This is a genomic window from Kitasatospora sp. NPDC051164, assembly GCF_044455625.1.
Taxonomy (GTDB): Bacteria; Actinomycetota; Actinomycetes; order Streptomycetales; family Streptomycetaceae; genus Kitasatospora.
Window position 1 is genome coordinate 1 of the sequence record NZ_JBITFB010000021.1, and the last position, 183,472, is coordinate 183,472.

The 183,472-nt window shown below is 74.0% G+C and carries 119 protein-coding genes, 3 pseudogenes and 1 riboswitch; of the genes and pseudogenes, 52 read left to right on the forward strand and 70 right to left on the reverse strand.

The genetic code is table 11. From position 1 onward, the window contains the following. The 6 genes from ACIBEC_RS28835 to sigK (ACIBEC_RS28860) all read right to left on the reverse strand — a co-directional run. Positions 1-6,719, reverse strand: a 6,719-nt coding sequence (locus ACIBEC_RS28835; protein ID WP_396289195.1) for a type I polyketide synthase, incomplete at its 3' end; no start/stop codon positions are given. Positions 6,720-7,070: 351 nt separating this feature from the next. After that, on the reverse strand, positions 7,071-8,189 hold the full coding sequence (locus ACIBEC_RS28840; protein ID WP_360499058.1) for an agmatinase family protein: 1,119 nt from the start codon (positions 8,187-8,189) through the stop codon (positions 7,071-7,073). Between the two features lie 259 nt (positions 8,190-8,448). Beyond that, complete coding sequence (locus ACIBEC_RS28845) at positions 8,449-24,159, reverse strand: type I polyketide synthase (RefSeq protein ID WP_396289197.1); 15,711 nt, start codon at positions 24,157-24,159, stop codon at positions 8,449-8,451. A 490-nt stretch (positions 24,160-24,649) separates the two neighbouring features. Continuing rightward, positions 24,650-25,711, reverse strand: a complete 1,062-nt coding sequence (locus ACIBEC_RS28850; RefSeq protein WP_360499056.1) for a MerR family transcriptional regulator — start codon at positions 25,709-25,711, stop codon at positions 24,650-24,652. Then, on the reverse strand, positions 25,705-25,845 hold the full coding sequence (locus ACIBEC_RS28855) for a hypothetical protein (protein ID WP_360499054.1): 141 nt from the start codon (positions 25,843-25,845) through the stop codon (positions 25,705-25,707). The genes ACIBEC_RS28850 and ACIBEC_RS28855 overlap by 7 nt, the downstream gene beginning before the upstream one ends. 282 nt (positions 25,846-26,127) lie before the next feature. Beyond that, on the reverse strand, positions 26,128-26,772 hold the full coding sequence (gene sigK / locus ACIBEC_RS28860) for an ECF RNA polymerase sigma factor SigK (protein ID WP_396289247.1): 645 nt from the start codon (positions 26,770-26,772) through the stop codon (positions 26,128-26,130). A 303-nt stretch (positions 26,773-27,075) separates the two neighbouring features. On the opposite strand from sigK (ACIBEC_RS28860), the gene ACIBEC_RS28865 reads away from it, so the two are divergent. Beyond that, complete coding sequence (locus ACIBEC_RS28865) at positions 27,076-27,360, forward strand: hypothetical protein (RefSeq protein WP_360499053.1); 285 nt, start codon at positions 27,076-27,078, stop codon at positions 27,358-27,360. Positions 27,361-27,589: 229 nt separating this feature from the next. Next, the gene (locus tag ACIBEC_RS28870; protein ID WP_360499049.1) at positions 27,590-28,021 is read left to right on the forward strand and encodes an SRPBCC family protein; all 432 of its coding nucleotides are present in this window, start codon (positions 27,590-27,592) and stop codon (positions 28,019-28,021) included. Between the two features lie 139 nt (positions 28,022-28,160). On the opposite strand, the gene ACIBEC_RS28875 is transcribed toward ACIBEC_RS28870, so the two are convergent. The 8 genes and pseudogenes from ACIBEC_RS28875 to ACIBEC_RS28910 form a co-directional block, all read right to left on the reverse strand. Next, entirely contained in the window at positions 28,161-28,406 is a 246-nt protein-coding gene (locus ACIBEC_RS28875; protein ID WP_360499047.1) for a hypothetical protein, read from the reverse strand. A 480-nt stretch (positions 28,407-28,886) separates the two neighbouring features. Further along, a complete protein-coding gene (locus ACIBEC_RS28880; RefSeq protein ID WP_360499045.1) occupies positions 28,887-29,681 on the reverse strand; it encodes a DUF1295 domain-containing protein in 795 nt (264 codons plus the stop codon). Further along, a pseudogene (locus ACIBEC_RS28885) lies at positions 29,678-30,058 on the reverse strand (class I SAM-dependent methyltransferase); the annotation flags it as partial. The gene ACIBEC_RS28880 and the pseudogene ACIBEC_RS28885, both read right to left, overlap by 4 nt. 80 nt (positions 30,059-30,138) lie before the next feature. Continuing rightward, positions 30,139-31,428 (reverse strand): cyclopropane-fatty-acyl-phospholipid synthase family protein, encoded by a 1,290-nt coding sequence (locus tag ACIBEC_RS28890; RefSeq protein WP_360499043.1) that lies wholly within the window; start codon positions 31,426-31,428, stop codon positions 30,139-30,141. Next, a complete protein-coding gene (locus ACIBEC_RS28895) occupies positions 31,425-32,204 on the reverse strand; it encodes a DUF1365 domain-containing protein (RefSeq protein ID WP_360499041.1) in 780 nt (259 codons plus the stop codon). Before ACIBEC_RS28895 ends, ACIBEC_RS28890 begins: the two co-directional genes overlap by 4 nt. Next, positions 32,201-33,463 carry an FAD-dependent oxidoreductase gene (locus ACIBEC_RS28900; protein ID WP_360499039.1) on the reverse strand — a complete coding sequence of 421 codons (1,263 nt, stop codon included), beginning with the start codon at positions 33,461-33,463 and terminating at the stop codon, positions 32,201-32,203. Before ACIBEC_RS28900 ends, ACIBEC_RS28895 begins: the two co-directional genes overlap by 4 nt. Before the next feature lie 259 nt (positions 33,464-33,722). Continuing rightward, the gene (locus ACIBEC_RS28905) at positions 33,723-34,376 is read right to left on the reverse strand and encodes a fasciclin domain-containing protein (protein ID WP_360499037.1); all 654 of its coding nucleotides are present in this window, start codon (positions 34,374-34,376) and stop codon (positions 33,723-33,725) included. A gap of 111 nt (positions 34,377-34,487) precedes the next feature. Next, a complete protein-coding gene (locus ACIBEC_RS28910) occupies positions 34,488-36,119 on the reverse strand; it encodes a molybdopterin-dependent oxidoreductase (RefSeq protein ID WP_360499035.1) in 1,632 nt (543 codons plus the stop codon). Between the two features lie 355 nt (positions 36,120-36,474). Between ACIBEC_RS28910 and sigK (ACIBEC_RS28915) the strand changes: the two genes are divergently transcribed. The 7 genes from sigK (ACIBEC_RS28915) (at position 36,475) to ACIBEC_RS28945 (ending at position 44,221) form a co-directional block, all read left to right on the forward strand. Next, a complete protein-coding gene (sigK, locus tag ACIBEC_RS28915; protein ID WP_360499033.1) occupies positions 36,475-37,059 on the forward strand; it encodes an ECF RNA polymerase sigma factor SigK in 585 nt (194 codons plus the stop codon). Then, positions 37,056-37,799, forward strand: a complete 744-nt coding sequence (locus ACIBEC_RS28920) for an anti-sigma factor (RefSeq protein ID WP_360499031.1) — start codon at positions 37,056-37,058, stop codon at positions 37,797-37,799. The genes sigK (ACIBEC_RS28915) and ACIBEC_RS28920 overlap by 4 nt, the downstream gene beginning before the upstream one ends. A gap of 386 nt (positions 37,800-38,185) precedes the next feature. After that, positions 38,186-38,587, forward strand: a complete 402-nt coding sequence (locus tag ACIBEC_RS28925; protein WP_360499029.1) for a type VII secretion target — start codon at positions 38,186-38,188, stop codon at positions 38,585-38,587. Positions 38,588-38,591: 4 nt separating this feature from the next. Then, entirely contained in the window at positions 38,592-40,343 is a 1,752-nt protein-coding gene (locus ACIBEC_RS28930) for an alpha/beta hydrolase (RefSeq protein WP_360499027.1), read from the forward strand. Positions 40,344-40,375: 32 nt separating this feature from the next. Beyond that, positions 40,376-40,903: a hypothetical protein gene (locus ACIBEC_RS28935; protein ID WP_360499025.1), complete on the forward strand. Its 528-nt coding sequence runs from the start codon at positions 40,376-40,378 to the stop codon at positions 40,901-40,903. Between the two features lie 241 nt (positions 40,904-41,144). After that, entirely contained in the window at positions 41,145-42,326 is a 1,182-nt protein-coding gene (locus tag ACIBEC_RS28940) for a cytochrome P450 (protein ID WP_360499073.1), read from the forward strand. Positions 42,327-42,640: 314 nt separating this feature from the next. Beyond that, entirely contained in the window at positions 42,641-44,221 is a 1,581-nt protein-coding gene (locus tag ACIBEC_RS28945; RefSeq protein ID WP_360499023.1) for an MFS transporter, read from the forward strand. Positions 44,222-44,236: 15 nt separating this feature from the next. Here ACIBEC_RS28945 and ACIBEC_RS28950 read toward each other — a convergent pair whose 3' ends face one another. From ACIBEC_RS28950 to ACIBEC_RS28960, 3 genes are all read right to left on the reverse strand, one after another. After that, positions 44,237-45,271 carry a chitinase gene (locus ACIBEC_RS28950; protein ID WP_360499021.1) on the reverse strand — a complete coding sequence of 345 codons (1,035 nt, stop codon included), beginning with the start codon at positions 45,269-45,271 and terminating at the stop codon, positions 44,237-44,239. Between the two features lie 211 nt (positions 45,272-45,482). Next, positions 45,483-46,010, reverse strand: a complete 528-nt coding sequence (locus ACIBEC_RS28955) for a hypothetical protein (RefSeq protein WP_360499019.1) — start codon at positions 46,008-46,010, stop codon at positions 45,483-45,485. A 179-nt stretch (positions 46,011-46,189) separates the two neighbouring features. Then, positions 46,190-47,269 (reverse strand): hypothetical protein, encoded by a 1,080-nt coding sequence (locus ACIBEC_RS28960; RefSeq protein ID WP_360499017.1) that lies wholly within the window; start codon positions 47,267-47,269, stop codon positions 46,190-46,192. Between the two features lie 261 nt (positions 47,270-47,530). Between ACIBEC_RS28960 and ACIBEC_RS28965 the strand changes: the two genes are divergently transcribed. After that, the gene (locus ACIBEC_RS28965; RefSeq protein WP_360499015.1) at positions 47,531-50,683 is read left to right on the forward strand and encodes a BTAD domain-containing putative transcriptional regulator; all 3,153 of its coding nucleotides are present in this window, start codon (positions 47,531-47,533) and stop codon (positions 50,681-50,683) included. A gap of 109 nt (positions 50,684-50,792) precedes the next feature. Here the strand turns inward: ACIBEC_RS28965 and ACIBEC_RS28970 are convergent, their stop codons facing one another. The 16 genes from ACIBEC_RS28970 to ACIBEC_RS29045 form a co-directional block, all read right to left on the reverse strand. After that, positions 50,793-51,032 carry a hypothetical protein gene (locus tag ACIBEC_RS28970; RefSeq protein ID WP_360499013.1) on the reverse strand — a complete coding sequence of 80 codons (240 nt, stop codon included), beginning with the start codon at positions 51,030-51,032 and terminating at the stop codon, positions 50,793-50,795. Between the two features lie 123 nt (positions 51,033-51,155). Further along, positions 51,156-51,968: a dimethylargininase gene (gene ddaH, locus ACIBEC_RS28975; RefSeq protein ID WP_360499011.1), complete on the reverse strand. Its 813-nt coding sequence runs from the start codon at positions 51,966-51,968 to the stop codon at positions 51,156-51,158. A 57-nt stretch (positions 51,969-52,025) separates the two neighbouring features. Further along, positions 52,026-53,321 carry an MFS transporter gene (locus tag ACIBEC_RS28980; protein WP_360499009.1) on the reverse strand — a complete coding sequence of 432 codons (1,296 nt, stop codon included), beginning with the start codon at positions 53,319-53,321 and terminating at the stop codon, positions 52,026-52,028. A 6-nt stretch (positions 53,322-53,327) separates the two neighbouring features. Next, positions 53,328-66,734, reverse strand: a complete 13,407-nt coding sequence (locus ACIBEC_RS28985) for an amino acid adenylation domain-containing protein (RefSeq protein ID WP_360499007.1) — start codon at positions 66,732-66,734, stop codon at positions 53,328-53,330. Positions 66,735-66,808: 74 nt separating this feature from the next. Further along, entirely contained in the window at positions 66,809-67,804 is a 996-nt protein-coding gene (locus ACIBEC_RS28990) for a TauD/TfdA family dioxygenase (protein WP_360499005.1), read from the reverse strand. 8 nt (positions 67,805-67,812) lie between these two features. Continuing rightward, positions 67,813-68,025, reverse strand: a complete 213-nt coding sequence (locus ACIBEC_RS28995; protein ID WP_360499003.1) for an MbtH family protein — start codon at positions 68,023-68,025, stop codon at positions 67,813-67,815. A 96-nt stretch (positions 68,026-68,121) separates the two neighbouring features. Next, positions 68,122-69,306 (reverse strand): cytochrome P450, encoded by a 1,185-nt coding sequence (locus ACIBEC_RS29000; RefSeq protein WP_360499001.1) that lies wholly within the window; start codon positions 69,304-69,306, stop codon positions 68,122-68,124. Next, positions 69,300-70,085, reverse strand: a complete 786-nt coding sequence (locus ACIBEC_RS29005; RefSeq protein WP_360499000.1) for a thioesterase domain-containing protein — start codon at positions 70,083-70,085, stop codon at positions 69,300-69,302. Before ACIBEC_RS29005 ends, ACIBEC_RS29000 begins: the two co-directional genes overlap by 7 nt. Beyond that, a complete protein-coding gene (locus tag ACIBEC_RS29010) occupies positions 70,082-71,917 on the reverse strand; it encodes a non-ribosomal peptide synthetase (protein ID WP_360498998.1) in 1,836 nt (611 codons plus the stop codon). The genes ACIBEC_RS29005 and ACIBEC_RS29010 overlap by 4 nt, the downstream gene beginning before the upstream one ends. 9 nt (positions 71,918-71,926) lie before the next feature. Continuing rightward, complete coding sequence (locus ACIBEC_RS29015; RefSeq protein ID WP_360498996.1) at positions 71,927-76,423, reverse strand: amino acid adenylation domain-containing protein; 4,497 nt, start codon at positions 76,421-76,423, stop codon at positions 71,927-71,929. Positions 76,424-76,455: 32 nt separating this feature from the next. After that, a complete protein-coding gene (locus ACIBEC_RS29020; protein WP_360498994.1) occupies positions 76,456-81,195 on the reverse strand; it encodes an amino acid adenylation domain-containing protein in 4,740 nt (1,579 codons plus the stop codon). Positions 81,196-81,357: 162 nt separating this feature from the next. After that, positions 81,358-82,629 (reverse strand): glutamate synthase-related protein, encoded by a 1,272-nt coding sequence (locus tag ACIBEC_RS29025; protein WP_360498992.1) that lies wholly within the window; start codon positions 82,627-82,629, stop codon positions 81,358-81,360. Beyond that, a complete protein-coding gene (locus ACIBEC_RS29030) occupies positions 82,626-83,636 on the reverse strand; it encodes an asparagine synthetase A (RefSeq protein ID WP_360498990.1) in 1,011 nt (336 codons plus the stop codon). The genes ACIBEC_RS29025 and ACIBEC_RS29030 overlap by 4 nt, the downstream gene beginning before the upstream one ends. 61 nt (positions 83,637-83,697) lie before the next feature. Then, positions 83,698-84,990: a methylaspartate mutase gene (locus ACIBEC_RS29035; protein ID WP_360498988.1), complete on the reverse strand. Its 1,293-nt coding sequence runs from the start codon at positions 84,988-84,990 to the stop codon at positions 83,698-83,700. After that, positions 84,987-85,379: a cobalamin B12-binding domain-containing protein gene (locus ACIBEC_RS29040; RefSeq protein WP_396289249.1), complete on the reverse strand. Its 393-nt coding sequence runs from the start codon at positions 85,377-85,379 to the stop codon at positions 84,987-84,989. Before ACIBEC_RS29040 ends, ACIBEC_RS29035 begins: the two co-directional genes overlap by 4 nt. Before the next feature lie 277 nt (positions 85,380-85,656). Further along, a complete protein-coding gene (locus ACIBEC_RS29045) occupies positions 85,657-86,922 on the reverse strand; it encodes a helix-turn-helix domain-containing protein (RefSeq protein WP_360498986.1) in 1,266 nt (421 codons plus the stop codon). 323 nt (positions 86,923-87,245) lie between these two features. Between ACIBEC_RS29045 and ACIBEC_RS29050 the strand changes: the two genes are divergently transcribed. Both ACIBEC_RS29050 and ACIBEC_RS29055 read left to right on the forward strand, forming a co-directional pair. Next, positions 87,246-88,229: a molybdopterin-dependent oxidoreductase gene (locus ACIBEC_RS29050; RefSeq protein ID WP_360498984.1), complete on the forward strand. Its 984-nt coding sequence runs from the start codon at positions 87,246-87,248 to the stop codon at positions 88,227-88,229. Positions 88,230-88,296: 67 nt separating this feature from the next. Further along, complete coding sequence (locus ACIBEC_RS29055; RefSeq protein ID WP_360498982.1) at positions 88,297-89,550, forward strand: threonine/serine exporter family protein; 1,254 nt, start codon at positions 88,297-88,299, stop codon at positions 89,548-89,550. Positions 89,551-89,609: 59 nt separating this feature from the next. Here the strand turns inward: ACIBEC_RS29055 and ACIBEC_RS29060 are convergent, their stop codons facing one another. Beyond that, complete coding sequence (locus tag ACIBEC_RS29060; RefSeq protein ID WP_360498981.1) at positions 89,610-90,323, reverse strand: IclR family transcriptional regulator; 714 nt, start codon at positions 90,321-90,323, stop codon at positions 89,610-89,612. Positions 90,324-90,523: 200 nt separating this feature from the next. Continuing rightward, positions 90,524-90,665, reverse strand: a riboswitch (SAM riboswitch). Between the two features lie 197 nt (positions 90,666-90,862). Between ACIBEC_RS29060 and ACIBEC_RS29065 the strand changes: the two genes are divergently transcribed. Genes ACIBEC_RS29065 through ACIBEC_RS29075 form a run of 3 tightly spaced genes read left to right on the forward strand, consistent with a single transcriptional unit; the run spans position 90,863 to position 96,434 of the window. Further along, positions 90,863-93,814 carry a hypothetical protein gene (locus ACIBEC_RS29065; protein ID WP_360498979.1) on the forward strand — a complete coding sequence of 984 codons (2,952 nt, stop codon included), beginning with the start codon at positions 90,863-90,865 and terminating at the stop codon, positions 93,812-93,814. After that, positions 93,811-94,938: an MBL fold metallo-hydrolase gene (locus tag ACIBEC_RS29070; protein WP_360498977.1), complete on the forward strand. Its 1,128-nt coding sequence runs from the start codon at positions 93,811-93,813 to the stop codon at positions 94,936-94,938. Before ACIBEC_RS29065 ends, ACIBEC_RS29070 begins: the two co-directional genes overlap by 4 nt. Before the next feature lie 2 nt (positions 94,939-94,940). Next, positions 94,941-96,434: a hypothetical protein gene (locus ACIBEC_RS29075; protein WP_360498975.1), complete on the forward strand. Its 1,494-nt coding sequence runs from the start codon at positions 94,941-94,943 to the stop codon at positions 96,432-96,434. A 74-nt stretch (positions 96,435-96,508) separates the two neighbouring features. Here the strand turns inward: ACIBEC_RS29075 and ACIBEC_RS29080 are convergent, their stop codons facing one another. Continuing rightward, complete coding sequence (locus tag ACIBEC_RS29080; protein WP_360498973.1) at positions 96,509-97,492, reverse strand: aldo/keto reductase; 984 nt, start codon at positions 97,490-97,492, stop codon at positions 96,509-96,511. Between the two features lie 132 nt (positions 97,493-97,624). Here ACIBEC_RS29080 and ACIBEC_RS29085 point away from each other — a divergent pair, with 132 nt between their 5' ends. Together ACIBEC_RS29085 and ACIBEC_RS29090 are read left to right on the forward strand one after the other, a co-directional pair. After that, positions 97,625-97,978, forward strand: a complete 354-nt coding sequence (locus ACIBEC_RS29085; RefSeq protein ID WP_360498971.1) for a metalloregulator ArsR/SmtB family transcription factor — start codon at positions 97,625-97,627, stop codon at positions 97,976-97,978. 133 nt (positions 97,979-98,111) lie between these two features. Continuing rightward, on the forward strand, positions 98,112-99,506 hold the full coding sequence (locus ACIBEC_RS29090) for an MFS transporter (protein ID WP_360498969.1): 1,395 nt from the start codon (positions 98,112-98,114) through the stop codon (positions 99,504-99,506). Positions 99,507-99,528: 22 nt separating this feature from the next. On the opposite strand, the gene ACIBEC_RS29095 is transcribed toward ACIBEC_RS29090, so the two are convergent. After that, positions 99,529-101,325 carry an acyl-CoA dehydrogenase gene (locus tag ACIBEC_RS29095; protein ID WP_360498967.1) on the reverse strand — a complete coding sequence of 599 codons (1,797 nt, stop codon included), beginning with the start codon at positions 101,323-101,325 and terminating at the stop codon, positions 99,529-99,531. A 195-nt stretch (positions 101,326-101,520) separates the two neighbouring features. On the opposite strand from ACIBEC_RS29095, the gene ACIBEC_RS29100 reads away from it, so the two are divergent. From ACIBEC_RS29100 to ACIBEC_RS29110, 3 genes are all read left to right on the forward strand, one after another. Then, positions 101,521-102,099: a TetR/AcrR family transcriptional regulator gene (locus tag ACIBEC_RS29100; RefSeq protein WP_360498965.1), complete on the forward strand. Its 579-nt coding sequence runs from the start codon at positions 101,521-101,523 to the stop codon at positions 102,097-102,099. 290 nt (positions 102,100-102,389) lie between these two features. Beyond that, the gene (locus ACIBEC_RS29105) at positions 102,390-103,424 is read left to right on the forward strand and encodes an agmatine deiminase family protein (protein WP_360498963.1); all 1,035 of its coding nucleotides are present in this window, start codon (positions 102,390-102,392) and stop codon (positions 103,422-103,424) included. A 77-nt stretch (positions 103,425-103,501) separates the two neighbouring features. After that, positions 103,502-104,677 carry an agmatine deiminase family protein gene (locus tag ACIBEC_RS29110; protein ID WP_360498962.1) on the forward strand — a complete coding sequence of 392 codons (1,176 nt, stop codon included), beginning with the start codon at positions 103,502-103,504 and terminating at the stop codon, positions 104,675-104,677. 116 nt (positions 104,678-104,793) lie between these two features. On the opposite strand, the gene ACIBEC_RS29115 is transcribed toward ACIBEC_RS29110, so the two are convergent. From ACIBEC_RS29115 to ACIBEC_RS29125, 3 genes and pseudogenes are all read right to left on the reverse strand, one after another. After that, positions 104,794-105,690 (reverse strand): DUF4436 family protein, encoded by an 897-nt coding sequence (locus ACIBEC_RS29115; RefSeq protein ID WP_360498960.1) that lies wholly within the window; start codon positions 105,688-105,690, stop codon positions 104,794-104,796. After that, on the reverse strand, positions 105,687-106,862 hold the full coding sequence (locus tag ACIBEC_RS29120; protein WP_360498958.1) for an agmatine deiminase family protein: 1,176 nt from the start codon (positions 106,860-106,862) through the stop codon (positions 105,687-105,689). The genes ACIBEC_RS29115 and ACIBEC_RS29120 overlap by 4 nt, the downstream gene beginning before the upstream one ends. 230 nt (positions 106,863-107,092) lie before the next feature. Beyond that, positions 107,093-107,563, reverse strand: a pseudogene (locus ACIBEC_RS29125) (ATP-binding cassette domain-containing protein); the annotation flags it as partial. Positions 107,564-107,620: 57 nt separating this feature from the next. On the opposite strand from ACIBEC_RS29125, the pseudogene ACIBEC_RS29130 reads away from it, so the two are divergent. The 6 genes and pseudogenes from ACIBEC_RS29130 to ACIBEC_RS29155 form a co-directional block, all read left to right on the forward strand. Beyond that, a pseudogene (locus tag ACIBEC_RS29130) lies at positions 107,621-107,911 on the forward strand (urease subunit alpha); the annotation flags it as partial. Between the two features lie 214 nt (positions 107,912-108,125). Beyond that, positions 108,126-108,518 carry a DUF302 domain-containing protein gene (locus ACIBEC_RS29135; protein ID WP_360498956.1) on the forward strand — a complete coding sequence of 131 codons (393 nt, stop codon included), beginning with the start codon at positions 108,126-108,128 and terminating at the stop codon, positions 108,516-108,518. 36 nt (positions 108,519-108,554) lie between these two features. Beyond that, positions 108,555-109,397, forward strand: a complete 843-nt coding sequence (locus tag ACIBEC_RS29140) for a universal stress protein (RefSeq protein WP_360498954.1) — start codon at positions 108,555-108,557, stop codon at positions 109,395-109,397. A 229-nt stretch (positions 109,398-109,626) separates the two neighbouring features. Then, positions 109,627-111,063, forward strand: a complete 1,437-nt coding sequence (locus ACIBEC_RS29145) for a diacylglycerol kinase family protein (RefSeq protein ID WP_360498952.1) — start codon at positions 109,627-109,629, stop codon at positions 111,061-111,063. Beyond that, complete coding sequence (locus ACIBEC_RS29150) at positions 111,056-111,634, forward strand: phosphatase PAP2 family protein (RefSeq protein ID WP_360498951.1); 579 nt, start codon at positions 111,056-111,058, stop codon at positions 111,632-111,634. The genes ACIBEC_RS29145 and ACIBEC_RS29150 overlap by 8 nt, the downstream gene beginning before the upstream one ends. Positions 111,635-111,705: 71 nt before the next feature. Then, positions 111,706-112,341, forward strand: coding sequence for a DUF1345 domain-containing protein (locus tag ACIBEC_RS29155; protein WP_360498950.1), 636 nt, complete (start codon positions 111,706-111,708; stop codon positions 112,339-112,341). Between the two features lie 90 nt (positions 112,342-112,431). On the opposite strand, the gene ACIBEC_RS29160 is transcribed toward ACIBEC_RS29155, so the two are convergent. Continuing rightward, a complete protein-coding gene (locus tag ACIBEC_RS29160; protein ID WP_360498949.1) occupies positions 112,432-114,624 on the reverse strand; it encodes an AAA family ATPase in 2,193 nt (730 codons plus the stop codon). A 135-nt stretch (positions 114,625-114,759) separates the two neighbouring features. Next, positions 114,760-116,382, reverse strand: coding sequence for an ADP-ribosyltransferase domain-containing protein (locus ACIBEC_RS29165; protein WP_360498947.1), 1,623 nt, complete (start codon positions 116,380-116,382; stop codon positions 114,760-114,762). A gap of 265 nt (positions 116,383-116,647) precedes the next feature. On the opposite strand from ACIBEC_RS29165, the gene ACIBEC_RS29170 reads away from it, so the two are divergent. From ACIBEC_RS29170 to ACIBEC_RS29180, 3 genes are all read left to right on the forward strand, one after another. Further along, on the forward strand, positions 116,648-117,334 hold the full coding sequence (locus ACIBEC_RS29170) for a macro domain-containing protein (protein WP_360498945.1): 687 nt from the start codon (positions 116,648-116,650) through the stop codon (positions 117,332-117,334). 223 nt (positions 117,335-117,557) lie between these two features. Continuing rightward, positions 117,558-118,154, forward strand: coding sequence for a DUF1349 domain-containing protein (locus ACIBEC_RS29175; RefSeq protein WP_360498944.1), 597 nt, complete (start codon positions 117,558-117,560; stop codon positions 118,152-118,154). A gap of 57 nt (positions 118,155-118,211) precedes the next feature. Then, positions 118,212-119,093 carry a BadF/BadG/BcrA/BcrD ATPase family protein gene (locus ACIBEC_RS29180; protein ID WP_360498942.1) on the forward strand — a complete coding sequence of 294 codons (882 nt, stop codon included), beginning with the start codon at positions 118,212-118,214 and terminating at the stop codon, positions 119,091-119,093. Positions 119,094-119,107: 14 nt separating this feature from the next. Here ACIBEC_RS29180 and ACIBEC_RS29185 read toward each other — a convergent pair whose 3' ends face one another. Further along, positions 119,108-120,349 (reverse strand): SUKH-4 family immunity protein, encoded by a 1,242-nt coding sequence (locus ACIBEC_RS29185; protein WP_360498940.1) that lies wholly within the window; start codon positions 120,347-120,349, stop codon positions 119,108-119,110. A gap of 352 nt (positions 120,350-120,701) precedes the next feature. Here ACIBEC_RS29185 and ACIBEC_RS29190 point away from each other — a divergent pair, with 352 nt between their 5' ends. After that, positions 120,702-123,512, forward strand: a complete 2,811-nt coding sequence (locus ACIBEC_RS29190; protein WP_396289226.1) for a penicillin acylase family protein — start codon at positions 120,702-120,704, stop codon at positions 123,510-123,512. A gap of 72 nt (positions 123,513-123,584) precedes the next feature. On the opposite strand, the gene ACIBEC_RS29195 is transcribed toward ACIBEC_RS29190, so the two are convergent. Further along, the gene (locus tag ACIBEC_RS29195) at positions 123,585-123,887 is read right to left on the reverse strand and encodes a hypothetical protein (protein WP_360498938.1); all 303 of its coding nucleotides are present in this window, start codon (positions 123,885-123,887) and stop codon (positions 123,585-123,587) included. 142 nt (positions 123,888-124,029) lie between these two features. On the opposite strand from ACIBEC_RS29195, the gene ACIBEC_RS29200 reads away from it, so the two are divergent. Next, positions 124,030-125,256 carry a pyridoxal-phosphate dependent enzyme gene (locus ACIBEC_RS29200; protein WP_360498936.1) on the forward strand — a complete coding sequence of 409 codons (1,227 nt, stop codon included), beginning with the start codon at positions 124,030-124,032 and terminating at the stop codon, positions 125,254-125,256. Here the strand turns inward: ACIBEC_RS29200 and ACIBEC_RS29205 are convergent. Further along, a complete protein-coding gene (locus ACIBEC_RS29205; RefSeq protein ID WP_360498934.1) occupies positions 125,253-126,011 on the reverse strand; it encodes a methyltransferase domain-containing protein in 759 nt (252 codons plus the stop codon). The genes ACIBEC_RS29200 and ACIBEC_RS29205 overlap by 4 nt on opposite strands. A gap of 97 nt (positions 126,012-126,108) precedes the next feature. Between ACIBEC_RS29205 and ACIBEC_RS29210 the strand changes: the two genes are divergently transcribed. Then, positions 126,109-126,615, forward strand: coding sequence for a helix-turn-helix domain-containing protein (locus tag ACIBEC_RS29210; protein WP_360498933.1), 507 nt, complete (start codon positions 126,109-126,111; stop codon positions 126,613-126,615). Positions 126,616-126,866: 251 nt separating this feature from the next. Further along, complete coding sequence (locus tag ACIBEC_RS29215) at positions 126,867-128,201, forward strand: hypothetical protein (RefSeq protein WP_396289251.1); 1,335 nt, start codon at positions 126,867-126,869, stop codon at positions 128,199-128,201. Between the two features lie 229 nt (positions 128,202-128,430). Here the strand turns inward: ACIBEC_RS29215 and ACIBEC_RS29220 are convergent, their stop codons facing one another. From ACIBEC_RS29220 to ACIBEC_RS29260, 9 genes are all read right to left on the reverse strand, one after another. Beyond that, the gene (locus ACIBEC_RS29220) at positions 128,431-129,498 is read right to left on the reverse strand and encodes a hypothetical protein (RefSeq protein WP_360498931.1); all 1,068 of its coding nucleotides are present in this window, start codon (positions 129,496-129,498) and stop codon (positions 128,431-128,433) included. Further along, positions 129,495-130,337: an ABC transporter ATP-binding protein gene (locus tag ACIBEC_RS29225; RefSeq protein WP_360498929.1), complete on the reverse strand. Its 843-nt coding sequence runs from the start codon at positions 130,335-130,337 to the stop codon at positions 129,495-129,497. The genes ACIBEC_RS29220 and ACIBEC_RS29225 overlap by 4 nt, the downstream gene beginning before the upstream one ends. Further along, a complete protein-coding gene (locus ACIBEC_RS29230; RefSeq protein WP_360498927.1) occupies positions 130,334-130,780 on the reverse strand; it encodes a GntR family transcriptional regulator in 447 nt (148 codons plus the stop codon). The genes ACIBEC_RS29225 and ACIBEC_RS29230 overlap by 4 nt, the downstream gene beginning before the upstream one ends. A gap of 135 nt (positions 130,781-130,915) precedes the next feature. After that, complete coding sequence (locus ACIBEC_RS29235; RefSeq protein WP_360498925.1) at positions 130,916-131,971, reverse strand: NADP-dependent oxidoreductase; 1,056 nt, start codon at positions 131,969-131,971, stop codon at positions 130,916-130,918. Further along, positions 131,968-133,632 carry an NAD(P)/FAD-dependent oxidoreductase gene (locus ACIBEC_RS29240; RefSeq protein WP_360499067.1) on the reverse strand — a complete coding sequence of 555 codons (1,665 nt, stop codon included), beginning with the start codon at positions 133,630-133,632 and terminating at the stop codon, positions 131,968-131,970. Before ACIBEC_RS29240 ends, ACIBEC_RS29235 begins: the two co-directional genes overlap by 4 nt. Positions 133,633-133,676: 44 nt before the next feature. Further along, the gene (locus ACIBEC_RS29245) at positions 133,677-135,407 is read right to left on the reverse strand and encodes an NAD(P)/FAD-dependent oxidoreductase (RefSeq protein ID WP_360498923.1); all 1,731 of its coding nucleotides are present in this window, start codon (positions 135,405-135,407) and stop codon (positions 133,677-133,679) included. Further along, positions 135,394-144,636: a non-ribosomal peptide synthetase/type I polyketide synthase gene (locus tag ACIBEC_RS29250; RefSeq protein WP_360498921.1), complete on the reverse strand. Its 9,243-nt coding sequence runs from the start codon at positions 144,634-144,636 to the stop codon at positions 135,394-135,396. The genes ACIBEC_RS29245 and ACIBEC_RS29250 overlap by 14 nt, the downstream gene beginning before the upstream one ends. Positions 144,637-144,703: 67 nt before the next feature. Further along, positions 144,704-145,561 (reverse strand): sterol desaturase family protein, encoded by an 858-nt coding sequence (locus ACIBEC_RS29255; protein ID WP_360498919.1) that lies wholly within the window; start codon positions 145,559-145,561, stop codon positions 144,704-144,706. Positions 145,562-145,842: 281 nt separating this feature from the next. Continuing rightward, positions 145,843-147,270, reverse strand: a complete 1,428-nt coding sequence (locus tag ACIBEC_RS29260) for a helix-turn-helix transcriptional regulator (protein WP_360498917.1) — start codon at positions 147,268-147,270, stop codon at positions 145,843-145,845. A 405-nt stretch (positions 147,271-147,675) separates the two neighbouring features. Between ACIBEC_RS29260 and ACIBEC_RS29265 the strand changes: the two genes are divergently transcribed. Beyond that, positions 147,676-150,885 (forward strand): M28 family peptidase, encoded by a 3,210-nt coding sequence (locus ACIBEC_RS29265; RefSeq protein WP_360498915.1) that lies wholly within the window; start codon positions 147,676-147,678, stop codon positions 150,883-150,885. Positions 150,886-150,999: 114 nt separating this feature from the next. On the opposite strand, the gene ACIBEC_RS29270 is transcribed toward ACIBEC_RS29265, so the two are convergent. Together ACIBEC_RS29270 and ACIBEC_RS29275 are read right to left on the reverse strand one after the other, a co-directional pair. Further along, complete coding sequence (locus ACIBEC_RS29270; RefSeq protein WP_360498913.1) at positions 151,000-151,656, reverse strand: hypothetical protein; 657 nt, start codon at positions 151,654-151,656, stop codon at positions 151,000-151,002. A 260-nt stretch (positions 151,657-151,916) separates the two neighbouring features. After that, positions 151,917-152,549, reverse strand: coding sequence for a hypothetical protein (locus ACIBEC_RS29275; protein WP_360498911.1), 633 nt, complete (start codon positions 152,547-152,549; stop codon positions 151,917-151,919). A 228-nt stretch (positions 152,550-152,777) separates the two neighbouring features. Between ACIBEC_RS29275 and ACIBEC_RS29280 the strand changes: the two genes are divergently transcribed. The 5 genes from ACIBEC_RS29280 (at position 152,778) to ACIBEC_RS29300 (ending at position 157,739) form a co-directional block, all read left to right on the forward strand. Next, positions 152,778-154,016, forward strand: a complete 1,239-nt coding sequence (locus ACIBEC_RS29280; RefSeq protein ID WP_360498909.1) for a cytochrome P450 — start codon at positions 152,778-152,780, stop codon at positions 154,014-154,016. 174 nt (positions 154,017-154,190) lie between these two features. Continuing rightward, positions 154,191-154,700: a carboxymuconolactone decarboxylase family protein gene (locus ACIBEC_RS29285; RefSeq protein WP_360498907.1), complete on the forward strand. Its 510-nt coding sequence runs from the start codon at positions 154,191-154,193 to the stop codon at positions 154,698-154,700. 212 nt (positions 154,701-154,912) lie between these two features. Continuing rightward, a complete protein-coding gene (locus tag ACIBEC_RS29290; RefSeq protein ID WP_360498905.1) occupies positions 154,913-156,769 on the forward strand; it encodes a penicillin-binding transpeptidase domain-containing protein in 1,857 nt (618 codons plus the stop codon). Positions 156,770-156,834: 65 nt separating this feature from the next. Continuing rightward, positions 156,835-157,191, forward strand: a complete 357-nt coding sequence (locus ACIBEC_RS29295; RefSeq protein ID WP_360498903.1) for a hypothetical protein — start codon at positions 156,835-156,837, stop codon at positions 157,189-157,191. After that, complete coding sequence (locus tag ACIBEC_RS29300; RefSeq protein WP_360498901.1) at positions 157,191-157,739, forward strand: GNAT family N-acetyltransferase; 549 nt, start codon at positions 157,191-157,193, stop codon at positions 157,737-157,739. The genes ACIBEC_RS29295 and ACIBEC_RS29300 overlap by 1 nt, the downstream gene beginning before the upstream one ends. Positions 157,740-157,805: 66 nt before the next feature. Here the strand turns inward: ACIBEC_RS29300 and ACIBEC_RS29305 are convergent, their stop codons facing one another. Continuing rightward, positions 157,806-158,075, reverse strand: a complete 270-nt coding sequence (locus ACIBEC_RS29305) for a hypothetical protein (protein WP_360498899.1) — start codon at positions 158,073-158,075, stop codon at positions 157,806-157,808. Between the two features lie 280 nt (positions 158,076-158,355). Between ACIBEC_RS29305 and ACIBEC_RS29310 the strand changes: the two genes are divergently transcribed. Then, on the forward strand, positions 158,356-159,951 hold the full coding sequence (locus tag ACIBEC_RS29310; protein ID WP_360498897.1) for a hypothetical protein: 1,596 nt from the start codon (positions 158,356-158,358) through the stop codon (positions 159,949-159,951). 11 nt (positions 159,952-159,962) lie between these two features. Further along, positions 159,963-160,370, forward strand: coding sequence for an Imm7 family immunity protein (locus tag ACIBEC_RS29315; protein WP_360498896.1), 408 nt, complete (start codon positions 159,963-159,965; stop codon positions 160,368-160,370). A gap of 130 nt (positions 160,371-160,500) precedes the next feature. Here the strand turns inward: ACIBEC_RS29315 and ACIBEC_RS29320 are convergent, their stop codons facing one another. Further along, on the reverse strand, positions 160,501-161,424 hold the full coding sequence (locus tag ACIBEC_RS29320) for an FAD-dependent monooxygenase (protein WP_360498894.1): 924 nt from the start codon (positions 161,422-161,424) through the stop codon (positions 160,501-160,503). Positions 161,425-161,635: 211 nt separating this feature from the next. Between ACIBEC_RS29320 and ACIBEC_RS29325 the strand changes: the two genes are divergently transcribed. The 3 genes from ACIBEC_RS29325 to ACIBEC_RS29335 all read left to right on the forward strand — a co-directional run bounded on the left by ACIBEC_RS29325 (position 161,636) and on the right by ACIBEC_RS29335 (position 163,416). Further along, positions 161,636-162,361 (forward strand): DUF2625 family protein, encoded by a 726-nt coding sequence (locus tag ACIBEC_RS29325; RefSeq protein ID WP_360498892.1) that lies wholly within the window; start codon positions 161,636-161,638, stop codon positions 162,359-162,361. Positions 162,362-162,429: 68 nt separating this feature from the next. Then, entirely contained in the window at positions 162,430-162,999 is a 570-nt protein-coding gene (locus ACIBEC_RS29330) for a hypothetical protein (RefSeq protein WP_360498890.1), read from the forward strand. Positions 163,000-163,062: 63 nt separating this feature from the next. Then, positions 163,063-163,416, forward strand: coding sequence for a hypothetical protein (locus ACIBEC_RS29335; RefSeq protein WP_360498888.1), 354 nt, complete (start codon positions 163,063-163,065; stop codon positions 163,414-163,416). A 154-nt stretch (positions 163,417-163,570) separates the two neighbouring features. Here the strand turns inward: ACIBEC_RS29335 and ACIBEC_RS29340 are convergent, their stop codons facing one another. The 3 genes from ACIBEC_RS29340 to ACIBEC_RS29350 all read right to left on the reverse strand — a co-directional run bounded on the left by ACIBEC_RS29340 (position 163,571) and on the right by ACIBEC_RS29350 (position 168,346). Continuing rightward, positions 163,571-164,710, reverse strand: coding sequence for a nucleotide disphospho-sugar-binding domain-containing protein (locus ACIBEC_RS29340; RefSeq protein WP_360498886.1), 1,140 nt, complete (start codon positions 164,708-164,710; stop codon positions 163,571-163,573). 29 nt (positions 164,711-164,739) lie between these two features. After that, the gene (locus ACIBEC_RS29345; protein WP_360498885.1) at positions 164,740-166,095 is read right to left on the reverse strand and encodes an ATP-grasp domain-containing protein; all 1,356 of its coding nucleotides are present in this window, start codon (positions 166,093-166,095) and stop codon (positions 164,740-164,742) included. Between the two features lie 193 nt (positions 166,096-166,288). Next, positions 166,289-168,346 carry a PEP/pyruvate-binding domain-containing protein gene (locus tag ACIBEC_RS29350; RefSeq protein ID WP_360498883.1) on the reverse strand — a complete coding sequence of 686 codons (2,058 nt, stop codon included), beginning with the start codon at positions 168,344-168,346 and terminating at the stop codon, positions 166,289-166,291. A gap of 504 nt (positions 168,347-168,850) precedes the next feature. Here ACIBEC_RS29350 and ACIBEC_RS29355 point away from each other — a divergent pair. Next, positions 168,851-169,654 (forward strand): glycerophosphodiester phosphodiesterase, encoded by an 804-nt coding sequence (locus tag ACIBEC_RS29355; RefSeq protein WP_360498881.1) that lies wholly within the window; start codon positions 168,851-168,853, stop codon positions 169,652-169,654. A gap of 164 nt (positions 169,655-169,818) precedes the next feature. Further along, a complete protein-coding gene (locus ACIBEC_RS29360) occupies positions 169,819-171,144 on the forward strand; it encodes an MFS transporter (RefSeq protein WP_360499065.1) in 1,326 nt (441 codons plus the stop codon). A 25-nt stretch (positions 171,145-171,169) separates the two neighbouring features. Here ACIBEC_RS29360 and ACIBEC_RS29365 read toward each other — a convergent pair whose 3' ends face one another. The 4 genes from ACIBEC_RS29365 to ACIBEC_RS29380 form a co-directional block, all read right to left on the reverse strand. After that, positions 171,170-172,477, reverse strand: a complete 1,308-nt coding sequence (locus ACIBEC_RS29365; RefSeq protein ID WP_360498879.1) for a lanthionine synthetase LanC family protein — start codon at positions 172,475-172,477, stop codon at positions 171,170-171,172. 164 nt (positions 172,478-172,641) lie between these two features. Continuing rightward, positions 172,642-172,773 carry a hypothetical protein gene (locus ACIBEC_RS29370; RefSeq protein ID WP_360498877.1) on the reverse strand — a complete coding sequence of 44 codons (132 nt, stop codon included), beginning with the start codon at positions 172,771-172,773 and terminating at the stop codon, positions 172,642-172,644. Positions 172,774-172,775: 2 nt separating this feature from the next. Further along, positions 172,776-173,930 (reverse strand): lanthionine synthetase LanC family protein, encoded by a 1,155-nt coding sequence (locus ACIBEC_RS29375; RefSeq protein WP_360498875.1) that lies wholly within the window; start codon positions 173,928-173,930, stop codon positions 172,776-172,778. A 32-nt stretch (positions 173,931-173,962) separates the two neighbouring features. Beyond that, entirely contained in the window at positions 173,963-175,600 is a 1,638-nt protein-coding gene (locus ACIBEC_RS29380; protein ID WP_360498873.1) for a hypothetical protein, read from the reverse strand. Between the two features lie 173 nt (positions 175,601-175,773). Here ACIBEC_RS29380 and ACIBEC_RS29385 point away from each other — a divergent pair, with 173 nt between their 5' ends. Together ACIBEC_RS29385 and ACIBEC_RS29390 are read left to right on the forward strand one after the other, a co-directional pair. After that, complete coding sequence (locus ACIBEC_RS29385; RefSeq protein WP_360498871.1) at positions 175,774-175,974, forward strand: hypothetical protein; 201 nt, start codon at positions 175,774-175,776, stop codon at positions 175,972-175,974. Continuing rightward, complete coding sequence (locus ACIBEC_RS29390) at positions 175,971-176,132, forward strand: DUF4253 domain-containing protein (RefSeq protein ID WP_360498869.1); 162 nt, start codon at positions 175,971-175,973, stop codon at positions 176,130-176,132. The genes ACIBEC_RS29385 and ACIBEC_RS29390 overlap by 4 nt, the downstream gene beginning before the upstream one ends. A 52-nt stretch (positions 176,133-176,184) precedes the next feature. Here the strand turns inward: ACIBEC_RS29390 and ACIBEC_RS29395 are convergent, their stop codons facing one another. The 3 genes from ACIBEC_RS29395 to ACIBEC_RS29405 form a co-directional block, all read right to left on the reverse strand. Further along, entirely contained in the window at positions 176,185-176,550 is a 366-nt protein-coding gene (locus ACIBEC_RS29395; RefSeq protein ID WP_360498867.1) for a hypothetical protein, read from the reverse strand. Positions 176,551-176,827: 277 nt separating this feature from the next. Further along, complete coding sequence (locus tag ACIBEC_RS29400) at positions 176,828-177,850, reverse strand: helix-turn-helix transcriptional regulator (protein ID WP_360498865.1); 1,023 nt, start codon at positions 177,848-177,850, stop codon at positions 176,828-176,830. Between the two features lie 179 nt (positions 177,851-178,029). After that, entirely contained in the window at positions 178,030-178,164 is a 135-nt protein-coding gene (locus ACIBEC_RS29405; protein WP_360498863.1) for a hypothetical protein, read from the reverse strand. Positions 178,165-178,227: 63 nt separating this feature from the next. Here ACIBEC_RS29405 and ACIBEC_RS29410 point away from each other — a divergent pair, with 63 nt between their 5' ends. Beyond that, on the forward strand, positions 178,228-179,001 hold the full coding sequence (locus ACIBEC_RS29410; RefSeq protein ID WP_360498861.1) for a hypothetical protein: 774 nt from the start codon (positions 178,228-178,230) through the stop codon (positions 178,999-179,001). A gap of 341 nt (positions 179,002-179,342) precedes the next feature. Here ACIBEC_RS29410 and ACIBEC_RS29415 read toward each other — a convergent pair whose 3' ends face one another. The 3 genes from ACIBEC_RS29415 to ACIBEC_RS29425 all read right to left on the reverse strand — a co-directional run bounded on the left by ACIBEC_RS29415 (position 179,343) and on the right by ACIBEC_RS29425 (position 180,893). Beyond that, positions 179,343-179,660: a hypothetical protein gene (locus tag ACIBEC_RS29415; RefSeq protein WP_360498859.1), complete on the reverse strand. Its 318-nt coding sequence runs from the start codon at positions 179,658-179,660 to the stop codon at positions 179,343-179,345. A gap of 122 nt (positions 179,661-179,782) precedes the next feature. Then, positions 179,783-180,385 (reverse strand): 3'-5' exonuclease, encoded by a 603-nt coding sequence (locus ACIBEC_RS29420; protein ID WP_360498857.1) that lies wholly within the window; start codon positions 180,383-180,385, stop codon positions 179,783-179,785. 112 nt (positions 180,386-180,497) lie between these two features. Next, a complete protein-coding gene (locus ACIBEC_RS29425) occupies positions 180,498-180,893 on the reverse strand; it encodes a hypothetical protein (protein ID WP_360498855.1) in 396 nt (131 codons plus the stop codon). A 96-nt stretch (positions 180,894-180,989) separates the two neighbouring features. Between ACIBEC_RS29425 and ACIBEC_RS29430 the strand changes: the two genes are divergently transcribed. The 3 genes from ACIBEC_RS29430 to ACIBEC_RS29440 all read left to right on the forward strand — a co-directional run bounded on the left by ACIBEC_RS29430 (position 180,990) and on the right by ACIBEC_RS29440 (position 183,354). Then, on the forward strand, positions 180,990-181,403 hold the full coding sequence (locus ACIBEC_RS29430) for a DUF6368 family protein (protein WP_360498853.1): 414 nt from the start codon (positions 180,990-180,992) through the stop codon (positions 181,401-181,403). A 137-nt stretch (positions 181,404-181,540) separates the two neighbouring features. Further along, positions 181,541-182,695 (forward strand): bifunctional glutamate N-acetyltransferase/amino-acid acetyltransferase ArgJ, encoded by a 1,155-nt coding sequence (gene argJ / locus ACIBEC_RS29435; RefSeq protein ID WP_360498851.1) that lies wholly within the window; start codon positions 181,541-181,543, stop codon positions 182,693-182,695. A gap of 50 nt (positions 182,696-182,745) precedes the next feature. Continuing rightward, entirely contained in the window at positions 182,746-183,354 is a 609-nt protein-coding gene (locus tag ACIBEC_RS29440; RefSeq protein ID WP_360498849.1) for an SMI1/KNR4 family protein, read from the forward strand. The last annotated feature ends 118 nt before the right edge of the window (positions 183,355-183,472 follow it).

The following is a 183,472-nucleotide window of genomic DNA, read 5'->3' on the forward strand; positions in this document are numbered from 1 at the left end:
ACGTCAGGACGCGCCGCCACGAACTCCCGCAGCCGAGCGGCCTGCCCGCGCAGCGCCTCCTCCGTCCTGCCCGAGATCACCAGCGGCAACGGCGCACCCGTGCTCGCAATGGCCGGAACCGGCTCCTCGGCGGGTGCCTGCTCGATGATCGTGTGGGCGTTGGTGCCGCTGATGCCGAAGGACGAGACCGCGGCCCGGCGCGGGCGTCCGTTCTCCGGCCAGGGACGGGCTTCGGCGAGCAGTTCGACGGCGCCGGCCGACCAGTCGACGTGCGAGGACGGCTCGCCGACGTGCAGGGTCTTCGGCAGCACTCCGTGCTGCATCGCCAACACCATCTTGATCACACCGGCCGCACCCGCCGCCGCCTGGGTGTGACCCAGGTTCGACTTCACCGAGCCCAGCCAGAGCGGCTCCTCCTCGCTGCGCCCCTGCCCATAGGTGGCGAGCAGGGCCTGCGCCTCGATCGGGTCGCCCAGACGCGTCCCGGTTCCGTGCGCCTCCACCGCGTCGACCTCGCCGGCCGTCAACCCGGCACTGGCCAGCGCCTGCTGGATCACCCGCTGCTGGGACGGCCCGTTCGGCGCCGTCAGGCCGTTGGACGCGCCGTCCTGGTTGACGGCACTGCCGCGGACGACCGCCAGGACCGGATGACCGTTCCGCCGGGCGTCCGACAGCCGCTCGACGAGCAGCATGCCGACGCCCTCGCCCCAGCCGGTCCCGTCCGCGTCATCAGAGAAGGCCTTGCAGCGGCCGTCGGCGGCCAGGCCGCGCTGGCGGCTGAAGTCGACGAAGGTCGCGGGTGTCGCCATGACGGTGACCCCGCCGGCCAAGGCGAGCGTGCACTCGCCGGTGCGCAGCGCCTGGATCGCCCAGTGCAGCGCCACCAGCGAGGACGAGCAGGCCGTGTCGACGGTGACGGCCGGCCCCTCCAGCCCGAAGGTGTAGGAGAGACGACCGGACGCGATGCTGCCCACGCCGCCACTGCCCATCGAGCCCTCGGCGCCGCTGGCCGCGGCCTGCTGCAGGCGGGTCGCGTAGTCGTGGTACATCACGCCGACGAAGACACCGGTCTGGCTGCCACGCAGGGCCGCGGGGTCGATGCCCGCCCGCTCGAACGCCTCCCAGGAGGTCTCCAGCAGCAGCCGCTGCTGCGGGTCGGTGGAGAGCGCCTCCCGCGGGCTGATGCCGAAGAAGGCGGGGTCGAACGCCGCCGCGTCGTGCAGGAACCCGCCCTCACGCGTGTACGAGGTGCCTTGGTGGTCCGGGTCCGGGTGGTACAGCTGTTCCAGGTCCCAGCCTCGGTCGGCGGGGAAGCCCGAAATCGCGTCACGGCCGTCCGCGACCAGGCGCCACAGGTCCTCGGGGGTCTCGACCCCGCCGGGGAAGCGGCAGCTCATCGCGACGATCGCGATCGGGTCATCCTCAGCGCCAGTGGCCACGGGGACGGGCGTCCCGGTGTCCGCCTCCGGCACGCCCAGGAGCTCGGTCCGGAGCTGCCGGGCCAGCACCGCAGGGCTCGGGTGGTCGAAGACGAGGGTCGCGGGCAGCCGCAGGCCCGTGACGGCGTTCAGGCGGTTACGGAGCTCCAGCGCGCTGAGCGAGTCGAACCCGAGTTCGCGAAAGGCCCGGGTCGGATCGACCGCCTCCGCTCCGCCGTACCCGAGCACGGCGGCGGCCTCGGACCTGACGGTGTGCAGGAGATCGCGGTCCTGGTCCGCCTCGGCCAGCCCTGCCAGCCGGGCTGCGAGCGCCGAGTCGCCGCCCGCAGCGGTGGCCGCAGAGGCCGACCTGCGGGCAGCCGGCCGTACCAGGCCCTGCAGCAGGGGCGGCACCGCAGCCGGATCCGCCGCACGGGCCCGCAGGCCCGCCAGGTCGAGGCGGATCGGCACCAGCGCCGCATCCTCGGCCCGCAGGGCGGCGTCGAACACGCCCAGGCCCTCGGCCGTGGACAGCGCCTGCACGCCGCCGCGGGCCATCCGCTGCACGTCCGCGTCGTCCAGCCCGGCCGCCATGCCTCCGCCGTCCTCCGCCCAGAGGCCCCAGGCGAGAGCGGTCGCCGGGAGCCCGGCAGCACGGCGGTGCTCGGCAAGGGCATCCAGGAAGGCGTTCGCGGCGGCGTAGTTCGCCTGCCCGGCCGCACCGAAGACACCAGCCGCGGAGGAGAACAGCACGAACGCGGCAAGCGGACGGTCCTTCGTCAGCTCGTGCAGGTTCCACGCCGCATCCACCTTCGGACGCAACACGGCATCCAACCGCTCAGGCGTCAGAGACGGCACGATCCCGTCATCCAACACACCCGCCGTGTGGACGACCGCAGTCAACTCCACACCCGCCAGCACCACGGCCAGCGCAGCACGATCCGCCACATCACACGCCGCGAACGACACCTCCGCACCCAGACCGGCCAGCTCCGCCGCCAACTCCACCGCACCCGGAGCCTCTTCGCCACGACGCGACACCAACAACAGACGACGAGCCCCGTACTCCGTCACCAGATGACGGCTGAACAACGCCCCCAAGGTCCCCGTCGCACCCGTCACCAACACCGTGCCCTCGGGATCCAACACCAGCCCCGAAGCACCACCCGCCACAGCACGCGCCAGACGCGGCACAAACGCCACCCCGCCACGCAACGCCACCTGCGGCTCACCGCACGCCAACACCCGCTGCAGCAGCCCCACTTCGGCATCGCCGTCCACGTCCACCAGAACGATCCGGCCCGGATTCTCCGACTGCGCCGAACGCAACAGACCCAGCACCGCGGCGGACGACAGGTCAGTGGCATCCGTTGCACCCCGCGTCACCACCACCAGACGCGAATCCGCGAACACATCCGCCGCCAACCACTCCTGCACCAACGCCAACACCTCCCGCAGCGCCGTGTGCGTGGCGGCGACCGGGTCGTCGCCACGGATGGCGCGAACGGGATACACCAGTGTGTCCGGGACCGCGCCGCTCCCGGCCACCGAGGCCAGGTCCGCGAAGAGCACCGCGCCCGGAAGGCCCAGGCCGTCGTCGCCGAGCACTCCGATCGCCCCCGCCTGAACGTCGGCCGGCAGCGCCGCCGGTACCCAGTCCCGGCGGAACAGCGACTCATGGCCGCCCGGGGCCGCGAGCTTCTCCGCGGCGAAGGGACGGAGGACCAGCGACTCGACCAGGGCGACCGGCCGGCCGGTGGCATCGGCGATCCTCAGCGACACCGCGTCGGGGCCGACCACGGCCACGCGAACGCGAAGCTCGGCCGCGCCGGACGCGTACAGCGACACGTCCGACCACGCGAACGGGAGACGGCCCTGTCCGGTGTCGGGCAGCAGTCCACCAAGTCCGATGGCATGCAGGGCGGCGTCCAGGAGAGCGGGGTGCACGCCGAAGGACCCGGCGTCCGCCTGCGCCTCCGCCGGCAGGGCGATCTCGGCAAAGACCTCGCCGTCCCGCCGCCAGGCCGACCGCAGGCCTTGGAACACCGGGCCGTACTCGAGACCGACGGCCGCCAGCCCCTCGTACAGGCCGTCGACCGGGACGTGCTCCGCGCCGGCCGGCGGCCACTGCGCGAGGTCGAAGGAGGCCGGGGGCGCAGCGGGCGCCAGGAGGCCGGTGGCGTGGCGGGTCCACGGCAGGTCGGGCCAGGTGTCGTCGACACCGTCGTCCTGCGGCCGCGCGTGCAGGCTCAGTGGCCTGCGGCCCTGCTCATCGGGGGCCCCCACCGTCAGACACAGCTGGACGGCACCTGTCACCGGGAGCACCAGGGGCGCTTCCGCGGTGAGCTCCTCCAGTCGGCTGCATACCACCTGGTCGCCGGCCGCGATGGCGAGGTCGACCAGAGCCGTGCCCGGGAGCACCACCCGGCCCGCGACGGCGTGGTCGGCGAGCCAGGGGTGCGTCCGTACGGACAGCCGGCCGATGAAGAGTCGCCCGTCCAGTTCGGGCACCGACACGGCCGCGCCGAACAACGGGTGTGCGACCGTACCGAGGCCGGCCGCGGTGACGTCCCCGGCGTGATCGGCTCCGCTGTCCAGCCAGTAGCGCTCACGCTGGAAGGCGTAGGTCGGCAGGTCGACCCGGCGGGCACCAGTGCCGGCGAAGACGGCCTGCCAGTCCAGCCTGACTCCGCACGTGTGCAGCTGGGCGACAGCGGTGGTGAAACTCTCCGGCTCGGGGCGGTCGCGGCGCAGGGTGGGGGTGAGGGCGGCGCCGCTCTCCTCGGCGAGGCAGTGCTGCGCCATGGCGCTGAGCGTGCCGTCCGGGCCCAGCTCCAGGAACGTCCGGACGCCTTCGCCCTCCAGCACGTGCACCGCGTCAGCGAAGCGGACGGCCTCGCGAACATGCCGCACCCAGTACTCGGGGTCGGTCAACTCGGCCGACACGAGCGAGCCGCTCAGCGTCGACACGATCGGAATCCGCGGCTCCGCAAACGCCAACTCAGCGGCCACGGCGCGGAACTCCGCCAGCATGCCGTCCATCAGCGGCGAATGGAACGCATGACTGACGGTGAGCCGCCTCGTCCGGCAGCCGTCGGCCGCCAGCTTCTCCGCGACGTCCAGAACGGCCTGTTCGGTGCCAGAGATCACCACGGACGCCGGCCCGTTGACGGCAGCGATGCCCACCTCGGCCGTCAGCAGCGGCAGCACGTCGGCCTCCGCCGCCTGGACGGCCACCATCGCGCCGCCGCGCGGCAACGCCTGCATCAGCCGACCGCGCGCCGCCACCAGCCGGCACGCGTCCGCCAGCGAGAACACACCCGCCACATGCGCCGCGGCCAACTCACCGATCGAGTGACCCGCCAGGAAGTCAGGCCGCACACCCCACGACTCCACCAGCCGGAACAGCGCCACCTCCAGCGCGAACAGCGCCGGCTGGGTGAACCCCGTCTCGTTGATCAGCTCCACATCCGCGACCGCCTCACGCAGCGGACGGTCCAACAGCGGATCCAACTCCGCGCACACCGCATCGAACGCCGCCGCGAACACCGGGTAGGAGGCATACAACTCGAAGCCCATCCCGACCCGCTGACTGCCCTGCCCCGCGAACAGGAACGCCGCACGACCACCCGTCCCCGCAACCCCACGAACCCCTGCCGAGCCGCCCGCGGCCAGCGCCTCCAGACCGGCCAGCAACTGCGCCCGGTCATCACCGACCAGCGCCGCCCGCTGCTTGAGCGCCGCGCGTCCGACGGCGAGGGAGAGGCCGACGTCGGCCAAATCGAGCGTCGGGTCGGCGGCCAGGTGGGCCCGCAGGCGCTCGGCCTGGGCGCGGAGGGCCGCGTCGTCGTGGCCGGAGAGCACGAGCGGCACCGGGCGGGGCCGGCCGTCCGGGCGCGCCGCCGCTGCGGTGGCAACGGGGGCCTGTTCGAGGATGGCGTGGGCGTTGGTGCCGCTGACGCCGAAGGACGAGACGGCGGCCCGCCGGGGTCGGCCGGTCTCCGGCCAGGGGCGCTCCTCGGTGAGGAGGCGGACCGTGCCGGCCGACCAGTCGACGTGCGGGGTGGGTTCGTCCACGTGCAGGGTGCGCGAGAGCACGCCGTGGCGCATCGCCATGACCATCTTGATGATGCCGCCGACGCCGGCCGCGGCCTGGGTGTGGCCGAGGTTGGACTTGAGCGAGCCCAGCCAGAGCGGGCGGTCCGCGGGCCGGTCCTGGCCGTAGGTGGCGATCAGGGCCTGCGCCTCGATGGGGTCGCCGAGGCGGGTGCCGGTGCCGTGCGCCTCCACGGCATCGATCTGATGGGCGGTCAGCCGGGCGGCGGAGAGGGCCTGCCGGATGACCCGCTGCTGAGCGGGACCGTTGGGGGCGGTGAGTCCGCTGCTGGCGCCGTCCTGGTTGACGGCGGTGCCGCGCACGACGGCCAGCACGGGGTGGCCGTTGGCGACGGCGTCCGAGAGCCGTTCGACGAGCAGCATGCCGACGCCCTCGCCCCAGCCGGTGCCGTCGGCGGCGGCCGCGAAGGACTTGCAGCGACCGTCGGCGGCCAGGCCCCGCTGGCGGCTGAAGTCGATGAAGGCGTTGGGGGTGGACATCACGGCGACGCCGCCGGCGAGCGCCAGCGAGCACTCCCCTGCGCGCAGCGCCTGCACCGCCCAGTGCAGGGCGACCAGCGAGGACGAGCACGCGGTGTCGACGGTGACCGCCGGGCCCTCCAGGCCGAGCACGTACGCGACGCGGCCGGAGGCGACGCTGCCGGAGTTCCCGTTGCCGAGGTAGCCGGCGACCTCCTCGGGCACGGTGACCAGGCGGGAGGCGTAGTCGTGGTACATCACGCCGGCGAAGACGCCGGTGGCGCTGCCGCGGACGGACTCCGGGTCGATGCCGGCCCGCTCGAACGCCTCCCAGGAGGTCTCGAGCAGCAGGCGCTGCTGCGGGTCCATGGCGAGCGCCTCGCGCGGCGAGATGCCGAAGAACGCCGGGTCGAAATCGGCGGCGTCATGCAGGAAGCCGCCCTCGCGGGTGTACGAGGTGCCGGGGCTGTCGGGGTCCTCGTCGTACAGGGCGGAGACGTCCCAGCCGCGGTCGTCGGGGAACTCCGAGACGCCGTCGGCGCCGTCGGAGACCAGCCGCCACAGCTCCTCGGGCGAGGTCACTCCGCCCGGGTAGCGGCAGGCCATGCCGACGATGGCGATCGGCTCCGGCTCCTGGTCCTCCAGCTCGCGGAGCCGCCGGCGCGTCTCGCGCAGGTCGGCGGTCGCCCGCTTGAGGTAGTCGAGGAGCTTCTCTTCGTTCTCCACGTGCTGTCACACCCTTGAACCCGGTCGTGGGGGCCGTGCCGGCCGCTTCCGGAACGTCCGAGCACGTCCGGAGGGCCCTGGGCACGGCCGCCGATGATTCGCGATGAAAACGTGCGCCCGAAACTCCGCACCGACCCGGGAGGGAATCTGCCCCGGCGTTTTCCGGTTCCGGTTTCCGCGCACCGGTCCGCCGGATTTCGAGTCGCCCGGCCGGTGGAATTCTCCGGCAGGGCCACGGTCATTTCCTGTTCGCCGCCACGCTAGCAGCGGCGTTCCGCAGGAGGCATCCCCTAACCTCCCCCTAGCCGGGCGCGGGGATATCCGCGGCAATTCCGCCGGACCGGCCGCGAATCAGCCCATCGGGAATTTCACCTGACCGGAGACGATCGGGTTGAGGTAGTTCGGTCCGGCGATCTTCAGGCGGTTCATGGCGAGGCCGGTGAGGCCCTCGAAGATGGCCCGGCGGGCGTTCATGGTGGTGGAGTAGCCGGGGTCCAGGTGCGGGGCGACCTCGACCACGTCCATGCCGATGACCTTGGTCTCGTGGCAGATCCGGCGGAAGGCCGGGAAGATCTCGCGGTTCGTCAGGCCGCCGGGCTCGGGGGTGCCGGTACCGGGCGCGTAGACGGGGTCGAGGACGTCGATGTCGAGGGAGAGGTAGACGAACTCCGCGTTCTCCTGGACCTCGGCGATGGCCTTGTCGAGCACGGCGTGGAAGCCGATCCGCTCGATCTCGGCCATGAAGTGGGTCTTCATGCCCTGCCGCCGCATCCAGTTGAAGAGCTGGTTGTCGGGGCCGGTGACGGTGCGCACGCCGACCTGGACGACGTTGCCGGCCGGCACCCCCTCGTCCTCGATGATGCGGCGGATCGGGGTGCTGTGGGTGGCGCGGTGGCCGAGCTGGCTGTCGTGGCAGTCCGGGTGGGCGTCGAAGTGGATGACGCCGATCTTCTCCGGGCCGTACACGTCCGCGAGGGCTCCGACGCTCGGCCAGAGCAGCGAGTGGTCGCCCCCCAGCAGGACCGGGACGGCGCCGACCTCGGCGATCTCGCGCACCAGGGAGCGGATCGGGCCGAGGGAGTTCGGGGTGCTGAACGCGTCCACGGCCGCGTCGCCGTAGTCCACGACCTTGAGCACGTCGAACGGGTTGATCCGGGTGCTCGCGTTGATCATCGCTTCGGGCGTGTTGAAGATGTAGCGCTCGTCGGCGCGGATCATGCGCGGCCCGTACGCGGCGCCGCGGTGGCCGACCGAGGAGTCCAGCGGAATGCCCAGCACGGCGACGTCGACGTTGCCGGCCCGCAGGTCCTCCTGGTTCAGGCAGTACGGGACGCCCATGAAGGTGGCGAGCCCCGAGTAGGCGGGGTGAGCGTAGTAACGGCGCAGGTCGATCGGCCCGGGCTCGCGGGCGGGAGCCGCGGACCGGTCGACCTCCAGGCGGAACTCCGGGATCTCGGACTTGTCGTTCACGCGTCTCCTCGATGGCATGGCAGGGCGGGCGTCGCGACGGTGCGGGGCGCGGAGTGTCGCGCCGCTCGACGGGGCGCAGGCCTGCACGCGGGTCGCTGCGGACCGAGCCTAGGTCGGCCGAAATTCCGTCAGTACCCGTGCGCGCCACTACCCGACCCCTAGGTCGCCGGGGCCGACCCCTACCTTCGGTGCGCCGGCCGGAGGTGGCGGCGGGGCGGTGTCCGCCGGGAGCCCGCGCGGGCTCCCGGCGGACACGGCGTCAGTTCAGGCCGAGCTCCTCGTCGAGCAGGCTGAACAGCTCGTCGGCGGTGGCCCCGTCGAGTGCGGTGTCCTCGGCGCGGGTCGGCTCACCGGTGGCCGCGGTCCGGGTCTCGGTCCACATCGCCAACAGGGTGCGCAGCCGGGTGGCAACGCTGCGGTGCTCCTCGTCGCCCGGGGTGAGCGCAGCGAGGATCGACTCCAGGCGGTCGAGTTCCGCACCGATCGGCAGCGCCGGGCCCACCGCGGCCTCCTGCTCGCGGGTCTCCTCGCGAAGGTAGGCGGCGAGGGCGGCCGGCGTGGGGTGATCGAAGATCAGCGTGACCGGCAGGCGCAGGCCCGCGGCCGCCCCGAGCCGGTTGCGCAGGTCCACGGCGGTCAGCGAGTCGAAGCCCAGCTCCACGAACCCGCGGGCCGGTTCGATGGCGCTCGCACTGCCGTAGCCGAGCACCCCGGCGACCTGGGCGCGTACCGCGTCCAGCAGGATGCGGTCGCGGTCGCCGTCCGGCAGTCCGCGGACCTGGTCGGCCAGGGTGCTGGGCACCGGCTGTCCGGCCCGGCCGTCGGCGGCCGTCCGTGGAGCGCCGGCCGGGCGGCGGGCCGGCGGTCGGACCAGGCCGCGCAGCAGGTGCGGCACCGCCCCGGGGTCGCCCTGGGCGCGGACGGCGGCGGGGTCGAACCGCATCGGGACGAGGTGGGCGTCCGGCAGCGCGAGCGCCCGGTCGAGCAGGTCCAGCGCCTCGGCTGTGGGCAGCGGGGCGAAGCCGGCCCGGGTCATCCGGGCCACGTCTGCCTCGTCCAGGCTGCCGGACATGCCGCCGGACGGGCCGGCGGAGTCCCCGTCCGGGGCCCACAGGCCCCAGGCGAGCGAGACGGCCGGCAGCCCCCGGTTCCTGCGGTGCCGGGCGAGGGCGTCCAGGAACGCATTTCCTGCGGCGTAGTTGGCCTGCCCGGGGCCGCCCAGCACACCGGCGGAGGAGGAGAAGAGGACGAAGGCCGCGAGATCGAGCCCGGCGGTCAGCTCGTGCAGGTGCCACGCCGCGTCGATCTTGGGGCGCAGCACCGACTCCAGCCGCTCCGGCGTCAGGGCGGTCACCACGCCGTCGTCCAGGACGCCGGCGGTGTGCACGACACCGGTCAGCGGGTGGGCGGCGGGGACTGCCGCGAGCAGGTCGGCGAGCGCCGCCCGGTCGCCGGTGTCGCAGGCCGTGACGGTCACCTCGGCACCGAGCGCGGCCAGGTCGGCGACCAGGTCCGCCGCCCCGGGGGCGTCGGCGCCGCGCCGGCTGGTGAGCAGCAGGTGCCTGACCCCGTGCCGGGTGACCAGGTGGCGGGCGACCAGCGCACCCAGCGCTCCCGTGCCACCGGTGACCAGAACGGTGCCGTCCGGGGCGAAGGCCGCTGTGCCGCGGTGGTCCTGTCCGTGGTCGGCCGCGACCGACTCCGTGGTGACCGGCTCCGTGGTGACCGGCTCAGCGCTGACCGGCTCGGCGGCGACGGGGACGCGGGCCAGTCGGGGCACCTGCACCATGCCGCGCCGGACGGCGAGCTGCGGCTCGCCGGAGGCCAGGGCGGCCGGGAGAGCGCGGACCGAGTCGGCGTCCTCGTCCAGGTCGACCAGGACGATCCGGCCGGGGTTCTCGCTCTGGGCGGAGCGCAGCAGTCCCCATGCCGGTGCGTGTGCCGGGTCGGCGAGGCCCTCCTCGTCGCCGACGGCGACCGCACCCCGGGTGAGGAGCACCAACCGCGCGTCGGCCGGGCCCTGGTCGGTCGCCCACTGCTGGGCGAGGCGGAGCGCGCGGAGGGCGGCCGCGCGGGCCGCCTCCGGGGTGTCGGAGGCGGGGGCGTCCGTGGCCTGCGTGTCAGTGGTCCGTGTGCCGTCGGGGCGGGCCGGGAAGGCGGGGACGAGCACGGTCGCCGGTGCGGGCGCTCCGGCGGCCACGGCCGCGGTCAGGACGGCGAGTCCGGGGTATCCGGGCAGGTCCTGCCCGTCCGGCCCGACCAGGCCGTCTGCGGTGCCGAGCACCGCCCACGGCTGCCCGTCCGGCGCCGTGTCGGCGACGGCTGCGGGTGCGCCGGGCAGCGCGGTCCACTCGATGCGGAAGAGCGAGTCGTGGAAGGCGTCCCGGGCGGCGTGCAGTTGCTCGGCGGAGGCCGCGCGCAGCACCAGGGTGTCGACGGTGGCGACCGGGTGGCCGTGCTCGTCGGCCAGGTCCAGGGCGACCGCGTCCTGGCCGGCCGGGGCGAGCCGCACCCGCAGCGCGGCCGCGCCCGGGGCGTGCAGCCGTACGCCCGTCCAGGAGAACGGCAGCCGGGGGCGGCTCGGGTCCAGGTCGGCGGCCGGCACCAGGCCGCCGAGGCCGATGCCGTGCAGGGCGGCGTCCATCAGCGCGGGGTGCAGCCCGAATGCGGCGGTCTCCAGTGCGCGGCCGGTCGGTTCGGGGGCGATCTCGGCGAAGAGTTCGCCGTCCAGCCGCCAGGCGCGGCGCAGGCCGCGGAAGGCCGGCCCGTAGTCCAGACCGGCCGCGGCGGTCGCCGCGTACAGGCCGTCGGTGTCGACCGGTTCGGCACCGGCCGGGGGCCAGGCGGTGAGGTCGAGGCCGTCGGCCGGGGCACCGTCGGCCAGCAGGCCGGTGGCGTGGCGGGTCCACGGCTCGTCGGCGGGGACGTCCTCCACCCGGGAGTACAGCGCCAGGGCGCGGCGGCCGTCCGGCTCGGCGGCGGCAACGGTCAGGCGCACCTGGACTCCGCCGCGTTCGGGGAGCACCAGCGGTGCGGCGAGGGTCAGTTCGTCGAGGAGCTCGCAGCCGACCTGGCGGCCGGCGCGGAGCGCGAGTTCGACGAGGGCGGTGCCGGGCAGCACGGTCGAGCCGTGCACGGTGTGGTCGGCCAGCCAGGGCTGGGTCGAGCGCGCGACCCGGCCGGTGAACACCAGCGCTCCGGTGTCGGGGAGTTCGACGGCCGCGCCGAGCAGCGGGTGACCAGCCAGGTCGAGTCCGGCGGAGGCCATGTCCCCGGCGGACAGGCCGGCGTCGAGCCAGTAGCGCTCCCGCTGGAAGGCGTAGGTGGGCAGGTCGATCCGGCGGGCACTCCCGGGGCCGGCGAGGAGCGCCGACCAGTCGACGTCGGCGCCCCGGACGTGGAGTCCGGCGAGGGCGGTGGCCAGGGCTCGGGGCTCGGGCCGGCCCCGGCGCAGGGCAGGCAGGAAGGCGGGGCCGGTGCCGGTGACGCAGTCCTGCCCGAGGGCGCTGAGGACGCCGTCGGGGCCGAGCTCCAGGTAGCGGGTGGCGCCTTCGGTCTCCAGGGCCCGGACGGCGTCGTGGAAGCGGACGGCCTCGCGGACGTGCCGCACCCAGTACTCGGGGTCGGTCAGCTCGGTCGAAACGAGCGAGCCGGTCAGGGTGGAGGCGATCGGGATCCGCGGCGCCTCGTACGCCACCTGCTCCGCAACGGCCCGGAAGTCGTCGAGCATGCCGTCCATCAGCGGAGAGTGGAAGGCGTGGCTGACGGTCAGTCGTTTGGTGCGGCGGCCGTCGGCGGCGAGCTTCTCGGCGATCTCGACCACAGCGGTCTCGGCACCCGAGATCACCACGGACGTCGGGCCGTTGACCGCGGCGATGCCGACACCATCGGTCAGCAGCGGCAGCACCTCGTCCTCCGCCGCTTCGACGGCGACCATCGCGCCCCCGGGCGGCAGCGCCTGCATCAAGCGGCCACGCGCCGCGATCAGCAGCGCCGCGTCGGGGAGCGAGAACACCCCGGCGACGTGTGCGGCGGCCAGCTCGCCGATCGAGTGACCGGCGAGCAGGTCGGGCCGGACGCCGAAGGCCTCCGCCAACCGGAAGAGCGCCACCTCCAAGGCGAACAGGGCGGGTTGGGTGTACGCCGTCTCGTCGATCAGCTCGGCGTCCGCGATCGCCTCGCGCAGCGGACGCTCCAGGTGGCGGTCCAGCTCCCTGCAGACGGCGTCGAAGGCCTCGGCGAACACCGGGAAGGCCGCGAACAGTTCCTCGCCCATGCCGGCCCGCTGGCTGCCCTGGCCGGTGAACAGGAAGGCGGTGCGGCCGGGCGCGGCCGCACCGCGGACCAGACCGGGTGCCTCGGCGCCCTCGGCCAGGGCGGCCAGGGCCGCCAGGAGTTCGTGCCCGGCGGCGACCAGGACGGCCCGCTGCTCCAGGGTGGCGCGGGTGGTCGCCAGTGCGTGGCCGACCTCCTCCGGGGACGGCTCGGGGTGGCCGGTCAGGTGCGCCAGCAGGCGGGCAGCCTGGCCACGCAGGGCGGTCTCCCCCTTGGCGGAGAGCGGCCAGGCGAGGACGGGTGGCTGCGCCGGGACGGGCGGCTGCCCGTCTGCGGCCGCGGCAGACGAGGTCTCCGGGGCCTGCTCCAGGACGGTGTGGGCGTTGGTGCCGCTGATGCCGAAGGAGGAGACGGCGGCGCGGCGCGGGCGGCCGGTCTCCGGCCACGGCACGGAGTCGGTGAGCAGCGCGACCGCGCCCGCCGCCCAGTCCACGTGCGGCGAGGGCGCGTCCACGTGCAGCGTCCGCGGCAGCACGCCGTGGCGCATCGCCATCACCATCTTGATCACACCGGCCACACCGGAGGCGGCCTGGGTGTGGCCGAGGTTGGACTTCACCGAGCCGAGCCACAGCGGCCGGTCGTCGGTGTGGTCCTGGCCGTAGGTGGCGAGCAGGGCCTGCGCCTCGATCGGATCGCCGAGGGTGGTGCCGGTGCCGTGCGCCTCCACCGCGTCCACCTCGTCGGGGGTGAGCCGGGCGTCGGCGAGGGCCTGCCGGATGACCCGCTGCTGGGAGGGGCCGTTGGGGGCGGTGAGGCCGTTCGAGGCGCCGTCCTGGTTGATCGCCGAGCCGCGGACGACCGCCAGCACCGGATGGCCGTTGCGGCGGGCGTCCGAGAGGCGCTCGACGAGCAGCATGCCCGCGCCCTCGCCCCAGCCGGTGCCGTCCGCCGCCGCGGCGAAGGACTTGCAGCGGCCGTCCTCGGCGAGGCCGCGCTGGCGGCTGAACTCCACGAATGTGCCGGGGGTGAACATCACCGTGACACCGCCGGCCAGCGCCATCGTGCACTCGCCGCTGCGCAGTGCCTGGACGGCCAGGTGCAGGGCGACCAGCGAGGAGGAGCACGCCGTGTCGACGGTGACCGCCGGGCCCTCCAGACCGAAGGTGTAGGCGACGCGGCCGGAGACGACGCTGCTGGAACTGCCGGTGCCGAGGTAGCCCTCGACCTCGTCGGGGGCGGCGCGCAGCCGGGTGCCGTAGTCGTGGTACATCACGCCGGCGAAGACGCCGGTACGGCTGCCGCGCACGGTGGCCGGGTCGATGCCGGCCCGCTCGAAGACCTCCCAGGCGGTCTCCAGCAGCAGCCGCTGCTGCGGGTCCATGGCGAGCGCCTCGCGCGGCGAGATGCCGAAGAACGCCGGGTCGAAGTCGGCGGCGTCGTGCAGGAAGCCGCCCTCGCGGGTGTACGAGGTACCGGGGTGGTCGGGGTCGGGGTGGTACAGCGCGTCGAGGTCCCAGCCGCGGTCGTCGGGGAAGCCGGAGATACCGTCCCGGCCGCCCGCGACGAGCTGCCAGAGCGCCTCGGGCGAGTCGATGTCGCCGGGGTAGCGGCAGGCCATCCCGACGATCACGATCGGGTCGTCGTCGAGCCCGGTGGCGGCCACGGCGGGTGCGTGGCCGGCCGGATCGGGGCGGTCGCCGAGGAGTTCGGCGCGCAGGTGGACGGCGAGCGCGGCGGGGCTGGGGTAGTCGAAGACGAGCGTGGCGGGGAGCCGCAGGCCGCTCGCCGCGCCGACCTGGTTGCGCAGTTCGACGGCGGTCAGCGAGTCGAAGCCGAGCTCCTTGAACGCCCGTTCGGCGTCGACGGCGGCGGCGTTCGGGTAGCCGAGGACGGCGGCGACCCGGCCGCGGACGAGGTCGAGCAGCTCGCGTTCCTGGTCGGCGGGGCTCAGTGCGGCGAGCCGGTCGGCGAGCTGCCCGGCGGCGCCGGCCGGGGCCGGCCCGTCGGCGGTGCGGACGGCTCGGCGCAGCGGGGCGCGGACCAGGCTGCGCAGCAGCGGCGGGACCTGCCCGTCGGCGGCCCTGCTCCGCAGGACGGCGGTGCTGATCCGCATCGGGACGAGGACGGCGCCGCCGTCCTGCGCCCGCTGGGCGGCGAGGGCCGCGTCGAACAGGGCCAGGCCCTCGTCGTCGGAGAGCGGACCGAGGCCGGAGCGTTCCATCCGGGCGAGGTCGTTCTCGGTGAGGTGGCCGCTGACGCCGCTGGCCTGCGCCCACAGGCCCCAGGCCAGCGAGGTGGCGGGCAGGCCGCGGGCGCGGCGGTGCTCGGCGAGGGCGTCCAGGGCGGCATTGGCGGCAGCGTAGTTGCCCTGGCCGGGGCCGCCGAAGAGGCCGGCTGCGGAGGAGAAGAGCACGAAGGCGGCGAGGTCGAGCCGGGCGGTCAACTCGTGCAGGTGCCGGGCGCCGTCGGCCTTCGGGCGCAGGACGGCGTCCAGCCGGTCGGGGGTGAGTGAGCTGATCACGCCGTCGTCGGTGACGCCGGCGGTGTGGATGACGGCGGTCAGCGGGTGGGCGGCGGGGACGGCGGTGAGCAGGTCGGCGAGCGCCGCCCGGTCACCGGTGTCGCAGGCAGCGACGGTCGCCTCGGCGCCGAGCGCGGCCAGGTCGGCGACCAGGTCCGCCGCCCCGGGGGCGTCGGCGCCGCGCCGGCTGGTGAGCAGCAGGTGCCTGACCCCGTGCCGGGTGACCAGGTGGCGGGCCACCAGTGCACCGAGCGCGCCGGTACCACCGGTGACCAGGACGGTGCCGTCGGGGTCGAGGGCGGGCGGCCCGGACTCGGCCGCGGGGACGGCGACCCGGGTCAGCCGCAGGGCGTGCGGGGTGCCGCTGCGCACGGCGAGCTGCGGTTCCCCGGCGTCGAGGGCGGCGGGGAGGACGCGGGCGGAGGCCGGGTCGCCGTCGAGGTCGACCAGGCTGATCCGTCCGGGGTTCTCGGTCTGCGCGGAGCGGACGAGTCCCCAGGCGGCGGCGTGCGCCGGGTCGAAGACGTCCGGGTCCTCGGCGGTGGCGACGGCGCCGCGGGTGAGCACCACCAGGTGGCCGTCGGCGGTCCGCTCGTCGGCGAGCCAGCCCTGGACGAGGGCGAGCACCCGGTGGAGCGCGCCGGCGGTCGCCGCCGGGGCCGGGTCGGCGGGCGGCAGGCAGGGGGCGAGCACCACGTCGGGGACAGGGCCCGCCGCGGCGAGCGCGGCCAGATCGGGGTGGTGCTCCACAGGGAGGCCGAGGCCGGCCGGGGCGTCGCCGCCGAGCACGGCCCAGCGCTCGCCCCCGGCGGCCGCAGGCTCGCCGAGGGGCAGCGCGACCCACTCCGGGCGGAACAGCGACTCGTGGTGGAGGGCCTGCGCGGCGTTCACCTGCTCGGCGGTCACCGGCCGCAGGACCAGCGCGTCGACCGTGGCGACGGGCCGGCCGTCCTCGTCGTCCAGGCGCAGGGTGACGCCGTCCGTGCCGTGCGGGGTGACCCGGGCGCGGAGGGCGGCTGCCCCGGCGGCGTGCAGCCGCACGCCCGTCCAGGAGAACGGCAGGCCGGCCTGCCAGTCGGCGCCGTCGGCGACGGTCAGGCCGAGGGTGTGCAGCGCGGAGTCCAGCAGCGCGGGGTGCAGCCCGAAGCGGGCGGCGTCGGCCTCGGCCTGCTGCGGCAGGCGCAGTTCGGCGTACACCTCGCCCTCGTGCCGCCAGGCGCGGTGCAGGCCCTGGAAGGCCGGGCCGTAGTCGAAGCCCACCGCGACCATGGCCTCGTAGCGGCCCGCCAGGTCGGCCGCGACGGCGCCCTCGGGCGGCCAGGGGCCGGGCGCGGGGGCGGGCGCGGGGGTGCCGGCCGTGGCGAGCACCCCGGTAGCGTGTCGGGTCCACGGCTCCTCGGCGGGGAGGTCCTCGCGGCGGGAGTGCAGGCTGAAATCGCGGCGGCCGTCGGGGGCGGGTGCGCCGAGGGTGAGCCGCAGCTGGACACCGCCCTGCGGGGGCAGCACCAGCGGTGCGGCGAGGGTGAGTTCCTCCAGCAGGTCGCAGCCGACCTGGTCGCCGGCCCGCAGGGCGAGTTCGACGAAGGCGGTCCCGGGCAGCAGCACCGAACCCATCACGGTGTGGTCGGCCAGCCAGGGGTGGGTGCTCAGGGCGAGCCGCCCGGTGAACACCAGCCCGCCGGAGTCCGGGAGTTCGGCGGCGGCGCCGAGGAGCGGATGGCCGGTGGCGCCGAGACCCGCCAGGGTGACGTCGCCCGCGTCCGCCGGCGGGACGTTCGGCCAGTAGCGCTCGCGCTGGAAGGCGTAGGTGGGCAGGTCGACCCGGCGGGCTCGCTGCCCGGCGAGGACCGCGGGCCAGTTCGGGTTCGCTCCGCGCACGTACGCCTCGGCGAGCGCGGCGGTGAGCGTCTGCTGTTCCGGTCGGCCGTGGCGCAGCGTGGGCAGGAAGGCGGCCGGTCCGGTGGCGCTCTCCTGCGCGAGGGCGCTGAGGACGGCATCGGGGCCGAGCTCCAGGTAGGTGCCGACGCCCTGGGTGTCGAGCGCCCGGACGGCGTCGGCGAAGCGGACGGCTTCCCGGACGTGGCGCACCCAGTACTCGGGGTCGGTGAGTTCGGCGGACGCGGGGGCTCCGGTGAGCGTGGAGACGATCGGGATGCGGGGCGTCCCGTACCGCAGCTGGGCGGCGACCGTGCGGAATTCCGTCAGCATGCCGTCCATCAGTGGCGAGTGGAAGGCGTGACTGACAGTCAGCCGCTTGGACTTGCGGTCCGTCAGCTGCTCCATGACGGCCCGGACGGCGTCCTCGGCGCCCGACAGCACCACGGACGCGGGCCCGTTGACCGCGGCGATGCCGACGCCCCCGGTCAGCAGCGGCAGCACCTCCGCCTCGGTCGCCTCGACGGCCACCATCGCGCCGCCGCGCGGCAGCGCCTGCATCAGCCGGCCACGGGCCGCCACCAGTTGCGCCGCGTCCGACAGCGAGAACACGCCGGCCACGTGTGCGGCGGCGATCTCGCCGACCGAGTGGCCGGCGAGCACGTCCGGGTGCAGTCCCCAGGCCTCCAGCAGGCGGAACAGGGCCACCTCGACGGCGAACAGCGCCGGCTGGGCGCACGCCGTCTCGTTGATCGACTCGGGGTCGGCGATCGCCTCGCGCAGCGGGCGGTCCAGCAGCGGATCGAGCTCCGCGCAGACCTCGTCGAAGGCGTGCGCGAACACCGGGTGGGACGCGTGGAGTTCCGCACCCATTCCGGCCCGCTGACTGCCCTGGCCGGTGAACAGGAAGGCGGTCCGGCCGAGCGCCGCGGTACCGCGGACCAGGCCGGGCGCCTCGGCGCCTTCGGCGAGGGCGGTGAGCGCGGCCTGCCGGGCGGACGGGTCCGCTCCGGTGATCAGGGCCCGGTGTTCGAAGGCGGCGCGGGTGGTGGCCAGGGAGTGGCCGAGGTCGGCCGGGTCCAGGGCGGGCCGCTCGGCGAGCAGCGCCGACAGCCGGGCCGCCTGGCCGCGCAGCGCCTCGGTGCTGCGGGCCGAGAGCGGCCAGAGCACGGCCGTCGGCGCAGCGTCCCCAGCCGCGGGTTCGGGCTTGGGCTCGGGTTCGGGCTCGGGCGCGGGTTCGGGCTCGGGGGCCGGGGCCTGTTCCAGGACGGTGTGCGCATTGGTGCCGCTGACGCCGAAGGAGGAGACGCCGGCCCGGCGGGGCCGTCCGCTCTCGGGCCAGGGACGGGCCTCGGTGAGCAGTTCGACGGCGCCGGACGCCCAGTCGACGTTCGGCGACGGCTCGTCCACGTGCAGGGTCCGCGGCAGGACGCCGTGGCGCATCGCCATGACCATCTTGATGATGCCGGCGACGCCGGCGGCGGCCTGGGTGTGGCCGAGGTTGGACTTCACCGAGCCGAGCCAGAGCGGCTGTTCGGCCGGCCGGTCCTGGCCGTACGTGGCGAGCAGTGCCTGGGCCTCGATCGGGTCGCCGAGCGCGGTGCCGGTGCCGTGCGCCTCGACCGCGTCGACCTCATGGCCCGACAGGCCCGCCGCGGCGAGTGCCTGGCGGATCACCCGCTGCTGGGAGGGCCCGTTCGGGGCGGTCAGACCGTTGGACGCGCCGTCCTGGTTGACGGCGGAGCCGCGGACCAGGGCCAGCACCTGGTGCCCGTTGCGCTGCGCGTCGGAGAGCCGCTCGACCAGCAGCAGGCCGACGCCCTCGCCCCAGCCGGTGCCGTCCGCGCCCGCGGCGAAGGCCTTGCAGCGCCCGTCCGCGGCCAGGCCGCGCTGGCGGCTGAAGTCGATGAAGTTGCCGGGCGTGGACATCACGGTGACGCCGCCGGCGAGCGCCAGTTCGCACTCACCCGAGCGCAGCGCCTGGACGGCCCAGTGCAGGGCGACCAGCGAGGAGGAGCAGGCGGTGTCGACGGTGACCGCCGGACCCTCCAGGCCGAGGGTGTACGCGATCCGGCCGGAGAGCACACTGGCCGCGTTGCCGGTGCCGAGGAATCCCTCGGAGCCGTCCGGGGCGCTGACCACGAGCGGCAGGTAGTCCTGGCCGTTGGTGCCCGCGAAGACTCCGGTGCGGCTGCCGCGCAGGGTGGTCGGGTCGATGCCGGCCCGTTCGATCGCCTCCCAGGCGGTCTCCAGCAGCAGCCGCTGCTGCGGGTCCATCGCCAGCGCTTCGCGCGGCGAGATGCCGAAGAAGCCGGGGTCGAACGCGCCGGCGTCGGCGAGGAAGCCGCCCTCGCGAACGTAGCTGGTGTCCGGGTGGTCCGGGTCGGGGTGATAGACGGCGTCGAGGTCCCAGCCGCGGTCGCCGGGGAAGGGCACCAGCGCGTCGGAGCCGTCGGCGAGCAGCCGCCACAGCGCCTCGGGCGAGTCCACGCCGCCGCCGAACCGGCAGCTCATGCCGACGATCGCGATCGGCTCGTCGTCCGCGGCGGCGCTCCCGGTGCGCTCGGGTTGCCCGGCCGCAGGGGCCGCAGCGCCGAGCAGTTCGGCACGGAGCAGGTCGGCGAGAGCCGTCGCATTGGGGTGGTCGAAGACGAGGGTGGCGGGCAGCCTCAGGCCCGTGAGCGCGACCAGCACGTTGCGCAGCTCGACGGCGGTCAGCGAGTCGAATCCCAACTCTCGGAAGGCCCTGGCGGGTTCGACGTCCTGCGGTCCGGCGTGGCCGAGCACGGCGGCGACCTGGGTGCGGACGAAGTCCAGCGCCATGCGCGGCCGTTCGCTCTCCGCTGCCGCGGCCAGCCGCTGCTGGAAGGTGGCGCCGCCGGACTGCTCGCCGTACTCGCTGTCGGCGGCGGCCATGGCCTGCAGCGCCTCGGGCAGCTCGTCGAAGAGCGTGCTGGCGCGGATGCCGGTGAACTGGGGTGCGAAGCGGTCCCAGAGCACGTCGACCACGAGGGAGAAGGTCTCGTCGAGGTCGAGGGCGTGCTGCATGGCGGCGATAGCGGTGGCCGGGTCGAGCGCCGGGACGCCGCCGCGGCGCAGCCGGTCCTTGACGGTGTCGTCGACCGCCATGCCGCCCTGCGCCCAGGCGCCCCAGGCCATCGCGGTGGCGGGCAGGCCGGCGGCGCGGCGCTGCTCGGCGAGGGCGTCCAGGAAGGCGTTGGCGGCCGCGTAGTTGCCCTGGCCGGGCCCACCGAAGGTGCCGGCGAAGGAGGAGAACATGACGAACGCCGAGAGGTCGAGCTCCCGGGTGAGTTCGTGCAGGTTGACGGCGGCGTCGACCTTGGGGCCGAGCACCCCGGCGAGTCGCTGCGGGGTGAGGGCGTCCAGCACGCCGTCGTCCAGCACGCCGGCCGCGTGGACGACGGTGGTCAGCGGGTACTGCTCGGGGATGTCGGCCAGCAGGCCGGCGAGCGCGGCGCGGTCGGTGACGTCGCAGGCGGCGACGGTCACCCGAGCGCCCAGGGCGGTGAGTTCGGCCTCCAGCTCGGTCACGCCGGCGGCGTCGCGGCCGCGGCGGCTCGTCAGCACCAGGTGCTCGGCGCCGCGGCCGGCCAGCCAGCGGGCGACGTGGGCGCCGAGCGCGCCGGTACCGCCGGTGACCAGGGCGGTTCCGCGCGGCGACCAGCCCTCGGCCGGGGCGTCGGTGCGCGGGGCGCGGACCAGGCGGCGGGCCAGGATCCCGGCGGGGCGGATCGCCAGGTGGTCCTCGGCGCCGAGGCCGGCGAGCACGGCGGCGAGCCGGTCCTGGGCCCGCTCGTCCGGGGTGGGCGGCAGGTCGATCAGGCCGCCCCAGCGGTCCGGGTACTCCTGGACGACGACCCGGCCGAGGCCCCAGACCTGGGCCTGGACGGCGTTCTCCAGCCGGTCCGCACCACCGGTGGTGACCGCGCCCCGGGTGGCGCACCAGAGCGGGGCCTCGATGCCGGCGTCGCCGAGCGCCTGGACCAGGGCGAGCGTCCCGGTCAGTGCGAGCGGCGCGGACGGGTGCTCCGGGTGCGTTCCGGCGGCCAGCGGGAGGAGCGAGAGCACGCCGGTGAACTCTTGCCCCTCAGAGGCGAGTTCGGCGCGCAGAAGATCGGCGAGGGCGGCCCGGTCGGTGGCCGCGGGGTCGACGGCGAGGTGCCGCACGCGCACGCCGCGCCGGGTGAGGGCCGCGGCGGCCGCGGAGCTCCACGCGTCGGTGTCCGCAGCAGCCCCGGCCGGGGTGACGAGCAGCCAGGTGCCGGTGAGCCGCCCGGTCGGCGTGTCCGGGACGGGCCGCCAGGCGATCCGGTAGCGCCAGTCGTCGACGGTCGAGCGCAGCCGGCTGCTGCGGCGCCAGGCGGTCAGTGCGGGCAGGACGGCATGGAGCGGCTGGTCCCCGGCGACGGCCAGGGTCGTGGTGAGCGCTTCCAGGTCGCCGCGCTCGACGGCCGCCCAGAACTGTTCGTCGGCCGGTGAGCCGGCCGTCGCCCCGGCGGCGGCGCCCTCGTCCCACGCCCCTGCGGTGGGCCAGAACCGGCGCTGCTGGAAGGCGTAGGTCGGCAGGTCGACCCGGCGTGCGCCAGTGTCGGCGAAGTACGCCTGCCAGTCGGGCCGGGCCCCGCGCACCTGGAGCCGGGCGAGCGCGGTGGTCAGTGCGCGTGCCTCGGGCCGGTCGGCGCGCAGAGCCGCGGCGAAGGCGGAGTCGCGGTGCCGGGCGTTCTCCTCGCCGAGGGCGGTCAGTGTGCCGCCGGGGCCGATCTCCAGGAACGTCCGGACGCCTTCGGCCTCCAGGGCGCTGACCGCGTCGGCGAAGCGGACGGCCTCCCGGACGTGGCGCACCCAGTACGCGGGGTCGGTCAACTCCTCGGCGGCGAGCGCCCCGGTGAGGGTGGAGACGAGCGGAATCCGCGGGGCCTCGTAGGCGACCTGGTCGGCGACCGTTCGGAAGTCCGCCAGCATGCCGTCCATCAGCGGCGAATGGAAGGCGTGACTGACCGTCAGGCGCGTGGACTTGCGACCCGTCAGCTGCTCCATGACGGCCCGGACGGCATCCTCGGCGCCCGACAGCACCACGGACGTGGGCCCGTTGACCGCGGCGAGGCCGACGCCGTCGGTGAGCAGCGGCAGCACCTCGGCCTCGGAGGCCCGCACCGCCACCATCGCGCCGCCGCGCGGCAGCGCCTGCATCAACCGGCCGCGGGCCGCCACCAGCCGGCACGCGTCCGCCAGCGAGAACACACCCGCCACATGCGCCGCGGCCAGCTCACCGATCGAGTGACCGGCAAGGAAGTCCGGCCGCACACCCCAGGATTCGACGAGACGGAACAGTGCCACCTCCAGCGCGAACAGCGCCGGCTGGGTGTACCCCGTCTCGTTGATCAGCTCCACATCCGCGACCGCCTCACGCAGCGGACGGTCCAACAGCGGGTCCAGTTCAGCGCACACCGCATCGAAGGCCGCCGCGAACACCGGGTAGGAGGCATACAGCTCCCCGCCCATCCCGACCCGCTGACTCCCCTGCCCCGCGAACAGGAACGCCGTCCGGCCCTCGACCGGCGAGCCGAACACCAGGTCGCCCGAACTCCCGTCCGCCGCAAGGACGTCCAGCGCGGCCAGGAGCTCCTCGCGGCCGTCCGCGACCAGCACCGCGCGCTGCTCCAGCGCGGCGCGGCCGGTCGCCAGGGTGTACGCCACGTCCAGCGGACGCAGGTCGGGCGCGGCCGTCAGCCGCTCCCTCAGCCGCGCGGCCTGGGCCTGCAGCGCCGCCTCACCCTTGCCGGAGAGCAGCCAGGGCAGCACGCCGGGCACCGTGTCGGGCCCGTCCGGCGCCTGCTCGGTCTCCGGCGGCGCCTGCTCGATGATGGTGTGGGCGTTGGTGCCGCTGAACCCGAACGAGGAGATGCCGACGCGGCGCGGCGCGCCGGTCTCCGGCCAGTCGCGGGCCTCGGTGAGCAGTTCCACCGTCCCGGCCGACCAGTCGACGTTGCCGGTCGGCCGGTCCACGTGCAGGGTCTGCGGCAGCAGCCCGTGCCGGATCGCCATGACCGACTTGATGACGCCGCCGATGCCGGCCGCGGCCTGGCTGTGACCGATGTTGGACTTCAGCGAGCCGAGGTAGAGCGGGCGGCCCTCGGGCCGGTCCCGGCCGTACGCGTCGATGATCGCCTGCGCCTCGATCGGGTCGCCGAGGGTCGTGCCGGTGCCGTGCGCCTCGACCGCGTCCACCTGGTCGGGCGTCAGCCGCGCGCTGGCCAGCGCCTGGAGGATGACGCGCTGCTGGGAGGGGCCGTTGGGTGCGGTGAGGCCGTTGGACGCGCCGTCCTGGTTGACGGCGGAGCCGCGGACGATCGCCAGCACCGGGTGGCCGTTGCGGCGGGCGTCCGACAGACGCTCCACCAGCACCATGCCGGCGCCCTCGGCCCAGCCGGTGCCGTCGGCCGCTTCCGCGAAGGACTTGCACCGGCCGTCGGTGGCCAGGCCCCGCTGGCGGCTGAAGTCCACGAAGGTGCCGGGGGAGTTCATCACGGTCACCCCGCCGGCCAGGGCGAGCCCGCACTCGCCGTTGCGCAGCGCCTGCACGGCCAGGTGCAGCGCGACCAGGGACGAGGAGCACGCGGTGTCGACGGTGACCGCCGGGCCCTCCAGGCCCAGGCTGTACGCGATCCGGCCGGAGACCACGGAGGCCGCGATCCCGGTGCCGAGGTAGCCCTCGACGTCGTCGGTGGAGCCGAGCAGGACGGTCAGGTAGTCCTGCCCGCTGGTCCCGGCGAAGACACCCGTCCGGGTGCCGTGCAGCGACAGCGGGTCGATGCCGGCCCGTTCGAAGGCCTCCCAGGAGGTCTCCAGCAGCAGCCGCTGCTGCGGGTCCATCGCCAGCGCTTCGCGCGGCGAGATGCCGAACACGGCGGGGTCGAACCGGGCGAGGTCGTGGATGAACCCGCCCTCGCGGGTGTAGCAGGTGCCCGGGTGGTCCGGGTCCGGGTGGTAGAGGTTCTCCAGGTCCCAGCCGCGGTCGGCCGGGAAGCCGGACATCGCGTCGCCGCCCGACGCCACCAGCTGCCACAGGTCCTCGGGCGAGCGGACGCCGCCGGGGTAGCGGCAGCTCATCCCGACGATGGCGATCGGTTCCTGGTCCCTGGCCTCGGCCTCCCGCAGGCGCAGCCGCGTCTGGGCCAGATCGGCCGTCACCCGCTTGAGGTAGCCGCGGAGTGTCTCTTCATTCGCCATCGTTACTGTGACCTCTTTACGGCCTTGCGGCTGCGAGCGGATGTTCACCCCGTGCAGGGCTGTTCCGACCGGGCGGCGGGACGTGGCGGGGTAGCGCCGCGGCGAAGGCGGTCCGGGCAGCCGGAAGGCCCCGGGTGGTCGCCGCTCCGCGCAGGAGCGGGCGCCCCGCCGGAGGCCTCACGGTGTCCGGAGCCCGCGTTCGCCGGCAGGCCCGATCCGCCTGCCGCCCGCGACGCTCCCCAGCTCATCGGAAACCATTTCCGGCGCCACGCTAGGAGTCGCCCCGGGGCCGAACAACCCCTACCACTCCCCTACGAACCGCGGCGCTGCGCCCCCGTTTCGGGAGGTGGGCGGGAGTTCGGCAGCACCGAGAGGGAGCCGGAGGCCCATGAGGCCGACCGCGCCAGGGCTCCCGCTCAGCTGCGAACGGACACGGCACCGACGTGGATCTCCATCGAACTTCCTCGCCGGGGTGCCAGAGCCCGCTGGAAGGGCGGAATCGACGTGAGAGCCGTCGACGGACGCGGGCGGCCGGACTTCAGTCCGTGACCGCCTGTTCGAGGAGGTCGACGGCGCCCGTGAGGGTGGAGGGACTCGCGGTGCCGACCAGAGGCTTGCTGCGGGCCCAGCCGGGGCCTGCGACGACGACCACCGTTCCGTTGCGGGAGCCGCGTGGTCCCCACTTGGTGGCGCCGATACGGCCCACCAGGTCGCGGTCCGCGCTGCGCTGGTCCTGGGACCAGATCATCACGGCCCCCGGGCCGAGCCGGTGGACGGCGTCGAGAAGAGCCCGAGGCGGTACGGCCGCGCCCAGCATGCGGAAGGGAAGAGCACGTTCGGTCAGCGCCGCGGCCGTGGCCTCGAGCGGAAGGGTGTGCAGTTCGGCGGGTGTGGCGGCCAGCAGGACGGGCGGCACGGGCCGGGTGGCGGCCGTTCCCACCGCCACGCCCCGCAGGACGCTGGAGACGTGCCAGGACAGCAGGTGCTCGACCTCGACGTACTGCTCGCCGTCCGCCGCCCACTTGCGGCCCGCGGCACGCAGCGCGGGCATCATGACCTCCGTCCAGGCGTCGATCACCCCGAGCTGCTCGACTGCTTCGCGCAGGATCCTGGCGACCTCCGGCGCATCGAGGCGCACCGCCGCCCGGGCCAGGCCGCGGCATTCGGGGCGTACCGTTCCGACCCGCAAGGCCCGGCTTCCGCCCGGGCCGGGCCCGGGCCGGTCGCCGTCGTGGGAGTGCGTTTCGAGCTGGTGGGCCGCGGGGCGAGGGGGGTCGGCGTGATCGGCGTCATCGGCGGCACCACGCTCGGCCAGGGCCGCGCGGGCGGCTTCGCCCGGTGGTACCCCGCGGGCGGTCAGGCGGCACATGGCCTCCAGGACGGCGATGTCCTGCGGGCTCCAGCGGCGATGGTGTCCGGCCTCTCGGTGAGCGGGGCCGATGCCGTAACGGCGTTCCCAGGAGCGGATCGTGGTCGGGGACACGCCGAGCCGCCGGGCCACGCCCCCGGTCGCCAGGCTCACCTCCTTCAGGGGGTCGGAGGCAGCGGACGGGCCGCTGGCCCGCGGTCCGGCATCGTGCCCGGCGGACGATGTCACCATCCGGCGATCCTCCCTACGGCGAACCCCACGCAGCACAGCACCATGACGGCGATCACCAGCAGGGGAACCCAGCCGGGCCAGGCTGTGCGCAGTTCGACCGACTCCGGATGCCCGAGCACGTCGACGCCTCGCATTCGGGCGTCTCGGTGGGAGGGCTCGCGGGTGCGGGGCGCCCGCCGGTGGGGGTCTGCTGGTCGACTGTCATGATGTCCTCCCGCAGCTGGGAAGTTCGAGGAATCGTAACGCGGTCGTGCTCCGAGCTTCGTTGCGCCAGGGGCCTGCGCACGCGCCGACGATCAGGACTCCGGTCCTTCCGGACCGACGCGCATGCCAGGCGCTCTACGAAACCAATGGTCGTCCTGTCGGCACCGTCGTCCCAATCGCAGCGTTTGCGCAGCGTCGAGGGGAGACCGCCGTCATCGCCACGCCCCTGCCACGCGGCCCGGTCCGGGGACCGAGCCGGACGGCTCCTCGCTCGGCCCGGGACGATCGCCATCGGGCGTGATCGCCGTCCGGAGCCGGATGAGGCCGTCGCGGATCCGGGTCTTGACGGTGCCCAGCGGCACGCCCACCCGGTGGGCGATCTCCCGCTGCGTGTAGCCGCCGTAGTAGGCCAGCACAACTGCCTCACGCTGGGCCGTGCTCAGGTGCGTGAGGGCGGAGCGGACCCGCTGCCGCTCGAGCGAGCGGACCGCCTGCTCGTCCGGCGGATCGTCCTGCGACGGCGCCCGGGAGCCGGCCCGGTGATCGCGCTCGGCGGACGCCTGCGCGGAGCGCACGCGGTCCACCGCCCGGTGGTGCGCGATGGTCAGCACCCACGTCATCACCGACCCGCGCTCGGGCCGGTAGGCGGCGGCGGTACGCCAGACTTCCAGGAGGACCTCCTGGGCGACCTCCTCGGCGTGGGCCGGGCTGCGCAGCGTCCGCTGCGCGACTCCGTACACCGGTCCGGCGACCGCGCGGTACAGCGCCTCGAACGCGGCCTCGTCACCGCGGGCCGCAAGGTTCAGGAGGCGACGCAGGTCCTCGGCCACCGGCACACGGGTGCCGGCCGAGCTCAGACCGTTGTCGGTCGTGGTTTGCGAAGTCACGCCTTCACGGTGCAGCGATGCACTCTCGGAGGCCCAGTCGAGCCGTTTGTGCAGCGTTTTTGCCTCTGGCCGCCGAACGGGCCCGCTTCCGGCGGCTCGCGACGCTCCGAACGACGTGAGGCGCGCCAAACGGAGCCGACCGGCATGCAGTCGCACCCGCCGAACCGCCGGCGACCAGCCGATGCACCAACGATGCGACTGCCGCGGTCCGGGCACCGCTCTCAGAGTGGTAGGGACAGGAACGACCTCACCACAGGCCCTTGGAGGGTAGTCATGCCCATCATCCGTCGGCTCCACGAAGCCGGAATCACCAGCGAACACGCCTACGCGGCGGCGTTCGGGTCCGTCGGCCTGTCCCTGCTGAGCTGGATCGCGTCGATGAAGGCCGAACGGGCCGGCGTCGAACGCGCCGACCGGTGGGGCATCTTCGTCGGCGAGTGGGCACCCACCTTCTTCGGGCTCGGGCTGGCACTCGCCGGCTACGAACGGCAGGCGCCGTCCTCCGCCGCGGGCTCGCGCAGCGCCTGGCTCGACCACCCGAGCGACCAGGCCGGGTAACCGGCCGACCAGCTCCGGCCGGCCCCGCAGGCGACCCCGCGGGGCCGGCCGTTCTCACCGTGCACGACCCGCTCCAACCACCACACCCCGCGGGATCCGTACCCGATGGCCGTCTGCCGTCGCACGTCCGAAGTGGGCGCTCCTCGCCTGCCATCCGAAGACGCGACCGCGACGAAGAAGGGTAGGACGGCCTGCACCGAGACAGGCCGCAACGAACCAGGAGAGCCCGATGATCAGCGTGGAACGCACCATGATCGTCGACCGCCCCGCCGCGGAGGTGTTCCGCTACCTGGCGGACTTCGGGAACACGACCGAGTGGGATCCTGGCACCGAGACCTGCACGCGTCTGGATCCGGGTCCTGTGGTGGAAGGCGCGCGCTGGCGCAACACCTCGTATTTCAGGGGCAGGCGCACCGAACTCGACTATCGCCTGGAACAGTACCGGCCCGACCGGCTGGTGTTCACCGGACACAACCACACCGTCACGGCCACGGACGAGATCACGGTCCGGGCGTCCGAGGGACGCACGCTGCTGGTCTACCGCGCGTCCCTGCGGTTCAACGGCCTCGCGCGTCTGGCCTCACCGTTCCTGCGCGCCGAGTTCGAGCGACTCGCGGACGCAGTGGAACGCCGACTGCCCGTGGTCCTGGCGAGACCGTGACCGACCCACGGAGCGGCGCTGGTTGGCTGCGGTGCTCGTCTCCTCCCACACAGCCGCGTTCGGCCGCGCCGGGGAGACTCCGCTCGCTGCGCGTCGTCGGGGCGGCTCACGGGCAGAACCGGTCCCTGGCGGCCCGCCGCTACGACCAGTGGTGTTCGGTGACTTCGCCGCCGCGGATGGTGCAGGTGGTGTCCGGGCTGTCGGGGGTGCGCCAGATCGTGTAGTCGCCTTCGGGGAGCGGGGAGATGACGGCGCAGTGGGTGGTGTGTCCGGTGAGGTGGCGGGGTCGGACGGCCGCGTGGGTGCGGGTGGTGTCGTCGTCGGTGAGGTCAAGGCGGCGCGCAACCGCACGCGACCGTTCTTCACCTGGCCGGACCAGCTGCACCGCAGCTCGGCACCCGGGCCCTCGCCCAGCCGGGTGAAATGGGAAGTTGATCCCTGCGGGGACCCATCTTCCGTCCGGCGGGGCACGAATGAGGTTGCGACAGGACGTTCCCGCCCCCACTCCCAGGACCCGGTGGGCATCGTCGACGCGGCCATCAGCCATGCACGGAAGATCCGAGGTGCTGGGGAATGTTCCAGACGCGCGGCCGCCGTGGACGGGTGACGGCGGGCCACTTCGTCTGCCCGAAGCCGGCGCCCGCTGCCGCCGGCCGGGTGCGGGACAGCTACCGGCCCCCGGTTGCCGCCCGGGGACCGCACGCGCAGGAGCACGTGGTGAGTCCTGCGGTGCGGCCGGGCCCCGGCCCGAGTACCAGGGCTCCGCCCGCGCGCCTGGCACCGGCCGGACCAGGGACCGGGCCGAGAGCGGATCGGCGCGGTGCCCGTTCCGCGGTCGGCTCACCGGGCGCTCGCCGCGACGGGTTCATCGGCGTGGCCTGCGCGGCAGGAAGCCGCTGGTCCGCGCGACGTAGGCGTCCCAGCCCGGCTTGCCGGCACCGAGCCGGCGTTCCAGCAGGGGCTTTCCGCTGCCGAACGCCAGCAGGTAGGTCATCAGGACCGGGCTGAGCACGAACGCCCAGCCGACCGGGTCGGCCGCCACGAGCAGGAACAGGGCCCACCAGACGCAGGCGTCGCCGAAGTAGTTGGGGTGGCGGGTGAGGGCCCACAGGCCGCGGTCCATGACCTTGCCGCGGTTCGCGGCATCGGCCTTGAAGCGGGCCAGCTGCCAGTCGCCCACGGCCTCGAAGAACATCCCCACCGCCCACAGGCCGAGCGCGGCCCAGACGAGCGGACCCAGCGGCGCGGTGAGGTACTGGGCGGCCTGCACCGGCAGGGACACGAACCAGACGATCACGGCTTGCAACAGGTAGACCACGCGCAGGGCGTAGGCGTCGCGGCGTCCGCCGGGGGCCTTGGCGAGCATCCGGTCGTAGCGCGGGTCCTCCCCGTGCCCGCGCGAACGCGACCGGATGTGCGCCGACAGCCGCAGCCCCCACACGGTGACCAGGGCGGTGGCCAGCAGGCGGCGTCCCGCGTCGCCGTGCCCGGCGGACAGCGCCCAGCCGGTCCAGGCGACGGCGGTGAAGGCCAGGCCCCAGGCGACGTCGACACCGCGGTGGCGGCCGGCACGCACCCCGATGACGAAGGCGGCCAGCAGGACGGCCAGGGCCACACCGGCCGTGGCGGCCAGGTTGACGGCGAAGGCGGTGCCGTTCACGGCTGCCCCCGGTACCACCGGGCCGCCGTCGCGGGGGCGCCGCTCGTGCCGTCCGCCGTGGGGCGGACGGCGAGGATCTGGTCCACGCCCATCCTGCGCTCGGCGAAGGCCAGTGAGCTGCCGGCCAGGTAGAGCTGCCACAGCCGTACCGTCGCCGCGCCCACCAGAGCGGTGGATTCGGCCCACCGTTCGCGCAGGTTGTCGTGCCAGGCATCGATGGTGCGGGCGTAGTGCTCGCGCAGCGCCTCGACGTTGCGCACCTCCCGATCCGAGCCCTCGAGCAGGGCGACGGTCTCGCCGACCGGTCGCATGTGCATGTCGGGGGCGATGTACGTCTCGATGAAGGCACCGCCTCCGGGGGCCACCGACGAGCGCGAGCCGTCCCAGGTCCTGATGCGCAGCGGGAGCGGTCGGCCGATCAGGTCGGTGAGCCGGTCGGTGACCAGCTGGGCGGGGGTCATCGGGTGGACTCCGGGCGGGTGAGGAGGATCTGCTGGACCTCGAGGTAGCCGGTGCGGAAGCCGGCCTCGGAGTAGGCCAGGTACAGCTCCCACATCCGCTGGAACACCTGGTCGAAGCCGAGGGCGTCGACCAGGTCGGCCCGTTCGGTGAAGCGTTGGCGCCACAGCCGCAGGGTTTGCGCGTAGTGCGGGCCGAAGGGGTCGCAGGCCTTCACGCGCAGGGTCGTGTGGCGGCTGGTGGCCTGGTGGATCGCATCGACGGAGGGGATCTGGCCGCCGGGGAAGATGTATTTGAGGATCCAGGTGTAGGTGCCGCTGCTGGCCAGCATCCGCTCGTGCGGCATGGTGATCGCCTGCACGGCCGCCCGTCCGCCCGGTGCCAGGACGCGGTCGATGGTGGCGAAGTAGACGGGCCAGAACGGCCGGCCGACCGCCTCGATCATCTCCACGCTCACCACCGCGTCGTACTCGCCCTCGGCCGCGCGGTAGTCGCACAGCCGTACCTCGACGCGCTCCGCGAGACCGGCATCGGCGATCCGGTGGCGCGCGAGTGCCCGCTGTTCTTCGGAGAGGGTGAGGCTGACCACCCGGGCGCCGCGGGTGGCGGCGCGGATCGCGAGTTCGCCCCAGCCGGTGCCGATCTCCAGCACCCGGCTGCCCGGCCCTACTTCGGCCAGGTCGAGGAGCCGGTCGATCTTGCGGTGCTGGGCTGCGGCCAACATGTCCCAGGAGGCGGCCGGCGCTCCGCCCGGTCCGGTCGGGAAGATCGCCGAGGAGTAGGACATGGTGGGGTCGAGGAAGAGCGCGAACAGGGCGTTGGAGAGGTCGTAGTGCCGGTGGACGTTCGTACGGGCGTTGCCGGGCGTGCTCAACTCGGCGGCGGGCGGCCGTTTGACGTACAGGCGGCGCAGCCACTGCGCGCCGGTGGGCACGAGCGTCTCGGGGGCGGTGGCCAGTTCGGTGAGCAGCGCAACCAGGTCGGGTGAGTCCCAGTCGCCGGCCTGGTAGGACTCGCCGAAGCCGATCAGCCCGTTCTCCCCGATCCGGTGGAAGAACGCGCCGGGCCGGTGCAGGCGCAGCACCGGGGCTTCGGCGGGAGCGGGGGCGAGCAGACGGCCGTACGGCAGCTCGACGCGCAGGCCGCGGCGGCGGGCGATGCGGCGCAGCAGCCGCTGGGCCACCGCTGCGCGGGCCGGGACGTGCGGGAGGCGGGCCACGTCGGGCCACTGCCGCGCATCGACCGCCGCAGGTGCCGACGGCGCGAGGAACTGGGCTGGCAGGGTCATGGGGCGGGAACCTTCTCATGAGGGGCGCGGGTTGGGCGGGGATGGACGGGCAGGCCGCGCAGCAGGAGCCGGATGCCCTGGAAGCGGATGTGGGCGCTGACCGCCATGGTCGACAAGGGGTGGCGGGCCGCGGCCCGTAGGAGCCGCGTGACACCGGCCGGGTGGCGGGTGCCGCGCACGGTGGCGGTGAAGGGGCGCGCGCCTTCGCGCTCCAGCCGGACGGACAGGGCGAGGCGCTCGCCCGGTTCCGGCAGCGTCATCCGGTACCGGCCGTCGACGGGGAAGAACGGCGAGACGTAGAACTCCTTCGCCACGTCGGCCCGGCCCCGCTCGTCGGGGCTCAGCAGGTAGCGGTGGCGTCCGCCGTAGGTGTTGTGGACCTCTGCCACCGTGCAGACCGGGCGGCCGGCGCTGTCCCGGCACCAGTAGAGGGTCAGCGGGTTGAAGACGTACCCCAGCGAGCGGGCGTGGGCCAGCATCCGCACCCGTCCGCCGGCCAGGTCGATGCCCTCGCCGCGCAGGTAGCGGTCGATGTCCTGGCGCAGCGACAGCCCCCGTTCCCGGGCGCGGAAGGAGGCCAGCCACCGCAGCGGCCAGGGGATGGCCGGCAGGCGGTCGAGGTCGACCAGCCACAGGTAGGTGCGGTGTGTGAAGGCGTTGCGCACCGGGCCGGTGCGCACGTGGGAGATCCGGCACTCGTACAGGGCCGCGCCCCACGGCCCCGGCAGGACGGACGGCGCCACCGCGTCGGCCGGGGCTGCCGGGTTCGCGGTCATGGTGTGCTCACCCCGAGCAGGGCGTGGGCGGCCGTGAGGCCCGAGCGGCAGCCGTCCTCGTGGAAGCCCCAGCCGTGGTACGCGCCGGCGAACGCGGTCCGCCCGGTGGTGAGTTCGGGCAGTCCGGCCTGGGCGGCGACGCTCTCACGGGTGTAGACCGGGTGCTCGTACACGGTGCGGGAGAGGACGTGCTCGGCCGGGACGGGGTGGTCCGGGTCCTCGTTGAGGGTCACCAGGTAGTCCTCGGCCGTGTCGAGTCCGAGCAGCCGGTTGAGGTGGTAACTGACCCGCACACCCGCGGCGCCGTCCGAGCAGCGCGCCATCCGGTAGTTCCACGAGGCCCGGGCCCGAGGGGCGCCGGGCAGGTGGGAGGCGTCGCCGTGCAGCACGGCGGGGTTGCGCGAGTAGCCGAACGCGCCGAGCACCTCCCGCTCGGCCCGGCTCGGGTCGGCCAGCAGGGCGAGCGCCTGGTCTGCGTGGGTGGCGATCACCACGGCGTCGACGTCGGCGGTACGGCCGTCCTTCGTGGTCACCGCCACGCCGTCGCTGTGTCGGCGCACCGCCCGCACCGGCGCCGCGCGGTGGACCACGGGCAACTGCCCGGCGATCCGGGCCACGTAGGCCTGCGAGCCACCCACCACGGTGCGCCAGCGCGGTGATCCGGTGACGGACAGCAGGCCGTGGTTGGCCAGGAACGTGAACAGGTACCGCGCGGGGTAGTCGCCGGCCGCATCCGGTGCGCAGGACCAGACGGCGGCGACCAGCGGGGTCATGAAGTGGCCCGTGAAGTAGCGGGAGAAGCCGCCGGCCGCCAGGAACTCGCGCAGCGTCGGCTCCCCCGCTCCCGGGTCGGCCAGCAGGGCGCGGGCCCGGCGGTGGAAGCGCGGCACCTCGCCCAGCATCCGCAGGTACCGCCCTCGCCGCAGCGTGCCCGGCCGCGCGATCAGCCCGCCGGGCCCGCGCGCCCCCGCGTACTCCAGCCCGCACCCGTCGCAGCACACCGACATGCTCATATCGCTCGCCCGGGTGGGAACGCCCAACTCCCGGAACATCGCCACCAGATGCGGGTAGGTCCGCTCGTTGTGCACCAGGAACCCGGTGTCCAGCGCCACCGGGCGGCCATCGGCGCTGACGGCCCTCTGGGTGTGGGCGTGCCCGCCGAGGCGCTCGTCGGCCTCGAACAGCTGCACCGCACGTCCCGCACGGTGCAGCCGGAAGGCAGCCGTCAGGCCCGCGACTCCGGCCCCGACCACGGCCACCGTGCCGCCTCCCGCGCCACCGGGGCGCCCCGCAGGCACGCCCGCCCGCCACGTATCCACTGCGAACACCACTTGCGCCCTCCGTCACGGGCGGCCCTCCTCATGGGCCGCCACCCTGTGCTCACTGTTTCTTCGGAGCACATCCGGGAGGGGATTGCTCCGAACGTGACAGCGACAGCGGCGGTGCCGGGCCCGGGCCGCGCCCGGCTGCAAGCACAGCGCCATGCAGCAGCGGACGCGGTCAGCGGGCTGATACCGGTCAGGAGGTGGGCATCAGGACGGTGTCGACGATGTAGACGGTGGCGTTGGCGGTCTGGACGTTGCCGCACAGCACCTTGGCGCTGTTGTCGACGGTGAAGTCGGGGGTGGTGCCGGTGACGGTGAGGTTGCTGGCCTCCAGGGTCTTGTGGGCGCCGGCGAGGGCGGCGGGGGCCAGGCGCTGGGGGACGACGTGGTAGGTGAGGATCTTGGTGAGCTTGTCCTTGTCGGCGAGGACAGCGTCGAGGGTGGCCTTGGGGATCTTGTTGAAGGCGTCGTTGGTGGGGGCGAAGACGGTGATGTTCTGCGCGGAGTTGAGCGTGTCGACGAGGCCGGCCTGCTTGACGGCAGTGACCAGGGTGGACAGCAGCGGGTTGTTGGAGGCGGCGGTGGCGACCGGGTCCTTGGCCATGCCCGCGAAGGACCCGGCGCCGTCCTTGGGCACGGCCGCACACGCGGTGCCGAGCGGCTGGTCGCTCATGGCCGCGCCGGCCGCCGTGGCGGGCGCGGCGGCCGAGGACGGCGCCGCGGCGGGGGCCTGGGTGGCGGCCGAGGACCCGGAGCCGCTGCTGCCGCAGGCTCCCAGGCTGAGGGCGAGCGCGGTGGCGGCCAGGAGGGCGGCGACGGAGTTGCGGCGGCGCGGGATAGCGGTCATGACGGTGATCTCCTTGTTGCGGTGGTGAATGTCCGGCCCGTCGGGCGGGCCGCACCGGGCGGCGCGGGTGCGCCGGCCGGTCGGGTGGTGGTTTCAGGTGGCCTGGGCGGCTCAGGTGACGGTGACGACGGTGCTGTGCCAGCCGGTGGCGCCGGCCGGGTAGGGGGCGGCGCGGTTTTCGGTCTGGACGGCGCCGGTGGCGTCGGTGGCCCGGACCTCGATCCGGTGGGTGCCGGGTGTGGCCCCGGTCCAGGTGTGGGTCCACTGCCGCCACAGATCGGGTCCGGCGTCGGCGGTGAGCCGGGATTCCTGCCAGGGGCCGCCGTCGATGCGGACCTCGACGGCGGCGAGGCCTCGGTGGGTCGCCCACGCGGTGCCGGCCACGGTGACGTCACCGGCGGGTACGCGGGCGAACGGGACCGGGACCTCGATGCGGGACGCGGTGCGGACGGTGCCGGTGCGGTCCCATCCGCGGCGTACCCAGTAGGGGTCGAAGGCGGCGAAGGTGGTGACGTCCAGGTCGACGAGCCATTTGGTGGCGGAGGTGTAGCCGTAGAAGCCGGGGATGACGCTGCGGCAGGGGAAGCCGTGGGCGACGGGCAGGGCCTCACCGTTCATCGCGACGGCCAGCAGCGCGCGGCGTCCGTCCAGCACCGACTCCAGCGGGGTGCCGATGGTCATGCCGTCCTGCGAGCGGCCCAGCAGCTGGTCCGCGCCGGGGCGCGCGCCCGCCCGTCGCAGCAGGGCCGGGAGGGAGGCGCCGAGCCAGCGGGTGGTGCCGACGTAGGAGCCGCCGACCTCGTTGGAGACACAGGACAGGGTGTGGTCCAGCTCCTCCAGAGGTTCGCGCAGCAGGTCGTCGAAGGTGATGAGAAGGGGGTGGTCGACCATGCCGCGGATGCGCAGGGTCCAGCGCCGTGGGTCGATGCGGGGCAGGGTGAGGGCAGTGTCCACGCGGTAGAAGTCGGGGTTGGGGGTGACGAACGGGGACAGGCCCGGGACGTTCGGGTGGAGCGTGGCGGCCGGCGGCGGCAGTGGTTCGGCGGCCGGGGGGATGCGGACGGCGTCGCGGGCGGCGCCGATGTCGTGGCGGCGGTCCGACAGGACACGGCCGCCGACACCGGCGAGTGCGCCGGCGGCGATCACCCCGCCGGTTGCGGAAAGCACCGCACGGCGGGAGGTAGCCGCAGGCTCGGCAGGCGGTTTCCCGCTCTCCGGGCGCATGGTCGGCGAGTCGCCGGATGCCGCCGTCGTTGTCGTGGAGGCACGGAGTACGAGCGCCAGGAAGAGGACGGTTGCCGCGCCGGTCAGGCCGGCGGCCAGGGCCGGCGATGCGTCCGCGGCACCGGCTTCGGGCCGGGAGAGGGCGGCCCAGGTTCCGAGCAGCCCGAAGGCCACGAAGACGCCCGCCCCGAGCGCGGGGCGGCGCGCGGCCAGCATCCCGGCGAGCGCGGCGAGCAGGGCCATCGTCAGGTGGATCCCGCCGAGCAGCACCGTCTTGTCGCGGGTGCCGAACGTGCGGATGGCGTACTCCTTGAGCGGAGTCGGCGTCAGGTCGATTGCCGAGGAGCCGACCGCGATGACCGGCGCGGTGTCAGGTCCGCTGAAGGCGGCTACCAGTTCGCCGGCGCCGAGCGCGGCCACCGCGGCGGCCCACCCGGTCGCAGCCGCCGCACCGGCGCGCAGAATCCGCCCCCGACGGGGCGCGGAACGCGGTGAGGGCTGGGTTGCGTCGTTGCTCACACCCCCCATTCGTCGCACCCGGCGGGCCGGATGGGTGCGTTCTCACCAGCGGACCGGGCAGGGGCGCGGGGCAGCGGCGAGGCCGCTTTGACCGTGCCGGCAGATCGCACAGCGGGGCAGGGCAGGCCGTCGGTGGTGCTGATGGCGCGGTGGCCGTTGTGGAGGGTGCCGGCGTCGGCGGCGGGGCAGACAGCCTGGGCCAATCCGACGGCCCGCCGGTCACGAAGACCAGATGCCAGCAGTTCTGTACACCTGGCCGGTGCTCCGCCCCCGGCCTTGTCGTGGGGAGGCTCATGATGCCCGCCGTCCGTCCGTGGGGATCGCCGCCCGCCCGTTGCCTCCGAGGAGCGGTCGGATGAGCGCCGTCGTCCACCTGTCGGGCTCGGGACGGCCGGGCCCGGACCTCAAAGAGCTCCTCACCAGAGTCGCCCGCGGCGACCAGGACGCCTTCTCCCGGCTGTACGACACGGTGGCCGCCCCGGTGCTGGGCCTGGTGCGACGGGTGCTGCGGGACCCTGCCCAGTCCGAGGAGGTCGCCCAGGAGGTGCTGCTGGAGGTCTGGCGCACAGCCGCCCGCTACCGGGCCGAGCGCGGCGAGGTGATGCCGTGGGTGCTGACGATCGCCCACCGGCGCGCGGTGGACCGGGTCCGCTCGGCGCAGGCCGCCGCCGACCGCGACCAGCGCGCGGCTGCCGCCTCCGGCACCGTCGAGTTCGACGAGGTCGCCGAACAGGTCGAGAGCAGACTGGAACGCGAACAGGTGCGGCGATGCATGAAGTCGCTCACCGAACTCCAACGCGAGGCGTTGACGCTGGCGTACTACCGCGGCTACACCTACCCCCAGGTCGCCGACGTCCTCGGTGCCCCGCTGGGCACCATCAAGACCCGCATGCGCGACGGACTGATCCGCCTGCGCGACTGCCTGGGGGTAGGAACATGAGCGCCGCCGACCTGCACACCCTCACCGGCGCCTACGCCGCCCACGCCCTCGACCCCGCCGAGAGCGCCGAGTTCGAACGCCACCTGGCCAACTGCGCGGCCTGCGCCCAGGAAGTCGCCGAGTTCGCCGCCACCCTCGCCCGGCTCGGCGCCGCCCAGGCCCTCCTCCCCCCACCGGCCCTGAAAGACCGGGTGATGGCCGCGCTGCCGACGCTGCGCCAGGAGGCCCCGCACGTCGCTCCCGCCCCGGGACGCCGGCGCGGCCGCCTCAGCAGGAGCTGGGCGAAGCTCGCTCTGGCGGCCTGTCTGGCGCTGGCCGTCGGCGCCGGCGCCGTGGCCGTGCAGCAGAACCAGCAGACCGAGCAGGCACGGGCCCGCGCCACCGCGCTCCAGCAGCAGCAGGACCGTTTCGCCGGCCTCCTCACCGCGCCCGACGCCCGCACCGCCACCGGTGCTGCCACCGGAGGCACCGGCGTGGGCACGGTGGTGTGGTCGAACAGCCGCGGCCAGGCCGGCTTCCTGGCCTCCGGTATGCCCGCCCCGGCCGAGGGCAGCACGTACGAGCTGTGGTTCGACGACGCGGGGACGATGCGCCCGGCCGGCCTGCTGCCCACCGGCAACGGCGTCCTCCTGCTGACCGGGCCACTGGACGGGGCACGCGGCATCGGCGTCACTGTCGAACCGGCGGGCGGCTCCGCGCACCCCACCACGCCGCCGGTCATGCTCCTGTCCTTCACCTGACCCGAGCCGGCCCGATCGGCCGCCTGCCGGCCGGTCACGCGGCCGGCAGCGGACGATCCGCCGGCTGCGTGGCGATGTGGTCGAATGAGCCGGTCTCGGCCTGGGTGACGATGTCGGCGAACTGTGCGGCGCTCAGCTGGATCTGCCGTCTTCGATATCGACGGCACCCTGGTCGACAGCAGCACCGTCACCACCGACGCCGTCCGCGGCGGCTTCGCCGACCCGAAGGCAGCGGCACCCTACTGTGGGCGCGGCGAGGCCGGCGGGATGCTCACTGCTCCCCCACCTCAGTCGATCTTCCTCGGTGTCGGATCCGTTAGCATGCGTCGTTGGTTTTCGAACACACGGGCTGGCCGGTCGTCGGTCCGCCCGCACGGGGGGCATGCATGGCAGACACTGACGCGGGCTTGCAATTCAAAGTCAATCCTGCCGAACTGGACGGCTGCGGACAGAGCGCGCAGCACATCGGGGGCCTGATACCGGGCGAGACGTCGAAGCTCGCGGAGCCGTGCAACCAGGCCGCCGGTGGTCTGAAGGGCTGGCAGACGGCCACCGCCATCCAGAACTGCGGGACGAACTGGAAGACGCTGCTGGACAAGCTCGCCGGTGACATGGGCGACGTCGGCACCAAGCTCGCCACCACGGCCACCTACTACCGTCAGGCCGAGCAGAACGCCCACAACAGCATGCGCAACCCGGCCGCCCCGGTCCCGGACGAGCCGGACCCGTTCGGCACGACGGTCGTCCCGGGCCCCGTGAAGCCCTCCAGTGCGAAGGCAGCCGAGTAGCCCGATGGACATCAAGACGCTGTACGACGCCGACATCATCAACATCACCATCGCGAAGAACGCCTTCGACACGCTCTACTCGGCGTTCGGCCGGCACATCGAGTCCTGGCAGCACGAGGTCGCCGACCGGCTCACCAACTCGCACTGGACCGGCACCGCGTCCGACCACGCCCAGGCCCGGATCCGCTTCCTGGGCACCGAACTCCAGTCCGCGCACAGTGAGCTGGATCTCGTCGGCAAGGCCCTCGCCACGGCGGCCGAGCAGTTCGCGCTGGCCCAGTCCCACCTGGTCTACGCCCTCGACGACGCCAAGGCCGCCAAGCTCAACGTCACTCCCGAGGGCACCATCACCTGGGACAAGGAGCCCACGTCCGCGAACTACGCGGGCGCCGGCGCCGAGACGACGGCCATCGCGATCAGCAACCGCATCACCGCCGCACTCAACGAGGCCGCCCACGCGGACCAGGAACTCAGCGCGCGGCTGAACCACTTCGCGACCAACGCCGGCAACGGCACCGGCCTGGACGCCGCCACCGTGGCCCAGGACCTGGCCGCCCAGACCGGGAGGGAGCAGATACCGCCCGCAGGCACCGAGCCGGCCGGCGTCAAGAAGTGGTGGGACGGCCTCACCGACACCGAGCAGCAGAAGTTCCTCCACGAGCACCCCGACCAGATCGGCAACCTCGACGGCGTCCCCGCGGCCGTCCGTGACCAGGCCAACCGGGTCAACCTGAGGAACCTGATCAAGGACCGCGAGACCCAACTCGCCAACCTCGGCCCCGAGCCGACGAGGTACCTGAGCGTCGCCGACATGAACGGCGCGCCGGTGGAGAACCCCGACTACACGGTGTGGAAGCGCAAGCACGACGCCCTGCAGGAGAAGCTCACCGGCTTCCAGTCCATTCAGAAGCGGCTCGACGGCAAGTTCGAAGGTGGTGGCGGGCCGGGCTCCGAGCCGCCACTGCTGCTGCTGGGGATCGGCGATCAGGGGCAGGGCCGCGCGATCCTGTCCTGGGGCGACCCGGACAAGGCCCGGAACGTCTCCTCGATGGTGCCCGGGCTGAACAGCAACCTGGCCGGCGCCGGAAACGGCGACGCCATGACGGCGAAGCGCATCTACGAGTCCGCGGAGAGCAGCGCGCGGGCCAACAGCGAGACGCCGAGCATCGCGTCCGTGTTCTGGCTGGGGTACGACGCGCCGCAGTTGGACGGCCCCTCGGTGCTCCTGCAGGACCGGGCGGAGGAGGGCGGGGCCGCGTACAACAAGTTCCTCACCGGACTCCGGGCCACCCACGAGGGCGCCCCGGCGCACATGACCGCGCAGGGGCACAGCTACGGCTCCCTGGTGGTCGGGAAAGCGACCCAGCACCCCGGCGGCCTGCCCGTCGACGACATCGTCCTGGTCGGCAGCCCGGGCGTCGGGGTGGACAAGGCAACGCAGCTCGGGATCGGTGCGGATCACGTGTACGTCGGCACCGCCAAGTACGACCCCGTCGCGGACGCGCCGTCCCCCGGGATGCTCATCCCCGGTTGGGCCGCGGTCGAGGCGTTCACGAATCCCGACGGATCGTGGCACGGCACGGACCCGGCCAGCGAGAGCTTCGGCGGGCAGCGCTTCTCGGTGGCGGACGGGACCGTGACCGACTCCCACGACAACTACTTCGGGAAGGACCACAAGGGCGGTGACTCGCTCCCCAACATCGGGAAGATCGTGAGCGGCCACGGGAACACGATCACCAGGGAGGACCCGAGGTGAAGGCCGCGGTACGACGCACGGCCGTGCCGGGGGTGCTGCTGGCGCTCCTGGTCGGCTGGTACGCCTGGCCTGAGCCGGAGAAACCCACCGTGCCGGTCGACCAGGCACAGCACCGGATCGAGGCCGAGCTCGCCGATATCGCCGGGGCCTTCCACCCGGGGCTCCAGTGGGCCACGCCGAAGTACAGCAGCGATCCCGAACTGACAGGACTCTGCGGGACGTCCGGGTGCAAGAGGACGGGGCGGGCGGAGATGTCCGCCCGCCAGGCGGCCCGAGTCCGGATCACCCCTACGCGGAATCAGGAGCCGCTCGACGTCGTCCAGGCGCTCTGGACCGGGAAGGGCTACTCGGTCGAGCGCAACAAGGGCTCAGTGGAGGTGAAGGGCTCAGGGTTCAGCCTCCGGTTCGTCGCGGGAGTGGAGGGCTGTGCCGAGGTGTGGGCTTCCGTGTTCGATGTCACCGACATCGGCGATCGCGAGTGGATCGACAGGTTCGGCCCGGGAGGGCAGGCCTACGCCGCCACCTGCGCGACGGTCGACGACCCCTACTGGTCGCACTGACGCCGCGAGCCCGCCCGGCCCGGCCTCCTCGGGCCGTGCGGGCTGAGGCGGTACGTGGTGCGCCCGTGCTGGGGCGGGACGATCCGCCCCCAGGTTGTCGGAGCCTCCGCGCGCGAGGGAGACCTGCGTGCCGGGGCACTCTGGCTACGCTTGGGTCTCCCAACCGTACGCGAGCAACGACTTCGTCCACCGCGCCTCCGAGACCCGGTTCCCGGCGCTCGAAGCGGCCCAGGAAGACAACATGGCCTCCCCCTTCTCCGACCCGACGTTCTACCGGGACCGCTACCCGACCTACGCCGCGCTGCGCGAGCGCTCCCCCGTCCTGCCCGTCCCCATGGACGGCAGTATGGGGACGGCGGTCGTCATCACCGGCTACGAACAGGCGCGAGAAGCCCTCACCGCGGGTCTGTCCAAGGACGCTTCGGCGTACTTCGCCGACCGCCCGTCCGGACGCTCGCTCCACCCCGCGGTCGCCCGCACGATGCTTCACACCGATCCGCCCGCACACTCCCGGCTGCGTCGTCTGGTCGTCCGGGCGTTCACGCCCGGGACCGTGGACGGCCTCCGGCCCTACATCCGAGCGCTCGCCGAGCAGTTGGTAGGACCGTGGGAGCCCGGCGCCGAGGTCGATCTGATCGCGGATCTCGCCGGCCCGCTCCCGGTCACCGTGATCTGCCAGCTCCTCGGGGTCCCGCCCGTCGATCGGGACCGGATCCGCAGCTGGTCCACCGACCTGTTCGCCACCGGTGACCACGCGAGGATCGACGAGGCCTCCCATGCCCTCGCCGACTACATGACCCGGCTGATCACCGCCAAGCGCGGCTCCCCGGACACCGCTCTCCTCTCCCAGCTGATCGCCGTCCGCGACGCCGACGGCGACCACCTCAGCGAGGAAGAGCTGGTCTCCCTGGGCCTCCTGCTCCTGGTCGCCGGCCACGAGACGACGACGGCTGCGATCGGCAACGCCGTCCTCGCTCTGCTCCGGCACCCGGACGACCTGGAACACCTCCGAGCCGGCCCGCACCGGATCCCCACCGCTGTGGACGAGTTGCTGCGCTACGACTCGCCCGTGAGCGTGGCCACGTGGCGCCACGCCCCCGAGGCGGTACGACTGGGCGACACCGAAGTGGCGGCCGGCACCCCCGTGTTCGTGTGCCCCGGCGCCGCCAACCGCGATCCCCGCAGGTTCACCGACCCGGACCGGCTCGTCCTCCAACGCCCCGACGCCGCCCAGCACCTCGCCTTCGGCCACGGCATCCACCGCTGCCTGGGCGCACCGCTCGCCCACGCCGAGGTCGAGACCACGCTGCGGGTCCTGCTGGAGCGCTTCCCTGGCATGCGGCTGGCCGTGCCCGCCGAGGAGCTGCAGTGGCGCCACTCCCGCCTCGTCCGAGGGCTCGCGTCACTTCCCGTCGTGCTGTAGGCACATCCGCGCGACTCTCGAAGGCTGACCGGTGGCGGCCGCATCCGCCCGTCCGGCAGGCCACCCTGGTCCGGGAACCCGACGTGAGCGGCCGTCGACGGGCGCCGCCCCTCGGTAGCGGCCGTCGCGGGGCGCGATCGGCTGCGAGCCGATCGTCTGATCGCCTCCGTCAGGTGGTCGGCGGGGTCTGGTCGGCGGGCTGGACCGGACGGGGGCTCCGTGGGTGGGTCCGGCCGTGTCGGCCCGGGTTGGGGTGAGGGGGTTACGTACGGTCGGCGGACCGTGCGCAGTTCCCCCGAAGGAGGCCGACAGCGGTGCAACGCAAGTGGTGGACGCTGATCGCGGTCACGGTCGCGACGTTCATGTTGTTGCTCGACATCACCGTGGTCAACGTCGCTCTGCCGTCCATCCGCAAGGACCTGGGCGCGAGCTTCACCGACTTGCAGTGGGTGTTCGACGCCTACGCGCTCTCGCTGGCCGCTCTGGTGCTGACGGCCGGTTCGCTGGCTGACCGGCTCGGGCGGCGTCGGGCTTTCGCGGCGGGGCTGGTGGTCTTCTCCGGGGCCTCGCTGCTGTGCGCGCTGGCGCCGAATCCGGTCTTCCTCAATGTCTCGCGTGCGGTGCAGGGCGTCGGCGGCGCGGTGATGTTCGCGGTGTCGCTGGCCCTGGTCGCGCAGGAGTTCCCGCCCGGGCGTGAGCGCGGCACGGCGATGGGCATCTACGGGGCCACCATCGGGATTGCCGTCGCGGTGGGGCCGCTGGTCGGCGGGGCGCTCACGGACTCGCTCGGCTGGGAGTCGATCTTCTACCTCAATGTGCCGATCGGGGCGGCCGCCCTGGTCGTCACCTACCTCAAGCTGGCCGAGAGCCGCGACCCGAACGCCACCCGGATCGACTGGCCCGGGGTCGCGGCGTTCAGCAGCGGGCTGTTCCTGCTCGTCCTGGCGCTGGTGCGGGGCAACGCCGAGGGGTGGGGCAGCGCGCTGATCGTGGCGCTGTTCGTCGGCGCGGCCGTCCTGCTCGCCGTCTTCGTGTGGATCGAACGCCGTGTGCCCGAGCCGATGCTGCCGCTCGGGCTGTTCCGTCGGCACGCTTTCACCGGTGTGCAGTTGGCCGCGTTCGCCGTCTCCAGCTCGCTGTTCGCGCTGTTCCTCTATCTGACGCTGTACCTGCAGGACTATCTCGGGCTTTCGCCGTTCGCGGCGGGGGTACGTTACCTGCCGATCACGGTGCTCAGTTTTCTCGTGGCACCGGTGGCCGGGGTCCTGCTCTCCCGGGTGCCGGCCCGGCTGATGCTCTGCGTCGGGCTCGTCGCGGTCGGTGCGGGCATGCTGCTGATGGGCGACATCCAGCCCGAAGACACCTGGACCGGGCTGCTGGCCGGCTTCCTGGTGGGCGGCGCGGGTGTCGGGCTGATCAACCCGGTGATCGCCGATGTCGCGGTGAGCGTGGTGCCCAAGGAGCGGAGCGGCATGGCAGCGGGCATCAACGACACCTTCCGGCAGGTCGGGATCGCGGTCGGCATCGCCGTCTGGGGGGCGATCTTCGTCGGCCGGGGCTCCCACAAGGTCCGCGAACTGGCGGCGGGCACGCCGATCGCGGAGGGGTCCCGTCCTCGCGAGCTGATCGAGGCCGCTTCTTCCGGCAGTCTGCCGCAGGTGCTCGCCGGGCTTCCCGAGCCGGCTCGGGCGGCCGCGTCGGCCGCCGCCCGGGCCGGTTTCCTGGACGGCCTGAACCTCGTGCTGCTGCTCGGCGGACTGGTCAGCCTGGCGGGCGCGGGCCTCGCGCTCTGGCTGGTCCGGGAGAGCGAGATCGACCGCCAGGAGACCGGTCTTCCGGAGACGGCCGACGGTCAGGGGACCAGCCCTCGGGGGACCGGCCGTCCGGAGGCGTAGGGCCGCCGGGGCGCCTCAGCCCTGGTACTGGACGACGATCTTGGTGAACTCGTACGGGGACTGGGTGATGCCGCTGCAGGCGTCGGCGTCCGTGCCGGAGCCGCAGGCCCGGTCCCGGTTGACGGCCCAGAAGGCGAAGCGGGCGAGGTGGTGCTGCTTCGCGTATCCGAGGATGGTGCGGAAGTCGCCGGTGGTGACGGTCTCCCCCGCTTCGTCGGTCCTGCCGTTCATCGAGGAGACGCCGATGTGCCGGTACGCGGCGTCGTCGCTGTAGCCGTACGCGCTCTTGACCGCAGCTTTCAGTCCGTCGAGCGCGCCGACCGTCGCCTGCCCCATGCTGCCGCTGTGGCCGCCGAAGTCGAAGGGCATCACCACCCAGCCGTCGTTCGCCAGGCCGGCGGCGGCGCCCCGCTTGATGAGGTCCTTGCCGTTGGCGTCCGGGCCGCTCGGCGTGGTGCCCATGGTGACGTAGGTGACGATGCCCGGGTTCTTGGTCTTGACGATCTTGAGCGCGTCGACCACGCGCTGACGGACCGTCGCGTTGCCGAACTCGGTGTTCTCGATGTCGATGTCGAGCGCCTTCAGCTGGTAGGCGTCGATCACCTTCTGGTAGGCACCGGCCAGCGCGCTCGCGCTGGTGCACTTCTCGCCGAGCTTGTTCCCGCTCCACCCGCCGACCGAGACCACGATGTCACCGCCGGCTGCCCGGATCGACTTGATGGCGGCCTCGTCGGAGCCCCCGGCGAGCGCCCGGCTGCCGTCCCACTTCGGGGTGCACCCGCCGTCGGAGAGGATGAACGCCAGGGTGAACCACTTGACCCCGGCCGCCTTCATCACGTCGACCGGCTTCTGCGGGTTGCCCCAGCCGAGGTACTCGTACGGTGCGGCGGCCATCCCGGGCACGGCCGTCGCGGCGGGGGCCGCCGCCGCAGGGAATGCCGACGTGGGGGCCGCCGCCGCGGAGGTCGCGGGGGCCAGCAGGAGCGCGGCCGGGGCGAGGGCGGTGGCGAGCAGCGGGGCGGTGAGACGGACTCCGATGGTCTTGCGCATGCCAACTCACTTTCGTCGAGCCAGGAATACGGTGACGGTGGGTCAGGGAGGCAGGAGCGGTCCACCCGTGCGGACGACGGCTGTCCGCCGACGGGTGTCTCACAGGATCGGGGCACGAGGCCCCGGGGTCAATGGCTTTCGTTAGGAAAGTTTCCCAACGATTGCCGCCCGGCCCACCGCGACCGATCCGGACCGCCGCGACCGACCCCGGTCAGCCGCTCCAGGAGGAGCCCGAGGTGGTCGTCCGTACGCCCGGGGCCGTGCTGCCGCCCGTGGTGCCGCTCGCCGGGCCGCTCGCCGGGCCGGCGGAGGTGCGCGGCGCGGCCGGGCCCGTGGAGGCCGCCGGGGCGTGGTGCGCGGTGGTGGTGCGGCGCGCGGCGGGGGCGGTCACGGCGGCGGGCTCGTCGCCGCGCGGCGTGACCCGCTCGATCCGCAGCACCAGGTTGCGGTCCTGCCGGTCGCCGGCTTCCTCGCGGTTGCGGCTGTGCACGACCTGCGTTTCCACGCCCCGAATCTCCTGCCAACGGCCCTGGACGGCACGGATGTTGGGGCACCACTCGCCCTGGTCGCGGTGCTCCAGGTCGAGCTGCCAGCTCTCCGCCTCGACGGTGTGGACGGCGCCGACCTCGCCGGGGATCTCCACCGGCGCGGCGCCCCGGACGGTCACCACCGCCCGCTGCGGATACCGTCCCTCCACCGCCGTCACCGTGATCCGGCTCGCGCCCTGGTACCTGGCCATCGCTGTTCTCCCGTGTCCGTCCTCGTGCCGGCTGCCGACCGGCCTCAGCCGGTACCACGGACGGCGCATCGTCCGGGGTTCGATCGGCTCGGATCCGGCCTGAACCGCGCGGCGCACGACATCCGTTCCACGGGGGCTCCCGACCTGCGCGGAGCGCCGCCACGCCCGCGGAGCGGAGCTCAGCGGTGGCGCGGCCGCGACAGGCCGCAGGGGGCCGTGCCGGGGGTGCCCGGGGTGCCGGGGGCCGTCGTGTCCCAGACGTGCAGGGCGGCGAGGGCGGCGGTGCGTTCGGGCACGGTGGGCCGGGTGCCCTCCGGGGTGAGCAGGTAGTCGGCGACCGGGGTGAGCAGCAGGGTGGCGGCGCCCGCCGGGAGGAGGACGGCCTCGTCCCACTGGTGCCGGGTGACGGTGCGGCGCAGCAGGGTGCCGTGGCGCGGTCGGAGCGGGCGGGTGGTGGTCCGGCGGCGCTGGAGTTCGGGGGCGACCTCGGCCTCCAGGACGGTGCGCACGCCCGCGAGGGAGCCCAGCGGCAGGTGTTCGGCGGCGAGGTCGAGCAGGGCGACGGTCTCCGGGGCGAGCCGGTAGGCGGCGACCACGGCGGCGGTCTCGACGGGTTCGAAGGGCTGCCCGGTCAGGTGTGCCACGTCGAGCACGTCGCCCGCGTGGAAGGTGCGGCCGAGGCCTTCCTCGGCAAGGGCGATCAGGCCCTCGACGTGGTCGTCGGCGGCCAGGTAGGGGCGGACCGGGACGGTCGCGAGGTCGCCGGCGAGGGCGGCGGTGGCGAGCCGTACCTGGTACCAGGGGTCGAGCAGCGGGTCCTCGGCCGGCCAGCGCACGGTGACGGCGGTGTGCCGGGGGCGCTCGCCGAGCAGGGTGACCTCCACGGACTCCACCGGGTGGTCGGTGACCAGCCGGTTGACGGCCTGCCAGAGGGCGGCCTCGGTGGGGCTGACGAGGGTGAGCTCGCCCAGCGGCCGGGGCAGGTCGGACGGGTAGTAGCCGGCCAGCGGGAGGTCCCGGATCGGGCGGACTCCGGTGGCGCCGGCGAGGTCGCGGGCGAGCCGGGCGTAGCAGTCGGAGCGGTCCCGGGCGCGCCGCAGTTCGGCCCGGGCGTGGTCGCCCATCCGGACGTCCTCCCGGGCGAGCGCGGCGAGCACCAGGTACGGAAGGCCGCGGACGGCGCGGGCGCGTTGGAGCAGTTCGACCGGTCCGACGTCCGGGTCGACGTCGAGCAGCCGGTAGAGCAGGTCGGTGTTCACGGGCGTCCGCCTCCGAGAGCTGGGGTGGTCGCCGGGCAGCGGTCCGGCGGCCGGGGGTGTGGCGGGCCCGGCGGGTCGTGCCGGGCCGACGGCAGGGGAGCCACACCACTGAGTGTGGTGACGGTCGATCAACACGGGATCACCACCGGGTCGACGATCTCTCGACAGCCCCCGGGGTGCCGTGGGTTGATAGGGGCTCATCAATCGGGGGGAAGCACGTGCGCGGGCGGGGGCGAGCACATGAGGCGGGCAGGTGCAGGAATGGGTGATTTCCGGTTCTCGGTGCTGGGACTGATGCGGGCCCAGCGTGGCACTACCGTACTGAAGGTCGGAAGTCCGCAGCAGCAGGCGATGTTGGCGGTGCTGCTGCTCCGGCCGGGACACGGCGCGAGTGCCACGGACCTGATCGACGCCCTGTGGGGTGAGGAGCCTCCGGGCACCGCGATGACGACGGTGCGGACGTACGCCTGGCGGTGGCGCAAGGTCCTCCACGGCGAGGAGTCGGACGCGCCGAACGTGCTGACCTCGTTCGGGGACGGCTACCGGCTGGTGCTGCCCAAGCACGCCGTGGACGCGGCGCAGGCCGAGGAGCTGGCGGCACAGGCCGAGCGCACGGCGGCCGCCGGACAGCCGCAGCAGGCGCGCGACCTGCTGAACCAGGCGCTGGACCTGTGGCAGGGCGAGCCGCTGGCCGGCATCCCCGGGCCGTTCGCGCAGCGCCAGCGCCAGCGGCTGGAGGAGCTGCAGCTGACCCTGCTGGAGGAGCGGATCGCGCTGGACCTGACGCTGGGCCGGTACTCCCGGTGCATTCCGGAGCTGACCTCGCTGACCACCGAACACCCGCTGCACGAGCGGGCGTACGGGCTGCTGATGCGCGCGCTGTACCAGGCCGGGCGGCAGGCGGACGCCCTGGCGGTCTACCGGAGTGTGCGTCAGTTGTTCCTGGCCGAACTGGGGGTGGAGCCCGGGGTCGAGCTGGACCTGCTGCACCGGCGGATCCTGGAGGGCGACCCGGCGCTCGCCGCCCCGAAGCCCGCCGCTCCGGCGCCCGCCGTGGCGCCCGCCGCGCCCCCGGCCGGCCCGGCGGAGCCGGCCGCTGCCGAGCCCGCCCCGCCGGAGCCGCCTGTCGATCCGGTGGCGGCACCGCCAAGACCGGCCCAACTGCCGCCCGATGCGGCAGACTTCACCGGCCGCACCGTCCTCGTCGAACGGCTGGGCGAGGCCCTCGGTACCCCGGGGCAGCAGGCGCTGGTGATCGCCACCGTGGTCGGCATGGGCGGAGTCGGCAAGACCGCGCTGGCCCTGCACGTCGCCCACCGCGTCCGCGAGACCTACCCCGACGGTCAGCTCTACGTCGACCTGCGGGGCGCCGACCCCACCCCGGCCGACCCGGAGGCGGTGCTCAGCGCCTTCCTGCTGGCCCTCGGAGTGTCGGCCGACGCGGTACCGGAAGGGCTGGACGCCCGCTCGGCGCTGTTCCGCTCCGCGGTGGACGGCCGACGGCTGCTGCTGGTGCTCGACAACGTCCACGACACCGCGCAGATCCGGCCCCTGCTGCCGGGCGCGGTCGGCTGCGCCGTACTCACCACCAGCCGCACCCGCCTCTCCGGCATACCCGCGACCGTCCAGACGGACCTCGACGTCTTCGAGCCCGAGGAGGCGCTCGAACTCCTGGGCCGCACCATCGGCGCCGAACGGCTGGCCGCCGAGCCGGAGGCCGCCCGGGACCTGCTGCACGTCTGCGGCCACCTGCCGCTCGCGGTGCGGATCGTGGCGGCCCGGCTGGCCGCCCGGCCGAGCTGGACGGTGCAGACGCTGGGCCGCCGGCTGGCGGTGGAACGGCGACGGATCGACGAGCTGCGCATCGGAGACCTGGCGGTGGAGGCCGCCTTCGAACTGAGCTACCGCCAGTTGACGCCCGCCCAGGCCCGCGCCTTCCGGCTGGTCGCCTCGGTGGACGGCCCGGACATCGGCCTGGCCGCCGCGGCCGCCCTGCTGGACCTCGACGAGTACGACGCCGAGGACCTGCTGGAGGCCCTGGTGGACGTGGCGATGATGGAGTCGCCCTTCCCCGGCCGCTACCGCTACCACGACCTGCTGCGCGCCTTCGCCCGGCGCCGGCCCGACGCCCCGGGCGCGGCCGTCGAGGCCCGCGACCGGCTGCTGGACCACCTGCTGGCCACCGCGTGCGCGGCCTTCCAGCACGCCGTCCCCGGGGATCCGGCGGCCGGTGCGCTCGGGCCCGCCCGCAGTGCCGGGGTGGAGCTGGGCGGCCCGGACGGTGCCCGGGCCTGGGCCGAGGCGGAGGGCTCCGGGGCGATCGCGCTGGCCGCCCAGGTGGCCGCCTGGACGGTGGCCGAGGCCCCCTCCCCCGGCCCCGTCCCCGCTACCGCCGACGCCGTCCCCTCCGACGCCGACTCCGGTCCCGGCGCCCGGGACGCCCTGCCGGACCCGCTGCGCGCCGCGATCGACCTGCTGATCGCGCTCACCCCCTTCGCCCTCGCCCCGCCCGGCCGCCAACTCGCCACCACCGCCGAGGCCCTCGCCGACGCCGCCACCCACCGCGCCGACCACCGGGCAGCCGGTCGCGCGCACTTCCTGCGCGGCAACGTCGCGCTGGCCGCCACCCGGCTGGAGGAGGCCGAAGCGGCCGCCCGCCTGGCCGTGGCCGCCTCCCGCTCGGCCGGCGACACGGTGATCCTGCGCCAGGCGCTGAACGACCTCGGCCTGGTCTGCCAGTTCCTCAGCCGCTACGACGAGGCCGTCGAGCACTACGACGAGGCCCTGCTGCTGGCCCGCGAACTCGGCCACCGCTCCGGGGAGCTGGTGACGACGGTCAACGCCGCGCTGGCCCGGGTGCGCAGCGGTCGGGCCGCCGAGGCGGTGGCGATCTGCCACGAGGCACTGGCCGAACTGCGCACCCGCAACGACGATCCCGGGCGGGCGTACACGCTGTACGTGCTGGGGCTGGCGCTGCACGGGCTGGAGCGGCACGAGGAGGCGGTCACCTGGTTCGGCGAGTGCCTGGCGGTGGCCTCGGCGGCCGGTCTGCAGGCCCGGGCCGCGCACGCCCGCTACCGGTTGGCGGACAGTCTGCGGTCGCTGGGCCGGACGGAGGAGGCACTGGAGCACGCCGGGCAGGCGCTGGCGCTGTGCGAGGAGCTGGGGGCCGAGAGGGACCACGCGCAGGCGCTGGTGGTGCTGGGCCGGACGCTGGCGGACCTGGGACGCGGGGCCGAGGCGCGGGGGCGGTGGCGGGAGGCGCACGCGATCTTCGTCCGCCTGGGGCTGCCGGACGCCCACGAGGTGGCGGGGCTGCTCGCTCCGGGCGGGGACGGCGTCCCGTCGGCTCGGGACGGGCGGCGGGAGGACGAGCGGGAGGCGGCGGCCGTGCCGCTGACCGGTCGCTGCTGAGTCAGTGCTGTTGCCCTGCCGATTCACGGCTGACCCAGGGCTGGCCCAGGGCTGATTCACGGCTGATTGGCTGCGAAGAATCGATCCTGCAATGGGACCGGCCGCTCGCTCAGGAGCCGGTGCTGTTCCAGTCGGGGGTGCTGCCGTGCCCGGTGGTGGCGGTCGGGCTGGGGGTGGCGGGGGTGGGCGTCGGCGTCGCGTCGCCGACCACCACCGTCGCCGTCCCGGTGCCGGCCGTCTCCGCCACCGCGGCCGTGCCGGCCAGGCCGGCCCCCAGGGCGACGACCACCCCGAGGCCGACGGTGAACAGCCGGAGGCGGGCGGGGGCGGTGGCCGGACGCTGCGTCATCTCTGGTGCTCCTTTGGTGTCTTCCCCGGTCGGGAAGGTCTCCGTCGTGGTGTGGCACCAGTCTTGCGAGGGCCGGTCAACGGTCGATCTACGGCGGAGCACCGTTGGTCACCGGGGCCCGGTTCAGGCCGCCTCGCGGATCTCCAGGGTGCAGCACTTCACGCTGCCCCCGCCCTTGAGCAGCTCGCTCAGGTCCATCCCGATCGGCCGGAACCCGCGCTCGCGCAGCCGCGCCGCCAGACCCACGGCCGCTTCGGGCAGCACCACGTGCAGGCCGTCGCTCACCGCGTTGAGCCCGAACACCTCGGCGTCCGTCTCGCTCACCAGCAGGGCGTCCGGGAAGAGCCGGCGCAGCACGGTCCGGCTGCCGGGCGAGAACGCCTCCGGGTAGTACATGATCTCGTCGCCGTCGAGCACCGAGAGCGCGGTGTCCAGGTGGTAGAAGCGCGGGTCGACCAGCTCCAGGCCGACCACCGGCCGGCCGAAGAACTCCTGCGCCTCCGCGTGCCCCTCGGCCACGCTGCGGAAGCCCCGCCCGGCCAGCACGAAGCTCGCGGTCAGCAGGAGGTCGCCCTCGCCTTCGTTGACGTGCTCCGGGTCGTGCGTCGCGAAGCCCCGGTCGCGGAACCACTCCAGGTAGGCGGGGCCCTCGGCGGCCCGCTCGGCGTTGCGGAAGCGCGCCCCGAGCACCCGGCCGTCCACCACGGTGGCGCCGTTGGCCGCGTAGACCATGTCGGGCAGGCCGGGCAGCGGGTCGATCAGGTCGACGTGGTGGCCGAGCTCGGCGTACAGGGCGTACAGCCGCTCCCACTGGGCGACGGCGAGGTCGGTGTCCACCGGCTTGGCCGGGTCCATCCAGGGGTTGATCGCATAGGTGACGTCGAAGTGCTCCGGACGGCACATCAGGTAACGGCGCGGACGGGCGGTGCGGGTCATCGGGTCCTCCGGTGTGAGGGTGCGGGACGGTAGGGGGAGACGGTCTGGCGGGGAAGGTCAGGCGGCGGGCTCCGCCGGCCGGGTCGGGAAGTCGCGCAGGCCTCGCAGCGGGCCGGCCAGCAGCACCAGCCCGGCGGAGAGCAGCACGCCCGCCATCAGCCAGATGGTGCTGCGGGCGCCGATCACCTCGCCGAGCCAGCCCCCGAGCAGGGCGCCGACCGGGATCGCGCTGTAGTTGACGGTCGCCGAGCTGGCCCGGATCCGCCCGATCAGCTCGGGCGGGCAGTAGGCCTGCGAGAAGCTGCCGGCCAGGACGTTGCCCGCCACCACGCCGCAGACCGCGACCGCCCAGGCGAGCGCGCTCACCACGAGCGGGAGCCGCTCGCCCGCCAACGGCAGCAGCAGGATGAAGGGCGCGACCACCAGCTCGCAGACCATCAGCCCGCGCGCGGTGCCGAGCCGGCGGGCGATCCGCCCGGCCAGCATCGCCCCGGCCAGCCCGCCGACGCTCACCAGCGCGAACACCGCGCCCACCGCGCCGGGTTCGATCCCCACGCTGCGCACCAGGAAGACCGTCTGCACCGCCTGGATGCCGTTCAGCCCGAGGTTGCCGACCGCGGCGAAGCAGGCCAGCGTGCGCAGGTACGGGTCGCGCAGCAGGAACCGGACGCCCTCGCCGATCTCCTGCGGCATGCCGCGCCGTTCGGACACCGGCGGGGGGTGCTCCTCGGTCCGGATCCGCCGCAGGCAGACCGCCGACACCAGGTAGGTGAGCGAGTCGGCGAGCATCCCGCTGGCGGCGCCGAAGGCCTGGGAGAGCAGACCGGCCACGCCCGGGCCGGCGATCTCCGCCGCCGAGGCGCCGGAGCGCAGCTTGACGTTGGCCTCCAGCAGGTCGGCCTTCGCCACCAGGGTGGGCAGCACCGCCCCGTACGCGGTGGAGAAGAACACCTTCACCGCCCCGGTCAGCAGGGCCACCACCGCCAGTTGGGCGAGGGAGAGCATCCCGAGCCAGCCGGCCACCGGGACGCTGCCGAACAGCGCGAGCAGCAGCAGGTCGCAGATCAGCATCACCCGCAGCCGGGGCCAGCGGTCCACCCAGGCGCCGGCCGGCAGTCCGAGGAACAGCCAGGGCAGCCAGGAGGCGGCGTTGATCACGCCCACCGCGAGCGGGCCGGCGTCCAGGGTGACCACGGCCACCAGGGACAGCGCCACGCTCCCGACAGCCGTGCCGAGGTTGCTGGTGGTCTCACCGATCCAGAGCCGGCGGAAGTCCCCCTGGGCCCACAGGCCCCACCGGCCGCGCGGCCGGTCCGGCCGCACCGGTGACTTGATCGGGACGGTGGTGGTCATCGCGGGTCACGCTCCAAGCTTCTCGGCCAGTACGGCGGCGATCCGTGCGAGGGGTTCCGGCTGGGTCAGCTCGCCGTGCGCGCAGGCGAGCCGGTGGGGCTCGATCCGGCCGTCCAGGTACGGCCGCCAGGTCTGCTCGTACGGCCAGTCCGCGGGCTTGCCGGTGGTCGCCCCGAAGAAGACGGCGTCCCCCCGGTAGCGGTCCGGCACGTGTTCGGCCATCAGCTTGCGGTGCCGGTCGAAGACCTCGGGCAGCACCGCGACGGCTTCGCCGAGCACGGCCTTCAGGCTCTCCAGGCCGCGGCCGTCCGCCGGGTCGTGGCCGAGCGAGCGCAGCAACTCGTCCAGGGTGTCCACGGGTTCGACGACCGGGGCGTCGGCGGTGCGCGCCGCCGGGGCGCCGTCCAGCAGGGCCAGCAGGCCGACCTCGGCGCCCTCGGCCTGCAGCCGCACCGCCATCTCCTGGGCGACCACGGCGCCGAAGGACCAGCCCAGCAGGTGGTACGGGCCGGCCGGCCGCACGGCGCGGATCTGCCGCACGTAGTCCTCGGCGATCTCGGCGACGCTCGCCGGCGCACCCCCGCGCAGGCCGCGGGCCTGGAGGCCGTACACCGGCTGCTCGGGGCCGAGGTGGCGCAGCAGGCCGGAGTAGACCCAGCTGATGCCGGCGGCCGGGTGGACGCAGAACAGCGGGGCCCGGTCGCCGCCGGTGCGCAGCGGCAGCAGGACGTCCAGGGCGTCGGCCGCCGGGCCGTCGTCGAGGCGGCGGGCGAGTCCGGCCACGGTGGGCGCCTCGAACAGCGCCCGCATGCCGGGGTCCACACCGAGGGCGGCGCGGACGCGGGCGAGCAGCTTCATGGCGAGCAGGGAGTGGCCGCCGAGGTCGAAGAAGTCGTCGTCGATGCCGACGCCCTCCAGGCCGAGGGTCTCGGCGAACAGCGCGCAGAGGAGTTCCTCCTGCGGGGTCCGGGCTGCGCGGCCGCCGGTGAGCAGCCCGAAGTCCGGTGCGGGCAGCGTCGTGCGGTCCAGCTTGCCGCTGGTGGTGAGCGGCAGGGCGGCCAGCGGGACGACGGCGGCGGGCAGCATGTAGCCGGGCAGGTGGTCGGCGGCGAAGGCGCGCAGGTCGGCCGGGTCCAGCCGGCCGTCGGGGTCCAGCGGGCCCGCGGAGTCCAGCGGGCCCGTGGAGTCCAGCGGGCCGGCGGGGACCACGTAGGCGACCAGGCGCAGCCCGTCCTCGTCGGGCAGGACGGCGGCGGCGCTCACCCCCGGGTGGAGCGTCAGCACGTGCTCGATCTCGCCGAGTTCGATGCGGAAACCGCGGATCTTCACCTGGTGGTCGGTGCGGCCCAGGTACTCCACGCCACCGTCGCGGGTGCGGCGGGCCAGGTCGCCGGTGCGGTACATCCGGGCGCCCGGCTCTCCGAACGGGTCGGCGACGAAGCGCTCGGACGTGAGGCCCGGCCGCGCCAGGTAGCCACGGGCCAGACCCGCACCGGCCAGGTACAACTCCCCCGGCACCCCGGCCGGGACGGGGTTGAGGTACTCGTCCAGGACGTAGCCTCGGGCGCCCGGGATCGGGCCGCCCAGGCCGGGCCGCTCCACGGCGTCGACGGGCTGCGCGAGGGCGAAGACGGTGGCCTCGGTCGGGCCGTAGAGGTTGTGGGCGGCGGTGTCCGGTGCCGCCCGCAGGGCGGTCCAGAGGTGCTGTCCGACGGCTTCACCGCCGAGCACCAGCACCGACGGCGCGGCCTCCTCCAACAGGCCCTCCGCCAGGAGTTGTTCGGCGTAGGAGGGGGTGAGGTCCAGTGCGCCGATGCCGGTGGCGCGGACGTGCCGGACCAGGGCCGCCGGGTCGCGGCGCAACTCGTCGTCGATCAGGTGCAGCTCGTGCCCGGCGAACAGCCAGAGCAGGGGCTCCAGTGATCCGTCGAAGGTGAGCGAGGCGGTGAGCGCGACGCGCTGCCGGGCGACGCCCGCCATCACGCCCGTACGGTGGGCGGCGAGCAGCGCGGCGATGCTGCCGTGCGGCACCACGACGCCCTTGGGGCGGCCGGTGGAGCCGGAGGTGTAGATCAGGTAGGCGGCGTGGCCGGCCTCGGCGCGCGGCGCCGGGTCGGCGGTGCGGTCCTCGGAGGGCTCGGCGACGTCCAGGGTGCGCAGTCCGGCCAGCGCCTCGGGCTTGGGCCACCGGCCGTCGGTGAGGACCAGGGCGGGGGCCGCGTCGGCGAGGGTGTCGGCGATGCGGTCGGCCGGGTGGTCGGCGTCCAGCGGCAGGTAGGCGCCGCCGGACTTGAGCACGGCCAGGATCGCCACCACGCTCTCCACCGACCTCGGCAGGGCCAGCGCGACGACGCGCTCCGGGCCGACACCCGCCCCGATCAGGCGGTGGGCGAGCCGGTTGGCCCGGGCGTTCAGCTCGGCGTAGGTCAGCGCGGTGTCGCCGCAGACCAGCGCCACGGCCTCCGGGGTCTCGGCCGCCTGGGCCGCGAAGGCGGCCGGCAGCAGCGGGACCTCGGCCGGCAGCGCGCCCCCGGCGGTCGGCAGCGCGGTGTGCTCCTCGGCCGAGAGCAACTCGACCCGTCCGACGGGCAGCTCGGGCCGGGCGGCCACCGCCGCCAGCAGCCGCCCGAACCGGACGGCGATCGCCTCGACCGTCTCCCGGTCGAACAGGTCGGTGGCGAAGTCGATCGCGCACTCCAGGCCGGCGGGGGCGCCGTCCACGTCGAAGGACTCCGCGAGGCCCACGCACAGGTCGAACTTGGCGACCGACCCGCCGGAGGACACCACGGAGGCGTCCAGCCCCGCCCCGGCGAGCGGCGCCGAGTCCCCGGCGCCCTCGAGCAGCAGGATCACCTGGAAGAGCGGGTGGCGGGCCAGCGACCGGGCCGGGTTCAGCTCCTCCACCAGCCGCTCGAAGGGCACGTCCTGGTGGGCGTGGGCGTCGAGTTGGGTCTCACGGACCCGGGCCAGCAGCTCGGTGAAGCTCGGGTTGCCGGACGTGTCGGTGCGCAGCACCAGGGTGTTGACGAAGAAGCCGACCAGCTCGTCCAGGGCCTCGTCGGAGCGCCCGGCCACCACGGAACCGATCGGGACGTCCGTGCCCGCACCGAGGCGGGTCAGCAGGGCGGCGAGCGCGGCCTGGGCGGTCATGAACATCGTCACTCGGTGCTCGCGCGCCAACTCACCGAGAGCGCGGTGGAGTTCGGCGCCGAAGGGCACGACGACGCGTTCGCCCCGGTGGCTCGCGGCCACCCGGCGCGGCCGGTCGACGGGCAGTGACAGCTCCTCGGGCAGGCCGGCCAGGGCCTCGCGCCAGTAGTCGAGTTGGCGGGCGAGCAGGCTCTCGGGGTCCGTCTCCTCGCCGAGCAGTTCGCGCTGCCAGAGCGCGTAGTCGGCGTACTGGACGGGCAGCGGCGACCATGTCGGCACCGCGCCCGCGGTGCGGGCCGCGTAGGCCGTGGCGAGGTCGCGCAGCAGCGGGCCCATCGACCAGCCGTCGCCCGCGATGTGGTGCAGGACGAGGACGAGCAGGTGCTCGCCGGCCGGGGCCGGGATGACGTGGGCGCGGACGGGGAGGTCGGCGGCCAGGTCGAAGGCGCGCGCCGTGCACAGCTCCGGCGGGGTGCCGGGCGGCAGCAGCTCGACCTCGACGCGGGCCTGCGCGGCGGGCACGATCCGCTGGTACGGGGTGCCGTCCTCCTCGGCGACCAGCGTGCGCAGGCTCTCGTGCCGGGCGACCACGTCGCCGAGGGCGAGTTCCAGCGCGGCGGTGTCCAACTCCCCTGCCACGCGCAGGACGAGGGGCAGGTTGTAGAGGGCACTGGGGCCCTCCATCCGGTCGATCAGCCAGAGCCGCTGCTGGGCGAAGGACAGCGGCACCCGCTCCGGCCGTTCGCGGCCCGGGCTCAGCGCCAGGCGCTCCGAACCGGTGCCCAGGCGGACGGCCAGCCCGGCCACGCTCGGCGCCTCGAAGACGTCCCGGATGCCCAACTCCGCCCCCAGCGCGGCGCGGACCCGGCTGAGCAGCTTGGTGGCCAGCAGCGAGTGGCCACCCAGGTCGAAGAAGTCGTCGTCGATGCCGACGCTCTCCAGGCCGAGCACCTCCGCGAACAGCCCGCACAGGATCTCCTCCTGCGGCGTGCGCGCCGCCCGGCCGGCCGACAGCGCACCGAAGTCCGGCGCCGGGAGGGCACGGTGGTCCACCTTGCCGCTGCCGGTCAGGGGCAGGGCGTCGAGCAGGACGACGGCGGCCGGCACCATGTAGCCGGGCAGCGACTCGGCGGCGAACCGCCGCAGCTCGACGGCCAGTTCGGCCGCATCCTGGCGCACCCGGTCCACCCGGTCCACCTGGTCCACCGTGCAGTAGCCGACCAGCCGGCGGTCACCGGTGTCGCTCTCCCGTACCGTGACCACGGTTTGGCGGACGGCGGGGTGGCGCGCCAACACCTGCTCGATCTCGCCGAGTTCGATGCGGAAGCCGCGGATCTTGACCTGGTGGTCGGTGCGGCCCAGGTACTCCACGCCACCGTCGCGGGTGCGGCGGGCCAGGTCGCCGGTGCGGTACATCCGGGCGCCCGGCTCTCCGAACGGGTCGGCGACGAAGCGCTCGGCCGTCAGGCCCGGCCGCGCCAGGTAGCCGCGGGCCAGACCCGCACCGGCCAGGTACAACTCCCCCGGCACCCCGGCCGGGACGGGGTTGAGGTACTCGTCCAGGACGTAGCCTCGGGCGCCCGGGATCGGGCCGCCCAGGCCGGGCCGCTCCACGGCGTCCAGCGGCTGGGTGAGCGCGTACACGGTGGCCTCGGTCGGGCCGTAGAAGTTGTGGCCCGCGGTGCCCGCGGCGTCCCGCAGCCGCTGCCAGAGCGCCTGGCCGATGGCCTCGCCGCCGAGCAGCAGGAGTCGCGGCGCGGGTGTGTCCAGCAGCCCCTCCTCGATCAGCTGCTCGGTGTAGGACGGGGTGATGTGCAGGGCGTCGATGCCCGCCGCGGCGGTGTGGCGGACGAGTGCGGCCGGGTCGCGGCGCAGTTCGTCGCCGATCAGGTGCAGCTCGTGTCCGGCGTACATCCAGAGCACGGGCTCCAGGGAGGCGTCGAAGCAGAGTGAGGCGGTGAGTGCGATCCGCTGCCGGCCGTGGGCCTGCTCGGTGCCCCGGATCAGCGCGGCCCGGTGGGCGGCGAGCAGGGCCGCGACGGCGCCGTGCGGCACGACGACGCCCTTGGGGCGCCCGGTGGAGCCGGAGGTGTAGATGACGTAGGCGGCGTCACCCGGGTCGATGCCGCACTCGGGGTCGGCGGCGCTCTCGTCGGACGGCGCGGCGGCGCGGTCGTCGGACGGGTCGGCGACGCTGCCCTCGGAGGACGCGGCGACGTCCAGGGTGCGCAGCCCGGCCAGGACCTCCGGCAGCGGCCAGCGGTGGTCGGTGAGGGCGAGGGCGGGGCGGGCGTCCGCGAGCATGTGGGCGGTGCGCTCGGCCGGGTACTCGGCGTCCAGCGGCAGGTAGGCGCCGCCGGCCTTGTGGACGGCCAGCATGGCGACCACCGTCTCCGCCGAGCGCGGCAGCGCGAGGGCGACCACCGACTCCCGGCCGGCGCCCGCGGCCAGCAGGCGGCGGGCGAGCCGGTTGGCCCGGGCGTTCAGCTCGGCGAAGGTCAGGGCGGTGTCGCCGCAGACCAGCGCCACGGCCTCCGGGGTGCGGGCGGCCTGGGCCGCGAAGGCGGCCGGCAGCAGCGGGACCTCGGCCGGCAGCGCGCCCCCGGCGGTCGGCAGCGCGGTGTGCTCCTCGGCCGAGAGCAACTCGACCCGTCCGACGGGCAGCTCGGGCCGGGCGGCCACCGCCGCCAGCAGCCGCCCGAACCGGACGGCGATCGCCTCGACCGTCTCCCGGTCGAACAGGTCGGTGGCGAAGTCGAGGGCGCAGTCGATTCCGGCGGGCTCGCCGTCGGGGCCGAAGGACTCCTCGGCGATCAGGCTGAGGTCGAACTTGGCGGAGCCGGTGGCGGCCGCGAGGGGTTCGACGTGCAGGCCCGCCGTGGCCGGTTCGGCCTGCTCGTTGCTCTGGAGCACCAGCATGATCTGGAACAGCGGGTGGCGGGCCAGCGAGCGGGTCGGCTTGAGTTCCTCGACGAGGCGCTCGAAGGGCATGTCCTGGTGGGCGTAGGCGCCGAGGGCGGTCTCCCGGGCCCGGCCGAGCAGTTCGGTGAAGCTCGGGTTGCCGGAGGTGTCGGTGCGCAGCACCAGGGTGTTGACGAAGAAGCCGACCAGCTCGTCCAGTGCCTCGTCGGAGCGCCCGGCGACCACCGAGCCGATCGGGACGTCGGTGCCCGCGCCGAGGCGGGTCAGCAGGGCGGCGAGCGCGGCCTGGACGGTCATGAACAGGGTGACCCGGTGCGCCCGGGACAGCGCGACCAGGTCGCGGTGGCAGTCCGCGCCGAGGGTGAGCGCGACCCGGTCGCCGCGGTGGGAGGCGACGGGCGGGCGGGGGCGGTCCAGCGGCAGCGTCGCCTCGTCCGGGAGGTCCGCCAGGGTCTCGCTCCAGTAGGCGAGTTGGCGGGCGGCCAGGCTGTCGGGGTCGGTCTCCTCGCCGAGCAGCTCGCGCTGCCAGAGCGCGTAGTCGGCGTACTGGACGGGCAGCGGCGCCCAGCCGGGGGCAGTGCCGCCGGCGCGGGCCGTGTACCCGGAGGTGAGGTCGCGGACCAGCGGGCCGAGGGACCAGCCGTCGCTGGCGATGTGGTGCAGTGCCAGGACCAGCACGTGTTCCTCGGCCGAGACGCGCAACAGGGCGGCTCGGACGGGGAGTTCGGTGCGGAGGTCGAAGGCGCGGCGGCACAGTGCGGCCACGGTGGCGGGCACCTCGGCGGCCGGGCAGTCCCGGGCTTCGAGCGGGACCTCAGCCTCTTCGGCCGGGAGGACCCGCTGGTACGGGGTGCCGTCGGATTCCGCGATCAGGGTGCGCAGGCTCTCGTGCCGGGCGACCAGGTCGCCGAGGGCGAGCCGCAGCGCGGCGGTGTCCAACTCCCCTGCCAGGCGCAGCGCCAGGGGCGCGTTGTAGAGGGCACTGGGGCCTTCCATCCGGTCGATCAGCCAGAGCCGCTGCTGGGCGAAGGACAGCGGCACCCGCTCCGGCCGTTCACGACCCGCGCTCAGCGCCAGGCGCTCCGAACCGGCGTCCAGGCGGACGGCCAGCCCGGCCACGCTCGGCGCCTCGAAGACGTCCCGGATGCCCAACTCCGCCCCCAGCGCCGCGCGGACCCGGCTGAGCAGCTTGGTGGCCAGCAGCGAGTGGCCACCCAGGTCGAAGAAGTCGTCGTCGATGCCGACGGCCTCCAGGCCGAGCACCTCCGCGAACACACCGCACAGGATCTCCTCCTGCGGCGTGCGCGCCGCCCGACCGGCCGACAGCGCACCGAAGTCCGGCGCCGGGAGGGCGCGGCGGTCGAGCTTGCCGTTGGCGTTCAGGGGCAGCGCGTCCAGCGGCACGATCGCGGCCGGCAGCATGTAGCCAGGCAGGGTCCGGGCGGCGGTGGTCCGCAGCTCGGCCGGGTCGAGCGGGCCGTCGGTGACCACGTAGGCGACCAGGCGCAACCCGTCCTCGTCGGGCAGGACGGCGGCCTGGAGCACCTGCGGGTGCGCGGTCAGGGCGCGTTCGATCTCGCCGAGTTCGATCCGGAAGCCGCGGATCTTCACCTGGTGGTCGGTGCGGCCCAGGTATTCGAGTTCTCCGTCGCGGGTGCGGCGGACCAGGTCCCCGGTGCGGTACATCCGGGCGCCGGGCTCGAAGGGGCAGGCGACGAAGCGCTCCGCCGTCAGGCCCGGCCGCGCCAGGTAGCCGCGGGCCAGACCCGCGCCGGCCAGGTACAGCTCTCCCGGCACCCCGGCCGGGACGGGGTTGAGGTACTCGTCCAGGACGTGGCCGCGGGTGCCCGCGACGGTGCGGCCGAGCACGGGCCGCTCGGTGGCGTCCAGCGGGTGGGTCAGGGCGTCGACCGTGCACTCCGTCGGGCCGTACAGGTTGTGCGCGGCGGTGTTCGGCGCCTCGCGCAGTCGCATCCAGAGCGCTTGGCCGACGGCCTCGCCGCCCAGCAGCACCAGGGCGGGCGCGGGCTCCGCCAGCAGCCCCTCCTCGATCAGCTGCTCGGCGTAGCTGGGCGTCACCTCCAGCACGCCGATCCCCTGCTCGCGCACGTGGCGGACCAGGGCCCGGGCGTCGCGGCGCACGTCGCCGCCGATCAGGTGCAGTTCATGGCCGGCGACCAGCCACAGCAGGCCGTCCCAGGAGGCGTCGAAGCAGAGCGAGGCGGTGAGCGCGACCCGCTGCCGGGCGACGCCCGCCATCACGCCCGTACGGTGGGCCGCGAGCAGGGCGGCGATGCTGCCGTGCGGCACCACGACGCCCTTGGGGCGGCCGGTGGAGCCGGAGGTGTGGATCACGTACGCGGCGTCGGCCGCCGAGGCCCGCGGGGCCGGGTTCTCCTCGGTGTCCGGCGCGTCTTCGGCCCCGGTCGTGGCCCCGGTCGTGGCCTCGGCGAGGTCGAGCAGCCGGTGCCCGTCGAGCACCTCGGGTAGCGGCCAGCGCTCGTCGGTCAGCACCAGCGCCGGGCGGGCGTCCGCCATCGTGTCGGCGGTGCGATCGGCCGGGTACTCGGGGTCCAGCGGCAGGTAGGCGCCGCCGGCCTTGAGGACGGCGAGGATGGCGACCACCGTCTCCGCCGAGCGCGGCAGCGCGAGGGCGACGACGCACTCGGGGCCGATGCCCGCCGCGATCAGCCGGTGTGCGAGGCCGTTCGCCCGGGCGTTCAACTGTGCGTAGGTCAGCGTGAGTTCACCGAAGACCAGGGCCACCGCCGCCGGGGTGTCCGCGGCCTGCGCCTCGAAGGCGGCCGGCACCAGGGGCACCCGCTCGGGCAGTGGCGGGTGGCCCGCCGCGGCATCGGCCTGCTCACCCTCCGGCAGGACGTCCAGCTCGGCGACCGACCGCGCCGGATCCGCCACGACCTGACGGAGAATCAACTTCAGTGCTGCTGCCATCTGTTCGGCGGTCTCGCGGTCGAAGAGCTCGGTGGCGTACTCCAGGACGCCGGCCAGCCCCGCGGCGGCGCCGTCGGCGCCCTGCCGCTCGACCAGCCGGAGGGTGAGGTCGAAGGTGGCGGTGCCGAAGTCGACCGGTTCCTCCGCCACCGTGACCCCGGGGAGGGCGGGCCCGTCCGCGGCGGCGCCCGCGAATGCGAGCATCACCTGGAAGAGCGGGTGGCAGGCGGTCGACCGGGTCGGGTTCAGCTCCTCCACCAGGCGCTCGAAGGGCACGTCCTGGTGGGCGTGGGCGGCCAGGTCGGTCGCCCGGACCCGGGCCAGCAGTTCGCCGAAGCTCGGGCGGCCGGACAGGTCGGTGCGCAGCACCAGGGTGTTGGCGAAGAACCCGACCAGCTCCTGCGTGGCCTCGTCGAGGCGGCCGGCCAGCGGGGTGCCGATGGTGAGGTCGGGGCCGGCGCCGAAGCGGTGCAGCAGGGTGGCGTACGCGGCCCGCAGGACCATGAAGAGGGTCACGCCGTGCTCGGCGGCGAGCGCGCTGAGCCGGGTGTGCAGGGCGGTGTCGAACTCCAGCGGGACGACCGCGCCGCGGTGGCTCGCGACGGGCGGGCGGGGGCGGTCCAGCGGCAGCGGCAGCTCCTCGGGCGCACCGGCCAGCGCCTCGCGCCAGTGGGCGAGTTGACGGGCGAGCAGGCTCTCGGGGTCGTCCTCCGCGCCGAGCAGCTCGTGCTGCCAGAGCGCGTAGTCGGCGTACTGGACGGGCAGCGGCTCCCACTGCGGGGCCGCGCCGCCGAGGCGGGCCGCGTAGGCGTCGGCGAGGTCGCGGTAGAGCGGGCCCAGCGAGGCACCGTCGCCGGCGATGTGGTGGACGACGAGGACCAGCACGTGCTCCTCGGCGCCGTCGGGCCGCAGGTAGGCGTGGATCGGGAGGTCCGCGGCGAGGTCGAAGGTGTGGCGGGCGAGTTCGTCCGTCGGGCGGTCGGTGACGGTGAGCAGGCCGCCGGTGGGGGCCTCGAGGACGCGCTGGTACGGGGTGCCGTCCTGCTCGCCGAAGACGGTGCGCAGCGCCTCGTGCCGGTGGACGACGTCGCCGAGGGCGGCTTCGAGGGCGGTGACCTCGAGCGGGCCGCGCAGGCGCAGGGCGAGGGTGACGTTGTAGGTGGCCGAGGGGCCCTCGGCCTGGGCGAGGAACCAGAGCCGGCGCTGGGCGAAGGAGAGCGGCACCCGGTCGGGCCGGGCGGCGGGCCGCAGGGCCGGGCGGGCCGGGGCGGGGGCCTCGGGGGTGCGGCCGGCGAGCCGCTCGACGAGCCCGGCGACGGTCGGGGCCTGGAAGAGGTCGCCGATGGAGAGTTCGATGCCGAGGTCGGTGCGGGCCCGCCCGGTGAGGCGGGTGGCGAGCAGGGAGTGGCCGCCGAGCGCGAAGAAGTCGTCGTCGATGGTGATGTCGTCGATGCCGAGCAGTTCGCCGAAGAGTTCGCACAGGGCCTGTTCGCGCTCGTCGCGGGGGGCTCGGCCGCTGCCGTCGGTGGCGAGGTCGGGGGCGGGCAGGGCCCGGCGGTCGACCTTGCCGTTGCTGTTGAGCGGCAGGGCGTCGAGGAGGACGACGGCGGCGGGGACCATGTAGCCGGGCAGCGTGGTGCCGGCGAAGGTGCGCAGCTCGTCGGGAGTGAGAGAGGGGTCGGCGGTGCAGTAGGCGACCAGCCGGAGGTCGCCGGGGCGGTCCTCGCGGGCGATCACGATGACCTGGCGGACGGCGGGGTGGCGGGAGAGCGCCGCCTCGATCTCGCCGAGTTCGATCCGGAAGCCGCGCAGCTTGATCTGGCCGTCGATCCGGCCGAGGAACTCCACGGCGCCGTCGGCGCGCAGCCGCACGAGGTCGCCGGTGCGGTACATCCGCTCGCCGTCCGCGTACGGGCAGGCGACGAAGCGTTCGGCGGTCAGGCCGGGCCGGTTGAGGTAGCCGCGGGCCAGGCCGGCGCCGGCGATGTACAGCTCGCCGGGCACGCCGGGCGGGACGGGGCGCAGCCGGTCGTCGAGGACGTAGCTGCGCATGTTGTCGAGCGGGCCGCCGATCGGCACCCGGGGGCCGTCGAGGTCGGCGGCGGTGAGCGGGTGGTGGGTGGCGAAGGTGGTGGTCTCGGTGGGGCCGTAGACGTGGGCGAGCAGCAGGTCGGGGCAGGCGTCCAGGACGCGCCGCAGCAGCACGCCGGAGGCGGCCTCGCCACCGGTGCAGACGACGCGCAGGGCGGCGAAGGTCTCCGGGGCCTGTTCGGCGACGAGGTCGAACAGGGCCTTGGTGAGGAAGACCGCGGTGACGTCGTGGCGGGTGGCGACGGCGTGCAGGGCGGCGGCGTCGAGGGCGCCGGGCGGGGCGACCACGACGGTGCCGCCGGCCAGCAGGGGAGTCCAGATCTCGTAGGTCGCGGCGTCGAAGGCGTGCGGGGAGTGCAGCAGGACCCGTTGGTGGCGGCCGTCCTGCCAGCGCCGGTCGGCGGCGAGGTCGAGGACGTCGCGGTGGCGTACGGCGACGCCCTTGGGGCGGCCGGTGGAGCCGGAGGTGTACATCGCGTAGGCGAGCTGGTCGGGGTGGACGGGCACGCCGGGGCGGTGGGCGGGGGCGTCGGCCTCGTCGCCGGGGCGGACGACCAGGGCCCGGTGCGGGAAGCCGGGGTCGGCGCGGTCGGTGAGCAGCACGGGGGCGCCGGTGTCGGCGAGTACGTCGGTCATCCGCTCGGGCGGCAGGCCGGGGTGCATGGGCACGTAGCAGCCGCCGGCCTTGAGGACCGCCAGGGTGGCGACGACGACGTCGACGGAGCGTTCCATCAGCATCGCGACGGGGGTCTCGGTGCCGACGCCGAGGGTGGTGAGGTGGTGGGCGAGCCGGTTGGCGCGGGCGTCGAGTTCGGCGTAGTCGAGGGTGCCGCCGTCGTGGGCGAGGGCGACGGCGTGCGGGGTGCGGTCGGCCTGGCGTTCGAAGGACTCGGCGAGGGTGCCGGTCCACCGGGGGGCCTCGGTGGCGTTCCAGTCGACGAGGAGGCGGGTCCGCTCGTCGGGGGCGAGGACGTCGAGGGTGGCGAGGGGGGCGTGCGGGTCGGCGGCGGCGCCGGCCAGGAGTCGGCCGAGCCGGTCGGCCAGGGCGGTGACGGTGCCGTGGTCGTAGAGGTCGGCGGCGTACTCGATCGAGCCGGTGAGCCCGGCGGGGGCGCCGTCGGGGCCGTGGTGTTCGGCGATGCCGATGTTGAGGTCGAACTTGGCGACCCGCAGGCCGATCGGCTCGGTGGCGGACTCCAGCCCGGGCAGGGCGAGTTCGGCGTCCTGCCCGTGGTTCTGCAGGACGAGCAGGGTCTGGAACAGCGGGTGGCGGCCGAGAGCGCGGGGCGGGTTGAGCTCCTCGACGAGGCGTTCGAAGGGGATGTCCTGGTGGGCGAAGGCGTCGAGCTGGGCCTCCCGGACGCGGCCGAGCAGTTCGGTGAAGCTCGGGTCGCCGGACGTGTCGGCGCGCAGCACGAGGGAGTTGACGAAGAAGCCGACCAGCTCGTCGAGGGCCTCGTCGGAGCGCCCGGCGAGGCCGGTGCCGAGCGGGATGTCGGTGCCGGCGCCGAGCCGGGTGAACAGGGCCGCCAGGCCGGCCTGCAGGACGGTGAACAGGGTGGTGCGGTGGGTGCGGGCGAGGTCGACCAGGGCGGTGTGCAGCTCGGCGCCCCAGGCGAGGTCCACGGAGTCGGCGGCGCCGGTGGGGGCGGGCGGGCGGGGTCGGTCGGTCGGCAGCTCCAGTTCCTCCGGCAGGCCGGCCAGGGCGGTGCGCCAGTGCGCGAGTTGACGGGCGAGCAGGCTCTCGGGGTCGGTCTCGTCGCCGAGCAGGTCGCGCTGCCAGAGCGCGTAGTCGGCGTACTGGATGGGCAGGGGCTCCCAGTCGGGGGCGTGGCCGGTGAGCCGGGCCCGGTAGGCGGTGGCGAGGTCGCGCAGCAGCGGGCCGAGGGACCAGCCGTCGCCGGCGATGTGGTGCAGGACCAGGAGCAGCACGTGCTCGGTCGGTGAGAGGGTGAACACCGTGGCCCGGATGGGCAGTTCGCGGCTCAGGTCGAAGGTTTCGGCGGCCGCCGCGTCCCGGTGGGCGGGGTAGTCGGCCGGTGCGCAGTCCACCACCAGGAAGCGCGGCTGCGCCTCCTCGACCGGCAGGATCCGCTGCACCGGGACTCCCCCGGCCACCGGGAACACCGTGCGCAGGGCCTCGTGCCGGGCGACCACGTCCGCCGTCGCGGCGTGCAGCGCGGCGGTGTCGAGCTCGCCGCGCAGGCGCAGGGCGAACGGCAGGTTGTACAGCGCGGTGGGCCCCTCGATCTGGTCGATCAGCCAGAGACGCTGTTGGGCGTACGAAACCGGGATCACGGTGCTTCCTCTACTCACGTCTCGGCACGGGGTGTTCGGGGCCCTGGGGGGACGGGCGGCCAGGAACGGGGCGGTCAGACGGCGGCCAGGGTCGGCCGGACGCTGGGCCGGCAGTCCAGGACGTCGACGGGCTGCCCCATCGCGACGGCGATCCTGCGGTCGCCGCGGTACGGGTCCCGGCCGTGCGCGCAGAGCACGTTGTCGACCAGCATCACGTCGCCGACCTGCCAGCGCTCGCGCACGGTCGCGGCGTGGTACGCCTCGTTGAGGGCGTCGACGTCGGCGCGCCCGAGCGGTTCGGCGTCGCCGAACCCGGTGTTGAACGGCAGGCCGTCCGCGCCGAACTCGTCGATCATGGCCTCGCGGATGTCCGGGTCGAGCGACCACTCGTTCCAGAACGCGAGGTGGTTGAACCAGACCTCTTCGCCGGTCGCCGGGTGGTGGATGGTGCCGGGGCGCAGCTGGCCGGTGCGCAGGTTGCCGTCGGGCCGCCACTCGCAGGTGATGCCGTTCTCCCGGCAGTAGGCCTCGACCTCGGCCCGGTCCTCGGTGGCGAAGGCGGTGCGCCAGCCGAGGGAGACGTAGTCCGAGTAGTTGCGGGTGAGCGTCCAGCCGGTGGTCCGCATCCGCTCGACCAGTCGGGCCGGCAGGTGGTCCAGCACCCGGCGGCAGTCGGCGGTCGGGGTGGCGCCGCCCTCCTCGGGGGCGATGAGGCAGGCGAAGAGCAGCCGGCCCGGGAAGGTGAGGGTGTAGCTGTTCTCGTTGTGCATCCGGATCGGCTGGGCCGGCGGGAGGTCGGTGGAGGAGAAGACGCCGTTGCCGTAGTCGCTGCGCGGGGTGGCCTTCTCGCGGTAGGGGGTGCGCTCGGGGATGAGGATGTCGCGCACGGCCGCGACGTCCTCGGTGCTCGCGACCGGCAGGCCGCGCAGGAAGATCGTGCCGTGGCGGTGCAGGGCGGCGGTGAGCTCGGTCTCGTTCTCGCGCAGCCACGCGCAGGCCTCGCCGAGGTCGGCGGTGCGCGGGGCGTGGGCGAGGGCCGGGCGGCCGGGGTTCAGTTCCCAGGTCGGCATGGTGGCGCTCACTGGCGGGCGAGGGAGGCGACCAGGCCGGCGGGCCTGATGTCGGTCCAGTTCGCCTCGATGTAGTCGAGGCAGCCCTGGCGGGTGTCCTCGCCGTGGACGGTGGTCCAGCCGCCGGGCACGTCGATCCAGACCGGCCACAGCGAGTGCTGGTTCTCGTCGTTGACCAGCACCAGGTAGCCGGCGTTGTCGTCCTCGAACGGGTTGCTCATGGTGTCCTCCTTGGGTTGATTCGAAGGTAGGGGCGGGCCGGGGGCGGGAAGGGCAGGAGTCCCGGCAGGAACGCGGCAGTTGGGCACCGCCGGTGGTCAGCGCGGGATGAGGCGGACCGGGAAGTGGTCCAGGCCGAAGTTGATGATCGAGCGGTTGTGGGTGACCGGGCCGGTCGGTTCGATCGCGGCGACGCGCTCCAGCATCGCCGTGAACAGGGCGCCGAGTTCGGCCTTGGCCAGCGGTGCGCCGATGCAGTAGTGGGCGCCGAGACCGAGGGCGAGGTGCTTGTTGGGGGCGCGGTCCAGCAGGATCTCCTCGGGCCGGTCGAAGGCCTCCGGGTCGCGGTTGGCGGACCACACCCAGACGGCGACCCGGTCGCCGCGCCGGATGGTGCGGCCGTCGAGTTCGGTGTCCCGGCTCGCGGTGCGCAGGGTGTGCAGCCCGACGGAGGTCCAGCGCAGGAGTTCGTCCAGCGCCAAGTCCATGCCGACCTCGCCCTGCTGCAACTTCCGCCACAGTTCGGGGTGTTGGACGAGCGTGTGGAGGCCCATGGCGGCGGTGTGGCGGACGGTCTGGACGCCGCCGACCACGATGTTGTCCAGGTTGAGGACGACGTCCTCGACCGGCAGCAGCTTGCCGCCGACCCGGTAGGTCGCCATCTTGCTGATCAGGTCGTCGCGCGGGTCGGTGCGGCGCAGCATCACCTGGTGCAGCAGGTACGGGATGAGCTGCTGGTGGCCGGCCCGGCGCTCCTCGGGGGTGTTGCCGAGGAAGGCGACGTCGCAGACCCGCTCGACCATCTCGCGGTCCTTCTCGGGGACGTCCAGGAGGTCGCACATGACGGACAGCGGGAGGGCGGAGACGGCGTCGACGAGGTCCACCTCGCCCCGTTCGACGGCCTGGTCGACGATCGAGGCGGCGAGTTCGCCGATGCCGCGGGCGGCGCCGCGCACCGGACCGGGGGCGAAGAACGGGTTGGCCGGGGCGCGGAGTTCGCGGTGCCGGGGCGGGTCGGTGAGGGCCATCATCCGGCCGGATCCGACCGGGACGTTGCCCTCGCCGGCGCCGAGCAGCGAGCCCTGCTCGGAGCTGTAGAGGGCGGCGTCGCGCAGCACCTCCGCGGAGTGGCGGTAGGAGAGCACCGACCAGACCGGCCCGTCGTCGACGGTGTCGGTGCGGTGGACGGCGGCCTCCCGGCGCAGCTCGGCGACCAGGCCGGGGGTGTCGGGGCGGGCCCACAGGTCCGGGTCGGTGAGGTCGACGGCGGTGGTGGTCAGCATGAGTACTCCGTCGTGGGCTGGGGGGCGGCGCCGGGCCGCGTGATGAGGGAGGTCAGCAGGTCGACCGGGCCGGGCCCGTCGACGGTGGCGAGCAGGTGGCCGCCGGGGACGACGTGGTGGCCGGATCGGCCGCGGGTGTGGGCGGCCCAGCCTTCGAGGCCGCCGGCGGCGAGGAGCGGGTCCTCGACGCCGACGACGGTGTGCAGGTCGGAGCCGATCGGCGGGTGCGGGCGGGGCCGGTAGGTGGCGACCACGGCCAGGTCGGTACGGATGCCGCGCAGCGCGTGTTCCTTCAGATCGGCTTCGCCCTCGACGAGTTCGCCCATGCCGGCGAGGCGGAGCAGGTCGTCGGCGTCGTACCGCGGGCGGTCCTGTCCGGACCAGGCGGCCGGCGGCGAGGCGGAGGCGGCGACGACCAGTTCGGGTCGCCGCTCGGCGGGCAGTGCCCGGGCGACCTCGTAGCCGAGCAGGGCGCCGAAGCTCTGCCCGTAGAAGCCGAACCGCCCGGTCAGGTGCGGGGTGAGGGCCTCCACGACGGCGTCGACCAGCAGGTCGAAGCTCGCGGGCATCGGGTGGCCGAGGCGGCCGCCGCGCGCGGGCGGGCGCAGGGCCCAGACCTCGACGTCCGGGGCGAGGGCGCGGGCCAGGGGGGTGTAGGCGGTGGCGTCGCCGCCGGCGTGCGGGAAGCAGAACAGCCGGAACGGGCGGTGCGGTCGGGGTACGGGGACCAGCAGCCAGTCCCCCTCGGCGCGGGGTCGCACCCGCGTGGCGGTGGTCATGCGCCGCTCACCCGGGCGCGGGCGGTCAGGGCGGGCCGGGGGGCGGCGGTGCCGGCCTCGACGGCCCGCTCGACGGTGGCGGTGAAGGCGGCCAGGTCGGCCGAGTCGAGCAGGTGGCGCAGCTGGAGCTCGATGCCGAGCCGGCGGCGCAGCAGGTGGACGACGCGCAGCGCGGCGAGCGAGTGGCCGCCGAGCGAGAAGAAGTCGTCGGTGGGCGCGAGGCCGGCCACGCCGAGCACGGTGCTCCAGACCTCGGCGACCTGCGCCGCCAGGCCGGTGGCTTCCTCCGGCGCAGCCTCCGCGACGGTGGTGGGGACGGGGACGGCGGCGGGGACGGGCAGCGCCGCCAGGTCGACCTTGCCGTTCGGGGTGAGCGGCATGGCGTCCAGCACGGTGATCACCGAGGGCACCAGGTGGGCGGGCAGGATGGCCCGCAGCCGCTCGGTCAGCTCGGCGGCGGTCGGCCCGGCGGTGGTCGACCCGGCGGCGGCCGGCCCGCCGGTGACGTAGCCGGCGAGCCGGCGGTCGCCGGGAGCGGGCTCGTACACGGTGACGGCGGCGGCCTGGACGCCGTCCAGCCGGGCCAGGGCGTGCTCGATCTCGCCGAGCTCGATCCGGTAGCCGCGCAGCTTGACCTGGCGGTCCACCCGGCCCACGTACTCCAGCCGGCCGCCCTCGCCGCGTCGGGCCTGGTCGCCCGTGCGGTACATCCGGGTGCCGGGCTCGCCGAAGGGGTCGGCGACGAAGCGCTCGGCGGTCAGGGCGGGCCGGCCGACGTAGCCGTGGGCGAGCCCGGGCCCGGCCACGTACAGCTCGCCGACGACGCCGGCGGCGACCGGGGAGAGCTTCTCGTCCAGCAGGTGGAGGCGCACGCCGGGCAGCGGCTCGCCCAGGTGCGGCCCGGGGCCGGTGATCGGCGCGGTGACGGCGTCGACGGTGCACTCGGTGGGCCCGTACATGTTGAGGGCGTCGATGCCGGTGTCGGCCAGTTCCCGCCAGGTGCGCTCGGGGACGGGCTCGCCGCCCATGAACAGCCGCGGTACCCGGGCGCCGGTGAGCGGCTCGCGCAGCAGCTCCCAGTGCGAGGGGGTCAGGTCGAGGTCGGTGACGGCGTGCTCGGCAAGCAGGCCGGCCAGCCGGGCCGGGTCGGCGCGGTGCTCGTCGCCGATGACCAGGACGGTGTCGCCGCGGCAGATCCGGGCCCACTGCTGGACGGAGGCGTCGAAGGAGACGCTGGCGTTCCAGCCGACCACCCCGGGCTCGGCGCGGTAGGCGCCGTCGGCCTCCAGGGCCGCCACCAGCGCGGCAACGGCGCCGCGCGGCACCTCGACGCCCTTGGGGCGGCCGGTGGAGCCGGAGGTGTAGATGACGTAGGCCGGGTCGAGCGGGTGGGCCTGCTCCGGCAGGTCGGGCAGCTCCGGCAGATCGGTCCCGTCGGCGGTGGCGTCCGGGCGCAGCACCGGCACGTCCTGGGCCGCCGGGAGGCCGTCGGCGCTGATCAGGGCCGCGAGCCCGGCGTCAAAGGCCATGAAGGCCAGCCGCTCGGCGGGGTAGGCCGGATCGAGCGGGACGTAGGCGGCGCCGGCCCGCCAGACGGCGAGCAGGGCGACCGGCAGGTCGGCGGTGCGGGCGAGGTGGACGCCGACCCGGTCGCCGCGGCCGACGCCGCGGGCGCGCAGGGCGCGGGCCAGGGCGGCGGTGCGGCGGTCGAGTTCGGCGTAGTCCAGGCGGGCCGTTCCGGTCTGCCCGGCGGAGGCGGCGGGGGCGAGGACGGCGGTGCGCTCGGGGTGGGCGGCGACGGTGGCGCGCAGGCGCTCCAGCAGGTCGGTCATGACGGCTCCTCAGGACTTTCGGACGGCGGTGGCCATGGCGTGCAGGGCGGCCGTGTAGGTGTCGATGAACTGCTCGGCGGTGCGGTCGGTGACCAGGGAGCGCTGATGGTCCACGGCGAGCAGCACCCGCTGCGTGACCGGGTCCTGGACCACCGAGGCACCGAAGGCGAAGCTGTTGGGTTCGTGGCGCAGGGTCGGCTCGGTGCCGATCCGGCCGTCCACGATGCGGGCCGAGCTGAGCCGGCCCAGGGCGTGGAAGCGCAGGTAGCCGAACTGGCTGTCCAGCGCGGTGTCGGTCATCAGCCGGGCGAGGCGGGCGAAGGGCACCCGGCGGTGCGGCATCATGTCGAGCTCCTCCCGATGGACCTCGCGGGCCAGGGCGAGCAGGTCGTCGGTGGGCTCGCAGCTCAGCGGGACGGTGTTGAGGAACAGCCCGTACACCTCGGTGCCGCCGAGCCGTTCCAGCCGGCCGTTGACGGCCAGGCCGGTGGTGACGCGCGGTCGCCCGGTGACGGCGGCGAGGGCGTGCAGGTGGGCGGCGAGCGCGACCGACTTGACGGGCACGGCCAGTGCGTCGGCGACCAGCCGCAGCTGTTCGGGCGCCTCGGGCAGCACCCGCTCGACGGTGCGCGGCGCCTCGTGCACGTCCTCGCTGCCGGGGAACAGCTGGCCGCTGGCGCCGGACAGCCGCTCGCGCCAGTAGGCGAGCGACCGCTCGTCCTGGGCGGCCTGCCGTTCGACGGCCACGAAGTCGCGGAAGGCGGTGCGCGGCGGCGGGGTGGGGGCGCCGAGCGGGTCGGCGGCGAGGGCGGTGTGGCGTTCCAGGATCTCGGTGAGCAAGGAGGTGAAGCTCCAGCCGTCGAGGATCGCGTGGTGTTCGGAGACGGTGAGCTGGAAGGCGTCCTCGGCGAGGCGCTGCACGGTGATCCGGAACAGCGGCGGCGCGGTGAGGTCGAAGGGCGTCCACCGGTGGGTGTCGAACACCGCGCGGATCGCGGTGTCCTGGTCCTGTTCCCCGCGCAGGTCGGCGAACTCGACGGGTGCGGGCAGCCGGCCGTGGACGAGCTGCAGCGGTTCGCCGTAGCCGGACAGGTCGAGGCCGGTGCGCAGCACGGCGTGGCGGTCCATCGCCTCGGCGACGGAGCGGCGGAAGGCCGGTTCGTCGAGGTCGCCGCAGATCCGGTAGGAGTTGACGTTGTGGTAGCTGTCGGTGCCGCCGGCGATCTCCATGTGGAAGACCATGGAGAGCTGCATGGACACCATCGGGTAGGCGTCGACGAGGCCGGGCGGCAGGTCGGCGCGGTCCTCCGGAGTGATCAGGGCGAAGGGCTCGTGGGCCGGCGGGCCCTCCGTGACGGGCTGCGCGAGCGGCAGCAGGGCGGCGACGGTGGGGGCGTTGAAGACGTCCCGCAGGCTCACGCCCCAGCCGCGCTCGTGCAGCGCGCCGGCGAGCTGGACGGCCCGGATGGAGTCGCCGCCGAGGTGGAAGAAGTCGTCGTGGACGCCGATGCCGTCCACCCCGAGGACCTCCGTCCAGACGGCGGCGAAGGCCTCCTCCTCCGGGCTGCGCGGCTCGACGTGGCGGCCGCCGGTGGCCGTGCTGCGCTGGCCGGGGGCGGGCAGCGCGGCGCGGTCCACCTTGCCGTTGACGGTGAGCGGCAGCGACTCCAGCACGGTGAAGCTCGCCGGGACCATGTACGGGGGCAGCGAGCGGCCGAGGAAGGCGCGGACGTCGGCGGGCTCGCGCCCGGTGACGTACGCGGCGAGGCGGTCCTGGTGCACGGTGACGACGCAGGCGTCGACGTCCGGGTGGGCGGCGAGCGCGTTCTCGATCTCGCCGAGTTCGATCCGGAAGCCGCGCAGTTTGACCTGGAGGTCGGCGCGTCCGATGTACTCGAGCCCGCCGCCGGGCAGTCGCCGGGCGACGTCGCCGGTGCGGTAGAGCCGGGCCCCGGGTGGGCCGTACGGGTCGGCGACGAAGCGGCCGGCGGTGAGGCCGGGGCGGCCCCAGTAGCCGTGGGCGAGGCTGCCGCCGCCGATGTACAGCTCGCCGGCCGCGCCGGGCGGGCAGGGTCGCAGCCAGTCGTCCAGGACCTGCACGCTCAGGTGCGGCATCGGCGCGCCGATCAGGCTGCGTTCGAATCCGGCGCTGTCGGCCAGGTCGTGGGTGGTGACGTGGACGGTCGTCTCGGTGATGCCGTACAGGTTGCAGAGGCGGGCCGGGGGCGGCGGCTCGAGTTCGAACCAGCGCTGGACGACGGCCGGGTCCAGCGCCTCCCCGCCCAGCATGATCCACTTCAGCGCGGGCAGGGCACGCGGGCGGCGGCGCAGCACGGGCTCCAGCTGGCGCAGCGCCGAGGGGGTGAGGCAGAGGAAGGAGACCCGCTCCTCCTCCAGCAGCTGGGCGAACTCCTCCGGCGAGCGGCTGGTCACGTACGGGACGACGACCAGGCGGGCGCCGTGCAGCAGGGCGCCCCACATCTCCCAGACCGTCCAGTCGAAGGCGTAGCTGTGGAAGAGCGTCCAGGTCTCCTCCGGGCCGAAGCCGAAGTGCTCCGCGCCGTCCGCCATCAGCCGGCTGACGTGCTCGTGGGCGACCGCGACGCCCTTGGGGCGGCCGGTGGAGCCGGAGGTGAAGATGATGTAGGCGACGTCGCCGGGGCGGCCGGCGGCCGGCGGGCGGGTGTCCGGCCGGGCGGCCAGGTCGGCGGAAGCGGTCAGGTCGTAGGCCTGCCAGGGGCCTTCGGGCACCCGGTCCGGGCGGTCGGTGACCACCAGGGTGACGTCGGTGTCGCCGAAGACGAGCGCGGCGCGGTCGGCGGGGGCGGCCAGGTCGACGGGCACGTACGCGGCGCCGGTCTTGAGCACGCCGAGGACGGTGACCAGGACGTCGGCCGTGCGCTCCAGCAGCAGGCCGATCCGGTCGCCGGGGCCGGCCCCGCGGGCGCGCAGGGCGTGCGCGAGGCGGTTGGCCCGGCGGTCGAGCTCGGCGTAGCTCAGGGTGCGGTCGGGGTCGCTGACGGCGGGCCGGTCGGGGTGGGCGTCGACGGCCCGCTCGAAAAGGTGGTGCAGGCAGTGGCCGGGGGTGTCGGTGGCCCGGACGGCCTCGGCGGTGCGGGTGGTCAGCCGCAGCACGGTGGCGTCGGGGTCGTCGAGGGCCGCGGTGAGCAGGGCGTCGAACTCGGCGGCCAGCCGGCGGACGGTCTCCGGGTCGAACAGCTCGCTGCGGTACTCGGCCTCGCCGCGCAGTTCGCCGCCGGTGCCGCCGCCGGTGCCGGTGCCGCTCTCGCCGCTGTCGAAGACGGACCAGGTGAGGTCGAACTTGCTGGTGCCGTTGGAGCGCACCCGGCTCTCGGCGGTGGCCGGGCCGAGCGCGAGCGGGGTGCGGTCCTCGGTGTGGGCGCCGAACACCACCTGGACCAGCGGCGGGTGCTGCGCGGTGCGGGCGGCGCCGAGGTGGTCGACCAGCTGGTCGAAGGGCACGTCGAGGTAGCCGTAGGCGTCGAAGGCGACGTCCTGGACGTGCTCCAGCAGGTCCCGGAAGCTCAGCGCGGGCGCGAGCCGCAGCCGCAGCGGCAGCAGGTTGACGAAGTAGCCGAGCAGGTGCTCCAGTTCGGGGCGGTCGCGGGTGGTGACCGGGGTGCCGATCACCAGGTCGTCGGCGCCGGTCCAGCGGTTCAGCAGTAGCGCGAAAGCGGCCAGTTGGACGGTGAACGGGGTGACGCCCTCGGTCTCGGCCAGGGCGCGGACCCGGGCCGCCGTCCCGGGCGCGAGGCCGAACTCCTCGGTCCGTCCGGCGGCACCGCGCTCGGCGGGCCGGGGCCGGTCGGTGGGCAGCTCCAGCAGGCCGGGCGCGCCGTTCAACTGCTCCTTCCAGTAGGTCAGGTGCTCCTCGTAGGAGGTGCCGAGCTCCTCCTGCGCGTAGTCGGCGTACTGCGCGGTCAGCTGCGGCAGGACGGCCTCGCGGCCCTCCACCGCCGCGCCGTACAGCTCGGCGAGCTCGCGACCGAAGACCTCGGCGGACCAGCCGTCCCAGACGATGTGGTGGACGGTGAACAGCACCGTGGTGCGCTCGTCCGCGAGCCGGAAGGCCTCGGCCCGCAGCAGCGGGCCCGCGGCCAGGTCGAAGGGCTCGGCGCAGCGGGCGGCGAGCAGTTCCTCGAGGCGCCCGGCCTGCCCGGGGCCGGCCTGCCCGGGACTCTCGGCCTGTCCGGGGCCGGCCGGCGGGCGCAGGTCGGTCACCGCGAGCGGCACCCGCAGGTCGTGGTGCACCTGCTGGCGGGGGCCGTCGGGGTGCAGCGCGAAGGTGGTGCGCAGCGTCTCGTGCCGGGCCACCACGGCGTCCAGCGCGCGCCGGAGCAGCGCGAGGTCGAGCGGGCCGGTGACGTCGACGGTCCAGGGGGTGCAGTAGGTGACGGCCTGCGGGTCGAGGCGGTCGAGGAACCAGAGGCCGCGCTGCAGCCCCGAGACAGGCGCGGTGCGCGCCGGGCGGTCGGACGGGCTCACGGCCTCGTTCCCTTCGTGTGCGGTACGGTCCGTCATCGGGCGGCCAGCCGTTCGGCGATGGCGCTCACGGTCCTGGCCCGGAAGACCAGTTGCGGGGGGACGCGGGTGCCGGTCTCCCGGGACAGCCGCATCGCGACCCGGACGGCGGCCAGCGAGTTGCCGCCGATCCGGAAGAAGTTGTCCTCGCGGCCGACCTCGGCGAGTTCGAGCACCTCGCGCATCGCCTCGGCGACCAGCCGTTCGGCCTCGGTCAGCGGGTCGGCGGCGGCGGCCCGGCGCCCGGCGGGGGCGGGCAGCGCCTTCCGGTCCGCCTTGCCGTTGTGGTTGAGCGGCAGGGCCTCCAGGACGTCGAGGGTGGCGGGCACCATGTGCTCGGGCAGCAGGGCGGCCAGGTGGTCGAGCAGGGCGTCCGGGGCGGGGGCGTCGGCGCCGACGGTGACGTAGGCGGCGAGCCGGCGGTCCCCCGGGGCGGGCTCGTGTACGGTGACGACGGCCTCCTGGACGGCCGGGTGGCGGGTGAGCGCGTCCTCGATCTCGCCGGGCTCGACCCGGAAGCCGCGGATCTTGATCTGGTCGTCGATCCGGCCGGTGACCTCCAGCAGGCCCTCGGCGTTGACGTAGCCGAGGTCGCCGGTGCGGTAGAGGCGATCGCCGGGGGCGCCGAACGGGGAGGCGACGAAGCGTTCGGCGGTCAGGCCGGGCCGGCCGAGGTAGCCGTGGGCGAGGCCGCCGCCGGAGGCGTACAGCTCCCCCGTGACGCCGGGCTCGACGGGGCGCAGCAGCTCGTCCAGGACGTGTATGCCCTTGCCGCGCAGCGCGACGCCGATCGGCACGGAGCCGCCGGTGACGTCGGCGGGGGTGACCTCGTGGCAGGTGGTCAGGCCGAGGCTCTCGACCGGGCCGTAGCCGTTGGCGACCACCAGGCCCGGGTGGTTCTCCAGGGCCTTGGCCACGTGGGTGACGGAGGCCCGCTCGCCGGCGGTGAAGGCGAGCCCCAGGCCGTCGTAGGTCTCCGGGAACTCCTCCAGCAGGAAGTTGAACAGGCTCGCGGAGAGCTGGAGGCGGGTGACGCCGTGGCGGCGGGTCAGCTCGGCGATGGTCTGTGGGTCCGGCCGCTGGCCGGGCTGCAGGACGCAGGCCGCGCCGAAGCACAGGGCGCCGTACAGTTCCAGCGCGAAGGCGTCCCAGGAGACCGGCGAGCACTGCAGCCAGACCTCCTCCGGGCCGAAGCGGGCGTAGTCCTGGCCGAGGTAGGTGGTGGTGAGCGCCCGGTGCGGGACGGCCACGCCCTTGGGGCGGCCGGTGGAGCCGGAGGTGAACATCACGCAGGCGAGGTCGGCGCCGTCGACCGGCAGGCCGAGGTCGTGCGCCGGGTGGCGGGCGAGTTCGGCGGCCGAGGCGTCCAGGTCCACCTGACTGCGGACGGCGAACGGCACGGTGGCGTGCCGGTGGGTGACCACCGTGGCGGCGCCGGTGTCGGCGACCGCGCCGGCCAGCCGCTCGGCCGGGAAGTCCGGGTCGAGCAGGGTGTAGGCGGCGCCGGTCTTGAGTGCCGCCAGCAGTGCGGTGACCAGGTCGGGCCCGCGGTCGGCCAGCACGGCGACGGTGTCGCCGCGGCCGATGCCCAGGCCCACCAGGTGGCGGGCGAGCCGGTTCGCGGCGGCGTTCAACTCGCCGTACCCGACGGTCCGTTCGCCGGAGATCAGGGCGGTGGCCCGCGGGGTGCGGGCGGCCTGTGCCTCGAACAGGGCGTGCACCGGCACCTCGACGGCGGCGGCCAGGGTGCCCAGCCACTCCTCGCACAGGCCGGCCATCGTGGCGGCGCCGAAGAGGTCGCTGTCGTACTCGAAGCGGCCGGTGAAGCCGGTGCCGCGGTCGTCCACCGAGACGGACAGGTCGAAGCGGGAGACCGGGTTGGAGTGCAGTGCGCGGGTGACCTCGTGGCCGCCGACCGTGAACGGCCGGCTGTCCAGCGGGTGCAGCTCCAGCAGGACCTGGCAGAGCGGGTTGCGGTCCTCGGGGCGTTCGTCGAGCACGGCGTTCGCGATGTCGTCGAAGGGCACCTCCTGGTGCCGGTAACCGCCGATCGACACCTCGCGCACGTGCCGGACCAGCTCGCGGAAGGACGCGCCCTCCTCCAGCTTCAGCCGCAGCGGCAGCAGGTTGACGAAGTAGCCGATCAGGCCGTCGAGTTCGGCCCGGCCGCGGACGTTCACCGGCGAGCCGAGGACCAGGTCACGCTGCCCGGAGCGGCGGTGCAGGGTGAGCGCCAGTCCGGCGAGCAGCACCATGAACGGGGTGGCGTCCTCGCTGCGGGCGAGCGCCCGGACGGCCTCGCCCACCGGGGCCGGCATCGCGAACCGGTGGAAGGCGCCGCGGAAGGCCTGCTCCTCGGGCCGGGGGTGCTCCGGCGCCAGCGCCGGGGCGGTCGGAGCGTCACGCAACTGATCGCGCCAGTAGTCGAGTTGGCGATCGGCGGTGTCGTCCTGGTACTGCCAGGCGGCGTAGTCGGCGTACTGGACGGCGAGTTCCGGCAGCTCGGCCGGGCGGCCCTCGGCCAACGCAGCGTACAGTTCCTGGAGTTCGGCCTCGAGCACGGCCAGCGAGCCCTCGTCCCAGACGATGTGGTGGAGGAGCAGCAGCAGGGTGGTCGCCCCGCCGGCCCGGAAGACCCGCGCCCGCACCAGGGGCCCGGCCGCCAGGTCGAAGGGCTCCAGCGCGGCCTCGGCGACCAGGTCGTCCACCCGGTCGGCGGTGGTCTCGGTGAGCGTGAACGGCAGCTCCACGGCCGGGTGGACGACCTGGCGCGGTCCGTCCTCGGCGAGCTCGAAGGTCGTCCGCAGGCTCTCGTGCCGCTCGACCACCCCCGCCAGTGCCCGCCGCAGCAGCTCGGGGTCGACCGGCCCGGTGAAGCGGAACACCCAGGGCACGACATAGGTCGGCGCGTCCGGGTTCCACTGGTCGAGGAACCAGAGGCCGCGCTGGAACTTGGACAGCGGGGCCTCGACGGCACCCGACCTCGTCAGCTCCGGACGCTCGCCGCGCGCCGAGGAGGTCACCGCAGCGGCGAACTCGGCCAGCGTCGGCGCGTCGAAGATGGTGTACGGCGAGATCATGCCGAAGACGTCGAAGACCCGGCCCACCACGCGTACGGCGGTCAGCGAATCGCCGCCCAGGTGGAAGAAGTTGTCGTCGGCCCCGACCTCCGGCACCCCGAGCACGTCCGCCCACACCGCCGCGATCAGCTGCTCGGCGGGGGTGCGCGGCGGGCGGCCGGCCGGCTTGCCCTCCGGCGCGGCCTGCGGCTCAGGCAGCGCCCCGCGGTCCACCTTGCCGCCGGCGGTCAGCGGGAACGCCTCGAGGGCGGTGAGCGTCGCCGGGACCATGTGCTCCGGCAGCCGCTCGGCCAGCCAGGCCCGGGCCTCGGCGTACCGCGGCGCGGCGCCGGTCACGTACCCGGCCAGCCGGCCCTCGTACGCCACCACGACGCAGCCGGTGACGCCGGGATACCCGGCCAGCACCTGCTCGATCTCGCCGGGCTCGACCCGGAAGCCGCGGATCTTCACCTGGTGGTCGCCGCGTCCGAGGAACTCCAGCGGTCCGTCCTCGGCCGTCCGGCGCACCACGTCGCCGGTGCGGTACATCCGTGCGCCCGGGGTTCCGTCCTGGTCCGCGGACCGGTCCGCGAACGGGTCCGCGACGAAGCGGTCCGCGGTGAGGCCGGGACGGCCCAGGTAGCCGGAGGCCAACAGCGGGCCGCCGACGTACAGTTCGCCCGACTCGCCGGGCGCCACCGGCCGCAGCCGCTCGTCCAGGACGTAGAGCCGCCGGGCGCCGAGCGCGGTGCCGATCGGCACCCGGGCCGCCGGCTGCTCCTGCTCGCCGGAGATCCGGTGGGTGGTGGCGGTGACGACGGTCTCGGTCGGCCCGTACGCGTTCAGCAGCGGCACCCCGGTCGCCGCCCACCAGACGGCGGCGGTGGCGGGCTCCAGCTTGTCGCTGCCCGAGATCATCAGCCGCAGGGTGCGCGGCACCCGGCCGCCCAGGGCCGCCACCACGTCCTGGAAGTAGCCGGCGGCCAGGTTGGCGACCGTGACGCCCTCGGCGTCCAGCAGGTCCAACAGCTCGGCCGGGGACAGCAGTTGCTGCTCGGGGAGGACCAGGCAAGCCCCGGCGGACAGAGCGCCGAGCACCTGCTCCACCGCCACGTCCACGGTCGGGCGGGCGAACTGCAGCACCACGTCCCGCTCGGTGAGGCCGAAGGCCTCCACCACGGCGTCCAGGTGGCCGGTGAGCGCGGTCGGCGGAACGTGCACGCCCTTGGGGCGGCCGGTGGTGCCGGAGGTGTAGATGACGTAGCCGGCGCCGGCGCCCGTCTCGCCGGTGAGCCCGGTCAGCTCCGTGAGTTCCTCGCCGGCGAGGGCGAGGGAGGCCCCGGCGTCCTCGGCGATCCAGCGGTTGCGCTCCTCGGGGGCGGTGCGGTCCAGCGGCAGGTAGGTGGCGCCGGCCCGCAGGACCGCCAGCAACGCGACCACGTGGTCCAGCCGGTCGCGGCCGGTGACGGCGACCGTCCGCCCGGGGGCGAGCCTGGCCGCGAGGGCGGCGGTCAGGCCGTCCAGCTCCCGGTAGCTGACGGTCCGGCCGCCGGTCCGGACGGCCGGCCGCTCCGGGAAGCGGTGGACGGCGGAGGCGAACGGCGCGAATGCGGACGCCGGGAATTCGGGCGTCGCGAATTCGGACGTCGCTAGTGCGGACGTCGTGGATTCGGGCATCGTGGATTCGATGGGGAAACCGCGCGAGGACATCATCCAACCCCAGATCGTGAGAGAAATCGGCGACGAGAGCGACGATAGGGGGAATGCGACGGCCCTATCGGCAGAATGAGAGGAAGGAAATCGGCAGTTTCATCATGCCGCTTTCCGAGCAGGCCAGAGCTACCGGCCGGGGGTGATTCCAAAGCCCTCCGGGGACCAGACGTCCTCCCGGTCGAGGGCGTCCGGAGCGTATTTTCCGAGCGCGCTGATCAGCAGCCGGAGTTCCAATGCCAGGCATTCCGTGAAACGTCGGAGCCCGGATTCCCGGTCCTCCGCGACGGCCAGCAGCGCCGCCCGTCCGAGGCCCACCGCCCGGGCGCCCAGCGCCAGGCTCTTGACCGCCCGGGCGCCTTCCCAGATCCGTCCGGAGACCAGCAGGGAGGGCGGCGGCTCGGCCGCCAGCCGGCGCAGGCACTCCGCGAGCGGCAGCCCGACGTGCGGCAGGAACACCCCGGGCGCCCAGCCGGTGCCGCCCTCCGCGCCGTCCACCACGACGGCGTGCGCGCCCGCCTCGTGCGCCACCCGGGCGGCCTCGGCCACGTCCCGGCCGGGGTAGAGCTTCACCCAGATCCGTACCCGCGGGTAGTTGTTGCGCATCAGCCGGATCTGCTGGCGCAGGATCTCCGCGGTGAAGGTGCCCGGGGTCGCGGCGCGCAGCACCCGCCCGTCGCCGAACAACGGGTCCAGCCCGAAGCGGTCACCGAGCGCGGCAGCGGCCTCGGCCTCCAGCACGGTCATCCCGCCCAGGCCCGGCTTGGCGCCCTGCCCGACCTTCAACTCGAAGGCCAGGCGCCCGGATTCGAGCAGTGGCAGGGCGGCCGGGTCGCTGTGGACGAGGTTCCACACCTCGGCGTCGGCGTCCTCGGTGCTCTGCTGGACGGCCACACCGCCGAGCCCGTCCGGGAGTTCCTCGGTGTAGGCGCGCAGCCGGCCGAGCAGCGTGCGGTCGGCCGCCTCGCCGAGCCGGCCGTAGCCGTTGACCGGCACCACGTTCTCGCCGATCACCATCGGGATCCCGAGTGCCCCGGCCTGCCGGCTGAGGGCCAGCCCCAGGTCGCCGCCGGCCGCCCGGGTGGACCCGGTCGCGGAGACGTACACCGGCAGTGCGGAGGCGAACCCCCCGATGGTGGTGGCGAGTTCGACGTCCCGGTAGTCGGGCTCGCGGCCCAGGTCGATCAGCTTGGCGAGCCGCTGCGGCAGGAACAGCGGTGGGACGATCCGCAGCTCGTCCAGGGCGTCCGGCCGGGGGGGCCGGCCCGTCGCGTCGGGTTGACCGGCGCCGAACAGCACGTGCCCGTACTCCTCGGCGGGCGGGAACGCCGCGGCCGCCCCGGCGCGGGCCCGGCGCCGGACCTCCTCCTCCGGGAAGCCGGGTGCACTCAGGTCGCTCACGGGGACACCACCCCGGCGAGCTTGGGGAACGCACTGGCCTGCCAGACGGCGTCCAGCCCGGCGACGTAGCGGGTGAGCCGCTCGACGCCGATGCCGAAGCCCGCACTGGCCGGCACGCCCTCGCGCACCAGGTCCAGGTACCAGCGGTACTTCTGCGGGTTCTCGCCGGTCTCCCGCATCCGGGTGACGATCTCGGCGTAGTCGTTGGTGCGCTGGCTGCCGCTGCACAGCTCGCCGTAGCCCTCGGGTGCGAGCAGGTCGAAGTTGCGCAGCAGGCCCGGGTCGTCCGGGTGCTCGCGGTCGTAGAAGCCCCGCGAGCCCTTCGGGTAGTCGGTGACGAAGAACGGGCGGTCGCGCCGGGCCGACAGCAACGCCTCACCCTCCCAGTCGAGTTCGGCCTCGGCGCTCTGCGGGTGTCCGATGCCCCGCAGTTCGGCGACCGCCTCCGCGTGCCGGATCCGCCCGAAGGAGCCCTTCAGGAGTTCGGCGAACGCCTGCGGATCCCGGCCGAGTTCGGCGAACTCCTTGGGCAGCTCGCGCACCGCGCTGTCGACCATGTGCACCACCAGGTCCTCGGCCAGCTGGACGACGTCGTCCCGGCTCGCGCCGGCGACCTCCACGTCCAACTGGTGGAACTCGGCCAGGTGCCGGCTCGTCCCGGCGGTCTCCAGCGGTTCCAGGCGGACGTTCGGGGCGATGCAGAAGATCTTGTCGAAGGCGAGCAGCGAGGCCTGCTTGTACAGGATCGCGCTGGTCATCAGCTTGTAGCGGTGACCGTAGAAGTCGATGTCCACCTGCTTGGAACCGCGCGCGCCGGGATCGGTCACCGGGCCGATGATCGGCGGCAGCAGCTCGACGAAGCCCCGACCGCGCAGGAACTCGCGGGCCGCGCTCAGCAGTTGCTGCTGGACGCGGAGCGCGCTGCGGGTGGCCGGCGCGGTCAGGTGGCGGCCCGGATCGGTCGGGGGCATGGGCGTGGAGTCGGGCAGAGGCGTGGAGTCGGGCATGGTCGGGGTCCTGTTCTCTCGGGGAGGGTCTGGTGTCGGGAAGCGTCGGTGCTCGGCCGGTTCAGCGCACGGCGGGAAGGCCCCGGGGTACGGGTGGCTCGGCCGCCCGCGGGTCCCGGCCGTCGTAGCGCCGCTGGACGTGGGAGAGGGCGGCCAGCAGCCCCGCCGAGCCGAGGATGGGCGGGCGGCCGCCCTCGACGAGCCCGGCGATCGGCATCGAGCCGACGGCGGACCACTGCAGCCGCCCGTCCGGGTCCAGCGAGCTGCGCGTCCGCCCGGCGTTGTCGGGGTGCAGGCAGTACGGCACGTCGAGGTAGCCGGCCGCGAACGCCCGCACCAGGGCCCGCCCGAGGTCGGCGTCCAGGTCGAGCACCGCGCCGATCAGCGCCCTGGCCTCGGCCTCGACCCCGGTGTCCGGCGGCTCGGTGGGCCGTGGGCGGGCGCGCTCCGCCGCGGCGGCCGCGGCGGCGGTCTCCAGCGCCCGGACGTTCTCGGCGACGGTCGGGATGCGGTGCGCCTCGGCGGAGGTCTTGACGATCAGCCGGGCGGCGCCGCCGCGCACGGCGAGCCGCGCGGCGTCCTCCAGCAGCAGCCGCGCGCCACCGGGCGAGCGCGGGTACACGCCCATGTACGCGTACACCACGAGGTGCCAGTCGACGTCCGCGAGCAGTTCGCCGGCGATCCGGCCGAGCGCGGCCAGCGCCTCCTCGTCCTGGCGCGCGTTGGTCTGCTGGGCGTAGCTGAGCGAGATGCTGCGCAGGCCGTGCTGGCGGAAGAACAGCGCCTCCAGCACGCTGATGGCGATCAGCAGCGAAGGCGGGCAGAGCTGGCCCATCATGCAGCCGCCGAAGGTCTCCAGGTGCGGTTCGGCGCCGAACTCCCGGGTGGCGGAGAGGAGTTCGCAGCTGCGCCGCCAGCAGGCCACCGCCTCGTGGAGCGGGGTGCGGCCGTACGGCAGGCAGTAGGAGACCGGTCCGCCCTCGGTGGCGTCCAGGCCGGCTGCCAGCAGTGCTTCGAAGATCCGTTCCGGCGAGGCCGAGCCGTGCCGGACCTGCACCGGGAAGCCCGCGTCCGCGACCCCGCGCAGGACCGCCCGGGTGACGTCGACCGGGTGGGTGGCGATCGGGTAGCCGTTGAGACCCGCCCCGACGGCCAGGGCGCGGCGCGCGGCGTCGAGGTCGCCGGTGCGGGTGTAACTGTCCAGGGTGATGGTGCCGACGGTGACGGCGGACGCCCCCCGGGTGGCGAGCAGGCCCGCCCGCATCGAGGCCGCCGCCGCCATGCCCATCCGGGGCTGGACCACCAGGGCGCCGGCCTCCGCGGCCTGGGCCACGAACGCGCCGAAGCTCGTCACAGCAGGACCCGGGAGTGCAGGCCGTCGACGAACTCACGGAACCCGGCCACCGAGGAGCCCTCCTCGAAGACGGCGTCGAAGCCGGCCGCGAGCAGCGTCCGCTCGCGGTCAGGGTCGTCGGCTCCGGCGATGCCGAGCTTGCCGCCGATGACGGTCGGTGTGCGCCGCAGGTCCGGGCAGGCGCGCAGGGCCGGGATGACCCGCAGACCCTCCTGGTGGCCGTGCCCGTTGACGCTGCTGATCACGATCAGGTCCGGCTCGATCCGGCGGCATTCGGAGAGCAGCAGCGCGTCCGGGACGCATGCGCCCAGATTCGTCACCCGGTGCCCCATTTCCTCCAGCAGGAACTGCAGGAACACCAGGTTCCAGGTGTGCGAATCCGAGGCCATCGTCGTCACGACGACGTCCAGTCCGCCCCGTTCGGCATTTCCGTGCACCACAACTCAGCCCTCATCGGTAGAGATCGTCGATGGAATTCCGCCGACGCCCCGGCCGGCGGCCCGGGAATTCCGGCGCGTCGTCGGCGACGGCCCAGCCCCACCAAGAACGTTAGGAACGACGGGGCCCGGCAAGCGGCAGCTCGTGCGGCAAAAAGCGGCAGAATCGACGCCGGCGGATGCCCGGCCGGGGAGTCACCGCATCGTCAGCCCGCCGGCTCACGGCGGTTCAGCCCGCGACGGCCAGCAGTGGGACGTCCCCGGCCGTCGGAAGCCGGAGTCCGGGCTCCTCCCGGACGAGGCGCCGGCACAGGTTCAGCACCGTGAAGCGCACGCCGTCACGGGCGGGCACACTGCGGATCAGCCCGCGGGACAGCAGTTCGTGCACCGTCGCCAGGCAGGTCTGCAGCGCCCAGCCGCTGCGCGCCGCCGCGTCCTCCCCCGACCAGTCCCCGGGCTCGTCCACGAGCACCGCCAGCAGGGCGCGCTGACGCTCCGACAGTGTCCGGATGGCCGGCTCCACCTCGTCCCGCACGTCACCGCGCGCGCCGAACACCAGCGGCGGCGCCGCGAGCGTGAACGGGACGGCCCCCAGCCGGGCCACCAGCTGGGCGGTGGACTGCACCAGCGCCCACCCCGCCGCGCGCTCCAACGCGCCCGGCAGGCCGTCCAGGTGGCGGCAGAGCTCGGCGACCGCGGGCGCCTCGGAGCGCTCCAGGGTGTAGCCGGGGCGCAGCCGGCACAGGTGCGAGAGCAGCAGCCGGACGGCGCCGACCTGCGCCAATGCCTCCGGATCGGTGTCGAGTTCGGGGGCCGGGACGGGCAGCGGCGCGAGCGGGATGACCTGGCCTCCGGGCAGCGGCCGGGCCTCCCGGGCGGTGATCAGCACCCGCAGCCCGGGGCAGTGGTGGAACAGCCCGTCCAACTGCCCGGCGTCCACCCCGCCGTCGGCGCCGTCCAGCACCAGCAGGGCGGGCCGGTCGCCGATGTGCCGGACGATGTCCTCCAGCAGGCCGCGCCAGGGCTGCGGGCCACCGCCGCAGTCCACCCACCGCACCGACCAGCGGGCGGACAGGTGCAGCCGGCGGGCCACCTCCAGCGCGAGCCGGGTCTTGCCCACCCCGCCGAGTCCCACCAGCGAGACCAGCCGGTCCCCGTGCACGGCGAAGGCGTCGGCCAGTACCTCGGTCTCCATCTCCCGGCCGACGATCGCCCCGCGCGGCACCGGCGGGGCGGCCGGCTCGGCCACCGACTCGGCGGCGAGCTGGTGCCGGCGGGCGGCCTCCTCGAAGTCCGTCCGGCTGCGGCCTTCCAGCCGCAGCGCGTCCGCCAGCAGCCGGACGGTCTCGTTGCGGGGCCGGCGCACCCGGCCGCTCTCCATGTCCCGGATCGCCCGCACACTGAGGGTCGCGTGGTCGGCCAGGCACTGCTGCGTCAGCCCGATCCGCTCGCGCCGTAGCCGCAGCAGCTCGCCGAAGCCCGCCGCCGTTCTCACCGCTTGCACCGATTGCCCGCCGTCCATGCCTCGTCTGCCCTTCGTGGTCCGGACTGCTCCTGAGGTCGGGCCGGCGGCGGCAGCAGCACTGGGCACCCGCGCGGCCCGTGGTTCGGCCGTACGAGCCCCGGTGGTCAGGCTGTGGCCTCCGAACCGGTTCCCTCCGGTTCCCGATGCTCCAGGCTCGCCGTCTACGCCCGATCAACGATCGATCACCGGCCCCACCCGCGACCTTCACCCCGGCCTCACATCCCGCCCGACTGTCAGTCCCTCCTTGTACGGTCGGTCCCGGTGACAACGCTGCCGATCCGAGAGTGTGACGCATGTTCAGGACAGACCCGGAGACGCCCGACCTCTTCATCACCCCGGTCGAGGACGTCTTCATCCGCAACCACCTCGGGCCGCACCCGCGGCTCGAGGCGGCGACCTTCTCGCTCACCGTCGAGGGCCTGGTCGAGCGGCCCCTGCGGCTCGACCTGCACGCGCTCCGGGGCCTGCCACAGACCCGCTTCACCGCCGTCCACGAGTGCTTCGGCAACCCGCTGCGCCCCCACGTGCCGACCCGCGCCGTCACCAACGTGGAGTGGGTCGGCGTCCCGCTCGCCGCCGTGCTGGACCTCGCCGGTCCGCGCCCGGAGGCCCGGCACGTCTGGCTGGAGGGCGCCGACCACGGCGCCTTCGCGGGCGAGAGCGGCGTGAACTACCTCAAGGACCTGCCCCTCGACCAGGCGGGCTCCGAGGTGTTCCTCGCGCACACCATGAACGGCGAGCCGCTGCCCCCCGACCACGGGTACCCGCTGCGGGCGGTGGCGCCGCGGATGTTCGGCACCAACTCGGTCAAGTGGCTGACCAGGATCGTGCTGGCCGCCGACCGCCCCGAGCACCTCTTCACCACCCGCCTGTACGTCCGCACGCTGCCCGGCGAGAGCGAGGCTCAGCCGGTCCGCGAGAAGGACGTCAGCAGCAAGCTGCTCACCCTGCGGGACGGGCAGTCCGTTCCGGCCGGGAGCTGTGAAGTGGCGGGCTACGCCTGGAGTTCCACCGAGGTGACGGCCGTCGAGGTCGCCGTGGACGACGCCGACTGGCAGCCCGCCGCCCTGGACGGGCGCGGCCCCGACCCCACCTGGCAGCGCTTCCGCCTGCGGTGCGACCTCGCCCCGGGCCCGCACCGCGTCCGCTGCCGGGCCACCGACTCCGCCGGGCGGGTCCAGCCGCTCACCGGGGACCGGAACGCCGTCCACGAGGTGCACGTGGTGGCCGAGGCGCGGGAGTCCGCCGGGGTCGGCGCGCGCCCGGCCGGGCGGTGATCGCTGGGGAAGCGCACAGACCGGGGCACAGGCGGACCGAACCGGGCGGGATGGGACGATACCTGCCATGTTTAGCAAGTCTCCATCGGTCCAGGGCGCCGGCGCCCCGCCCGACCCGCTCCTGCGGCTGCTGCTCGAACTGGGTGAGGCCCTGTTGGGCGGCGGTCTGCCCGTCCATGAGGTCGAGGAGGAGCTCCGCGGGCTGGGGCGGGCGCTGGGGGCTCCGCAGGCGCGGGTCGCGGCCCTGACCAACGGGCTGTTCGTCGCCCTGGGCGCGGACGAGGCCACCCGGTTCCAGCCGGTCGGCGCCGCGCTGCGGTTCGAGCAGACGGCCGCCGTCCTCCATCTGGTGCACCGGCTGCGCGCGGGTGAGCTCGACGGGCCCCGGGCGCTCGCCGAGCTGGACGGGATCCGGCGGGCGCCGGCCCGCTGGCCGGCGTGGGTGGCGGACCTCGGGGCGCTGCCGGTCGGGGTGGGGGTCTGCCTCTTCCTGCAGCCGGTCGCGGCGAACGTGCTGGCGGCCGGGCTCGGATCGTTGGTCGTGGCGGGGCTGACCGTGCTCGCACGGCGGTTGCCGTACCTGCGGCCGCTGCTGCCCGTCACAGCCGGGTTCCTGGTCGCACTGCTGGTCCTGTCGCTCGCGCGGGCCTCGCTGCTGGACGGCTCGTTGCGGACGATCGTGGCAACGCTGGCGATCCTGCTGCCGGGCGGGCTGCTGGTCACCGGGTTGTCGGAGATCGCCGCGGGTGCGGCCAGCGCGGGTACGGCCCGGCTGGTGTCCGGCGCGGTGCAGCTGGCGCTGTTCCTCGCCGGGGTGGCGGCGGCCGCGAGCGCGATCGGCATGCCGGCCACGGCGCTGGCCAATGTGCAGGTGGTCAAGCCGAGTTGGTGGGTGATCGGGCTGGGTCTGGCGATCGCCGTGGCCGGTGTGGTGGTCAACGTCAACACGCCGCCCTCGGCGATCCCGTGGATCGTCGCGGTGATCGCGGTCAGCGTCACCGTCCAGGTGGTGGTGGGATCGGTGCACGGCGCGGCGATCGGCGGCCTGGCCGGGGCGGTCTCCGCCGCGGTCGCGGCCACCCTGGTGCACTGGGTGCCGGGCGGTCCGCTCTGGCAGGTGCTCTACCTTCCGGCGTTCTGGATCGTGGTGCCGGGCTCCTTCGGCCTGTTGAACACCGCGCAGATCGAGGTCGGCAACGGCGCGCAGCCGGTGCTGGCGGCCGTGTCGGCGGTGTTCGGGGTGTCGATCGGCACCCTGATCGGCTCGGTGATCAGCCGGATCCCCCGCCCCTCCCTCCCCGTCCTGCAGCCTCGGGCGTGAGCCGGGCGGCGGGAGGGACGGGGAGGAGCGGGGCGAGGAGGAGCGGCCGACGAACCCGGTCAGGAGTGGCGTAGCGCTTCGGTGAGGCGGTGCGCCGCCTCGGTGACGGCCTGGGAGAGCTGGGCACCGGGGTGGCGGGTGAGCCGTTCGATCGGACCGGAGACCGAGACCGCGGCGACGACCCGGTTGGACGGGCCGCGGACGGGCGCGGACACGGAGGCGACCCCGAGTTCACGTTCGCCGATGGACTGGGCCCAGCCGCGGCGCCGTACGCCGCTGAGCGCGGTGGCGGTGAAGCGGGCGCCCTGCAGGCCGCGGTGGAGGCGTTCGGGTTCCTCCCAGGCGAGCAGGACCTGGGCGGCGGAGCCGACCTTCATGGGGAGGGTGATGCCCACCGGAACGGTGTCGCGCAGGCCGGAGAGCCGCTCGGCGGCGGCCACGCAGATCCGGACCTCGCCCTGTCTGCGGTAGAGCTGGGCGCTCTCGCCGGTGACGTCGCGCAGGTGGGTCAGGACCGAGCCGGCGGCGGCCAGCAGGCGGTCCTCGCCGGCGGCCGCCGACAGCTCGGAGACGCGCGGGCCGAGGATGAACCGGCCCTGCATGTCCCTGGTGACCAGGCGGTGGTGTTCGAGTGCCACGGCGATCCGGTGGGCGGTGGGCCGCGCCAGGCCGGTGGCGGCGACGAGTCCGGCCAGGGTGGCGGGACCGGCCTCCAGGGTGGCAAGGATCGAGGTGACCTTGTCGAGCACACCGACGCCGCTCGTGTTGTCCATGGAATGGATACTCCGTCTCAAATCCCGTGAGCGGCGGGTCGGCGCTGCTCACGGAGGCTCCGGGCGGGGAGCGGGGGTGGTCAGCGAGGACAGGCCGGAGAAGAAGTCGGCCGATTGCCTGCGCCGGGCACGAGACGGGTACGCGAAAGGGCCGGGGCGGGAAGCGCCCGGGCGAAGGACAGCACAGAGAGCACCGTGTCTCCTCATCTTTCCCGCGCCACAGTGGCGACAGGCCGGAGTTGGCACTGATCCCGGACGGCACGGCGCGTACTTCGGACGCCGGTCGACCGGGGAGTTGCCGGGGCTTCGTAGGGCCGGTCCCTCCACCCCTCTGGATGATTCGCGAGGAACCATACAAGACTCCCCGGGCAGCACGTCAAACCTCCACCCCTCACGCGCAGGCAGCGGCGGGCGGCCCGCCGACCGGGCCTTCCCCGGCGGGCCCTCCGGTGGGCCCGATTCGTGGGAGAGTGGAGGAGTCGGGAGTTCCGGCCTGAGCGGTGGCCGACCTCCCCCCGGAGACACTCCAGAGGTCTCCCATGACACAGCTGAACGAGATCCGCTCCATCGCCCCGGAGGCCCTCGCCGTCGCGGGCGTGCTGGACCCGCCGGTCGCGGCCGGGGCGGGATCGCGGGGCTACAACGACTTCGTCGACCCAGGCGACCTGCCGGACTCCGCGCAGCCGTGGCAGTGGCACTGGTCCCCCGACCTCCTGTCGCGGCTCGCGGAGGACAGCTGGCTGCAGGTGAAACTGGGCTACAGCTGGTTCGAGGCCGCGGGCAGCGCGGCCGGACCGGTGCGACTCACGCTGTACGGGGTGCCCCACCGGAGCCGGCACGCGCTGGCGACGCGCCTGGCCGAGGCCCGTCCCGCGGTCGGCGCGGTCTTCATCGCGGACGACACCCTGGAGCCGGAGCCCCGCTGGCAGTGGCCGCTGCGCCTCTGCGCCGTCACGACGGAGGCCGCCGAGGGCCTGTTCGCCGTGCTGGACCACGACGCGGAGGTAGCTCCGGTCATCGACGTGTACACCCTCGGCGAGCAGGACGGGGACTGCGACGTGCTGGCCGTCTCCGGCGCCGCCGAGTTCGACGCGCTGACGGTCGGCGGCGGCCTCAGCGCCGTCTGCCTGGCCTGGTGCGCCCCACAGCCGCCCGACCCGCACCAGCTGGCCCAACTCGACGCGGCCGCGCGTAGGCTCGACGCCTCCGGCTGGGTCGTCGCGGACCTCTCGGCGACCGGCGCGGTCGACTGGCTCGACCGGTTCGTCCGCCATCTCTCCGAGAACCTCGCCCTGGACGAAGCGGCCGGCCGCGCCGGCTCCTGGCTGACGGTGGCCCACCCCGGGCTCGCCGAGCACCACGCGGTGGCCGAGGGCCTGGCGGCCGCGGTCGAGCCACCCCCGGCCCCCGCGGTGCCGCCACCCCCGGTCGAGCCGGCCGAGCTGCCGGCCGGTGGCTCGGCCGAGCCGTACGCCGGTGGCCTCGGCGGGCAAGCGGCGGACGACCTCCGTCTCTCCGACCGGCGGCCGCCGCTCGCGGCCCTCACCGACCGGATCCGCCGCGCGGCCGCAGGCGTCCGGTTCAACGGGATACGACTCGGCGGGGTCGTGGCCGACGCCGTCCGGGAGGTCCGCCAGGCCGGAGCGGCGCCCGGCGTGACCAACGACCGCTACCTCCAGGCACTCGTCAGCGACCAGCAGACGGGCAACCGGCTCCTGCACGCCTTCCACGCCGGCGCGGTGAACGAGATCCACCTCCGGGTGGGTCCGCACAGCGCCGAGTGGCACCAGATGGCGTCCGCGTTCCCCGAGCAGGGCCTGGAGTTCCGGGGCGGGGCGGCGCGCCTCACGGTCACCTTCGACGAGGAGCGGGACCAGGCACTCCTCCACGAGCCCGTGGAGGTCTTCCTGCCCCGGCGGGGCGCCTCCAGCGAGGCCGTCTTCCCGGTGACGGTCGGCGCCCAGGAGCGGGAGATCCGGTGCACCGCGCGCGTCTACTACCGCAAGCGCCAGCTGCAGCGGCTGGTGATCAGCGGCCCGGTCGCGGCGTCCGACGACCCCGTGGACGGGCGGGAGATCGCGATCAACGGCGAAGCGTACGACTCGCTCGCCGAACCGCCGAGTCGGCACGACGACACCGACACCGACGCGAGCGCGGGCGCGGGCGCGGGCGACGCGGCCGACAGCGCGGCAACCGACGCCCGCTCGGCGACGATCCGGATCGTGAGCGACGAGGTCCTGGTGGTCGGCACCGGCGAGAACGGCCCGGTGCGGATCCCGGATCTCGACCGGTTCCGGGCCGGAATCCGGGGCCTGCTCAACCAGTCCGTGAACGAGGACGCCGCCGCCACCGGCCCCGCCACCGGCCCCGGCCCCGGCCCCGGCTCACCCACACCGGTCGCCCTGCTCCGCGGCCTCGCCCAGCAGGGCAGCTCCCTCTACCAGCAGTTGGAGCAGCAGGGGTGCAGCGGTTTGAAGGACGCCGCGTCGCTCCAGCTGGTGTCGGCCGAGACGGCCGAACTCTGGCCGCTGGAGTTCGTCTACGACTACGGGTATCCCGCCGACACCGCCAAGCTCTGCGACGGCTGGCAGCACGCCCTCGAAACCGGGACCTGCTCCTGCCGCCGCCCGGACCGCTCCGGCGTCCTCAGCCGCAGGACCATCTGCCCGCTCGGCTTCTGGGGCTTGCGCATGGTGATCGAGCGCCGGGTGGAGCGCGCCCAGCTCGACCGCAGCGTGGTCGAACAGGCCCCGCAGGGCACCCGCAGCACGCTGCGCCCGGTCGACGGCGCGCTCTTCGCGGCGAGCAGGATCGTCCGCAAGGCGGACCGGGACCACGCGGTCGGCACCCTGCTGGACTCATTCGGACCCGACGCCCTGCACACGGCCGACAGCTGGAAACGCTGGCGGCAGGTGGTCAAGACCGAAGGTCCCCCGCTGCTGCTGGCCGTTCCCCACCACGGACACGACCAGGGGGCGACCCCGGTCCTGGAGATCGGCCGGGCGAGCAAACTGCCGTCGCTCCTGATCGACCGCCGGGACATCGTCTCCGACCTGCACTCTCACGAGGTCGGCCCGGTCGTCATGCTGCTCGGCTGCAACACCGCCCAGGAGGACGTCAGTTGGCAGAACGTGGCAGCGAGGTTCCTGGAGAAGAGCGCCCCGGTCGTGGTGGGGACGCTGGTACCGACCCTCGGTCGCCAGGCGGCGGTGATGGCGGGCATCGCCGGCGTGATGCTCGCCGGGAACACCCGCGAGGACCTGACCATCGGCGAGTTGGTGCGCGACATCCGGCGGCAGCTGCTCCTCCGGGGTTGCACGCTGGCCATGGCAGTCGTGGCCTTCGGCGACGCCCGCTGGCTGGTCGGCAACCGACCGCCAGTGACCGACGACGGGCCGGCAGCGGTCGGCGGTGGGGGTGGTGGAGGTGGAGTTGGTGGTGGTGGCACACCGGAAGCCGCACCTCAAGGCGCACCGGGAGGCGGATCGTGATCACCATCGAGATGCTGCCCGCCGCACACGGCGACGCACTGTGGGTCGAATGGCCCGGCAGCGGAACGGCCGTCCACCGCATGCTGGTCGACGGCGGCCCGAGCCCCGTCTACCCGGCGGTCTTCGCCCGGGTGAAGGCACTGCCGGCCCGCAGCCGCCACCTGGACGTCCTGGTCGTGACCCATGTGGACGGCGACCACATCGAGGGCGTCGTCCGCCTCCTACAGGACCGCGCCGCGCTGAACCTCGCGATCGACGACGTCTGGTTCAACGGCTGGCCGCAGGTATCCGAACGGGCCGACCTGCTCGGCGCCGCCCAGGGCGAGATGGTCCAGGCACTGATCGACCGTCAGAAACTTTCCTGGAACGCCGCCTTCGGGCTTCCCCGCGCGGGGAAGGCACCGCCCGCCCTCTGCCTCGCCGACCGGGGAGCGCTGCCGACCGCCGAACTGCCCGGCGGCGCCCGGGCGACCCTGCTCTCCCCCGGCCGGCCCGAGCTGGACGCGCTGCTGCGGGAGTGGGGGCGGACGGTGAGGAGCCTCGGCATGACCCCCGGCGACCCCGACCAGGCCCTCGCCCTCCTGGCCCAGCGGAAGAACCTGCGCGGCCTCGCCACCGACCTCCTCGGCGGCGAACGGCTCGACACCTCCGTGCCGAACGGTTCGAGCATCGCCTTCCTGCTGGAGCACGACGGACACCGGCTGCTGCTCACCGGCGACAGCCACGGGGACGTCCTCGGGCGCGGTCTGGACCGGCTGCTGAAGCAACTCGGCGGGACCAGGCTCACGGTCGGCGCCCTCAAGGTCCCGCACCACGGCAGTGCGGCCAACACCACGGACGGCCTGCTGTCCCGGCTGGACACCCGCCGATTCCTCGTCTCGACCAACGGCGACAAGTTCCACCACCCCGACGCGGCCGCGATCGACCGCATGATCGCGGCGGTGGACCACCTCGACGCGGCGGACGGCAGCACGGAGGACGGCGGCGCCGCTCCGGCCGAACTCGTCTTCAACTACCGCAGCCGCACGACGGAACCGTGGGCCGACGCCGCGCAGCAGCGCGAGCGCCACTACACCGCCGTCTACCCGGCGGCGCCCGCGACCGGCACGACCGTGGAGGTCTGATCATGACCAGCATCGGTGTAGCCCTCTCCGGAGGCGGCTACCGCGCCACCATGTGGGGCATCGGCGCCCTGCTGTACCTCGCCGACAGCGGCCGACACCGGGACGTCGTGGCGATCTCCTCGGTGTCCGGCGGCTCGGTCGCCAACGGAGTGGTCGCCCACGAGACCGACTACCGGCAGGACCCGGGCGCGGACTTCGCCGAACGCGTCCGTCCGCTGATCCGCCACTGCGCCCGCGTCGGCCTGTTCTTCTGGGGGCCGTCCACCAACCGGTACGTGCGCTCGCTCTTCGCCCTCGCCGGCCTGGCCGTGCTGACCCTGCTCGCGGGGGTCGCCGCCACCGCCGTCGAGGGGCTGCGGCTGCTCTCCGGCGTGCTCCTGGGCGCGGGGCTGCTGCTCCTGGCCGGTGCGGTGGTGGTCTTCGAGCGGCGCAGCGCCGTCGTGGACCGGGCGCTGGCCCGCGAGTTCTTCCACGGCGACGGCGACGGCGCCGCGACGGACCTCTCCGCCGTGCGGCGCTCCGTCGACCACGTGTTCTGCACCACCGAGTTGCAGAGCGGCGACCACTTCTACTTCTCGCCCGCGTTCGTCTACGGGTTCCGCTTCGGCACCGGCGTTCCGGGCGGCCTCCCGCTCTCCACGGCCGTCCAGTCCTCGGCCTGTCTGCCGGGCGCGTTCGCCGTCCGGCGGCTCCCCACCGCCCGCCACCGCTTCCCGCCCCCGGCCGGTCCCACCGAGGCGGCGACCGACCTGGTGCTCACGGACGGCGGGGTGTACGACAACATGGCCGACGAGTGGCTGGTGGGGCTTCCCGAACGGGCGCGGCGCCCCGACCACCCGCCGGCCGCCTACGACGTCGACGAGATCGTCGTGGTCAACGCCTCGGCCGGGATGACCTGGCAGCCGTTCCGCGCGTCGCGGGTTCCCGCGATCGGCGAACTGCTCGCGCTGGCCCGCATCAAGAGCGTGATGTACGACGTCACCACCAGCCACCGGCGCAGCGAACTGGTCCAGTGGTCCGACCGGGCCGGACGGACCGGCGGCCCGCTCGGCGCGCTGGTTCACATCGCGCAGTCGCCGTACCGGGTGGCCGACGCCTACGCGGGCGCGGCCGACACGGGCGCCGGGAGCGCCGGGAGCGGATCGGGTTCCGGCAGCGGGACGGCCACCGGGAGCGGGACGGCCACCGGCGGCGCGGTCGGCACCGGGTACGGCCCGGACCTCGCCGCCCGGGCCGCCCGGGCCAAGGAGGTGCTCGACCTGCTCGGCCACGACCCGGGGCGGCGCGCCGTCTGGGAGGAGCGGACGACCAGGAGCCGCACCACCAGGACCGTGCTGCGCAAGCTCGGCGCCGACACCACCGCGGACCTGCTCCTGCACGCCTACACGCTCACCGCGTGCAACCTGCACGTCCTGCTCGACTACCCGCTGCCGGCGGCCCTTCCGGACCGCGGGTACTTCCTCGGCCTCACCACCGGCCCAGGTACGCGGAGTTGACACCGGGGCACGCCGAGGGCCACCGACGCCCGCCGAGGCCCGCCGCGGCCCGCGGCCCGGTCATGGCACCGCCGTCACCAGCGGTCGTGCACCTGCGGCCGGATCCGGCGGTCGTAGAGTTCCCGCACGGCGTCCAGGGTGGCCGTCGGCAGCGGCGCCGACCCGGCGGCGGCCGCGTTCGCCCGGGCCTGCGCCACGTTGCGGGCGCCGGGGATCACCGTGGTCACGCCCGGCTGCTGGACGATCCAGCGCAGCGCCGTCTGCGCCGCGGTGGCGCCCTCCGGGGCGAGCGCGGCGAACTCAGCCGCCGCCTCGACGCCGGTCGCGAAGTCCACGCCGGAGAAGGTCTCGCCCTGGTCGAAGGCCTCGCCGTGACGGTTGTAGGTGCGGTGGTCGTCCGGCGGGAAGACGGTGCGTTCGCTGTAGCGGCCCGAGAGCAGGCCGGAGGCCAGCGGCACCCTGGCCAGGATCCCCACCCCGGCGGCCTCGGCGGCGGGCAGCACCTGTTCCAACGGCTTGAGCCGGAACGCGTTGAGGATGATCTGCACGCTCGCGACGCCCGGGCGCGCGATCGCGGTCAGCGCCTCCGCGCAGGTCTCCACGCTCACCCCGTACGCGGCGATCCGCTCCTCCGCGACCAGGGTGTCCAGCGCGTCGAAGACCTCGTCCGAGGAGTAGACGGGCGTCGGCGGGCAGTGCAGCTGCACCAGGTCGAGTCGCTCCACCCCCAGGTTGGCCCGTGAACGGTCCGCCCAGGCACGGAAGTTGGCGAGCTGGTAATGCTCGGGGCGCTGCTCGACCCGGCGCCCGAACTTGGTGGCGACGAACACGTCCGCGTCCGGGCGGTCCTTCAGGAAGCGGCCGATCAGCCGCTCGCTGCGGCCGTCGCCGTAGACGTCGGCGGTGTCGAAGAGCGTGACGCCTGCTTCCACGGAGGCCTCCAGCACGGCGAGGGCGTCCTCCTCCCGGACGTCACCCCAGTCCGCGCCGAGCTGCCAGGTGCCGAGTCCGACGATCGAGACGGGCCGACCGGTGCGGCCGAGTACGCGATGTTCCATGGGGCGAGCCTCTCACGCCGCTCACGTCCGCCCCCGCAGCCGTCGATCCGCGCGTCCGGCTCGCGGCCTTCCGACGGCGACTCCGTAGGCGCATGTACGCACCTGCGCACGGAAACGCCCTACGATGGGCGAATGAGCACCGGCACCCATCTGGCAGATGCACACCGCTCGCAGCAGCGGGCCGAGCAGCGCCTGGACGTCGCCGCGTCCGTGCTGACGCTGTTGGCCGACCGGACCAGGCTCGCCCTGCTGGAGCGGCTCGGTCGGGGCGAGGCGGATGTCACCACGCTGACCGAGGCGACGGGCGCCGCCCGGCCGTCGGTCAGCCAGCACCTGGCCAAGCTCCGGCTCGCCGGTCTCGTCGCCACCCGCAAGGAGGGGCGGCGCGTCGTCTACTCGCTGCGCCACGGCCACCTGCGCCGGCTCGTCGACGAGGCGCTGAACGTCGCCGACCACCAGATCGGCCACCTGCCGCCCCACGACTGACCGCACGGGCGGGTCGGACAGCGGGCGCACCGGACAGCCGGGGCGGGTCGGCTTCTGACAAATAGGTGCACACGTACGCACCTGTTCCTATGATGGGTTGACCACCCCACTGCCGACCGGGACGGGGTAGCCCATGCTGTCCGTGCTGCGCAACCGCGCCTACCGCCACCTCTTCACCGCGCAGGCCGTGGCCCTGGTCGGCACCGGCCTGGCGACGGTGGCGCTCTCCCTGCTGGCGTACCGGATCGCCGGCAGCGACGCCTCGGCGGTCCTCGGTACCGCGCTGGCGATCAAGATGGTCGCCTACGTCGCCATCGCGCCGATCGCCGGCGCACTCGCCGGGCGGCTGCCCCGACGGACGCTGATGGTCGCGATGGACCTCACCCGGGCCTGCGTCGCGCTCGCCCTGCCGTTCGTCGACCAGGTCTGGCAGATCTACGTCCTGGTCTTCCTGCTCCAGGCCGCCTCGGCCGCCTTCACCCCGACGTTCCAGGCCACCATCCCGGATGTCCTGCCCGCCGAGCGCGACTACACCAACGCCCTGTCGATGTCCCGGCTCGCCTACGACCTGGAGTCGCTGTTCAGCCCCGCGCTCGCCGCGCTGCTGCTGTCGGCGGTGTCGTACGACTGGCTGTTCGCCGGGACGGCGGTCGGCTTCCTCGCCTCCGCCGCCCTGGTGGTCTCCGCCGTCCTGCCCAAGCCCGCCCCGGTCGAACGCGCGGGCAGCGGCCACGCCAAGGCCGCCTTCGGCACCCGGCTGTTCCGGGCCACCCCCCGGTTGCGTGCCCTGCTCGCCCTCGACCTCACGGTCGCCGCCGCCGGCGCGATCGTGTTCGTCGACACGGTCAACGTCGTCCGCGACCACTTCCACCGCCCGGCCGGGGCCGTCTCGGTCGCGCTCGGCGCCTACGGCGTCGGCTCGATGCTCACCGCGCTCCTCCTGCCCCGCCTCCTCGCCCGCACCGGCGACCGGGCGATCATGCTGCCCGCCGCCTTCTCCCTGCCGGCCGTCCTCGCCGCCGTCACCGCGATCTCCGCCGTCCGGGCCGGCACCGGATCGTGGGTGGCCCTGCTCGCCGCCTGGGCCCTCGTCGGCGCCGGCAGCTCCGCCGTGCTCACCCCCGGCGGACGCCTCATCCGCCGCTCGGCCGCCGACGCCGACCTGCCGGCCGCGTTCGCCGCCCAGTTCTCCCTCTCGCACGCCTGCTGGCTGCTCACCTATCCCCTCGCCGGCTGGCTCGCCGCCGGCGCCGGACTGCCCGTCACCGCCGCCGTCCTCGGCGTCGTCGCCCTGGCCGCCGCGACGGGAGCCGCCGCCCTGTGGCCGGCCCGCGACCCCGACGCGCTGGAGCACCTGCACACCGATCTGCCCACCGGCCACCCCCATCTCGCCGACGCGCACGCCACCGCCACCGGCGCCTGGCGGCACGGCCACCACTACGTCATCGACCGCCACCACCACGCCTGGCCCCACCCGACCGCCACCGGCACCCGCACCCACACCCGCACGCGGGCCACGACCGGCTGACCCCACCCGGGGAAGCGGATCGTCAGAACCACTCGGGGCGGCACTCCCCCGCCGTCCGGTCGAGGCTGTCGAGCAGGTCGAACTGCGGCCCGGTGCGCGGTAGTTCGACCCGGAAGAAGTACCGGGCCGCCTGCCTCTTGCCCTGGCGGAAGGCATCCGTGCCGGCGCCGAGCGCGAGGAACTGCTCCAGCCAGATCCAGGCCAGCACCACATGGCCGACGGCTTCCAGGTAGACGGTGGCGTTGGCCAGCGCGGCCGCCGGGTCCCCCGCGGCCCACAGCGTGGCGGTGGTCCGTCCGATCCGGGCCGCCGCGGCGTCCAGGCGGGCGGCGAGGTCGGCCGCCTCGCCGCCGGCCGCCGCGGCCCGCGCGGTGGTCGCCGCGAGGGTGTCGAGGAGCAGCCGCAGTCCCGCGCCGCCGTCCATCACGACCTTGCGGCCGAGCAGGTCCAGTCCGTGGATGCCGTGGGTGCCCTCGTGGATGGGGTTGAGCCGGTTGTCCCGGTAGAACTGCTCGACGTCGTACTCGCGGGTGTAGCCGTAGCCGCCGTGCACCTGGATGGCGAGGTCGTTGGCGGCCAGGCACCACTGCGACGGCCAGCTCTTGGCGATCGGCGTCAGGACGTCCAGCAGCAGGTGGGCGCGGGCCCGGTCGGCCTCCTGCTCGGCGGTGGCCTCCTCGTCGAGCAGCCGGCTGCAGTACAGGCCGAGGGCGAGCGCGCCCTCCACGTAGCTCTTCTGCGCCAGCAGCATCCGACGTACGTCCGCGTGCTCGATGATCGGCACCTGCGGGGCGTGCGGGTCCCTGCCCCCGAGCGGGCGGCCCTGCGGGCGGGTGCGGGCGTAGTCGAGGGCGTGCAGGTAGCCGGTGTAACCGAGCGCCGTGGCGCCCTGGCCGACGCCGATGCGTGCCTCGTTCATCATGTGGAACATGTACGCGAGCCCGTGGTGGGGCTCGCCGACCAGGTGGCCGACCGCGCCAGGGGCGCCGCCGGGGGTGTGTCGGCCCTCGCCGAAGTTGAGCAGGGCGTTGGTAGTGCCGCGGTAGCCCATCTTGTGGTTGAGGCCGGCGAGCACCACGTCGTTGCGCTCCCCGAGCGTGCCGTCCGGCCCGACCAGGTACTTGGGCACGATGAACAGCGAGATGCCCTTCACGCCCGCCGGACCGCCGGGGATCTTGGCCAGCACCAGGTGGACGATGTTCTCGCTGAGCTCGTGGTCGCCGCCGGAGATCCACATCTTGGTGCCGGTGATCCGGTACGTGCCGTCGGCGGCCGGCACCGCCCGGGTGGTGATGTCGGCCAGCGAGGACCCGGCCTGCGGCTCCGACAGGCACATGGTGCCGAAGAAGCGGCCGTCGACCATGGGCCGCACATAGGTGTCGATCTGCTCCCGGCTGCCGTGCGCCAGGAGGAGGTTGGCGTTGCCGACGGTGAGCAGCGGGTAGGAGGCGGTGGCGATGTTGGCGGCCTGGAACCAGGCCCGGCAGGCGTTGGCGACCACGACGGGCAGCTGCTGACCGCCGAGGTCGTAGTCCATGGAGGCGCCGACCAGGCCGGCCTCGGCGTAGACCCGCAGGGCCTGCCCGACCTCCGGGATGAGGTGCACCCGCTCGCCGTCGAAGCGGGGCTCCTCGGCGTCGTTCTTCTTGTTGTGCGGGGCGAAGTGCCTCGTCGCGATGGACTCGCTGAGCTCCAGCACCGCGTCGAAGGTGTCCCGGTCGTGGTCGGCGTAGCGGGGGCGGCGGGTCAGGGCGGTGACGTCCAGCCAGTCGTGCAGCAGGAAGTCGAGGTCGCGGCGGGAGAGCAGGAGGGAGTCCAAACCAGGCATCCGATCGACAGGGGGACGGCGGGGCAGGGAGACGGCGGGGCAAGGGGACGGCGGGACAGGGAGCCGACGTCCGGGGCACCTGGCATCTTCCCGCCTGCCGCACCACCGACACAACGGTCGGCGGCTGACCTGTTTCTCAGACGACAGGTCCGATCCTGTCGGTACGCACGGGTAAGGTGGTGGACCGTGGCCAGTCGTAAAACGTCGATCTTGGAAGCAGCTGCGCGGGTGATCGCCCGGCGCGGGGTGCGCGGGCTGCGGGTGGAGGAGCTCGCGGCGGAGGCCGGCGTGTCGACCGCGCTCATCTACTACCACTTCAAGGACCGTACGGGGATCCTCCGTCAGACCCTGGAGTTCATCAACGACCGGGCGGAGCGCTACACGACCGAGCGCGCCGCGGACGCACCGCCGCTGACGCCGCGCGAGGAGCTGGAGCAGACGCTGCTGCTGGAGCTCCAGGACACCGTCGAAGTGCGGGAGAACAGCACCGCCTGGGGTGAGCTGCGGGCGAGCGCGGTGTTCGACGACACGCTGCGCGACGACCTGGCGCGGGCGACCCGGATCTGGGTGCAGGAGATCGCCGAGCTGCTCGGCGTGGAGCGGCCGATGTCCTCTGCGGTCGCGCTGGCCGGAGCGGCGGAGCGGCTCACCGCACTGCTGGAGGGGCTGAGCACGCGCTGGCTCAGCGGCAGCCTGCCGCTGGCACACGCCCGGACGCTCATGGTCGACGCGATCGACGCCGAGGTGGCCCGGCTCGGCTCCTGAGCCGCCCGGATCCACACCGATCCGCCCGATCAGCCCCGATCCGCACCGGTCAGCACCCATCGGCACGGAGCGCCCCGGGCGCGTCACACTCCGCACGGCAGCCGTCAAGGATGCGTCAGGGCACGCCCACGCGTTTGACTGATTTTTCAGTCAGTGCGAGCCTGAAGCCGCAGGGCAGGGTGTCGGCCGTCGGCCCCGCTCCGTGGTGCGCCGGTGCGTCGCGGCGCGAAGAGTGGAGCCGGCGGCCCCGCGCACCCCTCCCGGCACCATCGCACGATCCGGAGACCCTCATGACCCACGACCGCGATGACCGTTCCACCGGGCCGTACTGGGTGCCGGCGGACGACGTCCCGCACGCGCGGACCTGGATGTCCTGGCCCGCCCGCCGGGGTGTGTGGGGACTGCGCCTGGGCGGCGTCCAGGAGGACATCGCCCTGATCGCCCGCACGATCGCCGAGTTCGAGCCGGTGGTCATGTGCGCCCCCGACGACTGGACCGCGGGCAAGGCCCGGTCCCGGTGCGGCTCCGCGGTGGAGGTGATCACCGCCATCCCGACCGACGACCTGTGGATGCGCGACATCGCGCCGGTCTTCCGCCGCGACGGGTACGGCGGTCTGGACGCCGTGATCCTCAACTTCAACGGCTGGGGCAACAAGCAGGTGCACCACGACGACGCCCAGGTCGCCGAACTCCTCGCCACCCGCCGGGGCCTGCGCCACTCCTACGCGGACTTCGTCGGCGAGGGCGGCGCGATCGAGACCGACGGCGACGGCACGGTGATGGCCACCGAGAGCAGCCTGGTCAACAAGAACCGCAACCGCGGCATGAGCCGGGACGAGGTCGAGGAGGCCGTCCTGGAGGCCTACGGCGCGGACACGATGATCTGGCTGCCCGGGATCAAGGGCCAGGACATCACCGACGACCACGTGGACGTCACCTCCCGGTTCATCCGGCCCGGCGTGGTGATGGTGCAGCTGCCGCCGGCGGACCGCAACGACGCCTGGGCGCGCGACGCCCGCGAGCAGTTCGCCATCCTGTCCGCCGCCACCGACGCCCGGGGGCGCCGTCTGCGGGTCCTCCCCGTGCACGGCCCGGACACCGTCCGCTCCCGCAGCTCCAAGTTCGTCGACTCCTACCTCAACTTCCACGTCGTCAACGGCGGCGTGATCACCGCCCAGTTCGGCGACGCGTCCAAGGACGCCGCCGCCAGGGAGGCGCTCGCCGCGGCCTTCCCCGGCCGCGAGGTGGTGCAGATCGACGTCGACCGCCTGATGGCCGGGGGCGGCGGCATCCACTGCTCGACCATGCACGAGCCGCTGCCGTAGCCGTCGCGGCAGCCACAGCCACAGCCACAGCCACCGAAGCCCCCTCCACCGCCCAGACCCTCAGCTGGAGTTCCCGTATGTCCAACGCCCTGTCCCGCCGCACCCTGATGCGCTCCCTCGCCGGTGTCGGTGTCGGCGTCGGTGCCCTCACCCTCGGCCTCACCGCCTGCGACCCCAACGGCGTCGAGGACGCCGACCCCACCGTGCCGCCCCAGCAGCCCGGCGGCGCCCCCGGCGGCACCCCCGGGGTGCGCCGCTTCGGCGCCGAGTGGGACAAGCACCTGCGCACGGTGATGTCCTGGCCGGCCTCCGAGAACGTCTGGGGCGACCAGCTCCCGGACGTCCGCCGGGACGTCGCCGGCCTGGCCCAGGCCATCGCCGCCCGTGAACCGGTCGTCCTGATGGCCCGGCCCGAGCAGAAGGACGCCGCGCAGAAGGCCTGCGGCTCGGCCGTCGAGGTGGTGCCGATCGCCGTCGACGACCTGTGGGCCCGGGACACCCTGCCGGTGTTCGTCGAGGAGGGCGGCAGGGCCAAGGGGGTCGACTTCAACTTCAACGGCTGGGGCGGCAAGCAGCAGCGCGGCAACGACTCCAAGGTCGCCCGGGCGGTGCTGGCCAAGTACGGCGTCGAGCGGATCGAGACCCGGCTGGTCGCCGAGGGCGGCTCCTTCGAGACCGACGGGCAGGGCACCCTGATGGTCACCGAGAGCTCCGTCGTCAACGACAACCGCAACCCGGGTATGAGCCGGGACCAGGTCGAGGCCGAGCTGAAGAGGCTCCTCGGCGTGACCAAGGTGATCTGGCTGGCGGGTGTCAAGGGTAAGGACATCACCGACGCCCACGTCGACTGTCTGACCCGCTTCGCCGCCCCCGGCGTGGTCCTGCTCGACCAGGCCTTCCCCGGCAGCCCGGCGGACGTCTGGTCCCGCTCGGCCGACCAGGCGCGCGCCGTCTTCCGGGACGCCACCGACGCGACCGGCAGGAAGCTGCAGGTGGTGGAGCTCCAGCAGCCCGACCCGGACCGGATCACCGGCCGCGGCGACGCCTTCGTCTCCTCGTACATGAACTTCTACATCGGCTCGAAGGGCGTCTACCTGCCGAAGTTCGGCGACGCCAGGGCCGACGAACGGGCGCAGCAGATCCTGAAGCAGTACTTCCCGAGCCGGGAGATCGTCCCGGTGAAGATCGACGCGATCGCGGCTGGCGGCGGCGGCATCCACTGCGCCACCCACGACATCCCCGCTCTCGGCTGACCGGACGGGCCGGCCCGGGGGCGTGCGGACGGGCTCCGGGACCGGCCACCGTTCGGGGCGGGGTCCGGTCGGCGGACCGGACCCTGCCCCGTCGAACCGGCCCGGAGCGTCCCCCGTCACGGGCCGGAACCGGCCGCGCCCGCCGCCTCGGCCTCGGCCTCTGCGCGCTTGCGGCGCTCGACGCGGGTGCAGGCCACGACGGTGAACGTCAGGCACGCCGCGATGATGCCCTCAGCCCAGAAGAAGGCCAGGTAGTCGATGAGCGAACCGATCGGGGGCGAGCCGGGCGCGGCGTTGCGCATGCCGATGAGCGCGAAGAGGGTCGCGGCCATCCACCCGAGCGAGGGCCACACCATCCCCTGCCGCCCCCGGTAGAGCACCTCGGCCCCGGCCATCACCGCCAAGGCGAGCGCCCACATGGCCGCGATCATGAACCAGGCCAGGATGAAGGTGCTGCGCGCCCTGGTGACCGTGCCCTCCAGGACGATCGCTCCGGACGGGTGCGGGGTGCTGGTCGGGTGGACGACGAAGAACGGGTCGGCGTCCACGAAGACCACGCCGACGGGGATGCCGCCGGTGGTGTCCGCGGCCGCGAACGACAGCGCGAAGTGGTGGCGGTCGAAGGGGTAGTCGGTCACGGTGCCGTCGTAGAAGTTGGCCGGCACGGGCTGGGGCGTCGCCGCCTCCCCCGGCGCCGCCCGCAGCTCGGTGCGGACCGCCGACTGGACGGTGATCACGACCTGCCGGCTGAAGGCGGAGGTGCCCGGCCCCGCCGCGAGGCCGCCGTGCGGGACGGGTACGACGAAGAGGGTGAGATCGCCCGTCCCGGGGTTGATGTCCTGGGAGGTGACGTCCAGTTCGATCCAGTCGCTGACGCCCGGGAGGGCCAGTTCATGGGCCTGCTGCCGGGTGTCGCGCTCGTTCAGGTACAGCGCGACGCCGGCCGAGCAGAGCACCGCCACGATCAGCAGGGCGAGGAGGAGGCGGTTGCCGCGCCGCCGCGACGCGCTCACGCGCCGGCGGCCGGCTGCTGCTGGGTGGCGCAGTGGATGCCCCCGCCGCCGCAGGCGATGTGGTTGATGCCGACCAGGGTGACCTTGCGGCCCGGGTGGAGGTCGCCGATGATGCCGGCCGCCTGGTCGTCGGCGGCCTGGTCGCCGAAGCGCGGCACGATGAGGCCGCCGTTGCTGCAGACGTAGTAGTCGATGTAGGTGGCGAGGAAGTTCTTGCCCGCGCCCTGGATCAGGTCGACGTCGGGCTCGGGGAGGTCGACGACCTTGAGCGTGCGGCCCTTGTCGTCGGTCGCGGACCGGAGCACCTGGAGCGCCTGCGCGGAGGCGGCGGTCCAGACGTCCGGCGGGGTGTCGGCGGCGGGGCGGTGCAGGACGACGGTGCCGGGCTCGGCGAAGCGGGCGAGGGCGTCGACGTGGCAGTCGGTGATGTCCTGCCCGGCGACGCCCTTGAACCAGATCACCTTCTCGACGCCGAGCAGGTCCTTGAAGCTCGCCTCGATCTGCTCGCGGGACTTGCCGGGGTTGCGGTTGTCGTTGACCCAGGCGCTCTCGGTGGCCATCAGGGTGCCCTCGCCGTCCACCTCGATGCCGCCGCCCTCGCCGGTGATCGGCGCCTGGAGGCGGGTGGTGCCGTAGTGGGCGAGGAGGTTGCGGGCGACCTGGCCGTCGTTGGCGTGGGTCTGCTTGTTCCCCCAGCCGTTGAAGTCGAAGTCCACCCCGGCGAGCCCCTGGGGGCCGGTGACGAAGGTCGGGCCGGTGTCCCGGGCCCACAGGTCGTCGACCGTCAACTCGAGTACCTCGACCGAGGATCCGCAGGCCTGCCGGGCCTGGTCGGCCTGGTCGGGGCGGGCCAGCAGGACGACCGGTTCGAAGCAGGCGACGGCCTGGGCCAGGCCCGCGATGTCCTGCCGGACGCCGGGCAGTTGGTCGCCCCACACCTCCTCCAGCGCGGGCCAGGCCATGAAGGTGCGGGTGTGCGGCTGCGACTCGGCCGGCATGGTCCGCCCGGCGGCGGCCGGGCTGCCCGCCGGGGCCGCGCCCGAGGCCGTGGCGCTCGGGCCGGGCTGCTCATCGCCGCCGCCGTCGGAGAAGCAGCCGCCGAGCAGGGCCAACGCGGCGAGCGCGGCCCCGGATTGCAGGAGCGAGCGGCGGGACGGCCGGGGGTGAGCCATGAGTCCTCGTTCCGTTGGGTGTCGGCTTCGGCTCCGCACGCTACTGACAGGAAGGTCAGGATCCGGCGCGGCACGCATCCGCCGTTCGGGGGAATCCGCTCCCGGGGTGAACCAGGCGAGGACGGAGGTGTTGCGGGACCGGGTGACCCCCGGTCCGGCAGGTCCCACCGCCTGCCGAACCGGGGCCGTCCTTCCGGGCCGTCCTTCCGGGGCCATCCTTCCGGAGCTGCCTATAGGGCGCGGCGCGCGGCGGCGATCCGGTCGGGATCCCAGCCGGGCCGGGGGACGGACTCCAGCAGCAGCCGGGTGTAGGCGTGTTGCGGGGAGTCGAGGACCTCGGCGGTGGGGCCGGATTCGACGATCGCTCCGTGGCGCATCACGACGACCTCGTCGGTGACGCAGCGCACGACGCCGAGGTCGTGGGTGATGAACAGGTAGCCGACGCCGGTCCGTTCGCGGATGTCCGCGAGCAGGTTCAGGACCTGTGCCTGCACGGACACGTCCAGTGCGGCGACCGCCTCGTCCAGCACCAGCACGGCCGGCTGGACGGCCAACGCCTCTGCGATGGCTACGCGTTGGCGCTGGCCGCCGGAGAGCTGCCGGGGCAGCGCGTCGGCCGCCCTGGCGCCGAGGCCGACCTGGTCGAGGAGTCCCCGGATCCGGGCCGCGTGGTCGGCGCCGGGGAAGTGCAGGCGCAGGACAGTGCCTGACGGACCATCAGGTCGCCGAGCGGGCCCTGCATGCTGACCCCTCGTCCTGGGCCCCTGTTCGGCGCCCACGGCGCCACCCCCGCCGACCTCTCGGTGGCCTTCACCAGCCGCGCCGCCGCCGAATCCGGCACCCACCACCGCCCCCACGACACCATGACCACCCGCCGCCGCGGCGCCGTCCGGGGAACCCGCGGCATCGGCCCTGCCGACATGGTCCGCAACACCCGCCTCGGCGAGGTCCTCGTCAACCCCCGCAACGGCCTGGTCACCCTCGACGGCACCCCGCTCCACTCCGGACCCGCCGACACCGTCCCGCTGAACCGCCTCTACTTCCTGTGAGGCGAACACCTCCCACCGGGATCGAGGAGCCGCTCGGCGGCACCCGGCCGGCCGACTCCTCGAGCGAGGACCATGCATCCTGTCCGCGCGGGCGGCCGGCCTACCCGGCCCCGCCGCGAACCCGGCCGGAGGAAGCGGCGGCGGCCGGGCCGAACCCGAGAGGCGGTGGGCCCGGCCGCCGCCGATACTGGGGCCGCGACCCCCGGGAGGAACCATGGACTACGGGATCGGAGTACGGCTCGACCGGCCGTACGCACAGACGGTCGAGGCGGTCACCGCCGCCCTCAAGGAGCAGGGCTTCGGCATCCTGACCACCATCGACGTCCGGGCGACCCTGCGCGAGAAGATCGGCGCCGAGATCGAGGACTACCTGATCCTCGGTGCCTGCAACCCCGCCCTCGCCCACCGGGCGCTCGAGGCCGACCGCCGCATCGGACTGCTGCTGCCCTGCAACGTGGTCGTCCGCGCGGACGGCGACGCCACCGTGGTGGAGGCCGTCGACCCGCAGACGCTGGTCACGCTGGCCGGCCCCGACGGCGGACTGGGCGAGGTCGCGGACGAGGCGGCCCGACGGCTGGGCGCCGCCCTCGACACCCTGCGCGGCTGAGGGAACACATCATGACGCCGATGTAGGGAGCAGACCATGACCGGACCCGTCGTCGTCGGTTTCGACGGCTCACCCGAGAGCCTCACCGCCACCGCCTGGGCCGCCCGCGAGGCGCAACGCCGCAACTGCCCCCTGCACCTCCTCCAGGCCTGGCCCTGGCCGCACCGGGACGTGGCCGACAGCGAGCGGACGCACCAGCGATCGGTGGAGCAACTCGCCGCCCGAGAATCCGAGTTGCGCGCCGCCGTCGAAGTCCCGGTCAGCTCCTCGCACGTCCCCGCCGCCCCGGCCGAGGCCCTGGAGGACGCCGCGCGCGACGCCGCCCTGCTCGTACTCGGCTCCCGCGGACTGGGCGCCGTCCGCGGTTTCCTGGTCGGCTCGGTGAGCCAGGAGGTGCTGCGCCGGGCCGCCTGCCCGGTGGTGCTCGTCCGGGCCGGCGAGGACGAGCCGGACGGCCCCGTGCTGGTGGGCCTCGACCTCGCCCATCCGGCGGACGACGTGCTCGCCTTCGCTTTCGACGCCGCCGCCCGACGCTCGGCACCGCTGCGCGTCGTGCACGTCTGGTCCCCGCCGGTCGGCACCGAGTACATGGCCTTCGACGCCATCGGCGGCCTCCAGGAGGAGCTCTCCTCCGCCGAACGGACCCGCTTCACCGAGCTGCTGGAGCCCTGGCGGGCCCGCCGCCCCGAGGTGGAGGTGACGACCGACCTGATCCGCGGCAGCGCCGGCGTCGCCCTCGTGGACGCCGCCGCCACCGCCCGTCTGCTCGTCGTCGGGCGGCGCGTCCGGCGCACCCTGCTCGGCAGCCACCTCGGCCCGGTCGCCCACGCGGCGATCCACCACGTGCACTGCCCGGTCGCTCTCGTCCCGCATGACTGACCCGACTGCGGGTAACCGGGCCGTGGGTCAACCGCACGGTGGGTCAACCGCGCGGTGGGTGAACCGAACCCTTGACCGGCCTGCCGACCGGCCCGCCCCGGGGCTCACCCGGACAGCCTGGCCGGGATGCCCGCCGTTACGGAAGTGCGCAGGCTGCTGACACGGACCGGGCTACGCGAAGAAGCCCGGGACACGGCTCAGGGAGGACGACATCGACGGGACACGGCAGGTGGGCTCCGACGGGGGCGGGACCGCGCGGGTGCTCGCTCGGTGCGCGCTGCTGGCCGCGGTCGGTGCCGTGGTCGTGCTGCTGCTCGCCCTGTGGGACGGCGGCCTGGAGGTGGTGGTGGCCAGGTTCGTGGAGCTGGTGGTCTGGGCGGCCGGCGTCTGGTGGTTCCTGGCGTACCGGGGCGCGGTGCGGGTGGTGGGCGCGCTGCTCGCGATCTCAGCGCCGATCGCTGTCGTGGTGCTGTTCGTCTACCACGACCTGTGGCCGACAGCGCTGCTGCTGATCTTCTGCTGGGGCACGGCGCTGGTCCTCGGCCGGGTGGCGCTGCGCCGCGCGCGCCCCACCGAGACGGCGCGGGCGGCCGCCGCGCCCCGGCCCCAGCGGCCGGTGCTCATCATGAACCCGAAGTCCGGGGGCGGGAAGGTCGGCCGTTTCGGGCTGGCCGAACGGGCGGAGCAACTGGGCGCCCGGGTGGTCCTGCTCGACCCCGACGCCCACGCCGACGTCGCCGCGCTCGCCCGCGAGGCGGTGACCGGCGGTGCCGACCTGCTCGGCGTCGCGGGCGGCGACGGCACCCAGGCCCTGGTCGCGGCGGTCGCCGCCGAGCACGGACTGCCGTTCCTGGTGATCTCCGCCGGCACCCGCAACCACTTCGCCATGGACCTCGGCCTCGACCGGTCCGACCCGGCGCGCTGCCTCGACGCGCTGACCGACGGCGAGGAGCTGCGGATCGACCTCGGCGAGGTCGCGGGCCGGCCCTTCGTCAACACCGTCTCCTTCGGGGTGTACGCGGACGTCGTGCAGCACCCCGAGTACCGCGACGCCAAGGCGGGCACGGCGCTGAACCTCCTGCCGGACCTGCTGGTCGGCGAGGGCGTGCGGCGGGTCGACGCCCGGGTGGACGGCCCGGCGGACGGCACCGCGCCCACGGCGCTCTCGGACCAGCAGGCGCTGCTGGTCAGCAACAACCCGTACGGCTCCCCCGACGACCTGGACAGCGGCGGCCGCCGGCCCCGCCTCGACACCGGCGAGCTGGGCGTGGTGGGCCTGCGGGTGGAGGGCGCGGCGCAGGCCGCCGACCTGGCCGTACGGGGCTCGCAGTCCACCGGCCTGACCGTGCTGACCGCGCGTCGGGTCGAGGTGACCTCCGACGAGGAGGAGATCCCGGTGGCCGTCGACGGTGAGGCGCTGCGGTTGCCCACGCCGGTGGTGTGCACGACGCGTCCCGGGGCGCTGCGGGTCCTGGTGCCGCGCAACCGCCCCGGCGTCGTACCCGTCACGCCTCGGGTGGACTGGCGGCAGCTGGCCACGCTCGCTTTCGGCCACGGCGAGCCGGACTCCGTGGGACGGGACGCCGAAGAACGGGACACGGCGGCACGGGACACGGTGGGACGGGGCGCCGAGGAGCGCGACGGCGAGGCGAGGTCCCGTGCCTGACCGGAACGCCTCTGCGGCGGGGGTGCTCACCGACCTCCGCGCGATCGACGGGGCCCTGTACGCGGCGGTGGCCGCCACCCCCACCCCGGCCCTGGACTCCGCGCTGCGGCGGCTGTCCCGCGCGGCCGACCACTCGAAGATCTCGCTGACCGTCGCCGCAGGCCTTGCCCTCCTGCCCGGCCGGCCCCGGCAGGCGGCCGTGGTCGGGGTCACCGCCGTCGCGCTGGCCTCGGTGGCGGCGAACCTGCTCGGCAAGCAGGTGGTCCACCGGCGCCGGCCCGACCGGGAGCGGGCCCAGGTGATCGTGGCACGGCAGGTGAGGATGCCGAAGTCGGCCTCCTTCCCGTCCGGGCACACGGCGTCGGCGACGGCCTTCGCCACCGCCGTCGGCGTGGTGCTGCCTCCGGCGGCGGTCCCGCTCGGGGCGCTGGCGGTCGCCGTCGGCTACTCCCGCGTGCACACGGGCGTGCACTACCCCGGCGATGTCGCGGCCGGCGCGGTCCTCGGCTTCGCGGCCGCGGCGGCGGCCCTGGCCGTCGTGCACGTGCCGCTGCGGCTCGCCGGCCGGTGAGCGACCCGCGCCCGGAGCCGTCCGACCGGGACGAACCGCCGTCCTGACTCTCCGAGCGCCGCAGGTCCTCGGTGAATGCGGCCGTCGCGGCGGGCGCGGCGGCGCTGCTCCTCGGCGTCGACAGCGGCTGGGACCTGCTGTCGGGAGCGGACACGGGCGTCCTGGTGCTGTTCGCCTACCTCCTGCCGTACCTCGTGCTCACGTCCACCGCCTTCTCGACCGCGTCGCCGGAGCGGGTGCGCGGCTGGGCCGGGGAGGAGCGGGGCACCGTACTGCAGCGCTACCTCCTGGGGACGGCGCCCGGGCCGGGCGTCTCGCTCTTCATCGCCACCGCCGCGCTGCTGGTCGCGGTGGCGTGGCTCCCCGGGCACCTCGGGTCCGGGCTCGGCCCGGTCCCCCGCGCCCTGGTGGCGCTCGCCCTGGTCGCCCTCGCCTGGGTCTGTGTGGCGGTGCCCTTCGCGGTCGCCTTCCAGGCCGACAACCTGGTGGAGGACGAGCGCGCCCTGGAGTTCCCGGACAGCCGGGAGGCCCAAGTCTGGAGCGACTACATCTACTTCGCGCTGGCGATCATGACGACCTTCGGCACGACCGATGTCACGGTGGCCTCCCGGGAGATGCGTCGCACCGTGGCCGCCAACTCGGTCATCGCCTTCGTCTTCAACACCGTCACGGTGGCCAGCCTGGTCTCCGCCCTGAACGGCCTCTGAGGCCGTCGCCCAGCGCCCCGTTCGCCCCATCGTCCTGTCGTCCTGTCGTCGTGTCGCCCCGACGCCGCAGCTGTCGGGCCGAAAGCCCGGTCACCCGCCCAGCGGCGCGGGCAGCGGCCGGGAGTGCAGGATGTCCAGCCGCGAGACCGCCCGGGTCACCACGACGTAGAGCCGGTGCAGGCCGCGCGGTTCGGCCTCGACGATCGCGGCCGGCTCCAGGACCACCACGTGGTCGTACTCGAGTCCCTTGACCAGCGAGGCGGGCAACACCGTCACCCGGGCGGTGGTGCCGACCTGCTCGGCCGAGGCCGTCGGGATCCCGGCCGCCCGGAGCGCCTCGGCGGCCTGCGCCACCGCAGCGTCCGCCGCGATCACCGCGATCGAGCCCTCGCGCTCCGACGCTGCCCGTACCGCCTCCACCACCGCGCCGCCCAAGTCGGCGGCACCCCGCGGGCCCGCCGCACCGCCCGAGCCGGCCTTGCCGTCCTGGCTCGCCCCGTCGACCCTGCGCACCGTCAACTCGCCGTCCCGCCGCAGCGAGACCGCCTGCGGCACGTCCACGTCCAGCGCGCCCAGCACCCGGTTGGCGAGCGCCATCACGGCGGCCGGCACCCGGAAGCCGGTGGTCAGCGCCACCACCGCGGCCTCCGGCTTGCCGAGGTGGGCGAGCTGCTCGGACCAGCTGCGCGCGGCCCAGGGAGCGGTCGCCTGGGCGAGGTCGCCGAGGACGGTGAGGGAGCCGAACACGCTGCGGCGGGCGATCGCCCGGCACTGCATCGGGGAGAGGTCCTGGGCCTCGTCCACGACGACGTGGCCGAAGCCGGCCGGGCGCTCGATCAGGCCGGCCACCTCGTCCAGGAGCATCAGGTCGTGCTCGGACCACTTCGCGCTCTTCTCCGAACGCGGCGGCCGGCGCCACAGGATCGCCGCCTGCTCCTCGGGGCTGAGCACCCCGTCGGCGGCCTCGGCCAACACGGCGGGGTCGCCGAGCAGCCCGGCGACCACGGCCTCCGGGCGGAGGTTGGGCCAGGCCGCCTCCACGAAGGCCGCGACCGGCCTGCAGCGGCCGACCTTCCGCTGCCACACGCCGGACATCACGCCGGCCCGCCGCTCCGCCTGGTCCTGCAGCATCGCCACCACGCGGGTGCGGACGTTCTCCCGGCCGATCGCGTACGGCGGCGCCTGCTCGCGCAGCTCGGCGACCATCCGGTCGAGCCGCTCCGGCGACACCCGCCACCGGTAGGAGCCGTCCGGGACGACGAGCGGCTGCGCGCCCACCGTCCGGATCCGCCCGTACAGCGCCCGGCGCAGCACCGTCGCCATCCGCGCGTCCTGCTTGACCGCAGCAGCCCGCTCGTCGTCCACGGCGGTGACCGGGCGGGTGGTGACCAGGTCCTCGACCGTGCACTGGCCGACGTCGATCTCGCCGAGCGCGGGCAGGACCTCGGCGATGTAGCGCAGGAAGGTCCGGTTGGGGCCGATCACCAGCAGGCCGCCGCGCCGGATCCGCTGCGGGAAGCTGTAGAGCAGGTACGCGGCGCGGTGCAGGCCGACGGCGGTCTTGCCGCTGCCGGGCGCGCCCTGCACGCAGACGGACTCGCTCAGCCCGCCCCGCACCAGCTCGTCCTGCTCGGGCTGGATGGTGGCGACGATGTCCCGCATCGGGCCGGTGCGGGGCCGCTCGATCTCGGCGGCGAGGATGCCCGCCGGACCGCCCCCGGCCGCGCTCGTACCGCTCTCCGCCGTGCCCGTACCGCCGCCCTCCCCGCTCGGCCCGGCCCCGTCGAGGGGTTCGTCCTCCAGCCCGGTGAGCTCCTCCGGCCGGCCGACGCTCCACGGCGCCCAGCCGAACCGGCGGCGCCGCGCGAGCCCGAGCGGATCGTGCATGCCGGCCTGGTAGAACGCCCGGGAGACCGGGGCCCGCCAGTCGACCACCAGGGGCGGCACCGTCGGGTCCTCGGAGATCCGCTGACGGCCCACGTAGTAGCGCTGCCGCCGGTGGTCCCCGGCCTCCGGGGTGTCGGCGAAGTCGAGGCGGCCGAAGAACGACGGGCTCTGCGGCAGCTCCTTCATCCGCTTGGCGCGCGTCCGCAGGTACCGGCCGAGCGCTTCCGCGCTGGCGCCGTCGCCGGAGACGTCCTCTCCGGCGACGACCTGGTGGCTCGCGTCCTCGACCTGCCGGGCCATCGCCGCCCGGCAGTCCTCGACGTAGGCCCTTTCCCGCCGCAGCTCGCCGTCGAGGCCCTGGGCTTCCGGCGCCGCCTGCTGGACTTCCGAGGTCATCGTTCGCGTCCCTTCCCTCGCCACGGGCGCACCCGCTCGTTCGAAATCCAGCATAACTGAACTCAGTAAAAATACTGACTCGGTTATGCATTCTGGCGGCGTCCGGATTCCGGGACGAGGGGCGGCGAGGCCGGTTCAGGACACCAGGGGCGCCTCCGCCAGCTCGGTCAGCGTCACGGTGCACAGGCCGCCGCGCTCGGCCCGGACGTCCGTGACCTCCAGCTGCGTGCCCGGCAGCAGAATGAACTCCTCCTCGCCGGTGAACGCCGAGAACCTCTGGATGCCCGCGGCCCGGGCAGGGCGCACCTCGAAGAGCGTCCGCTTGCCGCGGCTGCCGAGGAAGGCCTGCGCCACCCCGAGCTTGGACGTGCAGGAGGACACGCCCCACCACGTCACCGTCTTGCCGAGCGGGTACTGCCGGCGCAGGTCCAGCGAGACCCCGCGCCAGAGCGGCTCGGTGCGAACGGGCAGCCGCGACACCGCCGCGAACAGCAGCCGCAGGTACGGGAGGTAAGGCACCAGCCGGCCGCGGTCCGGCGAGCGCAGGACGGCGTTGATCTCCCGGTAGAACGCGGACTCGCAGGTGTACAGGTACAGCGCGGCGATCTCGTCGGCGGACAGGCCGGCGGCCGCCTCGTCCGCCCGCCGCTTGCCGAAGTCGTGCGACAGCGCCACGTGCCGGTCCAGGCCGCGCAGCACCTCGGCGACCGGGGCCGCCGCCTCCCGGAAGCCCATCAGCGGGGTGTCGAACACACCGGTGATGGCGGGCAGGACGAGGCCTTCGTCCTTCACGCTCGCGAGGCGGTCCAGGTAGAGCTGGTGCAGCTCCATGGTGGAGGCGATGAAGGCGCCCATCCGCTCGGCGACCGCGCCGTCCGCCCCGCCACCGCCGTCGGCCGACTGCGCGTTCCACCCGGTGCTGGGCAGCCAGTCCACCTCCTCGGCGCCGAGCGCGGCGAGGGCCGCGTTGACCGTCGCGAAGTGCTCGCCGTCGCAGAAGATGTCGCCCTGGGCGGCGGGGTTGGCGTGGTCGATGTGCCGGACCTCGACCTCGGGGTACTTCTTCTGCAGCCGCAGCACGACGTTCTTCAGGTTGCGCGCGTGGGCGCCCCACCACGCGAAGACCACGTAGCGGTCCTCCTCGGCGGCCTGCTGCTTGGCCCGGAGGATCTCCTCGACGATCCGCTCGGCGACCGGCCGCCAGAACGCGGTGTGCTGGTCCGGCCCCATCGCGCCGTCGCTGCTGGCGGTCAGCGCGGCATTCAGCAGCAGCACGCCCTGGGTGAGCATCGCCTGGAACCACTCCGGCGGCTGGACGGTCTCCTGCTCCTTCAGCAGCGCCCGTATGTCGGCGATCGGCGTCTTCTTCGGGATGCCGTACTTCCACATCGCCGCGGCCTTGATGATGCAGCGGATGCTGACCACCCGGCCGAACTTGCTGTCCTTCCAGTCATGGAAGGTGTTGTCGAACATCGCGATGCCGGTGGCGCTCTCCGGCCGCGGGTACGGGTTCTGACCGAAGACCACCACCTTCCACTTGTGGGGCGCGTGCGGCTTCAGCGCCTGGAAGGTCAGCTCGCGGACGGGGACGACGTCCGGACCGCGGCCCGGGCCGATGAACGAGGCCGCGCCGGACTGTGCCTCGATGACCGGCTTCAGCAACGGGAGCCACGGCTCGCCGCCGCCCGTGAACAGCTCCGCGAGGGCGAGCGGGTCGTTCGGGTCGGGCTGGGTGGCGGGGGTGTCGACAGCGCTCATGGTGGTGCCCTAAGGGTGTGAGGCGGCCCGGCTGGTCGGGGCCGTACGAATGACGGACGGGTGGCAGACGGGTGGCAGGCGAACGACAGATGACGATCCGTCAGGTCCCTGGCGGACACCACAGTCCTACCAGCCGGGAGTGACAATCCGGGCCGCCCGGGGCGGCGGCCGGGCGGGCACCGACGGACGCCGACGGATTGTCAGTGGCGCGCGCTAGCTTCGTCGATGTCAGCAGGAACCACACCCGAACGACAGGAGCTTCAGCATGACCACGGACCGTGCGCAGTCGCCGCTCAAGGTGGTGTTGACCGACCTCAACGCGACGGTGGTCGAGTCCTGGCGGGCGGCCTTCGCCGACACCCCCGGGATAGAGATCCGGAACGCCTCGATCCTCGCCACCAAGGCCGACGCCTGGGTCAGCCCCACCAACTCCCGCGGCCGGATGGACGGCGGGACGGACGCGGCGATCAAGCGCCACCTGGGCGCGGGCATCCAGCTGCGGGTGCAGAAGGCGATCCGCGACGGGCACGCCGGCTCGCTGCCGGTCGGCAGCGCGGTGTGCGTCCCGTCCGGAGCCGTCAACCCGCGGTTCCTGATCTCGGCCCCGACGATGCAGACCTCCTCGCAGAACGTGAGCGAGACCTTGAACGTGGCGCTGGCCTGCGCCGCCGCCTTCCAGGCGGTCCACCGGCAGAACCGGCTGGAGCCGGGCTCCATCCGGTCGGTCGCGCTGGTCGGCCTGGGCGCCCAGACCGGCCGGGTGCCGGCCCGGATCTGCGCCAACCTGATGTGGACGGGCTACACCCTCTTCAACGACCACCACTTCGAGGACGACGACGACCTGCGCGCCACCATCCTCGCCCAGCTGGACGACATCGAGCGGGCCCCCGCCACCGAGCGGGTCCGCATCGCCCCGCCCGCACGCCGGAGTGCCTCGACCCGGACCTCCTAGACTCCGGGTTCGTCGACCCCGAGTGCCTTGACTCCGGGTTCCTCGACTCCGAGTGCCTCGACCTGGGGGTGTGATGACCGGTCGGCCGGCGTCGATCCGGCGATTCCCGATCCGTCACGTGCCGAAGCCCAGACAAACCTCCCCAAGCCCACCCGGGCGGGTGTTGAATGGCCCTTTCTGAAAATTGCAGCCATCCGCTGGCAGACCGGAAGGAAGGCCTCCCATGCACCCGCCCCGCGACATCGCCTGGCACGAGGGCAGCTGGCTCAACCAGCCCGAGCAGGCGCGGACCGACGGGACCGACCTCCTGGTCACCGCCCGCGGCCGCAGCGACTTCTGGCGCACCACCAGCTACGGCTTCGTCCGCGACGACGGGCACGCGCTGCTCACCGGCTTCCCACCGGGCAGCGCGACCGAGGTCACCTTCGTCGCCGACTTCGGCGCCCTCTACGACCAGGCCGGCCTGCTGGTCCGGGTCGACCCGCAGACCTGGATCAAGGCCGGGGTCGAGATGAGCGACGGCCTCCCGCACCTGGGCGCGGTCGTCACCCGCGGCGTCTCCGACTGGTCGCTCGCCCCCGTACCCGAGTGGCACGGCAGACGGGTCACCGTCAGAGCCAGCCGCAGCGGGGACGCCGTGACGGTCCGCGCCCGCTGCGAAGACGGCCCCTGGCGCCTGGTCCGGCTGGCGCCGCTGCCCCCGGGAGCAGCGGCGGCGGCCGGACCGTTCTGCGCCTCACCCGAGCGGGACGGGCTGCAGGTCCGCTTCACCCGCTTCGCCCAGGGACCGGCGGACACGGCACTGCACCTGGCAGACTGACCGCCGATCAGCCAGCCCCAGCGCGGCCGGCCCCCTCCGCCAACCGGAGCCGCCCCCGTGACCACCCTCCAGCTCGGCGTCGACGCGGGCGGCAGCCGCACCCGCGCCGTCCTCCTCGACACCGTCGGCACACCGCTCGGCCGGGGCGAGAGCGGCGGCGCCAACCCCGCCGGGCAGGACCCGGCCCGCACCGTCGAACACCTGGCCGCCGCCGTGTCGGCCGCACTCGGGCGCCGCGATCCGGCCCGGGTTGCGGCCTGCCTGGTCGGCCTGGCCGGGTACGGGGCGCTGGCCGACCCGGACGGTTTCGCCCGGCGGACCCGCGCCGCCCTCGGCCTCCACTGCCCGGTCCGGCTCGTCCCGGACACCGTCCCCGCCCTGGCCTCCGGCGGCGTCACCGACGGCCGGGGCGCCGTGCTGATCGCCGGGACGGGCACGATCTGCGTCCGCTTGGACGGCACCCGCACGCTCGCCCGCCACGGCGGGCTCGGCTGGCTGCTCGGCGACGAAGGCGGCGGCTTCTGGCTCGGCCGGGAGGCCCTTCGGCACGCGCACGCCGACCCGGACGGCCCGCTCGGCACCGCCGTCCGCGCCCACTGCGCCGCCGACTCCCCCGACGGGCTGCTGCGGTGGGCCTACGACGGCCCGCCGCGCGGGCTCGCCGACCTCGCCCCGCTGGTCTCCCGGCTGGCCGCCACCGGCGACGCCACCGCCCTCGCGATCGCCCGCACCTGCGCCGGCCACCTGGCCACGCTGGTCCGCGCCACCGCCGTGCCCGCCGAACCGCTCGTCCTCACCGGCTCGGTGGCCACCTCACCCGGCCCGATCCGGCAGTACCTCCTCCACCACCTCGCCGACCTCACCCCGCGCCTGCCGAGCACCGACGCAGCCACCGCCGCCGCCCGCCTCGCCGGCCGCCTGGCCCGCCGAACCCCCTGATCGCCCTCCCCCCGCTACTCCAGCAGGCTCCCCATGTGGCCGTCGTCGATCCGGATCGGCCAGAAGTGCGTCTCGGACGCGAACGCCTCCGGGTCCAGCGCGCGCAGGGCTTCCTCGGCCGCACAGTCCAGCAGTTCCCGCGGGTGGAAGGCCTCCCAGGGCACCGGTGCGTGCCCGCCGTCCCAGTGGCGCCGGTCGGCGCGCAGGCGCTCGTACGTCCAGACCACGTAGAGCATGGCCGAGACGTCGCGGTGCAGGTACGCGGCGGGCTCGCCGTCGTCGAACCAGGCCGGGAGTTCGAGGAGGCCGGTGGCGCCGTCGAGCGCGATGGTGAAGTCGTACGGCCAGTCGCCGAAGGCCAGGAACTCGCCCTGGTAGTCGCGGCGGTACTCCTCGCCGTACTCGGGGTCATCGGGTTCGAAGGAGTCCGGGAAGGTCTCCGTCATCGTGAACAGCGGCCCCACCGGGTCGATCCGGAAGATCCCCCGGGTGGAGACCGGCAGGCCGAGCCCGGTGAGCAGCCGCCGGGTCGGGGCGTGGCTGAGCACCGCCGGCAGGTCGTCCTCGTGGAAGCGCCGGACGGTGCCGTCGGTGAGCACCGCGACGTCCTCGACCAGGGCCGCGTCGATGGCGTATCGCAGGCCGTCCGGCTCGCCCGGCAGCGCTCCCCAGGCGAGGGCCCGGACCCGCGTCGCCGTCTCCCAGTGCGCCGGCCGGTCGTCCGTCCGCCGGAACAGCGCCGGATCGGCCTGGCGCATCCGCTCCAGGGAGATCCGGACGGCCTCGGCGACCGTCTCCGGGCCGCGCGGCTCGAACTCCTCGCCGTCCTCGGGCTCGTACGGTTCGTCGGCGCCGGCCGTGACGGCCTCGACCTCGATCATCAGGGCGACCAGCGACTCCAGACCGCTGGCGAGCAGGTCTCGCCGCAGGGCACCGGAATGGTCCTGGCAGGCCAGGTACACCTCGCCGGTGGCCCCGTCGAGCAGCACATCCGCGAGGTTGCCCCCGTACCGGTCCTCGTACCGCGCCTCCCCCAGCACGATCAGGGTCTCGGCGCCTTCCTCCCGGAACTCGTCGTACCAAGTCGCGGCCGTCCGCAAGGGCTCGTACCAGGACGCCGCCAGGTCCAGGTACGCGAAGGAGCGGGGCAGGCCCCCGGCCGCCAGCCGCTCGCGGCTCGGCCCGTGGGTGAGCCCGGCGGGCAGCTCCCGAAGGCCCACCCCCTCCGTGCTCGCCGCCGCGTTTGTCTCCACCACGGCACACCCCCTCCTCCGCCGCTCCGACGGACGATCTTGCCTCCGACGCCCCGACCATAGCCGACAGCACCGACAACCGGCCCGGCCGTCCTCGCCGCCCCCACCTGTGGCCCTGCGCAGCGGACCTCGAGGCAACGGTGAAGGGCAGCCCCACCTGTACGCCGTCACCGCCGACCGGCACCTGCTGACCTTGAGCGGCGTCACCGCACTCGCGAGCGACGGTGCACCGCCACACCGCCCACGGCCCGTCAACTTCACGCTGCTCCAAAGGAAATGGCATGCACGCCACTAGCCAACCGGTCAGTAGCGCCCCTACCGTCGACTCCCCGTGGCTTCGACGGAGGAGTCCGCCTTGCGCCTACGCCCCCACCCCCTCCGATTCCCGGCCGCCGCCCTCGCGTCGGCCCTGCTCGTCACCGCCGCCCTGACCACCGCCCCCACCGCGGCGGCCGCCCCCACCACCCCCACGACAACGACCGCCGCCGCCGGCGACTACTGCGGCGGCCACTGCGCCGACATCCTGCCGCCCGGCGAGAACGGCAACGCCACCCTCGCCGACATCCTGCTCAACCGGATGTTCGGCACCCGCCCCGCCCACACCGACGACCAGCTCGGCCCGTACGCTTCGCTCGCCTCCGGCTACCCCGGCCTCACCGACGCCAAGTTGCGCGACTTCTTCAACGACGCCTCCTTCGGCGTCCCCGCCGACCAGGTCGCGAGCAGCACCAGCCCCCGGTCGGACGTCACGATCGTGCGCGACAAGGCCACCGGCGTCCCGCACATCACCGGCACCACCCGCTACGGCACCGAGTTCGGCGCGGGCTACGCCGCCGCCCAGGACCGGCTCTGGGTGATGGACCTCTTCCGGCACGTCGGGCGCGGCCAGCTGTCCGGCTTCGCGGGCGGGGCAGCCGCCAACCGCCAGCTGGAGCAGAGTTTCTGGCAGGCCGCGCCGTACACCGAGGCGGAGCTGCAGCAGCAGATCGACGCGATCGCCGCCCGCGGCGGCCGGGCCACCCAGGCCCTCACCGATGCCAACGCCTATCTCGACGGCATCAACCAGTACGCCAAGGAGTCCTACAACGCCCGGACCTTCCCCGGCGAGTACGACCTGACCGGGCACATCGACCCGATCACCAACGCCGGGTCGATCGAGCCCTTCAAGCTGACCGACCTGGTCGCCCTCGCCTCCGTGGTCGGCGCCCTGTTCGGCTCCGGAGGCGGCAACGAACTCGCCTCCGCCCAGGTCAAGTCGGCCGCCGAGGCCCGCTACGGCAAGGACGCCGGGGATGCGGTCTGGAAGTCGCTGCGCGAGGCCGACGACCCCGAGGCCGTCCAGACCCTGCACGACGGGCAGAGCTTCCCGTACGCGACCGTGCCCGACCGGCCGCAGGGCGAGGCTCTGCCCGACCCCGGCTCGGTGGTGCCCGAGCGGATGATCTACGACGCCGACGGCTCGGCGAACACCGCCGCGACGAAGGCGGACGGGGTGCTCCCCGGCAATCTGCTCACCGCCAAGCACGGCATGTCCAACGCCCTGCTGGTCTCCGGCGCGCACACCGACGACGGCCACCCGGTCGCCGTGTTCGGCCCGCAGACCGGCTACTTCGCCCCGCAGCTGCTGATGCTCGAGGAGATCCAGGGCCCCGGGATCAGCGCGCGCGGCGCCGCCTTCGCCGGTCTGAGCTTCTACGTGCAGCTCGGCCGCGGCCAGGACTACGCCTGGAGCGCCACCTCCGCCGGCCAGGACATCACCGACAGCTACGCCGTCCCGCTCTGCACCACGGACGGCTCGCCGGTCACCACGGCCGCCGGCTCCTACCTCTGGCACGGCCAGTGCCTGCCCTTCGACCGGCTGGAACGCAAGAACGCCTGGAGTCCGACCACCGCCGACTCCACCGCGGCCGGCTCCTACACCCTGGTGATGTACCGCTCGAAGTACGGCCTGGTCACGGCCCGCGGCACGGTCGGCGGCGCACCCGTCGCCTTCACCGCGCTGCGCTCCACCTACCGCCACGAGGCCGACTCCATCATCGGCTTCCAGGAGCTCAACGACCCCGGCGCGGTGCACGACGCGGCGAGCTTCCAGCAGGCCGCGCAGGACATCAACTACACCTTCAACTGGTTCTACGCCGACTCCCGCGACATCGCGTACTACAACTCCGGCAGCAATCCGGTGCGCGCCCCGGGGGTCGACGCCGGACTGCCGGTCCGCGCCGAACCCGGCTACGAGTGGGCGGACTTCGACCCCGCCACCAACACCGCCCGGTACACCCCGGCGGCCGAGCACCCGCAGTCCGTCGACCAGGACTACTACGTCTCCTGGAACAACAAGCAGGCGAACGGCTACACCTCGGCCGGTTTCGGCAACGGCTCGGTGCACCGCGGCAACCTGCTCGACGACCGGGTGAAAACACTGCTGCGGAGCGGCGGCAAGGTCAGCCGGGTCTCGCTCACCCAGGCCATGGAGGGCGCCGCGCTCGCCGACCTGCGGGCCGAGGACGTGCTGCCCGACCTGGTCCGGGTACTGCGCAGCGCGCCGGTCACCGACCCGGCCACCCTCACCGCCCTGCAGCAGCTGGAGGCCTGGCTCGCCGACGGCGCGCAGCGGAAGGAGACCTCACCCGGCAGCCACGCCTACGCGGACGCGGCCGCGATCCGGGTGCTGGACGCCTGGTGGCCGCTGGTGTCCGAAGGCGTCATGCGGCCCGGCCTCGGCGACCAGCTGTTCGCCGCGCTGACCGGCGCCCTGCAGATCAACGAGTCGCCCTCGGGCGGGCAGACCGGTCCCGGCGGCGGCCCGGTGAGCGCCAACGAGGGCATCCCCCACAAGGGTTCGTCCTTCCAGTACGGCTGGTGGAGCTACCTGGACAAGGACCTGCGCGCCGTCCTCGGCGACCAGGTGAAGGGCCCACTGGCCCGCCCCTTCTGCGGCGGGGGCGACCTGACCGCCTGCCGGGGCGTCCTGCTGGACACCCTCAAGCGCGCGGCCGCCCAGACCCCGGCCCAGGTCTACCCGGGGGACGCGGACTGCTCGGCCGGCGACCAGTGGTGCGCCGACACCATCATCCAGCGCCCGCTGGGCGGCGTGACGGACACCAAGACCACCTGGCAGAACCGCCCCACCTACCAGCAGGTGGTGCAGTTCCCCAGCCACCGCTGAGCCACTGCTGAACCTGAACCAGCCCCGCATCACCCGACGGCCGCCGGCACCCCCACGGGGAACCGGCGGCCGTCACTTCACCCGATCGGCGGCGACCCTCGCGTCGCCCCGCAGGTTGTTCGCCTCGTCGCGCAGCCGCCGGCCCGCGACCGCGTACGTCCGACGGGTGGCGTTGGTGGTCATCCGTTCGGCCATCGCACCGACCAACTCCCCGGCACTGTCCACCAGCTCGGCGAGCGCGCCCAGCAGTGCCGCCTCCTCCGGCCCCGGCACCTTGTCCCGTACGCTCTCGCGGGCCTTCGGCTGCGCGTTCTCCCGCAGCTGCCGCCGCGCCTCGCCGATCGCCTCCACCATCGCCCGTACGCCGCTGTCCATCGTTCCCCCGATTCCTGTCCGACCGGACTCTCGACCGGCTCTCGACCTCGACCGGCCCTCGACCGGCCCGGTGAGTGTGCCCGCGCGCACCGGAATCACAAACCCCACCCGGTAGCACCTGAAACACCATTAGGCTGCTTACATGGCAACAGCAGACTCTCTCGCAATCGGCCAGCGCTCCCTCGGCGACCCCGACCTCGACTACCCGCTCTGGCCCCCGCTCACCGCGGGCTGCCCGCGCACGAGCACCGAGGACGTCTCCTACCCCGCCGAGGTCGACTACGCCTACGACAAGGCCGACCCGGCGAGCCTCTTCGCCCCCGCCCCGACCCGCGGCGGCCTGGAGCGCTGGGCCCCGCTGCTGCCGCCGCTGCTCGCGCCGGGCCTGGGCGAGGGCGCCACGCCGCTGGTCGAGATCGAGCCCGGGGTGTACGTCAAGGACGAGTCGCGCAACCCGACCTGGAGCCACAAGGACCGGCTGAACCGCTGCACCGTCAGCGCCGCCGTGGGTGTCGGCGCGCCCGGCATCGCGGTCGCCTCCTCCGGCAACCACGGCGCCTCGGCCGCCGCCTACGCCGCCCGCGCCGGGCTGCGCTGCGTCGTGTTCACCGGCCCCGACCTCCCGCCGAACGTCGACGCCTTCCTCAACGCCTACGGCGCGGTGGTCCTCCCGGTGCCGTGGGAGGCGCGCTGGCCGCTGCTGCGCCAGGTCGTCGACCGGCTCGGCCTGCACCCGGTCAGCAACCTGACCACCACCCACACCGGGCACACGTACGGCCCCGAGGGCTACAAGACCATCGCGTACGAGATCTTCCAGGACGTCGGCGTGCCCAGCGCAGTGTTCGTCCCGACCGGGTACGGCGAGCTGCTCTTCGGCGTCTGGAAGGGCTTCGCCGAGCTGCGCCGCCTGGGCCTGACCGACCGGGTGCCGCGCATCCACTCCTGTGAGGCGGCGGCCTCCGGTCCGCTGGCCCGGGCCCTCGAGCAGGGTCTCCCGGCCGCCCGCGTGACGGTCGGTCCGAGCAACGCCTACTCGATCGCCTCCCCGGTGAGCGGCTACCGCGGGGTGGTCGCGGTCCGGGAGAGCGGTGGCCGGGCGCTGACGCTGGACGATCACAGCCTCGCCGACGCGCAGCGCGAGCTGGCCCGCGCCGGCCTGTGGACCGAGCTGTCCTCGGCGGCCGGCCTGGCCGGGCTGCGCAGCCTCGGTGAGCCGGATCTGTCGGACGGCCCGGTGGTGTGCGTGTCGACCTCCAGCGGCTTCAAGGACCGGGGCGTCGGCACCCGGCGGACCGAGCCGGTCGCCCCGGAGTGGGAGGCGGTCCTCCGGCGCCTGCGAGCCGCCGGGGTCACGAGCGAGAACACCTAGTCCTTCACCGCGCGCCCGAGGTAGGTGACCTGGGGCCGGGCGGCCGGGGAGAGCACGAAGTCGACCAGCGGCGGGATCTCCTCGTCGGTGATCCGGCCGCCGCGGCGGGCCAGGACCGCCCGGACCAGGTTGAGCGGGTTCCGCGGCTTGAACTCGCGGACGTCCTGGTTGCGCAGCCCGTGCCGGGCGAGCGCGGCGGCGACCTCGGCGGGGGTGCGTAACCGGTCGGCTCGGTAGCGGCCGGGCGGCATGATCCGGGTCATCGGGATGGCCTGGAAGGCGCCGAGGTAGACCAGCCGGGCGAGGGCGGTGCGGCTGACGGTGTCGTAGACCAGGGTGGCGCCGGGGGCGAGCACCCGGGCCGCCTCGCCGAGGACCCCGTCCAGGTCGCCGGTCACCTCGAGGGTGTCGGCGCAGTAGACCAGCTCGAACTCGCCGTCACCGAAGGGCAGTTCGTCGGGCTGTGCGACCAGGTCGGTGATCGTGAGGCCGTCCCGCCGGTGGGCGGCCCGGGCGTGTCCGGTGGCCACCGGGGACGGGTCGACGGCGGCCACCCGGAAGCCGAGCCGGGCCAGTCCGGCCGCCGGGAGTCCGCGCCCGCCGCCGATCACCAGGGCGGGGCGGCCTTCGCCGCGGGGGGCGACCTCGGCGAGGTACTCCATCCGGACGGCCTGGAAGGACAGGGCGCGGATGTGCCGGCCGTCGATCGCCTCCGGGGACGCCGCGTCGAGCTCGATGTGCGGGGTGGTGCCCATGGCTGAACTCCCTCGGGACGCTCACGAAACATTCAGGTTCCCTGAGGGAACTTATCAGCGATGGGTTTCCTCAGGGAACCCAACTACCCTGGTCGCCATGACCCGCACCTCGCTCGCCGACGTCGCCTGCTCCATCGCCCGCGCCACCGACCTGTTCGGCGACGCCTGGACGGCGCTGATCATGCGGGACGTCCTGACCGGCATCCACCGCTTCGACGACCTGGCCCACGACCTGGGCATCTCCCGCAAGGTCCTGGCCGCCCGGCTGGCCCGACTCGTCGAGGAGGGCGTACTGGTCCGCGAGCAGTACCAGGAGCACCCGCCGCGCGAGGAGTACCGGGCCACCGAGAAGGGCGCCGAGCTGCACTCCGTGCTGATGGCACTGATGGCCTGGGGCGACCGGTGGTACGCGGGCGAGGCCGGCCCGCCGGCCCGGATCCGCCACCTGGACTGCGGGCACGACACCACGCCCGTGACGGCCTGCGGCCACTGCGGCGGGCCGGTCACCGCCGCCAACACCACCGAACTGCCCGGCCCCGGCGGCCGGATCGGCCCCGGCACCCGGGTCCTCGGCCCGCTCCTCGTCGCCCGCGCCAGGCCGTAGGGCCGCCGCCGACGCCAGGCCGTAGGGCCGCCGCCCGCGCCAGGCCGCGACGAACGATGCGCACCGACCGGCGGCCGCCCGGGGCCTGCTGTTCGCCGGGCCGTCCGCCGACGTAGGGCCGACGTAGGGTCGGCGTTCGCCGAACGCCCGCAGGCTGGCAACCCTCCGCCAACTCCCCCACCCGTGGAAGGGTTGCCACCGTGTCGAGTTCCCCCCGCCGCCTGCTGCCGCTGGCCGTCGCCGTCGCGGCGGTGCCCGTGCTCGCCCTGCCCGCCGTCCCGGCCGCAGCGGTGACGTACGGCACCCCGACGATCACCTTCTCGGCCGGTTACCTCTCCGGCGCGGTCGGCGCCACCGGCGACCCGACCGTGACCGTGACGGTCGCGCAGAGCGGCGCCTCGGCCTCGGCGCTGGCCGTCGCCGCCTCGGCCACCACCCGCAGCACCGTGGCCCGCACCGGCGACGTCACGGTCACCGGCACCGGCGGCGCCCGCACCCTGGCGGTCGCCGCCCAGGGCGTCGGCTACACCGACCTGACCATCAGGGTCACCGGCCTGGGCGGCAAGAGCGCCACCCGCACCCTGCACTACGCGGCCTCCGCCGCCGTCCGGTACTCCGCCACCAGCCGCTACCTCACCGGCTCCAGCGACGCCTCGGCCGCCGTGGACGCGGGCGGCGGCTACATCGTGGTCGGCGACGACGAGTCCAACACCCTGCGCCTGTACGACCGCAACAACTCCGGTGCCCCGGTGCGCACCTGGGACTTCAGCACCGCCCTCGGCGTCTCCAAGGAGATCGACATCGAGGCCGCCACCCGGGTCGGCAACACCATCTACTGGACCGGCTCGCTCGGCAACAACAAGGACGGCGTGGTCAAGCCCGACCGGCAGACCGTGTTCGCCACCACGATCACCGGCTCCGGCGCCACCACCCAGCTCTCGCTGGCCGGCCAGTACCACGGCCTGCGCGACGACCTGATCGACTGGGACTCCGCCAACGGCGACCGCTACGGCTTCGCCGCCGGCGCCGCCGACGGCCAGGTGCCCAAGCAGATCGACGGGTTCAACGTCGAGGGCCTGGAGTTCGCCCCCGGCAGCACCAGCACCGCCTACGTCGGCTTCCGCGCGCCGCTCACCCCGGCGGTCACCGGCGGCCGGGCGCTGCTGGTACCGGTCACCAACTTCCCGTCCCTGCTGAACGGTTCCGCCGCGCACGCGACCTTCGGCGACCCGATCGAACTGGACCTCGGCGGGCTCTCGGTCCGCGACATCCGCCGCAACGACCTCGGCCAGTACCTGATCGTGGCCGGCTCCTGGGCCGCCGAGGACAACTCCGCCCCGTACGCGCTCTACCGCTGGGACGGCCGGGCCGGCTCCCAGCCGGTCAAGCTGATCGACCTGCCGACCGGCGACTACGGCGCCTGGGAGGCCGTCCCGGACGTCCCGAACCTGGACACCCCGGGCGCCGCCGCGCAGCTGATCACCGACGACGGCTCCGCCGACCTCTACCAGGACGGCACCAACGCCAAGGACCTCACCCACCCCGAGTGGAAGAAGTCCCGCAGCACCTGGTTCACGCTCAACTGACGCCGCCCCGGGCCCCTCGGCATCCACACCGAGGGGCCACGCCAAGTTCCTCACGCCGCGGGCCCCGCGCCGAGGGGCCCGCCCGCATCGGACCAGGCTCGGACCTTGTGCCAGGACGGCACCTGGGCCCTGTCCTCCACCGCGTAGGCACCGAACAGAGCGGGCGCCTCGGCCCGCATCGGCTCGCCGATCCGCCCGACTCCGCCCCCTCCCCGGCCCCCGGCCCCCGCTACACCGTGGTCCGGGCCCGGCGCACCAGCCACCAGGTCACCGCCAGGGCGACCACGAACAGCCCGAGGTTCAGCCCGTTCTCGATCAGGTGGAAGGTGCCCAGCCGGCTCGCCGGCTGCAGGCTCTGCTGGATGCCGGTCAGCCCGTGCTCCCGGAGGCAGGAGGTGAAGGCCGCGGCCCGCCCGTCGAGGATGTTGCCGCACCACTGCCCCATCACCTCGTTGTACGGGTGGAGGTGCCCGGCCGCGTCGACGAACGGCGGCTTGCCGCCGTCCAGCAGCAGTTCGTTGGCCACCGGCGTGAACGGGTCCATACCCTCGCCCCGCTCGGCCGCGAGCGAGATCGTCCGGGTCGCCGGGTCCATCAGGTGCGGCCGCAGCTGCTCCATCAGCATCGTGCGTGCGCCGAAGGCCCCGAGCACCACCACGAACGCGGGCAGCAGCCGGCGCAGCGCCGCCCCCACCGCCACCCCGACCATCCCCCAGGCGAGGGCGAGGGTGAGCGGCAGCCAGCCGCCGGCCTGGAACAGTGTCCCTTCGAACAGGCTGCGCCGGGCACCGAGGTGGACGAGGTTCGCCACGTGCAGGCACTCGGCGGCGAGCACGGCGGTCAGCACGCCGAGGACGGTGCCGAGCACGGCGAGCTTGCCGAACAGCCACCGCAGCGGGCTGATGTCCTGGGACCAGGCGAGCAGTACGGTGCGGTGCTCGTACTCCTTGGCCAGCAGCGGCACCCCGACGAACATGCCGAGCATCGCGGGCAGGAAGACGACCAGGTTGAGCTGGTAGCCGGCGATGTCGGCGCCGTGGTTGATCCTGGCGAGCCGGTCGTCGGCGACGGCCTTGGCGCAGTCCGGCCCGTGGCACAGGTCGAGCGCGTGCTGCAGGTCGGCGGCGTTGACGACCATCCAGGCGAGGACGGCGGCCGTGAGGAGGGCGGCGCCGATCAGCTGCCCGCGGTGCTGGCGCCAGGTGAGCCAGAGGATGCCGCGCCACAAGTTCCCCCGGGCGGCGGGCGCGGGCCGGGTGGCGGCGGCGGGCGGCGGGGTGGTGGCGGGGGCGCTCACCGTCCGGTCTCCCCGAGGGAGGTCTTGAGGTAGCCGAGCACGATGTCCTCCAGGGTGACGGGGTGGCCGGTCCAGCCGGGCGCGTCGAGCGGGGTCGCCGCGCCGAGCAGGGTGCGCACCACGAAGGTGGACTGCCGGGCGGTGTGGTTCTCGTGGACGGTCTCCCCCTCGACGGGCGGCCGTTCAGCCCGCGGGCCGCTCAGCCGGACGTGCTGGGCGAGGAGGTCCTCGACGTCGCCGTCCAGGATGTTCCGGCCGTGCGAGAGGAGCAGCAAGTGGTCTCCCACGCCGGCGAGTTCGGCGACGACGTGGGTGGACAGCAGCACCGTCATGCCGGTCTCGGCGACCTCGCCGAGCAGTTCGCCGGTGACGGCCTTGCGGGCGACCGGGTCGAGGTTGGCCAGCGGCTCGTCCAGCAGGAGCAGCGACGGGCAGGCGCCGAGCGCGACGGCCAGCGCGACCTGCGCCTGCTGGCCGCCGGAGAGCTTGTCGCAGCGCCGGTCCAGCGGGATGTCGAACCGCTCCAGCCAGCCCAGCGCCCGGGCCTGGTCCCAGACGTGGTTGGTGTGCCGGCCGAAGTTCAGCATGTCGGTGACCTTGAAGTCGCGGTAGAGCGGCTTGTCCTGCGAGAGCAGCACCACCCGGCCGTCCGTCCGGTACTCGCCCGCGGTGGGTTCGAGCATGCCGCTGACGATGCCCAGCAGGGTGGACTTGCCCGCGCCGTTGGCGCCGACCAGTGCGACCACCCCGCCGGCCGGGAGCGTGAAGCTGCAGTCGTCCAGGGCGGTCACGCCCCGGTACCGCTTGGTCAGCCCGCGTACCTCCAGGGCCGCGGTCACGCCTTCGCCCCCTGGCGCGCGGCCGCCTGGCGTGCGGCCCCCTGGTGCGCGTCGCGGTCGGCGGCGGCCGACTCCTCGGCGAGCACGGCGGTGACCAGGGCCTTGACGTCCTCGTCCTCCAGCCCGGCCGTGCGGGCCTCCGCGACCCAGCGGGCGAGCCCGGTGCGCAGCCGCGCCATGTCGTGGGGTTCGACGGCGCCGAGCGAGCCGGTGACGAAGGTGCCGGAGCCCTGCCGGGCCTCGACCAGGCCGCCGTGCTCCAGCTCGCGGTAGGCCTTGAGCACGGTGTTGGCGTTGACCGTGCACGAGACGACGACGTCGCGGACGGCCGGAAGGCGGTCACCGGGCTTGAGCAGTCCCAGCCTGAGCGCTTCCCGTACTTGCTTTACGAGTTGCGCATAGGCCGGGAGGCTGTCCGTCCGGTCCACATGGAATTCGATCACGGGGCGTCTCCTCGGTGGATGAGGTCCTGAGGCCTGCCCCTGAATTGTTATGGTCTAGTAGAACACCAGTCAACCACTACAGCGAAACACTTTCCGATCAGTGCCGAGCAGTGCCGTGCAGTCGGGCGCGGCCGCTCAGAGCTCGACCAGCACCTTCCCCCGGCTCACCGAGCGGTCCTGGTAGAGGCTGCGGTACGCGGCGGGGATACCGTCGAAGCCCCGGTGGACGGTCTGCTGGTACGTCAGGTCGCCGCTGCGGACCAGCGCGCCGATGTCCCGCCGCAGCGCCGCCCAGTTCTCCTCGGTGAACCACTCCAGCGAGAAGATGCCGCGGATCGTGGTGCGCGGGTACATGATCATCGGCAGCAGCCGGGGGCCCGCCCAGCCGCCGCCGACCTGGCTCCCCCACTGCCAGCAGACCGCGACACGGCTCTCCACCGCGAGCATGCCGAAGACCACGTCGGTCAGCACCCCGCCGAGGCTGTCGAAGTAGCGGTCGATGCCATCCGGGGCGAGCTCGGCGAGTTCCTTCTCCAGTCGCTCCGGAGCGTCGCCGTCGCGGTACAGCACCACCCCGTCGAAGCCCAGCTCCCACAGCCGTTCGGCCTTCTCCGGCGTCGCCGTGGTGCCGATCACCCGCGCACCCCGGTGCTTGGCCAACTGCCCGACCACCGAACCCACCGCCCCGGAGGCCCCGCTGACCAGCACGGTCGCACCGGCGCGGACATCGAGGAACTTCTCGACCGTGCCCCAGGCCGTCATCCCCGGCCCGCCCAGGACGCCGAGCGCGGTGGAGAGCGGCAGCGCCTCGTCGTAGTGGGCAGGGTCCAGCCGGCGGAAGGCCGGGAAGACCATCGGGAAGGTGCCGGTCTGCCACAGCCTGGGTGCGCCGTTGCTGATCAGGTGGCTGCGCCAGCCGCCGAAGCCCTGCACCAGGTCACCGGCCGCGAACCGCGCGGCCGGCCCGGCGTCCAGCACCTCCATGATCGAATCGGCGCCCATGTGGTCGCCGATCGGGGTGTCCAGCGCGATGCCCTGAAGGTACGGGTCGACCGAGACGTACCGGGTGCGCAGCAGCATCTCGTCGGCGGCGAGCCGGACGTCCAGCTCCTCCACGACCTTGCGGTACATCCGCTCGATGTCCGGCACACCGTCCACGTGCTCCCGGACGGTCCACTTCTCGATCCTCACGAGGTGACTCCAAACTGCCGGTCGACGGGTCCGACCGGTTCGATGAGCAGGGTGGGCGGCGGCGCGTGGTCGTCGATCTCCGCGGTGAACGGCTTGCGGTCGTCCCGGCAGATGAACTGGACGACGTGCCGGCCGGCCGCCGCCGCCCGGATCAGACCGCCGGTGGTCGCCCACACACCGGAGAGGTAGAAGTTCGCGAGGCCCGGCAGCCCGGGGCCGTTGCGCTTGATCTCCTCCTCCAGGGTCTCGCCGCTCTCCACGAAGGGCTGCCAACCCAGCACCGTGCCGTCGTAGTTGCCCGTGTAGCGGACCTGGGTGAGCGGGGTCGAGACGTCCTTGACCGCCACCGCGTCCTTCAGGCCCGGGTGGTGGCCGTCCAGGAACCCGATCACGGCGTCCCGCACCCGGCGCTTCTCGCGCTGGTACTCCCGGCCCCGGCCGACCGGCAGGGTGTGCAGCTCCTCGCCGCGCCGCAGCCGAGGCGACTGCTCGGGGCCGGTGCTCAGCTCCCGCCAGGGGGCGATGTCGCAGAAGTAGCTGGCGTACACCACGGTGGTCCCGGCCGGGGACAGCTCCGGGTAGTGCCGGCTGCGGAACTGGACGTTGATGCTGGGGTGCCGGATGCCGGTGAGCCGGGCGGCGAGCTCGTCCTCCAGCAGGTAGGTGGTGCACGGGTCGCCGGCGGGGAAGGGGCGGCGCAGGCCGAGGAAGACGGTGAGGTACCCGGGGAAGACCATGCCGGGCTCGGTGATGGTCCTGGTGTACAGCCGGCGGTAGGTGTCGTTCAGGTAGCGGCCCTTGAGCAGGTCCAGCATGGTCGTCCGGCCGTCGCAGGCGGCCACCACGATGTCCGCCCGCACCTCCCGGCCGTCGCTCAGCCGCACCCCGACCGCCCGGTCCCGCTCGACCAGGATCTCGGTCACCTTGGCGTTGTACGTGATCTCGCCGCCGAGCCGCCGGTAGCGCTCCTCGATCGAGTGCGCCAGGCCGAGCGAGCCGCCCTCCGGCACGCCGGCCGACTGCCCGGCGTGCGAGGCGAGTTGGAAGTAGGTCGGCAGCACCGGGAAGTTGGGGTGCTTCTCGTACAGGACGAAGTTGAACGCCTCTCGCAGCAGCGGGCTGCGGAACCGCGCCGCGTAGTCGCTCATCAGCACCGTGATCGAGCGGCGGATCACGTTGAAGTACGGCAGGAAGGAGGCGAGCATCCGCCACCGCTCCCGCCGGCCCATCAGCCCGACCGGCTTGAGGAAGGGGTAACGGGCCAGCGCCAGGCGGAACTTGCGCAGCCCGGCGCAGAACTGCCGGATCTGCCGGGCGTCCTCCGGGGCCAGCTCCAGCAGGTGGGCCTCCAGCCGGTCCGGGTCGGAGTAGAAGTAGACCGCCCGGCCGTCCCGGGTGCGCACCACGTTGAAGACGTCGAAGTTGCGCATCAGCTTGCCCTGCAGGGCGCCGAGCTCCAGCCAGATCCGGTGCATCTCGTTGCCCGGCCCGCTGCCCAGCAGCCAGCTGACGCAGCAGTCGAAGGTGAACTCGCCGCGGTCCCAGCCGGTGCAGCAGCCGCCGGGGATCTCGTGCATCTCCAGGATCCGGGTGCGGTAGCCGTTCATCTGCGCGTAGCAACCGGTGGACAGGCCGCCGAGGCCGCCGCCGATGATGACCATGGTCTGCCTGCTGCCGGTGGCCGTCCCGCCGGTGGTCGTCCCGCTCACTCCGCCACTCCCACTTCCACGTCCGCGACGCCCACGTCCGGCACTCCCACGGCCGGTACTCCCACGGTGGCCCGGTCGAGTTGCGGCAGGTGGCCCCACTTGCCCGCGTGCCAGGGTTCCCGGTTGTCGCTGGGCCAGGCCCGGAACGGCCGGCCGAGTTCCCGGCAGAGGTACTGCGCGGCGTACCGTCCGCTGGTGGCGGCCCGGATCAGCCCGCCCAGGGCGGTCCACTGCCCGGCCATGGAGAAGCCGCTGAGGCCGGGCAGCCGCATCCGGTCCCGGTTGACCAGCCGGTTGGCGACGTCCTCGGCCTCGGAGAAGGCCTGCCAGGCCAGGATGCTGCCGTAGGTGTTGCCGGTGAACCGTTCGGTGGTCACCGGCGAGGCCACGTCGACGAGTTCGATCCGCGGGCCGAGCCCGGGGTAGGTCCGGTCCAGGAAGCCGCGGACGAACGCGGCGACCTCCTGCTTGCGCGCCCGGTACGCCCGGCGGTCCCGGACCCGCAGGTCCTTCCAGGAGCGGTAGTCGCTGAAGTAGGTGCAGTGCAGCACCGACTTGCCGGGCGGCGCGAAGCCCTCCGCGTAGGCCGAGCGCAGTTGCACCACCAGGCTGTGCTGCAGCGAGCCGGGCAGCCGGGCGCTGTCCTCGGGCGTCAACAGGTAGGTGGTGCTGTGCGGTTCGCCCTCCGGCAGCGGGCCGTCGATGCCGACGAAGGCGGAGACCACGGCCGGGTACAGGTTGCCCGGCTTGTCGATCAGTTCGCCGTAGAGCCGGTCGGTGGCGGGGCTGGAGTAGCGGCCCTCCAGCAAGCGGTCGAGTACCGTCGGACCGTCGCAGGCGGCGACCACGTGGTCGGCGAAGTGCCGTGATCCGTCCCGGAGTTCGATGCCGATGGCGCGTCCGTCCTCGATCAGGATCCGCTCCACCCGGCAGCGGTAGCCGATCACCCCGCCGAGCGAGGTGTACCGCTCCTCCACCGAGCGGGCCAGCCCCAGCGAACCGCCCTGCGGGAAACCGGCGTTGCCGTTGTGCGCGGCGGCCAGTGTGTACAGGTACGGCAGCAGCGGGAAGCCCGCGGGCTCCTGGAGGAACATGGTGGGGAAGGCCCGGCGCAGTAGCGGGTCCTGGAAGCGCTCGGCGAAGCCGCTCATCGGGGTGGTCGCGGTGCGCCAGAACAGCCGGAAGGCGGGCAGGACGGCGCGCAGGGTGCGCAGCCGCTCCGCCGTGGTGCGCATCGGCGGCGGGGTGAGGTCCCAGGGCAGGTCGACGGCGACGAAGCGGCGCAGGTCCCGGCAGAAGGCCCGGATCGGCTTGGCGTCGTCGGGGGCGAGGGCGAGCAGGTGCTGTTCCAGCCGGTCCGGGTCGCCGTAGAAGGTGACGGCGCGGCCGTGTTCGTCGACGACCCGGTTGAAGATGTCGAAGCGGGTCACCGATTTGCCGTCCAGGGCGCCGAGTTCCTGCCAGACCTGGTGCGCTCCGGTGCCTTCGGCGGTGCCGATCAGCCAGTCGATGCAGTAGTCGAACAGGTAGCCGTGCCGGGACCAGGCGGTGCAGCAGCCGCCGGGCAGCACGTGTTTCTCGAAGATCCGGGTCTCCAGGCCGCTCATCTGCGCGTAGCAGCCGGTGGCGAGGCCGGCCAGGCCGGCCCCGATCACGATGACCCGGGGCGGGCCGCCGGGGGCCCGCTCCCTCGTGGACCAGTCCGGTCCGCGGTCAGCCGCGGCCATCGGCGGCGCCTCCGGCCAGGATGGCGCCCGCCAGTTCGGCGTTGCGGGCGGCGTACTCGCCGTCGAGCATCTCGGCGTGGCTGCCGTGGCCGGCGTACACGGCGGTGCCGGTGGTGGAGGCGCCATGCCAGGAGCCTTCCTCGCCGCCGACGTGCACGCTCAGCCGCTCGCGTTCGCAGACCACGTCGAGTTGGGCGCGTACGGTGCCCGTGTTGGGGGTGCGGCTGGAGAACTCCAGGTAGTCCCGGGCCTGTTCGAGGGTTTCCCGGGCGACGATCCGCGAGCCGGTGTGGCGGTGCAGGTGCTCGTGGAGTTCGCGCTCGAAGACGGCCACGTGTTCCGCGCCGAGGTCGAAGGCGTCCAGGACCCGGTAGGCGTCGACCAGCAGCACCGAACCCACCGTGCGGCCCCGGCGTTCCAGCTCTTTGGCGACCTCGAAGGCGAGGTTGCCGCCGAGGGAGTAGCCGAGCAGGACGTACGGTCCGGCCGGGTGCAGTTCCTCGACCAGGTCGGCGTACCGGGCGGTCTTGTCGTCGCCGGTCAGGTAGTTGAAGGCGGCGATCCGGTGCTCGGGCAGGTGCGCGGCGAGCTGCCGGTAGACCAGTCCGTGGCCGCCGGCCGGCGGGAGGCAGAAGACCGTACGGCCTTCGGTCGCCGTGGCGTTGAACCAGAGGTAGGGCTGGCCGCCGGACACCTCGCCGGTGATGATCTGCTCGACGGTGCGGGCCATGCCGTGCAGGGTGGTGACCTTGAACAGCAGGCCGACCGGGATGCCGATGTTGAACTCGGTCTGCAGGTGGTGGATCAGCTCGATGAGCCGGATCGAGCTGCCGCCGAGTTCGAAGAAGTCGTGCTGCAGGCCGACTTCGTCCAGGCCGAGCAGGTTGCGCCAGTGCTCGGCGACCCTGGTCTCGTAGAGGGTGACGGGGGGTTCGTGCTGGGCTCCGCCGGTGTCGGCCTTCGGCTCCGGGAGGGCGGCGAGGTCGACCTTGCCGTTCGGGGTGAGGGGCAGGGCGGGCAGTTCGGTGAGGTAGGAGGGGATCATCACGGTGGGCAGGTGCTCGGCCAGGTGGCGGCGCAGTTCACGGCGGTCCAGCACGGCGCCTTCGGCGGGGACCACGTAGGCGGCCAGGACGGCTTCACCCGAGGCGTCCTGGCGGACCGCGACGCAGGCCTGGGCGAGTTCGGGGAGGGCGGTGAGGTGGGCCTCGATCTCGCCCGGCTCGATCCGGTGGCCGCGGACCTTGACCTGGTTGTCGATCCGGCCGAGCAGGTGCGCGGTGCCGGTGGTGTCCCAGTGCCCGAGGTCGCCGGTGCGGTAGAGCCGTACGGGCGTGCCGTCGAGCTCCAAGGTGGCGAAACGGTGGGCGCTCTGCTCCGGATCGTTGGGGTAGCCGGCCGCGACGCCCGCGCCGCCGATCCACAGCTCGCCGGGCACGCCGGCCGGGACGGGCTCGCCGTACGGGTCGAGGATGTACAGCGCGCTGTTCGGAAAGGGCCGGCCGATCGGCACCATCCGGCCGGGTTCGAGTTCCTCGGCCGCGCCCTCGTAGTAGGTGCTGTCGACGGTGGCCTCGGTCAGGCCGTAGGAGTTGACCAGCCGGGTCCGTTCGCCGCACAGGGCGCGCAGCCGGCGGTGCTCGGCGGCCTTCCAGGAGTCGGAGCCGACGATGACCAGTTTGAGGAAGTCCAGCCGCAGGCCGTCGCGTTCGCAGTGGGTCAGCAGGGCGCGGGCCACGGCGGGCACGAACTCGCCGCAGTCCACGGCTTCCTCGCGCATCACCCGGTGCAGCCGGGCGGTGTCGAAGAGCAGCTCGCGGTCGACCAGGACGAGGGTGCCGCCGCTGCCGAGCGCTCGGGCGAGGTCGCCGGAGAAGACGTCGAAGGCTGTCCCGGCCATCTGCAGGTGGACCCGGGCCTCGGTGTCCAGCCGGTACTCCGCGCGCCAGCCGGCGGTGACGGCGGCCAGGCTGCGGTGGTCGACCCGGACCGCCTTCGGGCGGCCGGTGGAGCCCGAGGTGTGGATCACATAGGCGGCCCGGTCCGGGTCGGCGGCGGGCAGCGGCCCGGCGGCGTCGGCGGGCCGGTCCAGGTCCTCCAGGGTGACCGGCTCGGCGGGCAGGTCGGCGGCGGGCGGGCGCCGCTCGTCGACCACGACCAGGGCGGCCCCGGCGTCGGCCACCTGGAAAGCCAGCCGGTCCGCCGGGTGCCCGGGGTCGAGCGGGAGGTAGGCGGCGCCGGCCCGCCAGATGCCCAGCAGGGTGGTGATCAGCTCGGGTGACTTGTCCAGGCAGACGGCCACCACCGAGCCCTCCCCGACGCCCAGTTCGCGCAGCCGTACGGCCGTGCGCTGGGAGCGCCGGTCGAGCTCGCCGTAGGTGAGGCGCCGGACCCCGTCGCGGCCGGGCGCGACCACGGCGACGGCCTCCGGGTGCTCGGCGGCGGCCTTGGCGATCAGCTCCGGCACCGGGGCGTCGTGGTCGATCCGGCGTTCGGCGCCGCTGAACCCGGTGAGGATCTCCCGGCGTTCGGCCGCGTCCAGCATCCGCAGCCGGCCGACCGGCTCGCCGTCGGCGGCGCGGGTCATGGCGTCCAGCAGGTTGCGGTAGTGCGCGGCGAGCCGCCGGACGGTTGCGGGCTCGAAGAGGTCGGAGTTGTACTTGAAGACGCAGTGGAAGCAGCCGTCCGCGCGGTCCTCGTAGGCGGACAGTGTCAGGTCGAACTGTCCTTCTTCCTCCGGGAGTTCGATGTACTCCAGGCGGTAGCCGAAGCGTTCCACGGCGACCTTGTGGGTGAGCAGGATGAACATCGCCTGGAACACCGCGGAGCGGCTCGGGTCGTGCTGCAGCCCCAACTGCTCGACCAGCAGCGGGAAGGGGTACTCCTGGTTGTCCAGTCCGCCGAGCACGCTCTCCCGCACCCGGGCCAGCAGCTCGGCCACGGTCGGCTCCCCGGCCAGGCTCACGTGCAGCGGCAGCGGGTTGACGAAGTAGCCGTAGACGGAGGCGAACTCCTCCTGGGTGCGGCCGGTGACCGGGCTGCCGACCACGATGTCCGGCTGCCCGGACCAGCGGTGCAGCAGCAGGTAGTAGGCGCCGAGCAGCACCATGAACGGGGTGGCGTTGTGCGCACGGGCCAACTCATGGACCCGGTCGGTGAGTTCGGTGTCCAGCCGGAAGAACTCGGAGGCGCCGTTGTGGGTCTGCACGGCCGGCCGGGGCTTGTCGGTGGGCAGCGCCAGCACCGGCATCTCGGCGGGCAGGTGCCCGCGCCAGTAGTCGAGCATCCGCTGCGCCGCGGGCCCGGCCAGGAAGCGGTTCTGCTGGTTGAGGAAGTCCAGGTAGCGGGCGGCGACCGGGGGCAGTTCGGGGGTGCGCCCCTGGCGCAGCGCCTCGTAGACCTCGAACAGCTCCTCGATGAAGGTGAAGGTGGAGATCGCGTCCGAGACGATGTGGTGGACGGCCTTCATCAGCACCCAGCGGTCCGGCCCGCGCCGGAACAGCCGCAGCCGTACCAGCGGGTCCGCGTCGAGGTCGTACGGCCGCCGGTACTCGCGGACGATCAGCTCGTGGATCTCCTCCCACGGGCGGCCCTCGACGTCGAACAGCCCGGTGTCGGCCACGGCCTCCTCACGGATGCGCTGGAGGGGCCGGCCCTCCTCGGCCGTGACGTTGGCGCGCAGTGCGGGGTGGCGGGCGACCAGGTGGCGGAACGCGGCGAACACCAGCTCCGGGTCGAGCACCGCGCGCACCTCGACGGCACCGCCGATGTTGTACGCGAAGCCGTCCGGGTGCAGCTGGCGCAGGAACCAGAGCGCCTGCTGGTTGTGGGTGAGCGGGTAGCGGGACTCGTCGGTGTGGAGTTCGATCTCGGCCCGGTCCGGGCCGCCGTCGGTGGAGAGCCGCTCGGCCAGGCCCGTGGTGAGCAGGTCGACCAGGTCGCCGACGGAGCCGTTGCTGAGCAGGGCCACCACCGGCAGGGCGACGCCCAGTTCGCCGTGCACCCGGGCGCGCAGCTCCATCGCGAGCAGCGAGTCGAGGCCGTGCGCGCCGAGCCTGGTGTCGGTGCCGATCCGCTCGGAGCCGATCCGCAGCACGGCCGCGGCGGCGGCGGTGAGCCGTTCGGTGACCAGTTCGAGCCGGGTCTGCGGGTCGGCCGCCCGGTAGGCGTCCAGGAAGCCGCCGGTCTCGGCCGGGGCCTGCTCGGCGGCGCTTGCGGCCAGGTCGGCGACCAGCGGCGGCGGCGCGGGGTACCAGGCGAGGAAGGTCGGCCAGTCGACCACGGTGGCGACCAGCAGCTGGGCGCGGTCCTGGCCGAGGACGCGTTCCAGGACGGCCGTTCCGGCGTCCGGGGGCAGCGAGCTCATGCCGCGGGCGTCGCGGTAGTGGGCGACCAGGCCCAGTTCCTCGATCATGCCGGTGGCCCAGGGCCCCCAGTCCAGGCTGAGCGCGGGCAGGCCGTCGGCCCGGCGGTGGTGGGCGAGGGCGTCCAGGAAGGCGTTGCCGGCCGCGTAGTTGGTCTGGCCGGCGGTGGTGAGCAGCGAGGCGACGGAGGCGAACAGCACGAAGTGGTCGAGCGGTTCGTCGCGCAGCAGCCGGTGCAGCAGGTGGCCGCCGGCCACCTTGGGGGCGTATCCGGCGTCGAAGGCCGGGCGGTCCATCTGTGCCAGCAGGGTGTCCCTGACCTGGCCGGCGAGGTGGAACACGCCCCGGATCGGCGGGCGTTGGTGCTGCCGGTAGTCGGCGAGCCAGGCGGCGAGCGCGGTTTCGTCGGTGACGTCGACCGGGGCGAGCAGCGGTTCGGCGCCGAGCGCCTGGAGTTCGCGCAGGAAGGCGATCCGCTCCCCGGCGGGGGTGCCCGGGTCGGTGGAAGCCCACTGGGAGCGCTCGGGCAGGGCGGTGCGGCCGACCAGGATCAGCCGCCGGGCGCCGCGCTTGACCAGGGTGCGGCAGAGCAGTCGGCCGAGGGCACCGAAGGCGCCGGTGACGAGGTAGCTGCCGTCGGGACGCAGGACCGGCGGCAGCGGCCGGGTGAGGCCCTCGGCCTGCCGCAGTCGGCTGGTCAGGCGGCGGCCGGCCCGCAGCGCGATCTCCTGCTCGTCCCGGGCGGCGAGTTCGGCGAGCAGTGCCCCGGCCTGGTCGGTCGCGGTGACGGCCGGGTCGAGGTCGATCAGGCTGCCGCGCTGGGTGACGAGTTCCTGCTGCCACAGCACGCGTCCGATGCCCCAGGCGGGGGCGCCGAGCGGTTCGACCCGGTCGCCGGGGGCGGCGGGCTGGGTGCCCCGGGTGACGATGTGCAGCCGCCCGTCCGGGAGGGCGGCGGGCAGGGCCTGGGCGAGGGCGATCACGGAGTAGGCGCCGAGGGTGGCGAGCCCGTCGAGCCGGTCGGCCGTGGTGGCGTCGAGGGCGGGCAGGTCGAGGTTCCAGAGGTGGACGACGGTGTCGTAGCCGGGTTCCAGGGAGGCGAGCAGCCGCCGGACGTCCTCGGCGGAGTCGGGCCGGACGGTCGAGTGTCCGTCGCCGTGGTGGTACTGCTCGCCGGGCCGGACGAGGTGGCAGCGGGCGCCGCGCTCGGCGGCGAGCGCGGCCAGCCGCTCGGCGAGGCCGCCTTCGTCGGCGAAGAGCAGCAGGTCGCCGGGGGTCTCCTCGGCGGTCGGCGCGGGCGCCTCCACCCAGGCGACCTCGGTGAGCCAGCCGTCGATGGTGGCCAGGCCGACCGAGGCCGGGGCCTGGGCGACGTCGGCGACCCGGAACCCGGTGATCCGGCCGAGCGGGGTGCCGTCCTCGGCGTGCAGGGCGATGTCGCCGACGAGTTCCTCGCCGCTGTCCCGGGTGACGGTGGCGTGCGCCCAGAGCGGCCGGTCGCCGATCTCGTCGAGCCGGACCTCCTCGATGGCGACCGGCAGCCGGACGCTGCCGCCCTCGGGCGTGTGCAGCGTGGTGGTGAGCAGGGTCTGGAAGCAGGCGTCCAGCAGCACCGGGTGCAGGTGGTGGTCGGCCGCGCCGGGGCCGAGTCCGGCGGTCGGCCGGATCCGGGCCAGCGCCTCGCCGGGGCCCGCCCACACCTCCTCGATGGCGCGGAAGGCGGGCCCGTAGTCGTAGCCGCGCTCGGCCAGCAGCCGGTAGCAGTCCGGCCCGTCGAGGTGCTGCCCGTGGGCGTCCGGGGCCGAGACGTCCAGCGCGGGCCCGTACGAGCGCCGCTGGCCGGTGCGGACCCGGCCGCAGGCGTGCACGGTCGGCTCGCCGCCGGCCGGGGTGGCGGCGACGGTGAAGCGGGCGTCCTCGGGCGCGTAGCCGAGCTGGACGGGGACGGGTTCGGTCTCGGAGAGGAACAGCGCCCGGTTGAGCTCGACCTCGGCCAGCACCACCTCGGTGCGGCCGGTCAGGGCGCGGACGGCCTGCGCGGCCATCTCCAGGTACCCGGCGGCCGGGAACACCACCTGGCCCTCGATCCGGTGGTCGGTCAGGTACGGCAGCCGCTCGGGGTCGAGCGCGGTGGTCCAGCCGGGCTGGGCGCTCGCGGTGCGGCGGCCCAGGAGCGGGTGGTCGACCCGGCCGAGCCGGACCTGCTCGACCGGCTTGGGCTCGATCCAGTACCGGTCGCGCCGCCAGGGGTAGGCGGGCAGCGGCACCGGGCGGCCGGCCGGGTGCAGCGCGTCCCAGCTCAACTCGACGCCGAGGGTGTGCAGTTCGGCCAGGCTTCGGGCGAAGCGTTCGGGCTCGTCCTGGCGGCGGCGGATCGACGGCAGGGTGTGCGTCCGCTCGGCGCACTCGCGGATCGCGTGCCCGAGGACGGGGTGCGGGCCGAGTTCCAGGAACAGTCCGTGCCCGTCCTCGGCCATCCGCTCGACGGCGGCCCGGAACCGCACCGGGTTGCGGACGTTCTCCCACCAGTACCCGCCGTCCAGCTCCGGCCCCCGGGCGAGTCCTTCCCGCGCCGTCAGGTAGAGCGGCAGCCGCGCCTCCTGCGGCTTGATCGCGGCGAGCGCGGCGGTCAGCTCGTCCCGGATCGGGTCCATCCGCACGCTGTGGTAGGGGACTTCGACGTCCAGCAGGCGAGCGAAGACGCCCTGCAGCTTCAGTTCCTCGGCCAGCTCGCCGAGGGCTTCGGTGTCCCCGGCCAGGGTCACCGCGGACGGGCTGTTGACCGCCCCGAGCGAGATCCGGGTGCGGTACGGCCGGATCCGGCGCTCCGCCTCCGCCTCCGGCAGACCGACCGCGAGCATGCTGCCGGTGCCGGCCAGCCGCTGCTGGAGCCGGCTGCGGGCCAGCACCACCCGGACGGCGTCGGCGAGGTCGTACACCCCGGCCTCGTGGAACGCGGCGACCTCGCCGGTGCTGTGGCCCACCACCGCGTCGGGGCGCAGGCCGTGGCTCCGCCAGAGCGCCGAAAGTCCCACCTGGACGGCGAAGTTGGCGGGCTGGGCCAGCCAGGTCTCGGCCATCCGGGAGTCCGTCTCGTCCCGGTCCAGTTCCGTCAGCAGCGACCAGCCGGCCTGCTCGCGGATCTCCCGGTCGACGGCCCGCACGGCCTCCCGGTACACCGGCTCGCTCTCGTACAGGCCCCGGCCCATCCCCCACCACTGCGGGCCCATGCCGGTGAACACCCAGGCCAGACGGCGCTGTCTGCGTTCCCGGGCCCGGCCCTGGACCACCCGCGGGTGCTCCTCGCCGCGCTCGCAGGCGGCCAGCGCCTCGTCCAGGTCCTGCCGCGACGAGTACGTGACCGCGAGCCGCTCGGGCAGGTGCTGGCGGCGGTGCGCCAGGGTGTGGCCGAGGTCGGTGAGCGAGGCCCCGGTGGCGAGCTCCTGCCGTACGGCGGCGGCGAGTTCGGGCAGTCCGGCGGTGTCCTTGGTACTCAGCGGCAGGACCGTGAAGACGGGCTCCGCGACCGCCGCGGCGGGCCGGGGGCGGGGCGGCTCCTCCAGCAGGACGTGCGCGTTGGTGCCGCCGAAGCCGAAGGAGTTGACGCCCGCGCGGGCCGGGCCGCGGTGCTCGGGCCAGTCGACCGGCTCGGTCGGGATCTCGAAGGGCAGCGCGGCCAGGTCGATGCCGGGGTTGGGCCGCTCCAGGTTGAGGTGCGGCGGGATGCGGCGGTGCTTGAGGGCGAGGGCGGTCTTGATCAGCCCGGCGACGCCGGCGGCGGCCTCGGTGTGCCCGATGTTGGTCTTGACCGAGCCGACGTAGCAGTGGTCGCCGGAGCGGCGGCCGATGCCGAGCACCCGGCCGAGCGCGGCGGCTTCGATCGGGTCACCGACCGGGGTGGAGGTGCCGTGCGCCTCGACGTACTGCAGGCTGCCGGGCAGCACCCCGGCCTCGGCGCAGACCCGCTCGATCAGGGTGACCTGGGCGTCGGCGCTGGGGACGGTGATGCCGTTGGTGCGGCCGTCCTGGTTGACGCCGCTGCCGAGGATCACGGCGTGCACCGGGTCCCCGTCGCGCTGCGCGTCGGAGAGGCGCTTGAGCACGACCACGCCGACGCCCTCGGCCCGGACGTAGCCGTCGGCGGAGGCGTCGAAGGCGCGTGATCGGCCGTCCGCGGAGAGGAAGCCGCCCTTGGTCTCGGCGATCGTGTACTGCGGCGCAATGTGCAGCAACGCGCCGCCGGCCAGGGCGAGTTCGGTCTCGCCGCGGAGCAGGCTCTGGCAGGCCAGGTGGACCGCGACCAGCGAGGAGCTGCAGGCGGTGTCGATCGAGACGCTGGGGCCGCGGAAGTCGAAGCAGTGCGAGATCCGGTTGGAGACCATCGTCATCATGGTGCCGGTGGCGGTGTGCGCGGCGATGGTGGCGAAGTCGAGGTCGGCGAACTGCAGGATCTTCCAGTCGAGGGTGAAGGCGCCCATGTAGACGCCCACGTCCCGGCCGGCCAGCTCGCCGGGGCGCAGGCCGCCGTCCTCCAGGGCCTCCCAGCTGACCTCCAGGAGCTTGCGCTGCTGCGGGTCCATGTGCTCGGCCTCGCGCGGGCTGATCCCGAAGAAGTCCGGGTCGAAGGTGTCGAAGCCGTCGATGTAGCCGCCCCGGCCGCCGATCAGCCGCCCCGGCTTGGCCCGGTCCCGGCTGCCCAGGGTGCCGGTGTCGTACCGGTCGGCGGGCGTGTCGGTGAGACAGTCCCGACCCTCGATCAGGTTGCGCCAGTAGGTCCGGTGGTCGTTGGCGTGTCCCGGCAGGCGGCAGCCGATACCGGTGATCGCGATGGGCTCGCGGGGCACGGCGAAGGGCGAGGAAGTCATGATCCAATCCGAGGGTGATGGCGTGACGCCGGGGACACGGGCTAGGGGGCGGCTGCGCGGACCGGAGTCAGACGGACTGCTCGGTGGTCTTCGCCCGGCGCCAGGGGTGCAACAGGCTGGCGCCGAGCTCGCCGGTCGTGGGGAACGCGGTCGGGTCGGTGAGGCCGACGGCGGTGGGCACTCGGCCGGGCCGCCAGGTGAAGCTCCCGAACACGTGGTCCCACAGCGAGAGGTCGGAGGAGTAGTGGCCGGCTTCGGCGAGGTCGGTGCTGTGGTGCAGGCGGTGGAGTTCCGGGCCGGCCAGGACGTGGCCGAGCGGCCCGAGGTGGACGTCGATGTTCGCGTGGACGAAATACCCCTGAGCCAGAACGAATATTCCGACCACGAACACTGAATCCGCCGAGAATCCGATCAGCGCCAACGAAATCTGGACCACGGACTGTGCGAAGAAGACGTCCAGGAAATGATTCACGCCGTTGTTCGCGACGTTCACCTTCTCCGGGACGTGGTGCACGCCGTGCAGCCGCCAGAGCCACCGGTTGCGGTGGGACCAGCGGTGCACGAGGTAGTCGCCGAGCGAGCCGACCAGCAGCGCGAGTGGAATCTCCGCCGCGAAGGGCAGCGCCGGGTGCGCCGGACCGAGCAGTTCGACCAGCGCCGTCACGAACCCCTGGGCCAGTGCGCCGCCGATCATGCTCAGCACGAAATAGACGCTGTACCATCCGAGTTCACGCCGGTTCGGATGCCAGTCGGTCCGGTACGGGATCAGCCGCTCCAGCACCGCCAGGTATCCGATGACGGCCACCAGGACGAGCGGGGAGACCCGGTCGGGCGCCCAGTGGAAGTGCAGGGTCGCGACGGCGACGCACAGCACACCCAGGAGCAGGAGCGGATGGGCGAGCCGGCGGGCAATGGCGTGCAGCACGCGCCCCCCGTTCTTCGCGGACTAACGACTGGAAACGTCAGAGACTCTAGCGGGACCCGATGGCCGGGGCAGTCATTCGACGTGTTAACGCCATGAATGACCCGATCGGCGGACCATACGCGCACGAAGTTGACGCTCGGGCGGCGTGAAGGGGGCGCATTGTGCGGCAGAAACGGGAGTTGTCGGGGTGCGGCACGGTCACACCGCCGGGTGAGCGCCGTCGAGCGCCCTGCCCGTGACAGCAGCCGGTGACGCCCGCCCGCGACGGCCGACCGCCGCCCTCAGGCCCGTACCAGCTCCGCCAGCCGCCTGGCGGCGCGCGGTTCGTACGCCGCCAGGCGGTCGCGCAGGCCGCGCAACTCGTGCGCGACCAGGGCGGGGAGGGCGGCGGCCGCAGTGGCCTCCAGGGCGGGGCCGAGGAGTTCGACGGCCGCGCGCGGATCGTGCGCGCAGACCAGGCAGTCGGCCGCCCGGACGACGAACAGCAGGCGGCTGGACGGGAGTTGGGTCGGGCCGAGCAGGCCCAGCGCGGTCTCGGTGGCGCTCAGCGCCCGGCGGGCCAGTCGGGGGTCGTCCCCCGCCGCCGCGAGGTCGCGCAGCGCGGCGGCCGCGGCGGACTCGACCCGCATCCGCATCGAGGCGATGGAGAGCCAGGGCACGTCGACCTCGTCCTCGGCCCCGATGTGGTCCAGGTGTGCCCGGGACAGGCCGATCTGCCGTACGGTCGCCGGGACGTCGCCGGTCAGGGCGTGCGCGCGGGCCCGGCTGATCCGGCCCATCGCGCCGGCCCAGGGCCGGCCGGGGGCGACCCGGTCGATCTCGCGGGCGTAGCCGAGGGCGGCTTCCGGGTCGCCGTCCAGCCGGCCCAGGATGCTCAGGTCGCTGAGCGTGCCGACCTGGGTGGCCTGGTCCCCGGCGAGCCCGGCCCAGATGAGCGCGCGGTCGTAGCAGGCCATCGCGGTGGCGTTGCGGCCGTCCTGCATGCGCAGCGCGCCGGCCGCGTGGGCGTGCTCGGCGGCCAGTCTGGCGAGCGGACGGCGCTGCGCGGCGGGAGCGCCGGCGAGTCGGGCGAGCACGGCGTGCAGGGTGCGTTCGACGGCGCCGGCCAGGCCCGGCCGGTCACCGGTCTCGCCGGATCGCAGGTGGGCGGCGAGCAGTCCGGTCAGGGCGTGCGCGGTGGCCGCGTCCAGCGGCGGGGCGGCGGCCGGGTCGGCGAGCGCCGCGGGGGCACAGAACTCGGCGTGCAGTGCGGCCAGTTCGGCGGGCGCGGGGACGTCACAGCCCTCGGCGTCGTGCAGCGGGCAGAGCAGGCCGTAGTCGGGCAGCCGCGCCGGGGCGGGCGCGGCGGGGGCCGGGCCGACCGGGGCGACGCCGGGCAGCGGGGGCCGCAACAGGGCGGGCGAGAAGGAGTCGAGGGCGCAGAGCTCGGCGGTCTCGGCGCGCAGGCAGGCGGCGCTCACCTCACCGCCCGCGCCGAGGAGTTCGTCGATCCGGTCGGCGACCCTGGGGGTGACCCGGCGGGCCCCGTGCTCGATCTTGCTGACCGCGGTGTGGTCGTAGCCGATCCCGGCGCCGAGCTGCGCCTGGGTGAGGCCGGCCCGGCGCCGCCAGTGCCGCAGCCGGGCTCCGAACTCCCGCCAGGCGCCTCGGCCCTGGCCGGTCGGCGGTGCCGGAATCCCCGCCGAAGGGGCCACTCGGTTCCGCTCCACGGCTGCCTCCCCGGGGGCGTGGCGCCGTCCCCGGCCGATCGCGGGGCCCGCCGACGATTCCAGTGGTTCCGACAACTCCGCCGGCTCCGGCGGCTCGGATGACACCGGCGACTCCGGCGACTCCGATGACCAGGACGGTACTCGATGGCCACCCGCGCCGTACATGACGTGGTCTCAACCACTCGACGAAAACCGCAGCTTGACGCAAAGCCGAGCGGCGGGCTTGACGGAATTTGCCAACCCTATGCATCGCCCGCACCATCCATTGACCCGAGCATGACGCCATGTGAGGGTTCGGGCACCCGAGCGCGGACGGCCCGCACGGCCGTCCCCCGGACGCGGCCTGCGGTGCGCCACCTGCCCATGCCGTCCGCGGTCGAGGACCCCCACATGCGAGGAGCCTCGATGCAACGCAGAGTTTCCACCGGCCGGTTGCTCACCACGGCGACCGCCCTGACCGTACTGGCCGGCCTGATCGCCGCCACCGCGGGGCCGGCCACCGCCGCACCCAGCCCCTCCCCGGCACCGCCGCGCGCCCTGGCCGCCGCCGTCAACGCCGCCGACGCCGCTGCCGCGGCCGGCCTGGACGCCCTGGCCAAGGGCCCCGGCGAGACCTACGAACGCAAGGCCGTCACCCCCTGGGTCGGCGGCCTCTACTCCGTCGCGTACGAGCGCAGCTACCGCGGCCTGCCGGTGGTCGGCGGCGACGCGGTGGTGCTCGCCGACGGGCAGGGCAAGGTCCGCGGCCTGCAGTCCGCCGCCACCGGCCCGGTCGGCGGCTCCGTCACCCCGCGGATCGGCGCGGACCAGGCGGAGAGGACCGCCCGCACCCAGCTGCCCGCCGTGGACGCCATGGCGTCGAACCGGCTGGTCGTCCGGGTCAAGGACGGCAGCGGCGGCCGGCTCGCCTGGGAGACCGTGCTGAGCGGCCACCGGGGGAACGCCCCGAGCCGGCTGCACGTCTTCGTGGACGCCGCGACCGGCGAGGTCATCGACCACTACGACGAGGTCCACGCCGGCACCGTCACCAGCAAGTGGAACGGCCCGGCCCCGGTCACCATCAGCACCACCGGCTCGGGCGGCTCGTACTCGCTGCGCGACCCGAACCGGCCCGGCCTGACCTGCTCCGACTACAGCACCGGCCAGGTGTTCTCCAAGTCCAGCGACTCCTGGGGCAACGGCAGCCCGTCCACCAAGGAGACCGGCTGCGGCGACGCGATGTTCGCGGCCCAGAAGGAATGGGACATGCTCCGCGACTGGCTGGGTCGCAACGGGCACAACGGCAACGGCGGCAGCTGGCCGGTGAAGGTCGGCCTCAACGACGTCAACGCCTACTGGGACGGCAGCTCGATATCCGTCGGCCACAGCCAGGCCAACGAGTGGATCGCCTCCATCGACGTGGTCGGCCACGAGTTCGGCCACGGCATCGACCAGTACACCCCGGGTGGCGCCAACAACGAGTCCGGCCTGGGCGAGGCCACCGGCGACATCATGGGCGCCCTCACCGAGGCCTACGCCAACGAGCCCGCGCCGTACGACAGCCCGGACTACACCGTCGGCGAGATGATCAACCTGGTCGGCAGCGGGCCGATCCGCAACATGTCCGACCCCTCGCAGGTCAACAACGACCCGAACTGCTACTCCTCCTCCATCCCGAACACCGAGGAGCACGCGGCGGCCGGTCCGCTGAACCACTGGTTCTACCTGCTGGCCGAGGGCTCCAACCCGGGCGGCGGCAAGCCCGCCAGCCCGACCTGCAACAACTCGACGGTCACCGGCGTCGGGATCAAGGACGCCGGCCGGGTCTTCTACGGCGGCATGCTGCTCAAGACCAGCGGCATGACCTACAAGCGCTACCGCACCGCCACCCTGACGGCGGCGAAGAACCTGGACCCGTCCTGCACCTTCTTCAACCGGGCCAAGGCCGCCTGGGACGCGGTCAGCGTGCCCGCGCAGAGCGGTGACCCGACCTGCACGCCGTCCGGCACCAACGACTTCTCGCTGTCGCTCGGCCCGGCGTCCGGCTCGGTCCAGCCCGGCTCCACGACCACGGCGACGGTCGGCACCGCCCTCACCTCGGGCACCGCGCAGTCCGTCAACCTGAGCGTCTCCGGCGCCCCCGCCGGGGTCACCGCGACGGTCAGCCCCTCGTCCGTGCAGACCGGTTCGTCCGCCACGCTGACCCTGTCGGCCTCCTCGGGCGCCCCGGCCGGGACGTACGTGATCACCGTCACCGGCACCGCCGGCCCGGCCACCCACACCGCCCAGTACATCCTGACCGTCGGCGGCGGAGGCACCCCCGGCGGGCCCGCACCCGACATCGACGTCGCCAAGGTCCAGGCCCACCTGTCGCAGCTGAACAGCATCGCCAACCAGAACGGCGGCAACCGTCGGGCGGGCACCGCCGGGCACAGCCAGTCGGTGGCGTACCTCAAGGCCAAACTGCAGGCCGCCGGATACACCGTCAGCGAGCAGACCTGCACCTCCTGCACCTACCGGTCCGACAACCTGATCGCCGACTGGCCCGGCGGCCCCGCCGACCAGGTCACCATGTTCGGCGCCCACCTGGACAGCGTCGGCGCCGGCCCCGGCATCAACGACAACGGCTCCGGCTCGGCCACCCTGCTGGAGAACGCCCTGGTGCTCGCCCAGCAGAACCCGTCGCTGACCCGGCACGTCCGGTTCGCCTGGTGGACCGGCGAGGAGCAGGGCCTCCAGGGCTCCCAGTACTACGTCGGCCGGCTCGGCTCGAGCCAGCGCTCCGCGATCAAGGCCTACTACAACTTCGACATGGTCGGCTCCCCCAACGCCGGCTACTTCATCAACAACATCTCCTCCTCGGCCTCCGCACCGATGAAGGCCTACTGGGACTCGCTCAACCTCCAGCCGGAGGAGAACGTCGAGGGCCAGGGCCGCTCGGACGACTACTCCTTCCAGCAGGCCGGCGTCCCCACCTCCGGCTACGCCGCCGGCGCCGACGCCGTCAAGACCTCGGCACAGGCCGCCAAGTGGGGCGGAACGGGCGGCCGTTCGTACGACTCCTGCTACCACCAGTCCTGCGACACCACGAGCAACGTCGACGCGACGGTGCTCAACCGCAGCGCCGACGGCGTGGCCTACACCATCTGGAAGACCTCGGTCGGCGGCAGCACGCCCGCCAACGACTTCTCCCTCGCGGTGAACCCGGCCACCGCCACCGTCAAGCCCGGTGACAGCGCCGCGGCGACGGTCGACACCGCCACCACCACCGGCTCGGCCCAGACCGTCAACCTGACCGCCTCGGGCGCCCCGACCGGCGTCACCGTCTCCTTCAGTCCGTCCTCGGTGCAGTCCGGCGGCTCCGCGACGGTCACCCTCGCGACCACCGCCGCCACCCCGGCCGGCACCTACAGCATCACCCTCACCGGGACCGGCACCGCCACCCACAGCACCAGCTTCTCCCTGGTCGTGGGCGACGGGAACCCCAACCCCGGCGGCACCTGGACGCCCGGCACCACCTACAAGGCGGGCGACACCGTGACCTACAACGGGGTCACCTACGTCTGCCTCCAGGGCCACACCGCCCAGGTCGGCTGGGAGCCGCCGATCGTCCCGGCCCTGTGGCAGCCGGTGTGACCGGGGCGCCCTGAGGCCGTCGTCACCTGACGCCCTGTGAAGCCGCTGCGCCGCGGTCCGTCGAGGGGGACGGACCGCGGCGCAGCCGTGTGCGGGGAGGGCGGGGCCGGGCCCTCAGCCGGGGTGGAAGGCGACCCGGACGGAGGAGTCGAAGGGCAGGATCAGCCCGTTGCCGGTCTCCCAGGTCCAGTCGCGCGGGATCAGGAACATCCGGCCGCCGGAGTGGGCCAGCAGCCGCAGGCCCTCGTAGCGGTACCGGAACCGCGCCCCCTGCTCCACGTCGGGCAGCACCGTCTCCCGCACCCCCGCCCACCCCAGGTGCAGGCGCTCCGAGGTGTCGAGGACGACCGCCGGACGCCGGTAGAGGTGCTGGGCGAGCTGCTCGGCGTCCGCCGTCCCCTTCTGCTGGGCGTAGCCGTCGACCGCCCAGTACGAGCAGAGCACGATGATCGCCACGCTGATGCCCAGCGCCGCGCGCTCCCCGGTCAGCGGGTAGTCCGCGCCGGTACCGCGCACGTACATCAGCCGGGCCAGCACCCCGAGCAGCAGCGCGCCGCCGATCAGCAGCGGGGTGCCCATGGGGCCGGCGTCGATCACTTCGAAACCGGCCAGGAGGCCGAACAGCAGCAGCGGGACGACCAGCGCGGTGACGGCCAGGCAGACCCACCGGAGGGCTCGGATGCCGGCCCCGTCCCTGCCCCCCTCGCCGCCGACCGCCCTGGTCGCGAGGTGGTAGCCCAGCGCACCGAGCAGCGCACCGCACAGCGCCACCCCGGCCGGGACGTAGAGCGCGGGGGAACTGCGCAGCAGCAGGTCCTGGGTGGCGAAGCCGATCGTGCCGGCGTCGATGCCGAAGTAGCTGTAGAGCGAACTGGTGTAGGCGTAGCCGAAGAAGAAGAGCAGCGCGGTGAGGAGGGTGGTCGGGGCGACCCAGGTGGCGAGCTTGGCGATCCAGTCGGTCCAGGGCTTGACCTCCGGCTGCTTGACCTCCGGCTGCTTCGGCTCGGCCGGGGCCTCCTCCTCGGCAGGGCTCAGGGGTTGCTCCCGGCGCCTGTGGAGGCACCGCCGTTGTCCGGGGTACCGCCGTTGTCCGGGGTACCGCCGTTGTCCGGGGTACCGCCGTTGTCCGGGGTACCGCCGTTGTCGGGGGTGATGATCGCCACGGTGCCCATGGCCTGGATCCGCTCGCTGGCGCCGTCGACCGTGACCGTGAGGCAGATCGTGCGCTTCTTCGTGCCCGGCTGCCAGGCCGGAAGGGTGAACGTGACGTCCTTGCCCACACCGTCGGTCACCGGGACCGACTGCGAGTCGGGATGGGTGGCGTACCGCGAACTGCCGCAGTCCGCCACCTTGCTGACCGTCGCCTGGAAACTGGTCTTCGCCGTGAAGGACAGCGTGATCCGGGCGGTGTTGTCCGTGCCCTGGACGTTAGCCGACGGCTCGCCGGCCGTCCGGAACCCGCCCTGGTTCCCGGTGTCCCTGGTCCGCTGGTCGTCCGGCTGCCCCTGAGCGGTGGTCTCGCCGTTCTGTCCGGCTTGGGTCGCCGAGCCGGAGTCGCCGCCACCACCGCCGCAGGCCACCAGGGCCGGTACGAACAGGACGGCCGCCAGCCACCGGGCCGCTCGACCGCTCCTGCCGCCTCCGATGTGCCGGGTCCCGGGCATGCGTTCTCCCATCCGCGCAGCGAGCAGGGCCGGTTGGCCCCGCCGCACGGTACCCGTTCGCATACGGCGGGCCGGTCCGCCACGCGGGCCCCGGCCCGGCCCGCCACCCGGTCGGCGCAACCCGGTCGACCCTCGGCCTGGCATAGAGTCTGAACGGACGAACCGTCAGCAGGCCGTCAGCGGAGTGGCAGGACGGCAGGCCCGCAGCAACCCGGAAGGAACCCACCCGTGAGCACGGACACCCGCCCGGTACCGGAGCTGGCCCCCGAGGCCGTCGAGCAGTGGCGGGCCGAGGAGGCCGAACTCGTCGAGTTGCTGGCCCGGGCGCAGCACGTCGTCGGCGGCGTCGCCGCGTTCCGGCTCGGCCCGACGCCCACCGTCCTGGTCACCGACCCGGCGGCGGTGCAGCACGTCCTGGGCCGCCACCCGGACCGGTACGTCAAGCGCTCGCACCGCGCCCGGATGCTCGTCGGGGACGGCGTGCTGTCCGCCACCGGGGACGCCTGGAAGCGCCAACGGCGCTTGCTGCAATCGCAGTTCACCGGCACCGGGATGCGCAGGTACGAGCAGCGGATCGCGGCGGCGGCGCGCCGGACCGCCGAGCGCTGGGAGGGGTACCGGCGCAGCGGGGAGACCTTCGACGTGGGCGAGGAGATGCGCCGCTTCGCCCTGGACACGGTCTGGCGGGCGCTCACCGGGCTGCCGCTGGACGATCGCACGGACCGCGAACTCCGCGCGGTGGAGCGGGTGGTGGCCGCCATGCCGAAACTGCCGACCGACGCGGCGGACGCCCGGGACGCGGTCGCCGAGGACCTGGCGCTGGTCGACGCCGTGGCACACGCCGCGATCGAGGCGGCGCGGTCGGCCGGTCCGGTGGAGGAGCCGGGCGTGCTCCGGGTCCTGCTGGACGCAGGCGGGCAATTCCCCGAGTACACCGACCGGTTGATCCGCGACGAGCTCGTCACGCTGCTCGTCGCCGGACACGAGACCACGGCCACCACCCTGACCTGGCTCTTCCTGCTCCTCGACCGCCACCCCGAGGCCCGGACAGCCGACCCGCAGGCCCTGGTGAGCGAGACGCTGCGGCTCTACCCCTCCGCCTGGCTGCTCCCCCGGCACGCCGCCGAGGACGACGTCATCGCCGGCCACCACATCGCCGCCGGAACGGACGTGCTGGTCTGCCCGTACCTCACCCACCGCGACCCGGCCCTGTGGCCCGACCCCGAGCGCTTCGACCCGACCCGCTTCGCCCCGGGCTCGGACCGCCCCGGCCACCTCGGCGCCTACCTCCCCTTCGGCCTCGGCGCCCGCGCCTGCCTGGGCACCCAGTTCGCCCTCCGGGAGACCACCGCCCTGCTGGAACTCCTGCTGCCGATGGGCGAGTTGGAGTTCCGCGCCAAACCGGCGGGCGCCGCCTACAGCATCACCGTACGACCGGCCGGGCCGACGCCCGCGGTCCTGCGCTGACCGCCCCGGGAATGTGCGCGGGCCTCGGTGTCACAACGCCGCGTCGAGATCCGTCGGGACAGTGACAGCACCGCTGATCGCACCGATCACCCCGATCGCGCCGATCACCCTGCTGACGCTGATCACCCTGCCGGCACCGATCACGATGATCCCGCCGCTCCCGAGAGGAACACGATGTCGACCACCCGATCGATCACCACCGAGATCCCGCAGCGCCCCCGCATGACCCAGGACCCGGTCCAGCTCATCCCCGAACTCGCCGAGGTCTCGGCCGCGTTGTTCAAGGCCACCGGCAACCGCTCGGTGCCCCGCGCCACCATCAGCCTGGTCCAGCTGCGTGCCGGCCAGATCGCCGGGAACACCTACCTGACCGTCCTGCACACCGGCTTCCTCCGCAAGGCCGGCGAGAGCGAGGAGCGGATCACCTCGGTGGCCTCCTGGCAGGACTCGACGTACTTCACCGCCCCCGAGCGCGCCGCGCTCGCCCTCGCCGAGGCCGCCCTCCAGCCCAACCCGCACGGCGAACGCGTCTCCGACGCGCTGTACGCCGAGGTCTCCGAGCACTACGACGAGAAGTCCCTCGCCACCCTGATGGTCGCCATCGGCCAGGTCAACTTCTTCACCGCCATCGCCCTCATCGCCAAGCCCGTCCCGGGCCGCTCCTTCACCGACCCCTGGGCCTGACACCCCAGCGCCGTACCGGACGACCCGCCAGGCACCCGCGCCCGGCGGGTCGTCCCGCTGCCGTCCGATCACCCCGATCCGCTTAGGCTGGTCCGCGCCCGAACGGATGCACGAACCGGCCGGCCGGGCCGCGGACCGGAAGCCGGAGGGGGCGGGTCCGCGCGACACGAAGCACCGCGAAGCACCACGAAGTCCACAGGGGGGACGTAGACATGCGCGAGGAGCAGGAGCCCGACGGGCACGACCGGCACGACGGGCACGCCGCGTACGACGGGTATGGCGGGCACGCCGCGTACCACGGGTATGGCGGGTACGACGGGTACGACGAACTCGACGAGAACCAGGTCGGGTTCGAGAGCGCGGACGAGGACGAAGCCCCGCGCCGCTCGGGCGCTCGGCGGGCCGTGCTGGTGGCGGCAGGTGGGGTGTTCGCCGCGCTGCTCGCGGTCGGCGGGTACGGCGCCTACAACGTGATGAACGCCGTGACCGGCGGGGCCTCCTCGGGCGGAAGCGGCCAACAGGGGTCCGACAGCGCGGCGAAGGCCCCGCAGGAGCCGCCGACCGCCGCGCAGGCCGAGACGGTGGCGAAGGACTTCCTGGCAGCCTGGGGCCGCGGGGACATGACGGCCGCCTCCGCCCTCACCGACCAGCCGGACACCGCCCGCGCCGCGCTGGCCGTGTTCCACGAGAACGTGCCGGCCCGCTCACTCGCACTGACCGGGACGGGCGCGGCGCCGTCCGGCGCAGGCCCGGCGTCGTCCGGCGCAGGCCCGGCGTCGTCCGGCGCCCCGAGCGGGCCGTCGCTCGGCTTCCGGGTGAAGGCCGAGTTCGAGGGCGCGACGGGCGCCTGGGAGTACGACAGCGCGCTCAGCGTCGTCCGCGCCCAGGACGGCCGGGCCGTCGTCCACTGGGCGCCGACCGTGATCCACCCCCACCTCGGCCCGGGCCGGACGATCGCCGTGCAGCCGCTGCCCGACCCGGTGTCCAAGCCGACCGACCGCAACGGCAAGCCGCTCGAGGGCTTCCCGTCGCTGAACGCCGTGCTGCCCCAGCTCGCGCCCGCCGGCGGCGCGACCGCCGTCACCGGACGGGCCGTCGTGCTCGCGGGCGGCTCCGGGAAGGATCCCGAGCAGCTGTTCGTGCTGACCCCGCCGAGCGCGCCGCAGGTCAAGCTCACCCTGGACGCCGACCTCCAGCAGGTCGCCGAGGAGGCCGTCAAGCAGCAGTCGGCGGGCGGCAAACCGGCCTCGCTGGTAGCCGTCCAGCCGAGCACCGGCCACATCCTCGCGATGGCCTACTCGCCGAGCGGGTTCAACCGCGCCGTCGCGGGCGGCCAGCCGCCCGGCTCCACGATGAAGGTCATCACCTCGGCCGCCCTACTGGAGGCCGGGGTATCCCCGGACACCCCGGCGCCGTGCAAGGACACCACCTACTCCCCGCGTGCCTGGCACAACGACGAGCCCGGCGACTTCCCCTCGTACACACTCACCGACGACTTCATCCACTCCTGCAACACCGGCTTCATCGACAAGGGCCTGGAGAAGCTGCAGCCCGGCACACTCACCAAGGTCGCCCGCGACCAGTTCGGCCTCAGCCTGGAATGGCACATCGGCATCCCGAGCCGGGACGCCACCATCCCGCTGCCCGGCACCAAGGACGAGGCCGCCGCCGAGTACATCGGCCAGGGCCAGATCCAGGTCAACTCGCTGCTGATGGCCTCGGTCGCCGCCACCGTGCAGAGCGGAACGTTCCGCCAGCCCGTCCTGCGGGAGGACGCCAAGCGCGCCACGGCGCCCGGGAAGCTGCCCGCCGACGTCGCCCGCGACCTGCGCACGATGATGGCCAAGACCGCCACCCAGGGCACCGCCCGCGCCCCGATGTCCGGCCTGTCCGGCCAGATCGGCGCCAAGACCGGCACCGTCGAAGCCGGCAGCCAGGCCACCAACAGCTGGTTCATCGCCTACCGCGGCGACCTCGCCGTCGCCGCCGAGGTCGAAGGCGGCGGCCACGGCAACAGCGCGGCCGGCGTGGCGGCGGCCCAGGTCCTGAAGGCCGGCGGCAAGGGCTGACGGCTGTCCCCGCCGACCGCGGCCACGCGGCCGGCGGGGGCCGAACCCTCTCAAGGAGCTCGGGCATGGGAATGACCCTGCGGCGCTACCCCCGTGCCGCCACCGTCCTGGCAGCCCACGCCCGCCACGCCGGCGACCTGCCGCCGACCGTCGAGCACTACTGCCTCGTCGCCGCGCCGGCACTGCACCTGGCCGCCGAATCCGCCGAGTACTCCGGCTGCACCGAGTCAGAGCGCGACACGACCCTCGCCGCCCACCTCTCGCTCCTCGACCGCGAGGACTGGTACCGGACGGCCCGCACCGCCCTGACCGCGCGGAACACGTGGCTCCTCTGGTTCGCGGACTTCAGCGGCTCTCGGCTGCGCCTCCGGGTGTTCGAGGACTGGAAGTCGGCGGCCGACGGGGCCGGGGAGGAAGGCTGATGGCCGTGGCAGGGGTTCGGGAAGAGCCCGAGCTGATCGATCCCACCGTCCGGTTGCGGGCGTCGTTCTTGGCGGCGGTGGCCGAGTACCGCGCGGATCGCGGCCACCCCCTCCCGTGGTTCGTCACCGATGTCGACCCGTCGGCGTTGACCGACACCGCCGCTTTCGGCACCTACGTCGCCCGGGTGCTCGCCGAACGCACCGAGGCCGGCGCACGCCGGGACGCGGGTGTGCCGATGACGACGCTGTGGTGGGCCGACGGCGACGAGTTGCTGGGCAGGATCGCGATCCGGCACCGGCTGACCCCGAACCTGGCGCGGGTCGGCGGCCACATCGGCTACGACGTGCGGCCGGGCGCCCGGCGCAAGGGGCACGCGACCGCGATGCTCGCCGCCGCCCTGCCGGTCGCCGCCGCACTCGGCATCACGGAGGCGCTGCTGACCTGCGACGAGGCGAACCCCGCGTCCCGGCACGTGATCGAGGCCAACGGGGGCCGCCTCACCGGCACGGACGGCGGCAAGCTCCGCTACCTGGTGCCGACGGCCTGACTCCCTCACACCCCCGAAGCGGCCGGTTACGGGCGAGGGTGTCGAGGGGGCGGCAGCGGGCTGTGTTCAGGACGGGTCCTCGCCGCGGATCAGCGTCAGGGCGGGCCGCAGCGGTGTGTGGTCCGCCTCCTGCTCCGCCATCAGTTCGGCCAGCATCCGGGCGCCCATTTCGCGGAACCGGGCCTTGCGCTCCTCGTCGGCCTCCTCCTCGCCCGGGTAGAAGGCCAGGTGGACAGCGCCGTTCTCCCCGTCCCAGCTGTAGCTGCGGTACGGGGGCAACGGCTCGTGGTCGTGTCCGCACTCGCACTCGTGCTCGTGATCGTGCTCGCCCGTCATGGGGAACCTCCGGTGCTCGTCGTCGAGGTGGCCTCTCATGGGTAACGAGCCCGCCCCGGGAAGGGCGCGCGGCGTGTCAGCTGCCGGCGATGCGGAAGACCGGGCACCCCGCCCGCAGGGGGAGGTCGGCCTGAGGCCGGCGAGACGTCAGCGGGAGGTCAGTCGGAGTTCTCCCGAGTCCAGGTTCCGGCTCGGGTGCGCCATCGGGGTCCGTCATCGGGTCCGTCATCGGGTAACTCTCCAGTGTGAGTCGGTGCTGATCGCTGACAGAATGCCCCCCATGCCCTCCTCCCTCCGTACGGACCCGGCTCCTTCAGCCTCCCCTCTCGCCGAGGCCCGGCTGCGCGGCGTCGCGGCCAACCCGGGTGCGCCGTCCGGAGTCCTGCTGCGCCTGCTGGACCCGTCGGCGCGCTCGGCGTGGACGGTCCTGTGCGAGGGACGCGCCCTTCCGGCGGAGGTCGTCGAGGCGGTGCTCGTGCACCCCCAGCGGGCGGTGCGCGCCGCGTTCGCCCGCAACCGGTACGTGGCACCCGCGCAGCGCGGCCGGCTCGTCGACGATCCCGACGCGCTGGTCCGCCAAAGGCTGGCGGGCGGACCGCGTCCACGGTTCGGCGCCCTCGAGGCACTGCCCGACGACGTGTTGGAAGCCCTGATGACCGCGCGGGACGACGACCGCCCGGACCAGCTGCTGACCGCCGCCGAGATCGCCACCGAGCTGGTGTGCTCCGAGCAGATCCCGCAGTCCTTCCGGCGCGGGCTGATTCGTCACCCGAACCCCGAGCTGCGGGCGAAGGCCGCCGGCCTGTGGCTGTCGCTCACCACCGAGCAGCGCGACGCGCTGCTGGCCGACCCGGTGCCCGCCGTGGCCGAGGCCGCGCGCCTGAGCAGCCGGAATCTGGACCCGGAGGCGATGGAAGCGGACCTGCCGGACCGCGACTGCCATGGCCGGAACATGATCCTCTTCAACTACGCCGTCTCCCCCGCGATGGCGCAACGGTGCCTCGCGGCGGGCCGTGACCTGCAGTCGCTGGCCCAGAACCCCCACACGCCCGTCGAGTTCCTCCCCCGCCTCGCCCGCGAACCCGATCCGGAGGTGCGCGCGCGTGTCGCCGCCCGGGCCGACACGGACCCGGCGCTGCTCGCCGAGTTGGCGCAGGATCCGGAGGACACCGTACGGATCCGGGCCGTGCTGCACCCGCTCCCCCGCACCTGGCCGGAGCGACGCGCCATCGACCGGGTCGTCGGCCGGCCGGCCGAGCAGGTCGGCCCGGTCCGCGAGATGTTCCAGGAGCCGGAGACGAGCTGGTACGAGGCGTGCGCGGTCTCCCCGGAACCGGTCCTCCGGCGGGTCGCCGCGACCTGCGCGCGGCTGCCGCAGGAGCTGGTGCACCGTCTGGCCGAGGACGCCGACCCGGACGTGCGCCACCTCCTGGCCTACAACCACCCGCTGGCCCCGCCCGCGACCGTCCTCGATGCCTTCATCGCCACACCCCGGCAGCGCCCCTACCTGCTCACCCTGTCCCGGCTCCCCCGCACCGGGCTCACGCACCTCCTCGAACACGAGGACGCCGAGGTCCGCGCCCTGGCCGCCGCCGACGCCGGCCTCGCGCAGCCGCCCGTCCGGCACCTGGCCGACCCGGATCCACGCGTCCGACGGGCCGCGGCGGCGAACCCGCTCCTGCCCCTCGACCTGGTCGAGTCGACCCTGAACGCGTCGTTCCTGGACGCATCGATCCTGGACGATTCTCTTCCGGGGGCGTCGGATTCGGCCGACCCGGACCTCGTCGAGGGCGCGTCCGCCAACCCGGCCCTGTCCGCCGAACGCCTCCATGCGCTGCTCGACCGCGGCGGCCTGCCGAGGGTCGGCGGCGAATAGACTGCCGCACCATGTTCGAGTACCACGGGTGGATCAACGTTCTGGAAACCGCCGAAGCCGAGGACGACGACATCACTCTCGTCGACGCCCGCCTGCGGGAGATCGCCGACGGCATCCAGCGCCGGATCGACGAACTCGCCGACCCGTACCTCCTCGACCTGCGGTGGATGAACGGCGCGCTCTTCCTCCACCTCGGCGGCCAACCGAACCACCGGAACCCGGACATCCTCGACCTCTTCCGCGAGGTCGGCGAGCGCGCGCCCGGGTCGTACGGCCTGCTGCACGTGCGCGACGACGAGGACCGCGCTCACGAGAACGACGTCCGTGTCCTCAGGATGGTCCGCGGCCGGGTCACCGAGCACACCGAGCCGCTGCTGTCGCCGTGCGTCCCGGTGCTGGAGGACCCGTTCGAAGGCTGAGCGGTTGCCCGTCCCCTTTCGGTGGCCCGTCCCCGTTCGGTTGGCCGTCCCCGTTCGGTTGGCCGTCCCCGTTCGGTTGGCCGTCCCGTGGCCTCTCCGCACGCAGTGGCCCTCCTCCCCTCATGGTCCCTCAGTAGTCGGGCAGGTCGAAGACCGTGGCGGCACGGAAGGCCGCGTCCATCTCCGGCCCGGGCCGGTCGAAACCCGGCCCGCCCACGGCGGACGCGCCGTCGCCTCCGTAGAGGGTGGCGGTCAGTTCGAGGATGGCCTGGTTGGCCGCCACGTGGTCGCGCAGCCGCCGCTCGTAGGCGGGGTAGGCGGTCCTGTGGTCGCCGTCCGCCGTGTGCAGTTCCCCGGCCAGGACGTAGGCGGCGGTCAGGGCCACGCTGGTGCCCTGGCCGGTGAACGGGGAGCAACAGTAGCCTGCGTCGCCGAGCAGGGCGACACGGTCGTTGGACCAGCGGTCCATCCGGATCTGGGCGACGACGTCGTAGTGGAAGGCCTCCGTCTCCCACATCCCCCGGAGGAATCGCGGCATCTCCCAGCCCAGGTGGGCGCAGCGCTCGGCGACCACCCGGCACTGCGCGGCGCGGTCGCGCGGCAGCATGCGGTCGAGCGGTTGGTCGGAGGCGAAGCCGGCGAAGACCCGCAGCTCGGTGTTGTCTCGGACGGTCATCACCAGGCAGTCCCAGCCGGTGTCGGACTGCTGGATGACCTCCCAGCGGTCGAGGCCGAGGTGGTTGGGAACGCTCCAGCCGGCGACGTACGTGCCGATGGGGTGCAGGTAGTCGGCTTCGGGGCCGAAGACGAGACGGCGGGTGTTCGAGTACAGGCCGTCGGCGCCCACGACCAGGTCGAAGGACTGCTCGGTGCCGCTGCGGAACCGGACCTGGACGCCGTCCCCGTACTGCACGAGGGTGTCGATCGAGTCGTCGAACCGGTACTCGACGCCCGGTCCGGCCGCTCCCGCGATCAGCTCCGCGAGTTCGTCCCGCAGGATCTCCACGTCGGGGCCGCCGACCGGGCCGCCACTGGCCTGTGGCGGGCCACCCACAGGACACGGACAGACTGTTCACAGCACCGGCACGCCACCGGCAGGGCGCTGACAGGTCGTCGTCAGCGGAAGCCGGAAGCCCCTGAAGGGAGGGCAGTTGGCACCCCGCCCGCACGCCACCCCGCCAGAGGTCACCGTCGGCCGCCGGGGCGAACCCGCCATCCGTGACCCTGCCCGGCGGGGCGACCGGCGGCGGTGCGATCATCCTCGGATGCGCGCGATCGACGAACTGACCGAAGTGGACGATCCGGCGTGGCCGGAGCTGGCGGAGGTGCTCGCGGCGGGCCCGGTGTCCGCCCGGGTGCTGCCCGCCGACCGCGAGGAGGGGCGCCGCTGTCTGCTGCAGTTGCAGGTCACGGCACGCTCCACGCTCGGCGCCCTGGTACTGAACACCGGCGGGCTGCTCCTGGACCACGGCTGGGTGCGTGTCTTCGGCGGCGGCCCGGCCGCGGACGGCGGCCTGCCGAGCCTGGGACGGGTCAACCGCTTCCCCGCCGCGTTCGACCCGGCCTGGCAGCCGGCCGCCGGCCTGGTCGTCGGTCATGACGTCGTGGGCGGCGTCTTCGCGCTCAACGGCCACGATTCGGCCGCCGCGGGCCGCCCGGGGCTGCCGGGGCAGATGACCTACTTCGCCCCGGACACGCTGGAGTGGGAGGCCCTGGACATGGGCCACTCCGCGTGGGTCTCCTGGCTCCTCTCGGGCCACCCGGAGGCCTTCTACGACGCCCTGCGCCGGCCCGGCTGGCGCGCGGAGGCCGAGGAACTCGCCCTGTCCCAGGGGATCGCGGTGTTCCCGTTCCTGTGGTCGGAGGAGGCGCAGACGGACCCGTCCGCCACGTCCCGGCGAGCGGTTCCGATGCGCGAAGTCCTCGGGGTGGCGGCCGACTTCGCGCGTCGGCTGGGGCCGGGCGACCCCGGGTTCCTCGGCGAGGTGTAGGGCGGCCCGGGCATCGGATGGCGTAGTACTTCTCGCGCCGCCCATGGGTGTTGAGAAGACTGACCAGCGTGTCCTCCACCGTGAACGCCGGAACCTCCCGCCACGAGCAGGTCCTTGTCGGCGCGCTGCGGGCGAGGGCCTCGCGCGGCGCGCTGACCGCCGAGGCCGTGGTCCTCGCCCAGGGGCGCCTCCAGACCCCGTCCCCCTGGCCGACCGGCATGCCCCGCCGAGGCAACGGCGGCGCATGCTTCCCCAACGCGTCGCGCATCGCCGGTAGATCACCCGCCCTGGCGTACGTCGAGGGCTACGTGATCGAGGACGACGGCACCGTCTCCCGCCACGCCTGGTGCGCCGACGAGCACGGCCACGCCCTCGACCCGACCTGGCCCGACGGACGCGCCCGCGCCTACGCGGGCATCGGCATGGCCCTGGCCTGGGTCACCGCCGTCCAACGGCGCACCTGCACCCAGACGCGCTTCCCCGGCGTCCTGGACGCCGCCGTCCAGCACACCAGGGACGCCGACCGGGTCCTGACCTACGGAATTCCGCCGGAGGCACTCCTCACCCTCGGCCGCGACCTGCCGGAAGGAGCGCCGCACCACCCGTGGGAGGCCCGGCTGCCCGACCTGGTCGCCTGACGAGCCCAGCGGCTGCGCCGGTAGGCTTCCGCAGCAGTGCCGTCGACGGGGAGGAAACGGACCATGCTCGGCTGGTGGATCGGCATCACGGAACTGGGGCCTCAGGAATACGACCACGCCGCCCGTGAGGAGCGCAGTGCGGCCCTCCTCGCGAAGTGGGAGATCGGGGTGGCAGGGCTCGACTGGGTCCAGGAGCTGGTGGCCGCGGGCAAGGCCGAGCAGCTGCTGCGCGGCGGCTACCCGAACCGCTACAGCGCCCGCGCCGAACACGTCCTGCCGCTGCTCACCGCCGGCACGGTGCCCGGCGCCGGTACCGGGCCGTTCTCCCGGGTCCTCACCGTGGAGACGCATCCGGAGCGGATCGCCGCGTGCCCGGCCGACCGGCTGTTGACGATCGAGGCCTGGGACCAGTCCTGAGGGCCCCCGTCCGTTCTCGAGTGCGCGTGCTCGGGTGACGCCCCGAGGGGACGTCACCCGACTTTCCAGGCAGCGGAGTTCCCGTGCCGGCAGCGGGCTGAGCGGGACGTAGCGGGTGGCGGGGTCATCGCAGGGAGGACCCCGCCGGGTGCTCTCAGCCCGCGATGCCCGCGGTGCCCGCGAGCCGTTGCGCCACCGCGGCCGGGCTCGGCATCGCCGCGATTTCGGCGCTGACCTCGCGGGCTGTCCCGGCCAGGGCGGTGTCGGTGAGGAGGCGGTTCAGCAGGGCCGGGCCGATCTCCTCGGCGCCCGCGCTGAGGCCGGCGCCGCGGTCGCGGACCGCGTGGGCGTTGATGTAGCGGTCGGAGCCGTCGGGCAGGGCGAGTTGCGGGATGCCCGCGTCGAGGGCGGCGAGTGCGGTGCCGCTGCCGCCGTGGTGGATCGCGGCGGCGCAGGTGTCGAGCAGGGCCCGCCAGGGCACCCAGCCGTACGGGTGGACGTTGTCGGGCAGGGTGCCGAGGGCGGCGAGGTCGAGTTCGCCGGTGGCCAGGACGAAGTCGGCGTCGACGTCGGCGGCAGCCGCGATCACCCGCTCGATCCTGGTCAGGCCGTCGGTCTTGGGCGGTACGGTGCCGAGCGTGACGGCGACGCGCGGGCGGTGGGCGGGTGCGGCCAGGGTTTCGGGGAGGGCGCCTTCGCCGTTGTAGGCGACGGGCCGCAGCGTGCAGCCGTACCGTTCGCCCCCGGCCGTGCTCGGCGGGGCGAGGTCGAGGGTGGCGGCCGGCTGGGGCAGCGGGTCGGCTCCGTGCCGGGTGAAGGTGTCCGTCATCTCCGCGAGCATCAGTTCGCGCAGCCTGGGGGTGCGGACGAAGCCCAGGTCGTGTTGGACGGCGGGCACGCCCAGGGTGGTCGCCGCGAGGAGGGCCACCGGGAACAGGTACTCATAGACCACCAGGTCCGGCCGCCACTGCGCAGCGAGTTCGACGGCGGCGTCGGCCACCGTGCTGTTGACGTGGGCGGCCAGCGGGACGAAGGCCTCGCGGTCGGCCGCGTTGGTCTCGACGACCCGCCGCATCAGGTCGGGCCGCCGGGTGCGGCCGGCCTCCCGGATCTCCCGGCGCCAGTCCACGCCCGGGGCGAGTGGCAGGTACGGCAGCCCGGACGCGGCGACCGGCTCGCCGCCGTCCATCGAGGCCACCGCGACCTCGTGGCCGAGTTCGCGCATCGCCCGGGCCAGCGGGACCAGCGGGAAGAGATGGCCGACGCCGGGTGCGCCGGCGAACAGTACACGCATCGAAGAACCTCGGTAAGTGACGATCGGGATCAGCCGGCGGCGCGGTGCAGGGCGGCTTCCATGCCGTTCAGCACCGCGTTGCAGTCGCGCTGCAGGGTGTCGGCGTCGACGGCGCTGAGCAGGTAGACCCCGAGCCAGTTGCGCGACCCCGCGAAGGGGTCGAAGGCGGGTACCGGCTGTCCGGCCGGCATGGCGAAGGCGGGGACGGCTTCGATGGTGCTGCCCGGGGACAGCAGGCTCTGCCAGTCCACGGCCTGCGGGTTCCAGACCGGCCGGGTGCGCCAGGGCACTCCGGACGCGTCGGCCGGGACGACGGCCACCGAGGCGGCGGCCCGGATCCCGTCGGTGGGCATGGCCTCGGGGTAGTCGACCCGCTCGCCCAGCAGCTGCCGGACCAGCATGCCGATCGGGTCGAACCCGAACACCTCGTGGACCTGCCGGGTCGTCAGCAGTCCACCGAAGCGGGCCGCGGTCTCGATGACCACCAGCTCGCCGTCCTTCATCAGCTTGAGCTCGGTGTGGGTGCCGCAGTTCTCCAGCCCGAGCGCGTCGACGGCCTGCCGCGACACCTCCTCGATCCGGCGCTGCAGCGGTACCGCCATGACGGAGGGCGAGGTGCTGGCCACCTCGACGAAGGAGGGGACGGTCGGCAGTTTGGCGGTGATGGCCAGCGGACGGTAGACGCCGTCCGCGACGATCCCCTCCACGCTCACGTAGTCGCCGTAGCCGGGCTTCTCGTACCAGCCGTCGGTGGAGCCCTGGGCGATCTCCTCGACCAGCCGGTCCCGGTCGGTGTCCGGGGCGTAGAGCTCGTTCATGCCGACCCGGCTGCCGGCCTGGAGTCCGCGCTCGATCTCGCCCCACGCGGGGGCGGCGTCCGCGGCCGACTCCAGCACGATCTGGGCGACCGAGCCGGCGCCCCAGGCCGGCTTGAGCAGCAGCGGGGGCGTGAACTCGGCGAGCGCGGCGTCCAGGTCCGCGAGGCTGTCGACCCGGCGGAACCCGGGGATCGGCACCCCGGCGGCGGCCCACGCCTCCCGCATCAGCCGCTTGTCCCGAGCGCGGACGATCCCCTCGCCCGCGCCGGCCAGGCCGAGCCGTCTGGCGGCGTGCGCGACGGCCAGCACCGCGAACTCCGAGAGCGTGAGCACCGCGTCGGCCCCGATGGCCTTCGCGTGCTCCACGATCAGTTCGACCAGTTCGTCGCCGCGCGGCGCCTCGGCCACCGTTTCGATGCCGGTACAGCTGGGCCGCCACACCTCCTCGGCGGTGGTGGGCAGCGGCGCCAGCGCGAGGACGTGCAGTTCCCCGCAGGCGGCGATGCGCGGGAAGGCGTACTCGAGCGGGGCTCCGCCCTTGACGTAGACGTACAGGATCCGGTTCAACGTGCTTTCTCCTGAGGGAAGTTCACTCGGCCCGGGGCGGTGTCCGGCCCGGGGCGCGCTCGGCCGGCGCCGTCGCGCGGCGCGGCGGTGGCGTCGAGCGTGGTCGCGCACGGCCGCGCCGCACACGGCGGCGTCGTTCGCGGCCGCATCGCGCACGGCCACGTCGTTCGCGGCCGGTGTCAAGCCGGCGGTGTCAGCCGGCGGTGTGGAAGGGGCGCAGCTGCAGCAGGTTGATCTGGTCGCCCTCGATCGCCCACTCGATGTCGACCGGGTCGGCGTAGCTCTCGTCGGGCGAGAAGTGCGACTGCAGCAGTCGGCTGATCAGGGCGAGCCGGCCCACGAGGTCCTTGGTCGCGGCGTCCAGGTCGGTGGCGGCGGTGCCCAGCGAGACCGTACGACTGCCGCCCTCCATGGTGTTGCAGAGGTACTGGAGCGGGGCGCCCTCGCCGGTGACCACCTCGGTCACCGAGCGCGGCGAGATGTTGAGGTAGACACTGCGGAAGTCCTGCGGGCTCAGCGGGTTGCAGGTGACGAGGACGCCGCCGACGGTGGCGCCGACCTGCTCCTGGACGACCACCGCCATCCGGCAGTGTTCCAGCGGGATACCCGCCTGGTGCCGCAGCCGTACGGCGCGCGGCGACACCAGCGAGGCCCACACCTCCCGGACCGCGTCGAGGACCGCGTCCGTGCCGCTGACGTGCGCGACCGACTCGTAGAGTCCGGCGGCGGAGAAGCCGGACAGGTCCTCGGCGTTGGAGGAACTGCGGACGACAAGCTCGGATGCGCCGTACAGGTGCCGGTCGAGCGCCCGGTCGATCTCGGTGCGGATCGGGTCGGGCAGCGGGGTGGTGCGGATCAGCCGCTGCGCCTCGAGGCACAGCTCGTCGGCTGCCGAAGTACCGTGCCGGAGCGCGGAGTCGAGCCGGTCGAGGGCGTTCCGGAGCTCCGTCGAGGAGTCGAGGAAGCGCTGCTGGAGGGAGAACGGCAGCACGATGCCGCGCGGCACCTGGGCGTGCTCCTTGACCAGGCGTAGCGCCGACTCGGTCAGTTCGGTGTCGTCCGCGTCCTCGGGGAGGCCGAGTTGCCGGGCGAGGTAGCGCAGCAGGTTGTCCCGGGGCGGGCGCGGCACGCGGTAGAAGCCGAGCCAGCGCGGTGAGCCGTGCTGCAGCAGGTGGGTGAGTTCGCCGAGGTTGGCGGCCTTGGTGCCGAACCGGACGTGGTCGCCTGCGCGCAGTTCGGTCAGCGGGGTGATGGGGGTGGGCGTGAGGTCGGGCCGGTCCACGGTGACGCGTTCGGCCTGCGACGCCGGCGTCGGCCGGTCGCCGTCGGGGCGCGGTGGCGCGGGTTCGAGGTGGAGGTCGGTGCCGTCGGCGTCGACCCGGTAGCGGACCCATTCACCGGCGAGCCCGGCCCGTTCGATCCGGTCGGCGGCTCCGATGCCGACCGAATTGGGGATCCGCCACCCGGTGGCCATCACGTTGATGTGGGAGAGCGGGGTGGTGTGCTCGGTGTGGATGATGCCGGACACCCGGGGGACGTCCTCCGGGACCCGGGGCATCACCACGATGTCGTGCCACCGCAGCGGCTCGACGTCGGCCCGGTACTCCTCCTCCGAGCGGAACACCCGCAGCCGCCCGTGGGCCTCCCCGGTGTTCAGCGGCACGAACGCGGCCGTGGAGTAGAGCTCGTGGGACAGGACGCGCGGTATCTCGGTCTCCGGGATCCCGGCGACGTAGCCCTCCTGCCGGTGGTTGGCCGGCTTGAGGAGCAGCGGCAGCGACGGGTCGATGTGGTCGCGCACCCGGTGGTAGAAGAAGCGCAGCATGTCCTGGGACATGGTGTCGACGTCGACGGTCTCCAGGGACAGGAAGGGGCCGACTGCTCGGCTGTTCTCCTGCGTACTGCTCTGCTGCGTACTGCTCTCCTGCGTACCGCTGCGGGTGTGCAGGGCGAGGGTGCCGAGATAGAAACGGCGGCCCGGATTCCGGTAGACATCGTCATTGAACGAATCAAGCCCGCGGGCGAGTTCGTCGATCGACATGCCGAGTATCTCGCACGCGATGTAGCGGACATGGAGAGTTCCGTCCGCGCTGTCGATGAAGTGGAGCACCTCGTCGGTGCGGTCGAACACGATCTTCACATAGGGGTAGCCGCCGACGTTGCCGGCGAGCTGGGAGAACTCCTGGATGGTGAGCTTTTCGCCAGCGAGGCGGGTCCGCGTGGTCGCTTCGTTGCGATCCGAACGGGTCATGCGCACAGTTCAGCCATTCGTCATCGTGTACACGATCGGTGTGCACCAGGTCAGAAGGTGGTACGGCTAAACACACACTGCCATCAAATCCGAACTTCTGACGAATAGTCAGGCGAGATCAAGCCACTGCGCGTTGTTTCGGCCACAAACACTTCGCCGCGGAAAGCATGACTGCACGTCGAACTGTGGCAGGGGTCACAAGATAAAGACATCCGGCCGATCGAAGGGCTTGAAATACGCCCGAAATGTTGATTCCTGCACGACCTCCGGCGTCGAAGGCGGCCCCATCCGACACCCTGTCATGTCCAGCACCATATTGGCGGGCCCGCAAGGGATCGGTCAGGCCGCGAACTGTCCGTAAAGCGCCTCGAGCGCCGCTCCGAGGCGGGCAGGAGCGGGCGGGCATTACTGCTTGACAGGGTGCGTAATACTGTAACGCGCGCGGCCCGGGACGGCGGTGGAGCGGGCGGCGCGGCCTCCTCTTCCAGCAGCTCGGAGCACGACATGCACGCCTTCCTCGACCATCCGGGGCCGCTGGCCTTCGCACACCGGGGCGGCGACCTCGGGCATCCCGAGAACTCGCTGGCGGCCTTCGAGGCCGCCGTCGCGCTCGGGTACCGCTACCTGGAGACGGATGTGCACGCCACCGGGGACGGCGTCCTGGTGGCGTTCCACGACTCCCGGCTCGACCGGGTCACCGACCGCACGGGGGCGGTGGCGGAGCTGCCCTGGGAGAGCGTCAGGCAGGCCCGGATCGGGGGGACCGAGCCGGTGCCACTGCTGGAGGACCTGCTCGGTGCGTTCCCCGAGGCCCGCTTCAACATCGACGTCAAGGCGGTGCCGGCCATCGCGCCGCTGGTCGAGGCGGTCCGCCGGACCGATGCCTGGGACCGGGTCTGCGTCGGCGGCTTCTCCGACAGCCGGCTGGCCGCCGTCCGCGCCGCCGCCGGCCCCCGGCTGGCCACCTCGCTCGGCCCGCGCGAGGTGGCCCGGCTGCGGCTGCGCTCGCTCGCCGGGCCGCTGGTGCGGGGGGGCGGGGCGCCGTTCGCCGGAGTGTGCGCGCAGGTGCCCGAGCGGCACCGGGGCGTGCGGGTGGTCGACCGGGCCTTCGTCCGGGCCGCCCACCGCCTCGGCCTGCAGGTCCACGTCTGGACTGTGGACGATCCCACACGGATCAGGGCTCTCCTCGACCTCGGTGTGGATGGCATCATGGCCGATCGCATCGACGTCCTGCGGGACGTCCTCGGCGAGCGCGGCTGCTGGACGGACGGCAGTACCGGCTCCAGCACGGTGATGGGGACCCCATGAGCACCACGAACTCCGCGACGCACCCGCCGGACGATCCACCGACCGCCCCGGAGACCGGCCAGGCAGGTGCCCCGGCAGCCGGCCAGGCCGATTCCCCGGCAACCGCCACCGCCGCCACCGCCGCCACGGCCGCCACGGCCGCCGACGGACAGGCGCTGCGGCGGATGCAGTTCGGCTGGTACATCAACGACTGGGCCAACGCCGCCTTCTCGGCGACCGTCCTGACGGTATTCCTCGGGCCGTACCTCACCACGGTGGCCAAGAACGCCGCCGACGCGTCCGGCGACGTGCACCCGCTCGGCCTGTCGATACGCGCGGGCTCGTACTTCCCGTACACGGTCTCCTTCTCCGTGCTGCTCTCGGTCGCGGTGATGCTGCTCACCGGCACGGTCGCGGACCGCACCGGGCGGCACAAGGAGCTGATGTGCGGCTTCGCGTACGTCGGCGCGCTCGCCACCATGGGCATGTTCTTCCTCGACGGCGACCGCTACCTGCTCGGTGGCGCGCTGCTGGTCGTCGCCAACATCGCGTACGCGGTGTCGGTCGCACTGTCCTACGCCTACCTCCCCGGCCTCGCCGCCCCGAACGAGCGCGACGCGGTCTCCTCCAAGGGCTGGGCGTACGGCTACGCGGGCGGCGGGCTGCTGCTGATCGCCAACCTGGCGCTGTTCGAGGGCCACGACGCGCTCGGCCTGTCCTCCGGCACCGCCGTGCGGATCTGCCTGGCCTCGGCCGGGCTGTGGTGGGCGCTGTTCACGATCGTCCCGCTGCTGCGGCTGCCCTCCCGGGCCGGGGTGACACCCGAACGGGCCGCGGCCAGGGCCGCCGAGAAGGCCGACGAGCCCGCCGCGGGCAGTCTGCGCGAACTCGGCCGCACCCTCAAGGGCATGCGCAAGCACCCGCTCACGCTGCTCTACCTCGCCGCCTTCCTCTGCTACAACGACGGCATCCAGACCGTCGTCTCCCAGGCCTCGCTCTACGGCAGCGAGGAACTCGGCATGGAACAGACCTCTCTGGTCACCGCCGTGCTCCTGGTCCAGGTCGTGGCGATCTGCGGCGCCCTGCTGCTCGGCCGGATCGCCCAGCGGTACGGCGCCAAGCGGACCATTCTCGGCTCCCTCGTCGGCTGGGTCGTCACCCTCGCCCTCGGGTACTTCATGCCCGCCCACCAGCCCGCCTGGTTCTACGCCCTGGCCTGCATGATCGGCCTGGTGCTCGGTGGCAGCCAGGCACTCTCCCGCTCGCTCTTCTCCCACCTCATCCCGGCCGGGCGGGAGGCCGAGTACTTCAGCGTCTACAAGGTCAGCGACCGCGGCACCAGCTGGATGGGACCGCTGGTGTTCGGCCTCGCGTACCAGCTCACCGGCAGCTACCGGTCGGCAATCATCTCGCTGCTGGTGTTCTTCGTGATCGGCTTCGCGGTGCTCGTCAAGGTCCCGGTCCGCCGCGCCATCGAGGCCGTCGGCAACCCGGTGCCCGAGCGGCTCTGACAGGCGGGGCCCTGTCGCTCGTCGGTCAGGAGAGCAGGAGGGCCCGGTCCCAACCCGGCGGTACGGGCGTCGACGCCGCCAACAGGGCCAGCAGTACGCCCGCGGCACCGTCGAGCAACCCGGGAGCCGCCGAGCCGCCCGATCCGTACCGGTCGCCCGAGAGGTCGATCAGGCGGGCCGCCACGTCGCGGACCGCCGGTCGGAAGGCCGGGTCCGCGGTGTCCCGGGCGAAGCGGAGGGTGATCAGCAGCAGGCCGGCCAGGCCGGGACAGAGCCCCGGCCGCAGGTCGATCCGGCGCAGCTCGGGCGGACGGCGCAGCGCGGCCAGCAGGGTCTCGCGGCCGAGGTCGCGCAGGGTCGCGTCGTCGAGGGCGGTGCCGGCCAGCCAGAGCGCTCGGGCGATGCCCGGACCGCCGTGGCACCAGGAGGCGGGCAGAGGCTGCCGGTCGGAGCCTGATGGGCCCGAGCCGTGGCGCGAGGCCTGGTGCGAGACCTGGTGCAAGGCCTGGTCCGCGCCGTGGTGCGAGACCTGGTGCGAGGCCTGGTCCGCGCCTTCGGCCAAGGCCCAGTCCGGGCCCCAGTCGTCGTCCCGGCGGTGCACCAGGAGGCGGTCCACCGCCCGGTGGACCGCCTCGACCTGCCCCGGCACCTCGACGCCCGCCGACAGCGCCAGCGCGAGCAGGGCCAGCGGACCGGCCGGACCGTGCGCCATCCCTGGCGACTCGCCCGGGAACGCCGCCACCTGACGGCCGAGCACGGTCAGAACCGTCTCCAGCCGGGCGACGGCGGCTGGGTCTTCCGGGTGGTCGAGGAGGACGGCGCCGAGTCCGGTCAGGCCGGAGCCCAGGTCGAGTGCGCGACGACGGTCAAGGGTGTGCAGGTCGACGGTGCGCAGGTCAACGGTGTACCGGTCGACGGTGCGCAGGTCAACGGTGTACCGGTCGACGGTGCGCCAGTCCACGCCGAGCGTGTCCGGACCACCCGACCGCTCCGGTCCGAACAGGTCCGGGTACCCGAGCCGACCCGCCGCGAAGGCGAGTCCGCCGAGGCCGCCGAGCAGTCCCGGGGCCCGTCCACGCATCCGTTCCGCGCCTCGGACCGCCGCCTCCAGGTGGCCGGCGGCCATCGCGTGCCAGCCCTCGCCGGGGCGGCAGAGGTCGAGCTGGTGGTAGGCGAGGGCGAGGCCCGCGCCGCCGGCCGCGAGGTCGGGCCGGACCGCCCGGGGTGTCGCGCGCGGTCGGCCGGCGATGGTGTCGACCAGTTGCCGGGCCGTGTCCGCCGTGGGGCCGTCGAGCAGGACGGCCCAGGGGGTGTCGCAGCCGTCGCCGGTCATGGGCCCCCTGTGCTCGGTCCTCCTGCGTTCAGTCCCTGCCTTCGGTCCCTGCCTTCGGTCCCTGCGTTCGGTCCTGCGTTCAGTCCCTGTGTTCGGTCCCCCGGTGTGTGGTGGGTGCTGTGAGGCGCCGTCGGCGGTTCTCACAGCACCACGGGGGTCGACCGTCAGTCGACCGGGCTCAGACAGATCTCGGTGGGCAGGTAGCTGCGGTGGCCGGTGTCGCAGCACATCATCGGCTCCAGCGGCTGCTCCTCGGTCTCGGGCAGTTCCTGCAGCTCCAGGACGGTGCTCTCCATCGTCATTCCCCCTTTCCGGGGCTCGGGTGGTGGTGCGGGTCCGCGGCCGGCCGGTCGACCAGCCACGATCGGGGGCCGCCGTGGCTGCGGCGGAGCAGGAGGTCGAGCACTCCGCCGTAGCCCACGTTGTAGGCGGCGGTGACCTCGCGGAGGGTGTCGTCGGGGATCAGGTACCGGCCGTCGCGACGTGCGGCGCGCAGGGCGATGCCGTGGACGAGGTCGTCGGCCCGGGCCCGGTGGCGGTCGTCGCCGGTGGCGGCGTCCAGGTCGAGGAGCAGCTCGGCGTTGCCCGCCAGGCCGTGGCAGGTGCCGGGGCCGAGGCGGTGGCGGTCGCGGTGCACGGCGAGGGCGGCGCCCTGGGCGTGGGCGAGGTGGCGCTGGTCGCCGGTCTCCTGCCCCAGCCTCAGCAGGAAGGTGCCGATGCCCGAGGAGCCGTGGCACCAGTAGTTCAGGCCCGGACGGTCGATGCGGCCGGGGCCCTTGGGCCAGTACGCGGCGCCGTCGCGCCAGTCGGTGAGCGCGCACAGGGCCTCGCCGCCGCCGAGCGCGATGTCGGTCAGCTCGGGCTGCCGCAGGTCGCGGCCGGCGGCCAGCAGGAAGGCCGCGTTGCCCGCGACGCCGTGGGCGAAGCCGTAGTGGGTGGAGCCGGCCAGTTCGGCACGGAACTCCGGGCCGAGCGGCCAGTCCACCCCGGTGCGGGATTTCAGCAGGTGCAGCAGCCCGTCCGCGCACTCCTGGGCCCGGTCGGCGAAGCGCCGGTCGCCGGTGCGGCGCCACAGGTGGAGTTGTGCGAGCCCGGCACCGGCGAGGCCGTGGCACACGTCGGTGCTGCCGGAGTCGAGCGGGATGCGCAGGGCGTAGGCGAGGGCGCGGTCGGCGAGGCGCCGGTCGTCCAGGGCGGTGGCGGCGTCGTGCAGGGCCCAGGCGGTGCCGGAGCGGCCGAAGTGGAGGCCGGGCAGGATCCGCCCGGGCTCGGTGAGCCGTCCGTCCAGCCAGTCGGCGGCCGTGCGCAGCGTGGGCCGGGCGCCCTCGAATCCGCAGCGGACGGCCCGGGCGAGGACGGCGAGCACCCCGGCCGCGCCGAGTTGCACGTTGCAGGGGTCGCCGTCCGGCAGGGAGCGCGGGGCCGGCCAGAGGTACTCGGCGGAGGGGGTCATGGTGGCGGCGAGGTGGGCGAGGCCGTCCTCGATCAGCCGCGTGGCGGTCGGCGGCTCGGTGAGGTGCTCGCGGCCGGCCGGGTGCAGCCCGGTGTGCAGGTAGGACTCCGCGCGGGGCAGTGTCCAGCGCTGTGGCGCCTCCGCCGTGAGCCCGGTGACCAGGGGCGCAAGGGCGTGCAGCGCGGGCAGGTCCGGGGCGGCGGCGACCAGGGCGGCGGCGACCAGGGCGGCGAGCCGTTCGCCGGGCGGCCGGGCCGGTGTGCCGTCGTCGGCGAGTACGGGGCTGATGCCGCTGGTGACGTGCAGCAGGGTCGCGCCGAGACTGAAGCAGTCCGCCTCGGGGCCGGGCGCGGGCGCCGGGCGGAGCGCGGGACCACCGCCCCGTCGTGCCGCGGCACCGAGGTACGCGGGGTCGAGGTACGCGGGGTCGGTGAAGCCGCGGGTGCCCGCCGGGTGGGTGTCGGAGCCGAACCGGACGCGAGCTCCAGGTCGACCAGGACCGGCCGCTCCTCCGGGGTCACGAGGACGTTGCCGGGCTTGAAGTCACGCAGGACCAGCCCGGCGGCGTGCACCTCCCCGATCAGCCGGACGAGCGCGCGGGCGAGCCCGAGGGCCGCCGCGACGGGGATCCGGCCGTCGCCCCGCTCCAGGTGCTCGGCGGTCCACTGCTGCAGGTTCCGGCCCGGGACCAGGTCCTCGACCAGGAAGAGGTGCCCGCCGGACTCGAACAGCTCCCGCACCCGGGGGGTGATGCCCCGGGGCGCGAGTTCGTCCAGGATCGCCGCCTCGTGGCGCAGCCGGTCGCGGGCGTCCCGGCCGTCCGGGTCGGCGCCGACGTGCGGCCGGGCCTCCTTGAGCAGGACCGTCTCGCCGCTGCGGGTGTCCTCGGCGCGGTAGACCCCACCGCGATTGGAGTGCCGGATCGCCTCCTTGACCAGGCACCGCCCGGCCAGCAGGACCGGCTCGCCCCGGCGGCGGGGCGCGGCCGCCCGCGTCGCCTGCGCGGCCGTCGCGGACTCCGCGGCCGTCGCCGACTCCTCGGCCGGCTGCACGGCCGACTGCACGACCGGCTGCACGGCGGGCGCCGGTTCCGGCCGGGCGAACGGGTCCTCGGCCCAAGGGGGCGGCGAGAACCAGGGGTTGCGCTGGTCGGTGCTGAGGCTCCCGTCCGGCGCCACCAGCCGGCCCTCGTAGAACCCCTCGTCGTTGAGCGCCCGGGAGCGGACGAAGCACCCGTAGCGGTAGTGCACCACGCTGTCCGGCCGGTAGCGGCGGTCGGACAGGATCGCGGGGCCTGGCAGGCCGACGGTCGCCTCGTGCAACTCCTCGGCGATGAATTGGAGTTGGTCGTCATCGGCAGGGTAGGCGGTGAGGAACTTGCCGGACTGCCCGCGAGGCGCCCGGGTGCCGGTCGGTTCGGCCGTGACCCTCGGCCCGGCCGCGAACTTGAAGGCGCACCCGCGCGTGACGAGCACCCGACCGGCCCGCTCCAACACTTGCGGCGCCGAGGCCAGGGTCGCCGACACGTGGAGCTTCCAGCCCTGCCGGCGCGGCAGGTGGCCCGGCGGGGTCACGGTCCACCACGGCTCGAGGTGGCGTACGCGCCAGCCGGCGGCTTGATCGGATGGCGTCAGGAATTCCGCGAGAATGGACCGGTAGGGCAAGGTCACACGGCGAAGCTAGCAACGGCGAAATCGCCAACACAAGGGTGCTGCAAGGGATTTGGTAAGTCATAGAAGAGGATCTCCCGACTATCGCGGCCCGTGCTCCACGGGATCGGCTGCCCCGAACAGCCGCGTGCCTCCGTGCGCGCACTGTCCGACCCTGCCGCCAGCGCGGACACATGATCGACCGCGCCCCACTGCCACCCGGCCTCCGCCCGCTGTTCCCCGCCGGGTCCGCCGAGCGGTCCACCCTGTCCATGCCCCTGCCACCGGGCCGGCTGATCGTCCCGGCCTGCGGCGACGACAGCGCCCCGGTCATGTGGCTGAGCAGCGGCATGGCACCCGCCTCGTCCAAGTCGGCTTCGACGTCCTGCGATTGAGCACAACGGCCCAGCCGGCCGACCTGGACGAGGCCCTGCCGGTCGCGGCCGAGCACGTCGCGTTCTGCCCCGACAACATCTTCCGGGGCACCGAGAGCCTGACCGACTACGCGCCGGAGCCCGTCATCGAGAACTGCTGCTCGTTCTGGTGGAACTGACGGTGTTCAACGGAACCGGCGCGGCGGCCCGTTGCGTCCGCCAGTTCCAGTGTCAGCAGCCGATGTAGCGCATCGTGACGCTGGTGAAGTGCGTGCCCGAGGGGGCGTAGAGGGTGATGGCCCGGGACTTGCCTTTGCCGCCCGCCCAATCGCTGTCCACGACACCTCCGTTGGACAGGTTGCCGCGCACGAACGGACAGCGGCCGTCCGCCTTGGTGTCGTGCACCGTCCCGACGACCTTGGTGTTGTAGTTGCACCACTTCCCGTTCGCGTAGCCCTCGGCGGAGCTGACGCTCCAGTTCTGGGTGCAGGAGTCGGCGGCCGGAGCGGCATGGGCGCCCGCGACCGGGAACAGCAGCGAGCCGAGCGTCAGAGCGGCGACGGCGGCTCCGGGGACGGCGAGGCGGCGAATGGACATGGCGGTACCTCCAGACAGGGCGTTCACGGTGAACATCCGAGCCGGAGGCGGCCTCAGGACGCACGGCAGAACCCACACGCCACCCGCCCCCGACGGTCCGCCGAGCCTGACGCACCTGAACGGGCACCGTCAACGGCGCCGCCGGGCGCACGGCAGCGCACACCGTCCCCGGCGCACCAGAACGATCCGCGCACCCCATGGGCCTGCCCCGCACCACGGGGACGACGCCCGGAGGTCGATCGCCCGAGCGAGTGCGGATCGGGAGTTCGAGACGCGCCTACCCGGGGGTGGCTGACGGGTCGTCCGGGGTGTCGGCGGCGGGTTCGGCGCCGGTCCAGCCCTGGTTGGCGTCGACGGTGCTGAGAGGGGCGACGGAGGTCGGCCCGGCGGTGCCGAAGGCAGCGCAGACGGGGTCGGCGGTGTCGACGGTGACGAGGGGGTCGCGCAGGCTGGTGTCGAGTTTGGTGTAGAGGAGGAGAGTGCCGCCGGTGGTCTGGGCCGGGGTGCCGGGTTGGACGGTCACCGGATGCTGCCAGCGCCAGGCGCCCCAGGTGAGGGTGACGGCGGTGTCGGCGGGCTTGCCGTCGGGGCGGGCGAGCAGGGCGTAGACCTGGCCCTGGTAGGCGTGGTCGTACTGGTAGACCCAGTGGGTGCGGGCGTCGCAGCCGGAGCCGGCGGCCGGCCAGGGCGGGGGTACCGGCGGCGGGACGACCACGACGGTCGGCAGCGCCCGGGACGGCGTGGACTGCGGGTCGGCCGTGGCCGACGGGGTGCCGCGCGGGAGCTGGAGGCCCGTCAGCAGACCGGCGGTGAGGCCGACGACGAGTGCGGCGGCCGCGGTGGCGGGGCGCGAGGACCACCAGCGCGGGGCGGACGGTAACGGGGCAGGGCGCGCGGATCGGTACGGCCGTACGGTGGCCGGACCGTCGGGCGGGCTGTCGGGCCGGCCGTCCGGAGGGCTGTCGGGCCGGCTGCTTGCCGGGCTGTCGGGCGGTCCGTCCGGAGGGCTGTCGGACGGGGGCACGGGCTCCCCCAGTGCGTCGCGGACGCGCTCCCAGTGCTCGCGCCACGGCGCGGTGTCGGTCTCGCCGCAGGCTTCCAGGAACGCCTCGACCGTGGTCCAGGTCGGCAGATCGACCCCACCGGCGGCCTCCGAGAGGACCGTCGTCGAGCGGTGGACCCGTCGGCTCATGGCGGCGAAGGTCGGGGTGCCGGCCCGCTCGCGCAGGGTGCGCAGCCGCAGGGCGAACTCCGCGACCGGCCCCGCGTCGGGGTCCAGGCTCCGTTGTCTGCGGCCCACCCGCGCCCTCCCCCGTGCTGCGACTTCGCGCCGATTGATTGTCCGAACGAGATTGTCCGCACCGTCTCGCTTGGTGACCAGGGGTTGATCGTTTTCCGTAATTGTTTGTCCGAGTCCCGATGGTGTTGGCCACGACCGACCGGCCCGCCAGTGTGGTGGGCGCACCGGGACCGCCGGACTCACAGGTGCACCACCAACCCCGTCCACCCGAACCGGCTGACCCGGCTGACCCGGCTGACCCGGCTGACCCGGCTGACCCGGCTGACCCGGCTGACCCGGCTGACCCGGCTGACCCGGCTGACCCGGCTGACCAACCGTCCACCCCTTCGGGAACCCGTCCATCCTCCGGGAAACCGTCCACCCCTCCGGGAGACCGCATGAAACCCATCGCACACTGGCTCGGGCGCGTCGTCGCCGCACTGACCGTCCTCGCGGGCGGGCTCGTGGCGTTCGCCGCTCCCGCCTCGGCCGCCACGATCTGCGGCAACTCGCCCGTCCCGCCCGGCCAGGTGATCACCGCCGAGCGCACGAGCAACAGCTGCGGCGGCTACCTGGAACTCACCGTCCAGCCGCCGTACAACGGCGTCAACATCTGCGGCGACTCCCCGATCCCGGCCGGTTACGTGATCACCTCGGAGTCGACCGGCAACGGCTGCGGCGGCCACCTCGTCGCCGTGATCAACATCGCCGCCTCGCGCATGGGCATCTGTATGGACTCCCCCATCCCGCCGGGCTACGTGATCCTGTCCGAGCAGCAGACGAACAGCTGCGGCGGCCGCATGGGCGGGTACATCAGCAACGAGCTCTTCCCCGGCATCAACGTCTGCGCCGACTCCACCGTCCCGGCGGGCTGGGTGATCACCTCCGAGTACCAGACCAACAGCTGCGGCGGGCACCTCGGCGAGGTCATCAACGTGCCGTTCCCGGGCATCAACACCTGTGGCGACTCGCCGATCCCGCCCGGCTACGTGATCACCTCCGCATACCAAACCAACGGCTGCGGCGGGCACCTGGGCGAAATCATCACCAACAACCTCTTCAACGGCATCAACGTGTGCGCCAACTCGGCGCTCCCGGCCGGGTGGTGGGTCTCCTCGATGTACACCACCAACGGCTGCGGCGGCTACCTGGCCGAGATCCTGCAGCACTGACGCAGCACGCTGACGCAGCACCGACGCTGACGCGTCCCCCTGAACCCCCGGCCCCGGTCGCCCGCACCCCCGCAGAGCGGCCGGGGCCGGGTCATGCGCGCGGCCGACCAGGTATGGACAGTCCGGGGCCCTGCCGATCGGCACCCTTCACCGGCCCGCAGGCTGCGGAAATGTGCCGATCGGCAACTGCCGGGCGGCCGTGGTGGGGTGGCACGCTGAGGGACATCGGAGGCCGCCACCGGGTGGCCCGAAGGAGGTCCTGCCATGCCTGCCGTGCCCGCCACCGCGTCCTCGTCCGCGCCCTCGTCGATCGCCGTCATTCCCTCGCCCATGGGCGCCGGCTACACCCACCGCACCCTGCGCCGAAGGCCCCGCGCTACACCGGGGTCGAAGCGGCCGCCGCCGTCGATCGGGTGGCGTCCAGGGCTCAGCGCACTCGGCCGTCCCAGGTCCACCCGTCGGCCGGCCGGCGCGGGTGGCCCGGGAGGGCGGTACAGCTGGTGCACCACAGCAGGGGTGTCGGCATGGCCGTGGCCGGTCGGCGCCTCCGGGAACAGCCCGGCCACGGCCGAGCCCGCGAGGTGCTCGGGTGGCTGCCAGCCGAGCCCGAAGGCCCCGGCCAGGTCCCAGCCGTGGACCAGGGGTTCGACCACCCCCATGGCCGCGAAGCCCGGACCACTCGATGCGCCCCAGGGTGCCAGGCCATGGCGTCCGGCAGGGTGCCCCGCACAGTGGCGGCAAGCAGGCCGGCGACGATGCGCCACCCGTCGCCGGTCGCCGGTCACCACAGGGTGTGTGCCTGCCCTCCGCCGGGGCGGCCCGGGAGCCGGGGTGGAACGGCGACGCGGGCGAGTTCCTCCCAGGTGGCGTAGCCCTCGGCAAGATGCAGCAGAACCAGCGCGGCGGCGTGGGCGTCGTACGCCGCGCGGTGCCGACTGCCCGGGATCCCGGCGGTGTCGACGGGCAGGGCGGCGAGCAGCGCGTCGAGGGTGTGCCGCGGCAGGTCGGGGCGGCGGGCCCGGGCGAGGCGGAGGGTGTCGAGCACTCCGGCGGGCGACCAGCCGGGCAGGTGTCGCGCGAGGACACGGTGGTCGACGGTGGCGTTGTGCGCGGCGATCCACCGACCGTCGAGGTCGGCACGGACCTGCTCGGCGATCTGCGGCCAGGCAGGGGCCGAGGCGACGTCCCAGTCGGTGATCCGGTGGACCCTGGTGGCCATCGGGCTGATCGGGACCGGCGGCCGGACGAGGGCCGACTTGGTGGCGACGGCGTGGACACGCCCACGGACGACGGGCACGGCGGCGAGTTCGACCAGGTCGGGCGGCGTCGCGCCGTTGCCCTCGGTGTCGACGACGAGGAGGGACGGCCAGGTCGAGAAGTCCACGGAGGTGACGCTACCGAAGTCGCTGCCGAAGTTCTCCTGACTAGGTCATGAACTGTCATCAGCGATCGGCTCCTGCGCTCGAAGCCGAGCTACCGGCCCCCACCCCGTCCGGTCACGGCATCAAGGACGCCTGGAACCTCTCGAAGAGGTCGCGCAGCTCGGCCGTCTCGATCGGGTCGACCTCCAGCTGCAGGTGACACACGGTGTCGTCGCCGTTGGGGGTCAGGAACGCGAAGAACGCGAACCCGTCGTCGACAGGAATGCCGCGCAGGCTGAGCGGATTGTTGCGGCCGAGGGTCACTGCGACCGAGAAGGCAGTGGCGGACGACAGGTGGGAGAGCACGCGTGCGGCGAAGTCAACGGCCTCCCCGTCGGGAAGGAAGGCGGTGTAGTCGGCCGTCAGTGTCGAGCACCAGTCGGCGGTGACCCGCCAGCTGTCCCCGCCGGTTCGGGCGAGTTCCACCCAGGCCTCGCCACCGCCGAGGCGTATCTGCGGTTGTTCCGCCATCGCGCGCTCCGATCGTGGTGCCTCCGAAGGTCCGGATCCTATCGGGACCGCGCTTCTGGCGATCCGTCGGGCTCGGCCGCCCGCTGGGCCCGGCGGGTGGGGCGGCTCGCGGCGCTGGTGGGCTTCAACCCGCAGCGCGAGGGCTTTCGCCGGCCGTTCGACGTCTACCTGATGGGGGCGGGCGCCGGTGACGAGCACATCTTCGAGGCCGAGCACGGGGACGAGGAGGAGATCGAGGCCCTCCTCGGCTTCCGGCCGGTGCAGGCCGTCAAGGTCAGCGCGGGCTGCAACGGTCGGATCGACCACGTCGCCACGGCCCTGCTGACCGCCGCCGTCCTGGACGTCATCGGTGGCGTCTGCAAGGCCGAACTGGCTGGAGGGCAGGAGGCGGTGATCGCAGGGCTCCCCGGTCTGCTGGGCATCGCCGACGACGGGTGGGACACCGCCCTGGTCACGGCCGGGTTCCTGCGCGCCTGGGCGGAGCGGCCGGGGTTCCGGCTCGTCAAGTAGCAGCGCGCACTACCGCACCGCCCGCATATTCATGCACTCAGCAGCGAGCCTTGAGACGGCGTTGACCATGCCGCAATGACTGATGTATTCAGTACTCTGCAAATCCATTCAATGAACGCAGAGAGGACCGACCGGCCATGCAGACTGCAACACCGCGCGGCTTCCGGGCCATCACGGCGAACCTGGGCCTCAAGGACGTCGAGGACGACTTCGCGGCGATCATCTCCGAGGTGCCCTGCCGATCGGCGGCCGTCTTCACCCAATCCCGCTTCGCCGGCCCGAGCGTCATCCTCAGCCGCGCGGCAGCCACACTCCACCACAGCCGCGGAATGGTCGTCCTGGCCCGCAACGCCAACGTCGCCACCGGGCGGGCCGGGGCGGAGAACGCCGCCGAAGTACGCCGCCGGGTCGCCGAGATCGCCGGCGTCTCGCCGGACGAACTCGTCATCGGCTCCACGGGCATGATCGGGCGCCCGTACCCCATGGAGAGCATCCGTGCCGGACTCAACGCCATGACCTGGCCGTTCCCCGAGGCCGACTACCGGGCGGCCGCCAAGGCGATCATGACGACGGACACCCGCCCCAAGCACGTCCACGTGCGCTGCGGCGACGCCGTACTCGTCGGCATCGCCAAGGGCGTCGGCATGATCGAACCCAACATGGCGACCCTGCTGACGTTCTTCTTCACCGACGCGGACATCCCCACCGCCGAGCTCGACGCCCTCTTCCGCCGCGTGATGGACAAGACGTTCAATGCGCTGAGCATCGACACCGACACCTCCACCAGCGACACCGCCGCGATCTTCGCCAACGGGCTCGCCGGCCCGGTCGACCCGGCTGCCTTCGAACAGGCACTGTACGAGTGTGCGCTGCACCTCGTCCGCGACATCGCCTCGGACGGCGAAGGCGCGTCGAAACTGATCGAGGTCCAGGTGACCGGCGCCCGCGACACGGCGCAGGCCAAGCGCGTCGGCAAGACCGTCGTCAACTCCCCGCTCGTCAAGACGGCCGTCCACGGCTCCGACCCGAACTGGGGCCGCATCGCGATGGCCATCGGCAAACTCGAAGACGACACCGACATTGACCCCGCCACCGTCCACATCCGATTCGGCGACCTCACCATGTACCCCGACGAGCCGAGCGACGCACTCCTCGAACAGGCGGGCCGGTACCTGAGCGGCGACGAGGTGATCATCCGCGTCGACCTGGGCATCGCCGACGGCACGTTCACCGTGTACGGCTGCGACCTCACCGAGGGCTACGTGAAGATCAACGCGGACTACACGACCTGAGGGTCTCCCCGACCAGGTAGATTGCGGGAGATCCAGAGAGAAGAATCCGCATGGACTCCCGCGTCACCCGCATACGACGCAAGCTGGCCAAGGTGCCCTACGCCCCGCTCCGGAGCCACTCCTTCGGCGAGGAGAAGCACGGTTTCCGCCTCGCTCCCCCACTGCCCACCGCCAGTGTGGCCGAGTTCGAGGCCGATCACGGCATCCGGCTACCCATCGCCTACCGCAAGTTTCTGACCACCATCGGCGGCAGCGGCGCCGCGCCCTCCTACGGTCTCCTGCCGCTGCGGTCGTGCCGGCTGTTCACGATGAATCCCCTGGAGAAGGCCGGATCGCCTCGGGGGTTCACCTGCGCAGACCCTCCGGCACGCCCAGGCGACCTGTTCCTGAACATCATCGAAGCCGGGTGCAGCGACCTGCTGCTCCTCGGCATCACCGGCCCGCTGACCGGCCGGGTCGTCACCGGAAACGCCGACGGATTCTGGGGCCCCAACGTCTTCTCGGCCACCGACTTCCTGGCCTGGTACGAACGCTGGCTGAACCACATGCTCGACGGCCGCGACAACCGTGCCCTGCACCTGACCTCGCCCGCCCTTCGGGCAGCTCTCGACCGCATCGAGCGGGAGCACCGCCGTCGCCGCGAGGACCAGTCCCCGTAGCCCAGGGGCCCGCCGCGCTCGCTGGGGCGGGGGCGGGGGGGCGCCGGGGTCGTGGCTCCCGGGCGGGGGGGGTTGTGCGATAGCCGGGTGGCGGGGTCACAGCTCCCGCCGCCAGAGG

Excerpts from the sequence above, each read along its gene's own strand:
- sigK (WP_360499033.1), top strand. The coding sequence starts at position 36,475 with ATGAGCGCCGTCGTCCACCTGTCGGGCTCGGGACGGCCGGGCCCGGAC.
- argJ (WP_360498851.1), top strand. The coding sequence starts at position 181,541 with ATGCAGACTGCAACACCGCGCGGCTTCCGGGCCATCACGGCGAACCTG.
- ACIBEC_RS29000 (WP_360499001.1), bottom strand. The coding sequence starts at position 69,306 with ATGCTGACCACCACCGCCGTCGACCTCACCGACCCGGACCTGTGGGCC.
- ACIBEC_RS29395 (WP_360498867.1), bottom strand. The coding sequence starts at position 176,550 with ATGTCCATTCGCCGCCTCGCCGTCCCCGGAGCCGCCGTCGCCGCTCTG.
- ACIBEC_RS28950 (WP_360499021.1), bottom strand. The coding sequence starts at position 45,271 with ATGCGCAAGACCATCGGAGTCCGTCTCACCGCCCCGCTGCTCGCCACC.
- ACIBEC_RS29290 (WP_360498905.1), top strand. The coding sequence starts at position 154,913 with ATGCGCGAGGAGCAGGAGCCCGACGGGCACGACCGGCACGACGGGCAC.
- ACIBEC_RS29365 (WP_360498879.1), bottom strand. The coding sequence starts at position 172,477 with ATGACCGGCGACGGCTGCGACACCCCCTGGGCCGTCCTGCTCGACGGC.
- ACIBEC_RS29110 (WP_360498962.1), top strand. The coding sequence starts at position 103,502 with ATGTCCAACGCCCTGTCCCGCCGCACCCTGATGCGCTCCCTCGCCGGT.
- ACIBEC_RS29340 (WP_360498886.1), bottom strand. The coding sequence starts at position 164,710 with ATGCGTGTACTGTTCGCCGGCGCACCCGGCGTCGGCCATCTCTTCCCG.
- ACIBEC_RS29310 (WP_360498897.1), top strand. The coding sequence starts at position 158,356 with ATGCCCTCCTCCCTCCGTACGGACCCGGCTCCTTCAGCCTCCCCTCTC.
- ACIBEC_RS28850 (WP_360499056.1), bottom strand. The coding sequence starts at position 25,711 with ATGGTGACATCGTCCGCCGGGCACGATGCCGGACCGCGGGCCAGCGGC.
- ACIBEC_RS28995 (WP_360499003.1), bottom strand. The coding sequence starts at position 68,025 with ATGAGCAACCCGTTCGAGGACGACAACGCCGGCTACCTGGTGCTGGTC.
- ACIBEC_RS29060 (WP_360498981.1), bottom strand. The coding sequence starts at position 90,323 with ATGGACAACACGAGCGGCGTCGGTGTGCTCGACAAGGTCACCTCGATC.
- ACIBEC_RS29245 (WP_360498923.1), bottom strand. The coding sequence starts at position 135,407 with ATGGCCGCGGCTGACCGCGGACCGGACTGGTCCACGAGGGAGCGGGCC.
- ACIBEC_RS29210 (WP_360498933.1), top strand. The coding sequence starts at position 126,109 with ATGACCCGCACCTCGCTCGCCGACGTCGCCTGCTCCATCGCCCGCGCC.
- ACIBEC_RS29250 (WP_360498921.1), bottom strand. The coding sequence starts at position 144,636 with ATGACTTCCTCGCCCTTCGCCGTGCCCCGCGAGCCCATCGCGATCACC.
- ACIBEC_RS29080 (WP_360498973.1), bottom strand. The coding sequence starts at position 97,492 with ATGGAACATCGCGTACTCGGCCGCACCGGTCGGCCCGTCTCGATCGTC.
- ACIBEC_RS29240 (WP_360499067.1), bottom strand. The coding sequence starts at position 133,632 with ATGGTCATCATCGGCGGCGGCCTCGGCGGCCTGTCCACCGGTTGCTAC.
- ACIBEC_RS29415 (WP_360498859.1), bottom strand. The coding sequence starts at position 179,660 with ATGGGGGTGGTCGAACCCCTGGTCCACGGCTGGGACCTGGCCGGGGCC.
- ACIBEC_RS29020 (WP_360498994.1), bottom strand. The coding sequence starts at position 81,195 with ATGCCCGAATCCACGACGTCCGCACTAGCGACGTCCGAATTCGCGACG.
- ACIBEC_RS28865 (WP_360499053.1), top strand. The coding sequence starts at position 27,076 with ATGCCCATCATCCGTCGGCTCCACGAAGCCGGAATCACCAGCGAACAC.
- ACIBEC_RS29425 (WP_360498855.1), bottom strand. The coding sequence starts at position 180,893 with ATGGCGGAACAACCGCAGATACGCCTCGGCGGTGGCGAGGCCTGGGTG.
- ACIBEC_RS29285 (WP_360498907.1), top strand. The coding sequence starts at position 154,191 with ATGTCGACCACCCGATCGATCACCACCGAGATCCCGCAGCGCCCCCGC.
- ACIBEC_RS29085 (WP_360498971.1), top strand. The coding sequence starts at position 97,625 with ATGAGCACCGGCACCCATCTGGCAGATGCACACCGCTCGCAGCAGCGG.
- ACIBEC_RS29170 (WP_360498945.1), top strand. The coding sequence starts at position 116,648 with ATGACCACGGACCGTGCGCAGTCGCCGCTCAAGGTGGTGTTGACCGAC.
- ACIBEC_RS28930 (WP_360499027.1), top strand. The coding sequence starts at position 38,592 with ATGGACATCAAGACGCTGTACGACGCCGACATCATCAACATCACCATC.
- ACIBEC_RS29305 (WP_360498899.1), bottom strand. The coding sequence starts at position 158,075 with ATGACGGGCGAGCACGATCACGAGCACGAGTGCGAGTGCGGACACGAC.
- ACIBEC_RS29030 (WP_360498990.1), bottom strand. The coding sequence starts at position 83,636 with ATGCCCGACTCCACGCCTCTGCCCGACTCCACGCCCATGCCCCCGACC.
- ACIBEC_RS29140 (WP_360498954.1), top strand. The coding sequence starts at position 108,555 with ATGACCGGACCCGTCGTCGTCGGTTTCGACGGCTCACCCGAGAGCCTC.
- ACIBEC_RS29160 (WP_360498949.1), bottom strand. The coding sequence starts at position 114,624 with ATGACCTCGGAAGTCCAGCAGGCGGCGCCGGAAGCCCAGGGCCTCGAC.
- ACIBEC_RS29350 (WP_360498883.1), bottom strand. The coding sequence starts at position 168,346 with ATGACCCGTTCGGATCGCAACGAAGCGACCACGCGGACCCGCCTCGCT.
- ACIBEC_RS28970 (WP_360499013.1), bottom strand. The coding sequence starts at position 51,032 with ATGACGCAGCGTCCGGCCACCGCCCCCGCCCGCCTCCGGCTGTTCACC.
- ACIBEC_RS29205 (WP_360498934.1), bottom strand. The coding sequence starts at position 126,011 with ATGGGCACCACCCCGCACATCGAGCTCGACGCGGCGTCCCCGGAGGCG.
- ACIBEC_RS29040 (WP_396289249.1), bottom strand. The coding sequence starts at position 85,379 with ATGGCCTCGGATTCGCACACCTGGAACCTGGTGTTCCTGCAGTTCCTG.
- ACIBEC_RS29360 (WP_360499065.1), top strand. The coding sequence starts at position 169,819 with ATGCAGTTCGGCTGGTACATCAACGACTGGGCCAACGCCGCCTTCTCG.
- ACIBEC_RS29410 (WP_360498861.1), top strand. The coding sequence starts at position 178,228 with ATGAAACCCATCGCACACTGGCTCGGGCGCGTCGTCGCCGCACTGACC.
- ACIBEC_RS28980 (WP_360499009.1), bottom strand. The coding sequence starts at position 53,321 with ATGACCACCACCGTCCCGATCAAGTCACCGGTGCGGCCGGACCGGCCG.
- ACIBEC_RS29055 (WP_360498982.1), top strand. The coding sequence starts at position 88,297 with ATGTTTAGCAAGTCTCCATCGGTCCAGGGCGCCGGCGCCCCGCCCGAC.
- ACIBEC_RS29005 (WP_360499000.1), bottom strand. The coding sequence starts at position 70,085 with ATGACCACCGCCACGCGGGTGCGACCCCGCGCCGAGGGGGACTGGCTG.
- ddaH (WP_360499011.1), bottom strand. The coding sequence starts at position 51,968 with ATGACCCGCACCGCCCGTCCGCGCCGTTACCTGATGTGCCGTCCGGAG.
- ACIBEC_RS29385 (WP_360498871.1), top strand. The coding sequence starts at position 175,774 with ATGATCGACCGCGCCCCACTGCCACCCGGCCTCCGCCCGCTGTTCCCC.
- ACIBEC_RS29335 (WP_360498888.1), top strand. The coding sequence starts at position 163,063 with ATGCTCGGCTGGTGGATCGGCATCACGGAACTGGGGCCTCAGGAATAC.
- ACIBEC_RS29050 (WP_360498984.1), top strand. The coding sequence starts at position 87,246 with ATGTTCAGGACAGACCCGGAGACGCCCGACCTCTTCATCACCCCGGTC.
- ACIBEC_RS29375 (WP_360498875.1), bottom strand. The coding sequence starts at position 173,930 with ATGACCCCCTCCGCCGAGTACCTCTGGCCGGCCCCGCGCTCCCTGCCG.
- ACIBEC_RS29165 (WP_360498947.1), bottom strand. The coding sequence starts at position 116,382 with ATGAGCGCTGTCGACACCCCCGCCACCCAGCCCGACCCGAACGACCCG.
- ACIBEC_RS29295 (WP_360498903.1), top strand. The coding sequence starts at position 156,835 with ATGGGAATGACCCTGCGGCGCTACCCCCGTGCCGCCACCGTCCTGGCA.
- ACIBEC_RS29200 (WP_360498936.1), top strand. The coding sequence starts at position 124,030 with ATGGCAACAGCAGACTCTCTCGCAATCGGCCAGCGCTCCCTCGGCGAC.
- ACIBEC_RS29010 (WP_360498998.1), bottom strand. The coding sequence starts at position 71,917 with ATGACCGACCTGCTGGAGCGCCTGCGCGCCACCGTCGCCGCCCACCCC.
- ACIBEC_RS29175 (WP_360498944.1), top strand. The coding sequence starts at position 117,558 with ATGCACCCGCCCCGCGACATCGCCTGGCACGAGGGCAGCTGGCTCAAC.
- ACIBEC_RS29075 (WP_360498975.1), top strand. The coding sequence starts at position 94,941 with ATGACCAGCATCGGTGTAGCCCTCTCCGGAGGCGGCTACCGCGCCACC.
- ACIBEC_RS28905 (WP_360499037.1), bottom strand. The coding sequence starts at position 34,376 with ATGACCGCTATCCCGCGCCGCCGCAACTCCGTCGCCGCCCTCCTGGCC.
- ACIBEC_RS29065 (WP_360498979.1), top strand. The coding sequence starts at position 90,863 with ATGACACAGCTGAACGAGATCCGCTCCATCGCCCCGGAGGCCCTCGCC.
- ACIBEC_RS28895 (WP_360499041.1), bottom strand. The coding sequence starts at position 32,204 with ATGACCGCGAACCCGGCAGCCCCGGCCGACGCGGTGGCGCCGTCCGTC.
- ACIBEC_RS29105 (WP_360498963.1), top strand. The coding sequence starts at position 102,390 with ATGACCCACGACCGCGATGACCGTTCCACCGGGCCGTACTGGGTGCCG.
- ACIBEC_RS29325 (WP_360498892.1), top strand. The coding sequence starts at position 161,636 with ATGCGCGCGATCGACGAACTGACCGAAGTGGACGATCCGGCGTGGCCG.
- ACIBEC_RS29120 (WP_360498958.1), bottom strand. The coding sequence starts at position 106,862 with ATGGCTCACCCCCGGCCGTCCCGCCGCTCGCTCCTGCAATCCGGGGCC.
- ACIBEC_RS29265 (WP_360498915.1), top strand. The coding sequence starts at position 147,676 with ATGCAACGCAGAGTTTCCACCGGCCGGTTGCTCACCACGGCGACCGCC.
- ACIBEC_RS28990 (WP_360499005.1), bottom strand. The coding sequence starts at position 67,804 with ATGCCGACCTGGGAACTGAACCCCGGCCGCCCGGCCCTCGCCCACGCC.
- ACIBEC_RS29275 (WP_360498911.1), bottom strand. The coding sequence starts at position 152,549 with ATGCCCGGGACCCGGCACATCGGAGGCGGCAGGAGCGGTCGAGCGGCC.
- ACIBEC_RS29195 (WP_360498938.1), bottom strand. The coding sequence starts at position 123,887 with ATGGACAGCGGCGTACGGGCGATGGTGGAGGCGATCGGCGAGGCGCGG.
- ACIBEC_RS28940 (WP_360499073.1), top strand. The coding sequence starts at position 41,145 with ATGGCCTCCCCCTTCTCCGACCCGACGTTCTACCGGGACCGCTACCCG.
- ACIBEC_RS29135 (WP_360498956.1), top strand. The coding sequence starts at position 108,126 with ATGGACTACGGGATCGGAGTACGGCTCGACCGGCCGTACGCACAGACG.
- ACIBEC_RS29440 (WP_360498849.1), top strand. The coding sequence starts at position 182,746 with ATGGACTCCCGCGTCACCCGCATACGACGCAAGCTGGCCAAGGTGCCC.
- ACIBEC_RS29315 (WP_360498896.1), top strand. The coding sequence starts at position 159,963 with ATGTTCGAGTACCACGGGTGGATCAACGTTCTGGAAACCGCCGAAGCC.
- ACIBEC_RS29300 (WP_360498901.1), top strand. The coding sequence starts at position 157,191 with ATGGCCGTGGCAGGGGTTCGGGAAGAGCCCGAGCTGATCGATCCCACC.
- ACIBEC_RS28870 (WP_360499049.1), top strand. The coding sequence starts at position 27,590 with ATGATCAGCGTGGAACGCACCATGATCGTCGACCGCCCCGCCGCGGAG.
- ACIBEC_RS28925 (WP_360499029.1), top strand. The coding sequence starts at position 38,186 with ATGGCAGACACTGACGCGGGCTTGCAATTCAAAGTCAATCCTGCCGAA.
- ACIBEC_RS28855 (WP_360499054.1), bottom strand. The coding sequence starts at position 25,845 with ATGCGAGGCGTCGACGTGCTCGGGCATCCGGAGTCGGTCGAACTGCGC.
- ACIBEC_RS28965 (WP_360499015.1), top strand. The coding sequence starts at position 47,531 with ATGGGTGATTTCCGGTTCTCGGTGCTGGGACTGATGCGGGCCCAGCGT.
- ACIBEC_RS29090 (WP_360498969.1), top strand. The coding sequence starts at position 98,112 with ATGCTGTCCGTGCTGCGCAACCGCGCCTACCGCCACCTCTTCACCGCG.
- ACIBEC_RS28955 (WP_360499019.1), bottom strand. The coding sequence starts at position 46,010 with ATGGCCAGGTACCAGGGCGCGAGCCGGATCACGGTGACGGCGGTGGAG.
- ACIBEC_RS29370 (WP_360498877.1), bottom strand. The coding sequence starts at position 172,773 with ATGGAGAGCACCGTCCTGGAGCTGCAGGAACTGCCCGAGACCGAGGAG.
- ACIBEC_RS29355 (WP_360498881.1), top strand. The coding sequence starts at position 168,851 with ATGCACGCCTTCCTCGACCATCCGGGGCCGCTGGCCTTCGCACACCGG.
- ACIBEC_RS28890 (WP_360499043.1), bottom strand. The coding sequence starts at position 31,428 with ATGACCCTGCCAGCCCAGTTCCTCGCGCCGTCGGCACCTGCGGCGGTC.
- ACIBEC_RS28920 (WP_360499031.1), top strand. The coding sequence starts at position 37,056 with ATGAGCGCCGCCGACCTGCACACCCTCACCGGCGCCTACGCCGCCCAC.